This window comes from Nocardia ignorata NBRC 108230 (genome assembly GCF_001612905.1).
Taxonomy (GTDB): domain Bacteria; phylum Actinomycetota; class Actinomycetes; order Mycobacteriales; family Mycobacteriaceae; genus Nocardia; species Nocardia ignorata.
On the sequence record NZ_BDBI01000028.1, the window covers coordinates 1 to 211,406 of the forward strand.

The following is a 211,406-nucleotide window of genomic DNA, read 5'->3' on the forward strand; positions in this document are numbered from 1 at the left end:
TGCCGTGTGGCCGGGAAGGCGGTAGGTGGCGGACTCGAGTAGTGCCACGCGCGCTGGGAGCGCGGTAGGTGGTGGGCTCGAGTAGTGCCACGCGGGTTGAGAGTGCAGTAGGTGGTGGACTCGAGCAGTGCCGCGGGGGCTGGGAGTGCGGTAGATGGCGGACTCGGGTGGTGCCAGTGGGCGACGCGCCGGGGGGTGGGGTGAACATGGGCACTCTGGGGGTCGGGGGTGGTGGGGATGCTCGATCATGAAGGTGGCGAGGGCGATTCGGGGTGAGCCGAATTTGTCGGTGGTCTCGCTTAGGGTCGCAGATGTACTCGGCCCGGCACGACGACGGAGTGAGGGTGTGTGAATCGGCTACGGGATCAATATGAGGCCTTGCTGCTCGATCTGGACGGGACGCTGTACCGCGGGCCCGAGGTGATCGATGGCGCACCCGAAGCGCTTGTGCCGCAGGGTGATTCGGCGCAGCGGTTGGTGTATGTGACCAATAACGCGGCGCGTGGGCCTGCGAAGGTCGCGGGGCATCTGGCCGAATTGGGGTATCCGGCGGCTGCCGAGGATGTGGTGACGAGTGCGCAGGCGGCCGCGCGCATGCTCGGTCAGCGGCTGTCGGCGGGGGAGGAGGTGCTGGTTGTCGGCACCGATGATCTCGCGGCCGAAGTCGAGGCGGTCGGGCTGAAGCCGGTTCGCCGGTTCGCGGACGTGCCGCCTGCGGCTGTGGTGCAGGGGCACTCGCCGACCACGGCGTGGCCCGACCTTGCCGAGGCTGCCTACGCCTTGCGTGCGGGGGTGCTGTGGGTGGCTGCCAATACCGACCGGACGCTGCCGAACGAACGGGGACTCGCGCCCGGCAACGGTTCGATGGTCGCCGCGCTGCGGGCCGCGTCCGATCGCGATCCGCTGGTGGCGGGCAAGCCCTACGCGCCGTTGATGGAAGACGCCGTCGAGCGGGCGGGGACCCGAAACGCGCTGGTCGTCGGGGACCGGCTCGACACCGACATCGAGGGTGCGAACGGTCTCGGCCTCGATTCGCTGCTCGTGCTGACCGGGGTGAGCACCCTCGACGAGGTGGCCGCCGCGTCGCCCGCGCAGGTGCCCACCTACATCGCGCAGTCCCTCGACGCCCTCAACGCCGAGATCGTGCCGAGAGCGGTCGCGCCAGCCGATGTCGCGGATCTGTTGCGGCAGCACCCGGGCAGGGCGGTACGGGTGCGCGCGGTCGATTCGGAAATCCGATAGCGTTGACATCACGATGAATACTCCGAGTTCGCCGCCGCCCGGCGCGTCACCGCAACCCCGACCAGGGATCCCGATGCCCGGCAGTCACCTGCCGGGCGCTCAGGCGCATCACGTACCGGCCGACCCGAACCGGATCAGATCCCAGGTCGACGAGTTGCTCGCCGAACTCGGCGAGCGACCCACACCGGGACCGGCGGAGAACACCGAGACCGGGGCCGACATCACCCGCCGCGCGCGCATCCTCGAGCAGGCGCACGAGGTGCTGGTGGACGCCCTGGCGACCGTGGACAAGATCTGAGGTGGCCAGACGAGCGCGGGTGGATGCCGAACTGGTTCGCCGCGGATTGGCCCGATCGCGGGAACACGCGGTCGAACTGATCGGCGCGGGCCGGGTCTTGATCGCCGGGACTGTCGCGGTGAAGCCGGCTACCGCCGTGGAGGCGGGCACACCGTTGATCGTGCGGGAGGAACCCGACGAGGTGTCGTGGGCGTCGCGTGGCGCCCACAAGCTGCTGGGTGCTCTCGAGGCGTTCGAGCCGCAGGGGCTCGAGGTCGCCGGTAAGCGGTGCCTGGACGCGGGCGCCTCGACGGGCGGGTTCACCGACGTGCTGCTGAGCAAGGGCGCGCGGGAGGTCGCCGCGGTCGATGTCGGTTACGGACAGCTGATCTGGCGTCTGCAGAACGACGAACGCGTGCGCGTGTTCGACCGCACCAACGTGCGCGGAATCACACCTGAAACCATCGGCGGCACAGTCGAATTGGTCGTCGGCGATCTGTCGTTCATCTCGCTGGGACTGGTACTGCCCGCGCTGACGGCCTGCGTGAGCGACGGCGCCGATCTGCTGCCGATGGTGAAGCCGCAATTCGAGGTCGGTAAGGAACGGGTCGGTTCCGGCGGCGTGGTCCGTGACCCGGCGCTGCGGAGCGAAGTGGTGTGCGAGGTCGCGGCGGCGGCGGGCGCGCTCGGTCTGCGCACCCTCGGTGTCGTCGCCAGCCCGCTGCCGGGACCGTCGGGCAATGTCGAATATTTTCTGTGGTTGCGCAAGGTCGGACCGTTCGACTACGACGCGGAACAGGTGGCGGCGCTGGTCGCCCAGGCTGTGGAGGAGGGGCCGCAGTGAGTTCGCATGAGAGCGGCCGCGAAATTCTGCTCGTCGCCCATCCGGGACGTGCGGAGATCATCGAAACGGCGCACCGGGTGGCGAAGATCTTCGCCGCGGCGGGCATCTGCCTGCGCGTGCTGGCCGACGAGGCCGACAGCACCCGGTTCGAGGACGAGCCGGGGGGATACCCGGTGCGCGTCGTCCCGCACAGCCCGTCGGCGGCCAAGGGTTGCGAGATGGTGCTGGCCCTCGGCGGCGACGGAACGTTCCTGCGCGCCGCCGAACTGGGCAGGCCGAGCGGTGTGCCGGTGCTGGGCATCAACCTGGGCCGCATCGGTTTCCTCACCGAGGCAGAGGCCGAACACCTCGACGAAGCACTCGCCCAGGTGGTCGACCGCGACTACCGGGTCGAGGACCGGCTGACCATCGATGTCACCGTCCGGGTGGACGATGTCGTCACCGAACGCGGCTGGGCGCTGAACGAGGCGAGCATCGAGAACGCACAGCGCATGGGCGTGCTCGAAGTGGTGCTCGAAGTGGATGGGCGCCCGGTCTCGGCCTTCGGCTGCGACGGGATTCTCATCGCCACCCCCACCGGTTCGACCGCGTACGCCTTCTCGGCGGGTGGTCCGGTGGTGTGGCCGGAACTCGAGGCCATGCTGGTGATTCCCAGCAACGCACACGCGCTGTTCGCCCGGCCGCTGGTGACGAGCCCGGAATCGTTGATCGCCGTGGAAACGGTGGCCACCGGGCACGACGCGATCGTCTTCCTGGACGGGCGGCGCACGCTCGCCTTGCCACGCGGCGGCCGTGCCGAGGTGGTGCGCGGCGAACGACCGGTGCGGTGGGTGCGGCTGGATTCCGCGCCCTTCGCCGACCGGATGGTGCGCAAGTTCCAGCTGCCGGTCACGGGCTGGCGGGGTAGACAGCGAACGGGGAAGGACACCGATGCTGACCGAGATCAGGATTGACGGACTCGGCGTCATCTCGACGGCCACCGCGCAATTCCACGAGGGTCTGACTGTGCTCACCGGCGAGACCGGTGCCGGTAAGACGATGGTCGTCACCAGCCTGCACCTGCTCAGCGGCGCCCGCGCGGACGCGGGCCGGGTACGGGTCGGTGCGTCGAAAGCGGTGGTCGAAGGCCGTTTCGTCGTCGACGACGTGAACGACGCGGCCCGCGCCGCGATCGGCGAGGTACTGGAATCGGCCGGTGCCGAGGCCGACGAGGACGGCAGCGTGATCGCTGTGCGCACCGTCAACAGCGACGGGCGTTCACGAGCTCACCTGGGTGGTCGCGGCGTGCCCGCGGCGGTGCTCGGCGAGTTCACCTCCCGTCTGCTGACCGTGCACGGACAGAACGATCAGCTGCGCCTGCAGCGTCCCGAACAGCAACTCGCCGCGCTCGACCAGTTCGCGGGCGACGGCGTGGCATCGTTGCTGCGCAAGTACCAGGTGCACCGCCGCACCTGGCTCGACGCGCGCACCGAACTGCTCGAACGCACCGCCCGCAGCCGCGAACTCGCTCTGGAAGCCGACCGGCTCAAGCATTCGCTCGCCGAAATCGACGGCATCGCACCCGAACCCGGTGAGGACACCCGGCTGGTCGGCGAGATCCGCAGGCTCAGCGACCTCGACTCGCTGCGTGAGGCCGCTGCCGCCGCCCACGAGGCGCTGTCCGGGCCCGCCGATTCCAGCGCCGACGGCGGCGGGGTGCTCGACCTGCTCGGTGGGGCGCGCGCCCGCCTCGACTCGGCCGACGACCCCGCCCTGACCGCACTCGCCCCGCGCCTCGGTGAGGCGATCGCTGTGGTCGTCGATGTGACGACCGAACTCAGCGGCTACCTGTCCGAACTGCCCTCGGACCCCAGCGCCCTGGACACGATGCTCAACCGCCAGGCCGAACTGAAATCACTCACCCGCAAATATGCCCCCGACATCGACGGTGTGATCGCGTGGGCCGACGAATCCCGCGCCCGCCTCGACTCCCTCGACGTGTCCGAGGACGCCCTGGCCAAACTGGCCGCCGAGGTCGAGACCGCCGCGGGCAAGGTGCGCGAGGCCGCCCGCAAACTCAGCGCCGCCCGAACGAAGGCCGCGTCCAAACTGGCCGCCGCCGTGAGCACCGAACTCGGTGGGCTGGCAATGGGCAAGGCGCGCTTGGAAGTTCAGGTCCGGCCGCTGCGGGCCAGTGCCCAGGACTCCGCGCCGCTCGACGTCGACGGGACGACCCTGCACGCGGGGTCCAACGGCGTCGACGAGGTGGAATTCCGGCTGTCGGCGCACTCGGGCGCGCAGTCGTTACCGCTGAGCAAGAGCGCGTCCGGTGGTGAGCTTTCGCGCGTGATGCTCGCGCTGGAAGTGGTGCTTGCCGGCTCGGACCACGGTGCGACCATGGTGTTCGACGAGGTCGACGCGGGCGTCGGCGGTCGGGCCGCGGTGGAGATCGGCAAACGCCTCGCCCGCCTGGCCCGCACCCATCAGGTGATCGTCGTGACCCACCTACCGCAGGTGGCGGCCTTCGCCGACACCCACTTGGTGGTGAACAAGTCCGACGACGGAAAAGGCAAGGTGGACAGCGGAGTTCGCACCCTCACCGACGAGGAACGGGTGGTGGAACTGGCGCGCATGCTGGCCGGCCTCGACGACACCGAGACCGGCCGGGCACACGCGGAGGAACTGCTGGAGACCGCTCGATCAGAGCGAAGCGTCTCGCTCTGATCAGCGCAGCGCCTTGCGGATGCCGCCGATGAGCTGGTTGGTCAGCTGGCGCAGGCCGAACTCCATGGCCTTGGCCGGAACGGGCAGCGACGGCTCGGATTCCATGGTGTAGACCACGCGGGTGCCGCCCTCGGCGGTGTCGGCGAAGGTGATGATGCCGACGTGGCGCTTGACCGGCGCACCCTTGACGATCTTGTACTCCATGCGCTCGCCGGGGACCAGCGCGGTGATCTCCTCGGTGACGCCGAGCTTGCCGAAGCCGAGCAGGTGCTGGGCGCCGACACCGGTGACGGCGTCGCCCTGCTTCACGAGCTTGACCTGGATAGGCAGGTGGGGGCTCACGCTCTCCCGCTCACTGAAGAGGCGGTAGACGATATCGCGTGGGGCGTCGAGAACCGTCTCGACAGTGCTGCTCGGCATTGTTTCTGCTCCTGATCGAAGTATCTGTGACAGGGAGCATACGGGTATCCGGGCGGTCGGTGACTCGGCGCGCCTCCACCAAAGGTTGAGGGTTTGGCTTCATCATCGGGCTCATGAAGATGCCGGCGTTGTTGTCACGGAACACCGAAACGCTGCCCGGTGTCGCCGGGATCGCGCGGGTGGATCGCAATACCCGGCGATTGCTCGGCCGGGTCGGTGCGGGGGATGTCGCGGTCCTGGACGAGACCGATCTGGATCGCCATACCGCCGACCGGCTCGTCGAGGCGGGCGTCGTGGCGGTGATCAACACGTCGCCGTCGATTTCGGGTCGCTATCCGAACCTCGGTCCGGAGGTGCTGGTCGCCAACGGGATCGTGCTCATGGACGCGGTCTCCTCGGATGCGTTCGGCAAGATCAAGGACGGCGCGAAGATCCGCATCGATGCCGGTGTCGCCTATGCCGACAAGCTGACCAAGAAGGAACCCGAGGTCCTGGTCGAGGGCATCGAGTTCGACGAGTCGACGATCGCCGACCGGATGATCGAGGCCCGCAACGGGCTGGCCGATCACCTCGACGCCTTCGCGGGCAACACCACCGAGTTCGTGCGCACCGAGAGCGCGCTGCTGATCGACGGTATCGGCGTGCCCGATATCGAACTGGATCTGCGCAACCGGCATGTGGTCGTGATCGCGGACGGGCCGGGACATCTCGAGGAGTTGCAGCGGCTCAAGCCGTTCATCAAGGAGTACGCGCCGATCCTGATCGGGGTGGGCCGCGGTGCGGATACGTTGCGCAAGCTCAAGTACAAGCCGGATCTGATCGTCGGTGATCCGGACGAGATCAGCACGCCCACCTTGCGTTCCGGTGCGGAGATGATCCTGCCCGCCGACACCGACGGCCATGCCCGTGGGCTGGAACGCATCCAGGATCTCGGTATCGGCGCGACGACGTTCCCCTCGTCGGGGTCACCGACCGATCTGGCATTGATGCTCGCCGATCACCATGGCGCGTCGCTGATCGTGCTGGCCGGTGCGCACGCGTCGCTGGAGGACTTCTTCGACCGTGGCCGCCGCGACAGCAATCCGGCGACGTTCCTGACCCGGCTGAAGGTCGGCGCGAAGCTGGTGGACGCGAACGCGGTATCGACGTTGTACCGGCATAGGTCGACCGGCGCGGCGCTGGCGTTCGTGGTGCTGGCGGCACTGGTGGCGGTGGTCGTGGTGATTCTGGCTTCGCAGAGCGGGTCCGAGGTGTTCGATGTGGCCGCCGGGTATTGGGACCGGCTCGTCGAGTGGGTACGGGGCCAGCTGTGATCTCGCTGCGTCAGCACGCCATTTCGATCGCGGCGATCTTCCTGGCTCTCGCTATCGGGGTCGTGCTCGGTTCGCAGACGGTGGCCGCCGATCTGCTGTCGGGTCTGCGTTCGGACAAGGATGATCTCGGCAGCCAGGTCGAGGCATTGAGTGCGGAGAACGCCCAGCTCACCAGTCGTCTGGATGCGACGGACGGATTCATCGCCGGTGCGTCGGGCCGCATTCTGGCAGGCACATTGGCCGACCGTCGCGTGCTGGTGTTCACCACTCCCGACGCCGATCCCGCCGATGTCGACGGCGTACGCAAGGCACTCGAAACGGCGGGCGCCTCGGTGACCGGCCGGATCGCACTCACCGATGCTTTCGTCGACAGCGGTGAGGGTGATCGCATGCGATCGGCGCTGACCAATGTCGTCCCCGCGGGCGCGCAGCTGCGCACCGGCGCCGTCGACCAGGGCAGCATGGCGGGCGACCTGCTCGGCCTGACCCTGTTCACCGACCCCGCGACCAACAATCCCCGCGCCACACCCCAGGAACAGGCCCTGCTCCTGGAAACCCTGCGCGGCGGCGGCTTCCTCGCCTACGGCGACACGCCGGCCGACCCCGCCCAGATGGCCGTTGTCGTCACCGGCGACGGCATCGCCGACGACTCCGGCCAGGGCGCCACCATCGCCCGCTTCACCGGCGCCCTCCGCGCCCGCACCGCCGCCACCGTCCTGGCAGGCCGCCCGGGCGCCGCCGAAGGCAACGCCCCCATCGCCCACGTCCGCGCCCAAGCCCCTCTCGCCACCACCGTCACCACCGTCGACAACATCGACCGCGAAACAGGCCGCGTGACAACAGCCCTCGCCCTCCCCGAACAACTCAACGGCGTAGCCGGACGTTACGGAACAGGCCCGTCAGCAACCTCCTTGACCCTCGTAGCCATGCCCCGCTGACTGAGACTCTCACCACCACAAAAGGCGAGATCCCGCGCCAGCGATCCCAACAAAACCGCTGATCTGGCAAGCACATGGGTAACTCACCGGGTACGGGCTGAGTCCTCCCCACCCAACCGCAAGCGGCCGACGCGACAGTCAACCCACCTCGGTTGCGCTTGAAGTTCCGGGGAGGCGGTACTGTGGTGGTCCGTGGGTCATCAACGGAATCAGGCTCGAAATGCCACCAAGCACATCTTCGTGAGCGGTGGCGTCGCCTCCTCTTTGGGTAAGGGTCTCACCGCTTCCAGCCTCGGTCAGTTGCTGACCGCGCGCGGTATGCGGGTGACGATGCAGAAGCTCGACCCGTATCTGAACGTCGATCCGGGCACCATGAACCCGTTCCAGCACGGTGAGGTGTTCGTCACCGAGGACGGCGCCGAGACCGATCTGGATGTCGGTCATTACGAGCGTTTCCTCGATCGCGATCTGTCCGGTGCGGCGAATGTGACGACCGGTCAGATCTATTCGACCGTGATCGCCAAGGAGCGGCGCGGCGAGTATCTGGGTGACACCGTGCAGGTGATCCCGCACATCACCGACGAGATCAAGAACCGCATCATGGCGATGACCGGTCCGGATCTGCAGGGTCATGTGCCGGATGTGGTGATCACCGAGATCGGTGGCACCGTCGGAGACATCGAGTCGCAGCCGTTCCTCGAGGCGGCGCGCCAGATCCGCCACGATGTGGGTCGCGACAATGTGTTCTTCCTGCATGTGTCGCTGGTGCCGTACCTGGCGCCCTCGGGTGAGCTCAAGACCAAGCCGACGCAGCATTCGGTGGCGGCGCTGCGCAATATCGGTATCCAGCCCGACGCGCTGATCCTGCGCTGCGACCGTGAGGTGCCGCAGGGTCTGAAGAACAAGATCGCGCTGATGTGCGACGTGGACGTCGAGGCGTGCATCTCCACGCCGGACGCGCCGTCGATCTACGACATCCCGAAGGTGCTGCACAGCGAGGGCCTGGACGCCTACGTCGTGCGCAAGCTGGGGCTGCCGTTCCGCGATGTCGACTGGACGGTGTGGGGCGACCTGCTCGAGCGGGTGCACTCGCCGCGCGAGACCGTGGAGGTGGCGCTGGTCGGCAAGTACGTCGATCTGCCCGATGCCTACCTGTCGGTGACCGAGGCGCTGCGTGCGGGCGGCTTCGCGCATCGTTCGAAGGTGCAGATCCGCTGGGTGCCCTCCGACGAGTGCGAGACCGAGGCGGGCGCGCAGGCCGCGTTGCGCGACGTGGACGCGGTGCTGATCCCCGGCGGTTTCGGTATCCGTGGCATCGAGGGCAAGCTCGGCGCCATCAGCTACGCGCGCAGGCGCGGTATCCCGCTGCTCGGCCTGTGTCTCGGTCTGCAGTGTGTGGTGATCGAGGCGGCCCGTTCGGTGGGTATCGCGGATGCGAACTCCGCGGAGTTCGAGCCCGACACCAAGAACCCCGTCATCTCGACCATGGCCGACCAGGAAGACGTGGTCGCCGGTGAGGCCGATCTGGGCGGCACCATGCGTCTGGGCGCCTACCCGGCCACCCTGCAGAAGGGTTCGGTCGTGGCGCAGGCCTACGGCAGCGAGCACGTGTCCGAGCGGCACCGGCATCGCTTCGAGGTGAACAACGCCTACCGCGACGCGATCGCCAAGAGCGGTCTGGTGTTCTCGGGCACCTCGCCCGACGGGCACCTGGTGGAGTTCGTGGAGTACCCGGCCTCGGTTCACCCGTTCTTCGTCGCCACCCAGGCGCACCCGGAGCTCAAGAGCCGTCCGACCCGGCCGCATCCGCTGTTCGCCGCGCTGATCCACGCCGCGTTGAAATACAAACTGGCCGAACGCCTTCCCGTAGACTTCCCGGAGGAAGAGCTCGCGGAGCAGGCCGCGGAACTCTGAATCGGTGGCAAGGCGGCGATGAGCGAACCCGGTAAGCACGACTTCGAGACGGTATCGAGCCGGGTGCTCTACAGCGGCGCGATCGTGGCCTTGCGCCAAGACCAGGTGGCGATGCCCGACGGCCGGGTCGCCGAGCGTGAGGTCATCGAGCATCACGGTGCGGTGGCGGTCCTCGCGCTCGACGACGAGGGACGGGTGGTACTGATCCGCCAGTACCGCCATCCCATCCGCACCCGGCTGCTCGAACTGCCCGCCGGGCTGCTCGATATCGACGGCGAGGACCCGCTCACGGCGGCCAAGCGTGAGCTGGCCGAGGAGACGGGCCTGGCCGCCGCCGAGTGGTCGGTGCTGGTGGATGTGGCGTTGTCGCCGGGGTTCACCGACGAGGCGCTGCGGGTGTTCTTCGCGACCGGGCTCACCGAGACTCATCGTCCGGATCCCGAGCACGAGGAAGCCGATCTGGAATTGGTGCGCATGCCGCTCGACGAGGCGGTGCGAGCGGCGCTGTCGGGAGAGATCGTGAACGCCACCGCGGTGGCCGGCGTCCTCGCCTATGCCTCGGCTCGGGCGAACGGGTTGGCGTTGCGCCCGGCCGACGCTCCGTGGCCGGGTCAGCCGACGGCGTTCCTGCGGCGCAAAGCGGCCGAGGCGCGAACCGACGCCCGGTCGTGACGTGACACGGCGTCTCGGTCGCGGATGAGTGTGCTGGCGCGGGAGATCGATGCCTACCTCGACCATCTTGCGGTCGAGCGCGGCGCCGCGCGCAACACTCTCGGCGCCTATCGTCGTGATCTGGCCCGTTACCAGGCGTTTCTGACGGCACGTGGGGTGGACTCGCTGCGGGACGTATCGCAAGGTGACGTAGCCGAATTCACGATGGCGCTGCGGGCGGGCAGCGAGGATCATCCGCCGCTGGCCGCCGGGTCCGTGGCCAGGGCATTGATCGCGGTGCGCGGGTTGCACCGGTTCGCGGCGGCCGAGGGAATCACCGACACCGATGTGGCGCACGCGGTGAAACCGCCCGCGCCGGGTCGGCGGTTGCCCAAAGCCCTGCCCTACGACCAGGTTCTGCGCGTGCTCGAAGCCGCGGGCGGTGAGGGCGGAGCCGGCGACGGCGGACCGCGCGGCCTGCGGGACCGGGCATTGCTGGAACTGCTGTACTCCACCGGCGCGCGCATCTCGGAGATGGTCGGCCTCGACGTCGACGACATAGACACCGAACAGCGGTGCGTCGTGCTGCGCGGCAAAGGTGGCAAACAGCGCCTCGTCCCCATCGGCAGGCCCGCGCTCGCCGCCGTCGACGCCTACCTCGTACGCGGCAGACCCTCGCTCGCCGCGAACGGAAAGGGAAGCGGCGGCGCCCTTTTCCTCAACAACCGGGGCGGCAGGCTGTCACGGCAGAGCGCCTGGCAGGTGTTGCAGACCGCCGCCGAACGCGCGGGCATCGGTGCGACGGTGTCGCCGCACACCCTGCGCCACTCCTTCGCCACCCACCTGCTCGACGGCGGCGCCGACGTGCGCGTGGTGCAGGAACTACTCGGGCACGCCTCGGTGACGACCACCCAGATCTACACCCTCGTCACGGTGAGCACCCTGCGTGAAGTGTGGGCGACGGCCCACCCGCGCGCCCGCTGAGGGTGACCTCCTCACTTCGAGTGAAGCGGGTATCGTGCGAACACGCCCGGCGTTGCCATGCCGTACCCGAGCGGTGCGAGCGGTAGCGTCTACCCGGAGCTGGACCGTACGAAAGTGAGGTGGGTGGCGAACCGGCCTCGCTACCCTCGACAGGGGTTACCGGCAAGGAAACGTATAAGGAGCAGCGGATCGTGACGACAGCGGAAACACCGTGGGACGGTGGGCCGGAACAGGTCACCGAGGCCGTCGAGATCGGCCCGACGGGCCGCCCGCTGCGCCTGGTACCCGAACCACCGCAGGTCAAGCAGCACGGCGACGCGCTCGTCGTGGCCATGTGCAATCAGAAGGGCGGGGTCGGCAAGACCACCTCGACCATCAATCTCGGTGCGGCACTGGCCGAATACGGGCGCCGCGTACTGCTGGTCGACCTCGACCCGCAGGGTGCGCTGTCGGCCGGTCTCGGGGTCGCCCATCACGATCTCGACCTCACCGTGCACAACCTGCTGATCGGCGGCAAGGCCTCGGTCGACGACGTGCTGCAGACCACCAAGGTCGACGGCATGGACCTGCTACCCAGCAACATCGACCTCTCGGCCGCCGAGATCCAGCTGGTCAACGAGGTGGGCCGCGAACAGTCCCTCGGCCGGGCGCTGGCCGGAGTGCGGGATCGCTACGACTACATCCTCATCGACTGCCAGCCCTCGCTCGGACTGCTCACCGTCAACGCGCTCGCCTGCTCCGACGGGGTCATCATCCCGATGGAATGCGAATACTTCTCGCTGCGTGGGCTCGCCCTGCTCAACGACACCGTGGAGAAGGTGCGCGACCGGCTCAATCCCCGGCTGAGCCTGTACGGCATCGTGGTCACCATGTTCGATGCCCGACTGCTGCATTCGCGTCAGGTGATGTCGCGCGTGGTCGAGGTGTTCGGCGACCTCGTCTACGACACCGCCATCTCGCGCACCGTGCGGTTCCCCGACGCCAGCGTCGCCGGTGAGCCGATCACCACCTGGGCGCCGAAATCGGCGGGTGCGGAAGCGTATCGCGCCATGGCACGCGAGGTCATCCACCGGTCGGGCCGGTGATCGAGGCACAACCTGCGGTGCAAGCAGTACCCGAAGAGGCAGTACCGGCGGAAACCAGCGGATTCCATCTGCGGCTCACCAACTTCGAGGGGCCGTTCGATCTGCTGCTGACGCTGATCAGTTCCCGCAAACTCGATGTCACCGAGGTGGCGCTGCACAAGGTCACCGACGAATTCATCGCCTACACCAAGGCATTGACCGCCGAGCTGGCCGAGAACACCAAGCTGCGCGCGGACAAGATCCTCGATCAGACCACCGAATTCCTCGTCGTCGCCGCGACTCTGCTCGACCTGAAAGCCGCGCGGCTGCTGCCGTCGGGGGAGATGACCGACGCCGAGGACCTCGAACTGCTCGAGGCACGCGACCTGCTGTTCGCCCGGCTGCTGCAGTACCGCGCGTTCAAACAGGTGGCCGAGTTGCTCGCCGAGCTGGAAGCCGCCGCGCTGCGCCGGTATCCCAGGTCGGTGGCGCTGGAAGACCAGTTCGCCGGGCTGCTTCCCGAAGTGACCCTCGGGGTGGATGTCGCCGCGTTCGCCCAGATCGCGGCCGCCGCATTCCGGCCGCGACCGGTTCCCGAGGTCGGGCTCGGACATCTGCACATGCACACCATCTCGGTGGCCGAACAGGCCGAGCTGGTGCTGGCCCGGCTCAAGGAACGCGGGCCCGGCGGGTGGACGACCTTCGCCGAGCTGGTGTCCGATTGCACTGTTCCGGTGGAAATCGTGGCCCGGTTCCTGGCGTTGCTCGAGTTGTATCGCGGCAAGACCATCGCCTTCGACCAGCCCGACCCGCTCGGCCCGCTGGCCGTGAGCTGGCTCGGTGAGCTCGACCCCGACGCCGAGGCGGCGGCCTTGACCTTCGAGGAGGATTACGGATGAGCGAGACAGTGGCTGAACTCACTTCTGAGCAGCTCGACGACGCGGAACTGCGGTCCGCGCTCGAGGCCATGCTGCTCGTCGTCGACGCTCCCGCGCCGGTAGAACAGCTGGCCGCGGCCCTGGACGACACCAGCGAACGGGTCGAGAAAACCCTGCGCGCGATGTCGGCGGAACTGACCGCACGCGGCAGCGGCATCGACCTGCGTTTCGTCGGTGACGGTTGGCGCTTCTATACTCGACAGGAGTACGCGCCCTATGTCGAGCGGGTACTGCTCGACGGGGCCCGGACGAAGCTCACCCGGGCCGCCTTGGAAACCTTGGCGGTGGTCGCCTACCGCCAGCCGGTGACCCGCACCCGGGTCAGCGCGGTTCGCGGGGTGAACGTCGACGGAGTGATGCGCACGCTGCTGGCGCGGGGCTTGATCGCGGAAGCGGGTCAGGACCCGGAAACCAACGGCACGCTCTACCGCACCACCGAGTTGTTCCTCGAACGGATCGGGCTCGCCTCACTGGGCGACCTGCCACCGCTGGCGCCGCTGCTTCCCGGCGTCGATCTGATCGACGAGATCAGCGAGAGCCTGGACACCGATCCCCGGTACACCAGGCTGCAAAAACCCGCCGAGTCCGACATGGATCTCGGCACCGACGATTGACAGGACAGATGAATAATTCCGCTCGCCGAGATGGCACACCGGATCGAAGAAAACGCAGCGACCAGCCCCGTAGTGGCGCGAACCGAACCGCGGCTCCCCGCGGCGGCAGTGCGCGCACCGGTCAGGCCGGTTCCCGTGGCGAGGCCCCCGGCCGCCGCGGCACCAGCGCGGGTGGCTTCCAGCGCGGCAATCAGACAGCGGCCCGGTCGGCCGGCTCCTTCCAGCGCGACGCCGAATCCGGTGGTCGCCGTGGCTCGACCGGGGGCTACCAGCGCGACGACCGTCGCAGCGCCCCCGGTGGCTATCAGCGCGACGATCGACGCAGCGCACCGGCCGGTGGCGACCGTCGCGGCCCGTCCGCCGGTGGTTACCAGCGCGGCACCGGCGCTGCCAACGGTGGCGGTTACCCCCGTGGTGACGCCGACCGCGGGCAGCGTGGCGACACGGCCGGACAGCGCAGCGGCACGTCGGCAGGCACCCAGGCATTCGCGGCGCGCAACAAGAAGTCCGCGAAACCGCAGCGCAAGGTCGTCGCCCCGACGATCCTGAACAACGCCAAGCCGGCCCGTCATCAGCACGCCGACACCGCCGAGGGTCCCAAGAAGCTCCCGTGGGGTGAAGGCGAACGGCTGCAGAAGGTGCTCGCCAAGGCCGGTGTGGCCTCGCGCCGCGCCGCCGAGGAGATGATCGCCCAGGGTCGCGTGGAGGTCGACGGCAAGATCGTGCGCGAGCAGGGTCTGCGCATCGACGCCGAGAACGCCGTCGTGCGTGTGGACGGCACCCGTGTGGTCGTGCGGGACGAACTCGTGCACCTGGTGCTGAACAAGCCCAAGGGCTGGCAGTCCACCATGTCCGACGACCTGGGCCGCCCCTGTGTCGGTGACATCGTGGCCGAACGGATCGCCGCTGGTCAGCGCCTGTTCCATGTGGGTCGCCTCGATGCCGACACCGAGGGTCTGCTGCTGCTCACCAACGACGGCGAGATGGCGCACCGCCTGATGCACCCGTCGTTCGAGGTGCCCAAGACCTACCTGGCCACCGTGTACGGCGAGGTGAACTACCGGCTCGTCGGCAAGCGGCTGCGCGAAGGCGTCGAGCTCGAGGACGGTCCGGCCAAGGTCGACAAGTTCATGGTGCTCGAGTCCTACGAGGGCCGCTCGCTGGTGAAGCTGGTGCTGCACGAAGGCCGCAAGCACATCGTGCGCCGCCTGCTCGACGAGGTGGGTCACCCGGTGATCCGCCTGGTCCGCACGCACCTGGGTCCGGTGGCACTCGGTGATCAGCGTCCCGGCACCCTTCGGGTGCTCGGCCGCGACGAAATCGGCAAACTCTACGAGGCGGTGCAGCTGTGAACGGAGTGGATTTCTCGGTGGAACCCGCCCAGGGCAGGCTCGCGGGCGACGGCACGCTAATCGTCGCCATGGACGGCCCGTCCGGCACCGGCAAGTCCAGTGTGTCGCGCAAGCTGGCCACCCGCCTGAACGCCCGTTACCTCGACACCGGTGCCATGTACCGGGTGGCGACGCTGCGGGTGCTGCGTGCGGGCGTGGATCTCACCGATGCCGAGGCGATCGCGCAAGCCGTTGCGGCGCTGCCGCTTTCGATCGGCACCGACCCCAGTCACGAGGTCGTCGAGCTCGACGGCGACGACGTGTCGGCCGAGATCCGCGGTGACGCGGTGACCAAGGCCGTGTCCGCGGTGTCGGCGGTGGCGCAGGTGCGCGAGCAGCTCGTCGCCCTGCAGCGTGAGATCGCCGCCGTGGCAGGCCGGATCGTGGTCGAGGGCCGCGATATCGGCACCGTCGTGCTCACCGATGCCGACGCCAAGATCTACCTCACCGCCTCCGCGGAGGCGCGCGCCCAGCGGCGCAATGCCCAGAACATCCGCGAGGGACGCGGCGACGACTACCCGGCCGTGCTGGCCGACGTGCAGCGCCGCGACACCCTCGATTCCACCCGCAAGGTCTCGCCGTTGCGCCCCGCCGCCGACGCGGTGCTCGTCGATACCAGCGATCTCACGATGGAACAGACCATCGACGAGCTGTATCGCGTGGTGGCCCAGCAGCTTTCGGCCACGACAGGAGGGTCGCGATGATCGAGGACGTACTCGAGGGCGACGGTATCTGGATCGATGAAACCGACTGGGAGATCACCGATCTCGAAGGTGAGGGCGAGGGTGAGGAACACCTCGCCATGCCGACGGTCGCGGTGGTCGGCCGTCCGAATGTCGGCAAGTCGACCCTGGTGAACCGCATCCTCGGCAGGCGCGAAGCCGTGGTCGAGGACGTTCCGGGCGTTACCCGTGACCGGATCTCGTATGAGGCCAGCTGGGCCGGACGCCGCTTCCTTGTGCAGGACACCGGCGGCTGGGAGCCCGACGCCAAGGGCCTGCAGCAGCATGTGGCCCGGCAGGCCGAGGTCGCGATGGAGACCGCCGACGCGATCCTGCTCGTCGTCGACGCCACCGTCGGCGCGACCGCGACCGACGAGGCGGCGGTGCGCAAGCTGCGCCGCTCCAAGATCCCGGTGATCCTGGTCGCCAACAAGGTCGACGATCAGAAGGTCGAGATCGAGGCCGCGACGCTGTGGTCGCTCGGCCTCGGCGAGCCGCGCATGGTCTCGGCCGCGCACGGTCGCGGTACCGGTGACCTGCTCGACGATGTGCTCGCCGCACTGCCCGAGACCCCGCGCGAAGGCACGGGTGTGGCCGGGCCGCGCCGGGTGGCGCTGGTCGGCAAGCCCAATGTCGGCAAGTCGAGCCTGCTGAACAAGCTGGCGGGCGACGAACGTTCGGTGGTCCACGATGTCGCGGGCACCACCGTCGATCCGGTCGACTCCCTCGTGGAGCTGGGCGGCAAGGTGTGGAAGTTCGTCGACACCGCCGGTCTGCGCCGCAAGGTGTCCAATGCCACCGGCACCGAGTTCTACGCCTCGTTGCGGACCAAGTCGGCGCTCGAGGCGTCGGAGGTGGCGATCATGCTGATCGACGCCTCGGTGCCGATCACCGAACAGGACCTGCGGGTGATCAGCCTGGTCGCCGACTCCGGTCGCGCGCTGGTGCTGGCGTTCAACAAGTGGGACCTGGTCGACGAGGATCGCCGCTACATGCTCGAGCGCGAGATCGATCGTGATCTCGTGCGGGTGCCGTGGGCGCAGCGGGTGAACATCTCCGCACACACCGGTCGCGCCGTGGCGAAGCTGGTGCCGCAGATGGAGACCGCGCTCGAGTCCTGGGACAAGCGCATCTCCACCGGCCGGTTGAACACCTGGCTCAAGGAAGTCATCGCGGCCACCCCGCCGCCGATGCGCGGCGGCCGCCAACCCCGCGTCATGTTCGCCACCCAGGCCAGCACTCGTCCGCCGACGTTCGTGCTGTTCACGACCGGTTTCCTCGAGGCGGGTTACCGCCGCTTCCTGGAACGGCGCCTGCGCGAGGAGTTCGGTTTCGACGGCTCGCCCGTGCGCATCTCGGTGCGCGTGCGCGAGAAGAAGGAACGCAGAAAGTAGTTCGACCCGACAAGCCCCGGCGTATCCCGCCGGGGCTTTGTCATGCGTCGAAGACACGATCGAGCAGGTGATCCACCAATTGTGTTGCGCGCGCGGCATAGTCGTCATCGGTGAGCATGCCCTGCGCCAGCCCACCGAGGGCGAGCAGGATGACCTCGGCGTCGCCGCGGACCACTGACTCGTCCGCCTCCGGGCCGCGCGAGGCCCGCAGCTGGTCGGCGACCGCGTCGACGATGTAGTTCGGCGCCCCCACGGTGTCGGCGGATCCGATGTCCGGGCCCGTCAGCGCGGCCGCGTGGAAGATCCCGAGGATGACGGCGTTCTGCCTGCTCGGTTCATCGAGGGGGAGTAGTCCGAGCAGGATCGTCCGGACGACGTCGCGTGGTCCGGCGCCAGGCGCGAGGCCCGCCAGTCCCGCGCCCAGCCGCGCGCCGGAATCCGCCACCACCGCGCGATGCGTGGCGAGCAGGAACTCCCGCTTCGTGCCGAAGTAGTACTGCACCGACCGCACCGACACCCCGGCCTCGGCGGCGACGGACTGGAACGTGGCCGCGTCGAGCCCGCCCCGCGCGATCACCCGCCGCGCGGCATCGGTGATAACCCTGCGGCGCTCGTGGAGCCGAGCGGCACCTTGACGAAGATCAAATGGAGCCTGCTGTGGATGATGCTCCGCGTCGGTGCCCGGCCGACGGACAAGAATCTGCGCGCGATGAACGCACGGCTCAACCCGGGCGTCACCCTGACCGACGCCGAATTCGCCGGTGTGAAGGCGGCTCTCGGGTATGTCCCGACGATCGGCTATCCGAAGATGTTCACCGACGAGCGACTCGCGACGATCACGACACCGACCCTGATGCTGCTCGGGTCGGAGTCGTTGGTGGTCGATCCGCAACGGGCCGAGCGACGCCTGCGCGACAACCTGCCCACCTGCGAGGTCGAGATCTTCCCCGGTGTGGGGCACGGGCTCTTCTATCAGATTTCCCGTCAGGTGACCGCGCGCATCCTGGACTTCGCCCGCCGCTACGAACACACCGACGCGCGCCACGCCGAGTAACTGACCTGTCCGGACTGATAATCCGCTGAGAACGGTGCATAGTGGACACCTTGGGGGCGGTTGAGGCGTTGTTTCGGTAGGAGGTCGACGGTGGCCTCCGGAAGGAGTGCGTCATGAGTCTCATCGGAACCCTGCTCGGGTGGGTACTGACGGTGTTCTTGGTGCTGTTGATCGCGCGGATGGTGGTCGACTGGCTCGACACGCTCGGCAATCGGTCGCCGTGGGTGGGGAAGGTCCGGTCGGTGACCCATGCGGCGACAGAACCGGTGATCGCGCCGGTGCGCAAGGTGCTCAAGCCGGTTCGGCTCGGCGAGGTCTCCATCGACCTCGCCTTCACCGTGGTGTTCATCGCCGTGCTGATCCTGCGGGCGGTGGCGTTCAGCCTGTGACCGGCGCACCTTCGACCCGCCACCTGGTGAGCACCGCGCTCACACAGGTGGCGTCGGTGAGGGCGTCGACCGTGTCGGCCAGCGCCGATTCGCGGGCGCGGTGGGTGAGGACGATGAGGTGGGCGTCGTCACCGTGGTGTTCCTGACGCACGCGCTCGACGCTCACCCCGTGGTCGGCGAAGATCGAGGCCACCTGCGCGAGGGCGCCCGCGTGATCGGTGACCCGCAGGTTCAGGTAGTAGCGGGTGGGAATGTCGCCGAACGGCGCGACCGGTAGCTCGGCGTAATACGAGGCGCGTGGAGCCCGGCCGCCGTTCACGCGGTTGCGCGCCGCGCTCACCAGATCACCGAGCAGTGCCGAGGCGGTGGCCCGCGTCGCGTCGCGACCGGAGAACATCAGTCGCCCGGCGCCCTCGGCGTCCACCGTCACCGCGCTGAACGGCGCCTCGACCTTGGCCAGCGGGTGCGCGGCAGGCAGCAGTGCGGGATGCACCCGTACCGAGATCCATTCCTTGCCACCGTCTTCGGGCTCACTGACGCGGGTGCACACGGTCAGCTGACGCAACCGCAACGACAACGCGTCGGCAGCCGCCAGGTCGTGTGCCGGAGCCACCCCGAACTCCTCGAAATGCACGTCGGTGACCTCCACCCGGGTATGGAAGGCCAACGTGGCGAGGATCGCCGCCGCGTGCGCGTCGGCCGCGGCGAAGACGCCGAGCACCTCGCGCACGCGATCACCCGACAGCGACTGCGTGAGCGGCCGGACCACCGGCACCCCGCCCGCCACGGCCGCCTCGAAACACAGATCCGCCCCGAATTCCTCAGCAGCCGACATCAATTCGGCACCGTGCGAGGCGATGAGCGCGGTATTCGCGGTGACCACCGATCGGCCCGCCCGCAACGCGTCGAGGACGGCGCCCAGGCTCTCGGTGGTCGCGGTGGTGTCGACCACGAGGTCGGCCGCGTCCGTGTCGAGGGTCAATCGCGCCCCGGCTCGTGCGCTCAGTTCGTCACCGGATTCGGCGATGATCCGCACCACCTCCCCGGCCTGCGCCCCGGTGCCCAGCACCGCGACACGCAACGAACTAGAACGAAAGTGCCGAGTAGCCATACGAATTCGCCTAACGCCGAGAACCGCCGAACATCGGAGCCGACGCACGCGCGCCACCCCCATGCGGCCAGTATCGCGCCAGAAACGGCACGGCGGCACCACTTTTCGCGTCACAAATCACCCAGCCACGCCCGGATTGCCGGGATACTCGACGGGAGTTACCCGCGAGTACCTCGCGGGCGAGCAGGGAGAGGACAGCGGGATGGCCCTGGTTGTACAGAAATTCGGTGGCTCGTCGGTCGCGACCGCGGAGCGCATCCGCCGGGTCGCCGAGCGGATCGTGGAGACCAAGAAGCAGGGCAACGACGTGGTCGTCGTGTGCTCGGCGATGGGCGACACCACCGACGAATTGCTGGATCTGGCGGGTCAGGTGGCACCGGCACCGCCGCCGAGGGAGATGGACATGCTGCTCACCTCGGGTGAGCGGATCTCGAACGCATTGGTGGCCATGGCCATTCATTCTCTCGGCGCGGAGGCGCGTTCGCTCACCGGTTCACAGGCCGGGGTGATCACCACGGGCGCGCACGGCAATGCCAAGATCATCGAGGTCGATCCGGGCCGGGTGCGGCGCGCTCTCGACGACGGCGAGATCGTGCTGGTCGCCGGCTTCCAGGGCGTGAGCCAGGACAGCCGTGACGTCACCACACTGGGTCGTGGTGGCTCCGACACCACCGCCGTCGCCCTGGCCGCCGCGCTGCACGCGGACGTGTGCGAGATCTACACCGATGTCGACGGCGTGTTCACCGCCGACCCGCGCATTGTCGGCGACGCCCAGAAACTCGACCAGGTCTCCTACGAGGAGATGCTCGAGATGGCGGCGTGCGGTTCCAAGGTACTCATGCTGCGCTGTGTCGAGTACGCCCGCCGCTATCAGGTACCGGTGCACGTGCGCTCGTCCTACACCGACACCGTGGGCACCACCGTGTTCGGTTCGATGGCCGACATCTCCGCCGACCAGGCCGTGCTCACCGGCGTCGCGCACGACCGCAACGAGGCCAAGGTGACCGTGGTCGGTGTGCCCGACGAACCCGGCTACGCCGCGCAGGTGTTCCGGGCCGTGGCCGATGCCGAGGTGGGCATCGACATGGTCGTGCAGAACACCGGAACCGGCCGCACCGACATCACCTTCACGCTGCCCGCGGCCGACGGCGACCGCGCGGTCGCGCTGTTGCGCTCGCGTCGCGCCGAGATCGGCTTCGCCGATGTGCGCTACGACGACCGCGTCGGCAAGGTGTCGCTCATCGGTGCGGGCATGCGCAACAACCCCGGTGTCACCGCGACCTTCTGCGAGGCACTGGCGGCGGCGGGCATCAATCTCGACCTGATCGCCACCTCCGAGATCCGCATCTCCGTACTGGTCCGCGACACCGAGCTCGACGAGGCGGTGCGCATCCTGCACCGCGCCTTCGACCTGGGTGGGGCCGAGGTGGCCGTCGTGCACGGCGGAACGGGACGCTGACCCGGTTCAGCCGATCGAGGCGGTGAGGGCGCGCAACGCCTCGGCGGTGGCGGGGATGAGCGGCGCCCGCCGTTGGGCGGCGCGAGCGGCCAGTTGTTCCATGATCCGCTCGCGCACCCCCGGCCATTCGTCGCGCAGGATCGAATAGAACGCGGTGTCGCGCACCTCGCCGTCGAGGCCACGGGAATGGGCCCGGCGTACACCGTCGCTGACCGCGCCGAGCCGTTCGATGGCCGCCCGGGAGCGCAGGTTGCGGGCGTCGGCGCGCAGGGTCACCCGGCGCACCCGCCACGTGTCGAAGGCGTGGGTGAGCAACAGCAGCTTGGAGTCGAGATTCACCTGGCCACCGCGCACGGCGGGGGTGAGCCAGGTGTTGCCGATCTCCACGGCGTCGGGAATCGCGCCGCCGGGGGAGGCGGTGACCGGTTCGGCCGACAGCGGCCAGGTGAGCGGACCCTGCCAGTAATCCAGGCGGGTGAAGCGGGTGGCGCCGACCACGCTTTCGTCACCGATCATGACGATGGCGAAGGCCAGCGCCGAACCCGCCAGCTGGGCGGCCTCGGCCTGGAAGACATACGTGCGCGCTTCCTGTTCGCCGTGCGGGACAACGGTGAACCCCGGTTGACCGCGCAGCGCCTGCGCGGCCGCTGCCAGACCGGGAACATGGTGGGGTGCAAGGGGTTCCAGCCGTACGATGCGGCCGTCGAGGATAACGGGTGCGGGCATGGTGACCGGCGTCCTTCGTTTGAGAGGGTCACCGAATCACGAGGCGTGGATCCTCACGCGGCACATGATTCGGCGAAGCGACACGAACGATCCAGCAGCATCGAAAAGAAACTGGATGGACGATAGCCGAACGTGCGCCGTTCAAACACTCGAACGCACCCGTATGTCGCGCGCGTGTGCAAGACACGAAATGGGCCCGATTCGGGTGGCGCCGACTCGGTCCGGTCACAAACCGCTCCGTAGTCTGTCTCGAGGAACGTTTACGCACCTCAGAGGCTATAACGGTTCTATAAATCACATGGTTGTCGGCTAGCTGGGCAATTGTCCAGAATTGTCGGACTACTCCAGTTCTAACGCCTATTCCTGTGAAATGTAGCAACCGTTATCGTCTCGTGTCGAACGTTCGTTCGATATGACCCAGATCACATCACCTGTTATCCTTCGGTTAGACCTGGCACGCTCGATATTGCTGAACGTTAACCGTTTGTAATCACTGCGTGCGCCACCTGCGTGGTTAGACCTACCGGCTGTGTCGCGACGGCCGTCCGGAAGGGAGCTCGTGACTATGAGCAGCATCTACTTCGAATCGAACAGCAATCTGTCAGTTACCAAACGTGACCGCCGCGTCACCGACGACTCCATCGCCCCGCTGGCGATCCCGAGCCTCGTGCTCGGCATGTTCCTGGTCGGCCTCGGCCTGATCGCGCTGCTTCGCCTCGGCGACTGGTTCGCCAACTATGGGCCCGAACTGGTCATCTCCGCCTATGCCCTCTACATGGCGGCGTCCGGTTGGCTGGTGGTCTGGAGCGCGGCGACCGTCCGGTCGCAGCGCGGTCACGGACCGGCCGGGTCGTCCTGATCGTCGCGGCCCGCCGCCGCGAGTGCCTCCGACAGTTCCCGGCGCAGACGCTGCGCCGTCGCCTCGTCGCCCGCGTCGGCGGCCGTGGTGATGTCCTGGCGTAGCTGGGCGATGGTGTCCTGCGAAACCATGAGAATCCTCCTTCAGATGTATGCCGACGACGTGGCGGGCGCCAGGTCGTAGACGGCGTATTCGGTGCCGATCACCGGCTGGGCGACATTGCGCACCCGGATGCCGCCCGGGGTGGTGCCGCGTTCGGTGCCCGCGTGGGCGTGACCATGGACCGCCAGGTCGGCGCCGCACGCATCGATCGCCTCCCCGAGCAGGTAGGAGCCGAGAAACGGGTAGATCTCCGGCGGCTCGCCGTGCAGGGTGTCCGACACGGGCGAGTAGTGGGTGAGCGCGATGGTCACGTCGGTGTCGAGCCTGCTCAGCGCCGTATGGAGCTGTTCGGCGAGCTCGACTGTGTGGGTCGCGAACTCGCGCATCTGCGGTTCGCCGAACGCGCTCGCGCACTTGCCTGCGAACCCGCCGCCGAAACCCTTGGTTCCGGCGATGCCGAGCGTGCGTTCACCGATGGTGAGCACCGTCGAGGTGCCCTCGAGCACGGTGATGCCGTGCGCGGACAGCAGCGCGCTCATCTCCTGCTCGCGGTCGCTGTGATAGTCGTGATTGCCGAGCACCGCCACGACCGGGACGTCGAGATCGCCGAACTCGCTCGCCACCACCTCCGCCTCTTCGATGGTGCCCAGGCGGGTGAGGTCACCGGCGAGCAGCAACACATCCGCGTGCTCGGGCAGCCGTTCGAACACCGGCCTGCACCGACCACGCGAATCCGCGCCGAGATGCACATCGCCTACCGCCGCTACTCGCATCCCGCTCACCTCAGCACTTCCGGTTCGGCCGGTTCGGCGGGTCTGCGCACCCGCACGTCGTTGTGGACCCGCAGGTCACCGATCCGCTCGTGCAGCACGGCCTCCAGTGCCTGCCTGCTCTGTTCGTCGGCGACCTCGCCGGTGAGTACGACGACATCGGAACGCAGCGTCACGTGCACACTCATCGTCGCGGTCCGTGGATCCTCGGCGAATGCGCGGCGCAGGTTGGCGACCACGTACTGCGGTGGTTCGGCGGCAGGCGCGGGTGGCACGTGGTAGACGCCGAGGTCGTCGAGCAGTCCCAGAAATGCCCGCGCGTAAGGCGATTCGGCCGTGTCTCGGTACACCTGGGCCCAGTCGATCTGCTCGCGCAGGGCGCGGGCGACCTCGAGCAGGCGGGTGAAGTCGAGACGGTGCGCGTCGAGCACCATGAGTTTGTCGACCAGCACGTCGGTGGCGGGCAGCACCGGTGCGGTCGCCGGGCCGACCGACATCGACTCGGCACGGTCGAGCAGCTCGTCGTCGACGGTGCGGTGGTTGGTGCGGAAGATCAGGTCGACGAGGATCTCCCCGTCATAGACCTTGGTCAGCCAGTTCTCCGGCGGGTCGACGGGCCGTAAGCCCTTGGCCGCCAGCGCGTCCCGCGCGGCATAGGCGTCCTCGGCGCGGAGGAAGATGTCCACATCGTGATCGCTGGCCGGACCGCCGTGCGCGTACACCGCGCAGCCACCGGCCACCGCGAAGCGAATGCCGTTGTCGTGCAGGGTGTTGACCACCCGGGTCAGCGTCTGCAGCAGGTCCGAGATCTCGGCGGTCATCAGGCCACCACCTTTCGCCGGGGACGCCCCGGGCCCGGCATCGTGCCAGGCCCGGGGTCGGTAGCAGAGAGTCAGCGGCCGCCGTGGCTGTGCTGGCCGCCCTCGCGCTTGGCCTCGGTGGGCTGCGCCTGGGCGCCCTTGCGGCCTGCCTCGCGCGGGTCGGCGGAATTGCGATCGCCGAAGCTGCCGCTGCTGGCGTGGCCGCCACGGGCCGCCTGCTCCTGGGTGTCGTTTCGGTTGCCGAACTGTCCAGGGTTGTTCGGGTCAGGCATGGATGCCCTCCTCGTGTCGTCTGGTCTTCTGGCATGTGGCCGTTGTTCTCGACCACACCGTCGCACTACCCGGCCGCGCGCCGCTCAATCACGGGTCCGCCGGTCGGTAGCGGGATTCGGGCGGTGTGCGCCGGGTATGCGCACCAGGAGGGCGTCGGCCCGGGCGACGAGGAGCGGTGATGGACGGCGATGACACCGACTGGAATCGACGGGTGCGTGGCGAGAACACCATTCAGCGTCTCGACCGCAACTGGGCCTCCTTGCTGCAGGAACTGCGAGTGCTGCAGACCGGTGTGCAGGTGCTCACCGGCATCTTGCTGACCCTGCCGTTCCAGTCCCATTTCGACGCCCTCAGCACGGAATTGCGGGTGGTGTACCTGGTCGTCGTCACCGCATCGATCGCCGCGACCGCCCTGCTGGTCGCCCCGGTGGCGTTGCATCGGCTGCTGTTCCGCAGGCACCGGCTCGATGCCCTCGTCACCGGCGCGCACCGGCTGGCGCTGGCCGGTATCGCCCTGCTCGGGGTCGCGCTCACCGGCATCGCGGTGCTGATCTTCGATGTGGTGGCCGGGACGGCGGCGGGCATCATCGCCGGGGTGGTTGCCTCGATCACCTTCCTCGGGCTGTGGGTGATCCCGCCGTTTGTCTACCGGAGGGGGTCGGAGAAGGACTGAGTTATTCGCTGCTCTCGCGATCTTCCAGTCCCACGGCGTCGATCAGTTCCTCGCGTTCGCTGGCCAGGGCCGGATACTCGTTGCTCAGCTCACCCATCAGCGCGGCGAGACCCGCGGCGAGCGCGTTGAGCTTGTGCTGGGCGGCGTCGTCGTTGCGGGCCTGGGTGTTCTGCAGCAGCGCCACGAGCAGGAAGGTGACGATGGTGGTGGCCGTGTTGATCACCAGCTGCCAGGTGTCGATGCTGGGGAACAGGAACACCGAGGGCGCCCAGATCAGGACCAGTGCGAGGCAGGCGGCGAAGAACCACGCCTTGGACGCGAAATTGCTTGCCGCCGTGGCGAAACGGTCGAAGAAAGGTTTGTGGTCGGAGATGTCCGACGGCATCGTCGCTTTGTTCGACCTGCTTGCGGACATGTCGACCACCCACCTTCACCGGTTCGGGCAATGAGCTCTGTGATCGGCGAATATCCGTTTCGCAGGATTTCAACCAAAAGGTCGGTTCGGTTCGGCCGCACCGGGTAAGCGCCCGCTGTCCACCGATCCGAAAGAGGTGAAGCATGGCCGTCTGTGAGACGTGTGGCAACGACTACGCGCGCGCGTTCACCGTGAGCCGCGACGGGCAGAGCTGGACATTCGACAGCATCGAATGCGCGGCATCGAAGCTGGCCCCCGACTGCGCGCACTGCGGATGTCGGGTTCTCGGCCACGGGGTCGAGGCCGGACAGACCGTCTTCTGTTGCGCCAACTGTGCCCGCCGCGCCGGGCACGACGCCCTCGTCGACAGCGTGTAGGAGGAGCCGTGCACGACGACATGATCTGGGTACAACTGACCGTGCCCGCCGGAGTGGACGACGTCTTCGCGGTGCTCGCCGACGGGTGGTCGTATTCGGGGTGGGTGGTGGGCGCCTCCCACATCCGCCGCGTCGACAAGGGCTGGCCCGCGGTCGGCACCCGCATCCACCACAGCGTGGGGCCGTGGCCGCTCGTCATCGAGGACACCACCGAGGTGCGGGCATCGGAGGCACCGCACACCCTGGAACTCGACGCGCGGTTGTGGCCGATGGGCGCGGCCGTCATCCGCTTCGAGCTACGCGAGGTCGCCCCGGCCACCACCGAGGTGCGGATGGGGGAACTGGCTGTGCGTGGGCCGGGCAAGCTCGTCCCACGCGCCGCGCAGGAGTTGCTGCTGACCCCACGCAATCGCGAAACCCTCGACCGGTTGTCGGACCTGGCCGTCGGCAGGAGCCGCGCCGCGGCCGGCGGCTGACCGTCAGGGCTCCAGGGCGGTGAGCGCCTTACCGCTCGGGATATCGAGCGGCACCGAGACCTGGTCGTGGGCGATCAACCAGCTGCCATCGACCTTGCGCAGGCACAGCGTTGCGCGCACCCACATGCCGTCGGTGACAGTGCCGTCGCGCAGTGTGCCGCGCAACCTGCCGAAGCCGTGCCCGTACGCCACGTCGGTACCGGTTGTGAAGGTCAGGTCGCGGAACTCGTAGCTCAGGGTGTCGAACACCTGGAACACTCGCGCCCAGTTCTCCAGCTTCGCAGCCCTGCCCCGGTGTTGCAGGGGCGGCTCGATATCGAACGAGACAGCGTCGTCGGTATAGAGCGCGCCGATGCCGTCGAGGTCCTTGTTCCGCAGGCACTCGACCAGCCGGTCGATCTGTGCGCGGATCGCGGCGGTTTCGTCGGCAGGCCGCCGCAGCGGCGCCAGGGCTGTTGTCCACGCGACGAGCTGATCGAGCGTCTTGCGCAACGCGAGGTCGTGGTGCTCGCGCGCGACGAAGGTCGTGGCGTTCTCGAAATCGGTGAGTACGCCGATCGAGACCGAATGGCCGATGTCGGCCATCCCCAGCGTCCCGCACACGGTGCGCAACTGCACCACCGAGCGGGCGCCGCCGTTGACGCCGTACCCGACGAAGGCGACGGTCTTGTCGGTCCACGCCGCGAAGGCGTGGTCGAGGGCGTTCTTCAGGACGCCGGGAACGCCGCCGTTGTACTCGGGGGTGACGATGACGAACCCGTCGAACGGCGCGATCCGGGCAGCCCAGGTGCGGGTGTGTTCGTTCTCCGACGGGCCGAACATCGGGGGCGACGTCTCGTCGAAGTGCGGGAGCGGGTGGTCGCGCAGGTCGACGAGCTCGAATTCGGCGTCGCCGCGTCGCGACGCCGAATCCAGCACCCACCGGGCGACCTGGACTCCGTTGCGGTTGGATCGGGTGCTGCCGAGAATGATGCCGATTCTGATCATGTCCTTCCGACGACGCGGACGCCGGAAATGTCAGGCCTCACAGATCGGGGCGCTGTTTCGTCGGTCATGGTGAGGGAACCGACCGCGAGGAGCCGATCATGACCGACCCCCACCTGTCCGAGGTGATGGGTGAGCGCCGCCAGTTGCTCGATCTCGCGTACCGGCTGCTCGGATCGCTGGCCGAGGCCGAGGACGTGGTGCAGGAGACCTATGCGCGCTGGTACGCGATGAGCGAACAGCGCCGCGCCGAGGTGACCACGCCCGGCGCCTGGCTGACGACGGTGGCGGGACGCATCTGTCTCGACCTGCTCGGCTCCGCCCGCGCCCGTCGGGAACGCTATGTGGGCGAATGGATTCCGGAACCCGTCCCCGGCCGCTCCGACTTCTTCGGCGGCACCGCGGCGCCCGACCCCGCCGACCGGGTGACGCTCGACGAGTCGATCAGCATGGCCTTCCTCGTCGTGCTCGACTCCATGACCCCTGCCGAGCGAGTGGCCTTCGTGTTGCACGACGTGTTCCGCTACTCCTTCGCCGAAATAGCCGAGGTGGTGGGGCGCACTCCGGCCGCGTGCCGTCAGCTCGCCTCGAGCGCCCGCCGTCGCATCGACACCTCACCGCGCCCACCCGAAACCGCGCGCGCCGAGGTGGTGCGGAATTTCAAACGGGCCTGGGAGGCGGGCGATATCGAGGGACTCGTCGGGTTGCTCGACCCGACCGCGATCGCGACGGCGGACAGCGGCGGGCTGGTCCCCGCCTTCCGGGAGCCGCTGGTCGGCAGCAGTGAGATCGCGACGGCGTGGATCCACATCGGCACGCGGTTGTCGACAGTGGTGCTGGTGGAACGCATGGTGAACGGGCAGCCCGGTCTGGTCGCCGAGGCCGACGGGAAGGTTGTCTCGGTCTACTCGTTCGACATCGTCGACGATCGGATCAGCCGGATCTGGGTCATGCGGAATCCGGAGAAACTGCGCGCGTGGACAGGCTAGGGATCGTTGCGGGGAATACGGCCGTCGACGTCGGTGAATCCGTACTCCTCGGCCAGATCGGCGACCTTCCACGCCTTTCCGGTGCGCGCGAGCCGGTCGGGGTCGGCGGCGAGGGCGACTACCGCCCGGCCGGGAAACCGCGGTGTTTCGGCGGCGTTCAGGTCGAAGGTTCCCTCGCCGGGCAAGGTCACCAGGCGACGGCCCTGGTCGTCGGCGGGAACCATCTGCAGCAGTTCGGTATTCACGATGCCGGGCCAGAGGGACACCGCGGTGGTCGCGGTGCCTTCGAGATCGTGGGCGAGGTCGGCGGTGAGCCTGTCGAGGGCGGTCTTGGCGACCCCGTATACGGCGTTGTGCAGGTAGCGCTGTGAGCCGGGGGAGGAGATATTGACGATCAAACCCTTCGACTCGATCAGCAGTGGCGCGGCGAAAACGCTTGCCGCGTAATGGGATCGGACACCGATGTCGAAGGTCTCGTCCCAGGCCGCAGGCGGCACCTCCCAGAATCTGCGGCCGAGCCAGCGGGCGGCGGCGGGGGAGTTGTAGACATTGTTCACCAGCACGTCGAGGCGCCCCTGTTCGGCTCGCACCCGCGTAAACAGTTCCTCGACCGCCCCGTCGTCGCGATGATCGCAGACCACCGCCACGCCGAGCCCACCGAGGGCGGTCACCTCGGCGGCGGTGTCGTGCACCGTGCCGGGGAGCCTGCCCGCGGTGGTCGTGCGGCCGGTGACGTACACCGTCGCCCCCGCCGCGCCGAGTTCCTGGGCAATGCCTTTGCCGATGCCGCGGCTGGCTCCGGTCACTACCGCGACCCGTCCGCCGAGAATCTTGGGTGTTCCGCTCATGGCCTCGGGACACTACCTTGAAATAGGAACACGTTCTAGATTCTTGGAGGCGCTGGTGGAACTTCGGCATCGATTCCTGGACGCCGGCGACGTCCGGCTACATGTGACCGAGCAGGGGCAGGGGTACCCGGTGGTGTTCTGCCACGGCTTCCCACACACCGGCTATATCTGGCACCGCCAGCTCGCGGCCGTCGCCGAGGCGGGCTTCCACGCGATCGCGCCCGATCTGCGCGGCTACGGACGCACGCAGGCGCCCGACGACGTCGAGGCGTACACGAATGCCGCCGTGATCGGCGATCTGCTCGCCCTGCTCGACGACATCGGCGCGCGGCAGGCGGTTTTCGTCGGCCTCGACTTCGGTGCCCAGCTGGTGTGGGAGTTGTCGTTGCGTGCGCCCGAACGGGTGGCCGCCGCGGTGGTGCTGAACAATCCCTTCGCGCCGCGTCCACCCCGCCCGCCGTCCGATTTCTGGACCAAGGCCGCTCAGCGCCACTTCCTGCACCTGTCCTATTTCCAGGAACCCGGTCGGGCCGACGCCGAACTCGCCGAGCGTCCGCGTGAATTCCTGGCCAGGGTCTACTACTCGCTCTCCGGGGACTACCACTACCTCGACACCTGGAAGAACCCGCCGGGGCTCGGCTATCTCGATGTCCTGCCGAAAGCGCCCGACCTGCCGTGGTCCTGGCTCAGCGAGTCCGAATTCGACACGCTCGCCACCGAATTCGAGCGCACCGGATTCACCGGCGGCCTCAACTGGTATCGCAACCTCGACCGCAACTGGCACCTCACCGAGCCGCTGGCCGGCCGTCCCGTGGCCGTCCCGACCTACTTCCTCTACGGCGAGAACGACCCCGATATGGAAGGATTCAGCGGCCGCGACCCGCTGGCCACGCTGCGCGCCAATGTGACCGATCTCCGTGCGGTAGTGCAGGTTCCGGGTGCGGGGCATCTGGTCCATCTGGAACGCACGGACCCGGTGAACGAGTTCGTGCTCAGCGCGCTCGGTGACGTGGCGCCGCAGCCGTAGCGGTCGGTTCAGCGTGCGCGGTCGTACACGAGGGCGAGCTCGCCGGATGTACCGGCGGTGTGGCTGGTGAGTGTCCACCGGGAAGCCGGCAGCCCGTCGGTGAAGAACAGCGCGCCGCCCCCGGCGATCTCGGGGACGATCATCAGATGCAGGCGGTCGATCAGATCGGCGGCGAGCAGGTCGGCCACGATCGTCGGACTGGTGTTGACCAGGATGTCGCCGGTGCCGGAGCTCTTCAATTCGGTGATCACCTCGGCGGCGGGCGCGTCCACGACGCGCGTTCGCTCCCAGGGCGATTCGGTGAGCGTGCTCGACAGCACCACCTTGTCCACGTCGACGAGCCACTTCGCGTAGGCGCGGTCGCGCGGGTCGGCGTTCTCGTCGGCGGCGACGGTCGGCCAGTAGCCGAGGAATCCCTCGGCGTTGCCGCGCCCGAGAACCGCGGTTGTGGCCTCGGCGTGAATTCCGCTGAGGTAGTCGCGGGCGGTTTCGGTGCTCGCGTAGGTGACGATGGCGCCGAGATCGGCCGGGCCGGCCGATCCGTGGTAGCGGCCGTCGAGGGTGAGACTGATGTTGGTGGTGACGCGGCGAGTGCTCATGATCGGGCTTTCCTGTCGAGGTTGTCGAGGACCTGGGACCAGCCGGTTTCGATACCGGCAATGAAAGAGGCTGCCGCCACTGTGGTTTCGGCGACGACGAGGTCGAGCCGGAATCGGGTCCCGGATCCGTCGTGCTCGACACCGAGGGTGTAGTGGCCGGTGAAGGAGACTTCGCCTGCCGCGTCGAGTACCGACAGGTCGAAGGCGAGGCGGTGGGGTTCGTCGGCCTCGACGACTCGTCCGGCCGACCGGTAACGCCCGCCGTCGTCGTCGCGGTAGTCGAGCACCACCCGGCCGCCGGGAAACGGCTCGATCCGGCAGTCGGTGATGGTCATCGTTGGCGGCACCCACCACTGGGCGAGCAAATCCGGATCCACCCAGTGCCGCCACAGCGCCTCGGGCGCGATCCCGAAGGTCCGCTCGAAGGTGAAGCTGCGCCCGTCGGCCCACCGATCATGCTGTGCTGCAGCGGTTTCGGCTTCGATAGCAGCCAGATAGCGCTCCACCACATCCCGCTCGTCGGCGTGCTCCTCGATGGTCGCGAGCATCGCGCGCAATCGATTGTCGAGCTCCCGCAACGGGCTGGGTTCCACGGCGTAGACCCGCCGCTGCCCCAGTGGGAACACCGAGACGAGACCCGCCTTGGCGAGCGTTTGGAGGTGCTTGGTCGTCTGCGGCTGACGCAACCCGGTATGGGTGGCGAGTTCGCCGACCGACCGAGGCCGCTGCGCGAGAAGTTCCACGATGCGCCACCGTGCGCTGTCGCCGAGTGCGGCTGCGATCTCTTCCATGGCCAGAAGTATTCACCCTGAGGAATATTCCTGTCAAGGAATACAACTGTGGCCCCCGCTTGTCAGCTGGGGGCCACAGTTCGAAAAGGGGAGCCGGATCAGTCGCGGAAAGCGTCCTTGACCTTCTCGCCGGCATCCTTCAGGTTGGACTTGGCCTGGTCGCCGCGGCCCTCGTTCTGCAGATCGCGGTCGTCGGTGGCCTTGCCGGTCGCTTCCTTGGCCTTGCCGGCCAGCTCTTCGGCCTTGTTCTTCGCCTTGTCTGCCAAGCTCATGGCATTCCTTCCGGACAGAACGCTCGACCACAGGTGATCGATGGGCCATCCTTGGGACCCACGAGGCGTCTACCCGGGGCCACCGAACGCAAACAGGGCTAGGTGAGAAGGTCGGCCAGATCACCGATCACCACATCGGCGCCCGCCGCACGCAGGGCGGCCGGGCCCGTGCCGCGATCGACCCCGATCACCCGGAAACCGCCGCGACGACCTGCCTCGACGCCCGAGACCGCGTCCTCGATGACGATCGTCTCGGTGGGCTCTACACCCAGTGCTCGGGCGGCGGCGAGGAACATCGCCGGATCGGGCTTGCCCGCAAGCCCGTCACGCTCGGCGACGGTGCCGTCGACGATCACCGCGAATCTGTCGAGCAGGTCGGCGGTGTCGAGCACCAGCTCCGCGTTGCGCGAGCTGGAAACCACTCCCATCGGAATCCGGAGCGCCGCAAGAGCGTTGACCAGACGCAGCGAGCCGTCGAACACGTCGACCCCGTCGCGGTGCACGATCTCGGTGAATCGCCCGTTCTTCCGGTTGCCGAGGCCGTGCACGGTGGCTGCCTCGGGCAGGTCGTCGACGGTGCCGTCGGGTAGTCGCAGCCCGCGCGAGGACAGCACCGCTCGCACACCGTCGATCCGTGGTTTGCCGTCGACGAGGTTGTAGTAGTCGTCATCGGTGAACGGCGCGACCTGTGGTGGCAGGAACTCGGTGAACAGCGTGGTCCACGCGCGGCGGTGCACGGCAGCGGTATCGGTGAGTACCCCGTCCAGGTCGAACAGCACGGCGGCGGCCCGCTGTACGGCCACCCGCTCGGTCATGAGGCGACGCTTTCGGGCGCACGCACCTCGACGACCTCGCCCGGCCCCACCTGCACGGGATCTCCCCACACGCTGATGTGCTCGGCGGGGCCGTCACCGATCAGCTCGAACCGGGCGTCGTGGTGGCCGAGGTCGGCGCGCACCACCCGCCCGCGCCAGTGCACCGAGAACCGCAACCGCTGCCACGACGACGGCAGCGCGGGGGAGAACCGCAATCCGTCGCGGGTGGCCTGGAACCCGCCGAACCCGTGCGTAGCGACCTGCCAGGTGCCCGCCGCCGACGCGATGTGTATGCCCTCTTCCGTATTGCCCTGATTGTCGTCTAGATCGACGAATGCCGAACGGCCGAAATACCTTTCAGCCGTGTCCGCCTCGCCCACCCGCAAGCCGACGATGGCATGGATGGAGGGGCTCAGCGATGACTTGTGCAGTGTGCGCGCCTCGTAGAACAAGTAGTTCTGCCTGCGCGTCTCGAGCGAGTACTCCTCGGGCAGCAGATGCATGAGCATCACCACGTCGGGCTGTTTGAGCAGTGACGTGTCCTCACAGTTGAAGTGGTCGAAACCCGCCGGGTATCGCGGCATGTCGTTGTCATCCCATTCGGTGATGGGGACGACAGTGCGCTCGAAATAGCCGTCGAACTGCTCGATCACCCCGCAGTCGGGGTCGACCGGCACGCGGATTCGCCGGGCCGCATCGACCCACTGCTCGGCTTCGGCCGCCGACAAAGCCACCGGTTCGGCATGGGCGGCGAGCAGTTCCGGCTGTTCTGCGGCCATCCGCCGATAGACCGCCGCGGCCTGTTCCAGGTGCCAGCGCACCAGCCGGTTGGTGAAGGCGTTGTTGTCGACGTGGGAATGGAATTCGTCCGGCCCCATCACCGTTCGCAGCACCAGCGCGTCGCCTTCGGGTTCGCATCGCTGTACCCAGTAGCGGGCGGTCTCGAACAGGATCGGCGCGCCCTCGGTGAACAGGTACGTGTCGTCACCGGTGACCTCGGTGTAGCGGATGACGGCGTACGCGACGTCGGCGGTGACGTGCAGTTCCTCCTCCCTGGTGTAGAAGCGGCCCGAGCCGTCGTGGGTGTACTGCGGGCATTCCTCGCGGCCCGTGTCGGCCGATTCCCACGGAAACCGGGCACCGGTGGCGCCGTTGTCGGCGGCGACCTCACGGGCGCCGGGCAGGGTGTGGTGGCGGTAACCGAGCAGGGCACGAGCCGCCCGCGGCTGGGTGAACAGGTAGAACGGCAGCAGCATGATCTCGGTGTCCCAGAAGACGTGGCCGCGATACCCTTCGCCGGACAGGGATTTGGCGCCGATGCTCACCGTGGGGTCGTCAGGATTGGCGGCGATGAGCAGGTGATAGACGGCGAAGCGCAATGCCTGGGTGACGCGGTCCTCGCCGACCACCTCGCAGTCCGATTCGGCCCACAACCGTGCCCACGCCGCCGCGTTCGCAGTGCTCGCCTGGCCGAAATCGGTGACCCGTGCGACGGTCGCTCGCGCCCGATCGCCCGGTGCCGCAGCGGCTTCCGGATCACGACTGGTGGCGACGCCGACGAATTTGTCGACGCCGACCGTCTCGCCCGCCGCCGCGGCGAAGTTCACTTCGACCGCGATCGACTCGTGACTGCGCACCTCGACGCGGCGTTGCGGTGTCGTCGGCAACTCGGTGCGCAACGCGTAGGCCAGGTCGACACCGCTGTCGATCGTCCGGCATTCGAGCATTCCCACGCCCTCGGTGAATCCGGTTCCGGTGGAACGCAAGTGGGTGGACAGCGCCCACTTGTCCCACTTGCGGTCGTACCCGAACTCGGTGTCCTCACGGTAGGTGGGCAGTCGCTCGCGATTGCGCCGGTGCCCGTCGATTCCGGTGCGGATCATCACCGTGGCCGCGCGATCCAGTGCGGTCACCCGAACCCGCAGGCAGCACAGATCGCGATCGGCCATACTCGCGAACCGTTCGGTGCGCAGCACGAATCGCGCACCGTCGGGCAGCGCGAAGACGGTCTCGCGCGTGAGGACTCCACGGCGTAGGTCGAGCTCGCGGTGATGGCTGAGCACCGCCGCCGATTCGGTGTCGAGCCGGGATCCGTCGGCGAACACCTCGGTGACCAGCCAGTCCGGCGCGTTCACCAGGTCGACGACCGGCGCGTCGAAGGCGTCGTACACCCCGGCCAGAAATGTGCCGGGCAGCGAGCCGGTATGCCGCTCCTCGAGCGAGCCCCTTGTGCCGAGGCGGCCGTTACCGACGGTGAAGATGGTCTCGAAATAGTTGGCGCGGTGCGGATTCCATTCGTTCTCGACAACGGTCCACGGGTTCATGGCGGCCCTCCGGGAGGTGATCGAAGGTGCGGATCAGGCGGTCGCGGTCGGATGCTGGTAGCCGGTGGCCTCGTCCATGTCCTCGAGCGATTTGCCCTTGGTCTCGGGCACGAACCTGGCGACGAACAGCAGCGACAGCAGCGCGAACACCGCGTACATGCCGTAGGCGAAACCCAGTGAGAACGTCTTCAGGCTGGGGAAGCTCACCGTGATCGCCCAGTTGGCCGCCCACTGACCGGCGGCGGCGAGCGAGAGGGCCGCGCCACGAATGCGATTGGGGAACATCTCGCCCAGCAGCACCCAGACCACCGGCCCCCAGCTCATCCCGAAGAACACCACGAACAGATTGGCCGCGACGAGCGCGAGGACACCGGGAACACCGGTCAGGTGCGGTTCGAGCACGCCCTCGGCATTGGGCACCTGCGGCGCGGTCCCGAAGCACACCGCCATGGTGGCCAGGGTGATGGTCATGCCGATGGAACCGGTGAGCAGCAGCGGTCTGCGCCCGACCTTGTCGACCAGCATGATCGCCACGATGGTTGTGGCGATATTGACCACCGAGGTGAACACACTGATCTGGAACGAACTGGACTCCTCGAAACCCACCGCTTCCCACAGCACGTTCGAGTAGTAGAAGATCACGTTGATCCCGACCGCCTGCTGGAACACCGAGAGCATCAGGCCGATCCAGACGATCGGGTAGATCTTGCCCGCGGGATTCTTCAGATCGCGCCACGACGGTTTGGTCTCACCCTCGAGGCTGTGCTCGATGCGGCCGATGGTGACCTCGAGGTTGCGCTGGCCGAACAGGGTCGACAGCACGCTTCGTGCTTCGGGAATCCGATGGGTCGCCACGAGGAAGCGCGGCGATTCGGGGATCGTCGAGGCGAGCAGGCCGTAGACCACGGCCGGAACCGCCATCGACAGGAACATCCACCGCCAGGCTTCGAGCCCGAACCACAGCTGCTCGCCCGCGCCGCCGGCCAGATGGGCCAGGACGTAGTCGACCAGCAGCGACAAGAAGATACCGAGGACGATCGCGAGCTGTTGCAGCGATCCGAGCCGACCGCGGATGTTGGCGGGGGAGGTCTCGGCGATGTAGGCGGGCGCGATCACCGAGGCCACGCCGACGCCGAGCCCGCCGATGACGCGGCCGAGTACCAGCACCCACAGGTCGGGGGCGAAGGCCGTGCCGATCGCACTGATCAGGAACAGCAGGGCGGCGATCTTCATGACCTTGATGCGGCCGATGCGGTCGGCGATGCGGCCCGCCGTCATGGCCCCGGCCGCGGCGCCGAGCAGTGCCGAGGCGACGGCGAAGCCGAGCGCGGCGTCGGCGACGTCGAATTCGTCCTGAATCGCGGCGACGGCGCCGTTGATCACGGCGCTGTCATAGCCGAACAGCAAACCGCCGAGCGCCGCTACCGACGCGATGCGGACGACCTGCCCATTACTCGCGGAGTCGCCGTCCGGTAGGTCCGGCCGGTCGGTTGTCGCGCCACCCTCATGCATCGGTCCGATCCTCTCCGCGGCGAGACGAGTGCCTCGCGGGCCGACCGTGAACGCAGGTCACGGCCAAGCCATCCGAATGGAACTGTGTACAGGCGGAACTCTCCGCCGATTGTCGCACTCCCACAGGCGCACCGGCCGTCACGCACGCCGCGCCCGGGCGAGCCGTCGTCGTATTCGATCGGCCGAATTCGGGTAAAGCGGGCAACGAGGCCCGGATTGCCGGGCTCTTTGCGAAGGAAAGGCGAACGATGACGCTACGGAGGAAGGCCTGCGCCACGGCGCTCGCCGTGGCCGCGCTCGGCACGCTGGCGGCGGGGTGTGCCGAGGCGGAGAAGGCGGTCAACAAGGGTGGGGACACCCCGTGCAGTGAATTCACCGCGCAGGACACGGAAAAGAAGCGCACCACCGTCACCAAGTTCCTCGAGCAGGAACGGGGCGAAGACGCGCAGATCGATCAGAACACCATCGACCTGTCGATCGGCGCGATCGACCTGATGTGCAGTGCCCAGGCGAACCCGGACACGCCCATCAAGGAGGCCGATCTCACGGGTGCGCTGGTTCCGAAGTAGCCGGACGCGGCACAACGACGGGGCCGCAGTGTGATTCAGGGACGATGGCGCTGCTCGTAGGCGGCCCGGTCGGCATCGGCGCGACGACGTTGCGCTGTGAAGGCGAGTTCGGGATCGAACCCGTGGCTGACCAGCCGGTGCCTGCGGTAGACGTACACCAGTGCGACGGTGAAGTAGATCAGCGGCAGATACAGCAGCGCCATCATCGACAACCCGATCCACAGCGGCCCCGGCGTCAACAGGAACAGACACAGCAGCGGCAGCACCGGAACCAGGATGCGCAGCAGATAGCGCCGCGTCGCGCCGGGGCCGGTGAGGTCGGCGAGCACCCAGTCCGACATCGACGGCGGCAAGGTGGCACCGCCGATGTAGCGCAGGCGCTGCCAGAGGTTCGGGGTGGTCATCGGTTCTGCCTCGATTCCTCGGCGCGGCGTGCGGCCGTGTTCACCCGGCCCAGCACATCGCGCAGTTCTTCCAGTTCGGCCAGGCTCACGCCGAGTCGTTCCACCACCGCGGGCGGGATGCGTTCGGCCTCGGTACGCAGCGCGCGCCCGGCCACGGTGAGGTCGATCAGCAGGGTTCGCTCGTTGTTCGGGTCGCGGCGGCGGGTGATGAGCCCGGCGGACTCGAGCCGTTTGAGCAGCGGTGACAGGGTGGCCGAATCGAGCTGGACGGCATCGGCGACGGCTCTGACCGACATCGGCGTCTGGCCCCACAGCGCGAGCATCACCAGGTACTGCGGATGGGTCAGGCCCATCGGCTCGAGCAGCGGGCGGTAGACGGCAAGGACCGAGCGGTTGGCCACGGCGAGGGCGAAACACACCTGCCGATCCAGCCGCAGCGGGTCGTCGATCTCGGTCACGCAGCCAGGTTAGCCCATGAACAGTTAGTGCACAAAGTATCTGTTGTTTGGCTCACTCACCTGCGGGTATCGTCCCAGCACGCTCGTTCACGCCGGTGGAGGAGGATCGCCGTGGGTAGGCCCGCACAGGTACCGACTGTCGGAGTCGAAGAGGAGTTCCTGCTCACCGACCCCGTCAGCGGCGCGCCCGCGCCGAAGAACACCGAGGTCGCCGCCACCGCCGAGAAGGCAGGCATCGATCTGCAGCTCGAGCTGACCAGCTGTCAGGTGGAGACGAGCACCGGCGTACACACCGACATCGGTGAGCTGCTCACCGAACTGCGCACCTCGCGCCGGCGGGTCGCCGAATGCGCCGCACAGCACGACGCCTCCCTGCTCGCGGTCGCCGTGCCGCCGACGGTCCCCGAGGGGTACCCGGTCACCGATACGCCGCGCTATCAGCGCATCGCCCACACCTTCGGCATGATCGCCCACGAGCAGGGGCTGTGCGGGTGCCATGTGCACGTCGGGGTGCCCGACCGGGCGACGGCGGTGCAGGTGAGCAACCACGTGCGTCCGTGGTTGCCGGTGCTGCTCTCGCTCACCGCGAATTCGGCGATCTATCGTGGCCGCGAGACCGGGTACGCGAGCTGGCGCAGCATTCTGTGGCGCCGCTGGCCGAGCGCGGGCCCGCCACCGTATTTCTCTTCCCTGGACGAGTACGAGGCGATCGTGGCGATGATGCTCGCCAGCGGAAGCATCCTCGACAACAAGATGGTGTATTGGGACATCCGCCTGTCGGAATCCTTTCCCACCGTAGAGGTCCGGGTGAGCGACGTGCCCGCAACGGCCGAGGAATCGGCTTTGCTCGCCGCGCTGATCCGGGGGATCGTGAGCACCGGATTGGACGCGATCGCCCGCGACGAACCCGCCACGGCGGTGCCGAGCGAGGTACTGCGCGCGGCGTATTGGAACGCCGCGCACTCCGGCTTCTTCGGCGACGGGCTCGACCCGATCGAGGGCCGGGTGCTGCCGCATCGCGAACTGCTCGCCGAACTCATCGAACGGATCGGCCCCGCGTTGCGCGAGGCGGGCGACCTCGAGTTCGTGACGGGGGCGGTCGCCGCCCTGACCGAGCGCGGCAACGGCGCTTTTCGTCAGATGCGTGCTCTACGCTCGCGACACGAAATCGCCGATGTGGTCACGGAGTCGGCGAAAGCAACCCTGGAAGGATGCCCATGAGCCGCCACGTACAGATCACCTTCGACGCGCACGACCCACGAGCGCTGTCGATCTTCTGGCGCGAAGTGCTCGGTTACGTGCACCCCGGCCCGCCCGGGGTAGAACTTCCCGAGGGCGCCGACTCGCTCGCCGCGTGGGACGAGTTCCTCACCCGTATCGGAGTGCCCGCCGAGGAACACAATTCGCGCTCGGCGATCGAGGACCCCGACGGGGAAGGCCCGCGCGTGTTCTTCCAGCGGGTGCCCGAGGACAAGGTCGCCAAGAATCGGGTCCACCTCGACGTGCGCGCCGCGCCCGGCCTCCAGGGCGAGCAGCGCATGACCGCCCTGGAAGCCGAATGCGAGCGCCTGGTCGCTCTCGGAGCCGCCCGCCTGCGGCGTTTCGAGCCGGAGCCGCCCATGAGCGCCGGGTTCATCGTGATGGCCGATCCCGAGGGCAACGAGTTCTGCCTGGACTGACGGGCTCAGACCAGATCGCGGGGTATCCGGCGATGCCAGTTCTGTGAGTACACCCGGTTGCGCAACGAGCGCGGGTCGGCGGGGGAGTCCTCCAGTTCGTAGGCGTCGAGCTGGGCGTCGATGACGAATTCGTCGGCGGTGCAGCGCAAGACGGTGTCGGTGACCACCTCGGTTCGCCAGTCGTCGCGTTCCAGGCGGCGCACGGTGCGGGTCTGCCCGCGCACGGAGGTGACGTCGTTGTCCTGGAAGCTGAACCATTCCGTGGTGGCGCGGCGCACCGAGGTCCCGATGTCGTCGAGCACGATCGTGCCCTGGTCGTTCTCGATCTCCAGGGTCGACACCCCACTGGCCAGATCGCGCTCGACCTTCCAATGGTGTTGTCCCGGTTCGACATGCGTCGCGGGCGCGGGTGGCGCGGCCTCCGGTTCCCCGAAGGGGCGAAGGGTCGCGTCCTCGGGCCGCGGCGCGCGTTGCGGCAGGGTCAGTGTGCTCGTTCCGGTATTGATCGTGAGCATCACCGGTTCCGGCGACGGCCAGGCCAGCGGCCAGTACGACGACGACACCGAGAGCCGGATCCGGTGCCCGGGCGGGAAGGAATGCGCGATCCCGTTGAGCGGCAGGTGAACCTGATAGGTGCACCCCGGCTCGAGCGGACGTGGTTCGGCGCTGCCGTCGCGATGGGTGAGGTTGAGCAGGCCGTAGGTGACCCGGGTCGCCTCGCCGTTGGGCGCCACGTCCGAGAGCCGGGCGGCCAGCATCGCGTTCGGGCGGTCCGCCGAGACCTCGAGGTCCAGGGTCGGCAGGCCGAGGATCTCGCACGGTTGGTCGAGGGTCTCGGTCTCGAACACCAGTGAGCCACCGTCCTCGTCGCGCTGGTCCGACGGCAGGTCGGGAGTCGCGGCGTAGGACGCCCACTTGCCCGCGAACATGCCGACACTCAGCGGCGACTGCAGGTGCACGTGATGCGTCGGTGCCGGCTCCTCGCCGAGGGCGTAGCGGCCGAGCACGAACCGGCGCGGTTCGATGTTCGGTGAGGGCCAGCTCGGCTCGCCCACCCACCGCCCGGGGCGGTCCTCATAAGACGGGTGCGGGGACACGCTGTCCTGCAACCACACTCGCAGCATCGGTTCGTCCATGATGGCGGTGTCGCGGCCCTTGAGCCAGTGATCCCACCACCGCACCATCTCCTGCAGGAACCCGATGGCCGGACCGGGTACGCCGAGATGGGGATACTTGTGTCCCCACGGGCCGATCAACCCCAGGCGCGGTACATCGAGGTGCTCGAGCAGGCGGAAGATCGCATTGGTGTACCCGTCGGCCCAGCCGCCGACAGCGAGCACCGGACACTGCACAGCGCTGTAGTCCTCGTTCACCGAGGCGCGCTTCCAATAGTCGTCGCGGCGTTGGTGTTCCAGCCACTGCTCGATCCACAACCCGCTGCCCGAGAGACGTTCGTGCCACATCTCGCGCCACCGGTCACCGACGATCGCCGGGTCCGGTGGGAGGCTGTTGAAGGCGAACATCACCGTCGCCTCGGACAGGTTGTCCGACAGCAGGCACCCGCCCATGTAGTGCATATTGTCGACGTAGAGATCCTCCGTCGCCGAGGCGCTGACGACGGCTTTGAGCGCCGGTGGGCGGTGCGCGGCGACCTGCAGGCTGTTGAAACCGCCCCACGAGATGCCCATCATGCCCACATTGCCGTCGCACCAGGGCTGTTCGGCCAGCCACGCGATGACGTCGCAGGCGTCGTCGTGCTCGGTGGGCAGGTACTCGTCGTGGAGCACACCGTCGGAGTCGCCGCTGCCGCGCAGGTCCACCCGCACCGACACATACCCGTGGCCCGCGAGATAGGGGTGGTTCAGCGCGTCACGGCCGCGGGTCAGGTCCCGCTTGCGGTACGGGATGTACTCGAACACCGCGGGCAGCGGTTCCTCGGTGACCGGTCGCCAGATGCGGGCCGCCAGCCGGGCGCCGTCGCGCATCGGGATGAAAACGTTCTCGGTGACCCGCACCTCGTACGGGAACGACTCGACCGTGTGCACTCAATCGACCTCCTCGAATTCGAACGGCAGTGCCTCGAGACAGTCCTGGTAGCGCTGCTCCAACTCGTCGTGGTCGGCGGCGCCGAGATAGAGGGTGGCCAGTTTGTAGCGGTAGGGGTCCTGGTTGGGCAGCTCCGAGAGCCGCTCACCCGGCGCCACATCGATGTTCACCACCGTGTCGGGGAACCGGCGGCGTAGGGCCTCGATCTGCGACTCGTCGGGCACGCGGGTGACGACACCGTCCTCGTAGCGCGGCACCATGCACTGCGCGGCGACGGCGAAACGCCCCTTGCGGTGGGGCATTTCGAGGGTGCGCCCGAGTGCGACGTCGATGGCGACGGCGTGGTTGGAGGTGCCGTCGACCTTGACGAACAGGTCGCTGTGCGACTGCGAGATGCGCGTGTTGATCTCGATCAACCACAACTTCCCGGTGTCGGCGTCCCACATGAACTCGGAGTTGAAGCAGCCGTTGTCGTAACCGACGTGGCGCAGGTAGCGTTCGCTGACCTCGATCATGGTGTCGCGCACCGACTCCGGCACCGTGCGCGCCGGGTAGTCCAGGTGGGCGAAGCTGTGCCCGGTGGCGTCCTTGCGCATGTCGAACACGCCGTGCACCCGGTACTCACCGGCGGCCATCGATCCCTCGGGCGCTGCCTGGGTTCCGGTGACGATCTGCTCGGCCAGGCAGGTGCGGCCACCGACCACGCGCACGTCCTCCGGCACCGTTACCCGGGCGAGGGCCTGGTCGAACGGGTCGGCGATGCGGCCGATCTCGGCGCGGATGGTCTCGGTCGCCGCCGCGAATTCCTCGGCATCGTGTACCTCGAAACCCAGTTGGGAGGAGTGCGCCTTCACCGGCTTCACCCAGAACGGGAAATCGAGATCGATGCTGTCGAGGGCGTTCGCGTCGAAGGGGTCGAACGCGCGGAAATCCGGAACGCATTCGGGTACCGACTCGCGTTGCAGCATCCGGCTCCACAGTTTGTGCTCCGAACGCAGCACGCTCTCGAGGCTCGGTGCGGGCAGGCCGCGTTCCGCGGCGAGGATGGGCACGATCACACTCGTGGGGAAATCCCAGTGGGCGATGATGGCGTCCACCGTGCCGTCGAAGGCGTCCAGTTCGGTGCGGGCCCGGTCGAGCAACTCGTCGAAATCGAACTCATCGGCCTTGACCAGCGAGTCGTAGTCGAGCAGTCCGTGCAGGCGCAGGCCGCCGGGAATCTCGACTGTGCTGATCTCGGCTCGCTGCAACTCGGTCAGACCGGGGACGAAAACATTCTTCATTGGTGGCGTCTAACCGGAACGGGCGGTCCGAAACAGGGTGCGACCCGGCGATCACGGGTCGTTTCCCGGCGGCGGTTCAGGGAACGCGCGAGCAGTGAGATGTGCACGGCGAGGACAGGTGGTCGGTGGATGACGGAAGTGACGATCGGTGTACTCGCCGACCCCGACCTGGCTACGCGGCTCGCCCGCTCGCTGCGCGACGACCTGCCGGACGAACTCGCCCGGGTCGTCGGCGAACAGGTCGAGTGGCGGGTGCTCGTCAACGACGATCCGTTCGAGGCGATGTATCCCGACAGCGTCCACCTGATCGACAAGGCCCGTGAATACGTCCGGGAAACCACCTGGGACCTGGCGTTGTGTGTTACCGACCTGCCATTGCGTGACGGACGGGCGGTGGTGGTCGCCGATATCGACCCGGCCCATCAGGTCGCCCTCATCTCGCTGCCCGCACTCGGTGGGATGCGGTTGCGGCGGCGGTTGCGTGAGCTCGCGGTGCGGATCGTCGAAGTTCTGCGCTCGCGACGCTCAGGTGCGCTTACCCGACCGGATGCGCGTGGGCTGCGAGTGGTGGAGCGGGGCGGCGAATTGCGGTTGGTGCGGGCCGTGCGGTTCGGCTCGCTGTTCCTGCTGGCGGGGATGGTGCGCGCGAACCGGCCGTGGCAGCTGGTCGTCGGGTTGTCCTCGGCGCTGGCCGGTGCGATGGCCGGAACGGCGTTCGGGGTGCTGTACTCCTCGATCTGGTTGCTGGCAACGGCGATGGGGCCGCTGCGGTTGACGGGAATCACGGTGTCGGCGCTGGTTGCCTTGTCGGCGTGGATCATTGCCGGGCACGGGCTGTGGGAGCGACGGATCGACGGCCGGGACGATCGGTATCTGGCGTTGCGCAACGCGGGAACCGTGAGCACCGTCGCCGTCGGCACGATCGTGTTCTTCCTCGCGCTGTACACGATCACCCTGGTGGCGGTGGCCGTCGTCATCCCGCCGGACTACCTGACCAGCACTCTCGGCCGCCCGTGTGGCCCCTCCGACTACCTGACGATCGCCCTGATGGCGACGGTACTCGGCACGGTGGCAGGCGCGGTCGGCTCGGGCCTCGAAGACGATGTGACCGTACGCAAAGCCACCTACGGCTACCGCGAACAAGAGCGTCGCCGGGTCGCCGAAGATCAGCGTCGAGCCCGAGAGCCGTAGGCGCACAGCATGACCGGGGCTGTTTCAGATCACGGGGCAGCTGACCGGGCGTCGGGGGCCACCGGATATCCTCGATACCGGTGGTGGTGAAGGGGCGCCCACCGGGACGGAGCGCTGCTGATGGGCGTCAGGACAGTGGCACGACGGCTGGTCGTCGCCGTTGCGGCGGTCGTCGTCATTGCGTCGTGTGCGAACGAGCAGGCGAGCGCACCGACCTCGCCGATCGCCTCTTCGACCGCGCCGAGCCGGTCCGAGGGCGTACCCGATCTCGGGGTGCCCGAGGTGGTCGCGCAGGGAATCGAGGTGCCGTGGGGACTGGCCTTCCTCCCCGACGGCACCGCATTGGTTGCCGAACGGGACTCCGGGCAAATTCTGCGGGTGGTACCGGGCCGCACTCCTGAGCCGTTCTTCGAGGTGCCGGGGGTGGTGGCGCGCGGGGAGGGCGGCCTGCTCGGTCTCGCCGTCCGCGACGACTACGTGTACGCCTACTTCACCGCGTCCGACGACAATCGCATCGTCCGATTCCGGCCGGGCGGACCGGTGGAGGTGGTGTTCAGCGGAATCGCCAAGGCGGGCAACCACAATGGCGGGCGCATCGCCTTCGGGCCCGACGGAATGCTGTACGTGGGCACCGGGGATGCCGGGCAGCCGTCGCGGTCGCAGGATCCCGGCAGTCCGAACGGCAAGATTCTGCGGCTGACAGCCGAGGGTGCGCCCGCGCCGGGAAATCCGACGCCCGGTTCACCGGTGCTGAGCACGGGTCACCGCAATGTGCAGGGCTTGGCCTGGGACCGGACCGGCACGCTGTACGCGGCGGAGTTCGGGCAGAACCGCCTCGACGAGATCAACCGCATCGAACCCGGCCGCGACTACGGGTGGCCCGACGTCGAAGGCGGGGGCGGCGCCGACCGGGGTTTCACCGATCCGCTGCTCACCTGGTCGACCGACGAGGCCTCACCATCGGGTATCGCCATCGCGGGCGACACCCTCTACGTCGCCGCCCTGCGCGGCGAAAGGCTCTGGACGGCAACCCTTTCCGGTGCAGACCTGACCGCGCCCCGCGACTACCTGCGCGACACCTACGGCCGCCTGCGCACAGTCGCGGTCGCCCCCGACGGCGCCCTCTGGCTCACCACCTCCAACACCGACGGCCGCGGCGACCTCCGCGACGGCGACGATCGGATCCTGCGCTTCCCGGCCCGCTGAGCGACCCATCGATATTTCGATGTCCGATATCGGCAAGCCTATTGGTCATCGGATGCGGCCCGGCCTACCTTCGGGTGGCGGAACCGTTCGACAGGCGGTCTCCCCACTGAGCCCGAAGGAGCTTCGATGGCTAAATTTCTGTTCGTGATGACCGGCGCGGATCACTGGACCCTGGCCGACGGCACCGAGCACCCCACCGGCTACTGGGCCGAGGAATTCGTGGCACCCTACGAGGCCTTCACGGGGGCGGGCCACCAGATCGTGGTCGCCACCCCGGGTGGTGTCGTACCACCCGTCGACACGGGCAGCCTCGAGGCGGAGGTCAACGGCGGCGCCGCCGGTGCACAGCGCGTCAGGGAGGTGATCGAGGGCGCGAAGGAGCTGCACGATCCGGTGCGGCTGGAAGATGTCGACCTGGCCGAATTCGATGCCGTCTATTATCCGGGCGGCCACGGCCCGATGGAAGACCTTGCGGTGAACAAGGATTCGGGCGCACTCCTCAACGCCGCCCTCTCCTCTGGCAAGCCCCTGGCGGTCGTCTGCCACGCACCCGCCGCGCTGCTGGCCACCACCGGCGACGCGGGCGTCTCGCCGTTCGCCGGGTACCGCCTCACCGGCTTCAGCAACGCCGAAGAATCCCAGGCCGGCCTCGCTGACAAGGCGAAATGGTTGCTCGAGGACCGCCTCGTCGCGCTCGGTGCCGACTACACCTCGGGCGAACCGTGGGCGCCGCACGTTGTCACCGACCGCAACCTGTTCACCGGTCAAAACCCCGCATCGTCGGCCCCGCTGGCCGCCGCGGTTCTCAAAGCTCTCGCCTGAAGCCGTTGCGGCCGTGGATTATTCGTCCACGGCCGTTCAGGCGCCGGCGGTGATGTCCCAGCGGGCCCGCGCCGACATCACCTCGGCGCCGTGCCCCGCCGATCAGCTCGGTGACTACCGGTACCGACCACTTGTCGCCGATCCGGTTCAGCACGTCGCGCACCTCGCACGCCGCGTGGCGCAGATCCGGTGCACACCGGTCGGCGACCAGCATCGTGCCACCGCCGGTCCGATCGAATTCGTCGTGTCGAAGCATGCGATTTTCCTGACCTCGGGCTATATCGCACCAGCTTGACGCCGCGAACAGCCCGGAACAACGACGATCTTCTCGCCGCAGCGGTAAGCCGGGCTTACCGATAGGAGGCTGCCTCGGCCGCTGTCGCGGCCTCGAGTACGAGTTCGGCGAACCGTTCCGGATGGATCAGAGGCAGATAGTGTCCGGCTCCGGCGACGACGATCAGGCGGCCGTCGCGGCACTGCCGCAGGAATCGGCGCTCCTGCACGCGGAAGTGATCGTGGCGGCCGTTGACCAGGGATATCGGCCCCGCATAGGAGCCGAGGGCGGCGAGCACGTCGAAGCCGCTCAGTTCCTCGACGACATCGGGGATGACCTCGGTCGCGATACCCGCGGTCTCGACGGCGCGGGCGACGGCCGGTGGAAGGACCCGGTCGAACACGCGTGAACTCGCCCGCTGGCCACCGTCGGGCTGTCGCGAAAGCACTCGATGCATCACAGCGAACGGTGTCATCAGAGTTCGCGTGGGCACGCACGTCGAACCCGCGACCACGAGCCCCGCCACCTTCGCCGGAGCCATTTCCGCAGTGGCGATACCGACGTACCCGCCCAGCGAATGTCCTACGACCAGGGCGCGGCCGCCGAGGGAATCTATTGCCCCGCCCCGGGCCCGCGAAAAGCCGAAACCATCTACCTCTGTGCTCTGGAGTTGCTGGCCCGGGACGGCTACGACGACCTGACGATGGAGGCGGTCGCCCGGCGGTCCGGTGTCAACAAGACGACGCTCTACCGCTGGTGGCCGTCGAAAGACGCGCTGCTCGCCGCGGCGCTGACTGTTGCCGCGCCCCTGCGCATTTCGATTCCCGACACCGGCACCTTCGAAGGCGACCTCACCGCGCTCGGGCTCGAGATCGGCCGTCTGCTGACCGCCGAGGACACCTCGCCCATCGTCACAGCGGTCCTGTCCGCGTCGGCTTCACGCCCCGAGCTCGCCTCGGTGGGGCATCGCTTCTTCAGCGATCGGCTCGAACGCGAGCAGGTGATCTTCGACCGCGCCGCCGCACGGGGTGAGATCCCGGCCGGACTAGATCCGGCGGTCGTCGTCGACCTGCTCGCAGGTTCGTTGTGGACGCATCTCGTGCTGCGCGGTGACGGGTTCAGCGAGTCGTATGTGCGCACGGTGGTTGGTGTCATCGTGCGCGGGACGAGCGCGCGTCCGGCGTGATGCGCTCGCTCATCGGCCGGTGCGCAGCCGCACGTGTGCGGTATCGCCCTCGGCCAGCTCTTCGGTCTGCAGGACCGGCTTCTTCATGGGCAGGATGTACGTGCCGCGCTTCTTGTCCGGGAACACCGATGTCGACCAGGTGGTCGCGCCGACAGAGACCGTGACCGGGACGGCGCCGAAACCGGGTCCGGTGCGGGGATGCCGGTCGGCGATATCGTCGGCGACCGGCTCTGGAACCGCGACGAAATGCCAGGTTGCGCCTGGTGCCTGCCAGACCTCGGCGGCGAATTCGTAGTCCCACGGCTTCATGCGCGCATGATAGCGCCGGGCACCGACAGATTCCGGTCGGCAACGGTGTTGTTGCGGGTTCGACTCGGTGTGGACCCGGGGAGGGTGGTGAGGTGGGAGCCGAGCGGCGGCGAAGTACTGTCTCGGGCGTTCATCAGCCCAGCAGGAACGACAGAGGAGACGAATGTTCACCCGATATCGTCTGACCGGAGCCGTTGTTCTCGCCACCGCGTCGATCGGGCTCGTCCCGTTCGCCGCACCGGGCATAGCCGCGCCACCCGGTGCGAACCAGGCGGAGCCGATCATCACCTGCACCCAGAGCGGCACCGTCACGTGGGCGGGCGACGGGCTGGGGGAGAAGCCGACCCGCGTCGAATGGTCGGCCACCACCGAGTTCGCCGACTGCGCGGGGTCCGCCGTCGACGAGGGTGGGCCGTACCCGGTGAGCATGGCGGAGCAGGGCACCGAGGTGGCCTCCTGCGAGGGGAAGGTGACCGTCCACGAGGGCACGGGCACCATCACCTGGTCCGACGGCAGCACGAGCACCACCAGCAGCAAAGCCGCGGGCAACCAGGCCAAGTCCAAAGGTGGTGGCCCGGCTACCTTCCCGATCACCATCGACTCCGGCACGCTCGCCGGGCACTCCGCTACCGACGACAACACCGTGACCACCGAACAAACCTGTCCCGGGGTCACCGAAGCGGCTCTGACCGGCACGTTCAGCGTGCACTGACACCGCGAGCGTCGCCGGAATCCCTCCGGCGACGCTCGTCCGGCATCAGTTCGGCCCGGCGACGATATCGGCCCACTCGCTCAACAGCTGCCATGCTGTCGCCACGTGTTCGAGGCGGGTCGCGCAGCCGCCGATCGCCACGCGAAGAGCGAACTGCCCGCGAACCATGGTGTGCGACAACAGGACCCGGCCCGTCGCGTTGACAGCGTCCAACAGGGCCCGGTTGACGTCGTCGGCGGCGCGCAGGCGGAAACAGATCACCGACAGCGGATGCGGCGCGAGCACGTCGAACCGGTCGTCGGCCTCGACCCATGCCGCGAACTGCTGCGCCGCCGACACGCTGTAGCGAATGTGCTCGCGCAAACCGGACGCTCCGTACCAGCGGATCACCGCCCACAACTTCAGTGCCCGGAACCGGCGGCCCACCGGCAGTTGCCAATCCCGGTAGTCCACCACCGCACCGGACTCCGTCGCGCTGTTGCGCAGGTATTCCGGCAGTACCGACAGCACGTCCGTCAGCGCCGAGCGGTCGGCGAGGTAGCAGGCGTCGAATTCCAGGGCGGTGAGCAACCATTTGTGCGGATTGGTCGCGTAGGAATCGGCGAAGTCCGCCACGCCGTCGTTGACCCAGCGCAGCTCCGGGCACATCGCGGCCACGCCCGCGTACGCCGCGTCCACGTGCAACCAGGCGTCGAATTCGCGACAGACCGGGCCGATGAGGGCGACCGGATCGATGGCGCCCGTGGATGTGGTGCCGATCGTCGCCATCACCAGGGCGGGTGTCCGGCCGGCCGCGGCGTCGTGTGCCATCGCCGTACGCAGCGCCGTCGGGTCCATCGACAGGTCCGCGCGGGTGTCGACGAAGCGGATGGCGCTGGAACCGAGACCCGTTATTCGCGTGGCCTTTTCGAAGCCGCAGTTCGCTTCGGCCGAGGTGTAGACGACGTAGCGGCCACGCTCGACGCCCGCGCGGGCGACCTGTCCGCGCGACGCCCGCTGCAGGGCGGCCAGCAGGGCGATCAGCATCGCGGTGCTCGCGCCGTCCTGCACCACACCGCCACCGCCGCCCGCGAAGGTGAAACGCTCGGGTAGCCCGATCAAACCGGCCAGCCAGTCGAGAACGAGCTGCTCCAGCTCGGTGCACGCCGGTGCGGTCTGCCAGAGCATGCCCTGCACGCCCAGACCGGAGATCAGCAGTTCGGCCAGCGCCGAGGGGCCCGACGCCCCGCTCGGGTAGTAGGCGAGGAAGCCGGGGTGCTGCCAGTGTGTCGAGCCGGGCACGACGATCCGATCCATATCGGCGAGCAGTGCCTCGAACGGTTCGCCGGTCTCGGGCGGCTCGGCAGGCAGTTGTGCGCGGACCTCACCGGGACCGACGCTCGACCGCACCGGCAGCGACTCCACCCGTTCCCAGTAGTCGGCCACCCAGTCCACCACGGCCCGGCCGTGCGCCCGGAATTGGGCAGCCGTCATATGCGGGGGAGCGGGTGCGAGGACATGCTGATGTGCTGGAGCAACGCGCGGGGTGGTCGCCACCGATCAGAGGGTAGAGGTCCGCCGCGCCGATCCACCGCGCTGCGAGGCGTGTCGGCGCGGCCGACGCGGCGCTGAAACGGGTTCTCGTCCGGAAACGCAGGGATCCGGTCCCGTTGAGCGGGTGAGTTGAGACACGAAAGTGGTTGTCGGGCAACGGGATTGCTACACTCCTGCCTGGTGGAGCGAGCGGCGGGGACCGCAGACCTCGACGCTCTCTCCACCTCCGATTGTGCTCCTCGGTCAGGACCTTTTCGAGTCGCTCCCGCCCCGTGCACGGGTCGATGGAACGCCGGTGTTTCGGTGGTTGCCGTCTGGGCAAGCGCACACCATGGCAACTGACGAGCAAAACGGCACCACACCGCCACCTGCGAGCGCGGCCGAGGACTTGGTCACCGTCGACATGTTGCGCGAGCTGCTCGGCGCCGACGATGCGCAAGCCTGCCTGGTTCTCGAAGGTGGACGGGTGCGGGTCGCTCCGGGATCAGAAGACCAGCAGAGCGGGATGGTCGTCGTCAGCCGGGCGGAGGTTGAGCGGCGGCTCGGCGCGAACCCGGACCCGACCGCACTGACCGAACAGGCGGCCCTGCTGGACAGCGAAGTCCGCTTGCTGGGCGCCTGATCGCTGTCGGCGACGTCGGGGATCTCGTCGTCGCCCACGCCGGCGCCCTGCGGATCGGCTCTCAGGCCCGGTACATGCCGTCGATCTCATCGGCGAATCGCTCGGCGACCACGTGCCGCTTCACCTTGAGCGTGGCGGTGAGTTCGCCCGACTCCTCGGTCAGGTCGCGGTCGAGGACGACGAACTTCTTGATGGATTCGGCATGGGAGACGGTGCTGTTGGTATCGTCGATCGCCTGCTGCACCTCGGCGAGCAGCGCCGAATCGGTACGGAGATCGGCGACGGTCGCCTCGGCCGGTCGATCGGCCGCTTCCTTCCATGCGGTGAACGTCTCCGGGTCGATGGTGATGAGCGCGGTGATGAACGAGCGGCCGTCGCCGACCACCACTGCCTGCGAGATCAGCGCGTGCGAACGGATGCGATCCTCCATCGGGCCGGGGGAGACGTTCTTGCCGCCCGCCGTGACGAGGAGGTCCTTCTTACGTCCGGTGATCGACAGGAACCCGTCGTCGTCGATGGCGCCGAGGTCGCCGGTGCGCAACCACCCGTCGGACAGCGCGGCGGCGGTAGCTTCCTCGCTGCGCCAGTACCCGGCGAACACGACGCCACCGAACACCTCGATCTCGCCGTCCTCGGCGATGCGAACAGCGTTGCCGCCCAACGGTTGTCCCACTGTGCCGATCTTCACCGCACCCGGCACGTTCACACAGTGCGCGGCGGTGGATTCGGTCAGGCCGTAGCCCTCGTACACCGGAACACCGACACCTCGGAAGAAATGCCCGAGCCGAGGCGTCAACGCGCCGCCGCCGGAAATGACGAACTCGCAATCACCACCCAGCGCGGCCCGCAGCGGGGTGTACACCAGCCGGTCGCACAGGGCGTACTCGGCACGCAGCAGCAGCGAGGGCGTGCGCGCGAATCCGCCGGTGTGGTCGAGGTTTTCACTCCACCGGACCGCGGTCTGTTCGGCGAACCGGAAGACGGCCGCCTTGATCCTGCCGCCGTCGCGTGCCTTCTTCTCGGCGCCGTCGCGCACCTTCTCGAACACTCGTGGCACGCCGAGGATCGTGTGCGGGCGGAAGCGGGTGAACTGACCGGTGATGGTCTTGAAATCCGCCCAGTGCGCCTGCGTCATCCCGGCCTCGAACGCGGCCAGCGACACCGCCCTGGCCAGCACATGCGCGAGCGGCAGGAAAGTGAGCATCCGCTGTCCCGGGCGGGCGACCTCACCGATACTCGCGGTCAGGATGCCGCGCACCTCCGACAGGAAGTTGCGATGGGTGAGCATGCAGCCTTTGGGACGACCGGTGGTGCCGGAGGTGTACACCAGCGAGGCGAGGCCGTCGGCGCGCAGGCCCTCGAGCCGTTCCCGCAGGCAGTCGTCGGAGCGGTCGGTGCCCTCGGCGATCAGCAGCGCCTCGGCGCCGTCGTCGATGACCAGGGACCGGCGCAGCGTTGCCGGTGCGTTCGCGAGCAGATCCTTGTGCCGGGCGGTCTCCACGATGGCGAGCGCCGCACCGGAATCCTCGAGGATCCACCGCACCTGTTCGGCGGAGGACGAGTCGTAGACGGGAACGGTTACCGCGCCGGCGGCCCAGATCGCGAAATCGAACAGCGTCCACTCGAAGCGTGTCGCCGACGCGAGTACCACCCGATCGCCCGCCTGAATGCCGTTGGCGATCAAGCCTTTCGCCACCGTGGACACCAGCCGCGCGAACTCGGCCGCGGTGACGTCGACCCAGCGGTCCCCGACGGGACGGGAGAACAGCACCCGCCGCGGGAACTGTTCGGCCTGGGTGTAGACCGAGCCGACGATGGTCTCGTCCTCGGCGATGGTGAACGTGGCCGGCGTGGTGAACTCACGCATGCTCGCCTCCAAGGGGCTGGTCGGGTCGCTGGAATCGCCGCAAGGCGTGCGCGAAGTCGGTGATGTCGTCGGCAGTCCAGTCGCTCATCCGCTCCTCGAGCAGCATGAGGTCGTGTTCGATCGCCGCTCGATGCGCGCGGCGGCCCGACGCGGTGAGCGTGAGCGGGTAGCCCGCACGGGAATTTCCCTCGCCCGCCGCCACCCAGCCCGCGTCGACGCAGGTCCGCAGCTGTCGTGACACCGTCGAGCGGTGCACGCCGAACGCTTCGGCCAGCTCGGTGGCACGACAGCCCGGATTCCGTTCGATGTAGGACAGCGCCGATCGCTGCGCGAACGACGGTATCCCCTCCGACGCGGGCCGCGCCGCGATGGCTTCGCGGACGATCTGCGTGAGCGCGTCGTGCACCGCGACGAGCTCGGGCGACCATCCACCCGACTGGTGTTGCATGACGCAACTATATCCCCGGCCGGGGCCTAGCTGTTCACTGCCCCGGTGTGGTGTTGCCTCGTTCGCCGACCAGGCGGCGGGTGAGCAGCTCCTTGCCCTCTTCGGCGCCCTTGCGGCTCTCGTGCTGGGCGCGCCGGAAGAATTCCGCGAGTTCGCTGTCGCCGGAGCTTTCGGCGTCGGCGCTGTACTGCTCCATCCGCAGTGCGTTGCTCAGGCAGGCCTCGACGAACCAGATGAGGTCGTAGTCTTTGTCTTTGGTTCCGGTGTAGCGACCGGTTTCGGTGGTGCTCATGATGTTCCTTTCCGCTCGTCGTCGTATCCCCCAGGGCGCAATACCCGGCTGCCTCGTGACGAATCGCGGGAACGCCGGCCGACGGAGCCGGGGATCAATGCCCGCGGTGGGTGGCGCGCCGGAGCAGTCGGAGTACTGCACGTTCGATGACTGCTCGGCGCTCGCTCTCGGCGGCGCGGGCGGCTCTGTCCAGCGCTCGGGAAATCGTGACGCCCTCGGCGTACGATTCGGCGACCCTCGGGTCGACATAGGAGGCGCGGGCGACGGCGGGGGTATTGCCCAGCGCGGCAGCGACTTCGGTGATCACGGCGCGTTCGGCCCGCTTGCGCGCACGCTCGGAGGTCGGGGGTTCGGCCTGCGCGAATCCCTCGGCGGCCAGCACGGTGGCCTGCCAGGTCCGGAGGTCCTTGACGGTGCAGTCCGTTTCGGTGAGTGCTTTGAAGCGGGCGTTGATGTCGTCGGCATGCAGTTCCCGGTAGCCGTTCTTGTCGCGGTAGACCAGTAGCCGGGGCGAATCCGCGCGGCTGCGCCGCAGGGAAGTGACAGCGCGGGCCAGATCGGCGTCGTGTATCCGGACGCGACGCCGCAGACCGCCCTTGGCGACATAGTCGAACAGCATCTGCTCGCCCTCGACGCGCACCTGTTCGCGCAGCAGCGTGGCGACGCCGCGGGTGCCGTTCTCCTCGGCGTACTCCTCACCGCCGACCCGGAACACTCCGAGGTCGATCAGCCCGATCGCCACGGCCTCCACCCGGTGCCGGTGCAGGCCGGAGCGGCGCACATCGGCGGTCAACCGGTCGCGCAGCGGGGGCAGGCGAGCGGCCAGATCGAGGACGCGATCGAACTTCTCCTCGTCGCGCTCCCGGCGCCACTGCTCGTGATACAGGTATTGGCGGCGGCCGGCGGCATCGACACCGATCGCCTGGATATGACCGTTGGCGTGCGGGCAGATCCACACCTTGCGCCATGCGGGCGGAATCACCAGGCCGTTGATCCGCTCGAGGAGTTCTTCGTCCGAGACGCGTTCGCCGTCAGTGCTCAGGTAGGAGAAACCACGACCCCGGGTGACTCGCCGGATCCCCGGGCCGTAGGGAGTGCTTCGCCGTAAGCGCACGAAACCTCCTTTTCGCTGCCGCCGATCGGGTCAGGACATGGATTTGTTCAGGATCGGCGCGTCGTGCCGGGATTCCACGCGGAATTCGAGGCCGAAGTTGTTCAGGGTGACCGGCAAGGGGGTCGACGGATCGAGACGTAAGGTCGAGGTCAGCTCGAACCGCGCCCCGCGCAGCATTTCCCCGAGCAGGGTACTGGTGACGAACAGCACCAGGTCCTGCCCGGGGCAGGCGGCTGGTCCGGCGCTGAACGGCACCAACTGCGGGTAGTCCTTCGCGCGGCCGTCCAACCAGATGTCGGGAACGAAATCATCGGCGAACGGAAGTAACCGCGGGTCACGGTGGAACGCGACGGCGGCGATCAGCAGCGCCGCACCGGCCTCGGTGGTGAAACGCTGCTCGTCGTCGCGCCAGGCGGTGTCCTCGGTGACGTCGCGCAGGATGAGCGGCGTCGTCGGCCACAGCCGCACCGATTCCAGGACACATGCCCGGAGGTAGGGGAGCGTCGCCGGAGTCGTGGCGTGCTGTGCCTCGGCGACGGCCGCGGCGCGCTGATCGGGATGGGTGGCCAGCAATGCCACCGCGCGACTCAGTGCCATCCCCGCCGCGTCGAAGGCGAACAGCCAATGCGGCACCTGGCCGACGGGATCCGTCGCACCGGACGCGGATACCTCGGTGAGCGCACCCAGGAGGCTGTCCTTCTCCGCTGATTCGGCATAGCGGTAGAGGCTCTCGGAGAACTCCTCGCCCGAGCGCCTGCGTTGTGGCACGAGAAATGACCAGTTGGCGGCCGAACGCAGCTGCCACAGCCGATCGGTGATGTCGTGGTCCTCGCGCGCTGAGGAGCCGAGGACCAGCCGACGGACCAGCCGCCACCAGGCGGTGGTGAACTGTGCGGCGTCCAGCGTGCCGGTCGACGAGGCCGCCGCCAGCATCCGGGCCGCTTCGTCGGCGATGACCTCGGCGAACGGGGTCGCCAGCCGGTGCAGCGGACGGCCGGTCTCGAGAGCGGCTTCGTTCACCGCCCGGCGCTCCTCGCGGATGGGGCCCTCCGAGATCAGGACACCGTGCGGCTGGAATTGGCGCAATGCGGCGCGCTTCTCCCGATTGGCCGGATCGAACGGCGACGGTGCTTGCGCCAGCACCCTGCCCACATCGGCGGGATCGGTGACCACGACCACCCGTCGGCCGGGCAGGGACAATTCCACCGGCCCCGAACCGAACTCGTCGCGCAGCGCATGCATCCGCCGGACGGCACGACCGTCCGCCTGCGTGCGTTCCAGTATTCCCATCATCCTGCGGCGACGGGCGATGACGCCTGCGGCGAATCCGGCGAACCCCAGGTCCGCCAGCGTCGCCGCCGCGCGGACACCTCCCAACCGATGACCCGGCATGTGACCTCCTGAGCAGCGGAATGCCGACGTCGGTGTGCCGGCACGCGAGCTACTTGCGGTCATTCCACGCGAAGGATCATCTAAACGACCCGCCCGGTTCCGCAGGGAACCGGCATCACGCCCGTGCGCCGAAGAACTCTGCTCGGGCGGCGTCGACACGTGCCTGCGCCTGGGCGGCGCCCTGGAAACTGACCGCGGCCGAACCGCCGCCGGCGAGCCCGAGCGCCAGCAGGCCGCCTATGACCGAGAGGAGGTTCGGGTCGGGCAGGAGGCCGGTGTCGCTGGTCGGTGTGACGTCGTGGGCGGGAACCGCCGGGCCGCCGCCGGGTGCGGGAGCGGCGGGCGGATCAGCCGCTCCACCGGGGGCCGGTGCGGAGGGTGAGTCACCGCCGGGACCTGCTCCGGCCGGTGGTGCGCCGCCACCGCCGGGCGCGCCGCCACCGGGTGCTCCACCACCGGGTGCGCCGCCGGATTCGCCCGCCTCCGGCTGGGGAGCCTCCGGCTGGGCGGGTGCGGGAGCGTCCGGGGCAGGGGCCGCAGGCGCGGACTGCGGGGCAGGGGCTTGCGGTTCCGGCGGATTCCCCGGGTTGTTGCCTTGGTTCCCGCCGCCGTTGCCTTGATTGCCGTTTCCGTTGCCGGGGTTCGGGTTGCCGTTGTTGCCCTGGTTCCCGCCCCCATTTCCCTGGTTCCCGCCCCCGTTTCCCTGGTTGCCGTTTCCGTTGCCGGGGTTCGGGTTGCCGTTGTTGCCTTGGTTCCCGCCCCCGTTTCCCTGGTTGCCGTTTCCGTTGCCGGGGTCCGAGTTGCCCTGGTTGCCGCCGCCGTTGCCTTCGTTGCCGTTGCCGCTTCCCGGGTCCGAGTTCCCGTTGCCTCCGCCGTTGCCTCCGCCGTTGCCTCCGCCGTTGCCATGGTCTCCCGGTTCGGCGGCGAACCGGATCGCGCCGCTGTCGGGGAGTCTCGAGGTGTCGGGCACGGCGGTAGGGTCGAGCATCGCTACGGCAACTCGGCCGCCCGGCGCAGGAGTGGGCTGGGCAGCCGCGAGCCCGCCGTAGCCGAGGAGCCCGAGGACACCCGTGGCCCCGGCTGCCACGGCGGTTCGTCTCATCCGACCGGCTGCCACTTGCCCTCCGTCCCGTCGCCGAAAGCCCACCACACACCATTGCGGTCGGATTCGGAGGGCCTGGCGTTACCCCGACCGTCGATCGGTCCCGAGCCGGCGATCGTCGACACCGCCCGAACGGCGTCGAACCATCGGCGCACTAGTAGGCGAAAGACAGCGGTTCGACGGGTTCGGCGCGGTGTCTGCCACCACCACTGCCGTCGTCGGGGCCCGAATCGTCGTGCTGCGACGTGGTCGAATCCGGCGCCGGGCCCACGACGGTGTACCGATGCATGAGGTAGTACCAGACCACCGCGAGCACACCGTAGAGCAGGGTGAACACGATCAATGAGAACAGCACGGTGCCCGGTGCGTGGTCCGAGACACCCTGGTCCACGGTCATGCGGATGGTGAGGTCGCCGGCGAGGTCGGGAACGACCACCCAGGGCTGGCGCCCCATCTCGGTGAACACCCAGCCCGCGCTGTTGGCCAGGAACGGCGTCGGGATGGCGAGCAGGCTCAGCCAGGCGAACCAACGCCGGTCGGGGGCGCGACCACCCCGGGTCACCCAGAATCCGGCGAGCAGCAGCACCATCGGGCCGGCGAGCAGGCCGACCATGGTGCGAAACGACCAGTAGGTGACGAACAGGTTCGGCCGGTAATTGCCCGGCCCGTATTGCTCGACATAGGAACGTTGCAGATCCTCGACGCCCTGCAGGGTCACGCCGGTGAACTGATCCTCGGCCAGGAAAGACAGCACATAGGGAACCTCGATCAGGTGCTCCACGCTGTCGCAGTTGTTGTGTGTGCCGACAGTGAGCACCGAGAACTTCGGGTCGGTCGCCGTGTGGCACAGCGATTCCGCCGAGGCCATCTTCATCGGCTGCTGATCGAACATGATCTTGCCCTGGATATCGCCCGTGAGTGCCACCACCACGATCGACGCCGCGACCACATACAGCGAACCGCGGGCGGCGGGACGCCAGAGCGTGGTGGCTTCGGACTGTTTCACCGGGTCACCGCTGCGCCCATTGCGCACCATGAACCATCCGCAGATACCGGCGACGAACACCGACGCGGTGAGGAGCGCGCCGGCGACCACGTGCGGGAACGCCGCCAGCGTCGTGTTGTTGGTGAGCAACGTCCAGATGCTGTCCAGTTCGGCCCGGCCGGTCTCGGGATTGAACCTGGCACCGACCGGATGCTGCATGAACGAGTTGGCCGCGATGATGAAGTACGCCGACGCGTTCACCCCGATGGCCACCAACCAGATCGTGGCCAGGTGAACGAGTTTGGGCAGCCGGGACCAGCCGAAGATCCACAGTCCGATGAAGGTCGATTCGAGGAAGAAGGCGACCAACGCTTCCAAAGCCAAAGGGGCGCCGAAGATATCGCCGACGAAACGGGAGTACTCGCTCCAGTTCATCCCGAACTGGAACTCCTGCACGATGCCGGTGGCCACGCCGATCGCGAAATTGATCAGGAACAATCTGCCGAAGAACTTGGTGAGCCGATACCATTTCTCGTCGCCGGTGACGACCCACGCGGTCTGCATTCCCGCGACGATCGGAGCGAGGCCGATGGTGAGCGGTACGAAGATGAAGTGATACACCGTGGTGATACCGAATTGCCACCTCGAGATATCGACGGTGCTCATCGCCAGCGTACTCATCGTCGGTCTCCTGCCGCCGTTATGAACTGTCGCCGAAGCAGACGCGTGTGCGCCGTTGTCGAGACGAGCGTCGAACGTGATGTTCTCGGCAGTTGCGGTTCAGGACCCGAGTGATACCGCTGCTTCGGAGGTTTCGACCAGGAAGGTGAAGGTTTCCTGGAAGTACAGCTGGACGGTGTCGGCGTCGTGGCTGAGGTAGCCGATGGAGAGGTCTTGGCCGATGGCGAGTTCGAAATCGCCGCCGCGGGTGGTGAGGGCGAAACCGCCGGTGATGGCGGGTGCCCAGATGATCTCGCTATCGATGAGGCGTTCGATGTGGGTGCGGATCGGGTGGCCGTGGTCGGAGGTTTCGCTGACCTTGGTGTAGAGGTCGGCGCTGAGCAGCACCGAATACGGTCCCTGGACACCGGCCAGGCGCAACTCGGTGAGGGCGTGGGAAATGGCGTCGGGGATGTCGACCACATTGCCGGGCAGGGCGACGGGGGAGTTGGAGGCGGCGGCGCGGATGCCGGTGATGCCGGCGGCGGCGTAGCCCTCGAAGATCGCGCGGTCTTCGGCGAAGGCGATCTTCTGGGCGGCGTCTTTGAGGTTGTCGAGGTCGGCATCGGGGGCGCCGCGTTCGATGTCGTCGAGTTCGGAGCGCTGCAACGTGAAGGGCACCCGGAGTTCCACGAGCGGCTGCACCACGCGCTGGTGTGCTTGTACACCGTCGTCGGGGGAGTCGATCGGGGTGAGCCTGCCCCGGTTGAGCGCCGAATAGGCCACACCTCGGGGGCCGGACACGTCGACGACCCGGCGTCCGGCGATATTGCGCTTGAAGGTGCGGGTGGCTTCTTCTTCGATTTGTGTCCAGGCCTCGTCGGTGATCGGCGCAAGTTCGCGATGCAGGTTGTTCATTCAGTTACTCCCTTTCATAGACCCGATGGAGAGCGAACCGTCCGAGACCGCCCGGGCTGCCTCGGCGGCAACGACCGGAGCGAACTCGGGAACATCGATATCGACGTTTTCGTCGGCGACGGATGAGGGTGCATCAGGTAGATCGCCGAGGAAATCGGCGGACGGAGCGAAGAACAGAGTGCCGGTGACAGCGGTCGAGAAGTCGAGAATACGGTCGTAGGGGGCTTCGTCGGTGCCGAGAAACATGCGCTCGAGCATCTTCTCCGGTACGGACGGTGTGGCGCAATAGGCGATGTAATACGTGCCGAGTCGGCCGTCTCCGACGGTGCCGAACGGCATATTCGCGCGCACGATATCGTGCTCCACTCCGTCGGCATCGACGATCGTGTTCATGGTGACATGGGAGCTGGGTGGCTTCACGTCGTCGGGCAGTTCGTAATCGCTGAGTTTGGTACGCCCGATGATGAGCTCCTGCTCCTCGATCGTCAGAGCATTCCATTCGTCGAGTGGGTGCAGGTATTTCTGCACCATCACGTAACTGCCACCGGCGAACGCCGGATCCTCGTCGCCGACGAGAACTGCCGCCTCGGCCGCGCCGCCCTCCGGATTCGCGGTGCCGTCGACGAATCCGAGCAGATCGCGCTGTTCGAAGTAGCGGAACCCCGATGTCTCGTCGACAACGGTCGCCGCGTCGCGCAGCCTGGTCCCGATCGCCATCGCCAATTCGTAACAGGTGCCCGTCATCTCGCTCCTGATGTGGAACAGCAGGTCGCCGGGGGTGGCGGGGCAGGAGTGCACCGGCCCGGCATAGCCGGGGAACTCGTGCAGCTCGGCGGGTTCGGGACCGGTGAACAACCGGCCCCACGCGCGGTGCCCGATGCCGACGACGCAGCTGAGGTTCTGATCCGGGGTGCGGAAACCGACCGACTTGCGTAGGTCGTCGACCTCGGCCAGGAGCTCGCGGACCGCCGCCTCACCGCCTTCATCGATGGTGGCGACGAGAAAGATCGCTGCCTGCGTGAGTGGAACGAGGACCCGCTGCGGCTCACCCATGGCGGTCAGCCTACGGCCCACCGATGTTGGGGATGTGCTTCATCGGTGCGTGTCAGGCAGTGTGTCCCGTTCGCCGGAATACGGCAGTATCTGCCCCATGTTCGCTCGTCATACCAGCCGATCAGTTCTGCTCGTACTCGGCGCGATCGCTGTGTTCTCCACGGGCACCGGCACGGCCGGTCCCGGCTGGGGGCCGCTCGCCGGGCCGAATCCGTTCCTCGGGCCGACCGGTACGGCGACCATGCACGGCGACGCGGGGTCGTCGGACGCGGTGCCGCACGCGGGACCCGGGCCCGGCGCGCGAGGTATCGGCGGGTACCCACTCGGGGCGGCCTGCCCGACCCTGCTGCAGGGCTCCGACGGACTCGTTGTGGCGCTGTGTACGGCGGTGGCCGATCGTGCGCCGGTACTGCATTTGATCGACCCGTCCGCCGGGGGAATTCCGGGTACCGGGTCGGTGATGTCCGGGTCGCTCGCACAGATGACTTTGGCCAAAGGCGGCCTGCTCGGCGGGGTGTACGCCTATCTCGACCACGCCGACCGGCTGGTCGTGGTCGACGGCAATCGCGCGCTCCTGCGGATCGCCCACGAACGCGGCGCCAGGGGATGGGAATTGCGCGTGGTGGAAGCCGTCGACCTGACCACGGCCATTCCGGCGGACGACGGTGTCACCGGCCTGGTGCCCGACTGGTCGGGCACGGTGTGGTTCGCGACGGAGAACGGCATCGTCGGGACAGTCACCGCGGAAGGTGTGATCGCCACGGTGACTCTGCCCGCCGAGGAGAAGGTGGCCAACAGCATCTCCTCCGCGCCGAGCGGCCGGGTGGCGGTCGCGACCACGCACGCGCTCTACGAATTCGGCACCGATGCTTCGGGCAAGCCGGTGCGGCTGTGGCGCGCGGCCTACGACCGGGGCCCGGCCCGCAAACCGGGGCAGCTGTCGTGGGGCACCGGGTCGACGCCGACGTACTTCGGACCGGATACCGGCGCCGACTATCTCACCGTCGTCGACAACGCCGCCGATCAGGTGAAGGTGCTCGTATTCCGTTCCGGCAGCGGCGAACTCGTCTGTTCTCGGCCGGTGCTCACCGAAGGCGGTGCGGGCAGCGAGAATTCGCCGATCGGCATCGGCGGCTCGGTCTTCGTGGCCTCCACCTACGGCTATCCGTACCCGGCGGTGCCGGACGGTGCGGGTCCGGCGCAACCCGAAACAGCGCCGTTCGCCGGCGGCATGACGCGCGTCGACGTGGACCGCGACGGCTGCCGAACAGTCTGGGAGAACACGGTGCGCAGTGCCGCGGTACCGCACATCTCGACAGCGGACGGGCTCGTCTACACGATCACCCGCGACGGCACACCGAACACGACACCCATCGACGGCTACTCCTTCACCGTCATCGATCCCGAGGACGGCGCAGTGGTGAGCCGAAACGAACTGCCACCCACCATGCTCGCCGACCCACTGCAAACCTCGCCGTTGATCCTGCGCAACGGCGAGGTACTTCAGGGAGTAACCACAGGCATCGTCCGAATCGGTCGCTGAATTTCCTCGATGACGGGGATTCAGGCCGAGCGGGTGATGGTGACCTTCACGTTTTTCATGATCGGCTGATCGCTCTGGGTGCTGATGTCGCCGATCGCGCACAAGACATTCAGTTCGGGCATATATCCGGCTGCGCAACCGCGGGGGATGTCGTAGGGGATGACCTTGTAGTTGTGGACCGACCGGGTGCTGCCGTCGCGGGCGATGCTGGTGATATCGACGTCGTCGAATTGCGACAGGCCGCGTTCGCGCATGTCGTCGTCGTTCATGAAAACGAGGGTGCGCAGATTCTTGATGCCGCGGTAGCGGTCGTTGTCGGAATAGATGGTGGTGTTCCACTGGTCGTGTGAACGCAGCGTCGCCAGGCGCAGAATGCCGGGTTCCTGGGTGAGGTCGGGCAGATCGGCGCAGGAGAACTCGGCTTTGCCCGATGGCGTGAGGAAGATCAGTTCCCGGGCCGGTTGCTTGATGCGGAAGCCGAGCGGCAAACGCACTCGCCGGTTGAAATCCTCGAATCCGTCGAGCACCTGCGACATGGTGTCGCGGATGCGGTCGTAGTCGGCGACGTAGTAGTCCCACGGTGTTTTGCTCTGTGGCAGTGCGGCTTTCGCGATTCCGGCGATGATGGCCGGTTCCGACAGCAGGTGCCGGGAGGCCGGCTTCTTCATGCCCTTGGACAGGTGGACCATCGCCATCGAGTCCTCGACCGAGGTCTGCTGTTCTCCGCCGCGCTGGATGTCCTTCTCCGTGCGGCCCAGGCACGGCAGGATCAGGGCTTCGGTGCCGTGCACGAGGTGGCTGCGGTTGAGTTTGGTGCTCACCTGGATGGTGAGGTCGCATTTGCGCAGGGCCTGGTAGGTGTAGGCGGTGTCGGGTGCGGCGAGCGCGAAATTGCCGCCCATCGCCATGAACACCTTCAGTTTTCCGGCCTGCATCGCCTCGATGGTGGCGACGACGTCGTAGCCGTCGGCACGCGGTGAGGTGATGCCGCAGGCCTCGTCGAGCCGATCGAGGAACCGCGCCGCCGGCTTGTTGGCGATGCCGCAGGTGCGGTTGCCCTGCACATTGCTGTGCCCGCGCACCGGTGACGGACCGGCACCCTCGCGCCCCAGATTGCCGCGCAACAGCAGCACGTTCACGATCTCGCGAACGGTGTCGACACCGTGCTCGTGCTGGGTCACCCCGAGGCACCAGCTGATGATGCTTCGATCGGCCTCGCAGTAGACGCGCGCGGCCTTACGGACATCGTCCTCGGTGAGCCCGGACTGTTCCTCGATCGTCGACCAGGGCGTGGCCTCGACGACGGCGCGGTATTCCTCGAAGCCGTGGGTGTGCCGCTCGATGAACTGGTGATCGAGCGCATTGGGATCGGATTCGGATTCCTCGAACACGGCCTTGGCGATGCCACGCATCAGGGCGAAGTCACCGCCGATGCGCGGCTGCAGGTTCAGTGTCGAGGTATCGGTCGTGCGGAACGTCGCCATCCGCAGGATCTCGTGCGGGATGATGGTGCGGGTCGCACCGGCTTCCACGAGCGGGTTGATGTGCACGATCTGCGCGCCGCGCCGGTCGGCCTCGGCGAGGGCGGTCAGCATGCGTGGTGCGTTGGAGGCGGCGTTCACGCCGAGGATGAACAGCGCATCGGTGGTTTCCCAGTCCTCGAGGTCGCAGGTGCCCTTACCGGTCCCGAGCGCGGCCTGCAGCGCTCGTCCACTCGCCTCGTGGCACATGTTCGAGCAGTCGGGCAGATTGTTGGTGCCGAGCTCCCGGGCCATCAGCTGATAGAGGAAGGTCGCCTCGTTGCCGAGCCGGCCCGATGTGTAATAGGCCGCCAGATTCGGGTCGTCGAGTTCGCGTAGGGCCTTGCCCGCCATTTCGAACGCGTCGTCCCAGCTGATCGGGACGTAATGGTCGGTGACCGGGTCGTAGCGCATCGGCTCGGTGAGCCTGCCCTGATTCTCGAGGTCGTGGTCGCTCCAGGTGGACAGTTCCGCCACCGAATGCTCGGCGAAGAAGTCCCGCGTCACCCGTTTGTGCGTCATCTCCCACGTGACGTGTTTGATGCCGTTCTCGCAGATGTCGAGATGAATGCCCTTGATCGAATCGGGCCACGCGCATCCCGGGCAGTCGAAACCACCGTTCTCGTGATTCATCTTCATGATGGCGCGGGTGCCGAGCAGCGGCTCTTTCTCCTGGCCGATCATGAATTCGGTGACCGCCTTGGCGGCGCCCCAACCGGCGGCCGGATGATGGTACGGCTTGAATTCCGGGGTCGCCGCGCGGTCGCGAGCACCGCTCGGGCCGTCGTCGGGGTCGAACTCTCCAAACGCATCGGTCATGACAGTCCCTTCGACGATTTCGAAGCCGGTCTTCCCGTCCGCCGGAATTCTCTCCCCGGAGAGCCACGATTCGAGGTAGGCGGGCCGTCACCATCGTCGCCGTCGCGGGCGGCCATGGCCAAGAACCACTTCCGACTGCTCGATAGGTGTGGCTTATCGCTGCCGCGTACGCCGCAAATTCGTCCGAACTACCCGATTTCGGCCTGTTGACGTCTCGCGAACGATTCATGCACCGTGGTTCATCGGCCCCACGGGCATGCCCGCGACCGACCCTCGGAGGAATCTTGCGCACCATGCTGAACCAGGCGCGCCCGGTATTTCGGCGATTCGTCACCGAGATCGATCATCTGCCCGCCGCCCGCGTCTTCGTCGGCTTGGCGATCCCCGGTCTGATGCTCGTCGCCGCCGGACGCACCGACCTACTCATCTACGCGGTGTTCGGTTCCTTCACCGGCATGTACGGGTTCGCCGAAGCACCGAGGCAACGACTCGCCCACCAGTGTGAGGCCGCCGTGATGCTGGTCGGCGCGGTGGGGGCGGGCATTCTGCTCGGTCGGCTGCACGCTCCGCCCGCAGTGCTGGTCGCGGCCGTCGCCGTGTTCGCCGCGGCGGCGTCACCGGTCACCGACCGGCTCGGGTTGCGGCCGGAGGGCCCGTTCTTCGGGATCTTCGCTTTCGGCGCGATCGCGATGGTGGCCGACAACCAGCGTCATCCGGTCGCTGCGCTGTTGGTCTGCGCCGGCACCGCGATCCTGTGCGTCGCCGTCGGATACCTGGAATCCGCTCGCAGGGTGCGGCGCGGTACGGCCACCGACGTGCCGAGCCGATGTCCACCACACCGCCGGGGCATCGACTCGACAATCCAGGCAGGCCGCTACGCACTGGCGATCGCACTGTCCGGCGGCATCGGTCTGCTGCTAGATGTCGCGCACGCCAACTGGGCCATGGCCGGCGCGGCCGTGCCGTTGGCGGCGGCGACCTCGCGCGACCGGCTGACCCGGGGGATGCACCGGGTGATCGGCACCTTCCTCGGCCTGCTCGTGGCGACACCGTTGCTGATCCCGGGACAACCGAGCCCGGCGGTGCTCGGGCTCGCGATCATCGCGCTGCTGTATCCGACCGAGCTGTTCATGGCGCACCACTACGCGCTGGCGCTCGGCTTCTTCACGCCGCTGATCATGGCGATGACCGAGCTCGCCGACCCGACCGACCCGTTCACCATGCTCACCGAGCGCGGGCTCGACACGGTGATCGGCGTGGCCGTCGGATCAGCTGTCGCATTGCTGATCCGAGACCCGGCCCCGCATACTGTCGTCATGGGACCGTACCCGGACAAGGCGCCCGCCGAGCACGCGCGCGAGATCGCCCGGGCACGCCATCCGGTGGCCGCCGCCCGAGACGGCAACTAGGCAGACGTGCTCTTTCGTCAGCTCGAGTACTTCGTGGCGCTCGCCAGGGAACGTCACTTCGCCCGTGCGGCCAAATCCTGCTACGTATCCCAACCGGCGCTGTCCGAAGCGCTGCGCAAACTCGAGCACGAGCTCGGCGTGCCGCTGGTCCGGCGGGGACATACATTCGAGGGGCTCACACCGGAAGGGGAGCGGCTGGTCCTGTGGGCCCGGCGGATCCTGGCCGACCGCGACGCGCTCGAACACGAAGTCGCCGCGCTGCAAACCGGTTTGACCGGTGAACTGCGGATCGGCGTGATTCCGGCGGCATCGAGCACGGTCGCCCTGCTCACCGACCCGTTCTGCGTCGAACATCCGCTGGTTCGGGTGCGGCTGGAAACCAAACTGCGCTCACTCGACATCGTCGAGCGCATCCGCCGGTACGAACTCGACGCGGGCATCATCTACGCGCAAGGGGTCGATACCAGCGGGCTCACCCGCACCCCGCTCTACACCGAACGGCACGTGCTGCTCGCAGGCACCGAACTCCTGGCGGGACGCACCGGAACGATCACCTGGGCCGAGGCGCTGGAAATGCCGATGTGCCTGCTGCACAGGGAATTGCGGGGACGGCAGCTCCTCGACGAAGCACTCGCCGGGCGCGGACTGCGCGCTACGCCGCAGATCGAGACCGATTCCGTGATCGCGTTGCTCGCGCATGTGAGCACCGGTCGCTGGGCGTGTGTCGTGCCGCAGCCCTGGCTGCGCACCTTGCCCACGCCAGCCGGAGTTCGGGTACTCACTCTCGACGACCCGGTGGTCTCCGCCGAGATCGTGCTGGTCGCGGCGGCGGGGGAGCCCGGCTCGGTACTGGCCAAGGCGCTGATCACGACCGCTGGGGGCGCCGACCTGGACGCCGTGCTCGGCGAGCCGGCACCGGGCTGACCGACGATCACGCGATCGTCGAGGACCGTTGGGGTGCGCTGCACCGCCATGAGCAGTCCGTTGCTGTTGTCGGCGGTCACCCGCCTGCTCGGTTCTGTCGTGCTCGGTGCCGCGGCGGGAACGGCCGTCGGTATCGGCAGCGAACCGGCACTCGGGGTGCTGACCGGTATCGCCACTGCCGCAACGATTTTCGTCGTCGCCGGCTGGTTCGTACTCTGGCCGATGGATGCCGAGCGGACCAGATCCAACGCCCGGCGCGAGGACTTCCAGCCGCTGATCGAGGAGACGTCGGTCGTCGTCGCCGCGCTCAGCGGGCTCGTCGCCATCGTCCTCATCCTCGTGCTCGGCAGATTCGCGCAAGGCCATATCGCGGCCGCCACGGCATGACCTATCAGGTCTCCGACACCAACCTCACGAAGGCGGGGATCCGCTCCATCGTGCTCCGCCATTGTCTGCTGTCCTACGCCATCGGCACCGTCATCCTTGCGACCACGATCAACCTCGTCGCCGGCATCGTCAGCGAGCGAGCAGCCCTTGGCGATCGTCCGTCACCAGTCGCTGCGCACCGGCGTAGACGTTCATCGAATCGCCACGCAGGAATCCGACCAGGGTCAACCCGTTGTCGGCAGCGAGATCCACCGCCAGCGACGACGGCGCGGAGACCGCCGCCAATACCGGAATGCCCGCCATAAGTGCCTTCTGTGCCAGTTCGAAGGATGCCCGTCCGCTCACCATCAGAACGGTTTCGCGCAACGGCAGCAGTGCGGCTCGCACGGCGGCGCCGATCACCTTGTCGACTGCGTTGTGTCTGCCGACGTCCTCACGCAGGTACAGCATCGATCCGTCGGCGGTGAACAGTCCGGCCGCGTGCAGGCCGCCGGTGGTGTCGAACACCTTCTGGGCGTTGCGAAGCCGGTCCGGCAGGGTGGCCAGGACTTCTGGTGGGCAGCGCACGGGATCGTCTGCCACCGACCAGGTCGTGGCGGTGCGCACCGCATCGAGGCTGGCTTTGCCGCACAGTCCGCAGGAGGACGTGGTGTAGAAGTTGCGTTCCAGCGACGGGTCAGGGGCGGCGACACCGGGTGCCAGGACCACGTCCACGATGTTGTAGGTGTTGGTGCCCTCGGCGGTCGCGCCCGCGCAGTAGCGGATTCCGGCGATCTGATCCGGCGATCGAACAACCCCCTCGCTCACCAGAAAGCCTGCCGCGAGGTCGAAATCGTTCCCCGGCGTCCGCATCGTCACGGTCAACGGGCGGCCGCCCACCCGGACCTCGAGGGGTTCCTCGCTCACCAGGGTGTCGGGACGTTCGCTGCGGACGCCGTCCCTGATGCGCAGCACAGGTCGTCGCACGGTCACTCGTCCCACTGTGTTCTCCGCTTCTCTGGTCGGATCGCAGGCACTGCTCACCGACAGTCAAGGCTGCCGGGTGATTCGCGTCAAAGTCGCCTCTCCGATCGGTCGACAACCGTGACTTATCATCCGAGGCACCGGTTACGGGGTCTGCTTCCCGTCGAGGATGTCGGCGAGTACCGTCGCCTCGCTCATGTCGACGAGGCGGGACGCGGTCAACAGGGTCAGCGGACCGCTTTTCGCCACCTCACGTAGTTCGTGCCGAGGTTTCGTCATGTGCCCTCTTTCGCCGGTCGATGTAGGCGGAAGCTGCCGGTCACTGTATAGCGGGCACCCCGGCAACGGCGGTAGCAACGCATCGCAGGGAGTAGGGTCGATAGCCGTGGATTCGCGCGAGATCGATTCTTCGGTTCGGGTGCGTGGCGCCCGGGTCCACAATCTGCGCGATGTCGATGTCGACCTGCCGCGTAATGCCTTGGTCGCGTTCACCGGTGTGTCGGGCTCGGGGAAGTCCTCGCTGGCCTTCGGGACGCTCTATGCCGAATCGCAGCGCCGGTACCTGGAGTCGGTCGCACCGTATGCCCGGCGGTTGCTGAATCAGGTCGAAGCGCCCGACGTGGACGAGGTTTCGGGGATGCCGCCGACGGTGGCGCTGGCCCAGCGCCGGTCCACGCCGTCGTCCCGGTCCACCGTCGGCACGGTGAGTGCCCTGTCGAACACGCTGCGGCTGTTGATGTCGCGCGAAGGCGACTACCCGGAGGGGCCCGCGCGGACCGGGCCCGGACACTATCCGGCGGGAACCAACCGGTTGTACTCGGATGCCTTCTCGCCCAACACCGTCGAGGGCGCGTGTCCCCGCTGCCACGGACAGGGCGTGATCCACGAAGCCACCGAGGAATCGATGGTGCCCGACCCCTCCCTGAGCATCAGGGAGGGGGCGATCGCGTCGTGGCCCGGCGCCTGGCAGGGCAAGAATCTGCGCGATGTGGTCGCCGCGCTGGGTTACGACATCGACCGCCCCTGGCGCGAACTCGATGCGGCCGAGCGTGAGTGGATCCTGTTCAGCGACGAACAACCCGTCGTCACCGTGCATCCCGAGCGCGAGGCGCACCGCATCCACCGCCCCTACCAGGGCACCTTCAGCAGCGCCCGCCGATTGCTGCTCAAGGCCCATGCCGAATCAAAGAGCGACAAGACCCGGGCCAAGGCCGCGGAATTCCTGCACACCACCGTGTGCCCGCTGTGCCATGGACACCGGCTCAAGCCCGAATCGCTGGCGGTGACCTTCGCCGGTTACAACATCGCCGAACTCGGTGAACTGCCGTTGCACGAACTGGCCGAGGTGCTACGTCCCTACACCACCGGCACCGGCGCGGTGGCCGTGCTCACCCAGGACCTCACGTCCCGGCTGGACGTGCTGATCGAACTCGGCCTCGGCTACCTCGGCATCGACCGGGAAAGCCCGACACTTTCCGGTGGCGAACTGCAGCGCCTGCGGTTGGCAGGGCAGTTGCGGTCGGGGCTGTTCGGCGTCGTCTACGTGCTGGACGAACCCTCGGCCGGGTTGCACCCCGCCGACACCGCCGCGCTCACCACCGTCCTGCGCAGACTCGAAAAGTCCGGCAACAGTGTCCTTCTCGTCGAACACGACATGGATGTGGTGCGCCACGCCGACTGGGTGATCGACGTCGGTCCGGGAGCCGGCGTCAACGGGGGACGGGTGCTCTACAGCGGAGAGGTGGCCGGTCTGCGTGCGATCCCCGATTCGGTGACCCGGCGTTACCTGTTCGACGAGGTGTCGCGCGAACCGCGGGTGCCGCGCGTGCGCAGCGGCACGCTGGAGTTGCGTGGGATCGAGATCAACAACGTGCGCGGAGTCGACGTCGACCTGCCGCTCGGGGTCTTCACCGCCGTGACCGGGGTGTCGGGAGCGGGCAAAACCACTCTGCTGCGGGCGATTTCAGCGGGCGCCGAAGCCGACCCGGTGGTAAACCGGGTGGTCGAGGTGGATCAGGCGCCGATCGGGCGCACCCCGCGTTCCAACCTGGCCACCTACACCGGCCTGTTCGACACTGTCCGAGCCCTTTTCGCCGATACCCCCGCGGCGCGGGCGCGTGGTTACGGCATCGGCCGCTTCTCCTTCAACGTCGCCGAAGGACGCTGCCCGACCTGCCAGGGCGAGGGGTACATCACCGTGGAACTGCTCTTCCTGCCCAGCACCTACACCCCGTGCCCGGACTGCCACGGTGCCCGCTACAACCCCGAAACCCTCGAGATCACCTACCGGGACACGACGATCGCCGGGGTGCTCGACATGACCGTCGAACAGGCCGAACCGTTCTTCGCCGACGTGTCCGCGGTGCACCGCGCGCTCCACACGCTCCTCGATGTCGGGCTCGGCTACCTGCGGCTCGGCCAGCCCGCCACCGAACTGTCCGGTGGCGAGGCCCAACGGGTGAAGCTGGCCACCGAACTGCAACGCACCCGCCGCGCGGGCACGCTGTACCTGCTGGACGAGCCGACCACCGGGCTGCACCCCGCCGACACCGAAGTGCTGCTCGCCCAACTCGATTCGCTCGTCGACTCCGGCGCGACCGTGGTGGTCGCCGAACACGACATGATCGTGGTCGCGCAGTCCGATCACGTGATCGACATGGGCCCCGACGGCGGCGCCCGCGGCGGCCGGATCGTCGCCGAGGGCACCCCGAAACACGTCGCGGCCGCGCCGGACAGCCGAACCGCCCCCTACCTGGCGCGGGTGCTGTGACCGCTCAGCTGAGGGTCTTCTGAGCGGCGGGGTCGAAGGGCTTCAGCTCGTCGAAGCGTCCGTCGAGGACCTTGCGCGCCCACTCGGGATCCTGGAGCAACGCACGGCCCACAGCGACCATGTCGACCTCGTCGCGTTCCATCCGTTCGAGCAGATTGTCGATGCTGCCGAGTTCGGCGCCGTGCCCACGGAAGGCGTTCAGGAAGTCGCCGTCGAGGCCGACCGAGCCGACGGTGATCACCGGCTTACCGGTGAGCTTCTTGGTCCAGCCGGCCAGATTCAGGTCGGAGCCGTCGAATTCGGGGAGCCAGTAGCGGCGGGTCGAGGCGTGGAAGACATCGACACCTGCCTCGGCCAGCGGGGCGAGGATCGCCGCCAACTCCTGGGGCGTCTGTGCCAGGCGCCCGTCATAGGCATCCTGCTTCCACTGCGAATAGCGCAGGATCACCGGGAAGGTCGGCGAGACGACGGCGCGCACGGCTTGGACGACCTCGGCGACGAACACGGTCCGGGCCACCGCGTCCCCGCCGTAGGCGTCGGTGCGGCGATTCGTGCGTGACCACAGGAACTGATCGAGGAGATAGCCGTGGGCGCCGTGGAGTTCCACCCCGTCGAATCCGAGGCGTTCGGCGGCCGCGGCGGCGTCGGCGAAGGCGGCGATCACGTCGTCGAGGTCGCGCTGGGTCATGGCGTGGCCCGCGCCCTCGGTGCCGTCGACGCGAATGCCGGAGGGGCCCATGGCCGGGGCGTCGGGGTAGGGCGCATCACCGTGGTTGCGCACCATGCCGATGTGCCACAGCTGCGGGACGATGGTGCCACCAGCCGCGTGCACGTCGGCGGCGACCTTCGCCCACCCGGCCAGCTGGGCCTCGCCGTGGAAACGCGGGACGCGATCGCTCTGTCCCGCCGACTCGTGACCGACGTAGGTTCCCTCGGTGACGATCAGGCCGACGCCTGCCGCGGCCCGGCGGGCGTAGTAGGAAGCCACGTCGTCACCGGGGATACCGCCGGGGGAGAACATGCGGGTCATCGGCGCCATGGCGATCCGGTTGGGGACGGTCAGGCCGTTCAGGGTGATGGGTCGTGACAGGGCCTGCGTCGCACGGGCGGCGTCGGACACGGTGACGGTCATGAATGCTCCTAACATACTTACTTGAGAATGTCGAAGGTTGAGAACTTCAAGCAATGCCGCCACCGTAGGCGGAGATATTTGAGGTCGTCAAGTTTCTGGCGCTAGTCTTGAGCCATGTCAGAGCCTCCCCGCGACGATCCCGACCAGCTCATGGAGCTGTTGTCGGTGTCGCTCGGCGTGTATTACGGAGACTTCACCGCCGCTGCGGCCGGCGAGCAGCTCACCGCCATCCAGGCCAAGACCCTCACCGTGCTGCGCCATGGGCCCATCGCCATGCGAAGGCTGGCAGAGACCATGTACTGCGATGCCTCCAACATCACCGGCATCATCAACCGGCTCGAGAAGCGTGGGCTCGTACGCCGGGAGACCAGCGCCGCCGATCGGCGCGTCACCAACCTCGTCATCACCCCGGAGGGTGAGCAGGTCACCGACGCGATCCGCGCGAACATGCACCGCACGCGCGCGGGTCTCGAGCGGCTCGACGCGCAACAACGCCGGACGCTGTCGGCCCTGCTGTCGGAGGTCTTCCGGAAGTAGGGAGCCTCAGTCGGCGTGCGCGCCGCGGGTAGCCACCCAGGTGGCGATCTGGGCCCGGTTCGACGAGCCGAGCTTGGTGAGGATGTTGCCCACGTGCGTGTCGGCGGTGCGGGGCGCGATGACGAGGCGGGCGGCGATCTCCTTGTTCGTCAGCCCGGTGGCGACCAGGGTCGCCACCTCGTACTCGCGCGGGGTCAACGGCGCGATGTCGACGGGATGCCGAGTCGCCGGTTCACGGTGCGGGGTCAGCGCGAACTCGAAGGCCTCGTCGATCGGCATGGCCTGCCCGGCCAGGAACGCGGTTTCGAAACGGTCGCCACCCAGTGCCTGGATCGACGCGTCGCGAAAGAGCGTGTGCGGGCGCACGAGGATGACGTCGGGATCGGAACCCAGCTGCTCCCACGCGGACGCGGCGACACCGAACAGGGTGGCGGCGCGCAGGTGCTGGTTGCGTGCCGAGGCCACCCACGCCAGTGCTTCCACGTGATAGGCGTCGCCGAATCGGCTGCCCCATCGGCGCGAGATCCGCAGGGCGGTGTGTCCGGCTCGCTCGGCCGCGTCGGGATTGCCGAGCATCACTTCGATCAGCGAGATGGCGAACAGGTAGAGCCCGCGATAGTAGTAGTCACCGTGCTCCTCGCAGATCCGCACCGCCTCGCGTAGCTCCTGGAGGCGACCGGTGGGGTCGGCGGCGGCGGTCGCCAGCGCGTAGATGTTCCACGCCCCCATCGACTCACGCAGGTGTCCGTGGCTGCGCAGGGTGTGGGTGGCTTCCCAGGCGAGGGCGGCCGCCTTCTCGTTGTCCAAGTCGATCTTGGCCGCGGCGGACCGGGCGGCCTTCGCGAGGGCGATCAGGACCGGGTCGCCCGAGCGCGCCGCCTCCCGATCGGCTTGATCGAGTTCGCGATAAGCGCTGTCACGATCGGTCATCCAGATCGAATGCAGGGCGAGCACCGCCCAGCCGCGTCCCGCGTGCGGCGAATGCGGCACCGCGTGCAGCGCACGCTGCAACCAGACCTTCACCAGCTGATCCGAGCCAGCCATCCGCCAGAACTCATCGACGCAGGCCGCCATCTCGAGCGCGGTCTCGGCCTCGCCCGGCGTCTCGAGCGACCATTCGAGCGCCAATCGCAGATCGGGTTGGCAGACCTGCAACCGACGGACGTGTTCGAACTGCTTCTTGCTGAAGAACTCCCGGTCGGTCAGCAGAATGACGTCCCGGAACCAGTCCCGATGCCTGCGGGCGACGACGTCGGTCGCACCTTCCTCGGCCAGCTTCTCGGCGCCGAACTCGCGCACCGGCCGCAACAGGCGGTAGTGCGTGATGTCGTCGCCGCGCCGTTCCAGGATCGACTTGTCGACCAGCGAATCGACGATCGACACCACCGGCGCGACCGAACGCGTGTCGGCGCAGACATATTCGGCGGCTTCCAGCTCGAACCAGTCCTGGAAGATCGACAGGCGCGCCCACACCTGCTTCTCGTCGTCGCTGCACAACCGGTAGCTCCAGTCGACCGTGTTGCGCAGCGTCTGGTGCCGGTCGGGCACCCCGTGCGTCCAGGCCGTCGGCAGCGTCAGCCCGCACGACCAGCGGTCGATGACCTGTGCGGGTGACAGCGAGCGGTGCCGGGCCGCCGCCAGTTCGATGGCCAGTGGGATCCCGTCGAGCAACCGGCACAGGCGGGCGATGGCGGCGGCGTTCGACTCGGTGATCCGGAAATCGGCGCGCACCGCCCTCGCCCGGTCGACGAGCAGGGCCACCGCCGGGTATTCGGCGATCCGGGCGGGATCGTCGAGCTCCGGTGGTGGCACGGCCAGTGGTGGGAGCCGGTAGACCTGCTCGCCCGCCACGCTGAGTGTCTGCCTGCTGGTGACGAGCAGGGTCACCCCGGGGCAGGTCGCGAGCACCTGGATGACGAGGTCGGCGCAGCCGTCGAGCAGATGTTCGCAGTTGTCGAGGACCAGCAGCGGTGCGCGGCGAACCAGATGGTCGAGTACCCGTTCGGTCGCCGACTCGCCGGCTTTGATCCGCAATCTGAGTGCCGCCGCCACCGCTGTGCCGACCTCGTGATCGTGGCGCAGCCCGGACAGTTCCACGAAGTAGACGCCGTCGTCGTAGTCGGCGGCGAGCTGCCCGGCGACCTTGCGTGCCAGGCGGGTCTTGCCGAGTCCGCCCTGGCCGGTGATGGAGACCAGGCAGCCGTCGTCGAGCAGGGCGCGCACCGCGGCTACCTCGGCATCGCGGCCGAGGTAGCTGGTCGCCGCCGGGTCGAGCGTGCTTCGCACCATCCGCCGTCTCGGGTCGTACCGGACGACACGTGCTGTCGATCCGGCTCACGGGTGTGATCGGTATCGGCGATCGTACTCAGCCGTCGTCCCGGGAGCGGCACGAATTCGCTGATGTCCGCACTCAGCTCAGCGCTTGCGCCTTCGCGTTGTGCAGAACTCTCGTCCACGCGACGTCGGTGCACAGGCCGCACTCGGCACCGAGGAAACGGGCCTTCGCGACGGGGTCACCGAGCAGTCGGTACTTCAGCCAGTCGGCCATCACCTCGGCGTATCGTCCCCAGACCAGGTGCCCGGCGCCACCGAGTTCGGCGAAGACCGCGGGTACCTGGTCGGCCCTCTCGAACAGGGGCATGACGATGCCGTCGGCGTCGACGATGCGGTCGGCCTCCCCGGCCAGGAACAGCGCGGGCCCGACCATCTTTCCGGGAGCCGCCAGCGGGCCGGGTTGCAGGGCTAGCACGGTGCGCACCATCTCGTCGGCGCCCGCGTTGATCGCGCCCGCCCCGCCCTGGGAATGGCCTGCGGCCGCCACCTGATCGGTGGCCACCTTGCCGCTGTACGCGTTGCCCGGGGTGTCGTTGCGCCGCAGCAGTTCCCGCCCGCCCGCGAGCATCTCCGCACCCGAGTTCGCCATCGTGGTGTTCGCGGCGACGACGATGAAGCCCGCCGCGGCCCAGGGCTTCAGCAGTGTGTCGGCGTAGACGCCGGGCCCGGCGCCGGTGCCGTTGCCCCAGAGCACCACCGGATGGCGGGTGGTGCCGAGCTCGGCGGGACGGTACACCGTGTGGTCGACCCACTTGTCGACCGTCACGGCGCCCACCGGGTCGGCCACCTGCGACGAACCGGCCGACCCGGCCGAGGGCGGGTTCGCCACAGCGGGCGCGGCGCCCAGCAGACCGGTCACCGCGACCGCCGCCAGGGTTGTGCATCGGAAAAACATCGTTGTCCTTTCCTACGGTGCCGCGGTACTACGCGGCCGGATCGTGCAACCCCGACACCACGAGCGCGGAGCGCAGGTACCACAGATCGGCGCACCGGGTGGCGTCGTAGCCGGTGAGTTCGGCGATGCGCTTGATGCGGTAGTCGATCGAGTTGGTGTGCAGGTGCAGCATGGTTGCGGTGCGGCGCCGGTTCAGGTTGTTGGCGACGTGGCAGCGCAGCGTTTCGAGGAGTTCGGGGTGCCCGGTCAGCGGCTCGAGCACGGTCGCGAGGTGGTCGCGGGCCGGACCGGGCCGGGTGAGCTGGTATTCGAGCGCGTAATCGCTGAACCGGTGCACGCCACCCCTGCGGCCGAGCCGCCGGACGATCTCGAGCAGTTCGTGCGCGCACTCGGTCGCGTCGGCCACCTCGTCGAGGTCGGACAGCACGACCGCCACCGTCACCTGGCGACCGGCGGCGCGGGTGAGCGCGGCGGCCACGACGTCGATGTCGGCGTCGGTATGGCGCGGCACCAGTGCGGTGCCGCCGCGCGTGGACAGGGCGGCCAGGCACTCACCGTCGCAGCGACGGTCGAGTTCGGCGCGCATGCGGGTGATGGCGCGGCGGGCGCGTACCCGCTCGTCGACGCCGTCGGCGGGCCCGTCCGTCGGTTCGCCCGCGATGTTCAGTGCCAGCACCCAGTACTCGTCGGCCAGTTCGACGCCGCAGTCGCGGGCCACGGCGCGCGAGTGGGTGCCCGCGATGACCTGGTGGGCCAGTGCGTCTCTGGCGTGTTCGGAGCGGCCCGCTAGTTCCAGCGTGTACCGCACGTAGGCGCTCGCGACCGTCGTGGCGGCGTGCTCGAGCAGGTCGACCACGTCGATCTCGGCTCCGGTCAGTTCGACGGCGATGCGCGCACAGCGGTGCAGGGAGTGCAGGATCGCCTCCACCCCGATGCCGTCGCGTGCCCATTCGACGGTGGCGTGTTCGAGGCGAGCGAGCGGGACGGCCGTAGCCGACCCGGAACTCGTGGCCGCGATCAGATCGAGGCAGGCCAGCCCGATGTTGCGGATCTGCCGGGGGCGCAACATATTTCGCCCCGCGGGGCCGTCGGTGAAGGCCGTCCGTACCAGGCGGTCGATCGTCGATTCCTGTGCCGCGTGCGCCGGTGCCGATCTGCTCAGGAGGGCGGTCCCGGAGGGTGTCCGATGTGGCATTCGTCGAGCGTGCCGGGCCCAGCACGCCGGGACATCGGTAGAACTGCGTATCTCTGCGCACCGAGGTGCGTATTTTATTCGGCTCCGCCCACGAAGTCCGCGGGGTTCACCGAGAGACCTTCCGTTCGCCGGCGAGCGCCGCTTCGTGGCCGTCGACGAGGGTGCCGGGGATGACCACGACGGCGCGCACCCCGCCGTACGGTGACTCGGCCAACCGCACCGACACCGCGTGGGTGCTCGCGAGCTGGGCCACCACGAACAAGCCCATGCGCGAATCGCGCGACAACGCCGCGAACCCGAAATCCGGCGCGGCGGCCAGCAGGGAGTTGTACCGCTCGAATTCGGCCACGGTGAGACCGATCCCCTGATCGGCGACCTCGACCGCCAGGCCCTTGCCGACGACACCCGCGCTGACATCGACCATCGTCGCGGGTGGGGAGAAGGCGGTGGCGTTGTCGACGAGTTCGGCGATGAGGTGGATCAGGTCGGCCACCGCCGCGCCGTACAGCCGCGCCTCGGGTACGCCGCCGACCCGCACGCGCACATACTCTTTCGTCTCACCCACCGCGCTGCGCAGCACATCGAGCAGCGGCACCGGTGTGCTCCACCGTCGCCCGGGCCTGCTGCCGCCGAGGATCAGCAGGTTCTCGGCATTGCGTCGCGCGCGGGTCGCCAGGTGATCGAGCTGGAAGTACACCTCGAGCAGGGCCGGGTCCTGCTGCTTGCTCTCGGCCTCGTCGAGGATCTCGAGCTGACGGTGCACCACCACCTGGCTGCGATGGGCGATATTGACGAATACCGAGCGAACCCCCTCCCTGGTGCGCGCCTCCTCGACCGCCGCCCCCACCGCCACGGTCGCGGCCTGCTCGAAAGCGGTTGCCACTTCACCGATCTCGTCACTGCCGAAGTCGAGGATGGGCGCGATCTCGGCGCGCTCACCGGCTTTCGCCCGCCGGATGGCCTTGGGCAGTTCGGCGTCGGCCACCTCGAGCGTGGCATCGCGCAGCCGCCGCAACCCGCGGATGATGCGGTCGGCCAGCACCACCGCGATCAGCATGGCGACCACACTGCCCACCAGCACGACGGCCCCCGCCACCCACGCGGACCGTTCGGTGCGTTGGGCGGCCTCGATGGCACTGCCACGGGCTCGGTCGAGATGTTCGGAGTAGGTGGCGACGAGCTTCGTATTCACCTCGGCGGCGGCATCCTGCCACTGCTGCAGCGAGAGTGGCAGCTCCGGTGTCCGGGTCCACTCGTGAGACGCGAGTCGTTCGGCGAGCGCCGCCTCCATCGTCGAAATCTGTTGCCACGCATCGGAAGCCACGATTCCGGCGAGCAGCTGGTTGCGTGGCTCACCGAATTCGGCGATCAGATTGGTGATCTCGGCCTTGTAGAAGCCCACCTGGGTGGTGAACTCTTCGAGCGGGAACGCCCGCCCGTCCGAACCCCAGAGCGCGACACCGATCGCATTGCCCCGCGACATCGCCTCGGTCGCGGCGAGCAACCGCACGGCCTCGGAGATCCGCGTGGCGAACAGCGGGTCCGGCGCCACCTGCTGTGCGCGCCGGAAACCGGTGTGGAACAACGTGAACGGGCCGTTGAAGTACTGGTACACCTCGACCGGGCCGAGCACGCGCCCGTCGATACCGGCCCGCACCTTCGTGATGGTCGCCTGGAACTTCGCGTGCGCGGCCGGGATATACGGAGACGGTTCGTGCCTGCGAGCATCCGCGCGCACCAGCGCCTCGAACCCGCGGTCGACCCGCGCCCGCGCCGAGACCAGCTCCGGCACGATCTCGCCGGTGGTGAGCTTGCGCAGCGAGAGCACCCGCTCGACCTGGGCGGCGGCACCGAGTTCGGCGGCGGCGGGGCGGATCTGCTCCAGGTCGTCGATCCACTGCCGGACCTGAGCGCTGTCGCGCACCAGGTCGCCCGCGGTGAACATGCCGAGACCGAGCAGGGTGAGACTGGGAATGAGCGCGATCGCGAGAATTCTGGTGCGAACGCCAAGCCGTGCCGGAAACCCAACCGCACTGTGGTAGTTCACGAAACACCTCAGGCATTGGTTACCGTGTGCCGCCAGGCCTCGATCTCCCGGCCGATCTCGGTCACCGGCGGTTCGTCGTAGAGCCATTCGCGGGCCAGGTCGTGCCAGTTCCGGGTCGCCTCGAGCTGACCGAGCGCGGTGAGGGTGAAAAGGTCGGCGCGGCGGGAGAAGACGTGCTCGGGCGGCAGCAGCAAGTGGCGGACCTCGCGCCGCTGCGCCGCCCGCGGGTCGGTGGCGAGCACGACCGCACTGGTGGCGATCTCCGGGGTGAGGGTGATCTCCTCGTCGAGCAGATGCCACCCCGAGGCGGCCCACACGTATTCGAGCACCGACTGGGGCGTCACCGGCGAGTCGGGGGCGATGATGCCGCGCTCGGACCAGCGCCGGAACACCTCGTCGCTGTCGAAGTGGTGAGCCGCGCGGATCACCTGCCGCTCGAAATCCAGGTCGGCGCGCTCGATCGTGTTGTACAGCCCGAAGTCGACGAAACCGACCCGGCCGTCGTCGGCGAGCAGCACATTGCCCGGATGCGGGTCGGCGCAGTACTCGCCGTCGCGGAACATGCCGGTGATGTAGAAGCGGTACACCAGCTCACCGATGTGATCGCGGCGCGCGGCGGGCAGGCGGCGGATGTCGTCGAACGAGATGCCTTCGACGAATTCGGTGACCAGCACATTGTCGCCGCAGAACTCCTCGACGGCGTCGGGGACCAGGATGAACGGGTGGTCCCGGTAGCGTGCGGCGACCCGATGCTGATTGGCCGCCTCGCGCCGGTAGTCCAGTTCGGCGACGATATTGCCGGAGATCTCGGCGAGCACCTCGGTATCGGCGGCCGAGGGCAGAAACGATTTCCACAGGCCGCTGAAGAATTCGAGATTGCGCATATCGGCGTGCACCGCCCGATCCACGCCGGGATACTTCACCTTCACCGCGACCACCCGTCCGTCGCGCAGCCGGGCGCGATACACCTGGCCGATCGAGGCCGCCGCCACCGGTTCCGGGTCGAAGTCGGTGAACACCCGGCTCAGCCGCCCGAGATCCTGCTCGATCACCGCGCGCATCTGCGCGAACGGCACCTCGGGTGCGCTGTCGCGCAGCTTCGCCAGTTTCGTGCGGAACATCTCGCGGTGCTCCTCCGGGATCATGTCCAGATCCAGCACCGAGGCCATCTGCCCCAATTTCATCGCCGCGCCCTTCATCCCACCGAGCACGGTGACGATCTGCTGGGCGGCTTGCAGTGTCGAGCGTTCGGCGAGTGTGCGGCGCGCCTGTTCGGTTCGCCCGATCATCGCCAGCCGGGTACCGAGGCCGCGGGCCGCCTGTCCCGCGGCCAACCGGCCGAGCCGTGCGCTGCGTGACAGTCGTCCGGTCGGTACCTGCTTGTCTGCCATGGGGGCCTCTTTCCCGCGGTGCGCTCATGGGCATTCTCGGCCTACGTCGCCGTACTCACAGGCGAACGGGCGCGGACTTGTGCCGGATCACCGATGCCGTCGTGGCGGAGCACGAATTCTTCGCGGGTGAGGTCGTTGTCAGTCCCCGGTGCCGCGGCTCAGTTCCTGGAACCAGCCGAGATAGGCCGTCGTCGTCTCGCGCAGTGCGTCGACCGCCCAGCCGGCGGGCCGCAGTTCGGAGGGCAGCGCGGGGTCGGTGGTGAGCAGGTCGAGGCCGGCGCACACCGTCGTGAACCGAGCGGCGGGGTCGGCGGTTTCGATGGCTTCGAGCAGCTCACGGGCCCGGCGGTCGATGTCGGTCAGCGGCCACAGCCGAGCACACAGCGAGACCGGGTCGTCCACGGCACGGGTGCGCAGGGCGATCGTGGTGTCGCCGAGATCGTCGGGCAGGTCCCGCGCGAGGTTGGCCGGGCGCATCCACACACCTTCACGGAGTTCGGCGAGGCGCAGCGAGAGCAGCGTCGCGCGCAGTGCCGCGCGGTCGGCGGCGGGTCGTCCCGTCGCGGTGATGACGACCTGTTCCCAATCGCCCTGCCAGGGCAGCGTCCGGGGCGCGAGGAGGTCTACGCGCCGGGCACGCAGGTGTGGGGCGAGGGTGTAGACGCGACGCGCGCGCACGAGCTCACCGGCCGCGACCATCCGCGACACCGCGACGCGCACGGTGGCCTCCGGGTAACCCGCCGCGGTCGTGGCGGCGCAGATCTGCTGTGACGTCATCGTCGGCGAGTCGGCCGCGATGAGGATGCGGATCAGCGCCGACCGCGCCGACACCGGACGCACCATCACGCCGGAATCGGTGACCTCGGATTTCACGGGTCGAGTGTACATATTTCACTATTGCTACGGCTGTTGAATATATGTAATGTCGCCGGGCATGACGACATCTACCTCACCGCTGGCCGGACGCACGATGATCATGTCGGGCGGCAGCCGCGGCATCGGGCTGGCCATCGCGCTCGCCGCCGCACGTCAGGGCGCCAATATCGCGCTGCTGGCCAAGACCGACGTTCCCGATCCACGGCTGCCCGGCACCATCCACACGGCGGCCGCCGAGATCGAGGCCGCGGGTGGGCAGGCGCTGGCGGTGGTCGGCGACGTCCGCGACGAGGCATCGGTCACCGAGGCCGTGCGCCGGACCGTCGAACGGTTCGGTGGCATCGACTACTGCGTCAACAACGCGTCGGCCATCGCGCTCGCCCCGACCGAAGAGTTGCCCGTCAAACGGTTCGATCTCATGCAGCAGATCCAGCTGCGCGGTACCTATCTGCTCACCAGCACCTGCCTGCCGCACCTGCGCCGTAGCGACAACGCCCACATCCTGAGCCTGTCGCCTCCGCTGAACCTCGCACCCGCCTGGCTGGGCGCCCACCCCGCCTACATGGTGGCCAAGTACGGCATGTCCCTGTTGACACTCGGCTGGGCCGCCGAGTACGCCGAGCACGGCGTCGCCGCCAACTGTTTGTGGCCCGAGACGCTCATCGCCACCGCCGCGGTCCAGAACCTGCTCGGCGGCGACGAGGCGACCGCGAAGGCCCGTACCCCGCAGATCGTGGCCGACGCCGCGATCGCGATCCTCGAGAAGGACGCCCGCACGGTCACCGGCAACACCTTCCTCGACGTGGAAGTCCTGCGAGCCGAAGGCCGGACCGACTTCTCCGCCTACGGCGGCAGCGACGATCTCGAATACGACATCTTCGTCGACCCGCCCCAGGCCTGAACCAGTCGAGGCGCGGCTCCGGGTCGAATCAGGGTGTGACGATGGCGAAATCGGGGTCCGGTTCGTCGAGACAGCCGACGAGTTCGGCCAGTTTGCCCGCGTCACCGTCGACCGTGACCCGGCCCGCTTCGATCATCGCGCCGAGGTCGCCGCCGGCGAGCAAGGCCGCGCGCAGGTCGGCGGCGCTGAGCGTGAAGGTGGCGTCGGCGGGCGCGACTTCCCCGTCGACATCGAAATGGACCAGCAGACCGTTGCGTAACTGGGTGCGGTGCACGATCCCGGTATCGGTCACGCGCCAGTCGATGACGATCTGGGCCGACCATGCCCGCGGCCCGTCGATACGCAGGGAGATCGCATCGAAAGCCTGCTCGACGGTCAGCTGATCCAGGATGTCCGGTGCCGCCGCGACCGTCGGCGTGCCGACGGAGCCGTTGCGCAATTCGTAGGCGCCCATGAGGTAGAAGTTGCGCCAGGTGCCGTTCTCGGCGCCGTAGCCCAGTTGTTCGAGGGTGTCGGCCTGCAGGGCCTTGGCCTCGGCATTGTCCGGGTCGGCGAAGATCACATAGTTGAGCACCTGTGCGACCCAGCGGAAGTCGCCTTCGGCGAAGGACTTTCGCGCCTTGGCGATCACTTCCTCGGCACCGCCCATGAAGTCCACGTGCCGCACGGCGGCGTCGGCGGTGCTGTGCGGCCACAGGTTGGCCGGGTTTCCGTCGAACCAGCCCATGTAGCGCTGATAGACGGCTTTGACGTTGTGACTGACCGAACCGTAATACCCGTGGGTCGACCAGCTGTCCGTCAGCGCGGGTGGCATGGGGAAGTTCTCGGCGATCTCGGTGCCGGTGGCGCCCTTGTTGATCCAGCGCAGCGTCTGATCGTGCAGGTAGCCGTAGAGATCACGTTGGATCGACAGGTACTCGGTGAGGCGCTCGGTGCCCCAGGTCGGCCAGTGGTGCGAGGCGAACACCACATCGGTTCTCGCGGCATAGCGGTTGATCGCCTCGGTGAGGTACTTCGACCACACGTGCGGGTCGCGAACGAGTGCGCCGCGCAGGGTGAGCAGATTGTGCAGGGTGTGGGTGGAGTTCTCGGCCATACACAGTGCGCGGCGGGCGGGGAAGTAGAAGTTCATCTCCGAGGGCGCCTCGGTGCCGGGAGTCATCTGGAATTCGATGGCCACGCCGTCGACCGTGGCGGCTTGTCCGGTGTGGTCGATCGACATGGTCGGGGTGATCAGACTCGGCCGACCGGTCGAGGTGGTCGGTCCCAGTCCCGCGCCGACGGCGCCCACCGGCCCGCGCGGCAGTGCCGCGCCGTACATGTAGGCCGCGCGCCGGGCCATGGCGGTACCCGCGTAGACGTTCTCCTCGACGGCATGCTCGGTGAAGCCTGCCGGTGCGATGATCGTGCACCGGCCCGCGTCGACATCCTCCTGCGTGGTCACCCCTTTCACGCCGCCGAAGTGGTCGATATGGGAGTGCGAGTAGATCACCGCGACCACCGGGCGATCACCGCGATGTTCGCGATACAGCGCCAGCCCGGCGGCCGCGGTCTCCACCGAGATCAGCGGGTCGACGACGATCACGCCGCTCTCGCCCTCGATCATCGTCATGTTCGACAGGTCGAGTCCGCGGATCTGGTAGATCCCCTCGGTGACCTCGTACAACCCTTGCATCACAGTCAGTTTCGACTGCCGCCACAGGCTCGGATTCACCGTCGGGGGGCAGTCGTCGTCGAGGAAGGCGAAGGAATCGCAGTCCCACACCACGTCGCCGTCGGCAGTTCGGATCACCGGCGGGGTGAGCGCGGCGATGAACCCGCGGTCGGAGTCCGCGAAATCCTGGGTGTCGCCGAACGGCATCGTGCGCAGCACCTCGGCATTGCCTGCCTCGACGGCTTCGGAAGCCTTCTGCGGACTGGTCATCGAATCCCTTTCCACTGTGCTCGGTCCTGCGGCCACCCGTCCCGGGTGGCCCGCTCCTGCAGCATCACATCGGCGGCGACGGTTGCGCCTCACCCGCTCCGGGTGAAATTCCCGGGCTCACCGGCTCGGCCATTTCCCGCCGATATTGCGCGACGGCGGTTCGTCGGCATCGGGTTCGATGCCGAGTCGTTCCGCGAACAGGTGGCGCTGGGTGAGCCAGCCGAGTACCGAGAGTGCGACCCATGACAGCGTGGCCGCGATCTGCTGCCGGCCGGGTTCGGGATCGCGCAGGAACTCGAGGTCGCCCATGCGGCCGAGGCCCGACAGGATCATGCTCGCGCCGCCGATCGAGGTCAGCCACAGCAGGGCGCGGGCCCGGAACTTTTCGGCCAGGAAGGCGCCGGACACGCACACCGCGGCGGCGACGATCATGCTCAGTGCCCAGTTCTTGTCGCCTGGTTGCAGCACCGTGGCGAGTTTGGTGCCGATCATCGCGCCGGTGAGGCCGCCGATGAAGTAGGCAGCGAAGCGGAGTATCAGCGAGGTCACCACCCAGGCCGACACCGCGCCGATCAGCGCGATCAGCAGCAGCCACCAGAACGAGGCGTTGCACAGGTCGGCGATCAGCCAGCCGAGGCCGAACCCGATGGCGAGGATGCCCAGGTGCACCGAGCGGACCCCGTAGAAGCACAGCAGCGCACCGACCAGCGCGACGATGATGCCGTTCATGGGTGTTCCTTTCCGGAATCGGGTAGGTCGGCGGCGGCCTCGGCGACCGTCGGATACACCTGGATGGGCGTCGCGCCGACCACGGCGGAGCCGAGTTCGGCCCCGAACTGCGCCACCGAGCGGGCGATACGGAAGTCGATGCGCTTGCGGGCCAGTTCTTTTCGCAGGTCGAGCAGCATGTCGGCGGCGGTGACGTCCAGTGAGGGCGAGGTTTCGGCGTCGAGGACCACCAGCCGGGTCGACTCGGTGCACAGTGCCTCGATGTGTTCGCGCACGAAGTCGGCGTTGGCGAAGAACAGACCGGATTCGACGCGCACCACCAGCAGGTCGGGCCGGGTCGGCAGGTCCGCATGTCTGGCCTTGTCCACCCAGAGCGAGCCGCTCTTGCCCAGTTCGGCGACGTGCGGTTGGGAGGCGCGGTAGACCAGCAGCAGCACCGCGACACCGATCCCGATGAGCAGTCCGGGCAGCGTGTCGAAGAGCAGCACGCCGAGCAGGGCCGCCATGGCGGCGACGAAATCGGCGCGGGCGGCGTGCCCGTAGATGCCGCCGAGCAGGCCGGTCCACACCCCGTAGAGCCTGCGCAGGGCGGCGAAGTCGACGAGTTCGATCACCGCCGCGATCACCACCGCCGCGAGGGTCGCCTCCGGCAGCTTCTCGAACAGGCCGGTGAGAAACAGCAGTGTGAGGATGGTCAGCACGGCCACCACCAGGCCGCTGAGCTGTGTTTTCGCCCCGGCGCCACCGTTGACGGCGGTCTTGGACAGGCTGCCGTTGACCACCATGCCCGAACTCAGCCCCGAGCCGATATTGGCGGCGCCGAGCCCGAGCAGCTCCCGATCGGGGTCGACCTGGTAACCGGACTTGGCCGCATAGGTTTTGGCGGCGCCGAGGCCTTCGGCGAAGCCGATCAGCACCACGCCGACCGCGGGACCGAGTAGCTCGAGATAGTCGCCGAGATCGAGTCCGCCGGGCAGGCCGAGACGGGGGAGACCCGCGTCGATGTGGCCGACGATCGCGACGCCCTTGTCGTCGAGACCGAGCAGGTGCACCGCGGCGATGCCGAGCACCACGGCGAGCAGGGCGCCGGGCACCATCGGCAGCCAGCGCCGCACCGCCAGCATGAGGACCAGGCTCACGGTGCCGACAAGTGTTGTGCGCCAGTCGATCTCACCGAGACTGCGCAGGATGCCCCAGGCTTGTTCGAAGAAGTCGCCCTCGTGCTTGTGCAGCCCGATGAGCTTGGGTACCTGGCCGATGATGATCACGAGGGCCAGCCCGACGATGAAGCCCTTCATGACCGGTCCGGAGATGAAGCTCGCGATGAATCCCAGCCGGATCAGCCCGGCCAGCAGGCCGACGATGCCGGTGCAGACGGCCAGGGCCGCGGTGAGGGCGAGGTAGCGGCCGCCGTCGGCGCCGGCCGGCGGGGCGACGATCGCCGCCGACAGCGCCGCGGTCGCCGACATCGGGCCGACCACCAGGTGGCGCGAACTGCCCGCCAGCGCGTAGAGCACCAGGGCGGGTACCGCCGCGTACAGCCCGACTACCGGCGGTACCCCGGCGATGGAGGCGTAGGCCAGCGCCTCGGGCACCAGCACCGCCCACACCGTGAGCCCGGCGATCACATCGGGACGCACCCAGTCGCCGCGATAACCACGCAGGGATGTGAACGCCGGTACCGACATCGACTTCACCCCGGCAATCCGCCCAGCCCTTTACCGAGGACCACCGCACCCATGACCAGCAGGACGATGGCCATGACGGCGTGATTGTTGTCCTGCAACCACACCCGGAGCCGGTCCAGCGCCGGGCCGAGCCGCTCGGCCGCCACGAGATAGCCGAGCACCACGGTCAGCACCGTGGCCGACGCGAGCACCGTGAACACCACGATCGCGCCGATCGCGCCGCCGGTGCCCAGGCGTGCCGCCCCGATCGCGACACCCGCCGACACACACAGCAGCAGGTTCTTCGGGTTGACCCCGGACAGCAGTGCCCCGAACCCGGTCGCCTTCACCGGGGTGAGGGTGTCGATCGCGCGCATCCAGCCGGGCACCTCGGTCTGCGAGCGCGCCTGCCACTGTTTCACCGCCAACCCCACGAGCAGCACCCCGAGGACGATCTTGATCCACGCCGCCGCCGCACCGGGTTCGCTGTCGTCGGACCCGCCCAGGTTGCCGGCGAACAGCGTCACCACCCCGGTGACCATCAGAATGCCGAGTACCCACCCGGTGGCGAACCCGATCGCCGCGCCTTTTCCACGCGCCGACACAATCATGAGAATCGTCGCCACGATCGGTATCGGCGACAGCGCGACACCGACGGCGAGCGGAAGCAGATCTCCGATGACCGGACCCATAGCGCGACCGTAAACGCACAGGTGGGCGCACCGCCTCACACGAGACGGATGAGATTCGCCCACCGCACGCGCATGGCGGGGAATCAGGCCAGCGCTTTGGCTTTGAGCTGCTGGAATTCGGCCTCGGTGATGGCGCCCGAGTCCAATAGCCTTTTCGCGTCCGCGATCTGGGCGGCGGAACTGGTGCCCGCAGTTTCCCTGATGTATTGGTCGGTCGCGGCTTTGGCCTGCTGCTCGGCTTCGGCGGTGCGTTCGCCCATTCCGTCGCCGCGCACGATCAAATACACGAGCCCGGTGATCAGCGGGAAGAGGAACAGGCACAGCACCCAGATCGCCTTCACCCAGCCCGAGGTTTTCCGGTCCCGGAAGAGATCGGTGAGGATGACGAAGATCAGCAGCAGATAGGCGATGAACGCGAAACTTACGACAATGGCCCAGATGACGTCCCAGAAATCCATTGTTGATCCCTCACTTTCGTGCTGAGCGCCCACCGGTCGGTGAACACGTCGGGTGGTGCGGCGACGTCGGTGTCACCGTGGTCGCACCCGGCCCCCGACGTTGTGCACGACCACGACGTCGGGGTGCCAGGGCACGAGATCGTCGACCCGGCGCTGCAATTCGGCCAGGTCGGGCAGCTGTTGCGGACCGAGGACGGTGATGGTGGCGGTGTCGCTGTGCAGTGTCACGTCCACCACCTGGGCGCCGGGTTGCTCGCGCAGCCAGTCGCGGGCGACGTCGGAGATCTGCCCGGCCCACAGCGTCGACAGCGAATTGATCACCATCGGCACCGCCACCAGGATCAACGCCGCACCGAGCACCAGGTAGGCGCGCCCGCGCCCACCGGTCGGCGCCTCGGCGTCGCGCCCGTATCCGGCCAGCAGCAGGACCGTGGTGGTGGTGATGATCATGGCCAGCATGTTGGAGGCGAACAGCACGAACGCACCGAGTGCCAGGGCGGGCGCCCGCGAGCCGAGGCACACCCCGACCACGCCCAGCGGCGGCACCAGCGAAATCGCGATGGCGACACCGGGCAGCACGTCACCCACATCACGGCGGGTGATCGCCACCGCCGCGACGAGACCGGTGGCCAGCGCTGCGGTCAGATCCATCAGTTTGGGTGAGGTCCGCCCGACGACCTGCGCGTTGGACAGCACGTTCACCGGATTCGGTAGCAGCTGCGCGAACAGGAAACCGAGCACGACCACTACCGCGATACCGGCGACCACCAGCAGCAGGCTGCGACCCACCAGCGCGGCGCGCCCGGTCGCCACACCGAGAGCGACCCCGAGAATCGGGATCGACAGCGGGGCGACGATCATCGCGCCGATCACGGTCGCCGTGGAATCACCGACCACACCGGAGATCGCGATCACCGCCGAGAGCACGAGCATGATCCAGAACGCCGAGCGCTTCGCCGCTACCGAGCCCACCGACAGGTCGAGTTTGTCGGTCAGTTCGTCGAGGGTGCGGCGCTGATCGGTGGGAACGAGAAAGCTGAGCATCGCGATCCTTTCGCCATGTCCGGCCAAGCGTAGAAAGCGGCGGCGCCCACGAAATCACCCGTAATGGATGAATTCCGCACCGACCGCGCGGCGAATTCACCCCGAACGGGTGATTCGGAGGCAGTGTGCACGGGATTAGCGTCGTCGGATGCACACCACGGACACGGTCCGGCAGTTTCCCGGTGCGGGTGGGTGGTCCATTCCCCGCGGTCTCGTCGTGCTGTTGTCGATAGCCGCGATCATCATCTGCGTCACGGGATTGAAAGCCTTCGCCGGTGTGGTCGGTCCGACATTTCTGGCCCTGATGCTCACCATCGCCGTGCAGCCGATCCAGACCAGGGTGCAGCAGCGCGGTGGTCCGGTCTGGCTCGGCATGCTGCTCGCCTTCGGTGCGGTGTTGTTCATTCTGGTGGGATTCGGTGGGGCGCTCGCGCTTTCGGTCGCACAGTTGGCTTCGCGGCTACCGCAGTACACCGGCAGTCTCGACGATCTGCTCGATACCGTTCGTGGCTGGCTCGAGGCAGCCGGGTTGAGTCACGACCAGATCCAGAAGGCTTTGCAGGGCATCGACCTCGGCAAACTCGTCGGGTTGCTCGACAACCTGCTCGGCGGTGTGGTCGGGGTGTTCTCGAATCTGTTCTTCGTGGCCGCGCTGTTGCTGTTCATGGCAGTCGACGGGATGAGCGTCCGGCCGAGAATGGCCGTGGTCGCCGTCGAACGGCCCGCTATCGCTCAGGCGCTCGGCAGTTTCGCGGCGGGCACCCGCAAATATCTGGTCGTCTCGACAGTGTTCGGTGCGATCGTGGCGGTGATCGACGGCGGTGCGCTGTGGTTGCTCGGAGTGCCGTTACCGCTGCTGTGGGCGCTGCTGTCGTTCATCACCAACTACATCCCGAATATCGGCTTCATCATCGGCGTGATCCCACCCGCGCTGCTGGCCCTGCTCGACAGCGGACCGGTTCTGATGGTGTGGGTGATCGTGGTCTACAGCGCGATCAATTTCGTGATCCAGTCGATCATCCAGCCCAAATTCGTCGGTGACGCCGTAGGACTCGGCGTCACCATCACCTTCCTGTCCCTGGTGTTCTGGTCCTGGGTACTCGGCGGCCTCGGCGCCATCCTCGCCATCCCCCTCACCCTCCTGGTGAAAGCCCTCCTACTCGACATCGACCCCTCCACCCGCTGGGCCGACGTCCTGATCGGCGGCCCGCTCCCGACGAAGAGGAACAGCGCTGCCGACACATCCACCTGAAGGCACTCATCCGCCGCACAGTCGTCTGATCTCCTCGTCCGGATACGGTGTGCGCCGAGTCGTCTGCTGGAACGCGCGCATGAACGTCGACATCGTGGCGGCGACCGGTGCGTGCCGGGTGATGATTGCGGCGGCTCCGTCCGGAATTCCTGTCGCGGGTTCGCCCTCGGCGATGTCGCGCACCATCGCGAGGCGCTTGTCCCGGTCTTCCCGGCGGAGTCCGTACAGCGCGGTGAGCAGCCAGTTCACCAGGTAGGTAGCGGTGAAACCGCGGTCGTAGCTTTGGTTCCGGGCGAAGAACGCGGCTTCGTGCGGTGCGAGGTCGAACCCGGAGGCGAGCGCGAGGCCGTAGTCGGCGAAGTAGAGGCGTCGGCCGTCGGTGAGGATGTTGTGGAAGTGCGCGTCGAGGTGCAGCAGTCCACGGCTGTTCATGAACGCGGTGCTGTCGGCCAGTTCCCGTTCCACCATGGCGCAGGCCTGATCGGTGGCGTCCGCGCCTGCCTCGATCCGGGCGTCGAGCCACTCGTGCAGGGTGTGTGGGATGTACTCCAGGAAGAGCGCGATGCTCGCCGAAGAGTCCCGGACAGCTTCGATCCGTCGACGTACCTGCGGCCGGTCGTTCCAGTAGGCGACGACGCGATCGATGTCGGCGAGCTCGTCCGGCAGTGGGGTGGCGTCGGGCAGCACCCGCCAGTGGTACATCAACGGGAAGCCCTCGTGTTCGGCGGCCAGCACCCAGTTCGTCGTCATGATGTGCACGGCGAGCTCGCGCCAGGCCCCGAACCCCGCCCCACCGATGAGGCCGACGCCGTAGTGGTAGAACTGCGGCAGATCGAACAGATTCGCCGTTGACCGGACGTGCTCCGGCTGCCGTTCCAGGTCGGTGAGTGGCACCCGCTTCACGAAAACCGGTGTCCCGGCAACCTCGAGCAGCGCGGACTTCCCGCCGATTCCGGTGCCGATCGGCGTGGCCGCGTCGACGAGTTCGCGCAAGGCGTGATCGCTGTGCAGGGCGAGGGCGGTGGCGACAGCACTGTGAGCGTCGAGGCGGGCCGGGCGCGACATGTCCGGGTGCTCATCCACTTGGTTGCCCGTGGTTCGCCCGGCTCGATGTGAGAAGTCCCCGCCCATCCCGCGAGCGTACCGATGGCCTTCCGATCAGCGTCGCGGTCCGCCTGTGTGCTGGAAGGTCGTGTGCGACAGTGGGGTGTGAGCAGGCGGGTGCCGGGGAATCTTCCGGTGGAGGTGACCAGCTTTGTGGGGCGCGACGATGATGTCGCCGCGGCCAGGAAGCTGCTCGGGGGGCACGGTTGCTCACGTTGACCGGAGCGGGTGGGGTCGGCAAGACGCGGTTGAGCATGCGGGTGGGGGAGGTGGCTCGGCGGGCGTTTCCCGACGGGGTGTGGCTGGTGGAGCTGGCGCATGTGAACGATCCGGGTCTGGTCGCGTCGACGGTGGCACGCGAGCTCGGATTGCGTGACGACATCAGTGCTCCGCTCACCGCCCTCACCGAGCACCTGGCCGACGCCGATCTCCTGCTGATCTTGGACAACTGCGAGCACGTGATCGACGCGTGCGCCGTGCTCGCGGACCGGCTGGTCCCGGCGACCACCGGCCTGCGGATCCTCGCGATCAGCCGCGAACCGCTCGGCGTCCCCGGCGAGCAGATAGCGACGACCGACAGTCCTCCTTCAACGCACCAGGCGCAGGCTGGTGGTGGCGAGGCCGACGCTGAGCCGCTGGCCCCAGCCCAGGCGTAGTGCGTCGTGCTCGATGCCGTCGCCGAAGGCCACCAGTCCGTCGGACTCCACGTCGATGTGCAGGCTTTCGCCGGTGATCTCGCCTTCGGTGTGCGCGATCCCGGTGGCCGGTGACGGCCACGCCTCCCGGACGAACCAGACGAGTCTGCGCTCGGTGGGATGAGGAAGGGCGACAGGGCTTTTCCGTTCGCGGTGAGCCGACAGGCACCAGCCTGTCGCACCCGTACCGCTGCCCACGAGGATGCCCGACGATGCCTGGCGCTCGTCACGCAGGCGGTACCGGCTGGTCTGGTGGCTCGGATGGCCGATGTAGATCTCGTTGAGCGCGCGCAGGGTCGCGCCGTCGTCTGTTCTCGCCTCGACCATCGTGCGGTCCTCGGTGCTACCGGTGCTGTGCAGGAGTTCGGTCGCGTCGGCGGGGGAGTGCTCGGCGAGCACACCGGGTTCCGGGCTGATGCCGATGACGGGCTGGCCGTCGAGATACTTGGCCACATTGGCGACCAGCCCGTCCTGTCCGACGATCACCACGATGTCCTCGGGGGCGAACAGGAACCGCGACAGGTCTTCCCGCTCGACCGTGCCGCGCCGCCAGTCGAGCGGAATGGCCGCACTGACCTCGGCGATCGCCGCGCGGGTCCGCCGGTCGCGTTCCACCACCTCATCGAGCGACCTGCCACGCGAGTTCAGGAAGAACTCCACCTGCCCGCGCGTCCCGTGCCGCGCCAGCAGCTCCGACAGCTCGGTTCGCCTGTGCACCAGTACGATTCGCGGCGCCAGGCTCATCGGGTGAACCGTTGCAGGATCGGCGCGATCATGTCCGGCGTCAGGGTGAGGCTGCCGATCTCCGGCAGGTTGCCCGCGAGTTCTTTCGCCGCCAACGCGTACAGCGTCTCCCGCGGGACATCCCGGTAGGCATCCAGGCGCGCCTTCTCGCCGGCCGCCTCGGCCTCGGCGAGCTTGCGGATCCCGTCGGCCTTGGCGTCGACGGCGATCCGGTCGGCTCTGGCCTGACTCTCGGCCTTCTCCAGCGCGTTCGCGCCGCGCTGGACCACCAGGAGCTCCTCCCGTTTCGCCAGCTCGATCTGGTTCTGCAGTTCGTTCTCGCTGATCGCGCGCTCGCGTTCGACGGCGAGCGCGCGCCGTTCGTAGGTCGCCCGGTCCGCTTCCTGCTGGACCTTCTCGCGGACCGTGGTCTGGAGCGCCTTCTCCATCTCCGCGTCGGGGCGGATCGCGACCACGCGGACGTCGATGATCTCCAGCCCGATGTGGGCCGCGGTCAGATTGCGGGTGGCTTCCTTGACCTTTTCGACGCCGGTGCGGATGGCGGTCTCGAGATCGAGTGTGGCGAGCACCTCGAGGGCGTGTTGCTGGGTGTTCTCGGTGAGGGTGTTGGCGATCTGGCTCAGCGGGTCCTGGCGCCAGGTCCCCGTGTCGGGGTCGATCGAGAAGTCGATCCGGCTCGTCGTCGTCGCGGGATCGGTGCAGCGGTAGGTGACGGTCAGCTGGACCGTGACGTCCTGGTGGTCGCGCGTGCGGGCGTGGAAGAGCATCGGCAGCTCCCGGTCGTCCACCGGAACCTCGCTGAGCACCGCCGTGCTCGGGCGGAACCAGAAGCTCAGCCCTGTGCCGTCGTGCAGGAGCTTGCCCTTGCGGACGTGCCTGACGTGCACTGTCGGGGCTCCCCTGAGGTGCCGAAGTCCCGGGTAGCTGCTGATGTCGGCCATCGCCTTCTCCTTCGTTATAGTCATAATGACCATAACAGGACCGGCGGCAGCCGTCGAGGGCTGTGTGTGATCCGGGAATCTGCGCACAGCCCTTACGGTTCCGGCCGTCGTCAGGCCAGGGCGGCGGTGATCTTGGCAGCCATCGCGGTCACCGCGGGCGTGGGGTCCTTCTTGGTGTGGGTGGCGGCCTGGACGGCGACGAGGACGGTGTCGTGGAAGTTGTCGGCCTCGGCGGGGTCATGGGCGGCGAGCAGTTCCATCGCGGCCGTCAGGGCAGGCAGGACATGATCGGCGAACTCGGCGACAGTCTTGCCCGGCAGATGGATATCGCGCGACTTGGCCGAGAGCACATGCCCGACAAGCCCGGTCGCCGAGGTGAGCGCGGTGGTGCCCTGGGAGACGGCCTTGTGCGGCGCGCCCGCGGCGGCAATGAGCGAGACTGCGCCGTAGGCGGCGGTGCGCAGGGTGGCCTTGTCCTGGTCGGTCAGGGAAGCGGTGGTGATCATGTCGTGTTCCTCGTTTTCGCTTGTGGCCCCGCCCTTTTCGGCGGGCCCGCTTTGTTCGATGAACACACTCTGTCGGCCGTCCCTGACACGAGCCTGACGCCCTCCTGACACCTCCGCTGACATGGTCCGCCCGCGCGGATCACCACGAGCATCGAAGACAGCGGCTACCGTGATCCTGTTCGGCAGTTGTCGAAGAAGGGGGATGGGGATGCGCGTATTTCAGGTATGGCTTCATGTGTTCGGCGTTGCCGTGGTCGGTATCGCGTTGGCGCACTTGCTGTTCGGTCAGTCGACCTACATCGGTGGCGGCGAGGTCAATGCCACCATGGAGTCGGATCTGCGTTTCTACAGCGTGCTCTTCGCCGCGTACGGCGCGGCGTTCGTCTGGGCGGCGGCAGATATCGTCGGACGCGCCAGGGTGATCGACGTGCTCGGGCTGTTGTTCTTTCTCGGTGGGCTGGCCAGGATCCTGGCATGGGCCGTTGCCGGCGCGCCACACGGGTTCTACGTCCTGATGATTCCCGTCGAATTGCTGGTTCCGGTGGCGCACGGGGTTCTCGTGCGGCGTTTCGAACGTGCAGCGAACCCGGTTCCCGCATAGGTCTCGGCCGCAAGCGCCGCGCACGGCGGAATGTGTCGGGCTCGCGGCATCGTCACCGGGGCATCGTGGTCGGGCCGGTGGGCGCGATCGTTGTGCCGGTGTCGGGCGCGGCCGGGCTGTCCGGCGCCGGTTCGTTGCCGTAGAAGACCGGCAGCATGGCTTTGGCCAGGACCAGGGCCGAGCCCTCGCCCGAGGGCACTGTCGCGAGGTTCGTGGCGACCACGATCGTGAGGTCCGAGGCGGGGTCGTGTCCCATGAAGGTCATGTATCCGGGGATCTGACCGTCGTGGCCGAACAGATGCTTGCCGAATCGGACGATGCCGAGTCCGTAGCCGGCGACGTCGGGGGCGGCGGGGTCGATGGGTTGGATGCTGTCCATCCGGATTCGCTGCTGCTGCTCGTCGAGCATGTCGCCCTCGACGAGTGCCCGCACGTACGTCGCCATATCGCCTGCCGTCGCGATCGCGGCACCGGCGGTCCACGTCCACGACGGGCTCGCGTCGGTGGCGTTGCCGGGTCGCAGCGTGCCCGCGAGGGCGGCGGCCTGCTCCTCGGGTGGCAGGGCGAACGTGTCGATGGTGGAGACATTGGTGCCGAACGCGTACCCCTGCGGGTGCGGGTCGGGGATCGAGTTGTCCGTCGCGGCGGGCATCGAGGTGTGCTGCAGGCCGAGCGGTTCGAAGATCCGCTTCTGGAAATTCTCGGCGGCCGATATCTGCGTGACCTTCTCGATGACGAGTCCGAGCAGGATCGTATTGGTGTTGCTGTACTCGAATTTCTCCCCCGGCGCGAAATTCGCCGGATGGGAGAAGGCGATCGCGAGCATCTCCTCGGGCGTCCACACTTTGTCCGGGTCGCTGTCCAGTGTGGCATTGAATTCCGGGTCGAACGTGTAACTGTATAGCCCACTGCGCATTTCGGAGAGCTGTGCGATGGTGATCTGGTCCCCGTTCGGTACTCCCGGCCAGTATTTGCCGATCGGGTCCTCGAGCGCGAGCTTGCCCTCCTGCACCAGTTGCAGAATGACCGTCGAGGTCATGGTCTTGGTGTTGCTGCCGATCCGGAAGTAGTCGTCCGCCGACAGGGGATCGTCGGCACCGATGACGCGGGTGCCGAACGTCTCGGTCCAGTCGCCTTCCTTCGGCGATTTGACGACAACGACAGCTCCGGGAATGACGTTGTCCTTCATGAGCTGGGTGATCATCGGTCGGAGGGTGGCCGCGTACGCGGGTTCGGCCTGTGCACCGGCCGATGTGCCGGTGGTATCGCCACCGGAATCCGACGACGTTCCGCAGGCCGTGGCGATGAACAAACTCACGGTCGCGGCAAACACTGCGAAACTCGTCCGGTGACCCATGATTCTCCGATCAGCGTGTGCTCGGGAGGGGTGTTTCGCGCTGTGCAATCCAACTCTGCTCCGTGTGAACCGAGGAAGCAATCAAGACCCGGTAACAGTGGAATGGCGCGCGACCAGCGTCGTAACGCGTATTCTCACCGCCCGGTTCCTCTGAGTCGAACGCGCTTATCGAGTCGGCCCCGGGCGGCGAACGCCTCTCGGAAAAAGACTGTCCCACAATCTCGCCGGGGTGCGTTCGGGGTCCATCAGTTCGCTTTCGGCCAGCGGGCTGTCCTCGTCGGCGACCGTTTCGGGCTCGAATCGGATCAGCGTCCGGCCTTCGCCGCGCAGCGCTTCGACGGTGCGGACGAGCGAGGACGTTTCGGCGAGGGTGGCGTCGAACTTGGCGGGGTCGGTGTCGAGGTGTTCGCAGAGCAGGCGGCGGCGGATGCCGAGAATGGTTTCGCGCAGGACCTCGCCGTCGGGTGTGGTGGGCGTGACCTCGACGGCGAGGTCGCACTCGGTGTCGAAACCCATCGACCGGTTGTTGAGGTTCGACGACCCGACCCGAAGCAGGCGGTCGTCCACCACCAGCACCTTGGCATGGACGTAGATGGGCGCACCGTCGGCGGTGACGGGGTAGTACACACCGAGCCGCTGCTCGGTGTCGGCTTTCCACAGCAGATGCAGCAGGCGTCGGCGGGCACCGTCCATGGCCAGTTGCTCGAGCCAGCCGTCGGCGTGCCGGGGGAGGACCAGCACGATCTCCGGCCCGTCCGGTTCGCGCAGGCGGGCGGCGATCGCCTCGGCGAGGGTGCGCGAAGCCAGGTACTGGCTCTCGATGTACAGCGAACGGGTCGCGCCCGCGATCGCCGCGAGATACAGCGCCTCGATCTCGCGGACCTCGGCGCGGTCGGCGAGTTCGGGAAGGGTCCGGGCGATCCCCACGTCCACGGACCGCATCGTCGGCTCCAGACCCGCCGGCCACGGCGTGTCTCCGGCGATTTCGTCGATCGGTGCCAGTTCCTGCCCGGTCGCCGCCTTCCACCTGGCTCTGGCCAGTTCGCCGATCGCCTTCGCGGCGGCGCCGTCCACCGCGGTGGTCGCGTCGTGCCACGGGCCGTAGCGGCGGCCGTTCGGTGCGGTTCGGTAGGCGTTGTCGTCGCGGTGGTCGCTGGTGTCCCAGCGGTCCACGGTCATGTCGATGCCGCCGCAGAACGCGAGCTGGTCATCGATCACGATGATCTTCTGATGATGCGCCGAGCCGATCGGATGCGCGCCGTCCATCTCGAAGTGCAGCCGCCGGTCGGTGAGCCAGTTGGCGACGAAGATCGGTGTCATCCCCCGGCCGATCGCGGCGAACGCGCCGACATTCCACTTCAGCAGATAGATGTCGAGGTCCGGCCGTTGTTTCGGCAGCCACGACAGGAATTTGCCCAGCCGGTCCGGCCCGTCCAGGGTCTTCCCCTGTGGTTCGAACTTGATCCGGGTGTCGAAGTCCCAGCCGATCAGAACGATGCGTTTGCGCGCCCGCAGCATCGCGGATTTGGCGTAGCGGAAGTAGTCGGCCGCGTCGATGATGCAGGCCAGGCGGTCGGCTCGGGCGATCTGCCAGCAGGTCTGGCCGGGGGTGAGGATGTGCGGCACGTCGTTCATCTGTGGTCAGCCCCCTCGTCCAGCACACGTTCGGCGCAAGTGAACGATACTTGCCGGACGCCGGGGGCTGACGCGTCAGGACCGCCGATTCCCGGCCAGGATCTCGTCGATCTCGTCGAGGCGGGTTTGGATGAGCGCCTTCTCTTCCCGCGCCTCGACGTATTCCTCACCGTCCGCGGCGCTTCCGACGTGCTGGACGCGTTCGATCGACTCGCTCAACTTCGCTCGTCTGTCGAGCAGTTCCGCGCGTTCTTCGCGTAAACGGGTCGAATCGGCGTCGGCCGATGTCATGGCGACCTCCTCATAGGTTCGGCTTGGTCAGGTGTTCGGCGTCTGCTCGGCCTGGTCGTCCGCGGTCCGCGCCCGCTTACGGTCCGGGTCGAGCCGGTCCGCGCGTTCCCACTCCTTGTCCAGCTCGGCTCGTGAATCCGCGGCGTCGCTGTGGTGCACCTGGGCCTGCTGAGCGAGCTGTTCGGCCTGCGCGGCCTTGGCGTCCGCTTCGGCCTGCACCGCACGGCTCCTGGCGGCGAGCTCCTCCGCCCGCGCCTCCCGCTGCCCGACCTCGAGTTCCTGCCCCGCCACTCGTTCCCGGATTCCGGCCGCTTCGACCCGGTGGTGTTCACGCCGCTTACGCAGCAGCGCCGCGACGACGCCGGCCAACACGGCGACTATCAGAACAGCGACGACGATCGTCACGATCCAACTGGTGGTGCTCATGGGTCTACTCCTCGCATCCCGCCCCTTTTGTCCTTACTGCACCGGACTACCCAGCCTGCGAAAGACAAACGACCGTCGGTGGCATGGAAGGGGCGGGACGGGGCCGCTACCTCACGAAATCGCGTACTCCTTCGTACACCTGTGCCGAGGACAGCAGGGGGAGATGGCCGAGGCAGGCCGTGCGGGTGTTGGTGGCGCCGTTGAGGATTGTGCTCTCATCCGGGTTGATGATCTCGTCGCACGGTGACCACCAGGTCCCGTAGTTCACCCGGCCCGGTGTTTCGTCGCCGCTGTTGAGGTCGGTGAGGAAGGCCGAACCGGCCCGCATCTCCACACAGGAGACGTCGTAACAACTGTTGCTGGTGTCGGTGCCGTGATTGGGTCCGCCGAGGGAGACCCAGTCGTCGACGAGGTCGAGGCCGCCCAGATTCCTGAGGTACCAGCGGCTGTTGAGTCCGCCCATCGAGTGCGTGACGATGTCGACCTTCGCGGCGCCGGTTCGCGCCCGCAACGCGTCGGCCTGCGCCTGCACCTGCACCGCGATGTCCTTGTTCGACTGGGTGCTGTCGTAGGTGAACCGCGCCAGCCGATCGGTGGAGTACCCGTCGTTCAGGAACCGGCCCCACATGTAGTCCCAGTTCGCGGCCGAACCCCGCCACCCGTGGACGAAGAGGATCGGATCTCGTGCGGGCGCGGCGGCGGCGGGTGGCGCTACCGCGCAGAACGCGGCGGCGGTTGTGACAACGGCGATCGCGGCCACCCGAAGGCGGTGCGACAGAGACAAGGCGAACATCAATCGACTCCGATCTGCTCGTTGAGCGGCGAGCAGACAGAAGGTAGCGCTGCGAGGCATTCACCTCGGGCAGATTCCGAGAATTCGCGCCAGCCCCCACAATTGGGGGCGGCGCGGTGTTCGCCGGGAGGTAGCGCTCAGATGACGCCGAGTGCCAGCATCGCGTCGGCGACCTGGATGAAGCCACCGATATTGGCGCCTGCTTGATAGTTGCCCGGAACGCCGTATTCGTCGGCGGTGGCCAGGCAGCGATCGTGGATGCCGCGCATGATCTCGGCCAGGCGCTCCTCGGTGTGCTCGAAGCTCCACGAGTCGCGCGAGGCATTCTGCTGCATCTCGAGCGCGCTGGTCGCGACGCCGCCCGCGTTGGCCGCCTTGCCGGGCGCGAAGATCACCCCCGCCTCGTTGAACAACCGCACCGCCTCCGGCCTGCACGGCATATTGGCTCCCTCGGCGACGATGCGGCAGCCGTTCGCGACGAGTTTGCCCGCTGCGGCGCCGTCGAGTTCGTTCTGGGTCGCGCACGGCAGCGCGATATCGCAGGGCACCTCCCACAGCGAACCACCCGCGACGAATCGCGCGGCACCACCACGTTTTTCGGCGTAGTCGGCGATCCGGCCGCGCTGTACTTCTTTGATCTCCTTGAGCAGTTCGAGATCGATGCCCTGCTCGTCGACGACGTAACCGCTGGAATCGGAGCAGGCCACCACGATGCCGCCGAGCTGGTGGACCTTCTCGATCGCGTAGATCGCGACATTGCCCGAACCCGACACAACCACCTTCTGGCCTTCCATGGATCGGCCTGCGGCGGAAAGGATTTCGTCGACGAAGAATACCGCTCCGTAGCCGGTGGCTTCCCGGCGCACCTGCGAACCGCCCCAGGTCAGGCCCTTGCCGGTGAGTACCCCGGACTCGTATCGGTTGGTGATGCGCTTGTACTGACCGAACAGGTAGCCGATTTCGCGGCCGCCCACTCCGGTGTCGCCGGCGGGGACGTCGGTGTGTTCACCGAGATGCCGGTAGAGCTCGGTCATGAACGCCTGACAGAACCGCATCACCTCGCCCTCCGAGCGGCCCTTCGGGTCGAAGTCCGAGCCGCCCTTACCGCCACCGATGGGAAGTCCGGTCAGCGAGTTCTTGAAGATCTGCTCGAACCCCAGGAACTTCACGATGCCCAGATAGACCGAAGGATGGAAGCGGAGTCCGCCCTTGTACGGGCCGAGCGCGGAATTGAACTCCACCCGGAAGCCACGATTGATCTGCACGGTGCCGGAATCGTCGACCCACGGCACCCGGAAGATGATCTGCCGTTCGGGCTCGCACAAGCGACGGATCACAGCGGCGTCCGCGTATTGCGGGTGTTTGGCGACGACGGGACCGAGACTGTCGAGAACCTCGTGTACTGCCTGGTGGAACTCGGATTCCCCGGGATTGCGGCGCAATACCTCGTCGTAGATGCCGCTCAGCTTCGCGTCCAGGACAGCCACCCGTGGACTCCTTGTCGTCGTCGTTGCCACCGTGGCCGGACGACATACGCGCACGCGGCCATTTCCTCACAGGCTAGCCGGGCCGGTCGTGAGGTCTGGACCACGTACGCCGCGTGGCCGACGGCGGGCTCAACGGCGTCGGCGCGCACGGCTCCCGAAAAGTTTGTCCAGCCACGACTTTCGGCCGTCCGTGCGTGAGCGCAAAGCGGCATCGGCGATGTCGGCGAGATCCTCGGCGAGTGCCCGTGCCTCCGCGGTCACATCGCGCCGGGCTCCGTCGGCGACGCGGCTGATTCCGCGCCCGCGGACGGTGGCGGCCGCCCGGGCTTCCTGGGCGAACTCGGTGACCGTGCGCAGGTCCTTTCGCACCTGCTCGCGCCACGCACTGACCGAATCTGTGTAACGAGACCCCATGGTCCGCCCTGCCTGTCATATTTGAGTGAACAGTTGTGCACCGACATGCTCAGAGTATCCGGTAACGCTGGTACCGGCAACCGTCATGCCGGGCTGGTGCGGGAGGGTCTGAGCGGCCTTATGCGCTGCGCATCGCGCGGTAGACCGCCGAGCCGACGAAGGCGCCCAGATCATCCGGATTCCACTCGTCCGGGTTGGTGAACAGGGTCCGGACCGCACTTTCCGCCGCCGAGACCCAGAGCTCCACCAGTGCGGGGAGTTTGCGCTCGGCGTCCTCGACCCCCCAGGCGTGCAAGGTCGGGCGCAGCAGCGCCGTGCAGCGTTCGACGGCCAGCCGTCGGCCGCGCCCGAAGGAGCCGGCGACCGCGGGATCGGGATTGCCGTAGATCAGCCGCCAGGCATCGGGCCGTTCGGACGCCTTGTGCAGCAGGGCGCGGAACCCCTCGACGAAGACCGTCTCGTCGGCGTTCGTGGTGCGCGGCGGCAGCAGGTCGAGCACACCGGAGATCAGGAAGGTCTCCTCGCGCTGGATCAGTGCGTCGATCAGTTCGACCCGGTCCGGGAAGCAGGCGTAGACCACCGGGCGGGTCACCTTCATGTAATCGGCGACCGCGCCCATCGTGACCGCCGCGACGCCGTGGTCGGCGGCGATGGCCAGCGCCGCGTCGAGCACCTGGGGTCTGCGCCGCTCGGGGCCGAGATGTGCGGCCCGCCCTCGCCGCTGCACTGCCGTCTCGCTACCCATGCGCACACAATAGCAACCCGGCCACTGTTCCTACATCGCTGTATGAAAATGCTACAGTACTGAATGAACCGTCCGACCGTGCCGGACGCCCGCAGGAGGAGCCGTGATGCCCCGAGATCTCTTCAACCCGAACACCGCCGACTTCGCGCAGTTCGACCCGGAGACGCGCAGGTTGCTGCGCGCGACGGTCGACTGGTTCGAGTCGCGGGGCAAGAGCAGGCTGCTCGACGACGACCGGGCCCGCGTCTGGCCGTCGGAGTTCCTCGATTTCGTGAAGAAGGAGCGCTTGTTCGCGACCTTCCTCACCCCGGCGGCCGAGGCGGGCGGTGACCCGAACAAGCGCTGGGACACCGCGCGCAACGCCATGTTGAGCCAGATCTTCGGCTTCTACGGCATGACCTACTGGTACATCTGGCAGGTCACCATCCTGGGTCTCGGGCCGATCTGGCAGAGCGACAACACCGTCGCCAAGCAGAAAGCGGCCGCGCAGCTCGAGGCCGGAGAGATCTTCGCGTTCGGCCTGTCGGAGAAGGAACACGGCGCCGACGTGTACTCCACCGACATGATCGTCGACCCCCAGCCCGACGGCGGATACACCGCGACCGGCGGCAAGTACTACATCGGCAACGGCAACCTGGCCTCGATGGTCTCGGTATTCGGCCGTCGCTCGGACAAGCCGATCATCGACAGCGCCGCGGCCATGCGGGGTAAACCGACGCAGGAGGATTACGAGGGGTATCTCTTCTTCGTCGCGGACTCCCAGCACGAGGCGTACAAGCTGCGCAAGAACGTCGTCAACAGCCAGATCTATGTCGCCGCGTTCGAGCTCGAGAACTATCCCGTCGCCGAGGAAGACATCCTGCACCGCGGGGAGGATGCCTTCCACGCGGCGATGAACACGGTCAACGTGGGCAAGTTCAACCTCGGCTTCGGCGCGATCGGCGCCTGCGAGCACTCCTTCTACGAGGCGATCGACCACGCCGAGAACCGGATTCTGTTCGGTCACCGAGTCACCGAGTTCCCGCAGGTTCGAGCCCTGATCACCGATTCCTACGCGCGGATCGCCGCGATGAAGCTCTACAGCGCTCGCGCGGTGGACTACATGCGTTCGGCCTCACCGGAGGATCGGCGCTACCTGCTGTTCAACGCCATCGAGAAGATGTCGGTGACCCGCCAGGGGCAGCGCGTGATCGAGGACCTCGCCGATGTGATCGCCGCGCGCGGGTTCGAGAACGACATGTACTTCCCGGTCGCGATGACGGCCATGTTCGGGCTCCCGAGGCTGGAGGGCACCGTCCACGTCAACATGGCACTGTCGCTGAAGTTCATGGCCAACTACATGTTCCACCCGGCCGATGCCGGTCTGGCCGCGATGCGATCGCTGCCCGGTGTCGCGGTGGCGCCCACGGTCGCCACCCGCGCCGCCGCCGGTGCGCTGTCCTGGACGAGTCGCAAGCTCACTCCGCGTCTCGGCTCGATCGTGAAACCGCTCGGCGCCGAATTAGCTTGCGCCGCTTACGAACCGGTACCGACACGGCACGACGCCGCCGACGACGAGTTCCTGTTCCGGCAGGGACCGAGCAGTGGCCTCGGCCGGATCCGCTTCGCCGACTGGCGTCCGGTCTTCGAGAGCTTCCGTGACGTGCCGAATGTCGCGGTGTTCCTCGAGCAGGTCCTCGCGCTGCAGGCACTGCTCGCCGTCGCCGCTCCGACGCCGTCGCAGCAGAAAGACGTCGACTTCCTGTTCGCCTTCGGTGAGCTGGTTCACGGCGGTGCCCTACGCGCAGCTGGTACTGGAGCAGGCGGTGATCGAGGGCACCGACCCCGCGGTCATCGACCAGATCTTCGACGGCTTCGTCCGCGGCTTCTCCACGAACGCCCTTGCCCTGCACAACAAGCCGACCGCCACCGCGGTCCAGCAACGCCGGGCACTCGACCTGGTGCGCCGCCCCACCTTCGACAAGGCCCGCTTCGAGCGTGTGCTGGGCAAGGCGCGCGGACTGGCCGGGACCTACGAGATGAAGGCCTGACCCGGCACGCGTCGACTTCAGCCCGCCGAACCGGTGAACGGCCAGGGGATGCCCGGGCCGGTGCCGGATCCGGTCGACAGGTCGGCGCCGTCGGAGCCCGGACGATGGATGCGGACGGTGACCGGAGCCGTGCCGTCGGCCTCCACGGTGACGACACGAGCACCTGTCGGTGAGGTGACACGACCGTTGGTGACCTCGACCTCGTACCCATCCGAATAGGCCAGGTCGGAGACATAGATCTCGGTGGGCGCCGATGCGGCTCGTGGGCGGAACCGGTATGCGAAATCACCGTTGCCGGAGTCGTAGACCAAAGCCTCGGGCGTCCCAGCGGTGGCACGTGGGTAGGTGCGCACCAGTTCGCGGCCCAGGTCACCGCGGAACGGATCGCCGTCACCGGCGCTGTAATGCCAGTAGTGCCAGCCGACGAACCGTTCGTCGGCGCGAATCGTGGTGTTGCGCAACACCGTCGGGTCGCCGTCACCGAATTCGGTGATCATGGTCGGGATATCGGTGCGAGCGGTGAACGAATCGATGTTGGACCAGGTCTTGTCCTGCTGCACCGGGCACACCGCGCGCAGGTCCTCCGGCAGGTCGAGGTAGATGGCGAGCTGGCTCGGGATGCAGTAGTCGTGCGGTGCGAACACGATGTCGGAGCTGGTGATCGGCGGATTCTTGCCGAGGTGACTCGGCATCGTCTCGTTCCAGGTGACATTGGGCTCCCAGAACACCGGCACCGTGGCATTGCGGGCCCGGACGGCATCGGTCAGTCGCTGCAGGGCGCGTTGATAGGTGGCGTCGAAGCCGGGGCAGCCGTCGGGAAAACAGGTGAGAAACGGTGTGCCCGGCCAGGGTTCGTTGAGCAGCTCGATGCCGAGCACGCCCGCGCGCCCGTTCATCCGTTCGGCCAGCGCACCGAGCGCGGTACCGAGGTGGTCGAGGACGCCGTAGGTGTTGTTCCACACCTCGTCCCAGCCGAGGTTCATGCTCGGCATGAGATAATACAGCGGAAAACCGGGGTTGGGTTCGTCGGCGTGCGGCCGAGCCCGGATGGACCAGGCCGGAAAACCGTTGCCGCCCCAGATGTTCGACAGTCCGTCCTGGTGATTGTCGAGCAGGGTGTAGATGCCGTGCGCGGCCAAGGTGTCCACGACGTCTTCGACGCGATCGAGGTAGGCGGTGTCGATCACGCCCTCGGTCGGCATCAAGCCCTCGAACGACACCCCGAAGCGAACCGTGTTGAACCCGTGCCGGGCGAGCACCGCCGCGGACTCGTCGGTGAGGGTGAAATTGTCGCCGGGCATCAGGAAGGGTGCGCGCTTGTCGACATTGTTCACCCCGTGCAGCAGCACGGTGCGGCCGAATCCGTCGACCAGCTCGGCGCCCTCGGCACGCAGCGGTGTCAGCTCCGAACCGGGTTGCGCCGCGACCGGAGTGCTCCCGGCCACCCCGATTCCGGCGACCAGCGCGATCGTTGTCATCCACCGCACGGCCCGTCCACCGCGTCTTGCTGTCTCGATCATCCGCGTCCCTCAGACTCCCGCAGTTGGTCGCACGCCCATTTGAACGTGCGACCAGTTCTGTTGGCGAGTGAACATAGCGGGTGACTATCGGAGTGGTCAAGGTAACACCTGTGAAAACGCTTGAAGCGGAGTCGATCTCAGGTGGGGGACGGAGTCCTGGGTTTCGCGCAGGACGGTTTCGAGGCGGCATGGCACGCCGGCCTGGCCGATCAGGTAGGTGCGGACCGGTGGGGTAGCGGTTACGATCTGGAATCGTGTTCGATAAATCGCCGGCGCGCAAAGCGTCCGCTCGACCGGCCCCGGTGCAGCGCCGCGGAGTCGAGCGGGTGCAGGCCATCCTCGAGGCGGCTGAAACGCTGCTGCGGGAGCAGGGGTACGAGGCCGCCACGTTGAAGGCGATCAGTGAACGGACCGGCATCCCACTGGCCTCGATGTATCACTACTTCGCTGATCGCAACCACGTGGATGTCGAGCTGGTGCGCAGGCACGCGGAGCGATTGGACAGCCGGATCGCCGACGCGCTCGAGCATGCGGCCCCGGGGAGTCTGAGCCAGGCCGTCGGCGGAATCGTCGATATTCTGGTCGGGTATTGCCGGGAGTTCCCCGACTTCGTCGAACTCTGGTACTTCGGGCGCTCCCCGGCGATCGGCGAGGTGGCCAAGGCCTTCGACGCGGAACTGGCCGAGCGGTTCTGGCGCTACCTGATCGACCGGAACTTCCTCGACGCCGATACTTCCCAGCTCGCCGTCGAGCTCGCTTTCGAAGCCGGTAGCCGACTGTTCGACGTGGCATTCCGTCGGTCGGCGGGGGGTGACGAGTCCACCATCGCCGAGTTGAAGCGACTGGTCACGGCATACCTCGGCACCTACGCGCCGCAGGACTGACCACGGCGGCCGCAGGTCTGAGATCGGCCTTACTGCCGGTTGACAGCGCGGCGACTCGCTCCTAAACTCGAATTAGATTCGACTTCGATAACGAGGCGAAGTGGGATCACCGCGATGCAGGCTCCTGCTCGGTGCAACGGCGCACCGGGAAGGCCGACGACGTCCGTTGAGAGCCTGCCCGCACAGTCGCCCGACGAGCAGACAGTGATGGTGGCCGAGGTGAGCCGATTCGATTTCTCCGGCCGGACGGTCGTCATCACCGGTGGCATGCGGGGAATCGCTTCGGCTGCGGCACAGGCGATTTCCCGAGCAGGCGGCAATGTCGTGCTGGCCTTACCCGGTCGGGACGCCGCGAACGCGGCCGCGGCCGCAGTCGGAGGCAACGCTGTCGGCGTGGCCGTCGGTGCCGTCGATCAGGAAGCAGCGCAACGATGTGTGGAATCGGCGATCGACCGTTTCGGTAGCGTCGACATCCTGGTCAACACGTCGGGCGCCGACCATGCCCGCGGCCGGCTCGTCGATCAGGACTACCTGAGATTCACCAAAACCCTCGGCGTGAACCTGTGGGCGCCGATCCTGTGGACCTCACTCGTGGCGCGCGCGTGGATGAGCGAGCACGGCGGCGTAGTGATCAACACGGTCGGTGGGGCGGGCTCCGGCCTGTACAGCGCGGCACATGCCGCACTGATCCATGTCACGGGACAATTGGCGGCCGAGCTCTCACCGGCCGTACGGGTCAACGCCGTCGCGCTCGGCGGTGGACTCGCCGGGGCGACCACCACACCGCCACCGTCCGGCGAGCCGGACGACCCCGGCGAAATCATCGCCCACCTCGCCTCGGACGCGCAGCGATGGGTGACGGGCGAGACCTTGGTCGTCGACAGAGGTGCGTCGACCGGCCTCGTCCGCGCAGTCTGAACATACGATGCGGCAGGGCGGGTCGGCACTGCCACGCACGGCCTCCCTCCAGCCGGAGTGAAGGAGTCGTCCCTGTGCACAGCCCGAGGGTGATCGCGAGCCGGGTCCTCGAGGCGGGCCTGGTGGTGCTCGGCGTTGCCGCGCTGTGGGCCGGTGAGCCGCGCGGATGGTTGCTCGGCTGGGGGCTTCTCGCCACCGTGTACATCGGTGCGTGGCTGGTTCTGTTGCTGCGGAACCGCCACGCCGACGACCCCGCCGAGTGGATGGACGCGATTCCCGACAGCTGGACGGCACTGGTCTTGACAGTGGTCACGAGCACCGTCGGTTTGGCCACGGTGCTCTCGATCGTCGCAGGCGACGCGGGCGACGACCACGCGGTGCCCACCGACATCATCGCGGTCGTTGTGGCCCTGCTGGCCTGGTTCCTGCTGCACCTCGGTTTCGCCGAACAGTACGCCCGCACCTACCACCGGCGGCTCCCGGAACAACCGCTGTCGTTCCCCGACACCCCGCGCCCGAATCTGCTGGACTTCGCCTATTTCTCCTTCACCATCGGTGTCTCGTTCGCGGTCTCCGACGTCAACACGCGAACCCGGTCCATCCGGGCGCAAGTGCTGCTCCACTCGGTGATCGGGTTCTTCTACAACGTCGCGGTGATCGGCGTCGCGGTCGACGTGGTGAAAGGTGGATGGTGAACCGGGGTCAGTCGGCCAAGACGTAAGTGCCGGGCGCGACGCCGAGCGGCCGGAACTCGGCGCTGCCGAGCATGGCCGAGGCAGGTTTGTCCGGCCCGGAACGGTCGCCGAGCCACGCGGCGTAGTCGGGCCACCACGACCCCTGCACGGTCGCCGCCGCGCCGCGCCAGTCCGCGGGATCGAGCGAGGTGTCCTCGGACACCTGGTAATTGGACTTGCGGTTGCCGGGCGGGTTGACCAGCGCGGCGATGTGACCGTTGGTCGACAGGACGAAACGCACCTTGCCGCCGAGCAGTTGGGCACTGCGGTAGCAATTGGCCCAGGGGCAGATGTGGTCCGCCGAGCCGGCCACGACATAGGAGTCGACGGTGATCTCGTTCAGTTCGATGGGGGTGCCGAGCACCGTGACCGCGCCCGCGGTGGCCAGCTTGTTGTGCAGTGCGGCTTCGATGAAGTCACGATGCAGCGCGGCGGGCATCCGGGTGGTGTCGGCGTTCCAGAACAGGATGTCGAACTTGGGCGGGGTCTTCCCTTGCAGATAGTTGTTGACCCAGTAGTTCCAGACCAGATCGGACGGTCGCAACCAGGCGAAGACTTCCGCGAGAGCGCGGCCGTCCAGGTATCCCTTGTGCTGCGACCGGGCGATCGCGGCACGAGCGACACCTTCGTCGATGAGTGAGCCCGCCATGCCTCCCCGGTGCTGGTCGATCATGGTGACCAGCAGGTTGAGGCTGGCGAGTTTGCCGAGACCGCCGGTCCGGGCGCGGTGCGCGGCCGCCATGCAGGCGATCAGGCCACCCGAGCAGGCCGCCATCGTGTGCACGGATCCGGCACCCGCGATCCGGTCGACCACACCGAACGCCTCGATCACGGCTTCGGCATAGGCGTCGATACCCCAATCACGATGGCGTTCATCGGGATTGCGCCACGAGATCATGAACACCTGCTGGCCTTGTCCGACGAGGTACTCGACCAGGCTGCGGCCGGGCGCCAGATCGAGGACGTAGTACTTGTTGATGGTCGGCGGAACGATCAGCAGCGGCACCGCACGCACGGTCTCGGTCTGCGGCAGATACTGGATCAGCTCGAACATCTCTGTCCGGTACACGACCGCGCCGGGGGTGATACCGAGATCGACACCCACCCGGAACGCGTCCGGCTCGACCATCGCGGGGATCCGGGGCGAGCCGGCGAAGTCCCGCAGCAGATTGCGCGGCCCCGAGACCGCGTTGGCGCCTTTGGTGGCGAAGAACGTCTTCCACGCGACGGGGCTGATCAGTGGATTGTTGCTCGGCGCGGCGGCTTCGAGGATGTTCGAGAGGACGAACTTCATCCGCTGGGCATCGCGCCACTCCAGCGGCGCGTCCTCGAGGAGCCCCTCGGCCAGTTCGTCCGCGGCCAGATAGGCCTGCACGACGCGCTTCAGTAGCGGGTTCTGCGACCACTCCGGGTCACTGAATCGCCGGTCTTTCGGCTGCGGTGCGAGCTGCGATGTGCCCATGACGATCCGGCCGAGTTCGTCGACGAGTGCCCCGACCCTGCGCTTGACCCGGTCGGGGCGTTTGGCCAGCGCATCGAGGAACCGAACCCCCGAGTCGCCGGGCAGCCACCGGTTCACGGGCCGCAATGCGGCCTCGCTCAGCAGCTGATCGAGAGGCGCGACGAACTCCGGGGTCTCACTCGTCGTCCGGCGCTCAGGCGAATCGACGGCCGCGTGTTCGGCGTTTTCCTTGGGTTTCGTACCGGAATTGATGATGGCGTCTCCACTCCTGTCGGCCGCGCGGGCACAGTCCGCGCAGCGGGTGTCTGGTCGCTCCCGCGTCGATCTGCTTGCCAGATCTGGTGCGGTGGTCGACGACCGAGAGGAGGGTCTTGTCGCTATCCGGTGGCGAACGCACGATGACCCGCATCTCAGTGCGGCCACCGTGCCGAACGCGTGCTCACAGATTCGCGCATCGGGCCGGTCCAGCCAATGTCGGCGCCGACACCAGATCCGGCGCGACTGTGTCGGCACGCACACTCTGCTCTGCCGGATACGATGTGCCGCGCGGCCCGTGGATAACCTGTCGAGGTGCCTACTTCGAGTCTCGCTCAGCCGGTGGCCGAACTCGCCGCCGACCTGCTCGAGCAGATCGATACGCTGGCCGACCAGCTGCTCGTCCGGATTCTCGAGCAGATCGAGATCTATCGCACGGCGGGCATCGTCGACCGGGACGAATTGCGAGCCTCGCTGATAGCCAATATGAATCAGATCCTCGAACGGTTGAGTGGTGAACGCGGGGTCGACCTCTCGGCTCCGCGCGACATCGGTCGCGCCCGGGCCGCACAGGACATGCCGCTGCCGGAGGTGTTGCGCGCCTATCGCCTCGGCTTCGCGTTCGTGTGGGAGCGATTGCTGGCCGCCGCCCGCGTCTCGGGGCGCAAGTCGGTGGACGCGCTGCTCGATACCGCCACGGCGATCTGGGAGCTGGCCGACGACTTCTCCCTCGCGCTGACCGAGTCGTACCGGCAGGCGATGAGCGAACGCATGATCGAGGCGGACCGCAGGCGATCCGGCATCATCTCGGCGATCCTCGACGGGCCGGCTTCCGGTTCGCTCAGCGCCTGGGAGGTCGCGAAACTTCTCGACTTGCCTTACGAGGGAACCTTTCTCGTGGTCGTCGCGGAGGTGACCGGCGCGCATTCCGCGGCCCTGCCGCAGCTCGAGGACCGCCTCCGGCGGCTCGATGTGGGGTCGGCGTGGCGATCCCAGCCGCAACACGAGATCGGCGTGCTCTCACTGGGCAACAGCCGTGACCCGCAGGTGGTGCTCGCCGAGGTCGCGCAGGTGGCCCTCGGACGTGTCGGAGTGAGTCCGGTGTTCCACCGCCTCGACGGGGCCGCCCGGGCATTGCGGCTGGCCCAGGTCGCCCTCGAAACGCTGTCGCCCGGCACCAAGGGCATCCGCGGGCTCGACGACGAGCCGCATATCGATCTCCTCGTGCGCGACCGGGAGACGACTCGCCGATTCGTAGTGCGCGTGCTGCACGGTGTGCTCGCCCTGCCCGACTACGACCGGACGACGCTGCTGGCCACCGCGACCGCGTGGATCGACGCGCGTGGCTCGGCGGCCAATGCGGGCCGGGAACTCTACTGCCATCCCAACACGGTTCGGCAACGCATCCGCCGCCTCGAGGAACGCCTCGGCGGCTCGCTCGACGACCCGCGGGTGCTGAGCGATCTCACCATCGCGCTGCAGGCGATCCGCACGTTCCCGGAGCTCGGCAACCGACTCGACTCCTGAGTCCCAACCTGAAGGAGGTCGCGTGGCCGAGGTCGAGACCGTTCGGGAATTGCGGATCAACGGGCGACGATGGCGTGTCGCGGTGCGTGCGGGGCAGGGGCGCCCACTGCTCATGTGCAACGGCATCGGGGCGAGGCTCGAGCTGCTCGAGCCCTTCCTCGATCGGCTCGACCCGGCGATCCCGGTGATCCGTTTCGATGTGCCCGGAATCGGCGGTTCCGAAATGCCGCGCCTGCCTTACAATTTCGCGACTCTGGCCTGCGCGCTCGGCGATGTCCTCGACGAACTCGGCTACCCGGAGACCGACGTGCTCGGCATCTCGTGGGGTGGTGGTCTCGCGCAGCAATTCGCCTTCCAGAACCCCCGGCGATGCCGGCGCCTGGTGCTCGTCGCCACGGCGACCGGCATGCTGATGGTTCCGGCGCATCCTCGGGTGCTGAGCAAGATGATCACCCCGCGCCGGTACCGCGATCGCGCCTACGCGGCCGCGATCGCCGCGACGATCTACGGGGGCCGCCTGCGTGCGGAACCCGCGCTCGCCCAGGAGATCCTGCATCACCATGCGGGTCGCGCTCCCGGTCCGGGTTACGCGCTGCAGCTGCTCGCGGGCGCAGGCTGGACCAGCCTGCCGTTCCTGCCGCTGATCCGCCAGCCCACGCTGATCCTCGCCGGCGACGACGACCCCATCGTGCCGGTGATCAACGCGAAAACCATGCACCGACTGATGCCCGACTCCGCCCTGCACATCTACCCCGACGGCCATCTCGGGCTCGTCACCCGCGCCGACGACCTCGGACCGCGCGTCGCCGAGTTCCTCCGCCCCGAACCCGAGTAGATACGACCCGGATAATTTTCACAACAACTGTTGTGTGAACGCATAGTTCTCACTACAGTGATGCACGCCACCTCGACACGGAAAGCGGTCGACGGTATTTCCGGCAGCCCCATTTCTGAAATGGCTGGCGGTCCAGTACGTGCAAAGGAGATTTGATCATCATGATTTCTCGTTGGACTCGGGTCCGAACCGGTCGCTGTGCCGCAGTCGCCGGACTGTCCGGAATCGGCGTGGTAGCTATCGGTGTGCTGATGCCGACCGCGGCGACCGCGGATACGTTCGTGCCGCTGCCGGACGGGTCGAAGGCGGGCCCGGGAGTGACGCTGACCCGCACCGGCGAACACGCGATCGTCTCGCCTTCCATGGCGGCCAATGGCGCTGGACGGGTGGTCTGGGTCTCGGGTAACGCGATCGCCGATGTCACCGCGACACCGGAGGGTGAAGTAGGCCCGACGAATGGTCCCGCCGGTATTCCGGGTAGCAACAATTCCTCCACGCACGGCGCATCGCAGCTGAACACGGGGTATCTGGTCGGTTGCCAGGTGAGCATCGCCGACGACGCGATCGGTGCCGGGGTGTCCGGTGGCATCTCCACCGGTGGCGTGAGCGCGGGCGGCTCGATCGGGGTGAATCTCGGTCCGGGCGAGGTGAAATTCGTCCAGATCGATTACAAGGACATTCCGCGGTCGGGCCGATACTCGGTGGAATATCAGGACGCCGAGATCGAGATACAAGGCTGTGCGGGGTACGCCCAGGCCCGCGCCTACACGGTGGTCGAGATCATCGGTGACCACTATTCGAAGACAACTCTTTACGGTGCGCCGTTCAGCATCGGCTGAGTCTCGTTTCTCGAATCCGACTACCTGTCTCTCTTTCGCGTCCGCGAAACCGAATCCGAAGGTGTTCCCCCATGTTCAACCGAAAGAATCTCGCGCGCACCAGCGTCGGTGCTGTCGCCGCCCTGGCGCTCGGCCTGCTCGCCACTACCCACGCCGGTGCCGACACATTCGTGCCGCTCCCGGGCGGTGAGATGGTCAAGACCCTCTCCGACGGCACCGTGGTCACGGTCCGGCTCGTCGGCGAATCCGCCAACATCAATCCGTCGCTCGGGTCGACCCCGGCGCACCGTAACGCCTGGGTTTCGGGCACTGCCCAGGTGAAACTCGCGGGTGCGGGTGCGGGTGCCTACGGGCTCATCATTCCCGGTTACACCGTTGGCTGCCAGGTCGATATCGCTGGTGGTGGTGCCGGCGGCGGCGTCGAAGGCGCCTCGGACTGGGAGGGCAACGCCAGTCTCGGTGCCAGTACCAGCGGCGAGTTGTCGCTCGGGCCGGGGCAGGCGAAGTCCTTCTACATCCTCGACCGCGAAAAGGCCGACGACTTCGGCAACGAGTCGCACAAGGTCTACAACGAATTCGCCGGGGGCGCAGGCTCGGTCACTTGGGCCGATCAGACCATCGGCCTGACCGGCTGTGGCGGCTACGCCCAGGCCAGAGCCTTCGTCAGCGTCGAGATCGTCACCGACAGCGTCACCAGTTGGGTAACGCTGTGGGGGCAGCCCTTCAGTCTCGGCTGACGCGGCCCCCGGCTTGACGGCTGTCGAATCGCTGTAGCACCATGAGGTGAACAAGCGCTTAGTTACTAGGAGGCTCGACGTGACCACTGTGTCTGCGCGCAGTACGCCGCTCGGGCTGTTCGGCATCGACGAGATGCTCGACGATGACGAGCGCGACATCCAGACGACCGTGCGCGAGTTCGCTCGCGAACACCTCCGGCCGACAATCGCCCACAGCTTCGAATCGGCCACTCTGCCCCGCGAGATCGCCCGTGAATTCGGCAGATTGGGTCTGCTCGGCATGCACCTCGACGGTTACGGGTGTGCGGGAACCAATGCGGTGAGCTACGGTCTCGCCTGCCTCGAACTCGAAGCGGCCGACAGTGGATTCCGCAGCTTTGTCTCCGTACAGGGCTCACTGTCGATGTTCTCGATCCATCGCTACGGCTCCGAAGAACAGAAGAACGAATGGTTGCCCCGCTTGGCCGCCGGCGAGGCGATCGGTTGCTTCGGGCTCACCGAACCCGATTTCGGCTCCAACCCGGCGGGCATGCGGACCCGGGCGCGGCGCGACGGCACGGATTGGATTCTCACCGGAACCAAGATGTGGATCACCAATGGCGGCTCGGCCGATATCGCCACGGTGTGGGCGCAGACCGACGACGGCGTGCGCGGCTTCCTCGTACCCCGCGGCACACCCGGTTTCGAGACCCGCGACATCGCGAACAAGCTCTCCTTGCGTGCTTCGATCACCTCGGAACTGATCCTCGACGAGGTCCGCCTGCCCGCGTCGGCCCAGCTGCCGCAAGCGAATTCGCTGGGCGCACCGTTGTCGTGCCTGAACGAAGCCCGTTTCGGCATCGTGTTCGGTGCGCTCGGCGCCGCCCGCGACAGCCTGGAGACCGCCCTCGAATACGCGCGAACACGTGAGGTGTTCGATCGCTCGCTGGCGAGCTTCCAGCTGACTCAGGCAAAGCTGGCCGACATGACACTCGAACTCGGCAAGGGAATGCTGCTCGCCCTGCGCCTGGGCAGGCTCAAGGACGCCGGGCAGTTGCGGCCCGAACAGATCAGCCTCGGCAAACTCAACAATGTCCGCGAGGCCATCGGGATAGCCAGGGAATGCCGGACGATCCTCGGGGCCAGCGGAATAACCCTCGAGTACTCGCCCCTTCGGCACGCGAACAATCTGGAATCGGTGTTGACCTACGAGGGCACAAGCGAGATGCACCAGCTTTCCATCGGCAAGGCGCTCACCGGTATCGATGCCTTCCGCTGAACGTTTCTCCCGCAAGAAATCTGGAGGTAAATCATGACGCAGTTCACGATCGCTTCGCCGGGTGCCGGCGAGGGAAGCCGGTGCGCGCGATGAAATTGGCTTTGACCGCCGACGAGACCGCCTTTCGCGACAAACTGCGGGAATTCTTCCGGACGGAGATTCCCGCGGAGGTTCGCGAGAAGGTGCGGCAGGGGGAGGAGCTGACCAAAGCGGAGGTCGTGGCCTGCCAGCAGACGCTCAACGCGCACGGGCTGGCGGTGCCGAACTGGCCGGTGGAGTGGGGTGGTCAGCAGTGGTCGGCGACGCAACGCCACATCTGGCACGACGAGATGCAGCTGGCCTCGGTTCCCGAACCGCTGACCTTCAACGTGAACATGGTCGGTCCGGTGATCGCCACCTTCGGTTCCCAGGAACTCAAGCAGCGCTTCCTGCCGTCGACGGCGAATCTCGACATCTGGTGGTGCCAGGGCTTTTCCGAGCCCGAGGCCGGGTCCGACCTCGCCTCGCTGCGCACCACCGCGGTGCGTGACGGTGACAGCTATGTCGTCAACGGCCAGAAGACCTGGACGACGATGGGCCAGTGGGCGGACTGGATCTTCTGCCTGGTCCGCACCGACCCGAACGCGAAGAAGCAGGCGGGCATCTCGTTCCTGCTCATCGAGTTGACCTCGCCCGGCATCACGGTCCGGCCGATCGAGTTGATCGACGGCGGCTTCGAGGTCAACGAGGTGTTCTTCGACAATGTGCGGGTGCCCGCCGACCAGCTCGTCGGCGAGGAGAACCAGGGCTGGACCTACGCCAAGTTCCTGCTCGGCAACGAGCGCACCGGCATCACCGCGGTGGGGCGGACGAAGGTGGCCCTCGCGCTGGCCAAGGAACGTGCCGCGCAGACGAAGACGGCGGGCGGCACGCTGCTGGCGGATCCGTTGTTCGCCGCACGGCTGGCGGAGCTCGAAAACCAGCTGCTGGCATTGGAATTGACGCTCCTGCGGGTGGTGTCGGGTTCGGCCGACGGTAAGCCGAACCCGGCGTCGTCGGTGTTGAAGCTGCGCGGCACCGAGTTGCAGCAGGCGGCGACGGAGCTGCTGGTGGATATCGCCGGGCCGGACTCGCTCCCGTTCGACGCGGGCGCGCAGATCGCGAGTCCGCAATGGGCGCAGCGCAGCACCGCCACCTACCTCAACTACCGCAAGACGTCCATCTACGGAGGGTCCAACGAGGTGCAGCGCAGCATCATCGCCTCGACCATCCTTGGTCTCTGAACACAGATTGTGAGTCGATCCCATGGATTTCGCTCTCGACGACGAGCAGCAACTGCTGCGTGACACCACCCGCGAACTGCTCGCTCGCAGCTACGACCCGGAGAAGCGGGCCGAGGTGATCGGCTCCGAACTCGGCTGGAGCCGGGACGTGTGGGCCAAGCTGGCCGAGATCGGCCTGCTCGGGCTCGCTTTCGCCGAAGACGACGGCGGTATGGGCGCGGGCCCGGTCGAAACCATGGCCGTCATGGTCGAACTCGGCCGCAGGCTCGCCCCGGAACCGATCCTCGACAGCGTGCTGGTGCCGGGCGGCCTGATCGCCGAAGTGGGCACCGCCGTGCAGCGCAAACAGGTGCTGACCCAGGTCGCTGACGGTGCCCTGCTGCTGGCCTTCGCGCACACCGAACCCGGTATCCGGTGGCCGTCGACCGAGGTCACCACGACCGCCGCCGAACACGCCGGTGGATGGACGATCGACGGGCGCAAGAACCCGGTGCTTCGCGGCGACTGTGCCGACAAGCTCGTGGTGAGCGCGGCCCTGCCCGACGGGGGCACCGGCCTGTTCCTCGTGGACGCCGAGGCTACGGGGGTGGCGAGGCGGTCGTATCGGACACATGACGGTGGTCGCGCCGCCGACATCGAATTCATCGGTGCCCCAGCCGAACTGCTCGGCGACACCACCGACGCGACCCAGGCTGTCGAACGGGGCATCGTTCGGGCGCAGGCCGCGTTGTGTGCGGAGGCGCTCGGTGCGATGGAGGAGTCGCTGCGGCTCACCACCGAATACCTGAAGACGCGCAAGCAGTTCGGGGTGACATTGTCGAAGTTCCAGACGCTCACCCAGCGTGCCGCCGACATGTACGTCTCGCTCGAGGAAGCGCGCAGCATGGTGCTGTACGCGACGGCCTGTCTGGCCGAAGGGCGTATCGACCCGATCGTGGCCTCCCGCGCCAAATTGCAGATCGGCCGCTCCGCCAAGCACATCGGGCAGGAGTCCATCCAGATGCACGGTGGTATCGGCATGACAGCCGAATACCCCGTCGGTCACTATTTCGCCAGGCTCACCGTGATCGACCAGATCTTCGGTGCCGCCGATGACCATCTGCGGCTGCTCAGCGGCCAGGTCGCCGACTACACCCTGGTCGAGCTCTAGACGTAGTGCCTGTGCGACGCCGGCGGGCCGTAGGTTCGGCTCGCCGGCGCGGGGCAGGGACGAGGTCGGTCCGACGGCTCAGCGTCGGGGGGAGTCGTCGGTCACCAGGCGGTAGACGACGTAGCAGGCGAACCAGATGATCGCGATGGTGCAGGTGATGAGGAGGACTTCGACCGCTGCGACCATTTCACCGGTTCCTTCGTGAGGTTTGATAGAACTCGAATCTAGTTCGAGTATGCGGCGGTGCATCGGGGCTGTCAAACGCGCGCACCGACGCGGCACACCTTTACCTGACGGTCGTTATGTGAAATGCCTGTGCGAAACTGTTGGCGTGGCGCAGAAACAGAAGCAGGGCGTGGGGGAGCCGGGCGAAGTCGGCGGGGCGGTCGCGACCGCGCAACGCGGCAGGCCGGCGGGCGATCACGCGGCCAAGCGCGCGGAGCTGCTCGACGCGGCGGCCGCCGTGATCGCGGCCGAAGGCTATGTCAAGGCGTCGATGCGACGCGTCGCCGAGCACGCCGGGTACACCACCGGTGCGGTCACCTACTACTTCGCCAACAAAGAGGACATGGTTCTCGCGCTGGTGCTGAGCCGATTCGATCGCTACGACGCGATGGTCGAGGCGATCCGCGACACGACCGACGTCCGCGAGCTGCTGGCGCAATGGTTCCAGCTGGGTAAGGACGTCAAGTTCTGGCCGTTGATGCCGGAGCTGCTCACCTCGGTGCGGTCGGAACCGCGCATCGCCGAGGTCATCGTCACGCGCTACGCGAAGTTCCGCGCCGACTACGCCGCGGTGCTGGCCGCCGCGCAGGAGCGCGGCGCGATCCGTGACGACATTCCGGCGGACATCCTGTCCGACCAGCTCAGTGCCATGGGCGACGGTTGGGCATTGATGTATCCGGTGGAGCCGCAGCGTTTCACCCCCGCTCATGCGAAGGATCTGATCGACGCCACCCTGACCCTCATCGCACCGCGATAGAACCCGCCTTCCACACCGGCCGTTCGGCTACCTCGGCGGCCGGTCGGTGATCCGGTCCAGTCGACGGGTCGGGGCTTCGGCTTCGATCTCGGCGACGGTGCGGGGGCGACGGGGTGTGCGTGCCAACTTGCTGTCGGGCACCGCGGCCATCCGCATGGTCGGCGGGTCGGTGACGGGTGTCGTCCGCACCAGGTCGACCATCGCGTCCCGGTCGGGTCGTTCGTCGGCGAGGATCGGTTCGGACAGCCCGACCTTTTCCTGAATTCGCTTGGCCCACTTGGGCGCCCACCAGCAGTCGTCGCCGAGCAGTTTCATGATGGCGGGGACGAGCAGCATGCGAAGGATGGTCGCGTCGATGAACAGCGCCGCGATCATGCCGTAGGCGATGTACTGCATCATCACCAGATCGGAGAACGCGAACGCGCCCGTGACGACGAGCAGGATGAGCGCGGCCGCGGTGATGATGCGGCCCGTCTGCGCGGTGCCGGTGCGGATCGCTTCGGTGGTGGACGCGCCATGGGCGCGTGCCTCGACCATGCGCGAGATCAGGAAGACCTCGTAATCGGTCGACAGGCCGTAGATCACCGCGATGATCAGCATGAGCACCGGTGCGCTGATCGGTTGTGGCGTGAAGTTCAGTACCCCGGCGCCGTGACCGTCGATGAAGATCCAGGTCAGGATGCCGAGTGTGGAACCGAGCCCGAGGGCGTTCATCAGCGCCGCCTTGATCGGCAGCACCAGTGAACCGAAGGTGAGGAACATCAGCAGCGTGGTGACGAGCAGGACCAGCCCGATCATCAGCGGCATCCGGTCGAGCAGGCTGTCGATGCTGTCGGCCATGATCGCGGGCTGCCCCGCGACGTACATGTCCACTCCGTCCGGTACGTCGATGGCGCGCAGGTAGTCGATCGTCGGCTCGGCGTTGCCGGTCGGGTCGACCAGGGTGGCCGAGGTGCGGTATACCGCCGGATCGTTGGAGCCGGTGTTGCTCGGCACGCCGAACTGGCCGACGAGCCCGGGCGCCTGGTTCGCCTGCTTCCATACCGCGCCGATGGCGTTGGTGTCCTCGCCGACGAAGACCAGCTGGATCGGGTCGGTCTTCTTCAGCGGGAACACCTCGTAGAAGTGTTCGAGGGCGAGCCGGGTGCTGTTGTCGGGCGGGAGGTATTTCTCGTTGATGCCGCCGAAGGCGAGGTTCTTGATCGGGATGATCAGCAACAGCAGCCCGACGACGACCGCCACCGCCACCTTCAAGGGGTGTCGCATCACCCAGCGGGGGAGCCTGCCCCAGAAGCCGTTCTCGATCTCCTCGGCGGACTTGGTCTTGCGGAAGCGTTTGATGCCGAGCATATCCACCCGTGGCCCGAGCACGGCCAGCATCGCGGGCAGGATCGTCACCGCGGTCAGGGCGGCGAGCGACACCGTCGCGATGGTGCCGTAGGCGACCGAGCGGAGAAAGCCCTGGGGGAACAGCAGGATGCCGCCGAGGCTGGCGACGATCATGGTCGCCGAGGAGACGACGGTGCGTCCGGCCGTCATCACCGTGCGCCGGACTGCCGCGCGCGTGTCGTAACCGGCGGCGAGCTCCTCCCGGAACCGGCTGACGATGAACAAGGCGAAGTCGATGGCCAGGCCGAGGCCGATCATCGACACCACGGCGGAGACGAACGAGTTGACGTCGGTGAAGTTCGTGATCGCCATGACGATGCCGTTGGCGCCGAAGATGGTGAGCCCACCGATGATCAGCGGCAGCGCGGCGGCGACGACGCCACCGAAGATGAAGAACAGGAGCACCGCCACAGCGGGAATAGCCAGCAGTTCCATCCGGTGGACATCGGTGGCGATGGTGTCGTTGAGGGTGCCGCCGATGGCCTGCAGCCCCGAGACCTCCACGTCCACACCGTCGATGTGGAAGGCGTCGCTCACCGCCCGGTAGCTCCGCAGCAGATCGGTGTCGTTGTCGCCGACGAGCGCGACCGAGGCGAACGCGTGCCGCTTGTCGGCCGACCCGAACACCGACGGCACCGCGGGCGCGTCGCCCACCCGCCAGTAGGCGCCGTTGATCTTGTCGATCTCGTCGGGGTGCTCGGCCAGTGCCTTGTTCAGACCCGCGACGATCGTGCCGCTGAACTCCGGATCGTCGATCGTCCTACCGTCGGGAGCGTTGTAGAGCACGATGACATCGGCGGTATGGTCGCGCCCGAATGCCTGGTCGGCGATCCGCGAGCCCTGCGAGGATTCCGAACCCGGGTCGTCCCACCCGCTCGAGGTGAGGTGGTCGGACAATCCGAGCCCGTACCCACCGAGCCCGAGCAGCGCGGCACCGACGATCGCGATGACGGCGAAGCGAAATCGATGGACGAGGTCGCCCCAACGGTTGAACACAAACGACTCCTTTGTCTGCTGCGTCACCGACCTTCCCAGGCAAACCTGAGGATCGGCTGACAGGCGCGGGTGTAGCCGCTATCCGGCAGTGTGAGTCCCGGCACGGCACCGGCCGGATTATTTACACAACGAGCGTTGTGAAAAAGGGTGGATCTCGATAGGTTGCTTGTATCTGCTGTCCTTCGCAAAGGAGATGCTCGTGACCTCTACCTACGATGTCGCGGTGATCGGTGCGGGCTTTGCCGGCGTCACCGCGGCCCGTGATCTCACCCTCGCCGGCCATTCGGTGGTCCACCTCGAAGCTCGCGACCGGATCGGTGGCCGGACGTTCGTGGGGGAGGCTTTCGGGCGGCAGGTGGAATTCGGCGGCACCTACGCGCACTGGTCCCAGGCGCACGTCTGGCACGAACTGAAGCGCTACGACATCGGCTTGGTCAGACGGCTGACGATCGAACAGTGCAACTGGCTGGCCGACGGAACGGTGCACACCGGTACGCCCGCCGAATACCACGCGGTGAGCAAGTCGCTGGCCACCCGCTGTCTGGCCGACGCGCGTGAATGGTTTCCGATGCCCGGTGACATCCACGCTGCCGACACCACCGTGATCGAGAAGGAAACCCTCGCCGACCGGCTCGACGCCATGGACCTGTCCCCGGCCGAGCGTGACGTGCTCTGCGATGTCATGGGCTCGCTGGTTGCCGCCCCGGCGGAGCAGGGCATGGCCCAGTTCCTGTTCTGGACCTCTCTCAACGGTGGCAGCTGGGAAACCTTCATGGAGTGCGCGGGCGGATTCCCGATCGACGGCGGCACCAAACGCCTACTCGATGCGATCAACGGCGAATCCACCGCCGAGCTGCGCCTGTCCACGCCGGTCACCGCGGTCGACGACGACGGGTCCGCCGTCACCGTGACCACCGCGGACGGCCAACGGGTCCGGGCCCGCCAGGTGGTGCTCGCGGTTCCGCTCAACACCCTCGCCGACGTGGCTGTCACTCCGCCGCCGCCTGCCGCGGACATGATCGAGCAGAAGCATCCGATGCGGACGATGAAGATCTGGGCGCGGGTGAAGGGTGAGGTCACGCCCTTCTCGGCCAACGCGCCCGTCGGCAAGCATCCGCTCAATTCGGCGCGCACCGAATACCGCTACGAGGGCGACACTCTGGTCGTCTGCTTCTGTGGTGACGCCACCGCGATCGACCCCACCGACCGCGGCGCCGTGGAGCGGGCGCTGCGGTTCTTCGTTCCCGATCTCGAGGTGCTCGATGTCGCCTGCCACGACTGGGTGAGCGACCCCTACTCGCAGGGGACCTGGGTGCATCACCGGCCGGGGTACCTGACGCAGGCCGCGCCACTGCTGCGCCGACCGCACAACCGGATCCATTTCGCCGGTGGCGATCTCGCGGCGCTGGGGGTCGGTGGGATCGACGGTGCGATCGAGACCGGTGCGCGCGCGGCGCGCGATGTGGTCCAGGCGTTGCGGATGGATGCCTAGCGAGGACGGGCGCCGAGACCGCGAATCCCCGGGAGGTTCCCGGGGGTTCGCGGCCGAGGGAGTGGGTCAGACGGTGCGCGCGAACGTGCCTTCGGGTGAGGCGGCGACATCACCGGCTTCGACGAGCCGCTCCAGATGCTGTTCGGCCACCCGCTGTTCGATGGGCTCGACATACGGTGCCGACACGTGCGGCCGGTACACGAGCCGGTGGGCGACGATCTCTGCGAGCGTTCGCGGTTCGTCGAGAAATTCCAGCAGCCGGCGTTCGCGCTCGAACAGTTTCGCGCGGTATTCGCCGAGGCGCTCGCGAAACTCGTCGGCGCCGGAGATCACGCCCTTCTGGTGGAAGGTGCCGTACCAGCGGGCCTCGGTGGCGGCGGCCCGGTCGATGGAGGTGAGGAAGTCGTCGGCACTGCTGTGCACGTCGCCGTACATCGGGCCGAACGAGGTCAGGTCGATATCGCCGACGTAGAAGAAGCCGTCGGGCTCGACGAGGACGCCGCAGTGGCCCGGGGTGTGACCGGGAAGGTGCACGACGGTGGCGGTGACATCGCCCAGTTCGAACACATGGCCGTCGGCGACGCCGATCACGCCGTCGCGCCGCCGGGGAATGCCGTACTCCTCGTGCAGGTTCCGCACGGCCTCGTCGCGCACGTGGGGAGGTAGCCCGAACTGCGCGACCATCGCGTCGAGTGAGGACACCGCCGCCACGTCGAGGTGATGGGCGTAGGTCGGAGCGTCGAAATGCCGCAGCCCGGCGATGTGGTCCTCGTGGCCGTGGCTGAGGAAGACCAGGTCGGCCGCGACGGTGTCGGGGCCGAGGGCCAGTGAGGGGTCGATGACCAGAGTCCGTTCACTGCCTCGCACCACTACGGAATTGCCGTAGGGCAGCACCCCGCCGTTGTCGGCGACCAGCACGGTGACGCGACCGAAGGTAGTGGGCGTGACGGATGGCGTCCTGGTCGTTTCGACCATCGTTGCTCCTTCGCGTAGGGCCTGATCGGTCCAGGTTATCGGCGGGCCATTATTTACACAACGAGCGTTGTGTAAATAATGGTCGATGGCTACTGTCGGACCGATGATGCGCAGGTTCGGTGACTTTCAGAACGAAATCTACGGGGACGGGCTGCGGGGCAGGCTACCGCGTTATCCGGTGGACATCGCGTCCCTCGAACGCAAGGCGTCCGAGGCCCTGCCGGGCTGGATCTGGTCCTATGTGGCCGGCGGCTGCGGCGACGAACATACTCAACGGGCGAACGTGGCCGCCTTCCAGAAGTGGGGCATCGTTCCACGGATGGGTAACGGCGCCGAAGTGCGCGACATGTCCGTCGAATTGTTCGGGATGACCCTGCCCAGCCCGGTCTTCCTGGCGCCGGTCGGCGTGATCGGCATCTGCACCCCCGACTTCCACGGCGACCTGGCGGTGGCGCGGGCATCCGAGCGGACGGGTGTCCCGGCGATCCAATCGACGCTGGCCATGGACCCGGTCGAAGTCACCGGCGCCGTCCACCAGCAGACGCCCGGGCTGTTCCAGCTCTACACCCCGACCGACCGCGACCTCGCGATCAGCTTCATGCAGCGGGCCGAACGGGCCGGCTACCGGGCCATCGTCGTCACTCTCGACACGTGGGTGACGGGTTGGCGGCCACGGGATCTGAACACCGCCAACTTCCCGCAACTGCGTGGCTTGTGTCTGTCCAACTACTTCACCGACGAACGGTTCCGCACCCTGCTCGGCCGCGACCCGGAGGACGATCCCGACGGCGCCGTCCAGCTCTGGACGCGGGTCTTCGGGAAATCGGTTCGCTGGGACGACCTCGCCTGGATGCGGGAAGCCACCACGCTGCCGATCGTCGTCAAAGGCGTGTGCCACGGCGACGACGTGCGGCGGGCGATCGACGCTGGCGCCGACGGCATCTACTGCTCCAATCACGGTGGGCGCCAAGCCAATGGCGGCCTGCCCGCCCTCGACATGCTGCCGGAGGTGGTCGCCGCGGCCCAGGGCCTGCCGGTCCTGTTCGACTCCGGTGTGCGCAGCGGAACCGACGTGGTCAAAGCGCTCGCGCTCGGTGCCACCGCGGTGGGACTGGGGCGCTCGTATGTCTTCGCCACCGCCGCCGGTGGCGAGGACGGGCTCGTCCATCACCTGCGCTCGGTGCTGGCCGAGGCCGATCTGCTGATGGCGGTCGACGGCTATCCGGCGCTGCCCGATCTGACGCCGGAATCGATGCGCCGCGTCTTGTGAGCCCGTCAGCGTGGCAGCGGCGCGGCATGCGTGCCACGCCGCACCAGCCGCACCTCGTGCACCGTTCGTTCGGGTTCGATCTGCGGATCCTCGACGCGGTCGAGCAGGTGCGCCGTCGCCTGGCGCGCCAGCGCGGTGAGGTCGACCGCCACGGTGGTGAGGTCGAAGGCGCGCAACACGGCCAACGGAATGTCGTCGAAGCCGACGATGGTGAGCTGTTCGGGTACCGGCCGCGCGGCCCGCGCCGCCGCCTCGAGCGCACCGATGGCCAGGACATCGTTGGCGCAGAACACCGCGGTGACGCCGGGCCGGGCGGCGAGGATGTCGTGGAGTGCCGCGCGGCCGTCGTCGATGCCGAAGGGCACCTCGCGCACCGCGTCCGGGTGGATCGCGATGCCGCGGCGAGCCAGCGCATCCCGGAAACCGCGGAGCCGTTCGCTGCCGGTGCTCGTGGTCGCGGGCCCGGTGATGATCCCGATGTCGGTGTGACCCAGCTCGACGAACAGGTCGGCGACGAGTCGTGCGCCGCGGATGTTGTCGGGAACGGCGGCCGATGCTGTTGTGCGACCGGAGATTTCGCGGTTGATGAGGCAATAGGGGACACCGCGGCGCTCGATCTCGTCGGCCAGCCGCGAATCGGAGGTGGTGGTGAGCAGGACACCGTCGAAGGACCCGTCGAAGATGGGAGCGCTGCCGGGTTCGCGGATGTCGGCGTCGTGCAGGAGCACACCGAGATAGCCGCGCACGTCGAGTTCGCGCACGATCGGCGCCACCAGCGCACCGTAGAACGGGTTGGTGAGTTCGCCGACCACGATGCCGATGCGCCGTGATCGGCTCGTGGACAAGGACCGCCCGGATTGCAAGGGGACGTAACCCAATTCGCGCGCGACCTCACGAACGAGCCGGCGGGTCGCTTCGGAGGTACCGCGCTGATCGCGCAGCGCCCGCGACACCGTCGCCTGGGAGACGCCCGCCCGCTTGGCGACGTCGATACTCGTCACTGCCATCCCTAGAGCATACGTATGCTGAGCTATTCATAGTGGTGGTCATGCTTCCTGCCCATTGACATGTATACGTATGCAATCCATGGTCGCCACCATGTCCCTACCTGTTCTCACCGAAACCACGGTCCTCAAGAAGGGCGCGACCGCAGTCGTCGCCCAGAATCGCGACGTCGCCGATATCGTGCGCGGTGTCATCGACGACATCCGCGCCGACGGCGACCTCGCCGTGCGCCACTACTCCGCGAAGTTCGACAACTGGTCCCCGGACAGCTTCGAACTCGCCCCCGACCGAATCCGGGCCGTCCTGGCGGGCGTGCCGTCGACGGTGCTCGACGACATCCGCACGGTGCAGGCGAATGTGCGCGATTTCGCCCAGCGGCAACGGGATTCGCTCCTCGACTTCGAAGCCGAGGTGCGGCCGGGGGTGTTCCTCGGTCAGCGCTCGCTGCCGGTCGACCGCGCGGGCGCCTATGTGCCCGGTGGCCGCTACCCGCTTGTCGCGTCCGCGCACATGACGGTGGTCACCGCGAAGGTCGCCGGCGTCGAGCACGTGACCGCGTGCACGCCGCCGCTCGAAGGTGGACTGCCCGCCGCCACCATCGCCGCCATGCACCTGGCCGGCGCAGATCAGATCAACGTGCTGGGTGGGGTGCAAGCCGTCGCCGCGATGGCCGTCGGCACCGAGTCGATCGCGAGGGTCGACATGCTGGCCGGCCCGGGCAACGCCTTCGTCGCCGAGGCCAAGCGGCAGTTGTTCGGTGAAGTCGGTATCGACCTGTTCGCCGGCCCGACCGAGATCCTCGTCGTCGCCGACGAATTCGCCGATCCGTTCGTCGTCGCGGTGGATCTGCTCAGCCAGGCCGAGCACGGTCCCGATTCGCCCGCCGTGCTGATCACCACCTCCACCGAACTCGCGACCGAGGTGATCCGCCTCGTCGAGGCCGTCTTGCCGACCATGCCCACCCGTGACTACGCCGAACCCGCTTGGCGTGACCACGGCGAGGTCGTGGTCGTGCACGGCAGCATCGAGGACGCCTACCGCGTCGCCGACACCTACGCCAGTGAGCATGTCCAGATCCTGACCCGGGAGCCGCGCGTCGCACTCGAGGTCATGCGCAACTACGGCGCGTTGTTTCTCGGCGAGGGGACCTGTGTTTCCTACGGCGACAAGGTGATCGGTACCAACCACACCCTGCCCACTCGTGGCGCCGCCCGCTACACGGGCGGACTCTGGGTGGGCAAGTACCTCAAGACGGTGACCTACCAAGAGGTGACCGACCCACGGGTGAGCGCCGAACTCGGCGAGCTGTGCGGGCGCGCGTCGCGGATCGAAACCTTCGAGGGGCATGCCCGCTCGGGGGACGTCCGCCTCGCGAAGGTCCGTGGCGAGCGGCTGGGATGGGATCCGCGATGAACCTCCCACAGCCCGATCCGGCCACCATTCACGCCTGGTACGACCTGCGGGTGCGCCTGGGCGACGAGGACCACTACGCGCATGTCAACAACGCCGTCTACTACGAGTACTTCGACTCGGCAGTCAACGGCTGGCTGGCGGAGAACCTTCCTGGAGTGCGTGGACTGCCCGCCCTGAGCCTGGTGGTCGCCAGTTCGTGCCGGTTCGTCCGGGAGGTGCGTTTCCCCGACCGCTTGCGGGTGGGCATCGCGGTGGAACGCCTCGGCCGCAGCAGTGTGACCTATCGACCCGCGATCTTTCTGCTCGGCGCGGGCGAAGAACTGACGTTGTGCGCGTACGGCGAGTTCGTACACGTCTACGTCGACCCGGAGACGCGCAGACCGGTTCCGATTCCGGCGGAAGTCCGCGCGGTGCTCGAGCCATCGGCCGCCGACGATGCGGAGGAGCTGATCGCAGCCGCCCGAAAAATATTTACATAACAAGTGTTGTGTAAACGGGGTGGCTCGGGCTACCGTGACGTGAGTCACCCCGTTTCGCAGGAAGGTCACACATGGACGAGTCAGTGAAGGAAGCGTTCCGCAAGGACGGTGCGGTCCTCATCAAGGATTGCCTCAGCGACTCCCAATTGGCGCAGTGCTACGACGCATTCAAGTGGGACGTCGAGAATCCGGGACCCTACGTCTTCCGTGCCCTGGACGGGACCGCGCTGCAGACCCACATCGACAATTCGAATCCGCTGGCCAAGCCCAGGCTGGACGAGATGGTGGCGAAGATGCCGTTCGGCGAGCTGTTCGCCGAACTGTGGGGATCGAAGCACGTCTGGTATTTCGCCGAGGAAGTGTTCGTCAAGGAAGGCGGCAAGAGCGGTCGCGGACCGTGGCATCAGGACACCTCGGTACTGCCGTGGGCGGGCAGGCACTGGGGCAACGCCTGGATCTCCTTCCAGAAGGTGCCCAAGAAGAACTCGCTCGAGATCGTGCGCGGCTCGCACCTCGGTATCCAGTACGACGGTGCCAGCTTCCGCAATCCCGACGATCCGACCGACCCGGTCTACGGCGACGGCACCTGGCCCCGGCTGCCTGCCATCGACAAGGAACTCGCGGCCGATCCCAACGCCTACGACGTGCTCTCGTGGGAGGTCGAACCAGGCGACATCGTCGCTCTGCATCCGCACTGCCTGCACGGCGGCGCTGCGGTGGACGAGGACTTCCCCGACCGTCACACCCTGGTGCTGCGGTTCTTCGGCGACGACGCGACGTTCCGGCCGCTGCCGGAATCCAACCCGCGCTACGCCCGCAACGGGCCGCTGTTCGCCGAGGAGATGGCCAAGCTCGACGCGGGCGACCCGTTCCGCTCCCCGGTCTTCCGTCAGCTCGTCTAGTCATTCCGAAGGAGAACCGATTATATGCAGCGACAATTGATCAACCCGCCCGGAACCGAGGCGACTTACGACAGGCTCCACTTCTCCCAGGCGGTCAGGGCGGGGAATCTGATCTGGGTCTCGGGCCAGGTCGGGATCGACAGGTCGACCGGAGCGCCGGCCGAGGGCATGGACGCCCAGGCCCGCATCGCCTTCGAAGGCGTACGCACCGTGCTCGAAGCGGCGGGAGCGAGCATGAGCGACATCGTCGAACTGATGACTTTCCACACCGATATGCGCACCGATATCGAGGAATTCGTCAAGGTGAAGGACGAGTATCTGCCCGCGGACTTCCCGGCCTGGACCGGGGTGGGCGTCTCCCAGCTGGCACGTGACGGCCTGCTGGTGGAAGTCCGGGTCGTCGCGGCCGTCAGCGACTGACGCGAGGCGGGCCCGGCGTGCCGCACACGCCGGGATCGCACCTGAACGCGGCACGGGCAACACACCCGAAAGCTGCACTCTCACTTGATTTCTTAGCTCAGCGGTCGTTGCCGACAGCCGGCGTGTAGACGTCCCCACGCTACCCGTCCGAGTGTAACCGGTCCCGCCGCGGGATGGAAAACCATGACACCCTTGGACACCATGGATACGGCTGCCTCCGTTTCCGGTGCGCGGCTGGCCGCCAGACTCGACCGGCTGCCGGTGATCTCGCCGCATATCGCCTGGATTTCGGTCCTGGCGATCAATCTGGCGCTCGAGTACTACGACAACGCACTGTTCGCCTACGTCCTACCCTCCATCGCGGAGAGCACCGGCCTGAGCCTGCCGCAGCTCGGTACGGTCGGTAGCGCGTTCTTCGTCGGCATGGTCGTCGGCGCGCTGGCGGGCGGCAGACTGTCGGACCGGTTCGGCAGACGGCAGGTCCTGATCTGGGCCACCGTCGTCTACTCGGCCGGTGCGCTGGCCACCGCGTTCGCCACCAGCTTCGAGGCGATGTTGTTGGCGCGCTTCGTCACCGGGCTCGGGGTACAGGCGGCGACCTCGGTGCTGCTGGTCTATGTCGCCGAGATGTTTCCCAGCAAGACCCGTGGGCGGTTCGCCTCGGTGCTCACCACGGGCTTCGTGGTCGTCGCGCCGCTGGTTGCCTTCCTTGCGCTGGTCGCGATCCCCAATGGTGGTCCCGACACCTGGCGCCATTTGTTCATCATCGGCAGCGCCGGCCTCGTGATCGCGCCCATTGCGCGTTTCATCCTGCCGGAATCGGTGCGCTGGCAGATCTCGCGTGGCCGCTACGACGAGGCCGAGCGCTTGGTGGTCGAGCTCGAGACGATCGCGCTGCGGCGTGGCCCGCTGCCAGAGCCTGCCGTTGTCCCCGACGCGCCGCTGGAGAAGAAGTCGCTGCGTGAGGTGCTCGCGAATCCGAAGGTGATCCGCGTGCTGGCCGTCGTCGGCATCGGCTACTTCGGCTCGACGCTCGGCTATTACCTGTTCGGGAACTGGGCGCTGTACTCGCTGATCGAAGGGCTGAAGTACGACGAAGGCAAGGCCTACCAGATCCAGCTCGTCTGGAACGTGGTCTATTGCGTCACCCCGCTCGTCGCGCTGGTGCTGATGGACCGGGTCGAGCGCAAGACGCTGATCTTCGGCGGGGCGATCGTCAGTGCGATTCCGCTGGTGCTGCTCGGCGTCTCCACCCAGAGCTGGGTGGTCACCGCCGCCGGTGGCGCCGCGGCCATCACGACCGGGCTGGTGGTCAACGTCTATTACGCCTACATCCCCGAAGCGATGCCCCCGCAGGGCCGTGGCATCGGCACCGGCATCGTCATCGGGATCGGCCGCGCGGGCGGCGCGGTGTCCGGTGTGCTCGGAGCCGCGCTGTTCGGTCGATGGGGCATCGACGGCGTGATGATCGCGGCCGCCATCTGCTACATCGTGTTCTCCGTCGTGGTCCTGCTGTTCGGGCCACGCACCACCCAGCGTTCGCTCGAGGGCGTCGCGGTAGAGGAAGTGAAGGGATGACCGCGACCACCTACACCACCTTCACCGGCTGGATCGATCGGCCGATCGACCTCGCCGCACCGCTCGACACCGATGTCACCTGCGATGTCGCCGTGGTCGGCGGCGGCCTGGGCGGTATGGCCATCGCGCTGCGGATGGCCGAGCGCGGCGCCGACGTCGTCCTCCTGGAATCGGACTTCTGCGGGTACGGAGCCAGTTCGCGCAACGCCGGTCAGCTGTCGGGCAAACCGACCGGTGATCCCGAGCTCCTGGCCAAGACGAACCCGCAGTTGCTGCGTGATCAGGTCCGCTTCGCCGAGGCCTCCGTCGGCTTCGTCGAGGACCTGATCAAACAACTCGGCATCGACTGCGACTACGAACCCGTCGGGAACGTGGGGGTGGCTGCCACCGCTGGGCAACTGCGCAAGGCCCGCAGGCAAGCGGCGGCGCTGATCGCGGCGGGCGCCGCCGACCGCTTCGGTGACCAGCGTGAACTCGGCATCCCCGACACCTTCCTCGGCGGTCTGCTCACGACCGTCGGCGGGACGATGAACCCCGGCCTGTTCACACTCGGTGTGCGCGCGGCGCTGCTGCGTTCGGGGGTGCGTGTCTTCGAGCAGTCTCCGGTGGAATCGGTGACCGAACTCGGTGCGGGCGCGCAGGTGAGCACGCCGCTGGGCCGGGTGCGTGCCGGGCGGGTGGTGCTCGCGAACAATGCCTACGCCCCCGAAATCGGAGCCACTCCAAGGCATCTGGCGAAACCGGTCTGGGTGAGCATGGTCGAGACGGCACCGGTGGAGGCCGAACGGCTGGTGGCGACCGGTTGGACGAGCCGCTCGGGCCTGGCGACTCGGCACAATGTGATGGAGAGCTATCACGTGACGCCGACCAACACGATCGCCGTCGGTGTCCGCCGGCTCGAGGTCGGCAAGAACCCGCTCACCGACCGCACCTCCGACCCGGCGGTCGTGGCCGACCTCACCGCCGCCTTCCACGCCCGCTTTCCGTCGCTGCGCGATGTGCCGGTCACCAAGACGTGGGGCGGCTGGATCGCCATGACGACCTCGCGGCTGCCCGCGGCCGGGCAGGCGTCGAAGAAGATCTACTACATCATCGGTTGCAACGGCCACGGTCTCGGGCAGGCGCCGTACCTGGGTACCCTGCTCGCCGACCAGCTCACCACCGACGAGATCCACCACGATCTGCTGCCGTACTGGCACACCGAACCCCGATTCTCCCGCTCGCTGTATCTGCACAACCCGGTGCTGCGGGCGGCCTGGCTCGCGGACCGGATCGGCGATCGTCGCGCAGCACGCTGAACAACTCGAGAAAACTGCCCTGCACCGAAACCGGTGCAGGGCAGTACTTTTGCATCTTGGATCAGAACAGCGACGGGATTCGGGCGTCGATGAGATGCGGGCCCGGCTCGGCGAGCGCGGCCCGGAACTGCTCGGCCAACTCCTCGCAGGTGGTGGCGACGGTCGCCGGGACGCCGAAACCGCGGGCGATCTCGGCGAAATCCATCTCCGGGCGCGACAGGTCGAGCAGGTCCGCTGCCTTCGGGCCGACTTCGGTCGCGCCGACCCGACCCAGCTCCATCCGCAGGATCGCGTAGGCGCGGTTGTTGATGAGCACCGTCGTGATGTTCAGGTTCTCGCGTGCCATCGTCCACAGTGCCGAGATCGTGTAGGCGGCGCTGCCGTCGCTCTGCAGGGCGATGACCGGCCGGTCGGGGGCCGCCACCGCAGCACCGACCGCGACCGGCAGGCCCTGTCCGATGGCGCCGCCGGTGAGGGACAGGACATCGTGGCGGGGTGAACCGGCGGTGGCCGCGGCGAGGAAGACGCCGGAGGTGTTGGACTCGTCGGAGATGATCGCGTTTTCCGGCAGCAGGGCACCGATCACCTGCACCCAGGTGCGCACATCCAAAGGGCCGGACGGCAATTCGGGCACCGAGGCGGCGACGAGGCGCGCGGCCGTGTCGGGCGCGACCTCGGCGGCGAGTGCCTCCAGGGCGGCGACGACATCGGCTTCGGGTTCGGCGAGCCGGTGCACCTGCGCGCCCACCGGCACCAGATCGCTCGGCTTGTCCGGGTAGGCGAAGAACGACACCGGCGAGCGGCTACCCGCCACGACGACATGCTCGGCGCCTGCGAGCTGACCGGTGGCCTGTTCGGCCAGGTACCCCAGCCGATCGATCGCCGGTACCCCCGCGCCCCGGGTGAGTCGCGGGGGGTGGGTCTCCATCAGCAGGCGCGCGCCCGTCGCGGTGGCGATCCGGTCGGCGGCCACGAGACCGCGCTCGGTGCCCGCGGGTCCACCGAGCAGCAGCACCGCCTGTTCGCCGTTGCGCAGGATCTTCGCGATCTCGGCGACGGTCGCCGGGTCGGGTGCGGTCGCCGGGTCGGGTGTCACCGGGGTCGCGGCCACACCGCCCTCACCCCACGACACGTCGGCGGGCAGCACCAGGGTGGCGATGCGTGGCGGCGTCGAGCGCGCGGCAGCGACGGCATCGGCGGCGTCGCGCCCGATCCTGTCGGGGGAGCTGCCCCGGCGGGTCCAGCTGTGACTCCACCCCGTGAGCGCCTCGATGTCGGAATCCAGTGGCGCGTCGTACTGTTTGTGGTCCGCGGCGTGTTCGCCGACGACATTGACGATCGGCGACTGCGCCCGCCGGGCGTTGTGCAGGTTCGCCAGCCCGTTGGCCAGGCCGGGGCCCAGATGCAGCAGGGTGACCGCCGGTTTGCCCGCGATGCGGGCGTACCCGTCGGCCGCGCCGGTGACCACCCCCTCGAACAGGCACAGCACGCCACGCATCCGTGGTACCGAGTCCAGCGCGGCCACGAAATGCATCTCCGAGGTGCCCGGGTTGCCGAAGCACACCTCGACTCCCGCCTCGGCCAGTGTGGCGATCAGCGCTTGCGCACCGTTGGTCATCCGAGCACCTTTCCATCGAGAACGACGCCGGGATTGAGTATTCCGGCTGGATCGAAGGCCTGCTTGATCCCGTGCATCAGGGCGAGCGCGACCGGGTCGGCCAGCGCGGTGAAGTGGGCGGTCTTGATCCGTCCGAGGCCGTGCTCGCCGGAGATCGCGCCGCCCAGTTCGATCGCGAGGGCGAAGACGCGATGCAGCAGCGCCTCGCGGGTGTGGTCGTCGCGGCAGTACACGGCCATGTGCACATTGCCGTCGCCCGCGTGACCGCAACCGACCAGACGCGCGTCGACGGCGCGGGCCAGTGCGGTGGCACCGTCGAAGAACTCGGGCATCGCGGCCCGCGGCACCACGACGTCGAGAATCTCGTCGGCACCCGAGGCCTTGGCCGACCAGAACGCCTTCTCCCTGGCCTCGATCAACAGTCGGGCCGAATTGCCCTCCAGCACATAGGTATCCAGCGCACCGAGCGTGTCGAGCAGCTCGCCGAGGAGTCCGATGCCGGTGTCGAGGGGCGCGCGTTCACGGTTGTCCAGCCCGATCACCAGGTACGCCTCGGCCGCCGCCCGGACCTCGGGGGCGATGCCGAGTTCGAGATCCTGGGCCCGGCTGATCGCTTCCATGGTTGTGGTGTCGAGGTATTCGAGGATGGTCGGGGCCACCCCGGTGCGCAGCACCTCGGGCACCGCCCGCATGACCGCGGGGAGATCGGTGAAAACGGCCATCAGCGTGGCGCTGTGCGCGGGCCGTGGGTAGAGGCGGACGGTGATCTCGGTGGCCAGGGCGAGCGTGCCCTCGGACCCGATGATCAGCTGGGTGAGGTCGTAGCCGGTGGACATCTTGGTGAGCTTGCCGCCGGTGCGCACGAGTTGCCCCGACGGCAGCGCGGCCTGCAGGCCGAGCACATTGTGGCGGGTGACGCCGTAGCGGACCGCCCGCATGCCGCCCGCGTTGGTCCCGACCGTGCCGCCGATGCTGGCCGACAGTTCGCCGGGGAACACGGTGTACATCAGGCCGTGCGGGCTGGTCGCCGCGTCGAGATCGGCGAGGGTGACACCCGGCTGCACGACCGCCACCTGGTTGGCGACGTCGATGTCGAGCACGGCCGCCATGCGTTCGAAGGAGATGATCAGGCCGTCCTCGGCGGGACGGCAGGCGCCGGACAGCCCTGTGCCCGCGCCCCGCGCGGTCACCGGGACCTGGGCCGCCGCGGCCACGGCGAGGAGTTCGGCGGTCTCCTCGGCCGTGGCCGGACGGGCCAGATAGCGCGGCGCCACCGGGGTGCCGACGAGCGCTTCGTCATGGTGGTAGTCGGGGCCGATCCGGTCCCCGGTGACCACGTGTGCCGATCCGACGACGGCCGCGAACCGGTCGAGTACGCGTGGATCCGGCGCTGTGCCGGCGAGAGGAGCGGTACTCAAGGGCGCGCCGCCTGGGTGTCACGTGACGACGCGGTGGCGCGGAGTGTGTCCCGGTCGATCTCGCGCTTGAGGATCTTGCCGGTCGTGCCTTTCGGCAGCTGGTCGACGAACTGGATGATGCGCGGAATCTTGTACGCGGACAACCGTTCCCGCGTCCATGTGTCGATATCGGCAGTGGTGAGTGCTGCCCCGGCGCGCGGAGTGATCACTGCCGCGACCTCTTCGCCGTAGTACTCGTCGGGCACCCCGACCACCGCGGCCTCGACCACGTCCGGGTGCTCGTAGAGCACTTCTTCGACCTCGCTCGGGTAGACGTTGTAGCCGCCGCGGATGATCATGTCCTTGAGTCGGTCGACGATCCGCAGGTCGTGCTCGGCGTCGAACCGGCCGAGGTCGCCGGTGCGGAACCAGCCGTCGGCGGTGAGGGAATCGGCTGTCGCGTCCGGGCGGTTGCGGTAGCCCTTGAAGACTGTGTCGCCGCGGACGAAGATCTCACCGACCTCACCCGGCCCGCACACCTCGCCGTCGTGTGTGCGGATCTGCATCTCGAGCCGGGGCACCACGCGACCGACCGACCCGATTTTGCCGCCGCGTTCGATGTCGTTGAAGGCGCCGAGAGAGGTGGTCTCGGTGAGCCCGTAGCCCTCGAGAATCGTGCAGCCGAATTTCTCCTCGAAGGCACGCGCCACCTCGCCGGGCAGCGTGGCGCCACCGGAGACGGCGACGCGCAGGGTCGCGAAATCGGTGCTGTCGGCAGCATCCGCGGCGTGCAGCATGGCGTTCCACATCGTCGGGACGCCGCACATCACCGTCAGCTCGTCACGGCGCAGCAGATCGATCAGCCCCTGTGGGGTGAATTTCGGGAGCAGCGACAGCGAGCCGCCCCCGGTGAAGGACGCCATCATCACCGCGGCCTGCCCGAAGACATGGAACAGCGGCAGGGCGGTTCCGGTGCGGTCCTCGCTCGATGTACCCGCCACGATGCAGCTGATCTCGCCCGCCGCGAGCAGGTTGGCGACGCTGAGTTCGGCGCCCTTGGGCCGTCCGGTGGTGCCGGAGGTGTAGAGGATCGCGGCGGTTTCGCTCGGCACTCGGTCGAGCGCGCGAGCCAGGGGAGTGCTGTCGGTCTCCGCGCCGGTGGTCAGCGTCAGGTGGGTGATGCCCGCCTTCTCGGCGGCGCGCGACACCGCGGGCCCGACCTCCTGCCAGCTGATCGCGAGCGACGCTCCCGCATCGGCCAGGAAGTAGGCGGCTTCGGGCTCGGTGGACATGGTGTTGGTGGGCACCACGGTCGCGCCGACGGCCTGAATTCCCATGTAGGCCACCACGAATTCGGGACAGGACGGCGCGGCGAGCAACACGCGATGGCCCGCGCCGACGCCGTGTGAGGTGAGCAGGCCCGCGTAGCGCAGGCTGCGCGTGCGCAGTTCGGCGTAGGACCAAGGGCCGGCCGAGGTATGGATCGCTACACGCTCGGGATGCGTTCGGGCGTGCAGGACGATCGGGTCGATCACATTGGACATGGGGTGGCTGCCTTTCGGAACAGGCGATGGGGCGCAGCTGATGTGCCGGGGGTCACTGTAACCAGCGGGAAGTAATTTACACAACAGCTGTGATGTAAATCGGAGTCCGCTCTCACGCGGCTTTCAGCTCCTCGGCGGTGACACCTTCGAGCGAGCGATTGGTCGTGCGCGGACCGAAGAAGAGAATGACGATCGAGAACGCGACGAAGGCCACCGCCGCGGAAATCATCACGCCCGCACCGCCCCACGCGCCGTACAGTGACGCACCGAGCACGCCCGACAGCGCGCCGCCGATATTGCCGACGCTGATGATGATCCCGCTGCCGAGCCCGCGGGCCTCGGTGGGAATGGTCTCCGGGATGTAGGCGAAGTACGCGGTGATCACGAGTCCGGTGACGACGGCGGCGGCTCCGCCCGCGGTGGTGACCAGCCAGTCTGCGCTCGCCACGCCGAGACCCACCAGCGGCACGGCCGACAGGAGCGACGACACCAGGATGAAGGTCTTGCGTTCGATCCGGTCGATCATCAGCATCGCCAGCAGGGGAGTGGCGAAGTAGACGACGTTCCAGATGAGCTGGATGCGGTAGGCGTCGCCTTCGGTGTAGGCCAAACCGTCGACGAGCACGTACATCGCCCAGTTCTGGTACAGGTACAGCCCGAAGGTGGCGCCGAAATAGCCGATCGAGAGGGCGACGAGTGTGCCGATGATGCGCCTGCTGCCCAGCGCCTTGCGCAGCGACACGTGCTGCGCCCCCGCGGCGACGGGTTCGGGCTCGGCGAGCGGGCCGCGCCGCAGTGCGCGGGTCTCGAGGTTCGCGACGATCCGCTCGGCCTTGCCGACCTGGTTCCGCGAGATATGCCAGCGCACGGATTCCGGCATGACGAAGTAGGCGATCGGTGCGATCAGCAGGCCCACGCCGCCGAGGAGGAACAGGTGCCGCCAGGTATCGGGCCCGCCCGCGGGAACCGTGACCAGGGCGAGCAGCGCGACGATCGGCGCGACGACAACGAACGCCGAGGTCACGACGGAGACGAATCGGCCGCGAGTGGCCGCGGGGAACATCTCGACGATGTAGACCAGTAGCGCCGACATCGACGCTTGCACGCCGATACCGGTAATCGTGCGCGAGATGAGAATGGTCTCGAAGTTCGGTGCGAGGCCGGTGGCGATCACGCCGAGTGAGCAGATCGCGGTGCCCCGCACCATGACCGCGCGCCGGCCGAACCGGTCGGCCAGGCGTCCGCCGAGCAGGCCGCCGACCACCATGCCCGCGAAGAAGGCGGTGCTCGCCAGGCCGACCTGTCCGACGGTCAGTCCCGCGTGCTCGACGATGGCCGGTGTGACGTAGGCGAACAGGGCGTTGTCGTAGAACCCGAGCCCTAGGTTCACGGTGAGCAGGGTGATCCACACGATGTGCGGCGCCATCACCGGCAACCGATCGAGGCGAGCGGGGATCTCCGCCGGGTTCATTTCGGAGGCGGGGCCGGCCTCGGTATCGAGCAGGGTCATGAGGGTGCCTTATCGACGAAGCGTATTTACGTGACGGAAGTCACTGTAGGAGCTACGCTGTGTTTTGCACAACAGTTGTGATGTAAATTCTGGCACGGCAACCGACGGGACCGATCGGGCGATAAGCCCTGCTCCCGGCGTCGACGGAAGGCAAGCGACATGAAAACCAAGGGCGCGATTCTCTGGAACGTGAACGAGCCGTGGTCGGTGGAGGAGATCGAGATAGACGACCCTCGGGAGGGGGAGGTCCAGGTGCAGCTCGCTGCCTCCGGGCTCTGTCACTCCGACCATCACCTGTTCACCGGTGACAGCCCGCTCGAGTCGTATCCGGCGATCGGTGGTCACGAGGGCGCGGGCGTGATCACCAAGATCGGGCCGGGGGTCAAAGGTCTACAGGAAGGCGACCATGTGGTCCTCTCGTTCATCCCCGCCTGTGGTCAGTGTGTGCCGTGCTCGACCGGTCACCAGAACCTGTGCGATCTCGGTGCCGACCTGCTCACCGGCAAGTCGATCAGCGACGGCACCTCCCGGATCCGGGCGCGTGGCAAGGACGTGATCCCGATGTGCCTGCTCGGCACCTTTGCGCCCTACGTCACCGTGCACCAGTACTCGGTGGTCAAGATCGAAGACCACATCCCGCTCGAGGTGGCCGCCCTGGTCGGCTGTGGGGTGACCACCGGGTGGGGTTCGGTCACCAACGTCGCCCAGGTGCGCCCCGGGGAGAACGTGGTGGTAGTCGGCATCGGTGGGGTCGGGATCAATTCCGTGCAGGCCGCGGTCGCCGCGGGCGCGAACAACATCATCGCGATCGACCCGGTGGCCTACAAGCGCGAACAAGCCAAGCGGTTCGGGGCGACACACACCTTCGCGTCGATGGAGGAAGCGCTCGAGCCGGTTACAGAGCTGACCTGGGGACGGTTGGCCGACGTGGTCGTCCTCACCATCGGGCGCATCCAGGGCGAACACATCGAACCCGCGATGTGGCTCACCGGGAAGACGGGCCGTTGCGTGGTGGTCGGTATGGGCCACGTCGACGACATGGACGTCAAGCTCAGCCTGGCGTTGCTCGCGGTCATGCAGCACACGCTGCACGGCGCTCTCTTCGGTGGCGCCAACCCACGCAAGGAGATTCCGTCGCTGCTGTCGATGTATCAGGCGGGCAAGCTCGAGCTGGACGCCCTGATCACCAACACCTACCGGCTCGAGGACATCAATCAGGGCTACCAGGACATGCTCGACGGCAAGAACCTGCGTGGCGTCATCAAGTACACGGAGGCCGACCGATGACCGACATCGACTACACCAAGATCTACCTCGACGGCGCCTGGGTCGATTCGGCGAGCACCGGCCGCATCGAGGTGGTCGACCCGACTACCGAGAAGCCCATCGCGGCGGTCGCCGAGGGCACCGCCGAGGATGTGGACCGTGCGGTGCGCGCCGCCCGCGCGGCCTTCCCCGCGTGGTCCGCGCTCAGCGGTGGCGAGCGTGCCGAATACCTGCAGCGGGCCCACGAGGCCGTGCTGGCGCGTTCGGCCGAACTCACCGCGCTCGTCACCAGGGACATGGGTATGCCGGTGGCCTTCGCCGGTCCGGTGCAGATCGAGATGCCCGCGGCCAACCTCGCCGTCTTCGCCGAACTGGCGCGAACGTCCAGCTTCGATGCGCACGAGGACGGCAACACCCTGATCGTGCGCGAGCCGATCGGGGTGGTCGGCGCGATCACGCCGTGGAACTATCCGCTGCACCAAGTGGTGCTCAAGATCGGCGCCGCGCTCGCCGCGGGTTGCACCGTGGTCCTCAAGCCGACCGAGGTCGCGCCGCTGATCACCTACGAGCTGGTCGGCGTCTTCGACGCGATCGGTCTGCCCGCGGGCGTGCTCAATCTCGTCAGTGGATACGGGCCCGTTGTCGGCGAGGCGATCGCCGCGCACCCCGATATCGACATGGTGACCTTCACCGGCTCGACCGCGGCGGGCAAGCGGGTGGCGAAGGTCGCCGCGGAGACCGTGAAGAAGGTGGCGCTCGAATTGGGCGGCAAATCCGCCAACGTCATCCTCGATGACGCCGACCTGGAGCAGGCTGTCACCGACGGCGTCGGCAAGTGCTTCCTGAACTCGGGTCAGACCTGCTCGGCGCTGACCAGGATGCTGGTTCCGCAGGACTGGATGGCCGACGCCGCCCAGATCGCGGCGAAGGTGGCCGGCGAGTACCAGGTCGGTGACCCGGCGGCGGAGACCACTCTGCTCGGTCCACTGGTGAACGCCGACCAGCTCGCTCGCGTGCGCGCCTACATCGACGGCGGTGTCGCCGAAGGGGCGTCACTGGTGCTCGACGGGCGCGACACCGGCGAAGCGACAGGCTATTTCGTCGGTGCGACCGTGTTCGCCGATGTCACCGAGGACATGACCATCGCGCGTGAGGAGATCTTCGGACCCGTTCTGTCGATCATGGGCTACCGCGACGAGGAGGACGCGGTGCGGATCGCGAACGACTCCGACTACGGCCTGGCGGGCGGCGTGTGGTCCGGCGACGCCGAGCGGGCGATGCGCGTCGCGCGGCGGATCCGGGCCGGCCAGGTCGAAGTCAACGGCGGCGAATTCGACATCAGCGCACCGTTCGGCGGATACAAGCAGTCCGGTGTCGGCCGGGAGGCCGGCGTCTTCGGTTTCGAGGAATTCCTCGAGATCAAGGCGATCTTCCGGTAGAGGCGGGTGGCGGGGGATTCCCCTCGCTACCCTTCGCCCCTGCCCGTGCCGAGGAACTCGTCGGTGCGGCTGTCTTGATCGTCCCGGTGCGGGCGGGGTCGAACGGCGCCGACGATTCGTAGCGCGATCTCGGCATAGGCCGTGGCGATATCCTCCGGTGACCAGGGGCCCGCCTCGCGGTACCAGCGGGCGATATCGATGCCGAGGGAAAGCAGAGCGGTGGCCGCGATTCGCGCGTCAGGGGTGTCGAAGGCGCCCTCCTCGATCCCGCGCTGCACCAATTCGCGCATGGCGTGGTCGATCTGCTGACGGATGGCGCGGATCTCGGTCAGGTGTTCCGGATTCAGCGAGTTCAGTTCGTAGTTGACGATCCGGGCGCTGGTATGCGCGCGTGCGTGATGAACCGCGAACTCGTGGATCACGTTGCGCAGTGCGGTGGCCGGATCGCTGGACGACGCGGCCGCCCTTCGGATCAGCTCGAGTGTCTCGTCGTGGCCCGATCGCGAGATGAGATAGAGCAGCTCTTCCTTCGATTTGTGATGCACATAGACCGCGGCCGGGCTCATGCCGGCGGCCCCGGCGATATCGCGTGTCGTCGTCCCGTTGAAGCCCTTCTCGGCAAATGCCTCGAGGGCGGCTTCCAGCAGCCGGGCGCGGGTCGAGTCGCCGCGGGGTTCGGTTGTCTCGGTCATGGGATCGCCATTATCTCGTCTCGTTGGAACCGCACTGGTCGGGGCTGGTGTGATGTGGTTAACAGGAGCTGAAGTCCTGCTTGCTGTTGACGGTGACGGGGACCACCCTGCACTATGCTACTAAGCAAGCGCTTAGTTATCAAAGGAGATCCGAATGCCGGAAGCTGTGATCGTCGCCGCTGCCCGTTCCCCGATCGGTCGCGCGGGCAAGGGCTCGCTCAAGGACATGCGTCCCGACGACCTGACCGTGCAGATGGTGCGCGCCGCGCTGGCTCAGGTGCCCGACCTCGACCCGACCCAGATCGAGGACCTCGTCCTCGGCTGCGGTCAGCCGGCAGGCGAATCGGGCTTCAACATGGCCCGCACGGTCGCGGTGCTGGCCGGGCTCGACACGGTGCCCGGCACGACCGTCAATCGCTACTGTTCGTCGAGCCTGCAGACCACCCGGATGGCGCTGCACGCGATCAAGGCAGGCGAGGGCGACGTCTTCATCTCGGCCGGCGTCGAGACGGTGAGCCGCTTCACCAAGGGCAATGCCGACGGTATGCCCGACACCCAGAACCCGGTCTTCGCCGACGCGGTCGCGCGGACCGCCGAACGTGCCGCCGGTGGGGCACCGTCCTGGGCCGACCCCCGCGCGAACGGTCAGCTCCCCGATGTCTACATCGCCATGGGTCAGACCGCGGAGAACGTCGCCCAGTTCACCGGGATCACCCGTGCCGAGCAGGACGAATTCGGTGTCCGCTCGCAGAATCTGGCCGAGAAGGCCATCGCCAACGGCTTCTGGGCCACCGACATCACTCCGGTGACACTGCCCGACGGCACGGTGGTCAGCGCCGACGACGGCCCGCGTGCCGGTGTCACCCTCGAGGCGGTGAGTCAGCTGAAGCCGGTGTTCCGTCCCGACGGCACCGTCACCGCGGGCAACTGCTGCGCGCTCAACGACGGCGCCGCCGCGCTGGTCGTCATGTCCGACACCAAGGCCAGGGAACTGGGACTGACCCCGCTCGCCCGGGTCGTCAGCACCGGTGTCTCGGGCCTGTCGCCGGAGATCATGGGCCTGGGCCCGATCGAAGCCTCCAAGCAGGCCCTGCGCCGCGCGGGTCTGAGCATCGACGACATCGACCTGGTCGAGATCAACGAGGCCTTCGCCGTGCAGGTGCTCGGCTCCGCCCGCGAACTCGGCATCCCGGAGGACAAGCTGAACGTCAATGGTGGCGCGATCGCGGTCGGTCACCCGTTCGGCATGACCGGCGCCCGCATCACCAGCACGCTGATCAACTCGCTGCGCTTCCACGACAAGCAGTTCGGCTTGGAGACGATGTGTGTCGGCGGCGGCCAGGGTATGGCCATGGTGCTGGAGCGGCTCTCGTGACCGGCCGTTTCGCGGGCAAGACCGCGATCGTCACCGGCGCCAGCCGAGGGATCGGGCTCGGCATCGCGCAGCGCCTGGTCGACGACGGCGCGAAGGTCGTCGTCACCGCCCGCAAGCAGGACGCCCTGGACGCGGCGGTGGTCCAGCTCGGCGGCCCCGAGCACGCGCTCGGCGTGGCGGGCCGCGCCGATGACACCACCCATCAGGAAGACGCCGTCGCCCGCGCGATCGAGACGTTCGGCAGCGTCGATCTGCTGGTGAACAACACCGGCATCAACCCGGTGTACGGTCCGATGATCGAGATGGACCCGCAGGCCGCGCGCAAGATCATCGAAGTCAATTGCCTTGCGGCACTGGCATGGACCCAGCAGGTGCACAAGGCGTGGATGGCCGAGCACGGCGGCGCGGTGGTGAACGTGTCGTCGGTGGCCGGGATCAAGCCCGCACCCGGCATCGGATTCTATGGGGCCAGCAAAGCCATGCTGACCTACATCACCCAGGAGCTGGCCGTGGAGCTCGGCCCGAAGCTCCGGGTGAACGCGGTCGCGCCCGCCGTGGTGAAGACGAAGTTCGCCACCGCCCTGTACGAGGGCAAGGAGCAGGAGCTCGCCGAGACCTACCCGCTCAAGCGGCTCGGCGTGCCCGAGGACATCGCGGGCGCGGTGGCGTTCCTGCTCTCCGACGACGCGTCCTGGGTCACCGGACAACTACTGGTGCTCGACGGCGGCGTCACGCTGACCGGCGGCGTCTGACAACTACTGGCGAAAACCTCAGGAGAAACCAATGAGCACACCGACCAAGACCGCGATCGTCACCGGCGCCGCCCGTGGCATCGGCGCGGGCGTTGCCCGCCGGCTCGCCGCCGACGGCATGGCCGTCGCGGTGATCGACCTCGACGAGGTCGCCTGTAAGCCGGTCGTCGAGCAGATCCAGGCCGCGGGCGGCCGGGCCATCGCCGTCGGCGCCGACGTCTCCGACGAGGCGGCCGTCACCGGCGCCGTGGAGCGGGTCGTCGCCGAACTGGGCGCCCCGACCGTGCTGGTCAACAACGCGGGTGTCATCCGCGACAACCTGTTGTTCCGGATGACCACCGACGACTGGGATACCGTGATGAACGTGCACCTTCGCGGCGCGTTCCTGATGACCCGCGCGGTCCAGAAGTACATGACGGAAGCGAAGTTCGGCCGCATCGTCAACCTGTCGAGCACCTCGGCGCTGGGCAACCGTGGCCAGGCCAACTACGCCGCGGCCAAGGCGGGCGTGCAGGGCTTCACCAAGACCCTCGCGTTCGAGCTCGGCAAGTTCGGCGTCACCGCCAACGCCATCGCCCCCGGTTTCATCGAGACCGAGATGACCGCGGCCACCGCGGCGCGCGTCGGCATTCCGTTCGAGGACTTCAAAGCCGGTGCGGCCAAGGAGATTCCGGTCGCACGGACCGGTGTGCCCGAGGACATCGCGCACGCCGTGTCGTTCTTCGCCAGTGAGGGAGCGGGTTTCGTGTCCGGTCAGGTGCTCTACGTCGCGGGAGGGCCGAAGGCATGAGAATTTTCCAGGGCGTCGCCGAACTCGAGGGCGCTGTCGGAACCCATTTGGGCTACTCCGGGTGGCACACCATCACCCAGGCGCAGATCAACGCGTTCGCCGACGCGACCGGTGACCACCAGTGGATCCACATCGACACCGAGAAGGCCGCCGCGGGTCCGTTCGGCACCACGATCGCGCACGGTTACCTGACCTTGTCGCTGCTGCCGCTGCTCGTCCCGCAGGTGTACCGGGTCGAGGGCGTGCAGATGGCCGTCAACTACGGCGCCAACAAGCTGCGTTTCCCGGCGCCGGTCCCGGTGGACTCGAAGGTGCGGGCAGGCATCGAGCTGGTCTCGGTCGCCGCGGGTGCTGCCGGCCACCTGGTCACTTCCCGGGTGACGGTCGAGCGCGAAGGCGGCGACAAGCCGGTCTGCGTGGTCGAATCGTTGACCCTCGTGGTGGCCTGATGGAGACCCGGGCCGACCTTCCCGGCCTGGATCTCGGTCGGCTCTCCACCTGGCTCCGTGGTCAGCTGCCGGTGGCGGGCCCGGCCCTGAGCGGCTCGCTGATCGCGGGCGGCAAATCGAACCTGACCTATGCGGTCACCGACGGCACCAGCCGGTGGATCGTGCGCCGGCCCCCGCTGGGTCACGTGCTGGCCACCGCCCACGACATGGCCCGCGAATACCGGGTGATGGCGGCCCTGCAGCACACCGACGTCCCGGTGCCGACCATGTACGCACTGTGCCAGGACGACACCGTGCTCGGTGCCCCCTTCTACGTGATGGAGTACGTCGAGGGCACGCCGTACCGGACCGCCGCTGAACTGCGTGAGCTGGGACCCGAACGCACCCGCGCCATTTCGACCGATCTGATCGACACCCTCGCGGTACTGCACGCGGTCGATCCCGCGGCAGTCGGGTTGGCCGATTTCGGTCGTCCCGAGGGCTTCCTGGAACGCCAGGTGCGCCGGTGGAAGAAGCAGCTCGACGCGTCGCACACCCGCGACCTCCCGCTCGCCGAGGAACTGCACGCGCTGCTCGCCGCGGACGTTCCCGCCGAGTCGGCGGTGGGCATCGTGCACGGTGACTACCGGCTCGACAATGTGCTCACCGATCCCACGGACCGGCTCGCGGCGGTCGTCGACTGGGAGATGGCCACCCTCGGTGATCCGCTGACCGACCTGGCGCTGATGGTCGTCTACGGCCGCCTCGCGGCCAGGGCGGGCAGCGCCGTGGTGGCCGACGCGACGGTGGCACCGGGCTTCCTGACCGAAGCCGAGATCATCGCCCGCTACACCGCGCGCAGCGAGCGCGACATGTCGCGGTTCGGTTTCTACCTCGGGCTCGCCGCGTTCAAACTGGCCGCGATCCTCGAAGGCATCCACTACCGCTATCTGCACGGCCAGACTGTCGGCGAAGGTTTCGATGCCATCGGTTCGGCCATCGAGCCCCTCCTCGAAACCGGCCTCACCGCACTGAAGGAGTACCGCTGATGGATTTCGCCTACGACGCCCGCACCGAGGAATTGCGTGCCTCGCTGCTCGACTTCATGGACACCCACGTCTACCCGGCCGAACCGGTGTTCCGCGAACAGGTATCCCAGCTCGACAACCGCTGGGCCTGGGATTCGGTGCCGATCATGAGCGAACTGCGGGCCGAGGCCCGCAGGCGGGGCCTGTGGAATCTGTTCCTGCCCGGCGAGGAGGGTGCCGGGCTGACCAACCTGCAGTACGCACCGCTGGCCGAGATCACCGGCCGCAGTGGTCATCTGGCGCCGGCCACGCTGAACTGCGCGGCTCCCGACACCGGCAACATGGAGGTGCTGGCGCAATTCGGCACCGAAGAGCAACGCAAGGAATGGCTCGAGCCGTTGCTGGACGGGCGGATCCGGTCGGCGTTCGCGATGACCGAACCCGATGTGGCCTCCTCCGACGCGACCAACATCTCCACCCGCATCGAGCGCGACGGCGACGACTACGTGCTCAACGGGCGCAAGTGGTGGATCACCGGCGCCATGAACCCCAACTGCCGCATGTTCATCGTGATGGGCAAGACCGACCCGACCGCGAGCAGGCACCAGCAGCAGTCGATGATCCTGGTCCCGCGCGACACCCCTGGCGTGGAGATCATTCGCGGCATGGAGGTCTTCGGCTACGACGACCACGATCACGGCGGCCACGCGGAGATGCGTTTCACCGATGTGCGGGTCCCGGCCACCAATCTGATCGGCGGTGAAGGGTACGGCTTCGCCATCGCGCAGGCTCGTCTCGGGCCCGGCCGCATCCACCACTGCATGCGGGCCATCGGCGTGGCCGAACGGGCCATCGAGGCGATGTGCGCCCGCGCCGAGGAGCGTGTCGCGTTCGGCAAGCCGCTCAGCGAGCAGGGCGTGATCCGTGACTGGATCGCCGAGTCGCGGGTCAAGCTCGAGCAGCTGCGGTTGCTGGTGCTCAAGACCGCGTGGCTGATGGACACCGTGGGCAACAAGGGCGCCCACACCGAGATCCAGGCGATCAAGATCGCGACCCCGGCCACCGTCCAGTGGATTCTCGACAAAGCCATCCAGGTGCACGGCGCCGCCGGTGTGTCCCAGGACTTCTCGCTGGCCGCCGCCTACGCGGGCAACCGCACCCTGCGTTTCGCCGACGGACCGGACGAGGTCCACAAGAACGCGCTGGCCAAGAACGAGCTGCGCAAGTATCGGGAGGGCCGATGACCATCGACGAACTCCGCACCAGGATCCGGGAATTCCTCGCCGCCAACGATCCCGCGACCACCGAGCGCCTGGAGTTCCTGCGCGCTCGCTACGACGCGGGGCTGGCGTGGGTGTACTTCCCCGAAGGTCACGGTGGTCTCGGTCTGCCGCACGGCTGGCAGCCCGAGGTGGACCAGCTCTTCGAGCAGGCCGGGGCCCCGGACAACAATCCGGCGGCCAACGTGATCGGTCTCGGCATGGCGGGGCCGACCATCCTGGCCTGCGGTACCGAGGAGCAGAAGAAGCGTTTCCTGCGTCCGCTGTGGACGGGCGAGGAGATCTGGTGCCAGCTGTTCAGCGAACCCGGCGCCGGCTCCGACCTGGCCAATGTCAGCACCCGCGCGGTCCGCGACGGTCACGAGTGGGTGGTCAACGGGCAGAAGGTGTGGACCTCGAGCGCGCACCTGGCACAGTTCGCCATCCTGCTCGCCCGCACCGACCCGAACGTCCCCAAACACCGTGGCATGTCGTACTTCCTGGTCGACATGACCCAGCCGGGTGTCGAGGTGCGGCCGCTGCGCCAGATCACCGGTGAGGCCGAGTTCAACGAGGTCTTCATCACCGACGCCCGCGTCCCCGACGAACAGCGCCTCGGCGCCGAGGGCGACGGATGGCGCATCGCCAACACCACCCTCAACACCGAGCGCGTCGCCATCGGCGGCCGGGCGAGTGCCCGCGAATCGGGGCTCATCGGCGTGGTCACCGACACGTGGCGGGCGAACCAGGAACGGCGCACCCCGGATCTGCACGACCGGTTGCTGCGGCTGTGGGTCGACGCCGAGGTCGCCCGGCTCACCGGACTTCGCCTGCGCCAGAAGCTGGCTCAGGGACAGCCAGGTCCGGAGGGCTCGGCGATGAAGCTGTCCTTCGCGCGGATCGCGCAGCAGCTGTCCGGACTCGAGGTCGAACTGCTCGGCGAAGACGGCCTTCGCTATTCCGACTGGACCATGGTCCGTCCGGAGCGTGTCGACATGAACGCCCGCGACGCCGGATACCGCTACCTGCGAGCCAAGGGCAATTCCATCGAGGGCGGCACCTCCGAGATCCTGCGAAACATCGTGTCCGAACGCATTCTCGGCCTGCCCGCCGAGCCGCGTACCGACAAGGACCGTCCCTGGAAAGAAGTCGCGCGATGACCGACGTTGATCTGCTCTACACCGAAGTCGAGGACGACCTGCGCGCCGTGGTGCGCTCGGTGCTGACCGCGCATTGCGAACCCGGCGCGGTCACCGCCCTCTACGACGGCGACCGCGCGCTGGTCGACGGCCTGTGGAAGAACATCGCCGTCGACCTCGGCCTGGCCGGGCTGCTCGTTCCCGAAGCGGACGGTGGCGCGGGTGCCTCGGCTCGTGAGGCGGCGGTGGTGCTCGAGGAGCTCGGGCGTTTCGTCGCCCCGGTGCCCTTCCTGACCAGCGCCGTGGTCGCGACGACCGCACTGCTCGGCTCCGGTTCGGCGCTGCTCGGTCAGCTCGCGGCGGGGGAGCGCACGGCCGCCTTGACCGTGCCGCTGACGACTGCTGCGCACGGCGCGCTGCCCACGGCGTCGGCCGACGACGGACGGCTGACAGGCACTGTCACCAGTGTCGCCGGTGCGCTCGAGGCCGACGTGCTGCTGGTCCCGGCCACCGGGCCCGAAGGTATTGCGCTGTACGCGGTTTCGACCGCCGACGCGCGACTCACCGCGGTCGTCTCCCTCGACATGACCCGCCAGCTCGCCGACCTCGAGTTAGACGGCGCCGCAGGCGAACTCGTGGTCGCCGACGGCGAGGCGGCGGTGCGCCGGGCGCTCGCCGCGGGCACCGCCCTGCTCGCCTCCGAGCAGTACGGCGTGGCGCGGTGGTGCCTCGACGAGACCGTGGCGTACCTGCGGGAACGTCGCCAGTTCGGCCGCGTGGTCGGCGGATTCCAGGCGATCAAACACCGGCTGGCCGACCTCTACACCGCGGTCGAGTCCGGCAACGCCGCTGCCCGCTATGCGGCCGCCACGCTCGCCACCGACGACGCCGACGCGCCCGTCGCGGCCTCGGTGGCCCAGGCGTTCTGCAGCGACCTCGCGGTCCACGCCGGTGAGGAGGCGGTGCAGCTGCACGGCGGCATGGGCATGACCTGGGAGCATCCGGCCCATCTGTACCTCAAGCGCGCCAAGGCCGACCAGCTCGCCTTCGGTACCGCCGGGGCACATCGGGTGCGGCTGTCCGAGCTGGTCGAGGTGCCCCGACCATGATCGTCGGTGTCCTGCGCGAAGCACGCCCACGCGAGACCCGGGTGGCCGCCACTCCGGCGACGGTCACCCGGCTCGTCCGGCTCGGCTACGAGGTGGTGGTCGACCCGGGCGCGGGCACCCTCGCGTCGTTCTCCGACGACGCCTACGTCGAGGCGGGTGCCACGATCGGCGATGCCCGCGCCGCCGACATCGTGCTCGGCGTCAACGCCCCCGCCACCTACCAGCTCGCCGACCTGAACCCCGGCACCACCGTCATCGGTCTGCTCGGGGTGCTGAACGACCCCGACGTCGTCACCGAGCTCGGCAAGCGGCCCCTCACCGCCCTGGCGATGGACGCCGTGCCGCGGATCTCGCGGGCCCAGTCGCTGGACGTGCTGTCGTCGATGGCGAATATCGCGGGCTATCGCGCGATCGTGGAGGCCGCCCACGCGTTCGGCCGGTTCTTCACCGGGCAGGTCACCGCCGCGGGCAAGGTGCCACCCGCCAAGGTGCTGGTCGTCGGCGCCGGGGTGGCCGGGTTGGCCGCCATCGGTGCCGCGGGCAGTCTCGGTGCGGTCGTGCGGGCAACCGACCCGCGCCCGGAAGTCGCCGATCAGGTGAAATCCCTTGGCGGCGAATACCTTTCGATCGACTCCGCCGAGGCGGAGGTCTCGGCCACCGGGTACGCCAAGGAGATGGGCGACGACTACCGGGCGCGCGAGGCTCAGCTGTACGCCGAGCAGTGCGCCGACGTCGACATCATCATCACCACCGCGCTGATCCCCGGGCGCCCGGCGCCGCGCATCATCACCGCCGAGATGGTGGCCTCGATGAAGCCCGGCAGTGTCATCGTCGACATGGCCGCGCAGAACGGTGGCAATGTCGAGGGCACCGTCACCGACCGGGCGATCGTCACCGACAACGGCGTCACCATCATCGGTTACACCGACCTCGCCGGTCGCCTGCCCACGCAGGCCTCCCAGCTCTACGGCACGAACGTGGCGAACCTGATCGAGCTGATGACTCCGGGCAAGGACGGCAGGCTGGTCCTCGACTTCGACGATGTCGTCCAGCGATCCATCACCGTCGTGCGCGGCGGCGAAATCACCTGGCCGCCGCCCCCGGTCGCCGTCTCGGCGAAACCGGCGGCCGAACCCGTCGAGCCGCCGGAACCGGCCGCGGCGAAGGAGCCCCTGTCCGCCGCGCGCCGCATCGGGCTGGTACTGATCGCCGCGGCCGCGGTGTTCGGGCTGATCGCGATCTCACCACCCGCGCTCCAGGGCCATCTGACGGTCTTCGCGCTCGCGATCGTGATCGGCTACTACGTGATCGGCCATGTCCATCACGCGCTGCATACCCCGTTGATGTCGGTGACCAACGCGATCTCCGGGATCATCGTGGTCGGCGCGCTGCTGCAGATCGGGCACGGCGATGCGTGGATCACCGGCCTGTCGTGCGCGGCGATCCTGCTGGCGAGCATCAACATCTTCGGTGGCTTCGCGGTGACCCGCCGCATGCTCGCCATGTTCTCCCGCAGCTGAGCTGCGCCCGACCCCGGAGCGATTCTCATGATTTCCGTTGAAACCGTGGCCGATTCGGCCTACCTCGTCGCGGCGCTGTTGTTCATCCTCGCGCTGGGCAGCCTGGCCAGGCACGACACCGCGAAGATGGGCAACACCTTCGGCATCGTCGGAATGGCGGTGGCCCTCGGCGCCACCGTCGTCCTCGCGATCAGCCGCGACATCGAGCCCTCAGGCCTGCTGTTGCTGGTCGGCGCCACCGCGATCGGCGCGGCGATCGGCCTGTGGCGAGCCCGGGTAGTCGAGATGACCGGGATGCCCGAGCTGATCGCGCTGCTGCATTCGTTCGTGGGTGTGGCGGCGGTGCTGGTCGGCTGGAACGGTTACCTGCATGTCGAACGACATCCCGGCGGCGCCGAGGCCGCGTTGCTGCGCGCCGACGGACTGCTGGGAATCCACGGTGCCGAGGTCGCGATCGGGGTGTTCATCGGCGCGGTGACGTTCACCGGCTCGATCGTGGCCTACCTGAAGCTGTCGGCGCGCATCGCGTCGGCACCGATGATGTTGCCGGGCAAGAACATTCTCAATGTCGGCGCACTTGTGCTGTTCGCCGCGCTGACCGTGTGGTTCGTCCTCGACCCCCGGCTGTGGACGCTGATCGCGATCACGGTCGTGGCACTGCTGCTCGGCTGGCACCTGGTGGCCTCCATCGGCGGCGGCGACATGCCGGTCGTGGTGTCGATGCTCAACAGCTACTCCGGCTGGGCGGCGGCCGCGTCGGGCTTCCTGCTCGGCAACGATCTGCTGATCATCACCGGTGCGCTGGTCGGTTCCTCGGGTGCCTACCTGTCCTATGTCATGTGCAAGGCCATGAACCGCTCGTTCGTGTCGGTGATCGCGGGCGGCTTCGGCATCACCGCGGGCCCGGCCGGGGACACCGACCTGGGTGAGCACCGCGAGATCAGCGCCGATGCCGTCGCCGAACTGCTCGCCGGGGCGTCGTCGGTGATCATCACGCCCGGCTACGGCATGGCCGTGGCCCAGGCCCAGCACGGCGTCGCCGAACTCACCCGCAAGCTGCGCGAGCGGGGCGTCACCGTGCGGTTCGGTGTGCACCCCGTCGCGGGCAGGCTGCCCGGCCACATGAACGTGCTGCTGGCCGAGGCGAAGGTGCCCTACGACATCGTCCTGGAAATGGACGAGATCAACGACGATTTCACCGGCACCGACGTGGTCCTGGTGATCGGCGCCAACGACACCGTCAACCCCGCTGCCGCCGAGGACCCGGCCAGCCCCATCGCGGGCATGCCCGTCCTCACGGTGTGGGAGGCCGACAACGTCGTCGTCTTCAAACGTTCCATGGCCTCGGGCTACGCCGGCGTCCAGAACCCCCTGTTCTTCCGCGAGAACTCCGCGATGCTGTTCGGTGACGCGAAGGACCGCGTCGACGACATCGTGAAAGCGCTGTGACTCAAACCCTCGGTACGGCGGCGCATCTCCAGCGCCACCGGACCGGCATGCTGATCATGATCAGATGACCATGTCAGGCGACCGGAGAAGGATCCGGTCGACCGTCAAAAGCCGAGCTACGGGGACGCGAGGTCACGCAGGTACCCGCAGACCTCGTCGATCGCCTGCTCGGTCTGCGGGAACACCCCGACCTCGGTGAAAAAGCCGTGGAAGACCCCGGTGTATCTGGTCGACGACACCGGCACGCCCTCGTCCCGCAAGCGTCGCGCGTACGCCTCGGCGTCATCGCGGATCGGGTCGACCTCGGCCGTGATGACCAGCGCGGGCGGCAGGTCTCGCAACGATTCCGCCCGCATCGGCGCCGCCAGGGGATCGCCGCCGGGATGTCCGGCTCCGACGTACTGCTCCCAGAACCAGCGTCCTTCCGCGGCGCCGAGCAGCGGTGCGTCGGCGAACTCCGACCATGACGGCCTGGTGAACGTGTCGTCGACGGCGGGGTAGGCGAGCACCTGCGCGACGGGCAGGTCGCCGCCGTTCTCGCGGCGGTGAAGGCACAGGGCGACAGCGAGATTCCCCCCGGCCGAGTCGCCGCCGATCGCCATCCGATCCGGGTCGATGCCCAGGTCGGCGGCCGATCGGCGCAGCCAGGCGTAGGCGTCGACACAGTCGTGCAGCGCCGCCGGGTAGGGGTTCTCCGGCGCCAGGCGGTACTCGAGTGAAACCACCGTCCACCCCGATTTGTCCGCGATGGCCCGGCACAGCTCGTCGGCGCCGTCGAGGGTGCCGAGGACGAAACCGCCGCCGTGCAGGTAGACCAGGGTGGGTGCGGCGGCCGTCGCGTTCGCGCGGTAGAGGCGCCCCGCGATGGTGCCGGTTCGGGTCGGCACGGTCAGTGGTGCGACATGGTCGAGCGGGGTGATCGGCTCGGCCGACGGTGCCGAGTTCACCAGCGCGCGAGCTTGCTCCGGTCCCAGTTCGTGGAGGGGTTTCGACAAGATCCGGCTGATCATGGTCGCTACGGCCGTCGCCTGGTCATCGAGCAGTTTCCAGCTCGGGGGAGTGTCGTCGTTCATGGGAAATCCTCGCTCGTCGTTGACAAGAAGTGATCTGTGCCTCACCATCATAGTCACGTGACCCAGACATTTGACTAGAAGTTCACGTTCCATTTGGGATCCGCTGTCGACGGTGTACCGCGCACGCGATCTCGTCGCATCGAAAGGACAACAAGATGACCGAAACGACGATCGGGCCCGCGACGCGCGGGGCCGAGGCGGTCGCCGGGGTCGACATCCGGATCGAGGACGACGCAAGTCCGATCGTCCGGCTGATCGCCCGGACCATCGCCGATTCCCTCCGCGCCGACGGCTCGCTGCTGCCCGCCGGACTCACCGGCACGATCGCGATCCGTTCCCACGACACACCGCAGGCGGCCACGATCACCCTCGCCGACGGCGCGATCGCGGTGTCGGGCGGTGTGTTCGTCGAGCCCGACCTCGACGCGACCGTCGATCTGAACCAGTTCTTCGCCCCGGTGGGCGAGCCCGTCGGCTCGGCGGAGTTCGCGGCCGTCGCGGTCGCCCTGCTGTCGCCCCCGCTGCCGGACTGGAAGACCGCCGCGCTGAGCTTCTGGGAGAAGGCCCGCTCGGTACCCGGCATCCCCGACATGCTCGTCGCCGTCATCGAAGGACCCGACGGCGTGGAGCAGGTCGTCGCGGGCGAGGGGGAGACCCACTACGTCATCGCGGGCCCGCCGGACCTGCTGGCCGCCGTCTTCACCGGCGCGGTCGATCTGCTCGCCGCTCTGTCCACCGGCCTCGTCGGCGTGCGCGGCACGCTCTCGCAGCTGTCCGTACTGGTCGGCGCCTCCTGGAAGGTTCGTTACGATGTCTGAAATCGCCGCCACCGCAACGGTTCTCGAGCCGGGCGTGCACACGGTCCGGATCGAGTCGACCAATCACGACGGCTCGTTCCACGGCAAGAACGTCTCGCCCGCGAAGTACACCGCCTGCGCGGACTCCGGTTTCGCGATGGCCGACCTGCTGTTCGGTCTCGACCTCGGCAACGCGCCGACGCTCGGGTTCGCCTACCCCGACTGGCGCGGTCATCTCGCCGACCTGCAGTTCCGGCCCGACCCGGCGACGATGGTGCAGTGGGCGCCCGGTGTGCAGTCGGTGATCGGTGACTACTGGCAGCCCGACGGCACCCCGATCGGCACCTGTCCGCGCAATCTCGCCCGCAAGCTGGTCGATCGGCTCGCCGACCGAGGTTTCACCGCGACCATCGCCGTCGAGATCGAGGCCACCCTGTTCCAGGAGTCGGTGCACGAGGCACGCGCGAAGGGATACCGCGATCTCACCCCGCTCGGCGGCTCCGCGGGCACCGCCTACAACCTGGCCAAGTCCAAGGACTGGGTCGACTACATGTCGGCGGTCGCGCGACGGCTCGAGGAGATCGGTATCGAGTGGGAGGCGTGGAGCGATGAGGACGCGGCCGGTCAGGTCGAGCTCAATCTCGTCCCCGCCGACCCGATCTCGGTGTGCGACAACTGGGCTCGCGCCCGGCAGGTGATGCGTGAGGTGGCCTTCGAGCTCGGTCACACCGTCACCTTCATGGCCAAACCGACCGCCGGTTACGGCCAGGCCTCACACGTCAACCTGTCGTTGCAGCGCGACGGTGTCAATGCGTTCTACGCCGCCGACGGGCCGTCGGACACCATGCGGCACGCGGTCGCCGGACTGCTCGCGACGATGCGCGGCGCGACCTCGGTGATGCTCCCGCAGATCACCTCCTTCCGCCGCCTGGTCGACCTGAGCGGGCCCCCGACCACGGTGACGTGGGGCATCGCCAACAAGACGACAGCCGTGCGCGCGGTGTGTGGTCACCCGAAGTACTCGCGCCTCGAGTACCGCGTTCCGGGTGCCGACGCCAACCTGTACCTCGCGGTCGCGACGATTCTGGCCGGTGTGATCGCCGGGATCGACGGCAAGCTCGAACCGGCCGACCCGATCAGCGACATGGCTTGGTGCGCACCGGATCTCGAACGGCTGCCCGACACCATCACCAAGGCGGCCGACGCGCTCGAGTCCGACCTGATCCTGCGCGAGCAGCTCGGCGACGAGTTCGTCGACTACTGGGTCGGCACGCGGCGTTGGGAATGGATGCAGTTCCACACCACCGGCGGCGATCCGTTCGCCGAGCTGTCGGAGTGGGAATCCACGCGCTACTTCGAGTTCCCGTGACCGCGCGCTCGACCCCGGTGAAACCGCTGATCGGGCTCACCGGACGACGGTTCAGGATGGGGCTGATCAGCGGCAGTCACCCGGGCTACAGCCGACGGCTCACCGACGCCTTCTTCACCGATTTCGCGGAACGGATCACCCGCGCGGGCGGCGTGCCGGTGATGCTGCCCTACGACGCCGATCCGGCCGCGCTCGGCGACTGGCTGTCGGGTGTGGTGATCACGGGCGGTCAGGATGTGCACCCGCGCTGGTGGGGTGGCGACGAGTCGGTGGTCGGTGAGATCGACGCGGTCGACAACCCGTCGGTGCACGATCCCGACCGCGACCGCTTCGAGACCGAGCTCACCACGGTCGCGATCGAACGGCAGATCCCGCTGCTCGGGGTGTGCCGGGGCATGCAGGTGCTCAACGTGACCCTCGGTGGCACACTGATCGCCGACCTGCCCTCCGGGCCGATCGAGCACCTGGCGGCGGCCGGTCCGCTCTCGGACGGCGACCCCGGGCACGTCGTCACCTTCGACCCGGGAACGGTGGCGCAGAAGGTGTTCGGCGATCGGCTCGTCACCAATTCGTGGCACCACCAGGCGGTCGACGCGTGCGGTGACGGGCTGGTCGTCACCGGCCGCACCGAGGACGGCGTCGCCGAGGCCATCGAACTGCCCGGCGCCCCGGTGCTCGGCGTGCAATGGCATCCCGAGTGGATGGTCACCGACGACGGCGCCCTGCGCTGGCTGGTCGAAGCGGCCGCCGAGCAGCGCTGAACAACGACGACTGTGGCCGCCACCTCGTCGGTGGCGGCCACAGCGGCGTGTACTGCGTCTCGGTCAGTCCATGCGAACCCACGACACCAGCGAGCGCATGTCGGGCTCGGGCTCATGGACCACCGGCTCGGCCGCGGGGGCGGCGGGCTCGCCCAGGTTCACCGCCATCCAGGCGTCGAGCACGCCGAGGGTGAGTGCCATCTGGGCCTGCGCCGCGTTCTCGTCGGTGAAGACCAGCCAGTTGAGAGCGAAGCCGTCGGACAGCGCGGACACCACGTAGATCAGCTTGTCGATCGTGCCCGCGTCGACCGGTCGGCCGGGCGCGACGGTGGTGCCCTCGAGGATCGAGTGCATGGTCGAGAAGGCTTTGGCGTACACGACCTCGGCCTGCTCGCCCTCTCGTTGGCCCCAGCTGATCAGCTCGAGGATCGTCGCCCCGAAATCCGGGTTCGCCAGATACCACTCGAGCACGCCGCGCAACAGCCCGCGAGCCGTGTTCTGTGTGTCGCTGTGGACGTCGCTGCGGTGCAGCACGTCGCGGTACTCGTTGGCGAGGTACTCGAACACCGCTGCGAACAGCACCTCTTTGGTGGCGAAGCAGTAGTGCAGGGTGGCCAGGGGAGCGCTCGCCTCTTCCGCGATGCGGCGCGTCGTGGCTCCGTCCACCCCGTGGGCGGCGATCACGCGCACGGCCGCGGCCACCAGATCGGCGCGGCGTTCGGCGGCGGGGATGCGAGCCATGCGTAACTCCTGTCGATTCACATCTGAACGATTGATCAAGTCAACTTCGACTTTACCAGTGCGACAGCGCATCACTCACGTGCGACCGCGCCTGTCGCGAAGAAAAGATGGTCATATGCCTTGATCAAATGACCCACTCCGGCTACCGTTATGGCAGGCCTCACATTCCCACCGACCAGTGGCCACACCCACCGGCGATCCAGGCCCATCGAAAACACCCGTGACGGCGCGCCCGCCGCGCTCGGCCGCAAACCCGGCCGGCTGCAGGTCGACCGACGACCTATCACCTGCCAACCGCGAAGAGGACGACATGACCCGAGTCGAATCGGTCCATCCCGAACGTGAGATCACGCTCGCTCGCCTGGCCATGGACCCACCCGTCGACACCCTCGTCGATCTCCTGGCGGACCAGGCCGCGCGCTCGCCCGAGCGTGAGTTCCTCCGCTTCACGGCAGGCACGTGGACGTTCGGCGAGATCGACGACTGGACCTCGCGCCTGGCGCGGCGACTGGTCGCCGAAGACGGCGTCCGCCCCGGCGACCGGGTGGCGATCATGCTCCCCAACGTCGTCGAGTGGCCGGTGGCCTGGCTGTCGATCCTCGGCGCCGGCGGTGTCACGGTCCCGGTGAACTCGTCGTATCAGCGGGCGGACCTGGAATTCGTGCTCCGCGATTCGGGTGCGCGACTGATCTTCACCGACGACGAGCACCGGGCCCTGGTCGAAGAGGTTCGCACCGGCGCCGAGGACCTGGCCGACGTCCGCATCATCGACGTGCCCGCGGTCGGCGAACTCGCGCACCTCCCGGCGGCCCGTCCGGTACTCGACATCACCGGCGAGACGCTCGCCAACCTCCAATACACCTCGGGCACGACCGGATTCCCCAAGGCGTGCATGCTCACCCACGACTACTGGACCCGGCTGGGCTGGGTCTGCTCGAACGCGGCCGACCTCGGCCCCGACGACGTGGCGCTCACCTCACAACCGTTCTCCTACATGGACCCGCAGTGGAACACCGCACTGTGCCTGACGATCGGTGCGCCGCTGGTGGTGCTTCCCCGGTTCTCCGCGTCGGGCTTCATGGCCGATGTCCGCAGGCACCGGGCCACCTTCTGCTACGTCCTCGGTTCGATGCCGACACTGCTGTACAAGCAGGCGCCGACCCCGCAGGACCGCGACAACGACCTGCGCATCGTGCTGTGCTCGGCCGTTCCCGCAGCACTGCACGCCGAGCTCGAACAGCGGTGGGGCGCGCCGTGGCGGGAGATCTTCGGGATGACCGAGAGCGGCGTCGACCTGGTCAGTCTGCCCGAATCCACCGAGGACGTCGGCAGCGGGCGGCTCGGTCGTCCGGTGCCGACCAAGCAGGTCCGGGTGATCGACCCGCACGGCCGCGAAGTCGGCGAGGGCGAATCCGGCGAACTCGTCACCTCCGGCAAACCGATGATGCTCGGTTACTGGAACCGGCCCGAGGACACCGCCCAGGTGCTGCGTGACGGCTGGTTGCACACCGGCGATGTCGCGGTCCGCGAGGAAGGCAGCTACCGCCTGGTCGGCAGGCTCAAGGACATGGTCCGCCGGGGCGGGGAGAACATCGCCAGCGCCGAGGTCGAACGCGTGCTCGAACGCGACGACAGCGTTGTCGCCACCGCCGTCGTCGGGGTACCGGACGAGTTGTTCGGCGAGGAGGTCAAGGCCTTCGTGCAGCTGGCGCCCGGCGTCGCGGAGAGCCGCGAGACCGCGCAGCGCATCCTCGACGACGCACGAAATCAGTTGGCGCGCTTCAAACTTCCGCGCTACGTGGAATTCGTCGCCGACTTCCCGCGCACCCCGTCCGAGCGGGTGTCCAAACCCGCGCTGAAGGCACGCGCCGCCGAGAACCCCGGCACCACCTACGACCTGCAACCACCGCGCGACTGAGGAGCCGGACATGACCGACAACTATCTGGACGTACGCATCGACGACGACGTCGCGGTGCTCACGCTGAACCGTCCAGCGAAGCTGAACGTGCTCGATGTGGCCACCCGGGTGCTGCTCGCGCAGACCATCCGCCACTTCGGCACCGGCGACCTGGTGCGCGGGATCGTGCTCACCGGCACCGGCCGGGCCTTCTCCGCAGGGGAGGACCTGCAGGCGGTTCCATCCACGTACGAGGAGATTCGCGAGGCGGTCTCGACCTTCCACGACATCACCCGCGCGATTTTCGAGACCAAGGTCCCGGTGATCGCGGCGGTGAACGGGATCGCCGTCGGCGGCGCCTCGGAGATCACGCTGTCGTGTGACGGGCGGATCGGCAGCACGGCCGCCGAATACTTCCAGCCGGAGAACCACCGCGGCATCATCATCTCCAACGCCTCGAGCTTCCTGATGGGCAGGCTGGTCCGCAACCACGCGATGCGCATCGTTCTCGGCTCGCAGCGAGTCGCCGCCGAGGAGGCGCTGCGCATCGGTTTGCTCGACGAGATCGTCGCCCCGGAGACGCTGGTCGACCGCGCCGTCGAGGTGGCCCGCCAGTGGAACTCCGATCCCCGCATCACGGCATTGCACCTGGGCCTGCTGCGTCCACTGCCCGCCGAGATCGAGGCCGCGTTCGCCCGCGAGGACGACGCCGCCCGCCAGGCCTGGGAGTCCGGCGCCTTCAGCGAGGGCATCGAGGGTTTCTGGACATCGAAGAACGCGGCGTCCCCGGCGCCCGCGCAGAGCAACCGAGATCGGAGCCGATCATGATCACCACCGAAGCAGCTGTCCTCACGGCGGTCGGTGAACCGCTGGAGTTCACCGAGATCCTGGTCGACGAACCGGAGCCCAACGAGATCCGCCTCGCGGTCTCGAATGTCGGTCTGTGCCACAGCGACCTGCACTATATGACCGGAACCGTCGGCGCCGACCTGCCCGTGGTGGTCGGGCACGAGGTGGCGGGCGTGGTCGAGTCGGTCGGCTCGGCGGTGACCACGCTGCGTCCCGGCGATCGCGTCGTCGGCGCTCTCACGCCTTCGTGCGGGCAGTGCCGTAACTGCCAGGTCGGTCACTCGACCCAATGTCAGCGCGTCACCCAGATCCGGCAGCGGCCCCGGCCCGCCTTCCAGCTGCCCGACGGGCGGGTCGTCCATCGCCTCGGCGATGTCGGCGCGTTCTCCCGGCACACCCTGATGCGCGAGAACGCGCTGGTGAAGGTGGCCGACGAGGTGGGTCTGCACGTGGGCTGCCTGCTCTCGTGCTGCATCATCACCGGTGTCGGCGCCGTGTTCCGTGGTGCCGAAGTGCGCCCCGGCTCCACTGTCGCCGTGATCGGTTGCGGCGGTGTGGGTTCGGCCATCATCCAGGGCGCACGGCTGGCCGGTGCCTCGGCGATCGTCGCCGTCGACCTCGACGAAGCCCGCCTCGCCGCCGCCAGGACCTACGGCGCCACCCACGTCGTGAACGGCGCGGCCGACGTGGCCGCCGAGATCCAGAACCTGCTCGGGGACGGCGTGGACTACTCCTTCGAAGCCGTCGGCAGCGCGCGGACCGCGGCCACCGCCCTCGAGGTGCTGCGCCCCACCGGCACCGCGTGCCTGGTCGGTATCGCTCCCGACGGCACCGACCTGAAGCTGCCCGCCTGGAATTTCTTCTTCTCCGAGAAGCGTCTCATCGGTTCCTACATGGGGTCGGGACAGGCGCAGGAGGACATCGCCCAGTTCGCCCGCCTGTACCAGCAGGGGCGGCTGCTGCTCGACGAGATGGTCAGCGATGTCATCCCGTTCCACGACATCGACAAGGGCTTCGAGGCGATGAAGTCCGGCGAAGTCACCCGCATCGTCGCCGACCTCACTGTCTGAGACCTGTTCGCGCACCGAAGGAGCACCTGATGACGAATCCCCAACTGCCCCAACCGATCAACTACATCGCCGACGAGTGGTCCGAGTGCGCGACGATTCCCGACGCCTGGAACCTCGACCCCAACACCGGCCTGCCGGTGCACCGCGCCGTCACCACCACCCCTGCGGACGTGGAACGCGCACTGCGCCATGCCGAGCGGTCCTACGGTTTCGAACGCTGGGACGACGCGGCGAGCGACGAACGCGCCGAGATCATCGAGCGCGCGGCCGACATCGTCGAGTCCCGCATCGAGGACATCGCCCGCACCGACGCTCTCACCAGCGGTGTCCCGATCGCCAAAGCCCGGATGGTCGCCCAGTTCCTGCCGCACCGGATCCGTTCGACGGCCGCGGATCTGCGGACCATCCCGCGTCGCACCGCGCTCGAGGCCGGTGGCCGGGACGTTCGGCTGTACAAGGTCCCGTGGGGCCCAGCCGCCATCCTCACCCCGTGGAACGGCCCGAGTTTCATTCCCGCCGCGAAGATGGTGAGCGCCCTGGCCGCCGGCTGCCCGGTGATCCTCAAGCCGTCCGAACACGCGCCGAGCAGCGCTCAGATCATCGTCGAGAGCTTCGTCGAGGCCGGACTGCCCGCCGGTGCGTTGCAGCTGCTGCACGGTGCCGGTGACGTCGGCGCGGCCGTCACCGGCGACCCGCGCGTGAAGATCGTCTCCTTCACCGGCGGCCCGAACGCCGGCCGGGCGATCGCCCGCGCGGCGGCCGAGGACTTCAAGGTGCTCCAGCTCGAGCTCGGCGGCAACAATCCGGCCCTGGTGCTCGACGACGCCGACATCGACGTGGCCGCCGACGGCATCCTCGACGGGATGACCAAGCTCAACGGTCAGTGGTGCGAGGGCCCCGGCAAGGTGCTCGCGCACAAGAGCCTGGTCGAACCGCTGCTCCAAGCGCTGCTGGACCGGATCGCCCACATCGAGATCGGCAACTCGCTCGACGAGAGCACCGAACTCGGCCCCATCTCCAACGCCCCGCACTTCGCGACGCTGCAGCGCCGGATCGAAGGGCTTCGCACCCATGGCGCGACCATCCACCAGCCCGCGAAGCTCCCCGACCTCGGCGGCTTCTTCCTGTCGCCGACCGTCGCGACGGGCGTCGACGCGTCGCTGGCGACCGCCGAACTGTTCGGCCCGCTGATCAGCCTGCACGCCGTGGAGTCCGACGAGGACGCGCTGCGCGTGGCCAACGCCGACCCGTCGGGGCTCGACGCCTACGTGTTCGGCGGCGACCTGGACCGCGCCGTCGATGTCGGCTCGCGAATCCTGTCCGGTGAGGTGCGCGTCAACGGCGCCAAGGTCGCCGATCTGGCCGACGGATCGGCCCAAAGCTTCTGGGGCACTTCGGGAATCGGCGGGCACGCCCCCGGTGAGTCCGTCCGGGTGTTCTGCGGCGACCGCGTTGTCGGCGTCGATTCCCCCGATCTCCCCCTGTAATCGACTCCCACAACGAAAGCGGCCACTGCCATGAACTCCACCTCAACCACCGACCACGAGGTTGTCGACGTCATCGGTGTCGGCGCCGGCTTCACCGGCATGTACCTCGCCCACCGGCTGACCACAGCGGGCTGGACCTTCGCCGGATTCGAAGCCGGACCCAGCGTCGGCGGCACCTGGTTCTGGAACACTTACCCGGGCGCACGCTGTGACGTCGAGAGCATCTACTACTCCTACTCCTTCGACGAGGCACTCCAGCAGGAGTGGACGTGGAGCCAGCGCTTCGCCCCGCAGGCCGAGATCCTCAGCTACATCGAGCATGTCGCCGACCGCTTCGACCTGCGCAAGCACTTCACCTTCAACACCCGCGTGGTCGCCTCCACCTGGAACGCCGCCGATCGGCTCTGGGAGGTGCGGCTCGACAACGGTGAGATCCGGCGCAGCCGCTATCTGATCTCGGGTGCGGGCGGCCTGTCGACGCCGAAGGACTTCGACGTGCCCGGCCTGTCGAACTTCACCGGGCTGAAGGTGTCGACGAGCCGGTGGAACATCTCCCTCGACGACCTCGCGGGCAAGCGCGTCGCCGTGATCGGCACGGGATCCTCCGGCGTGCAGGCGATTCCGCTGATCGCCGAGGTCGCCGAACACCTCACGGTGTTCCAGCGCACCCCGAACTACGTGATGCCCGCCCGCAACGCCGAACTCGCCCCCGACCAGGTCGCCGCCGTCAAGGACAACTATGTGGCGATTCGGGAGGAGTGCAGGCACTCGCCCGGTGGCATTCCCGATCGCCCCGTCACCGACCGGGCCTTCGATGTCTCGGACTCCGAGCGCAAGCGACGGTACGAGGCGGCCTACGAGCGCAGCGGGTTCCTCGGCGTCGGCGCGGAATTCGCCGACCTGCTGTTCGACGAGGAAGCGAACCGGACCGCCTCGGAGTTCATCCACGACAAGATCCGCGAGATCGTGAAAGACCCGGTCACCGCGGAACGGCTGGTCCCCAAGTACCACCCGCTCGGCGCCAAGCGCAGCGTCTTCGGCACGGACTACTACGAGACCTACAACCGGCCGAACGTGTCGCTTGTTTCACTGCGTGAAGAGTCGATCGAGACGATGACCGAGAACGCGATCGTCACCTCGAACGGCACCTACGAGGTGGACGCCATCGTGCTCGCGATCGGGTTCGACGCCTTCACCGGCCCGCTCTACGGGCTCGACCTGACCGGTGCGTCCGGCAAGAAACTGCAGGAAGCGTGGAGTGACGGTATCCGCTCCTACCTCGGAATCATGGCGGCCGACTTCCCCAACTTCTTCATGGTCGGCGGCCCGCTGAGTCCCGCGCTCGCCAGCAATGTGGTGGTGACCATCGAGCAGGCCGTCGACTGGATCGCCGACCTGATCGAACACGCCCGCGACACCGGCGCGACGCAGATCGAAGCCACCCCCGAGGCCCAGCAGGAGTGGGTCGACATCACCGAGTGGACCGTGTCCCAGACGCTGTACGCCACCACCGACTCCTGGTATCGGGGCTCGAACGTCGAGGGCAAGCCCAACACCTTCATGGGCTACCTGGGCGGGGTCGGCAAGTACCGCCGCATGTGCACCGAGATCGCCAAGCGGGGCTATCCCGGCGTCGCGATCGACGGCGAAGCGACGTCGCGCACAGTCGGCCCGATTCACGAGGAGATCGCATGAGCAGCGCGGTCCACCGGCGGTATGTCGCCTTCTCCGACGCCCACTACGCCGGTAACCTCGTCGACGGTGCCTACGCCTTGAAGCTCTTCGGCGATGTCGGCACCAATCTCGCGATCGAAATGGACGGCCATGAGGGGTTGTTCGCCGGCTACTCGTCGGTGGAATTCCTCGCCCCGGTCCGTGGTGGCGATGTCGTCGAGGCCGAAGCAACCCTGGTGAAGAAGGGAAACCGCAGCCGCACGGTCGATTTCGAGCTCCGGGTGATCTGCCGCGGCTCCGACGACACCGGCCGGGCCCAGGTCCTCGACCCACCCCTGGTCGCGGTACGCGCTCGCGGTACCGCGGTCATCCCCGCGGACGGAACGGAGTAGGCGCCATGGAATTGATCGACGATACCGGTTGGTCCGAACAACCCACCACGGTCGAACCATCGCTCACCGGTGACATCGACTGCGACGTCGTGGTGATCGGTGGCGGTGGCGGCGGTATGTCGGCGGCCCTGCGCCTCGCCGACAAGGGTGTGGACGTGGTGCTGCTCGAGGCGAAAACCCTCGGCTGGGGCGCCACCTCCCGCAACGCGGGCTACATCACGAACTCGGTCGCCGCCGATCCCGAACTGCTGGGGTTCCTGCTGAAGCGCGAGCGGTTGCGCGAGCTGTACCGCTACGCCGAGCACGCGGTGCATTTCGCCGAGGACGCGATCGAGCACCACGCGATCGACTGTGATTACAAGCAGGAAGGCATCGTGATGGCCGCGGTGTCGAAGGGGCAGTTGCGGCACGCCCGCCGCAACGCGAAGGTCCTGGCCGCGGCCGGATCGTCGGGCGAATTCGTCGATGGTCCCGAGGCTGGGCTGCCGGAGGGCTTCCTCGGTGGTATCCGTGAAGGCGTGGGCGGCACGGTCGACCCGGGCAAGTTCGCCCTCGGTCTGCGCGCCGCGACGATCGCCGCCGGTGTGCGGGTCTATGAGTCCACTCCGGCGGTCGACGTCGTCGATACCGGTGACCGGGTCACCGTCGAAACCCCGCACGGAAAGGTCAGGGCACGCAAGGCGCTGCTCACCACCAACGCCGCCAGCAACAGCCTGTCCATCGCACCGAAACACCTCGCGACCCCGGTGTGGACCTCGCTGGTCGAAACCGAACCGATCCCGCCCGAGCGGCTCGACGAGATCGGCTGGACCAGCAGGGCGCCGCTGGTCACCCTGCACATGATCCTGGAGAGTTATCGCGTCACCCCGCGCGGCACCATCGCGTTCGGCACCCGCCGTATCCAGGCAGGTCGCAACCCGCTGCCGACCCGTACTCCCGCGCCGCAGGTCGTCGACGATCTCGTCCGTGGCTTCCACGACCGCTTCCCCGGCCTGCGCGACATCGAGCCGGTGCGGGCCTGGGGTGGCTGGATCGGCATGAGCTCCACCTGGCTGCCCGCCGCAGGCGAGGCCTCCGAGAACGTGCTGTACTCGGCGGCCTGCAACGGCCACGGCTTCGCCCAGGCGCAATACGTGGGACACCTGCTGGCCGACCATGTCACCGGCGCACCGCGGCACGAGGACCTCGAAGCGATCTGGCACGGCGGCGAACGGTTCTGGCCCAGCTTCGTCAACAACCCCGCGCTGTACCTCGGTTGGCTCGCCGATCGCACCGTCGACCGCTGGGCCTCGCTCCGGAAGTGAACCGCGCTCGCGCTGCCGTCGGCGAAGGCACTCTTCGTCGGCGGCAGGCGCGTGGTGCGCGGTCGACTTTCAGGGCCGGCTGAAGGCCAGCAACCGGGCGGTGGTGTGCTGGCGGACCTCGCCGTGCTGGTTGAGCGTGTCGTAGGTCGCGGTGATGAACCCGCGGCGGGGATCGGACCGGGAAGGTCGCACATCGGTCACCTCCAGTTCGACGTGCAAGCGGTCCCCCGGCCGGGTCGGTGACGGCCAGGCCAGTTCGATGGAAGCGCCGATGATGCCGGTGGCCAACGGCAGCCCCGTGGTGACCAACAGGCGCATGGTGATCGCGGCGGTGTGCCAGCCGCTGGCCGCCAGGCCTCCGAAGAAGGTGTCCTTCGCGCTGTCCTCGCCGAGATGGAACGGTTGGGGGTCCCACTCGGTGGCGAAGTCGACGATGGCGTCGGCCCCGAGGTCGTAGGTGGCGGTGCGGAACCGATCGCCGACGGCGATGTCGTCCAGCCAGAGAGCGTTGGTGGTCACTGGATGCTCCTCATTGACAAAGAGTGGTTCTTGACCCACGATCATAGTCACATGACTTAGACAAATGACTACGATTCGGTCAGGATGTACATGTTCACCAACACCTTCACGGAAACGTTCGGTATCGAGCACCCCCTCGTCTGTGGCGGCATGACGGCCGTCGGCACGGCGGACTTGATCGGCGCTGTGGCCAATGCCGGTGCCCTCGGATTTCTCACCGCGCTCACTCAGCCCACGCCGGAGGCGCTGGTCAAGGAGATCGACCGCTGTCGTGACCTCACCGACAAGCCTTTCGGTGTGAATCTGACGATCCTGCCGACCATCAGGCCGGTGCCCTACGACGAATATCGCGACGCGATCGTCGAGAGCGGCATCACCATCGTCGAAACCGCCGGCGGTAACCCGCAGCCGCACCTGCCCACCTTCAAGGCGGCGGGGGTGAAGGTGATCCACAAGGCGGTCACCGTTCGCCACGCGCTCAAGGCTCAGCAGCTCGGTGTCGACGCGGTGAGCATCGACGGTTTCGAATGTGCGGGACACCCCGGTGAGGACGATGTCCCCGGTCTGGTGCTGATCCCCGCCGCCGCACGGGCGCTGACCGTTCCGATCATCGCCAGCGGCGGAATCGCCACCGGGGCAGGGCTTGTCGCGGCCCTCGCCCTCGGCGCGTGCGCGGTGAACATGGGCACGCGGTTCATGGCGACCACCGAGGCGCCCATCCACGACAACGTCAAGCGGCAGATCGTCGACAACAGCGAACGCGACACGGTCATCGTGTTCCGCGAGTTCCACAACTCCGCCCGGGTGGCCCGCAACGCGGTGTCTGAGGAGATCGCCGCGGTCTCCCGCGAGCCCGGCGCGACCTTCGACGACATCGCCCACCTGGCCAGCGGTGCTCGCGCCCGCGAGCGCGTGTACGGCGACGGCGATGTCGACGGTGGACTGTGGTGGGCGAGCCAGGCCCAGGGGTTGATCCACGACATCGGCAGCTGCCAGGACGTGGTCGACACCATCCTCGCCGAGGCGCGGCAGATCATCACCTCGACGCTGCCCGATCAGCTCGGCGGTGGAAAATTGTGAGTCAAACGCCTTGATCATATGACCCACTCGCTGTAGCGTTATGACTGGCATCACATTCCGACCTCAGTGTCGGGGCTGCGCGCATATCCCGCTCGACGGTCGGATGCCGGACCCATACGTCTTGCCGGAGCGAAACGGCTACCGATCCTCGATCGCTCGGCAGAAAAGACCCCATTGCCGCTGGTCGGCGGGTGGCACTTTCAAGGAGAAGATCATGTCCATCAAGGAACTGCTTTTCGCGGTCGCGGACATCTGGATGATCGCCGTCGGTTTCACCTACGGCATCAAATTCATCCGGAACTACAAGAATTATCTGCTCGGTATCGAGTGGATCATCGTGGCGACCTCGGGGACGAATTTCCTGATCTACGGTCTGCTCAAAGCGGGCCACGACAGCCCGATGTATACCGGCGCGGCCTATTTGGACGCCTTCTCCCGATCGGTCGGTATCACGCTGATCCTGGTACTCGGGCTCATGCAGGTGACCCACCGGTACAAGCCGTCGGCGGCGGTGGACATCGGCGCGTTCGCGCTCGCGGGCGTGGCCGGGCTGCTGCTGCTCGGATACCAGGACACCATCGGTCTGCCTGCCGCGATCTTCTTCATCGTGGCCAACGTGCTCACCACGATCTTCCTCGCCTACTTCGTCAAGCGGCTGTGGCAGATCGGGGAGCGTCGACACGCCGTGTGGTCGGCCATCGCGACCGCATGCGGTTTCCTGATCGCGGCAACCTATGACTTCGTCAAGATCCCCGGTGACGACGCCGAGCACACGATCTTCTACATCTTGGCGCTGTCGTCGTGGGGTCTGCAGATGTTCGTGTACTACCGCGCTTACCGGGCATTCGACGCCTACAACAAGCGTGTCGCCGCTCCCGCGGTGACCGGCGACGCCACCGTGACGGCGTAACCAGAGTCATTCCTTCGAACGATCCACAGTCAGGAGCCGATATGGCAACGCAGAATATTCGAGAAGAAACCACTGAGGTTGTCGTCATCGGCGCCGGAATGGCGGGTTTGACGGCGGCGACCACTTTGGCGCCCGCGGCCGAGGTGGTCGTGCTCGAGTCCACCGATCGCACGGGCGGGCGCGTCGAAACCGTCCGTCAGGGCGACTACTGGATCAACCTCGGCACCCAGTTCACCGAGGGCACCGGCACACTGATCGACGCGCTGGAGCGGCACAACATCGAGATGGGCTCGCTCGCGGGCAAGAGCATCGCGCTGCACCTGAACGGTTCGACGGTCGACACCTCGAATCCGCTGGCACTCATGTTCCGCACCCGCATGACCATGATGGATCGGATCGGGCTGGCCATCGTCGGCGCGCGCATCCTCTCGGCCGCGCCCTTCCTCGAATCGCAGAGCCGCTTCGCTCAACGTGTCCGCGCGAGGCTCGAGTCCAGGCTGGCGTCGTATCTGCTGAACGGCGTCCGCTCGGAACTGGCCGCCACGATCGTCCGGTCGTGGTCGGCGCAGTGGATGGGATGCGATCCGGAGGAGACCGCGGCCGCGCAGTTCGTGTACTCGGTGGGCATCGCACTCACCGACCCGGAGAAGGTGCCGAACTTCTCGCTGCCCTCGGGCGGCAACCAGACACTGACCGATGTCCTCACCGAGGACCTCGGTGCACGCATCCGGCGCAACGCGGTGGTACACACGGTGCGTCGCGATGGTGACGGCGTGGTCGTCGACTATCTCGACGGCGATCGCCCGGCGCGACTTCGGGCCCGCCGGGCGATCGTGACCACCCCGGCCGATATCACCGAGCGGATCATCCCCGACCTGCCCCAGCAGTACCGCAACGCGTTCAATGACATCACCTACGGCCGCTATGTCGTGGTCGGCTTCTTCACCGACGAGGTCGGCCCACAACGGTGGGACAAGTACTTCGGCATCTCGGCGCCGCAGCTGTCGTTCCAGGCGGTGTTCAATCACGCCGCGGCGCTGCGTACCGGTGACGACCGCAAACCGGGCGGTGCCCTGGCTTGTTTCGCCGGTGGCAGCAAGGCCGACGCGTTGCTCGACCTGCCCGACGAGGAGATCGTGTCCCGCTTCCGAAACGACCTGCTCACCGTGCTGCCCGAGCTGGAAGACAAGCTGGGGGAGGGCATTCTGCGCAGGCACCGCCGGGTCGTGCCGTTCTGGGCACCCGGCAGGCGCAAGACCCTCCCCACCCTGCGCGACCCACTCGGCGCCATCTATCTGGCCGGCGACTACCAGCTCGATGTCCCGTCCCTGGCCGACGCGGCCACCTCGGGTGAACGATCGGCACAGGCGGTACTGGCAAGCCTCGGTCGCGCGCGGTAGCGGAGGAGTTGGCTTATCCTCCATGGTCATGACCGGCCGGGCGGATTCTGAAGCCGAGCTCTTCCGCAAGGATCCTCGCCCACCGGACTTCATCGAACATCGGCGGTATGCCTCGTACCAGGCGTGGCGGCAGCTCGTGATCGGTGGCCACATCGACCACGAGCAGCTGGTGGGCGACCTGCTCGGCATCAGCCGCCATGTCCACTCCCGGTATGCCTACACATATACGATCCACGAAGTCCTGCCGGAGTTTTCGCGAATGCGGCTCACGGCCGCGCTCGGTGATGTGATCGCCCTTCTCCCGATGGCGTCGGCAGTCCGAATCCCAGTGGAAGAAGCTGTTATCCGGCTCGTGGCGTTCTTCGGGCCGGTACCGATGGAGTTGCTGTCGGACTCCGTCCTGCGCACCGTGTTCTCCGGTATTCGGCCTCGCGATGTCGAATACGCCGGGTCCACCGACTCTCTCGCCGCACTGGGCAAAATCTCGGTTTCGGACACGCGGCGACTGAGCCATGTCCTGCGCGAGGTGCCCGATGCGCAATTGCTGTGCGCGGCCCGGCTGAGGCGACCGGACCTTCTCGAGGCGGTGCATGCGGCTTTCGACTCGACGGACGGTGCATGGGCCGTCTCGACCTACTTGGCCCGTGATTTTCCACCCCCCGTCGATATCCCTACTCCCGACAGCCCACGGATGCTCGCCGGTCTGGTCACACTCGCCGAAGGCATGCCAGGCGACACCGTCTCCCACGGCCTGTTCCCCAGCCCGATCACGAAACTCGCCCGCCTATGCCTGACATCGACAGGGCACTACCCTCCCGCGCAGGTCCTCGACGCGGCACGAAGTGCCTACGACAGGAGACGTCCCTACTACGCACACGACGCCGTGGCTTGCGCCCTCGCACACCCGGAAATCTCCGCTGCCGAGCGTGCCGACCTCATCCGTCACCTGTCCGGACATGACGGCCACGGGCGAGCAGCCCATGGCCGGCGGGCGCGAAAGAAGTTCTGGCGCATAGTCCGATGGGGTGGCCGTCAACTCTGACAGCACCGTGGCCGGGGTGACCTCAGCCTATGAGAGACGGCAGTACCAGCTCCCGGTACCGCCGCTTCATCGTCTCGATCACCTCGTGGCCGTCGCTGGACCACACCGTGGCGTTGAAGATCTCGACTTCCACGTCGCCGCGGTACCCGGCGCCGCGGACCCAGCGGCCGATGGTCGCGAAGTCGATGACGCCGTCGCCCATCATGCCCCGCGACAGCAGCGGGTCAGCGGCCATCGGGTTGAGCCAGTCGCACACCTGGTACGAGCTGATCCGCCCGGCCGCACCGGCCTGCGCGATCTGGTCCGCCAGGGTCGGGTCCCACCAGAGATGGAAGGTGTCGACCACAACGCCCACGGTCTCCGCCGGATGCGGTTCGGCCATCGAGAGTGCCTGCGCCAGTGTGGAAATCACGGCTCGATCGGCACAGAACATGGGGTGCAGCGGTTCCAGCGCCAGGCGTACGCCGCGTTCGGCGGCGTAGGGAACCAGGAGCGCGAGCCGCTCCTCGACCCGTGCCCGGGCACCGGCGAGATCCCGATCGGGGATCCCGCCCATCACCATCACCAGTTCCCGCGTGCCGAGCGTCGCCGCGTCGTCGATCGCACGACGGTTGTCGTCGAGCGCGGCCGGTCCGTCCTCCCTCCCGGTCAGGAAGCCGCCGCGGCACAGGCTGGAGACGCGCAGACCCGCATCGGCCACGATCTTCGCCGCGGTGGTGGCCCCGACCTCGTCGACCCGATCCCGCCACAGCCCGATCGCGCCGAGTCCGGCCCTTGCCGCACCGTCCACCGCCTCGGCCAGGGTCCACCGCTTGGTCGTCGCGGTGTTCAGCGACAGCGACCGGTACGGAGCGGCCGAGTCGTATGGGACCTGCTGCGCGACAACCGATGTCATGATCCGAGTCCGTTCAGTTCGAGGTACAGCCGCATGCGGTGCGCGGCCAGTTCGGGGTCCGCCAGCAGCCCGGCCCGGTCGGCGAGCCGGAACAGCTCGGCAAGGTGCGGGACGGAACGGCCCGTGGACAACCCGCCGACCATGGAGAAGCCGGGCTGACGACCGTTGAGCCACGACAGGAACGCGATCCCGGTCTTGTAGTAGTACGTGGGCGCCGCGAAGATGTGCCGTCCGAGTTCCTGTGTGTTGCGGAGTATTTCGGATGCCCGCGCCACGTTGCCGTTGTCGAGTTCTTGCAGCGCGGTCGACGCGGCCGGATAGATCGCCGCGAAGATGCCGAGCAGCGCGTCCGAATGTCCTTGCGTGTCACCGACGATGAGCTCGGGATAGTTGAAATCGTCACCGGTGTAGAGCCGGACCCCCGGCGGCAAGGCACGCCGCAGCGCGATCTCGTGTCCGGCATCCAGCAGCGAGACCTTGACGCCGTCGATCTTCGACCGGTTGTTCTCGATGAGCGTCCGGAAAGTCGCGGTGGCGGTGGCGATATCGTCGCTACCCCAATAACCGTGCAGCGCGGGGTCGAACATGGTGCCGAGCCAGTGCAGGATCACCGGCCGGTCCACACCCGCCAGCAACCGCTCGTAGACGTCCACATAGTCGGCCGCCGACTCCGCGACCCGCACGAGAGCCCGCGAAGCCATCACGATCACCTGCGCGCCCGCCTCGGTCACCACGTCGATCTGCTCACGGTAGGCGTCGACGATCCTGGTGAGCCCGGTCGATCCGGCGGGCAGGCCGGCGAGGTCCAGCTGATCGGTGCCGGCACCGCAGGCGAGCCTGCCCCCGGTGGAAGCGGCCTCGCCGCCGGAACGCCGGATCAATTCGGCGGTGGTCCGCCAGTCGAGGCCCATCCCGCGCTGCGCGGTGTCCATGGCATCGGCGACACCGAGCCCGTAGGACCACAGCTCGTGCCGGTAGGCCAGCGTCGCGTCCCAGTCGATCGTCACGGGCGCGCCCGGCGTGTTGTCGGCCGTGGCACGCGGAATAACGTGCGCCGCAGCGAAAGCCACCCGCGAGGTGATCGGCTCGGTCGGCCGCGTCCACGGGCCCGGAGCGCCGAGGACGTACCGTTCGAGCCGGTCACCGGCGGGCAGCAGCACCGACACATCGGTCGGGGCCGCGGTCACAGCGTGACCTCCGGAATCTCGATGCGGCGGCCTTCGGCGGAGCTGCGCAGGCCCAGTTCGGCGAGCTGAACCCCGCGCGCGGCGGAGAGCAGCCCGTAGCGGTGCGGCCGCTCGTTCACCACGTCGGCGAGGAACTCCTCCCACTGCAACTTGAAGCCGTTGTCCAGATCGGCGTTCGCCGGCACCTCGAGCCATTGCTCGCGGAACGGTTCGGTGGCCGGAAGATCCGGGTTCCACACGGGTTTGGGCGTATGCGAGCGGTGCTGCGCGACGCATTTGCGCAATCCGGCCACGGCCGAACCGTGCGTGCCGTCGATCTGGAACTCGACGAGCTCGTCGCGATACACGCGCACCGCCCACGACGAATTGATCTGCGCGACAACACCGTTCGCCATCTCGAAGATGCCGTAGGCGGCATCGTCGGCGGTGGCGTCGTACGGCTTGCCCTGCTCGTCCCACCGGGTGGGGATATGGGTCGTCGCCTTCGCGGTGACCGCCTCGACCTTGCCGAGCAACCCCTCGAGCACGTAGTTCCAGTGGCAGAACATGTCGACGACGATGCCGCCGCCGTCCTCGGCGCGGTAGTTCCAGCTGGGACGCTGGGCGGGCTGACCGTCACCTTCGAAGACCCAGTAGCCGAATTCGCCACGCAACGACAGGATCCGTCCGAAGAAGCCCTCGTCGACCAGCCTGCGCAATTTGACCAGGCCGGGCAGATAGAGCTTGTCGTGCACGACACCCGCGGTGACGCCCGCGTCCGCGGCGACCCTGGCGAGTTCTACCGCCTCGGTGAGTGTTTCGGCGGTCGGCTTCTCGGTGAACACGTGCTTGCCCGCCTTCATCGCCGCCGCGAGCGCCTCGGCGCGCCGGGACGTGACCTGTGCGTCGAAGTAGATGTCGACGGACGGGTCCGTGATGACGGCGGCGGCATCGGTGCTCCATTCGGCGATACCGTGCTGTGCCGCGAGTTCGGCCAGCTTGGCGGCATTGCGGCCCACGAGGACGGGCTCCACCTGGACGCGGCTGCCGTCCGGGAGCAGGAGTCCGCCCGCGTCGCGGATCCGCAGGATCGAGCGCACGAGGTGCTGGCGGTAGCCCATGCGCCCGGTGACGCCGTTCATGGCGATGCGGAGCGTGCGCGGGGGAGTGGAATCGGGCATTGTTCTGTGCCTCTTCTGATTTGCGTGGCTGACGACCCGCAGAATGGGTCGCGGACGGTGCGGACAAACTCCGCACACGGCGATGGACAAGTCAGCTCGGAATGCGCTTTCCAAGCTATGCTAAGTCACCGAGTCCGGTCAACCCCACCCCGAACCGAGGGAACGAGAAGTCATGGCGGCTGTGAGATTGCAAGACGTCGCGATCCGGGCGGGCGTCTCCCAGGCGACCGCCTCCCGTGTGCTCAACGGGTCGTCACGGGTGCCCGGCGAAGGCGTGGCCGACCGGGTCCGCGCCGCCGCCGCCGAGCTCGGCTATGTGCCGAATGCCCAGGCCCAGGCCCTGGCGCGGTCCTCGACCGGGCTGATCGGACTCGTCGTGCACGACATCGCCGACCCCTACTTCTCCTCGATCGTGCAGGGGGTGCAGACGGCGGCGCGCCGGGCGGGCAAGCTCGTCCTGCTGGCCAGCACGCAACGCGATTTCGACATCGAGCGCGAATCGGTGAGCACGTTCATCTCGCACCGCGCCGACGCGATCATCCTCGCGGGTTCGCGCCAGAGCGGCGATCTCGACCGCGATCTCGAGAAGGAGTGCGCGCGGTATCTGGACAACAACGGCAAGGTGGTCGTCGTCGGGCAACCGCTGTCCTTCGGTGCCGCCGTCGAGCCCGAAAACTATGCCGCATCAGCGGAACTGGCGCACGCGCTGCTCGGTCAGGGGCATCGCGACTTCGCGGTGATCGGCGGGCCCGGTCACATCAGGACCGCCGTCGACCGGCGCAACGGCTTCGTCGAGGCACTCGCCTCGCAGGGTGTGACACCGCTGGTGGAGATCGCGGGAGACTTCTCCCGCGACGGTGGTTTCAGCGCGGCGCGCCGCCTCGCCGCGGCCTTGGATCTGCGCCACGGGCAGGCGGTCCCGCCCTGCGTCTTCGCCGTGAGCGACGTGATGGCGATCGGGGCGATCGCGGCCTGGCGCGAGCTCGGCTTGGCGGTGCCCGACGATGTCTGCGTCGCCGGTTTCGACGACATTCCCACCCTGCGTGACCACGTACCAGGGCTCTCGACGGTGGCGCTGTCGCTGGTGGACATCGGCGAACGGGCCGTCGCGCTCGCGCTCGACGACACCGCAACGTCCTCGCGCGCACACGAATTCGTGCCCGGCCGGGTGATCCTGCGCGACAGCAGCGTTTTGCACCGACCCTGACCTGGCCCGATTCGAAACCCTTGACACTGTGGGTCGGGTCACACTAGCCTCGGATCCAGCTTCGGAAAGCGCATTCCCAGCGGGTGCAGTTCGAATCCCGCTCCACCACTAGCTTTAGGACTCCAGATGGCGGTAGTCACGTCCGTCGAGGCCGGTTCCCCCGCACCGAAAGCGGCGCAACCCGTTCGCCCCCGGCGCCGAAAGCTTCCATCCCCGGCCGGTCTCTGGTCGACCGTCTGGCGGCCACTCGCCCTGGTGGCGGTGCTCGTCGTCGCCTGGTGGGCCGTCACGAAATTCGAGCTCGTCGAGCCCTACATCCTGCCGTCGCCCGCCGATACCTGGCGCACCACCGTCGACAACTCGGCGTACCTGCTCGAGAACACCTGGGTCACCACCTACGAAACGGTGGTCGGCTTCATCATCGCCGCGCTGATCGGCGAAGCCGTCGCCCTGGTGATGATCTATTCGCGTGGCGTCGAGCGAACGATGTACCCGCTCATCCTTTTCGCGCAGGTCATCCCGAAAATCGCCATCGCCCCGCTGTTCATCGTCTGGCTGGGCTTCGGCACCAGCCCCAAGATTCTCGTCGCCGTGCTGATGGCGTTCTTCCCGATCGTCATCTCCGGTATGGCCGGCCTGCGCTCGGTCGACCCGGAGATCCTCGAACTCACCTCCACCATGGGCGCGAGCAATTGGAAGACGTTTGTGAAGGTGCGTTTCCCGGCGTCGCTGCCGCAGCTGATGTCCGGGCTCAAGATCGCCGCCACCCTCGCGGTCACCGGTGCCGTCGTCGGCGAATTCGTCGGCGCCAACGAAGGTCTGGGTTATGTGATTCTGCAGGCCAACGGAAACATCGACACCGCAATGCTGTTCGCGGCCCTGATCATCATGTCGCTGCTCGGCATCATCCTGTTCGCGATCATCGAGATCGCCGAACAGTTCCTCATTCCCTGGCACGCCTCCCGTCGATCCACGGCCTCGGTCGTCGGGGCGGCTTGAGCATGCCGAACCATCGTATTCGCGCCACAGCTGGAGAACTCGCATGAAATTCCGAACACGCACACTCACGTCCATCGGGGCCGCCGCGGTGGCATCGGTGCTGGTCTTGACCGGCTGCGGAGGCGGCGGCACCGAGGCCAAGGAGCCCGGCACCGACGGGAAGACCACCCCGGTGTCGCTGATGCTCAATTGGTACCCCTACGGCGAGCACGCCCCGTTCTATTACGGAGTGCAGGAAGGCATTTTCGCCAAGCACGGCATCGATCTGAAGATCTCGGCCGGCCAGGGGTCGACGAAGACCACGCAGGCCACCGGTTCCAAGCAGACCGACTTCGGCTGGGCCGATACGCCCGCCGTCCTCAGCAATATCGACAAGGGCGTCAAGGTCAAGAGCGTCGGCGTCTTCCTGCAGACCACGCCGTCGGCGGTGCAGGTGTTCGCCGATTCGAATATCCGGACTCCGGCCGATCTGGTGGGCAAGACCATCGCCGTCTCCGCGGGCGACGCACCGACCACCACCTTCCCGGTCTATCTCGACAAGGCGGGTGTACCCGCCGATCAGGTCACCCAGCAGAGTCTCGACTCCGCGGGCAAGATGTCGGCGATGCTCTCGGGCCGCGTCGACGGGCTGATCGGCTTCGCGCACGACCAAGGTCCGACCATCGCGAACAAGAGCGGCAAAGAGGTGCGCTACCTGCGGTATTCGGAGCAGGGACTCAACTTCTTCAGCAACGGCCTGATCGCGAACCAGGCCACGATCGACTCCTCGCCCAAACTGGTGCAGGCCATGGTCGACGCGACCAGCGAGGCCTTCGCCGCAGCGGCGGCGAAGCCCGAGGCCGCGGTCGCCGCGATGGAAGGCAAGGACCCGCAACTGCCGCCGCAGCCGGTGCTGCTGCAGCAGTGGCAGCAGACCATCCCGCTGCTCACCACCCCGGAAACCGTCGGCAAGGCGCCCGGAACCAATGCCGAGGCGAACTGGCGTGCCACCGTCGAGGTGCTCAGCAACGCGAAGCTCCTCGAGAAGGCAGAGGACCCGGCCAAGTACTGGGACTCCAAATTCACCCCGACCAGCCGGCCGTGACGGAACAGGTGACGAAATGAGCACACCCACCGACACCCGCACCGGCACCGCGGTCGCCGTAGACGGGCTGACCGTGAGGTTCTCGTCCAATCGCGGCGAGGTCACCGCACTGCACGATGTCGACCTCCACGTCGGTCGCGGCGAGTTCGTGTCGATCGTCGGCCCGTCCGGTTGCGGCAAGTCGACGCTGCTGAAAGTCGTCGCGGGCCTCACCGACCCGAGCGGGGGCAGCGTCGAACTCGGCGGCGCCTCCGTGCGGGGGCCGCAGCGCGATATCGGCTACGTATTCCAGCGTGCCGCGCTGCTGGAATGGCGAACCGTACGCAAGAACATCCTGCTGCAGGCGGAGATGCGCGGCATGGACAAGCGCGCAGCGGCCGCCGAATGTGATCGGCTCATCGAGATGACCGGGCTCGGCGGCTTCGAGAACGCACTGCCGCACGAACTCTCCGGTGGTATGCAGCAACGGGTTTCGCTGTGCCGAGCCCTGTTGCATCGACCGGAAGTGCTGCTGATGGACGAGCCGTTCGGCGCGCTCGACGCGCTCACCCGGGAACGGATGAACGTCGAGTTGCACCGCATCTGGCGGGAGACGGGCACCACTGTCCTGCTGGTCACGCATTCGGTGGCCGAGGCCGTCTATCTCGCCAATCGGGTCGTGGTGATGAGTCCACGGCCGGGCAAGATCATCGAATTGCTCGACGTCGACCTGCCCGCGCACCGCGAGTACGCCACGACGATGGAGACGCCGGAATTCATCACCGTCGCCAACCGGGTCCGGGAACTGCTCGGCGCGGTGGCGCAAGCGGACTGAGATCCGGACCGCAGAAAGGACGTCGACCGCGTGAGGGTTCTCCTCGCCCCGGACAAATTCAAAGGAAGCCTCACCGCGGCCGATGTGGCCGACCGCCTCGCCGACGGCTTGGCGGAGGCGGGGATCGACAGCCTGCGGATGCCGATGGCCGACGGCGGCGACGGGAGCGTCGACGCGGCGGTCGCGGCCGGTTTCACGCCGCATCCGGTGACGGTGGCCGGGGCGTCGGGAACCCCGAGGTACGCGCGGATCGCCGTCGGCGACGGCAGCGCGGTGGTCGAGGTCGCGAACACCTGCGGTCTCGCCACCCTGCCGAACGGCCGGAAGCTGCCGCTGGACGCGAGCAGTCTCGGTGTGGGACAAGCGATCTCGCAGGCATTGCGGCACCGGCCGCGACGCCTGGTGCTCGCGCTCGGCGGCAGCGCCTGCACCGACGGTGGGATGGGGATGCTCGCCGCGCTCGGCGTCACCTTCGCCGACGCGAGCGGACAGCGATTGCGCGCGTGTGGGCGGAGTCTGGCCCGCGTCCACACAGTCGACTCGTCGCGGGCGGTCCGGTTGAGCGAGGTGGACATCGTGGTCGCGAGTGATGTCACCAACCCCTTGCTCGGGCCGGACGGTGCGGCCGTCGTGTACGGCCCGCAGAAGGGCGCCACCGAGTCCGACGTCCGGTTCCTCGACGACGGGCTGCGCAAACTGGTCCGCGCCTTCGTCCGCAGCGGCTATCCGGACGCGGCGACTGTCGCGGCCGCGTCCGGTGCGGGCAGCGCGGGTGGGATCGGCTTCGCCGCCCTGCTGCTCGGCGGCACCATCGTCTCCGGCGCCGAGTTCTTTCTCGAACTGCTCGAATTCGACCGCCACCTGCCCGATATCGACCTGGTTATCACCGGCGAGGGCAGCATCGACGAGCAGACCGCCCACGGAAAACTCCCCGCGGTTCTGGCTGCCCGAGCCCACCCCACCCCCGTGGTGGCGGTCGCCGGACGCAACACCCTGCCCCGCGACCATTGGCACCGAGCCGGTTTCACGGCCGTCTACTCTCTGAGCGACTACACCGACTCGAACACCGCCGACGACCCGGACCTGACCAGCCGACTTCTCACCCGGATCGGCCGCGAGATCGGCCGCATTCCAGCGATTTCCGGCTGATCACCGTGGTTCGCGCCGCGCTCGGCAGCTGCAACTCCCGGTTCATTCCCCCTCCGGCGTGTGGGAGTGCCCGGGTGGCCGGGTGAGGTCGTCGAGGACGACCAGGTTTCCACCGGACTGTTTGGCCCGGTACATCGCCGCGTCGGCGGATTGCAGCAAGCGGTCGGGGGTGGGGCGCGGGCACTGCGGGCAGACCGTCGCGTCGAAGACCGCGACGCCGATGCTGGCCGTCACGCCCACCGCGGTATCCGAGGGCGCGGCGACCACCCGACGGAGGTGTTCGGCGACGTCGCGGGCGCCTGCCGCCGCGATCGGAACGGCCACGACGAATTCCTCGCCGCCGGTCCGCGCCACCACCGCCGAATCCGGGGCGGCCTCGCGCAGACGCCGGGCGGTTCGCATCAGCACGATGTCGCCGATGCGGTGACCCCAGGTGTCGTTGACGCCCTTGAACCGGTCCAGGTCGAAGGAGATGACGCAGACGGCGCGATGGTCCTCGACGAGCTGGGGGAGCCGGTTCTCGAGCCCTCGCCGGTTGAGCAGTTCGGTGAGGGGATCCGAGAGCGACTCGATGCGCAGCAGCCAGTAGAGCAGCTGGAACGCGGGCACCGCGGTGATCACCGTCGCCAGCAGCAGACCCACCGCGACCGCGAGGGTGACACCGTCCCCGCCCGTCGCGATCCGCACGGACAACACCACCACCGACAGCACCGACCAGGCCGAATGCGCGGCCACGGCCCGTGCGCTGTGGAAGAAACTCAGATAACTGCCGGTCGCCAGCAGCAGGACGGCACCCATGGCGCCGAACAGTCGGTTGTGCACCTGGAGGAACTCGATCGTGAACAGCAGATCGGCGCAGGCGATCAGGACCAGCGACTCCGTTCTGCCGGGCCACGGCAGCAGCCACCAGCGCGCGGCCCACAGCGCGCCCGCCAGAACTCCGACAACGGACGCCGCGACGGGCGGCCCCGCGGGCGTGCCCGCGATCACCAGACCCATGACCGCGATCCCCGCACCGGCAGTGCCCATCAGCACCTTCAGCGGCAGCAGCGCCGAGCGAACGGCGAGGGTACGCACCAGCCAGCGGTAGTCGACCGGGTCCTTCCACCAGGACCGCAGCGTCGTACCGTCACTCATCGACTCACCCTTGGACTCGACGGCATAGCCACCTCCCACCGAATGGTTCGCAGCAGTCTAGGTGTCGTCGCCGGCGAACCCGGCCACACTGGAGGAGTGACAGCCGAACTGCGTTCCCTCACCGTCGACATCGACACCGGCCGGTGGCGCGACACAATCCTCACGAGCGTGGATCTGAGTGTTCCCGCCGGACAGCTCACCGCGTTGCTCGGCGGCCCCGGCGACGGCAAGACGATGATCGCCTACGCACTGACCGGTCGCCTGCCCGAATCGGCACGGGCGAGGGGTGAAGTCCTGATCGACGGTCGCGTCGGCTATATCCCTCAGGACGGTATCGATGCCTTCGTACCCGACCGCACGGTCGGCGAGCAACTCCGCCGATCGGAGCTTCGACACCGAGCCTGGACCGTCGAACAAGCCTGCGCTGCCGCTCATTACCCGATCGACGCTCTGGATTTGCTCGCGCAGCACAACTCCGCGGGCCAGATCCAACGCGCCGCCGTCGCGGCCGCCCTGCTGACCGCTCCCGATGTCCTGGTCGCGGACGGTCCGACCGCCTCCCTGGACCAGGGCACCGCCTACGCGGTGTGAAAGTCGCTGCGCGAGTACGCCGACACCGGCGCGGCACTGCTCATCATCACCCACGACATCGCCCTGCTCGCCGCCACCGGTTACGCCGACCGCCTGGTTGTCATCAGCAAAGGGCGGATTCTGGCCGTCGGGACGATGGCGGAACTGTCCGACTCCGAGGATCCGCGGGTGCGGATGTATGTGGGAGGCGCTGCTTCGCACGGTGAGCCGGGCCGGACACAGGGACCTGCGACGAGCTCAGCGGTCGATCTGCGCCGGTAGCTCGCCGTAGAAATCACGCAGCGCGCCGGTGATCGCGACGAACACCCGGTGGGCTGCCTCGAGGTCGGCGGCGGGCAGCTCGGCCATCGCAGCCCGGGTGCGGGTGCTGAGTGGTCCGAAGAATCCGGCCGCCACGGACATGCCGTGGTCGGTGTAGCCGAGGTGCACTCGTCGGCGGTCCGTGGCGTCGGGTACTCGCTCGAGATGGCCGGATTCGATCATCCGCTCGACCAGGTAGGTGACCGCGGGCGCGGAAATCCCCATCAGTGTGCTCAGTCGGCCCGCGGTCACCGGTGTGCCTTCGGCCTGTGCGGTTGCCACATGCATCAGGGCACGGAAGTCGTTGGGGCGCAGATCGTTCGACCGCGCGAAGACGTGACCGATCTGTTCGGAGATCGCGGTCAGCGCCCGCAGATCGCGGGCGATCTCGGTTTCCAGCTCCGACCGGTCGCGAGCCGGATCGGCGTCCTCGGTGGTCTGGTCACCCAACGCATGTCTCCTCTCGATCCGGTGGTGAGCTTAGCCGCTCCCGGGTCGCGACATTGTCAGATAGTTAAGTTTCTGAAATAGTTGATCGCGTGATGCGACTCAGCGATGGGCAGGGATGGGATCGGTTCGCCCGGATGGTGACCGGGCGGCGATCGTGGGCGTTGCTACTCGCGGTGTTCGTGGCCGCGGTGGCTGTTGTCGCGTCGGCCGGCAGCAACCAGAGCGCCGGGCAGGCGCCGGTGTCGCTGCCGTCCTCGGCGGAATCCGCTCGGGCCGCCGCTGCCGCCGACGACTTCCCAGGCGCGGACGAAGCCGCCGCGATCTTGGTGGCGACCCGCACCGATGACGGCGTGCTCACCCCGACCGACCTGGCCGCACTCGATGCCGCGCTCATCCGGGCCGAGGTCTCCGCGTCGGGCGGTCCACGCGTCGTCCCGGCTCCCGACGGCCGCGCCGCCATCGCCCAGATCCCGGTGCCTGCGGACCTGAACGGGTTCGCGCTGACCGATCGCATCGACGAGCTTCGCACCACCCTCACCACGGACCTGCCCGAACCGCTGCGCGTGCAAGTGACCGGCGGTCCCGCCTTCGGCGCCGACATCGCCGACTCCTTCTCCGGTGCCAACACCCTGCTGCTGATCGTCACAGCGCTGGTGGTGATGGTGCTGCTGATCCTCACCTACCGCTCACCGGTGCTCTGGCTCGTCCCGTTGACGGTCGTCGGCCTGGCCGACCGCGTCGCCACCAGCGTCGGCACCGCACTGGCCCAGCTCACCGGTCTCACCTTCGACGGCTCGACCTCCGGTATCACCAGCGTTCTCGTCTTCGGCGCGGGCACGAACTACGCACTGCTGCTCGTCTCCCGGTACCGCGACGAACTGCATCGCCACGACGACCATCGCGACGCTTTGCGCGCCGCTGTACGCCATGCCGCGCCCGCCATCCTGGCCAGCAATGTCACCGTTGTGCTCGCGCTGCTGACCCTGCTGCTGGCCGCGCTGCCGAACACGCGCAGCCTCGGCGCGTTCGCCGCGGCCGGACTCGTCGTCGCGTTGATCTTCGTCCTGTTCGCACTGCCCCCGGCATTGGCCCTGTGTGGGCGAAAGATCTTCTGGCCGTTCGTGCCGCACGCCGACGGTCGCGATCCGGCCGAGCACGGCATCTGGGCGAACGTCGCGCAGCGCGTGGTGCGCCGCCCGGCCCTCGTCGCCGGTGTCGCGTCGGCCGTCCTCGTGGTCTTCGCCGCCGGTCTCGCGACCACCGACATCGGCCTGTCACGCACCGAGCAGTTCCGGGTCGAAGCCGAATCCGTCGACGGACTACAGACCTTGGCCGAACACTTCCCCTCCGGCTCCGCCGACCCCGCCGTCGTGATCGCCCGCACGGCGGCCGCACCGTCGGTGCAGGCCGAACTCGACACCGTGCCAGGGATTTCCCGGGCGACCCGCACCGGAACCTCCGACACCGGAATGACGCGCTGGTCGGTCGTCCTCGACGCGCCGCCCGGCTCGGCCGACGCGTTCACCACCGTCGAGGCCATGCGGTCGGCACTCGGCGCGGTCCCCGACGGTGCAGCGCTCGTCGGTGGCTCCGATGCCGAGGCCCTGGATATCCGCGACGCCGCGCGCCGGGACCAGGGACTGGTCATCCCGCTCATCCTGGTCGTCGTTCTGCTGGTGTTGCTTGCCCTGTTGCGAGCGGTCCCGGCGGCGGTGCTGCTCGTCGGCGTCACTGTCCTGAGCGCGCTCGCCGCCCTCGGCGCGGGCAGCTGGATCAGCGGCACGGTGTTCGGTTTCCCGGCCTTGGACACCAACGTGCCACTGTTCGGTTTCCTGTTCCTGGTCGCCCTCGGCGTGGACTACACGATCTTCCTGGTGACCAGGGCGCGCGAGGAAGCAGCGGCCAACGGCACCACCCAGGGCATGGTCCGCGCCGTCGCATCCACCGGCGCGGTGATCACCAGCGCGGGCGCGGTGCTGGCCGCGGTGTTCTGCGTCTTGGGCGTACTTCCGCTGATCACCCTCACTCAACTCGGCATCGTCGTCGGCATCGGCATCCTCCTCGACACCTTCGTCGTCCGAACACTGGTGGTCCCAGCCCTGTTCGAACTCCTGGGTGACAAGGTCTGGTGGCCCTCGGTCCCCGAGAAGTAGGCGAGCGTGCCCGGGAACCAATGCAGGTGATCGCGCCTTCGAGGCGGCCTCCGCGAGGTGTCAGGCGGAAATCAGCAGGGCGATGCCCGCGACGAGCAGTGCGATCGTCTTCACCACCTCCAGTGCGATGTAGACGTAGTGGCCGAGTGAGCGAGGTGCGTCGAGCCCCGCCAGCACCGCGTCGCTGCGACGGGCCAGTCGCGGACGGACGGCGATCACCTGGGCGGCGAGGGCGATCACCGCGACCAGGACAGCGGAACCGGCCGCGGCGCCGGGAAGGCCGAGTATCAACGACGCCACAAGAATTCCCGCCCAACAGGTTTCGACGATGTTGAGGGCGCGGAAGACGATCCTGCCGATGCCGAGCCCGATCGCGAGGGTGACGTTCGGTGCGCGGAACTTGAGCGGGGCCTCGAGGAACGAGATGGCCAGCACCATGCCGAGCCAGACGAACACGACGGCGATGGCGACTGCCGATGCGGTACTCATGTCGTCGATTCTGGCGCACCCCGACCACGGACGGTCGCGCGTTGCCATCTGGTCGTGGATCGGCATGGCTCCGCAGCACATGACCCGATGACGCGCTGCTCACGACCTCCCGGCACCGGGTCCGTCGGCAACATAGAGTTGTCCCGCGCAAGTTCAAGCAGGAGGCGCTCCGTTGTGGGCGCAGGGTCGGATCGGCATTGCAGGCCGCGTTGCTCGTCGCAATACGCACGACAGGAGCGAAGGACTATGACCTCGGACTCGACAACTGGGGCGAACAGTTCACGTGATCAGACGCTGGTGATTCTCGGTGCGAGCGGCGATCTCACGGCGCGGCTGCTGCTGCCGGGGCTCGGTGCGCTGTTGACCACCGGTGGTGTGGACAAGCTTCAGCTCGTCGGCAGCGCGGTGGAAAGCTGGGACGACGACCGCTGGCGTTCGCAGGTCACCGAGTCCTTCGCGACGGTGGACGCGCGCGGACCGCAGGTGGAAGCCGTCGTCGCGACCACCCGCTATGTCACAGCGGATGCCACCGACGAGAACGATCTGCGCGCATTGCTCGACTCCTGCACAGGACAGCTGATCATCTATTTCGCGCTGCCGCCCGCTGTCACCGAGAAGGTCTGCCGCGTGCTCACCGGAGTGGACCTGCCCGAGGGCACCCGGCTGGCGATCGAGAAGCCGTTCGGCAGCGACGCCGAGAGCGCCGCCGCGCTCAACGAGTTGGTGACACAGCTCGTTCCGGAAGACCATGTGCACCGGATCGACCACTTCGTCGCCATGTCGACCGTTCTCAACATCCTGGGCGTGCGGTTCGCCAACCGCATGATCGAACCGCTGCTCAACAACCAGCACGTGCACAGCGTGGACGTGGTCTTCGACGAGAGCCTGACGCTGGAAGGTCGGGCCGCCTTCTACGACGGCACCGGTGCGCTGGCGGACATGATCCAGAGCCACCTGCTCGAGGTGCTGTCGCTGTTCGCGATGGAGCCCGTGCCGTCGCTGCACGGGGACGCCGTGCGCGACGGGAAGGCCCAGATCCTGCGGGCCACCCGGATCTGGGACGACGACCCGATCACATACAGCCGCCGCGCCCGATACACCGCAGGTGAGATCGACGGCCGTCAGGTGCCCTCCTTCGTGGATGAGAAGGGCATCGACGGCTCCCGCAATACCGAGACCTTCGCCGAACTGGTGCTCGCGGTCGATACCTGGCGCTGGTCGGGTGTGCCGTTCCGGGTGCGCTCGGGCAAAGCGCTCGGCTCACCGCGCACCGAGGTGACGGTCACCTTCAAGCCGCCGCAACAAATACCGGTCGGCATGACCGGCAGCCCGCAACCCAACCGGCTCCACATCGGAATACCCCTCGGCGCCAACACTTTCGGGCTCGACGTGAACATCAGCGGGCCGGGCGACTCGTTCGAGATCGATCCGGTGAGCTTGGCCGGAGAGTTCGGCGCGGGCATGCTCCCGCCCTACGGCCAAGTACTCAGGGGCGTGATCGAGGGCATCCCACCACTGTCGGTACGTGGCGACATGGCCGTCGAGTGCTGGCGCATCATCGAGCCGGTCCGCCAGGCCTGGCGCGAGAACCGGGTGCCGATAGGGGAATACGCGGCAGGCAGCACGGGCCCTACCGGCTGGGCTCCGACCGGGCTCCCCGGCCAGGGGGAATGAGATGACCAACGGTTCAGAGAGTTCCCAACTCGACGTACCCAACGCGGGATTGCGCATGGTCGCCCGGTGGGGACTGTGGATCAACCTCGCCACCTTCATGATCGGCTACGCCACCGGCGTCATCTCCGGCGCGTTGCTCTACATCCGCGGCGACCTCGACCTCCACGACGCCCAACAGGGTCTGGTGACAAGTATTCTGCTGCTCGGCGCGCTGGTCGCGGCGATGTTCACCGGCGGGCTCGCGGACCGATTCGGCCGCAAAATGGTGCTCGGCGGCGCCGGGCTGCTGTTCGCGGTCGGCTTCATCGTGTCGGCGCTGGCGACCGGATTCCCTCTGCTCGTCCTCGGCCGCCTGGTCATGGGCTTCGGCGTCGGCATCGCCTCGGCACTTGTTCCCACCTACCTGGGCGAGATTTCGCCGCCGCAGATCCGTGGGCGAATGCTCACCCTCAATCAGCTGCTGCAGACGGTCGGCATGCTCGTCGCCTACCTTGTGAACCTCGCCTTCAGCGGTAGCGGCGACTGGCGCGCGATGTTCTGGGTCGGCGCGATTCCGGCGATCTTGCTGGTGCTGATCGTGAAACGGCTACCGGAAACGCCCACCTGGTTGATCGCGCAGGGGCGTATCGATGAAGCACGAACCACCATCGGCTCGGTCGTCGGTGCCGCGGGTGCCGAGAAGGTGATCGAGCACTACCGCCACCAAGAAGCCGAACGCCGGCGCCTTCGGGAACAGGACAAGAGTCCCGAGCAGAAGGGGTGGCGGGTGCTGCTGGCGCCCCGCGTCCGCCCCGCGCTGGTCGTGGCACTCGGACTCGCTGTCCTGCAGCAGTTCGTCGGCATCAACACCGTGCTCTACTACGCGCCGACGATCATGGAGGAGACCGGTCTCAGCGCCTCGAACTCGATCGTCTATTCGGTCATCATCGGCATCGTGAATCTCGCGATGACATTTGTCTCGCTGCGCTTGATCGACCGGCTCGGACGCCGACCGCTGTTGCTGATCTCCCTGGTCGGAATGGGGATCTCGGTGGCACTGCTCGGTGTCTCGTTCATCGTCGATCTCGGTTCGGTGATCCTGCTGGTGTGCATGCTGGTGTTCGTGTCGTCCTTCGCCATCGGGATGGGCCCGGTGTTCTGGGTGATCCTGGCGGAGGTCTTCCCGCCCGACGTGCAGGCACAGGGCTCGGGCGCGGGCTCAGCGGTGAGCTGGTTGTCGAACTTCATCATGTCGACGGCCTTCCTGCCGCTGACCGGGGCGATCGGATCAGGTCCTGTCTTCCTGATCTTCGCCGTGATCTGCCTGGTGGCCTTGATATTCGTCTACCGCCGGGTCCCCGAGACCAAGGACCGCGACTTCGCACAGATCGACGAAGACCTGCAGGCCCGCGCCGGTAGGCACATCCCGAACTAGCGCATAGGTGGGCGAATAGCGTTCACAGCATCCGAGGAAACCGGGTGAGCTGCTCGTCGGCCGCGTTGCCCGCCGGTCGGCACCATCACCGCGAACCAATGGCGGCGCGAAAGACCTGCGCCGACAAGGGTTTTGGATCCGGTTAGCTCGGTAGCCGAGTCGGAGCCCGACATACCGATTGCTACCGGCGGTGCAACCGCTGTGATCTGCGCATTCGGTCGGAAGATCGACGAAGTGACCGAAATGCGCTCTGTCTCAACATGAATCACCGTAAAGTAGTCCGTAGCGGCCCGTCGTTCGATGGACGCGAGTCGGGTAGCGACTCCACGGCGCAACGCGGGCTGCTCGTTGCGAAATGGCCGGGCACGGTGAGTGCGGTCGTGCCATGATCCCCGCTGCCGGTGGAATGGTTTGTGCCGCCCGGAAGCCGTAATACTCCGTGCATTCATCGCGTTTTCCGGGCTGCGAAGATCTGTGAATCGGGAATGGCTTGTCGATGCGAGAATTTGATGACTGTCTGGTCGGATTGCCGAAATTTAGCTTCGTGGCGAGCAAATTCTCTGCGACTGGTCGCCGCTACGACCGCTATTGACAGTGCACCGGCGGTGATGCAACCTTGATCTACCCAGCAGTTCCGCCTTATTCGACCTTTCTCAAGCTTTCCAGTCACCGAGTGGAACTCTGCCCGGATACCTGATCGAATATCTTGAAGGGGGCCAGTGTGAGCGCAAACAAATCCGATGTGGAGCGCACGGAATTCGCCGTGGTGGAGAATGATCTCGACTGTCTGGAATATTCTCTCGTCGAAAGTCCCGGCGACGTATTCGACGACAGCTTCGAGCCACAAGTCTGCGACATGGCCGACCTCGACGGTGGTGCGGCGGCGCGAAACCGCTTCATCGACCAGCTCGGGGAGGCGATGGAGGAGGTCGGACTGGCCATCTTGATCAACCATGGCGCCGAGCCCGTCCTGCCGGCGGCCGCCGACGCGGCACTCCAGATGTTCACGGCCACACCCATCGAAGAAAAGATGCGGTATATCGCGACGGACACCACCTTCGGTGAGCCGCTGCAAATGGGGTACATCCCCCTCCAGGAAAGTACGCCTTCGCTGCCGAATTCGGTAGAAGCGTGGGAACTCGACAAAGCGGCTTTCCGCATTCCGGGCGAAGACCCCGACAAGGCGCTCACTTTCTGGCCGGATGAACGTTTCGAAACGGCGCTGCGACCCTACTGGCAGGCGTGTGAGCGGATGGTGCTCCCGCTCGTGCACGCCATGTTCCGGTATCTGGGCGTCGACCCATCGCTCTACGACGAAGAACTCTCGCCGCCGAACAGTGTGCTGAGGTTCAATCACTACCCGCCGATCGACGACGCGGCGGTGGCGGCCGGGAACACGGGCCGGGTCATCGCGCACGAGGACTACGGGCTGATCACGCTGTTGCCCGCCACCCCGGTGGAGGGGTTGCAGCTCTACCACCCCCGGCGCAAGACGTGGAGCAGGGTCCACGCGCCTGCCGGTTCTTTCGTGCTGAACAGTGGCGACTGGCTGAAAATGATCAGCAATGATCACTTCCACTCCTGCACCCATCGCGTCAGCGTTCCTCGCGATCGTGCCCAGCGGGCGGTGCCTCGCCTGACCATTCCCTACGTCGTACATCCGCACGAGACGTCGATCGTGGAAGTGCTGCCCGGGTTCGAGCCGAAGTATCAGCCGATCAGCGGCCGGGATTTCATGACCAGGCTGGCTGCCAGGTATCTGAATCGCTGAGGTCTTCTATGCGTCGGACCGGCGGCGTGTAAATGTAGTCGTCTGCCGACGGCTCGGATTCATTCAGAGGTGACAACGTGGGTTCCAATGCCAATGAAGCGCTCGGCAAATTCGGGGTGGTGGACAAAGACCTCGACTATTCCCTCGAGGAAAGTCCCGACGACATATTCGACGACAGTTTCGAACCGGTGATCTGTGATATGGCCGATCTCCAGGGCGACGCGGCGGCACGGAAACGTTTCGTCGATACGCTCGGTCGTGCCATGGAAGATATCGGACTGGCGATCTTGGTGAACCATGGGATCGATGCCGACTCGCTCCTGGCGACGGATGCGTGCGCACTGGAATTGTTCACGTCGGTTCCCGGCGAACAGAAACTGAAGTTCGCCGCGACCGACTACGTGTACGGCGGAGCGTTCCGCCGCGGGTATTTCGCAGTCCAGGAGTGGACGCCGACGCGACCGAACGCGGTGGAAGCATGGGAGTTCTTTCGCGATTCCTTCCGTATGCCCGGTGAGGACTCACAGAAGGCGCTGTCCTTCTGGCCGGAGGAGAAGTTCGAAACGGGTCTGCGGTCGTATTGGCGGGCGTGTGAGGACATGACGCTGCCGCTCGTCCGAGCCCTGCTCGAGTATCTGGATATCGATCCATCGATCTACGACGAGGAACTGTCACCGCCGAACGGCGTGCTGAGGATCAACCACTACCCGGCGTTCGAGAGCCGCAACAGCGATACCGAGAACACGGGTCGCTTCATGACCCACGAAGATTACGGCCTCATCACCCTGCTGCCCGCCAACCCGATCGAAGGGCTGCAGGTTTTCCACCCGGAGCGCAAAACCTGGAGCAGGGTGTCCGCCCCGTCCGGGTCCATGATCTTGAACAGCGGCGACTGGCTCCAAATGGTCAGCAACGACCGCTTCCGTTCGTGTTCGCATCGAGTCTGCGCGCCAAGGGATTCGGCCCACCGGGCGGTGTCGCGGATCTCTGTTCCCTATCTCGTTCTGCCCCGGGAGGATTCGGTCCTCGAGGTATGGCCCGGCCGCACCCCGAAGTACGGGCCCATCGGTGCCAAGGACTTCATGGCGAAGCTGGCAGGCAAATACGTGGACTACGACGACTAGCCGCGCGTCGAGCAGCTTCCTGCCGATATCCGGTCTGCCACTGTGCCCGAAGACGAGGAATGAATGGTGCCATGATTGACCACAGCGACACCGGGCCGGGTGGATTGATCGCGATCGTAGGCATGGACTGCCGATTCCCGGGTGCCGATGGTCCGGACGAGTTCTGGAAGCTGCTGGACGAGGGACGGCATGTGTCCCACGGCCTGCCCACCGACCGCGGATGGGACCTCGATCGGGTGTACAACGAGGACCCGGCTGTCGAAGGGACCACCTATATCCAGCGGGGTGGCTTCCTCCGCGACATCGGCGACTTCGACGCGAGCCTGTTCGGGATAGGCCCGCGTGAGGCCACCACGATGGATCCGCAACAACGGATGCTGCTGGAGAGTTCGTGGCTGGCCCTGGAACGTGCGCGCTCGAGCCCGCAGTCGTTGCGCACCGTTCGCTCCGGCGTGTATGTCGGCGCGACCGACAGCTATTACGGTCTGGCGGGCTCGAGAATTCCCGGCCTGGAACGGCATCTGCTGATGGGCACGATGCTGAGCGCGACCTCGGGCCGGATCGCCTACGCGCTCGGCCTCAACGGCCCGGCCATCACCGTGGATACGGCCTGTTCGTCCGCGCTGGTGGCCGTGCACCTGGCGGTGCGGGCGCTGCGCTCCGGTGAGTGCGATGTCACGATCGTCGGCGGCGCTACGGCGATCTCCGATCCGTCGATGCTGGCACGATACTCCCGGCACCGCGTCCTGTCGGTGGACGGCTACTCCCGTGGATTCTCCGCCGACGGCAACGGTTTCGCACCGGCGGAGGGCGTCGCGTCGTTGATCTTGATGCCGTTGGAGCGAGCCCAGTTCCTCGGCAAGCCGGTTCTCGCGGTGATCCGCGGCAGCGCTGTCAACGAGGACGGAGCGAGCGCCACACTGCAGGCGCCCAACGGGCGTGCCCAGCAGGCCGTGATCGCCACCGCCCTCGACGATGCCGGGTTGCGTCCGCAGGACATCGGTGCGATCGAAGCGCACGGTCCCGGAACGCCGCTCGGCGACGCGACCGAGGCCGCGACTCTGCAGACCAGTTATGCGCGGCACCATTCCGCGGACGACCCCTTGTGGGTGGGTTCGGTGAAATCGAACATCGGCCACACACTCGCCACTGCCGGTCTCGCCGGTCTGATGAAAATGGTGCTGGCGCTACAGCACGAGCGTTTGCCCGCCACCCTGCATGTGGACAGGCCCATCGCCGGTGTGGACTGGACAACGGGCGGCATGCGGTTGCTGCGGGAGTCGCGCCCCTGGCCGCGTTCGGCAGAACCTCGGCGGGCCGGTGTCCTGTCGTACGGGATCACCGGCACCAACGCCCATGTCATTCTCGAAGAAGCTCCGCAGCCCGCAGCTGCCGGGCATCGGCGGATTGGCACGCGTGAGCCTTCGCCGCTGCGCACGCGACTGCCGATGTGGCCGCTGTACGCGGCGTCGCCGTCGGCTCTCGTCGCGCAGGCCGCGGCGCTGGCCACCCATGTGCGCGGCAACGCGGACCTTTCCGCAGTGGATCTCAGCTGGTCGCTCGGAACCACGCGCAGCCCTCTGACACATCGAGCTGTCGTCACCGGAGGACAGAAGGAGGAACTGGTAGCGAGGCTGGAAGCCTTCGCCGCAGAGGCGATTACGTCCTCCGAGGGCGTTGCCGTCGGAAAGGTGCGGCACGGTCCGGGCCCCGTTTTCGTCTTCCCCGGCCAGGGGTCGCAATGGGTCGGCATGGGGGAGCGGTTGCTCACCGACTCACCCGCTTTCGCCCGATCGATGACGCGCTGCGCCGAAGCGTTGAGCCCCTACGTGGACTTCGACGTCGTGGCGGTGTTGCGTGGGGAGCGGAGCGCACCGCTCGAGCGGGCCGAGGTGATCCAGCCGCTGTTGTTCGCGATGTATGTGTCGCTGGCCGCATTGTGGCGGAGCCTCGGGGTCGAGCCCGCCGCCGTCATCGGGCACAGTCAAGGTGAGATCGCCGCGGCTCATATCGCCGGAGCTCTGACGCTCGACGAGGCTGCCCGCGTGGTGGCGTTGCGCAGCGCCGCACTGCGGTCGATCGACCGGCGCGGAGCCATGGCATCGGTGGCTATGCCCGTCGAGCGCACGCGGGAAGCACTCGAGAGGTGGAACAACCAGCTCGAGGTGGCAGTGGTCAATGGGCCGTCGGCGACGGTGGTCGCCGGCGACGCCGACGCGATGACGGAATTTCTGCGGCACTGCGAGCAACGCGGTGTCGAAGGCCGGCTGCTGCCCGTGGACTACGCTTCCCACAGTCGGCACATGGAGGCGCTGCGCGACCGTATCCTCGCCGATCTCGGCGCGATCACCTCGCATGCGGCCCGGCTGCCCATCATCTCCTCGACCACCGGCGAGATCATCGATTCGACCGGCCTCGGTGCCCTGTACTGGTTCGAGAATCTCCGCCGCACTGTGCATTTCGACGAGGCGATCCGCAGTGCGGTGACTGCGGGATATCGGCAGTTCGTCGAGGTGTCGCCGCATCCCGTATTGGTCGGCGCCATCGCCGAGGTCGCATCGCTGGTCGACATCGACGCCGGGGTCACCGGCACGCTGCAACGCGGGCGAGGCGGCGGCGAGGACTTTCTCGCCGCCGTGGCCGACGCGCACGCCCAAGGCGCCGAGGTGAACTGGGAGGCACTGTATCCCGGTGCCCGCGAAGTCGACTTGCCCACCTACGCGCTGCAACGTCGGCCCTATTGGTTACCTGCGACCGGCACGTCACGGAATCTGCGGGACGGATCGTTCGACATCGCGGACCACCCGCTCATCACCGCCACCACCGACCTTTCCGACGGCGGCACGGTGTGTGTGGGTCACCTCGACCCGAGAGAACACTCGTGGCTGGCGGACCACAAGGTGTTCGACCGGGTCATCGTCCCCGCCACGGTGACGGTCGAGATTCTCACCTGGTGCGCTGCCCGAGCGGGCCGGAGCGGGGTGCAGGACCTGGTCCTGAGTTCGCCGCTGCCGCTGACGGATACCACGGTCGACATCCAGGTGATGTGCGGACCGGTGAGACAGGACGGACGCCGACGGCTGACCCTGCACTCGCGTGATCGCGGGGACAAGGGCCCGTGGCGCTGCCACGGCGAGGCGACAACCGCGGGCACCATCGCGGCTGCGACCGAAGACGTTCCACAGGAACAGGTTTGGCCGCCCGAAGGTAGTCATCGCCTGCCCTTGGACGGAACCTATCGCGTACTGCACGACAGAGGCTACGACTACGGTGCCGCCTTTCAGAACCTCACCGCCGTCTGGCGCAAGGACACCACGCTGTACGTCGAAGTCCAGTTGGTGCGTCGCCGGCCGCCGCGTACCGAAGGCTTCGCTGTTCATCCCGCTCTCGTCGATTCGATCCTGCACGCCCTGCTGCTGACCGGAGCCGAGCAGAGCACGATACTGCCGTACTCCATCGGAGCCGCCCGGATACTGCCGTGCCGGACGGACGCTCTGCGCGCCACGATCAGCCCGGCCGGACAGGACCGCTACCACGTGCGGGCCACCGATCCACACGGAAACCAGGTCGCCGACTTCCGGGATCTGCTCCTGCGTCCGGTGACGAAACGCGCACTGCGCGGCATGCTCGCCACCGGCGCCGGCCATGCGTTCCGGCTCCTCTGGCGGCCGGTCGAGGTGGGCGCCGGGGGTGCGGGGGACTGCGCACGGTGGGCGGTTGTCGGCGCACAGCGCGACCTTCCAGGAGCCGACGTTCACCCCGACGCCCGCTCGTTGGCCCTTGCGCTGCGGCACGGTCGAGATGTTCCGGAGGTTGTCCTGCTCGATCTTCGTTCCTCGACACCCAGTGGCGAGCTGCCCGAGGAAAACGCACTGCGGCAACATCTTTCGCGATCGATGGTCGACGCACAAACGCTCCTGCGCGACGAACTGCTCGTCGAGACTCTGATCGTCTGCGTCACTCACCGCGCCAACAGCACGAGCATCACCGAATGCGCGCCGGACGCGATCGGAGCAGCATGCGCGGGCATGATGCGTTCCGTCGCGACCGAGCATCCGGGTCGGGTGCGACTGATCGATCTCGACGACGACCCGGTCGATCATCGGCTGATGGCCGGTGTGATCGGCACCGGCCATCAGCAGGTAGCTCTGCGCGGTGCGCGGGCATTGGTCCCACGCCTGGCTCCTGCGGCCGAAGGTCTTCTCCGGCCACCGGTCGTCGAGCAATCCTGGCGGCTGGTGCGAGGTCGGGACAAGACCTTGGACAGCGTCGCGCTCGCCCCGGCACCCGACCTCACGGTGCCGCTCGAACCGGACCAGGTGCGCATCCGCGTGGTGGCCACCGGCGTGAACTTCCGTGATCCGTTGGTAGCGCTCGGCATGCTCGACGAAACCGCGCTCGGTTTCGAAGTGGCCGGTGACGTCGTGGAGGTCGGCGAGCAGGTCGGCGACGTAGCGCTCGGCGCCCGGGTCGCCGCGGTCGTGCTGCATGCGGGCTCGAGGCCGGGTGCTTACGGACCCTTCGCTGTCGTCGATCGGCGTGCCGTTCTCGCCGTGCCCGCGCACTGGAGTCACGCTCAGGCCGCCGGCGCGCCCATCGTGTTCCTCACGGCCTACCACGCGCTCGTCGAGCTCGCCGAGGTGAAACCGGGCATGCGGGTCCTGATCCACTCGGCGGCGGGCGGCGTCGGCATGGCCGCCGTCCGGATCGCCACCATGCTCGGCGCCGAAATCTACGCGACCGCAAGCCTGTCCAAGCAGGGGGTCGTCGAGGCGATGGGGGTCGCGCGCGAACGCATCGCCGACTCACGCACTCTCGAATTCGAACAGCACTTCACCGAGGTCACCGGCGCCACCGGTGTCGATGTCGTCCTCGGCAGCCTCGCGGGTGAAGCGGTAGATGCCTCGCTTCGGCTGCTGCGGCCCGGCGGGATCTACCTCGAGATGGGCAGGACCGATCTCCGGGACCCGGCCACTGTCACCGCCGGGCATGCCGAAATCACCTACGACACCGTCAATATCGCGGTACTTCCGATGTCTCGGGTCCACGCCGTTCTCGGCCAGCTCCAGAAGCTGTTCGCCGACGGCGCGTTGAGCCCGCTGCCCGTCCGGACCTGGAACATCGGTCACGCACGGGAAGTGCTGCGACACCTCAGCCAGGGGCACAGTACGGGCAAACTCGTCCTAACTCAGCCCACTGCGCTCGTACCCGAAGAGACGGTGCTGATCACCGGTGGTACGGGCAGCCTCGGTCGATTGCTCGCGCGTCATCTCGTCATCGCGCACGGTTGCCGCCGGCTGCTGCTCGTCAGCCGTCGTGAGTCGTCCGAGGCCCGGAAACTGGCAGCTGAGCTCGGTGAATTGGGCGCGCAGGTCACCATCGCCGCCTGCGATGTCACAGACCGCGCCGCCCTGTCCTCGGTGATCCGGGACATCTCGCCCCGCCACCCGCTCGGCGCTGTCGTGCACGCCGCCGGGGTCTTGGACGATTGCCTGTTCACCGACCTGACGCCCGACCGGCTCGAGCGGGTGCTGGCGCCCAAAGCGATCGCGGCTCGACATCTCCACGAGCTCACCGCCGACATGAATCTGCGCGCGTTCGTGCTGTACTCGTCCATCGCCGACGTGGTCGGCACGGCCGGCCAATCGAACTACGCGGCAGCCAACGCCTTCCTCGATGCGCTGGCCTACCACCGGCACAGCATCGGTCTACCCGCCACCTCCATCGCGTGGGGACTGTGGCGGCAATCCAGCGGTCTCACCGCCCATCTGGACGACACCGACCTGGCGCGTCTCGCCCGGCAGGGTCTTGCCCCGCTCGACACGGCAGGCGCGCTCGACGTCTTCGACCTGGCCCTGGAACAGGATGAGCCGCTCCTCGCCGCGACAGCCCTCTCGCCCATCGACCCCGCTGCGCCGCCTGCCGCAATCCTGGCCGATCTGTCTCGGCACCACACCCCGTCACCTGCCGAGGACGAATCCGGCTCCGTCACAGCGGATCTCCCGCGACCGAAACTGCTGGGCCTGCCGCCCGGCGAACGGGTCAAAGCGCTGACGGCCCTGATTCGTACCCACGCTGCCGTCGTGCTGGGACACCAGGACCCCGACGCCCTCGCCGCGGATCGGACCTTCCGAGACGCCGGGTTCGACTCGCTGTCCAATGTGGAGCTGCGCACTCGCCTCAGCGGCGCCACCGGCGTCCGGCTCACGGTCGCGGGGATCCTGGACCATCCGACCCCGACTCGCCTCGCCGTCTACATCAACGAGGTTCTCGAGCGAGACAGCGGCTCCCTACCCCCCGACCTCCCGTAGACGGAGAAATGCTTTCGAAGGGAAAACACATGCCAACAGGGGAAAACCTTCCGCGTGCTGCCGTTCGAACCGCCGGTGCGAACGATATCGAGGTACGCAACCTGCGGTTGTCCGACCTGGACCAGCTCGTGGACATGGAGCAAACCAAGTGGGACCACGAACAGGCGGCGACAGCCGAGGAACTGTTCGACAGAATCGATCGACTACCCGACCTCGCCGCGGGAGCGTTCGCACCGGACGGTGACCGGCTCCTCGCGTCCATGTTCGCCCGACCGATCACCGAGGAAACGGTGCACGTGGCGCAGAGTTGGCGGGCGTGTGCCTACGCCCCACTTCCCCCGCCGGGCAGTACCGATTGTGTGTTCGGCGTGAGCCTGACCAGCACGAGTTCCGCGGCGGCCGGAACTCTCTTTCGCTCGTTCTTGCCGCGGCTGGCCGAATTGGGTTATCGGAACCTGTACGGCGGGTCGACCGTCCCCGGATTACGTGAATGGATCAAGGCCAACCCGGAGGGCTCACCGGTCTCCTATGTGCGGGCGACCAACGACGACGGGACGCCCGTCGACCGGCAGCTTCGCTACTACTACTTGAACGGCTTCACGACGATAGTCGCGGTCAAGCCCAACTACTTTCCTCACCCGCAGTCCCTGGATTACGGCGCTGTGATTCACAGAAGTCTCTGATCCGGCTGTGAGTGCCGTGCGCGAGCCGAGGGGAGAAGAAATGCTGCAGCTGCAACCGGCGACCGTGCCGTTGAGCGAGTACATCGCCAGAAAAGAACCAGCGTTCCTTCCGGGGCTGGCCGCCGATTGGCCCGCCGTGCACCGGTGGGATTTCGACTTCCTCGGAAAGTTGCGGCCCGAGTTGCCCATCGAGCTGGTTCGGGGCGATCGCGAAAACGCCGCAACACATTTCACCGAGTCGACGCTGGGTGCGTACATGAAGTTCCTCGCGCACGACGATCCCGGCGAAGAACCGCTCTACCTCAAAGAATTCGATCTCTTGCGCAGGTTCCCACAGCTTCAGGCCGACATACTTCCTCGAAAGAGGCTGTTCCCGAAGCATGTGGTCGCTCCGCCGCCCGGAGTCTGGGTAGGTCCCGCGGGCGCGCGCACCGGCGCGCACTACGACCTGCTCGGAAACATCGCCGTCGCGATCCGCGGAACCAAGCGCTTCCGCATAGCACCGCCCGGTTTCGTCGAAGATGCCGATGCGCTGTCGGCGAAATACGATCCGTTGGCGCGTCTTTCGGCTCGGCCGTTGGCCGAGATAGCAGCTGGTGCGACGAATTCCGGTCAGCACCTTTTCGAAGTCGAGCTCCAGGCCGGTGACGCACTGTACGTGCCCGATCACTGGTGGCACGAGGTGTACAACCGCTCACCCAGCGTTCTGCTCAGCGGTTTCTTCGGCACCTACAAACACGTCGCATCGTGCGCGATCCGGGTAGCGGCACGCCACATTCTGCACCTCGCGCGCCTCGATCGGGTCACCGCGTGCACCTGCCACGAAACCATAGCCTGACCTCGAGTCGCTGCCTTTCCGAACAAGGAGTACTGATGAGAGAGTTCGCCCTCGACGACTTGAGCCGACTGTATCGGGCGTGTGAAGGAGCCGACCTCGAGCTCACCGAGAAAACACTCGACGAGCCCTTCGAGGAACTCGGGTTGGACTCGCTCGGCACGATCGAACTGGCCGAACGAATTCAGCGGGAATGGCATGTCCGCATACCGATGCTGCTGCCGAACGAGACCGTCGAGATTCTCCGGACGCCGAGGCTCGCCCTCGAATACGTCAACAAGCTCTTGTCCGCGGCATACGAAAAGCGATAGAAGGAGCTCGGCGATGACGCGATCGGTCGATGACCTGATCACCACGTTCTACCGCGGTTTGAGCGGCGACGTCGGTCTGCTGGACGACGTGATGGCTCCCGACTGGGTCGACGAGTCGCCCGGGCCCGCGTCAGGTCGTGCCGGGATCGAAAGCCTTGTCGCCGCAGTCGATCACGCTTTCGCCGACTTCAGGATCGTCGTGCACGCGATCGTCGACGGACGTGGGGCGGACGGCAACGGGATGGTCGCGGTCCGCGGGGAGATGCGCGGCGTCCACGAGGGGGAGTGGCTCGGTGTTCCCCCCACCGGAAGAGCCGTCCGGATCCGGATCCACGAATTCCACCAGATCACCGACGGACTCGTTGTCCGGTCGTGGGGCCTCGAGGACTGGTTCGGATGGCTTCGCCAGGTCGGGGCCGCAGGCAGCGCTGAGCCCGGCATCTATAAAGGGAACGTAGCGACTCATGACTGAGCCTTCCCGCGAGATACCGACTGCGCCCGGCGCGCGACCGGTGGTCGGCCATCTCCTGCCTTTCGTGAAGCAGCCCTTCACCTTTCTGTCGCAGCTGCCCGAACACGGTGATCTCGTGAAGATCCGCCTCGGCCCGAAAACCGCTGTGGTGGTGTGTGATCCCGGGCTCACCCGCAAGGTCCTGATCGACGACCGGACCTTCGACAAAGGCGGTCTGTTCCTGGATCGCGAGCGGGAGTGGCTGGGCGAAAGCGTCGCCACCTGCACACACAGCAAGCATCGGCACAAGCGCCGCCTGGCCCAGCCTGCCTTTCACCCCAGACGTCTCGCGGACTACGCGCACACGATGACAACCCAGATCGCCTCCGTCGTCGACGGTTGGCAATCGGGCCGAGTCCTCGACGTCTGTCCGGAAATGTTCACGATCACCTCCAGGGTCTTCGGCGCCGCCATGTTCTCCAGCACGCTCCCGGCGGGCGTGCTGCACGAGGTGATCGGCGATCTCACCACCACCTTCGGCGGCACTTTCCAGCGCACGCTGCTGCCCGACGTGATCAGCAGGCTCCCGATTCCCAGCACCAGGCGGTACGACCACGCCAATCGGCGGTTGCGCACGACGATGAACGGCATCATCGCCGAACGGCGGGCGAGCGGCATCGACAACGGGGACCTGCTCTCGGCCTTGCTGACCGTCCACGATCGTGAAAGTGAGGCCCCCGGCACGATCGACGACGACGTCAGCGATGCCGTCGTGACGTTCTTCGTCGCGGGAACGGAAACCACTTCATCCGCGTTGGCGTGGGTGCTGTACGTGCTCGCCGAGCACCCCGACATCGAGGCGCGGTTGCATGCCGAGGTGGATACGGTGCTCGCCGGTCGGCAACCCGAATACGGTGATCTGGAGCGCCTTTCGGTCGCGAGCAGGATCGTCACCGAAACCCTTCGCCTCTATCCCCCTGCGTGGTTCTTCACCCGGAAGGTCACCGCAGACGTGGAACTCGGTCCCTACGAGCTGCCGGTCGGCAGCACCGTTGCGGTGAGCCCCTACCTCATCCACCGGCGGGCAGACCTCTACGACGATCCCGGCCGTTTCGACCCCGACCGGTGGCTGCCGGAACGCACGGCATCGCCGCCCGGAGCCCTCCTGCCTTTCGGCGGTGGGGCGAGGAAATGTATCGGGGAAACCTTCGGGATGACGGAGGTGGTGCTGGCCTTGGTGATCATCGCGAGTCGCTGGCGGGTCGAGACCGCCCCCGGAACAAGCATGCGTCCCCCGCTGTCGGTGTCCCTGATGCCAGGAGGACTGCGCCTGCGTGTGGTCGACCGCCGGGCCGGCGGCTAGGGCTGAAGTGAGTCCGGACAGCGATGGGCAGCGTCCGGGCGTCGTATTGCCGATGTGAAAGAGGTGTTCGGTGTTCGAATTGACCAGTGCTGAAAAAGAATTGCTTCCGTCGGATGACGATGTCGAGTTCTATCGGGAGCACGGCTGGTTCATCACACCGCGGTTGTTCACCGAGGAGGCGGTCGACGATGCGTTGGACGCTTTGGAGGCACATCAGCGGCGCGAGCGTGACTACGAGCTGCCGGGCGAGATCGACGAACTCTACGACTGGACCCCGGGCGCGGTGCACCAGATCCGCTTCAACGACTATGTCGCACTGACCAATCGCCGCCTCCGCGATTTCATGCTGCGGCCGATAGTCGCGGCCGTTGCCGCACGGTTGGCGCAGACGAGTCAGATCAGATTGTGGCAGAGCAGCATCGTGTACAAGCAACCACAAACCGGCGGCGGCGATACCACTATCGGATGGCACGCCGAACGCGCCTACCTGCGTACCTGTACCTCCACCAATATGGTGACCGCGTGGATCGCGCTACAGGACTGCGACGAATCCATGGGTCCGGTGGTGATGATCGACGGAAGCCACCGCTGGCCGGATACCGAGGAAATTCGTGCCATCAGATACGGTCGAACATTCTTCGGCGCCGATCCCGCGTTGTTGCAGGACCGCCTCGAGCGGACCGGCATGCCACTGCGCACCGTTCCCATGTTGTTGCGCAAAGGCGAAGTCAGTTTCCATCACTGCCTGACACTGCACGGCAGCGGCCCCAATCTGAGCGGGCGGGCCAGGGTCGGTGCGACGGTGGATATGCAGGATCGCCCGAATCTCTATCAAGCGGTTTACGACGAAGTGGGAGAACTGCTCACCACGGCGAACGACCGGATGTGCCGCAGGTTGCCGAACGGCGATTTCGACTACAGCGACCCCGCGATCTGTCCAGTGCTGTGGGACGAGTAGAAACGAGGAATCATGTTCGAATTGTCACCGGCCGAACAGCAGTTGCTGCCATCCGACGACGACGTCGAGTTCTATCAGCAGCACGGCTGGTTCGTTACCCCACGATTGTTCACCGACGAAGTAGTCGATGCCGCGTCGGCGGCGTTGGCTGCGCATCACAGGGGCGAGCGCGACAGCACGTTACCTGTCACGCTCGACGAGGTGGACGACTGGATCGAGGGTTCGCCGCACCGTCTCCGGTTCAATGATCACGTCGCACTGACCAGCGAATATCTCGGAAGTTTCATGCTCCAGCCGTTGATCGGGGCCATCGCGGCGCGACTGGCGCGGGCCGGTCAGATCAGGCTCTGGTTGAGCAGCTTGATATACAAACCACCGCGCACCGAGCACACCATCGAATGGCATTCCGACCGTGTTCATTGGCGCACCTGCACCTCCACCAAGATGTTGACCGCATGGATCGCGCTCCAGGACAGTGACGAATCCATGGGACCCGTCGTCATGATCGACGGGAGCCACAGATGGTCCGATACCGAGCAGATACGCGCGATTCGCTATAACGACGAGTTCATTCTCGGCGCCGACCCGGCGAAGGCGGACAATTTGCTCATGAGTACCGGAATGCCGATTCGGCGCGTGCCGCTGTTGCTACGCAAAGGGCAGGTGAGTTTCCACAGCTGCATGACGATTCACGGCAGTGGCTCGAATCTGAGCAACCTCGCGCGAGTGGGACTGATCGTGCACATGCAGGATGGCGCGAACCGATACCAGCGAGTCTACGACGAAACGGGACAATTGCAGTCGCACGTCAACGATCGACTGTGCGGCAGACTTCCGAACGGGGACGTCGACTACAGCGACCCCAAGATCTGTCCCGTGCTCTGGGATGCGACTTCGCTGTGACGGTGGGCCGCAAGCCGTGCGGGTACGCGCCGCAGGGCGGCGCGGTTCGCGGGGACGGTGGTGACCGGTCACGTCAGGGGAGGCCGGCCCCCGGTACGTAGTCGTTGTGGGGCACGGCTTTTGCCCACAACGCGTCACGTATGGCGATCGCGCGGGCGACTTCGACCGGGTCGTGCGTCAGGCCGTAACCCACGAAATCCTCCGCGTCGAACAAGGTCCAGGCGAGTGTGTCGTCGTCGATCAGACACCACTCGTCGGTGGTGTAGTCCTCCGACGGGCACCAGTGCCGGGGGAGCCAGCGAATGTCTTCACCGTGTGCCTGGTTGCGATCGGTCACCGCGTGGAGAAAACGGATGTAATCGGTCAGCGGTTCGGTGACCACTCGCACGCGTTGCATAGCGACTCCTCGTGCGGTGGTCGCGTCGCTCAGGTCTTCCCATTCCTTCCACAACACCGGGTAGTCGTCCGGGTCGAGCGGCACCAGGCCGGCCTGATATCGACGCATCGGTTCGTGTTCGTCGCTCACGACGTGGTCGTCTTCCACCTCGAATTGAAAGGCGCGGTACCGAGCCTGCTCGAACAGCGAAGCCAGCTCGGCGCGGGGGAGAAACAGCATCGTCACCACGCTCCGTTGATCGAGGGGCGAACCCCGGCAGGTCCAGAGGTGTTCGGGCTCGTCATATTCCGGCATCGTTCGGACAGCCTGTCGGCAACCTTTGTCATGAATTCTTTGCCACTGATCGGCGGCCGTTCCGGTTGAAATCCCGGTAGAACTTCGAGGATCGCCGCCTCATAGGGATGAAGTGTATAGAGGACCGTCACCCGGGGCGCGGCGCGCTGGGCGGGATCGCGTGGCACGCTGACACGATGTGTGCAGGCGCGAAAGCGATTGTCACTGATATAGCCGAGCCATTTACCACTGATGACGACCAGGGAGTCGGCCGGCGTGTACACCCTGCTCCACGCCTCGTTCTGCGGGCGATATACCTGTAGTCCTTCGACCGGGCTTCCGGTCATCAAACTGAGCAGCCCGTAGTCCTCGTGAGACAGCACGCGCGCGGGCGAGGCGAGGTCCTCGAGGGGTGAGCTGATCGGTGGGTAGTGATTCAACCTCAGGACGTCGTTCGTGGGGGAGATGTTCTGGTCGTAGAGCGACGGATCGACGTCGAGGTACTGCAGCAGGGCTCTGCCGAGCTGCTGGGTGAGCTCCTCGCACGCATGCCAGAATTTTCTGAATGCTGATTCGTATTTCTCGTCGGGCCAGTGGCCGAGAGCCACGTCCGCGTCTTCTCCGGTGATTCGGAACGCTGATCGGTCGAATTCCCACGCTTCCACCGCATGCGGCAGCGCAGGCATACTTTCCTGGAGTGGAACGTACCCCAGATAGTAGGGTTCGCCGTATGCGCAGTCCGTCGAAACGAACTTCATCTTCTGGTCTTCGGGCACCGTTGTGAAAATGTTCAGTGCGTTGCGATCGATGGCCTGAAGTTCGTCGGCGCCGATTCCGTGGCCGGTCAATATCGCGATACCGACGTCCACCATGGCGGTACCGAGCTGGTCGATGAAACGATCTCGTGCTGCCGGGGTGCCGCGCAGATCCGCCATGTCGCAGACCTGTGGTCGGAAATCATCGTCGAAATTGTCCTCGTGGCTCTCGACGAGTGTGTATCCGGAATAGGCTCGATCGGTTTCCGGGGCTCCGAAATCTGATACCGCATCGCTGGTTTCTTTGTCGCTCACGTCTTCACCCCTGACGGACGATGATATCCAAGCACAACAACTCGGGCCGGCGCCCGGGAAATAGTCGAGGAGAGGTACACGATAGAAGCACGGACCGGATCTGTGAATCACAGAAGGCGTGATCGTTCGCGTCTCGGTTGTCGCGGGTCTGTGCTGTATTCAACATCGCATCACCACGGCCGTGCTGTCAATAGATGCCGCACATTACGGAGCTCTCGTGTCAAGCCCTGTGGACCGCGACTCCGGAGCGCATCGCCTCGGATCATCCAGTCCTGCTTCGGCTTCCGAAAACGCGCCGAACGCCGCCGTAATTCGGTCATCTGTGCACCCTCGACGTCGGCTGGTCGGCCGGCTCGCTGCTCGCCGTCGCTCGCTGTGAAGCGCGGTTTTCGGTTGTGCCGCGCACGATTTCGAGATCTGTCCCCGGATTCCTGTGTGACACTTGAGATTCGGATCATGCGTGAGGTCGTCGCAAAGGGGTTGGGTGGCGGACCTCGGAACGAAATCGGATGTCGCTCGCGATGCCGGTAGAGCCCGGCACCTCGCCCGCGACGGCTCTGAAAGGTGCGTTGCGATATGGGCACTACCGCGGACCGACGGACGTTCCTGAAGGCCACCGCGCTCGTCGCGGTGGGGGAAGCCCTCGGAGTATCGGCGTTGCTGTCGGCATGTTCAGGCGGATCCCGTGGAGCCGTGACGTTCGGTGACACGATCCGGTTCGGGTTCCTGGCCGACATGCAGGTGCCCGACCCCGACATCTTCTACGAGGGCGAGGGTCTACAGGTGACCCTGAACGTCTACGAAGGCTTGGTCGCCTACGCCCCCGATTCATCCGAGATCGTGCCCGGCCTGGCCGAGTCGTGGACGGTCACCGACGACGGGCTCACCTACATGTTCAAGCTCCGTGCCGGTGTCACCTTTCACGACGGCACGCCGATGACAGCCGCCACGATCATCACAAGCTTTGAACGACGTTCGGCGATCGACCAAGCACCCGCCTACCTGATCGCCGACGTCGAGTCGATGTCCGCGCCCGACGACTTCACGCTCGTGATCGAACTCGCCCATCCGGTCCAACCGTTCCTCGACTACCTCGCCTGCCCGTGGGGGCTCAAAGCGGTGAGCCCGACCGCGATACAGGCCCACAGCGTGAACGGTGACCTGGCTCAGGACTGGTTGAGCACCCACGATGCGGGAACCGGCCCCTACCGGATCACCGAGTTCGTGCCGAGCAGTCACTACACGCTGACCGCGTACGACGGCTACTGGGGGACGAAACCGGAATTCACCACCCTGCGCATCGAGATCATCCCGGACATCATGTCGCAACGCCTGTTGCTCGAGCAGGGCCAGCTGGACATGATCACCAAGGGTCTGCCGATCGCCGCGATCGAGGCGATGCGGGCGAACCCGGCGTTGACCGTGACGGAGCACCCGACGGCGTTCAAATCGTCGATCTTCCTGAACTGGAAGAAGGGCCCGTTCGCCGATACCGCGTTCCGCCAGGCGATGCGCAAGGCGGTGGACGTTCCCGCGCTGATCGAACCCGCTTACGGCTCGACCGTCGCACGATCCACCCAGTTCTACCCGGCCGGAGTGCTGCCGGACGGCGCCGCACCGGATGCGCCGGACCACGACACCGCCGAACTGAAGGCATTGATCGCGAAACTGCCGGACGGCGACAAGCGGATCGACGTCGCCTACGACGAGGCCGGCGGCGCCACCGATGCCCGTGTCGCCGAACTCCTTCAGACGCAGCTCGCGGCATTGGGACTGGCCGCTACGGTGCGGGCCATGCCGACCTCGCAGGTATTCGCCCTGCATTCGACACCGGTCGGGCAGCAGCCGCACATGTTGGTCCACGGGTCCGGCGGCGACGCGCTCAACGCCGACACCACACTGCGGATCTTCTTCCGCACCGGCGTCTCCCCGATCAACTGGTTCAACTATTCGGACACCACGCTGGACGCCGTCATGGACGCCGGGAAACGATCACTCGGCAAAGCAGAGGCCGAACGGCACTGGGTCGAGGGCGCCGAGATCGTGATGGGTCAGGCCTGGATCATCAACCTCTGCGATATCGAGGACGTGATCGTGACCGGTTCGGGCATCGGCGACATCGTCCATACGCTGCTCGGCACGGGCATGGTTCCTGTCAACCTGCTCCGGAAGGTGACAGCGAGGTGAAGCACTTCCGCGCAGGAGCAGCCGACGGGGACGAAGGCGGCCGCCTTCCGCGTGCATGTGTCAGCGACCTCGAGGTGACGTTTCGCCACCGGGGCGTCGCGGTGCACGCGGTTCGGGGAGTGAGCATCGAGATCGCGGCCGGGGAGATCATCGCGCTCGTGGGGGAATCCGGTTCCGGCAAGAGCGTTTTGGGGCTGAGCCTGCTCGGACTGCCGGTGGGCGACCCACCTGCCGTCGTCACCGGGCGGGCCGAGGTTTGTGGCGTCGACATGATTGCCGCCTCGCCGGCCGAGCGACGGAGAGTCCGGCGCGCGCATCTGGGCGCGGTGTTCCAGAATCCGATGACTTCGCTGAACCCGACGATGCGGATCGGCGAGCAGGTGCGGGAGGTCGCGGGCTCGACCGCGGAGGCGGTCCGGCTGCTCGACCTGGTCGGCATCCCACAGCCAGATCGCAGGCTGCGCTCGTATCCGCACGAGCTGTCGGCGGGAATGCGGCAACGAGTCATGATCGCGATCGCGATCGCCACGCGACCGGACCTGATCATCGCCGACGAGCCTACTTCGGCGCTCGATGTCACGGTGCAGGCGCAGGTTCTGGCCCTGCTCCGCGACCTGCGAGCCGAACTCGGCTGTTCGGTATTGCTGATCACCCACGAGATCGGCGTCGCCGCCGCGGTCGCCGACCGGGTCGCGGTCATGTACGGCGGTCGCCTGATCGAGGTCGGCGCCACGGCCGACGTCCTCGCCACCCCCGCGCACCCCTACACCGTCGGCCTTCTGGATTCGCGCCTCGATCTCAGCCTGCCGGTGAACCATCGAATACCTGTGCTGACGGGCATGCCACCCGATCCCCGGGACCCCGCGCCGGGTTGCCCGTTCGCTCCGCGATGTTCGCTTCGCACCGAGGACTGTGCGAAGTCGCCGATCCCGCTGACACCGGCCGGCTTCCACGCGGGCGAGGCCGCGTGCATCCTTCCGGCAGAGGTCGACCGGAACCGAGCGCGTGGGCCGGCCTCCGCCTTCTCACCGTTGGAGCACCCCGACCGCTCGCGACCGGCCGTCCGGTGCCGCGGTGTCGGCAAGAGCTTCCGCCTTCGCACCGGATCGGTCCGGCGCGAGGTGCATACGGTGCTTCGCGACCTCGACTTGCAGGTGGAAGCAGGCGAGGCCGTCGCGGTGGTCGGCGAGTCGGGCTCGGGAAAATCGACTCTGCTCAGGCTGATCGCGGGATTGGAGAAACCGGACCGCGGCGTCGTCGAGGTGTCCGGTACGTCGACGCAGATGATCTTCCAAGACGTCAGCGCGTCGCTGACACCGTGGCTGACCGTCGAGCGACAGGTCGGTGAACGGCTGCCGAGGACACTCGGCCGGGCCGAGCGCCGGGCCCGGGTGATCACCGCCCTCGAACGCGTGGGGCTCCCGGCGGCCGTCGCCGACCTGCGTGCCGCCAGTTTGTCGACGGGGCAGCGGCAGCGCGTGGCGTTCGCGCGGGCGACGATCGTCGTTCCCGACGTATTGCTGTGTGACGAACCGACTTCGGCGCTGGACGCACCGCTGGCGGCGTCGACATTGAACCTGATCCAGACGCTGCGACGCGAGTTCGGGCTGACGGTCGTCTTCGTCACCCACGATCTGGCCGCGGCGCGTTTCGTCGCCGACCGCATCGCCGTGATGTTTCGCGGCGAGATCGTCGAGATCGGCGCCGCCGAGAAGGTCGCCCACGCACCGTCGCACCCTTACAGCAAGGCGCTGGTGGAGGCCGTACCGAATATCGGGAGCGCACCGGAACAGCGGCTCGCCGAGCCGGCAGATGCCGTGCCGGCGTCGGCGCCGCTGACCGGTGGCGCGGGCGTCGAATCGGCACCGGCGGCGGCAGCGGTGCGCGGACGCGTGAAACCGAGTGAGGTGATCACGTTGTGTGTGCTCGCGATGCTGATCGTCGTCATGCTCGGCGCACCCTGGATCGCGCCGTACGACCCCGATCTCCCGGTCGGGAATCCGACATCCCCTCCCGATGCGGCGCACTGGCTCGGTACCGATGAGGTCGGGCGCGACATCGCGAGCCGCGTGTTGGTCGGCATGCGCGCCAGTTGGTTAGGCGCCCTGTGCGTGATCGCCTCGGGAATCGTCATCGGCGGGACCGTGGGAGCGGTCGCGGGCACCCTCGGCGGAATCGTCGACCGGATCCTGATGCGGATCACCGACATCTTCATCGCCCTGCCCGCGGCGTTGCTCGCGATCGCCGTCGTAGCCGCGATCGGGCCGTCGTATGTTCATACGCTGGTGGCGGTGGCACTGGTCTGGTGGCCGTTGTACGCGCGAGTCGTGCGGGGCGAGGTGACAAGACTCCGATCCCAGCCGCACATCGGCGCCGCACGGATGGCGGGTGCAGGCCGCTTCGAACTCGGTCGGCTCCACCTGCTTCCGGGCGCATGGCCGCCGACCATTGTCGCGGCGAGTCTCGACGTCGGCGCCTTGATCCTGATGCTGTCCGGACTTTCCTTCATCGGTCTCGGTGCTCCCGCCCCCGCTCCCGAGCTGGGCGCGATGTCCGCGAGGGGGCTGCCGTACCTGCTCGATTCCTGGTGGGTGCCGATCATGCCCGCGATCGGACTGTTGGTGCTCGCCACGATCGCCAACCTCGCCGGCGATGTCATCCGTGACCGCCTCACCGATCGCTGACCGCAGGCCGAAATCGCCTCTCCTCCTGCGCAAGGGAGAACTTCGAATGCTCACAGCCATAGCCCGGCGCACCGGTGGGACTGTCCTGGTGTTGCTCTCGCTCGTCGGGGTGGTATTCGTGCTGCGGCAAGTCTCGCCGGTGGACCCCGCCCGGGCTGTCGTCGGTGACCGGGCCTCCGCCGAGGTGGTCGAACGAGCACGCGACGATCTCGGTCTCGATCGGCCGCTGCCCGTGCAGTATGTCGAATACGTCGAAAGGGCGGCCACCGGCGACCTCGGACAGTCCGCGGTAACCAGGCGACCGGTCAGCTCCGACATCGGCGAATTCCTGCCCGCCACAGCGGAACTGATCATCTGCGCGTTCGTGCTCGCGGTTCTGCTCGGTGTGCTGCTCGGCACGGCGACGGCACTGCGCTGGCCAGGATCGGGCGCGCTGCGGGTGGTGTTGATCGGCGGATCGTCGATGCCGATCTTCCTCGCGGCACTGCTCGCGATCCTGTTGTTCTACAAGGAATTCGGCGTCCTCCCCGCTCGCGGCCGCAGTTCCTACGCCGACGCGCCCGACGGGCCCACCGGGTTCCTGCTCGTCGACTCACTGGTCGCCGGGCGGCCGAGCGTATTCCTCGATGCCGTCGAGCATCTGATCCTCCCCGTGGTCTGCTTGTCCCTGGTGCCCGCCGTCGCGATCGGCCGGGCCCTGCGCAGCAGCTTGCAGCACACGCTGCGCTCGGACTTCGTTCGCACCGCCCGCGTGAAAGGCCTCACCGAGCTACGCGTCCTCGGCAGACACGCCTTGCGCAATTCGGTGAGCTCGACATTGTCGATCGCGGGCATGCAGGTGGCCGCCATGTTCGGCGCCGACATCGTGCTGGAGTTGATCTTCGCCTGGCCAGGCATCGGCCTCTACACCGCCCAAGCGGTGAAAGCCGGCGACTACACCACGATCGCCGGCATCACCCTGATCCTCGGCGCGATCTACGTCCTGACGAACTTCCTCGTCGACCTCGCTCAAGCAATCGCCGACCCCCGGACATCTGAAGCCGCTGCGTGACAACAACTTCCGTCGTCGAGTCGGGCGTCGTTGTCGTTCTGCGGCATGGTCGGCCGACTCGTCGCGGCTCACTCGTGAGGTGCCTGCCTCGGTCGACGCCTGACGTCCGAAATGCTGCGAATCGCAGCCAGCCCCTGTGTGTCAGTGGTTGACGAGATCGCGGTACGTACCGAGGATGCCGCGGATGGAGGATGTCACCGGGAGGTGGCCGTCGAGCGGCATCCAGGCGTACCGCGCGTGGGCGGTGAGTCGAATCGGTTCGAAGGCGGCTACATCCACGGCGAAATGCAGTCGGCGGACGGGGCGTGCGTCGGGGGACAGGTAGTCGAAATCGCCGACGTGATGGCGGATCCCGGTGACAGCAAGCCCTGTTTCCTCACACACCCCGCGGGCCACCGCCTCGGCCAGGGTTTCACCGGGCTTGACGGTGGCCCCGGGAAGCTTCAGCGGGACCCTGACCGGGCCGCTGTCGTGACGCTCCAGGAGTAGTACTGTTCCGTCGCGTTCGATGATCACACCGACTCTCGGAGCGGTGCCGTCGACCTCGGCTTGGTGGGCCAGTTCTTCCAACTCCGATGCGGAGACCATGGGACTTACCGACTTCCGATTCCGGACCCGACCTCGCCGGATCCGACGACTGTATCGATTGAATAGGTTACCCCTCGACACCAGGTCGACGCGCTCGAATAGCGTGGCCGTGGCAGCGCGAATCGCGTCGCGGGTCACTCTGCTGCAGGCAAGGATGGGGAGGGCCCCGGATCGGTGCGGAAAGCGCGCACGATCAGGTTGGCGGCCTCGGTGCAGATGGTCTCGGCCTCGGTGCGGGGGAGCGGGATCGTGCCGTACATCGACGCGTGCAGACCCTGCTGGACGAGCAGTGAGACGAACTGACGGGCCGCGGTCGCGGGATCCTCGACATCGAGTTCACTGCGGGAGCGCAGCAGGTCGGCGATCTGGGCTACCAACTGTTTCGGTTCGCCGTCGGCGCAGGCGGGGCGCAGCGACGGGATCCGGGCGACCTCGCTGATGATGAGACGGCGCAGAGCGGACGCCCGCTCGTCGAGCAGCACCCGCAGGACGCGGTGGCCGATCTCGACGAGCGCGGCGGTGACGTCGGTGCGATCCGACCCGGCGATCGCGGTGCCGAAGGTCGTTGCCACCTGGGCGCGTTCGTGCTCGACCGCGGCCAGGAACAGGGTCTGTTTGTCGCCGAAGTGGTTGTAGGCGGTCTGTTTTGCCACGCCTGCCCGTTCGGCGATCACGTCGAGGGTTGCCCGCTCGTAGCCGTCGCGCAGGAATGTGTCGATCGCGGCGTCGAGAATGGCTCGCCGCTTACCCGGATCGCCCCCTGGGGGGCGGCCGCCGGGTCCGGTCGATCGCGTTGCCGATGTCGACATGTCCGTCGGCGCCTTTCACGGATGAGTGGCCTGGGTCACCAAGACTGCGGGTGGACGAGCCAGTCTATCTACTATTTACTGGACTGGACTGACTAGTCTAAGTAACTCGAGCCGCGGAGGTTTCATGACGGCGACATCGACCGATCTACTGGCGCTCGACGCGGCGGCGCAGGACATGTTGTTCCGCGCCGCCCGCACCGCCAACACGTTCACCGACGAACCGGTGACCGACGAGCAGTTCCGGGCCGTCTACGAACTCGTGAAGTTCGGGCCCACCTCGATGAACCAGCAACCG

At 67.5% G+C, this 211,406-nt stretch carries 195 protein-coding genes and 4 pseudogenes; 115 read left to right on the forward strand and 84 right to left on the reverse strand.

Features of this window, described 5'->3' with window-relative positions; translation table 11 throughout:
* The first annotated feature begins 348 nt into the window (after nucleotides 1–348).
* From NI2_RS22750 to recN, 5 genes are all read left to right on the forward strand, one after another.
* Nucleotides 349–1,242: an HAD-IIA family hydrolase gene (locus NI2_RS22750; protein ID WP_067493924.1), complete on the forward strand. Its 894-nt coding sequence runs from the start codon at nucleotides 349–351 to the stop codon at nucleotides 1,240–1,242.
* Between the two features lie 73 nt (nucleotides 1,243–1,315).
* Nucleotides 1,316–1,540 (forward strand): hypothetical protein, encoded by a 225-nt coding sequence (locus NI2_RS22755; RefSeq protein WP_243750108.1) that lies wholly within the window; start codon nucleotides 1,316–1,318, stop codon nucleotides 1,538–1,540.
* Between the two features lies 1 nt (nucleotide 1,541).
* Nucleotides 1,542–2,363, forward strand: a complete 822-nt coding sequence (locus NI2_RS22760; RefSeq protein ID WP_067493929.1) for a TlyA family RNA methyltransferase — start codon at nucleotides 1,542–1,544, stop codon at nucleotides 2,361–2,363.
* The gene (locus NI2_RS22765; protein WP_067493932.1) at nucleotides 2,360–3,316 is read left to right on the forward strand and encodes an NAD kinase; all 957 of its coding nucleotides are present in this window, start codon (nucleotides 2,360–2,362) and stop codon (nucleotides 3,314–3,316) included. The genes NI2_RS22760 and NI2_RS22765 overlap by 4 nt, the downstream gene beginning before the upstream one ends.
* Nucleotides 3,294–5,066 carry a DNA repair protein RecN gene (recN, locus tag NI2_RS22770; protein ID WP_067493935.1) on the forward strand — a complete coding sequence of 591 codons (1,773 nt, stop codon included), beginning with the start codon at nucleotides 3,294–3,296 and terminating at the stop codon, nucleotides 5,064–5,066. The genes NI2_RS22765 and recN overlap by 23 nt, the downstream gene beginning before the upstream one ends.
* Here the strand turns inward: recN and NI2_RS22775 are convergent, their stop codons facing one another.
* Nucleotides 5,067–5,486 carry an SRPBCC family protein gene (locus tag NI2_RS22775; protein WP_067493939.1) on the reverse strand — a complete coding sequence of 140 codons (420 nt, stop codon included), beginning with the start codon at nucleotides 5,484–5,486 and terminating at the stop codon, nucleotides 5,067–5,069.
* A 113-nt stretch (nucleotides 5,487–5,599) separates the two neighbouring features.
* On the opposite strand from NI2_RS22775, the gene steA reads away from it, so the two are divergent.
* The 11 genes from steA to der all read left to right on the forward strand — a co-directional run bounded on the left by steA (nucleotide 5,600) and on the right by der (nucleotide 17,409).
* On the forward strand, nucleotides 5,600–6,799 hold the full coding sequence (gene steA / locus NI2_RS22780) for a putative cytokinetic ring protein SteA (RefSeq protein WP_067493942.1): 1,200 nt from the start codon (nucleotides 5,600–5,602) through the stop codon (nucleotides 6,797–6,799).
* Nucleotides 6,796–7,737 carry a copper transporter gene (locus NI2_RS22785; RefSeq protein WP_133734225.1) on the forward strand — a complete coding sequence of 314 codons (942 nt, stop codon included), beginning with the start codon at nucleotides 6,796–6,798 and terminating at the stop codon, nucleotides 7,735–7,737. The genes steA and NI2_RS22785 overlap by 4 nt, the downstream gene beginning before the upstream one ends.
* 192 nt (nucleotides 7,738–7,929) lie before the next feature.
* Complete coding sequence (gene pyrG, locus NI2_RS22790) at nucleotides 7,930–9,651, forward strand: CTP synthase (protein WP_067493949.1); 1,722 nt, start codon at nucleotides 7,930–7,932, stop codon at nucleotides 9,649–9,651.
* 18 nt (nucleotides 9,652–9,669) lie between these two features.
* Nucleotides 9,670–10,323, forward strand: a complete 654-nt coding sequence (locus tag NI2_RS22795; protein WP_067493952.1) for an NUDIX domain-containing protein — start codon at nucleotides 9,670–9,672, stop codon at nucleotides 10,321–10,323.
* A gap of 24 nt (nucleotides 10,324–10,347) precedes the next feature.
* Nucleotides 10,348–11,286, forward strand: coding sequence for a site-specific tyrosine recombinase XerD (gene xerD / locus NI2_RS22800; protein WP_067493954.1), 939 nt, complete (start codon nucleotides 10,348–10,350; stop codon nucleotides 11,284–11,286).
* A gap of 191 nt (nucleotides 11,287–11,477) precedes the next feature.
* On the forward strand, nucleotides 11,478–12,371 hold the full coding sequence (locus NI2_RS22805; protein ID WP_067494410.1) for a ParA family protein: 894 nt from the start codon (nucleotides 11,478–11,480) through the stop codon (nucleotides 12,369–12,371).
* Nucleotides 12,368–13,249 carry a segregation and condensation protein A gene (locus tag NI2_RS22810; protein ID WP_084476644.1) on the forward strand — a complete coding sequence of 294 codons (882 nt, stop codon included), beginning with the start codon at nucleotides 12,368–12,370 and terminating at the stop codon, nucleotides 13,247–13,249. Before NI2_RS22805 ends, NI2_RS22810 begins: the two co-directional genes overlap by 4 nt.
* Entirely contained in the window at nucleotides 13,246–13,902 is a 657-nt protein-coding gene (gene scpB, locus NI2_RS22815; protein WP_067493957.1) for an SMC-Scp complex subunit ScpB, read from the forward strand. Before NI2_RS22810 ends, scpB begins: the two co-directional genes overlap by 4 nt.
* A gap of 8 nt (nucleotides 13,903–13,910) precedes the next feature.
* Nucleotides 13,911–15,254, forward strand: a complete 1,344-nt coding sequence (locus tag NI2_RS33225; protein WP_084476646.1) for a pseudouridine synthase — start codon at nucleotides 13,911–13,913, stop codon at nucleotides 15,252–15,254.
* Nucleotides 15,255–15,322: 68 nt separating this feature from the next.
* Nucleotides 15,323–15,997, forward strand: a complete 675-nt coding sequence (gene cmk, locus NI2_RS22825; RefSeq protein WP_067494413.1) for a (d)CMP kinase — start codon at nucleotides 15,323–15,325, stop codon at nucleotides 15,995–15,997.
* Nucleotides 15,994–17,409, forward strand: coding sequence for a ribosome biogenesis GTPase Der (der, locus tag NI2_RS22830; RefSeq protein ID WP_067493960.1), 1,416 nt, complete (start codon nucleotides 15,994–15,996; stop codon nucleotides 17,407–17,409). The genes cmk and der overlap by 4 nt, the downstream gene beginning before the upstream one ends.
* 40 nt (nucleotides 17,410–17,449) lie before the next feature.
* Here the strand turns inward: der and NI2_RS22835 are convergent, their stop codons facing one another.
* Nucleotides 17,450–18,007, reverse strand: a complete 558-nt coding sequence (locus NI2_RS22835; RefSeq protein ID WP_067494419.1) for a TetR/AcrR family transcriptional regulator — start codon at nucleotides 18,005–18,007, stop codon at nucleotides 17,450–17,452.
* Between the two features lie 33 nt (nucleotides 18,008–18,040).
* On the opposite strand from NI2_RS22835, the gene NI2_RS34515 reads away from it, so the two are divergent.
* Both NI2_RS34515 and NI2_RS22845 read left to right on the forward strand, forming a co-directional pair.
* Nucleotides 18,041–18,463: an alpha/beta fold hydrolase gene (locus NI2_RS34515; RefSeq protein WP_166655822.1), complete on the forward strand. Its 423-nt coding sequence runs from the start codon at nucleotides 18,041–18,043 to the stop codon at nucleotides 18,461–18,463.
* A 113-nt stretch (nucleotides 18,464–18,576) separates the two neighbouring features.
* A complete protein-coding gene (locus NI2_RS22845; RefSeq protein WP_067493965.1) occupies nucleotides 18,577–18,852 on the forward strand; it encodes a YggT family protein in 276 nt (91 codons plus the stop codon).
* Here NI2_RS22845 and NI2_RS22850 read toward each other — a convergent pair.
* The gene (locus tag NI2_RS22850; protein ID WP_084476648.1) at nucleotides 18,842–19,963 is read right to left on the reverse strand and encodes an ACT domain-containing protein; all 1,122 of its coding nucleotides are present in this window, start codon (nucleotides 19,961–19,963) and stop codon (nucleotides 18,842–18,844) included. The genes NI2_RS22845 and NI2_RS22850 overlap by 11 nt on opposite strands.
* A 202-nt stretch (nucleotides 19,964–20,165) precedes the next feature.
* Between NI2_RS22850 and NI2_RS22855 the strand changes: the two genes are divergently transcribed.
* Nucleotides 20,166–21,422, forward strand: coding sequence for an aspartate kinase (locus NI2_RS22855; protein ID WP_067493971.1), 1,257 nt, complete (start codon nucleotides 20,166–20,168; stop codon nucleotides 21,420–21,422).
* Between the two features lie 6 nt (nucleotides 21,423–21,428).
* On the opposite strand, the gene NI2_RS22860 is transcribed toward NI2_RS22855, so the two are convergent.
* Nucleotides 21,429–22,148: a GNAT family N-acetyltransferase gene (locus tag NI2_RS22860; RefSeq protein ID WP_067493975.1), complete on the reverse strand. Its 720-nt coding sequence runs from the start codon at nucleotides 22,146–22,148 to the stop codon at nucleotides 21,429–21,431.
* Between the two features lie 565 nt (nucleotides 22,149–22,713).
* Between NI2_RS22860 and NI2_RS22865 the strand changes: the two genes are divergently transcribed.
* On the forward strand, nucleotides 22,714–23,007 hold the full coding sequence (locus NI2_RS22865; RefSeq protein ID WP_067493977.1) for a hypothetical protein: 294 nt from the start codon (nucleotides 22,714–22,716) through the stop codon (nucleotides 23,005–23,007).
* Here NI2_RS22865 and NI2_RS33970 read toward each other — a convergent pair.
* From NI2_RS33970 to NI2_RS22880, 4 genes are all read right to left on the reverse strand, one after another.
* Nucleotides 22,983–23,138 (reverse strand): hypothetical protein, encoded by a 156-nt coding sequence (locus tag NI2_RS33970; protein ID WP_157104676.1) that lies wholly within the window; start codon nucleotides 23,136–23,138, stop codon nucleotides 22,983–22,985. The genes NI2_RS22865 and NI2_RS33970 overlap by 25 nt on opposite strands.
* 12 nt (nucleotides 23,139–23,150) lie before the next feature.
* On the reverse strand, nucleotides 23,151–23,882 hold the full coding sequence (locus NI2_RS22870) for a metallophosphoesterase family protein (RefSeq protein WP_067493979.1): 732 nt from the start codon (nucleotides 23,880–23,882) through the stop codon (nucleotides 23,151–23,153).
* 5 nt (nucleotides 23,883–23,887) lie between these two features.
* A complete protein-coding gene (locus tag NI2_RS22875) occupies nucleotides 23,888–24,700 on the reverse strand; it encodes a nucleotidyltransferase (RefSeq protein ID WP_067493982.1) in 813 nt (270 codons plus the stop codon).
* Nucleotides 24,701–24,771: 71 nt separating this feature from the next.
* Complete coding sequence (locus tag NI2_RS22880) at nucleotides 24,772–24,972, reverse strand: hypothetical protein (RefSeq protein ID WP_067493983.1); 201 nt, start codon at nucleotides 24,970–24,972, stop codon at nucleotides 24,772–24,774.
* 179 nt (nucleotides 24,973–25,151) lie between these two features.
* Here NI2_RS22880 and NI2_RS22885 point away from each other — a divergent pair, with 179 nt between their 5' ends.
* Nucleotides 25,152–25,646, forward strand: coding sequence for a DUF6328 family protein (locus NI2_RS22885; RefSeq protein ID WP_067493986.1), 495 nt, complete (start codon nucleotides 25,152–25,154; stop codon nucleotides 25,644–25,646).
* A gap of 1 nt (nucleotide 25,647) precedes the next feature.
* Here NI2_RS22885 and NI2_RS22890 read toward each other — a convergent pair whose 3' ends face one another.
* On the reverse strand, nucleotides 25,648–26,061 hold the full coding sequence (locus tag NI2_RS22890; RefSeq protein ID WP_067494422.1) for a low affinity iron permease family protein: 414 nt from the start codon (nucleotides 26,059–26,061) through the stop codon (nucleotides 25,648–25,650).
* A gap of 143 nt (nucleotides 26,062–26,204) precedes the next feature.
* Here NI2_RS22890 and NI2_RS22895 point away from each other — a divergent pair, with 143 nt between their 5' ends.
* Both NI2_RS22895 and NI2_RS22900 read left to right on the forward strand, forming a co-directional pair.
* Nucleotides 26,205–26,438, forward strand: a complete 234-nt coding sequence (locus NI2_RS22895; protein WP_067493989.1) for a metallothionein — start codon at nucleotides 26,205–26,207, stop codon at nucleotides 26,436–26,438.
* A 20-nt stretch (nucleotides 26,439–26,458) separates the two neighbouring features.
* Nucleotides 26,459–26,914: an SRPBCC family protein gene (locus NI2_RS22900; RefSeq protein ID WP_067494425.1), complete on the forward strand. Its 456-nt coding sequence runs from the start codon at nucleotides 26,459–26,461 to the stop codon at nucleotides 26,912–26,914.
* Nucleotides 26,915–26,917: 3 nt separating this feature from the next.
* Here the strand turns inward: NI2_RS22900 and NI2_RS22905 are convergent, their stop codons facing one another.
* On the reverse strand, nucleotides 26,918–27,901 hold the full coding sequence (locus NI2_RS22905; RefSeq protein WP_067493993.1) for an NAD(P)H-dependent oxidoreductase: 984 nt from the start codon (nucleotides 27,899–27,901) through the stop codon (nucleotides 26,918–26,920).
* Between the two features lie 98 nt (nucleotides 27,902–27,999).
* Between NI2_RS22905 and sigJ the strand changes: the two genes are divergently transcribed.
* Complete coding sequence (sigJ, locus tag NI2_RS22910) at nucleotides 28,000–28,887, forward strand: RNA polymerase sigma factor SigJ (protein ID WP_067493996.1); 888 nt, start codon at nucleotides 28,000–28,002, stop codon at nucleotides 28,885–28,887.
* Here the strand turns inward: sigJ and NI2_RS22915 are convergent.
* Entirely contained in the window at nucleotides 28,884–29,735 is an 852-nt protein-coding gene (locus tag NI2_RS22915; RefSeq protein ID WP_067493998.1) for an SDR family NAD(P)-dependent oxidoreductase, read from the reverse strand. The two genes, sigJ and NI2_RS22915, sit on opposite strands and share 4 nt — an antisense overlap.
* Before the next feature lie 52 nt (nucleotides 29,736–29,787).
* Between NI2_RS22915 and NI2_RS22920 the strand changes: the two genes are divergently transcribed.
* Nucleotides 29,788–30,762: an alpha/beta fold hydrolase gene (locus NI2_RS22920; protein ID WP_443093645.1), complete on the forward strand. Its 975-nt coding sequence runs from the start codon at nucleotides 29,788–29,790 to the stop codon at nucleotides 30,760–30,762.
* An 8-nt stretch (nucleotides 30,763–30,770) separates the two neighbouring features.
* Here NI2_RS22920 and NI2_RS22925 read toward each other — a convergent pair whose 3' ends face one another.
* From NI2_RS22925 to NI2_RS22950, 6 genes are all read right to left on the reverse strand, one after another.
* Nucleotides 30,771–31,361 (reverse strand): dihydrofolate reductase family protein, encoded by a 591-nt coding sequence (locus tag NI2_RS22925; RefSeq protein ID WP_067494002.1) that lies wholly within the window; start codon nucleotides 31,359–31,361, stop codon nucleotides 30,771–30,773.
* Nucleotides 31,358–32,152, reverse strand: a complete 795-nt coding sequence (locus NI2_RS22930; protein ID WP_067494006.1) for a metalloregulator ArsR/SmtB family transcription factor — start codon at nucleotides 32,150–32,152, stop codon at nucleotides 31,358–31,360. Before NI2_RS22930 ends, NI2_RS22925 begins: the two co-directional genes overlap by 4 nt.
* 98 nt (nucleotides 32,153–32,250) lie before the next feature.
* On the reverse strand, nucleotides 32,251–32,424 hold the full coding sequence (locus NI2_RS22935) for a CsbD family protein (protein WP_067494014.1): 174 nt from the start codon (nucleotides 32,422–32,424) through the stop codon (nucleotides 32,251–32,253).
* 98 nt (nucleotides 32,425–32,522) lie between these two features.
* The gene (locus tag NI2_RS22940) at nucleotides 32,523–33,239 is read right to left on the reverse strand and encodes an HAD family hydrolase (RefSeq protein WP_067494017.1); all 717 of its coding nucleotides are present in this window, start codon (nucleotides 33,237–33,239) and stop codon (nucleotides 32,523–32,525) included.
* On the reverse strand, nucleotides 33,236–35,563 hold the full coding sequence (locus tag NI2_RS22945) for a glycoside hydrolase family 65 protein (RefSeq protein ID WP_067494019.1): 2,328 nt from the start codon (nucleotides 35,561–35,563) through the stop codon (nucleotides 33,236–33,238). The genes NI2_RS22940 and NI2_RS22945 overlap by 4 nt, the downstream gene beginning before the upstream one ends.
* A 33-nt stretch (nucleotides 35,564–35,596) precedes the next feature.
* Nucleotides 35,597–37,075: a sugar porter family MFS transporter gene (locus tag NI2_RS22950; protein WP_067494021.1), complete on the reverse strand. Its 1,479-nt coding sequence runs from the start codon at nucleotides 37,073–37,075 to the stop codon at nucleotides 35,597–35,599.
* Nucleotides 37,076–37,323: 248 nt separating this feature from the next.
* Between NI2_RS22950 and NI2_RS22955 the strand changes: the two genes are divergently transcribed.
* On the forward strand, nucleotides 37,324–37,644 hold the full coding sequence (locus NI2_RS22955; protein WP_067494023.1) for a hypothetical protein: 321 nt from the start codon (nucleotides 37,324–37,326) through the stop codon (nucleotides 37,642–37,644).
* Between the two features lie 35 nt (nucleotides 37,645–37,679).
* Here NI2_RS22955 and NI2_RS22960 read toward each other — a convergent pair whose 3' ends face one another.
* Nucleotides 37,680–38,048 carry a DUF5313 family protein gene (locus NI2_RS22960; protein WP_067494025.1) on the reverse strand — a complete coding sequence of 123 codons (369 nt, stop codon included), beginning with the start codon at nucleotides 38,046–38,048 and terminating at the stop codon, nucleotides 37,680–37,682.
* On the reverse strand, nucleotides 38,045–38,506 hold the full coding sequence (locus tag NI2_RS22965; RefSeq protein ID WP_067494027.1) for a MarR family winged helix-turn-helix transcriptional regulator: 462 nt from the start codon (nucleotides 38,504–38,506) through the stop codon (nucleotides 38,045–38,047). The genes NI2_RS22960 and NI2_RS22965 overlap by 4 nt, the downstream gene beginning before the upstream one ends.
* Nucleotides 38,507–38,617: 111 nt before the next feature.
* Here NI2_RS22965 and NI2_RS22970 point away from each other — a divergent pair, with 111 nt between their 5' ends.
* Together NI2_RS22970 and NI2_RS22975 are read left to right on the forward strand one after the other, a co-directional pair.
* On the forward strand, nucleotides 38,618–39,727 hold the full coding sequence (locus NI2_RS22970; RefSeq protein WP_067494030.1) for a glutamate--cysteine ligase 2: 1,110 nt from the start codon (nucleotides 38,618–38,620) through the stop codon (nucleotides 39,725–39,727).
* Nucleotides 39,724–40,185 carry a VOC family protein gene (locus tag NI2_RS22975; RefSeq protein WP_067494031.1) on the forward strand — a complete coding sequence of 154 codons (462 nt, stop codon included), beginning with the start codon at nucleotides 39,724–39,726 and terminating at the stop codon, nucleotides 40,183–40,185. Before NI2_RS22970 ends, NI2_RS22975 begins: the two co-directional genes overlap by 4 nt.
* Before the next feature lie 5 nt (nucleotides 40,186–40,190).
* Here the strand turns inward: NI2_RS22975 and NI2_RS22980 are convergent, their stop codons facing one another.
* The gene (locus tag NI2_RS22980; RefSeq protein WP_067494032.1) at nucleotides 40,191–42,230 is read right to left on the reverse strand and encodes a CocE/NonD family hydrolase; all 2,040 of its coding nucleotides are present in this window, start codon (nucleotides 42,228–42,230) and stop codon (nucleotides 40,191–40,193) included.
* The gene (locus NI2_RS22985) at nucleotides 42,231–43,514 is read right to left on the reverse strand and encodes an ATP-grasp domain-containing protein (protein ID WP_067494033.1); all 1,284 of its coding nucleotides are present in this window, start codon (nucleotides 43,512–43,514) and stop codon (nucleotides 42,231–42,233) included. It abuts the gene before it with no gap.
* A gap of 129 nt (nucleotides 43,515–43,643) precedes the next feature.
* Here NI2_RS22985 and NI2_RS22990 point away from each other — a divergent pair, with 129 nt between their 5' ends.
* From NI2_RS22990 to NI2_RS23005, 4 genes are all read left to right on the forward strand, one after another.
* Nucleotides 43,644–44,705, forward strand: coding sequence for a hypothetical protein (locus NI2_RS22990; RefSeq protein WP_084476654.1), 1,062 nt, complete (start codon nucleotides 43,644–43,646; stop codon nucleotides 44,703–44,705).
* 120 nt (nucleotides 44,706–44,825) lie between these two features.
* Complete coding sequence (locus NI2_RS22995) at nucleotides 44,826–45,911, forward strand: PQQ-dependent sugar dehydrogenase (RefSeq protein ID WP_067494037.1); 1,086 nt, start codon at nucleotides 44,826–44,828, stop codon at nucleotides 45,909–45,911.
* A 126-nt stretch (nucleotides 45,912–46,037) separates the two neighbouring features.
* Complete coding sequence (locus tag NI2_RS23000; protein ID WP_067494040.1) at nucleotides 46,038–46,733, forward strand: type 1 glutamine amidotransferase domain-containing protein; 696 nt, start codon at nucleotides 46,038–46,040, stop codon at nucleotides 46,731–46,733.
* A 49-nt stretch (nucleotides 46,734–46,782) separates the two neighbouring features.
* Nucleotides 46,783–47,028 carry a hypothetical protein gene (locus NI2_RS23005; RefSeq protein ID WP_157104677.1) on the forward strand — a complete coding sequence of 82 codons (246 nt, stop codon included), beginning with the start codon at nucleotides 46,783–46,785 and terminating at the stop codon, nucleotides 47,026–47,028.
* A 55-nt stretch (nucleotides 47,029–47,083) separates the two neighbouring features.
* Here NI2_RS23005 and NI2_RS23010 read toward each other — a convergent pair.
* Nucleotides 47,084–47,644: pseudogene (locus NI2_RS23010) on the reverse strand (alpha/beta fold hydrolase); the annotation flags it as partial.
* On the opposite strand from NI2_RS23010, the gene NI2_RS23015 reads away from it, so the two are divergent.
* On the forward strand, nucleotides 47,585–48,193 hold the full coding sequence (locus NI2_RS23015) for a TetR/AcrR family transcriptional regulator (RefSeq protein ID WP_067494053.1): 609 nt from the start codon (nucleotides 47,585–47,587) through the stop codon (nucleotides 48,191–48,193). The pseudogene NI2_RS23010 and the gene NI2_RS23015 sit on opposite strands and share 60 nt — an antisense overlap.
* A gap of 9 nt (nucleotides 48,194–48,202) precedes the next feature.
* On the opposite strand, the gene NI2_RS23020 is transcribed toward NI2_RS23015, so the two are convergent.
* Nucleotides 48,203–48,502: a DUF1905 domain-containing protein gene (locus NI2_RS23020; protein ID WP_067494059.1), complete on the reverse strand. Its 300-nt coding sequence runs from the start codon at nucleotides 48,500–48,502 to the stop codon at nucleotides 48,203–48,205.
* A gap of 163 nt (nucleotides 48,503–48,665) precedes the next feature.
* Between NI2_RS23020 and NI2_RS23025 the strand changes: the two genes are divergently transcribed.
* Nucleotides 48,666–49,214, forward strand: a complete 549-nt coding sequence (locus tag NI2_RS23025) for a hypothetical protein (RefSeq protein WP_067494062.1) — start codon at nucleotides 48,666–48,668, stop codon at nucleotides 49,212–49,214.
* Between the two features lie 45 nt (nucleotides 49,215–49,259).
* On the opposite strand, the gene NI2_RS23030 is transcribed toward NI2_RS23025, so the two are convergent.
* Nucleotides 49,260–50,750 (reverse strand): aminotransferase class V-fold PLP-dependent enzyme, encoded by a 1,491-nt coding sequence (locus tag NI2_RS23030; protein WP_208115412.1) that lies wholly within the window; start codon nucleotides 50,748–50,750, stop codon nucleotides 49,260–49,262.
* Between the two features lie 328 nt (nucleotides 50,751–51,078).
* On the opposite strand from NI2_RS23030, the gene NI2_RS23035 reads away from it, so the two are divergent.
* The gene (locus tag NI2_RS23035) at nucleotides 51,079–51,369 is read left to right on the forward strand and encodes a hypothetical protein (protein WP_067494068.1); all 291 of its coding nucleotides are present in this window, start codon (nucleotides 51,079–51,081) and stop codon (nucleotides 51,367–51,369) included.
* A gap of 61 nt (nucleotides 51,370–51,430) precedes the next feature.
* Here NI2_RS23035 and NI2_RS23040 read toward each other — a convergent pair whose 3' ends face one another.
* From NI2_RS23040 to NI2_RS23080, 9 genes are all read right to left on the reverse strand, one after another.
* Nucleotides 51,431–53,236: an AMP-dependent synthetase/ligase gene (locus NI2_RS23040; RefSeq protein WP_067494071.1), complete on the reverse strand. Its 1,806-nt coding sequence runs from the start codon at nucleotides 53,234–53,236 to the stop codon at nucleotides 51,431–51,433.
* Complete coding sequence (locus tag NI2_RS23045; protein WP_067494074.1) at nucleotides 53,229–53,684, reverse strand: MarR family winged helix-turn-helix transcriptional regulator; 456 nt, start codon at nucleotides 53,682–53,684, stop codon at nucleotides 53,229–53,231. The genes NI2_RS23040 and NI2_RS23045 overlap by 8 nt, the downstream gene beginning before the upstream one ends.
* Nucleotides 53,685–53,718: 34 nt before the next feature.
* Nucleotides 53,719–53,976: a hypothetical protein gene (locus tag NI2_RS23050; protein ID WP_067494077.1), complete on the reverse strand. Its 258-nt coding sequence runs from the start codon at nucleotides 53,974–53,976 to the stop codon at nucleotides 53,719–53,721.
* A gap of 94 nt (nucleotides 53,977–54,070) precedes the next feature.
* On the reverse strand, nucleotides 54,071–55,090 hold the full coding sequence (locus NI2_RS23055; RefSeq protein WP_067494080.1) for a DNA topoisomerase IB: 1,020 nt from the start codon (nucleotides 55,088–55,090) through the stop codon (nucleotides 54,071–54,073).
* A gap of 30 nt (nucleotides 55,091–55,120) precedes the next feature.
* Complete coding sequence (locus NI2_RS23060; protein ID WP_067494085.1) at nucleotides 55,121–56,482, reverse strand: cytochrome P450; 1,362 nt, start codon at nucleotides 56,480–56,482, stop codon at nucleotides 55,121–55,123.
* Nucleotides 56,483–56,597: 115 nt separating this feature from the next.
* Complete coding sequence (locus NI2_RS23065; RefSeq protein WP_167355150.1) at nucleotides 56,598–57,584, reverse strand: hypothetical protein; 987 nt, start codon at nucleotides 57,582–57,584, stop codon at nucleotides 56,598–56,600.
* A 154-nt stretch (nucleotides 57,585–57,738) separates the two neighbouring features.
* Nucleotides 57,739–59,235, reverse strand: coding sequence for a cytochrome ubiquinol oxidase subunit I (locus NI2_RS23070; protein WP_067494091.1), 1,497 nt, complete (start codon nucleotides 59,233–59,235; stop codon nucleotides 57,739–57,741).
* A 114-nt stretch (nucleotides 59,236–59,349) separates the two neighbouring features.
* Complete coding sequence (locus NI2_RS23075) at nucleotides 59,350–60,147, reverse strand: family 1 encapsulin nanocompartment shell protein (protein ID WP_067494094.1); 798 nt, start codon at nucleotides 60,145–60,147, stop codon at nucleotides 59,350–59,352.
* A complete protein-coding gene (locus tag NI2_RS23080) occupies nucleotides 60,148–61,200 on the reverse strand; it encodes a Dyp-type peroxidase (RefSeq protein WP_067494096.1) in 1,053 nt (350 codons plus the stop codon).
* A gap of 97 nt (nucleotides 61,201–61,297) precedes the next feature.
* On the opposite strand from NI2_RS23080, the gene NI2_RS23085 reads away from it, so the two are divergent.
* Complete coding sequence (locus NI2_RS23085; protein ID WP_067494099.1) at nucleotides 61,298–62,743, forward strand: hypothetical protein; 1,446 nt, start codon at nucleotides 61,298–61,300, stop codon at nucleotides 62,741–62,743.
* Between the two features lie 20 nt (nucleotides 62,744–62,763).
* Here the strand turns inward: NI2_RS23085 and NI2_RS23090 are convergent, their stop codons facing one another.
* On the reverse strand, nucleotides 62,764–65,082 hold the full coding sequence (locus NI2_RS23090) for an FdhF/YdeP family oxidoreductase (protein ID WP_067494101.1): 2,319 nt from the start codon (nucleotides 65,080–65,082) through the stop codon (nucleotides 62,764–62,766).
* A 293-nt stretch (nucleotides 65,083–65,375) separates the two neighbouring features.
* Here NI2_RS23090 and NI2_RS23095 point away from each other — a divergent pair, with 293 nt between their 5' ends.
* From NI2_RS23095 to NI2_RS35610, 4 genes and pseudogenes are all read left to right on the forward strand, one after another.
* Nucleotides 65,376–66,491 carry an FUSC family protein gene (locus tag NI2_RS23095; protein ID WP_067494104.1) on the forward strand — a complete coding sequence of 372 codons (1,116 nt, stop codon included), beginning with the start codon at nucleotides 65,376–65,378 and terminating at the stop codon, nucleotides 66,489–66,491.
* A gap of 6 nt (nucleotides 66,492–66,497) precedes the next feature.
* Nucleotides 66,498–67,415: a LysR family transcriptional regulator gene (locus NI2_RS23100; protein ID WP_067494106.1), complete on the forward strand. Its 918-nt coding sequence runs from the start codon at nucleotides 66,498–66,500 to the stop codon at nucleotides 67,413–67,415.
* A gap of 48 nt (nucleotides 67,416–67,463) precedes the next feature.
* Entirely contained in the window at nucleotides 67,464–67,802 is a 339-nt protein-coding gene (locus NI2_RS23105) for a DUF1345 domain-containing protein (RefSeq protein ID WP_307657898.1), read from the forward strand.
* Nucleotides 67,799–67,852: pseudogene (locus tag NI2_RS35610) on the forward strand (hypothetical protein); the annotation flags it as partial. The gene NI2_RS23105 and the pseudogene NI2_RS35610, both read left to right, overlap by 4 nt.
* Before the next feature lie 79 nt (nucleotides 67,853–67,931).
* Here the strand turns inward: NI2_RS35610 and fdhD are convergent.
* Both fdhD and NI2_RS35270 read right to left on the reverse strand, forming a co-directional pair.
* A complete protein-coding gene (fdhD, locus tag NI2_RS23110) occupies nucleotides 67,932–68,783 on the reverse strand; it encodes a formate dehydrogenase accessory sulfurtransferase FdhD (protein WP_067494112.1) in 852 nt (283 codons plus the stop codon).
* Between the two features lie 126 nt (nucleotides 68,784–68,909).
* Complete coding sequence (locus NI2_RS35270) at nucleotides 68,910–69,044, reverse strand: DUF488 family protein (protein WP_255284033.1); 135 nt, start codon at nucleotides 69,042–69,044, stop codon at nucleotides 68,910–68,912.
* Nucleotides 69,045–69,150: 106 nt separating this feature from the next.
* Between NI2_RS35270 and NI2_RS23115 the strand changes: the two genes are divergently transcribed.
* Nucleotides 69,151–71,535 carry an ATP-binding cassette domain-containing protein gene (locus tag NI2_RS23115; protein ID WP_243750106.1) on the forward strand — a complete coding sequence of 795 codons (2,385 nt, stop codon included), beginning with the start codon at nucleotides 69,151–69,153 and terminating at the stop codon, nucleotides 71,533–71,535.
* Between the two features lie 4 nt (nucleotides 71,536–71,539).
* On the opposite strand, the gene NI2_RS23120 is transcribed toward NI2_RS23115, so the two are convergent.
* Complete coding sequence (locus NI2_RS23120; protein ID WP_067494115.1) at nucleotides 71,540–72,667, reverse strand: NADH:flavin oxidoreductase; 1,128 nt, start codon at nucleotides 72,665–72,667, stop codon at nucleotides 71,540–71,542.
* A gap of 114 nt (nucleotides 72,668–72,781) precedes the next feature.
* Here NI2_RS23120 and NI2_RS23125 point away from each other — a divergent pair, with 114 nt between their 5' ends.
* Nucleotides 72,782–73,204, forward strand: coding sequence for a MarR family winged helix-turn-helix transcriptional regulator (locus tag NI2_RS23125; RefSeq protein WP_067494118.1), 423 nt, complete (start codon nucleotides 72,782–72,784; stop codon nucleotides 73,202–73,204).
* Between the two features lie 6 nt (nucleotides 73,205–73,210).
* Here NI2_RS23125 and NI2_RS23130 read toward each other — a convergent pair whose 3' ends face one another.
* From NI2_RS23130 to NI2_RS23155, 6 genes are all read right to left on the reverse strand, one after another.
* On the reverse strand, nucleotides 73,211–75,493 hold the full coding sequence (locus NI2_RS23130; RefSeq protein WP_067494121.1) for an ATP-binding protein: 2,283 nt from the start codon (nucleotides 75,491–75,493) through the stop codon (nucleotides 73,211–73,213).
* Between the two features lie 121 nt (nucleotides 75,494–75,614).
* The gene (locus tag NI2_RS23135; RefSeq protein ID WP_067494124.1) at nucleotides 75,615–76,433 is read right to left on the reverse strand and encodes a poly(ethylene terephthalate) hydrolase family protein; all 819 of its coding nucleotides are present in this window, start codon (nucleotides 76,431–76,433) and stop codon (nucleotides 75,615–75,617) included.
* Between the two features lie 28 nt (nucleotides 76,434–76,461).
* Complete coding sequence (locus NI2_RS23140) at nucleotides 76,462–77,628, reverse strand: PucR family transcriptional regulator (RefSeq protein ID WP_067494126.1); 1,167 nt, start codon at nucleotides 77,626–77,628, stop codon at nucleotides 76,462–76,464.
* 106 nt (nucleotides 77,629–77,734) lie between these two features.
* Nucleotides 77,735–79,675 (reverse strand): sensor histidine kinase, encoded by a 1,941-nt coding sequence (locus tag NI2_RS23145; protein ID WP_067494129.1) that lies wholly within the window; start codon nucleotides 79,673–79,675, stop codon nucleotides 77,735–77,737.
* A gap of 8 nt (nucleotides 79,676–79,683) precedes the next feature.
* Complete coding sequence (locus NI2_RS23150; RefSeq protein ID WP_067494137.1) at nucleotides 79,684–81,066, reverse strand: ABC1 kinase family protein; 1,383 nt, start codon at nucleotides 81,064–81,066, stop codon at nucleotides 79,684–79,686.
* Between the two features lie 138 nt (nucleotides 81,067–81,204).
* Nucleotides 81,205–81,939, reverse strand: a complete 735-nt coding sequence (locus NI2_RS23155; RefSeq protein ID WP_174552228.1) for a PaaX domain-containing protein, C- domain protein — start codon at nucleotides 81,937–81,939, stop codon at nucleotides 81,205–81,207.
* Nucleotides 81,940–82,000: 61 nt separating this feature from the next.
* Here NI2_RS23155 and NI2_RS23160 point away from each other — a divergent pair, with 61 nt between their 5' ends.
* The gene (locus tag NI2_RS23160; protein WP_067494435.1) at nucleotides 82,001–82,843 is read left to right on the forward strand and encodes an SDR family oxidoreductase; all 843 of its coding nucleotides are present in this window, start codon (nucleotides 82,001–82,003) and stop codon (nucleotides 82,841–82,843) included.
* Nucleotides 82,844–82,871: 28 nt separating this feature from the next.
* On the opposite strand, the gene NI2_RS23165 is transcribed toward NI2_RS23160, so the two are convergent.
* The 6 genes from NI2_RS23165 to NI2_RS23190 all read right to left on the reverse strand — a co-directional run bounded on the left by NI2_RS23165 (nucleotide 82,872) and on the right by NI2_RS23190 (nucleotide 89,357).
* Complete coding sequence (locus NI2_RS23165; protein ID WP_067494142.1) at nucleotides 82,872–84,767, reverse strand: alkyl/aryl-sulfatase; 1,896 nt, start codon at nucleotides 84,765–84,767, stop codon at nucleotides 82,872–82,874.
* A gap of 117 nt (nucleotides 84,768–84,884) precedes the next feature.
* Nucleotides 84,885–85,496 (reverse strand): ABC-2 transporter permease, encoded by a 612-nt coding sequence (locus NI2_RS23170; protein ID WP_067494145.1) that lies wholly within the window; start codon nucleotides 85,494–85,496, stop codon nucleotides 84,885–84,887.
* Nucleotides 85,493–87,184: a SulP family inorganic anion transporter gene (locus NI2_RS23175; protein WP_067494438.1), complete on the reverse strand. Its 1,692-nt coding sequence runs from the start codon at nucleotides 87,182–87,184 to the stop codon at nucleotides 85,493–85,495. Before NI2_RS23175 ends, NI2_RS23170 begins: the two co-directional genes overlap by 4 nt.
* A gap of 5 nt (nucleotides 87,185–87,189) precedes the next feature.
* A complete protein-coding gene (locus tag NI2_RS23180; RefSeq protein ID WP_067494148.1) occupies nucleotides 87,190–87,855 on the reverse strand; it encodes a GAP family protein in 666 nt (221 codons plus the stop codon).
* A gap of 83 nt (nucleotides 87,856–87,938) precedes the next feature.
* A complete protein-coding gene (locus tag NI2_RS23185) occupies nucleotides 87,939–88,313 on the reverse strand; it encodes an SHOCT domain-containing protein (RefSeq protein ID WP_067494151.1) in 375 nt (124 codons plus the stop codon).
* Nucleotides 88,314–88,385: 72 nt separating this feature from the next.
* Nucleotides 88,386–89,357 (reverse strand): DUF389 domain-containing protein, encoded by a 972-nt coding sequence (locus NI2_RS23190; protein WP_067494152.1) that lies wholly within the window; start codon nucleotides 89,355–89,357, stop codon nucleotides 88,386–88,388.
* A gap of 148 nt (nucleotides 89,358–89,505) precedes the next feature.
* On the opposite strand from NI2_RS23190, the gene NI2_RS23195 reads away from it, so the two are divergent.
* Nucleotides 89,506–90,609 (forward strand): AI-2E family transporter, encoded by a 1,104-nt coding sequence (locus NI2_RS23195; RefSeq protein WP_067494153.1) that lies wholly within the window; start codon nucleotides 89,506–89,508, stop codon nucleotides 90,607–90,609.
* Between the two features lie 6 nt (nucleotides 90,610–90,615).
* Here NI2_RS23195 and NI2_RS23200 read toward each other — a convergent pair whose 3' ends face one another.
* Complete coding sequence (locus NI2_RS23200) at nucleotides 90,616–91,692, reverse strand: protein kinase family protein (protein ID WP_243750105.1); 1,077 nt, start codon at nucleotides 91,690–91,692, stop codon at nucleotides 90,616–90,618.
* A gap of 236 nt (nucleotides 91,693–91,928) precedes the next feature.
* Here NI2_RS23200 and NI2_RS33230 point away from each other — a divergent pair, with 236 nt between their 5' ends.
* Nucleotides 91,929–92,369: a hypothetical protein gene (locus NI2_RS33230; protein WP_243750104.1), complete on the forward strand. Its 441-nt coding sequence runs from the start codon at nucleotides 91,929–91,931 to the stop codon at nucleotides 92,367–92,369.
* Here NI2_RS33230 and NI2_RS23210 read toward each other — a convergent pair.
* From NI2_RS23210 to NI2_RS23220, 3 genes are read right to left on the reverse strand one after another with little or no spacing between them, the layout of a single operon-like run.
* Nucleotides 92,301–93,125: a diacylglycerol kinase catalytic domain-containing protein gene (locus tag NI2_RS23210; protein ID WP_243750103.1), complete on the reverse strand. Its 825-nt coding sequence runs from the start codon at nucleotides 93,123–93,125 to the stop codon at nucleotides 92,301–92,303. The genes NI2_RS33230 and NI2_RS23210 overlap by 69 nt on opposite strands.
* 23 nt (nucleotides 93,126–93,148) lie before the next feature.
* Nucleotides 93,149–94,180, reverse strand: a complete 1,032-nt coding sequence (locus tag NI2_RS23215; RefSeq protein ID WP_255284034.1) for an SPFH domain-containing protein — start codon at nucleotides 94,178–94,180, stop codon at nucleotides 93,149–93,151.
* Between the two features lie 23 nt (nucleotides 94,181–94,203).
* On the reverse strand, nucleotides 94,204–94,599 hold the full coding sequence (locus tag NI2_RS23220; RefSeq protein WP_067494444.1) for a hypothetical protein: 396 nt from the start codon (nucleotides 94,597–94,599) through the stop codon (nucleotides 94,204–94,206).
* 169 nt (nucleotides 94,600–94,768) lie between these two features.
* Between NI2_RS23220 and NI2_RS23225 the strand changes: the two genes are divergently transcribed.
* Nucleotides 94,769–95,200, forward strand: coding sequence for a DUF4345 domain-containing protein (locus NI2_RS23225; RefSeq protein ID WP_307657907.1), 432 nt, complete (start codon nucleotides 94,769–94,771; stop codon nucleotides 95,198–95,200).
* A gap of 52 nt (nucleotides 95,201–95,252) precedes the next feature.
* Here NI2_RS23225 and NI2_RS23230 read toward each other — a convergent pair whose 3' ends face one another.
* The 8 genes from NI2_RS23230 to NI2_RS23265 form a co-directional block, all read right to left on the reverse strand.
* Nucleotides 95,253–96,533 (reverse strand): serine hydrolase domain-containing protein, encoded by a 1,281-nt coding sequence (locus NI2_RS23230; protein ID WP_243750102.1) that lies wholly within the window; start codon nucleotides 96,531–96,533, stop codon nucleotides 95,253–95,255.
* Nucleotides 96,534–96,722: 189 nt separating this feature from the next.
* Complete coding sequence (locus tag NI2_RS23235) at nucleotides 96,723–98,192, reverse strand: phospholipase D-like domain-containing protein (protein ID WP_067494164.1); 1,470 nt, start codon at nucleotides 98,190–98,192, stop codon at nucleotides 96,723–96,725.
* A 75-nt stretch (nucleotides 98,193–98,267) separates the two neighbouring features.
* Complete coding sequence (locus tag NI2_RS23240) at nucleotides 98,268–98,483, reverse strand: hypothetical protein (protein ID WP_067494167.1); 216 nt, start codon at nucleotides 98,481–98,483, stop codon at nucleotides 98,268–98,270.
* A 27-nt stretch (nucleotides 98,484–98,510) separates the two neighbouring features.
* Nucleotides 98,511–98,909, reverse strand: a complete 399-nt coding sequence (locus NI2_RS23245) for a hypothetical protein (RefSeq protein ID WP_067494170.1) — start codon at nucleotides 98,907–98,909, stop codon at nucleotides 98,511–98,513.
* A gap of 106 nt (nucleotides 98,910–99,015) precedes the next feature.
* On the reverse strand, nucleotides 99,016–99,702 hold the full coding sequence (locus NI2_RS23250; protein WP_067494173.1) for an esterase/lipase family protein: 687 nt from the start codon (nucleotides 99,700–99,702) through the stop codon (nucleotides 99,016–99,018).
* Nucleotides 99,703–99,839: 137 nt separating this feature from the next.
* Nucleotides 99,840–101,189, reverse strand: coding sequence for an NADP-specific glutamate dehydrogenase (gene gdhA / locus NI2_RS23255; RefSeq protein WP_067494176.1), 1,350 nt, complete (start codon nucleotides 101,187–101,189; stop codon nucleotides 99,840–99,842).
* A 129-nt stretch (nucleotides 101,190–101,318) separates the two neighbouring features.
* The gene (locus NI2_RS23260) at nucleotides 101,319–101,603 is read right to left on the reverse strand and encodes a hypothetical protein (protein WP_133734223.1); all 285 of its coding nucleotides are present in this window, start codon (nucleotides 101,601–101,603) and stop codon (nucleotides 101,319–101,321) included.
* A gap of 118 nt (nucleotides 101,604–101,721) precedes the next feature.
* On the reverse strand, nucleotides 101,722–102,348 hold the full coding sequence (locus NI2_RS23265) for a TetR/AcrR family transcriptional regulator (protein WP_067494182.1): 627 nt from the start codon (nucleotides 102,346–102,348) through the stop codon (nucleotides 101,722–101,724).
* A gap of 106 nt (nucleotides 102,349–102,454) precedes the next feature.
* Between NI2_RS23265 and NI2_RS23270 the strand changes: the two genes are divergently transcribed.
* On the forward strand, nucleotides 102,455–104,551 hold the full coding sequence (locus NI2_RS23270) for an acyl-CoA dehydrogenase family protein (RefSeq protein ID WP_243750101.1): 2,097 nt from the start codon (nucleotides 102,455–102,457) through the stop codon (nucleotides 104,549–104,551).
* Here the strand turns inward: NI2_RS23270 and NI2_RS23275 are convergent.
* A pseudogene (locus NI2_RS23275) lies at nucleotides 104,432–105,898 on the reverse strand (endoglycoceramidase I); the annotation flags it as partial. The gene NI2_RS23270 and the pseudogene NI2_RS23275 overlap by 120 nt on opposite strands.
* Before the next feature lie 254 nt (nucleotides 105,899–106,152).
* Here NI2_RS23275 and NI2_RS23280 point away from each other — a divergent pair.
* The 3 genes from NI2_RS23280 to NI2_RS33235 all read left to right on the forward strand — a co-directional run bounded on the left by NI2_RS23280 (nucleotide 106,153) and on the right by NI2_RS33235 (nucleotide 108,395).
* Nucleotides 106,153–106,782, forward strand: coding sequence for a TetR/AcrR family transcriptional regulator (locus tag NI2_RS23280; protein ID WP_067494189.1), 630 nt, complete (start codon nucleotides 106,153–106,155; stop codon nucleotides 106,780–106,782).
* A gap of 207 nt (nucleotides 106,783–106,989) precedes the next feature.
* A complete protein-coding gene (locus NI2_RS23285) occupies nucleotides 106,990–107,700 on the forward strand; it encodes an SDR family oxidoreductase (RefSeq protein ID WP_371852003.1) in 711 nt (236 codons plus the stop codon).
* Between the two features lie 74 nt (nucleotides 107,701–107,774).
* Nucleotides 107,775–108,395, forward strand: a complete 621-nt coding sequence (locus NI2_RS33235; protein WP_166655824.1) for a DUF1345 domain-containing protein — start codon at nucleotides 107,775–107,777, stop codon at nucleotides 108,393–108,395.
* Nucleotides 108,396–108,402: 7 nt separating this feature from the next.
* Here the strand turns inward: NI2_RS33235 and NI2_RS35275 are convergent, their stop codons facing one another.
* Nucleotides 108,403–110,022, reverse strand: coding sequence for a PHA/PHB synthase family protein (locus tag NI2_RS35275; protein ID WP_371852004.1), 1,620 nt, complete (start codon nucleotides 110,020–110,022; stop codon nucleotides 108,403–108,405).
* Nucleotides 110,023–110,466: 444 nt separating this feature from the next.
* On the opposite strand from NI2_RS35275, the gene NI2_RS35280 reads away from it, so the two are divergent.
* The 8 genes from NI2_RS35280 (at nucleotide 110,467) to NI2_RS23335 (ending at nucleotide 118,741) form a co-directional block, all read left to right on the forward strand.
* Nucleotides 110,467–111,678, forward strand: coding sequence for a PucR family transcriptional regulator (locus NI2_RS35280; RefSeq protein WP_243750099.1), 1,212 nt, complete (start codon nucleotides 110,467–110,469; stop codon nucleotides 111,676–111,678).
* A 22-nt stretch (nucleotides 111,679–111,700) separates the two neighbouring features.
* Nucleotides 111,701–112,513: a poly(3-hydroxyalkanoate) depolymerase gene (gene phaZ / locus NI2_RS23305; RefSeq protein WP_067494196.1), complete on the forward strand. Its 813-nt coding sequence runs from the start codon at nucleotides 111,701–111,703 to the stop codon at nucleotides 112,511–112,513.
* Between the two features lie 161 nt (nucleotides 112,514–112,674).
* Complete coding sequence (locus tag NI2_RS23310; protein ID WP_067494453.1) at nucleotides 112,675–113,352, forward strand: MspA family porin; 678 nt, start codon at nucleotides 112,675–112,677, stop codon at nucleotides 113,350–113,352.
* Nucleotides 113,353–113,423: 71 nt separating this feature from the next.
* The gene (locus NI2_RS23315) at nucleotides 113,424–114,089 is read left to right on the forward strand and encodes an MspA family porin (RefSeq protein WP_067494200.1); all 666 of its coding nucleotides are present in this window, start codon (nucleotides 113,424–113,426) and stop codon (nucleotides 114,087–114,089) included.
* A gap of 133 nt (nucleotides 114,090–114,222) precedes the next feature.
* Nucleotides 114,223–115,347 (forward strand): acyl-CoA dehydrogenase family protein, encoded by a 1,125-nt coding sequence (locus tag NI2_RS23320; RefSeq protein WP_067494457.1) that lies wholly within the window; start codon nucleotides 114,223–114,225, stop codon nucleotides 115,345–115,347.
* Between the two features lie 89 nt (nucleotides 115,348–115,436).
* Nucleotides 115,437–116,609 (forward strand): acyl-CoA dehydrogenase family protein, encoded by a 1,173-nt coding sequence (locus NI2_RS23325; RefSeq protein ID WP_067494460.1) that lies wholly within the window; start codon nucleotides 115,437–115,439, stop codon nucleotides 116,607–116,609.
* Between the two features lie 22 nt (nucleotides 116,610–116,631).
* Nucleotides 116,632–117,759: an acyl-CoA dehydrogenase family protein gene (locus NI2_RS23330; protein ID WP_067494202.1), complete on the forward strand. Its 1,128-nt coding sequence runs from the start codon at nucleotides 116,632–116,634 to the stop codon at nucleotides 117,757–117,759.
* A gap of 331 nt (nucleotides 117,760–118,090) precedes the next feature.
* Nucleotides 118,091–118,741, forward strand: coding sequence for a TetR/AcrR family transcriptional regulator (locus NI2_RS23335; protein ID WP_243750098.1), 651 nt, complete (start codon nucleotides 118,091–118,093; stop codon nucleotides 118,739–118,741).
* Between the two features lie 27 nt (nucleotides 118,742–118,768).
* Here the strand turns inward: NI2_RS23335 and NI2_RS23340 are convergent, their stop codons facing one another.
* Nucleotides 118,769–121,126: an MMPL family transporter gene (locus NI2_RS23340; protein WP_084476668.1), complete on the reverse strand. Its 2,358-nt coding sequence runs from the start codon at nucleotides 121,124–121,126 to the stop codon at nucleotides 118,769–118,771.
* A 199-nt stretch (nucleotides 121,127–121,325) separates the two neighbouring features.
* On the opposite strand from NI2_RS23340, the gene NI2_RS23345 reads away from it, so the two are divergent.
* Complete coding sequence (locus NI2_RS23345; RefSeq protein WP_208115409.1) at nucleotides 121,326–122,618, forward strand: flavin monoamine oxidase family protein; 1,293 nt, start codon at nucleotides 121,326–121,328, stop codon at nucleotides 122,616–122,618.
* 66 nt (nucleotides 122,619–122,684) lie between these two features.
* On the opposite strand, the gene NI2_RS23350 is transcribed toward NI2_RS23345, so the two are convergent.
* Nucleotides 122,685–123,593, reverse strand: coding sequence for an MBL fold metallo-hydrolase (locus NI2_RS23350; protein ID WP_067494205.1), 909 nt, complete (start codon nucleotides 123,591–123,593; stop codon nucleotides 122,685–122,687).
* 85 nt (nucleotides 123,594–123,678) lie between these two features.
* Here NI2_RS23350 and NI2_RS23355 point away from each other — a divergent pair, with 85 nt between their 5' ends.
* The gene (locus NI2_RS23355; protein WP_243750097.1) at nucleotides 123,679–124,863 is read left to right on the forward strand and encodes an alpha-hydroxy-acid oxidizing protein; all 1,185 of its coding nucleotides are present in this window, start codon (nucleotides 123,679–123,681) and stop codon (nucleotides 124,861–124,863) included.
* Between the two features lie 5 nt (nucleotides 124,864–124,868).
* Here NI2_RS23355 and NI2_RS23360 read toward each other — a convergent pair whose 3' ends face one another.
* On the reverse strand, nucleotides 124,869–125,870 hold the full coding sequence (locus tag NI2_RS23360) for a LacI family DNA-binding transcriptional regulator (protein ID WP_067494211.1): 1,002 nt from the start codon (nucleotides 125,868–125,870) through the stop codon (nucleotides 124,869–124,871).
* A gap of 91 nt (nucleotides 125,871–125,961) precedes the next feature.
* Here NI2_RS23360 and hisD point away from each other — a divergent pair, with 91 nt between their 5' ends.
* The 6 genes from hisD to NI2_RS23390 all read left to right on the forward strand — a co-directional run bounded on the left by hisD (nucleotide 125,962) and on the right by NI2_RS23390 (nucleotide 131,958).
* Complete coding sequence (gene hisD, locus NI2_RS23365) at nucleotides 125,962–127,281, forward strand: histidinol dehydrogenase (protein WP_067494466.1); 1,320 nt, start codon at nucleotides 125,962–125,964, stop codon at nucleotides 127,279–127,281.
* Nucleotides 127,278–127,760, forward strand: coding sequence for an acyl-CoA thioesterase (locus NI2_RS23370; RefSeq protein ID WP_243750096.1), 483 nt, complete (start codon nucleotides 127,278–127,280; stop codon nucleotides 127,758–127,760). Before hisD ends, NI2_RS23370 begins: the two co-directional genes overlap by 4 nt.
* A 71-nt stretch (nucleotides 127,761–127,831) precedes the next feature.
* Nucleotides 127,832–128,662: a phytanoyl-CoA dioxygenase family protein gene (locus NI2_RS23375; RefSeq protein ID WP_067494214.1), complete on the forward strand. Its 831-nt coding sequence runs from the start codon at nucleotides 127,832–127,834 to the stop codon at nucleotides 128,660–128,662.
* 24 nt (nucleotides 128,663–128,686) lie between these two features.
* Nucleotides 128,687–129,082 carry a RidA family protein gene (locus NI2_RS23380; RefSeq protein WP_067494217.1) on the forward strand — a complete coding sequence of 132 codons (396 nt, stop codon included), beginning with the start codon at nucleotides 128,687–128,689 and terminating at the stop codon, nucleotides 129,080–129,082.
* Nucleotides 129,083–129,265: 183 nt separating this feature from the next.
* Nucleotides 129,266–130,660, forward strand: coding sequence for an MFS transporter (locus NI2_RS23385; RefSeq protein ID WP_133734221.1), 1,395 nt, complete (start codon nucleotides 129,266–129,268; stop codon nucleotides 130,658–130,660).
* A complete protein-coding gene (locus NI2_RS23390; RefSeq protein WP_067494219.1) occupies nucleotides 130,657–131,958 on the forward strand; it encodes an NAD(P)/FAD-dependent oxidoreductase in 1,302 nt (433 codons plus the stop codon). Before NI2_RS23385 ends, NI2_RS23390 begins: the two co-directional genes overlap by 4 nt.
* A gap of 61 nt (nucleotides 131,959–132,019) precedes the next feature.
* On the opposite strand, the gene NI2_RS23395 is transcribed toward NI2_RS23390, so the two are convergent.
* From NI2_RS23395 to NI2_RS23410, 4 genes are all read right to left on the reverse strand, one after another.
* Nucleotides 132,020–133,576 (reverse strand): acetolactate synthase large subunit, encoded by a 1,557-nt coding sequence (locus tag NI2_RS23395; protein WP_067494222.1) that lies wholly within the window; start codon nucleotides 133,574–133,576, stop codon nucleotides 132,020–132,022.
* Nucleotides 133,573–134,994 carry an FAD-binding oxidoreductase gene (locus tag NI2_RS23400; RefSeq protein WP_067494226.1) on the reverse strand — a complete coding sequence of 474 codons (1,422 nt, stop codon included), beginning with the start codon at nucleotides 134,992–134,994 and terminating at the stop codon, nucleotides 133,573–133,575. The genes NI2_RS23395 and NI2_RS23400 overlap by 4 nt, the downstream gene beginning before the upstream one ends.
* Nucleotides 134,991–136,517, reverse strand: coding sequence for a long-chain-fatty-acid--CoA ligase (locus NI2_RS23405; protein ID WP_067494229.1), 1,527 nt, complete (start codon nucleotides 136,515–136,517; stop codon nucleotides 134,991–134,993). The genes NI2_RS23400 and NI2_RS23405 overlap by 4 nt, the downstream gene beginning before the upstream one ends.
* Before the next feature lie 112 nt (nucleotides 136,518–136,629).
* Complete coding sequence (locus NI2_RS23410; RefSeq protein ID WP_067494232.1) at nucleotides 136,630–138,027, reverse strand: MFS transporter; 1,398 nt, start codon at nucleotides 138,025–138,027, stop codon at nucleotides 136,630–136,632.
* A gap of 159 nt (nucleotides 138,028–138,186) precedes the next feature.
* Here NI2_RS23410 and NI2_RS23415 point away from each other — a divergent pair, with 159 nt between their 5' ends.
* Nucleotides 138,187–139,314, forward strand: a complete 1,128-nt coding sequence (locus tag NI2_RS23415; protein WP_067494235.1) for an NDMA-dependent alcohol dehydrogenase — start codon at nucleotides 138,187–138,189, stop codon at nucleotides 139,312–139,314.
* On the forward strand, nucleotides 139,311–140,732 hold the full coding sequence (locus NI2_RS23420) for an aldehyde dehydrogenase family protein (protein WP_067494238.1): 1,422 nt from the start codon (nucleotides 139,311–139,313) through the stop codon (nucleotides 140,730–140,732). Before NI2_RS23415 ends, NI2_RS23420 begins: the two co-directional genes overlap by 4 nt.
* Nucleotides 140,733–140,758: 26 nt before the next feature.
* Here NI2_RS23420 and NI2_RS23425 read toward each other — a convergent pair whose 3' ends face one another.
* On the reverse strand, nucleotides 140,759–141,424 hold the full coding sequence (locus NI2_RS23425; protein WP_084476670.1) for a TetR/AcrR family transcriptional regulator: 666 nt from the start codon (nucleotides 141,422–141,424) through the stop codon (nucleotides 140,759–140,761).
* 154 nt (nucleotides 141,425–141,578) lie between these two features.
* Between NI2_RS23425 and NI2_RS23430 the strand changes: the two genes are divergently transcribed.
* The 10 genes from NI2_RS23430 to pntB are packed head-to-tail and all read left to right on the forward strand — an operon-like array spanning nucleotide 141,579 to nucleotide 152,273.
* A complete protein-coding gene (locus tag NI2_RS23430) occupies nucleotides 141,579–142,799 on the forward strand; it encodes an acetyl-CoA C-acetyltransferase (protein ID WP_067494241.1) in 1,221 nt (406 codons plus the stop codon).
* Nucleotides 142,796–143,551, forward strand: a complete 756-nt coding sequence (locus NI2_RS23435) for an SDR family oxidoreductase (protein ID WP_067494244.1) — start codon at nucleotides 142,796–142,798, stop codon at nucleotides 143,549–143,551. The genes NI2_RS23430 and NI2_RS23435 overlap by 4 nt, the downstream gene beginning before the upstream one ends.
* Before the next feature lie 31 nt (nucleotides 143,552–143,582).
* On the forward strand, nucleotides 143,583–144,341 hold the full coding sequence (gene fabG / locus NI2_RS23440; protein WP_067494248.1) for a 3-oxoacyl-ACP reductase FabG: 759 nt from the start codon (nucleotides 143,583–143,585) through the stop codon (nucleotides 144,339–144,341).
* Nucleotides 144,338–144,790: a MaoC family dehydratase gene (locus NI2_RS23445; protein WP_067494251.1), complete on the forward strand. Its 453-nt coding sequence runs from the start codon at nucleotides 144,338–144,340 to the stop codon at nucleotides 144,788–144,790. The genes fabG and NI2_RS23445 overlap by 4 nt, the downstream gene beginning before the upstream one ends.
* A complete protein-coding gene (locus tag NI2_RS23450; RefSeq protein WP_067494254.1) occupies nucleotides 144,790–145,818 on the forward strand; it encodes a phosphotransferase family protein in 1,029 nt (342 codons plus the stop codon). The genes NI2_RS23445 and NI2_RS23450 overlap by 1 nt, the downstream gene beginning before the upstream one ends.
* On the forward strand, nucleotides 145,818–147,041 hold the full coding sequence (locus NI2_RS23455) for an acyl-CoA dehydrogenase family protein (protein ID WP_067494258.1): 1,224 nt from the start codon (nucleotides 145,818–145,820) through the stop codon (nucleotides 147,039–147,041). The genes NI2_RS23450 and NI2_RS23455 overlap by 1 nt, the downstream gene beginning before the upstream one ends.
* Nucleotides 147,038–148,216, forward strand: coding sequence for an acyl-CoA dehydrogenase family protein (locus NI2_RS23460; RefSeq protein WP_067494261.1), 1,179 nt, complete (start codon nucleotides 147,038–147,040; stop codon nucleotides 148,214–148,216). The genes NI2_RS23455 and NI2_RS23460 overlap by 4 nt, the downstream gene beginning before the upstream one ends.
* A complete protein-coding gene (locus NI2_RS23465; RefSeq protein ID WP_067494264.1) occupies nucleotides 148,213–149,304 on the forward strand; it encodes an acyl-CoA dehydrogenase family protein in 1,092 nt (363 codons plus the stop codon). Before NI2_RS23460 ends, NI2_RS23465 begins: the two co-directional genes overlap by 4 nt.
* Nucleotides 149,301–150,824, forward strand: coding sequence for a Re/Si-specific NAD(P)(+) transhydrogenase subunit alpha (locus NI2_RS23470; RefSeq protein ID WP_067494266.1), 1,524 nt, complete (start codon nucleotides 149,301–149,303; stop codon nucleotides 150,822–150,824). Before NI2_RS23465 ends, NI2_RS23470 begins: the two co-directional genes overlap by 4 nt.
* 27 nt (nucleotides 150,825–150,851) lie before the next feature.
* Nucleotides 150,852–152,273, forward strand: a complete 1,422-nt coding sequence (gene pntB / locus NI2_RS23475) for a Re/Si-specific NAD(P)(+) transhydrogenase subunit beta (RefSeq protein ID WP_067494270.1) — start codon at nucleotides 150,852–150,854, stop codon at nucleotides 152,271–152,273.
* A 116-nt stretch (nucleotides 152,274–152,389) separates the two neighbouring features.
* Here the strand turns inward: pntB and NI2_RS23480 are convergent, their stop codons facing one another.
* Complete coding sequence (locus NI2_RS23480) at nucleotides 152,390–153,346, reverse strand: alpha/beta hydrolase (RefSeq protein ID WP_067494273.1); 957 nt, start codon at nucleotides 153,344–153,346, stop codon at nucleotides 152,390–152,392.
* 155 nt (nucleotides 153,347–153,501) lie between these two features.
* Here NI2_RS23480 and NI2_RS23485 point away from each other — a divergent pair, with 155 nt between their 5' ends.
* The 3 genes from NI2_RS23485 to NI2_RS23495 are packed head-to-tail and all read left to right on the forward strand — an operon-like array spanning nucleotide 153,502 to nucleotide 156,273.
* Complete coding sequence (locus NI2_RS23485) at nucleotides 153,502–154,164, forward strand: hypothetical protein (protein ID WP_067494276.1); 663 nt, start codon at nucleotides 153,502–153,504, stop codon at nucleotides 154,162–154,164.
* Entirely contained in the window at nucleotides 154,157–155,512 is a 1,356-nt protein-coding gene (locus NI2_RS23490; RefSeq protein WP_067494279.1) for a glutamine synthetase family protein, read from the forward strand. The genes NI2_RS23485 and NI2_RS23490 overlap by 8 nt, the downstream gene beginning before the upstream one ends.
* Entirely contained in the window at nucleotides 155,509–156,273 is a 765-nt protein-coding gene (locus NI2_RS23495) for a gamma-glutamyl-gamma-aminobutyrate hydrolase family protein (protein WP_067494282.1), read from the forward strand. Before NI2_RS23490 ends, NI2_RS23495 begins: the two co-directional genes overlap by 4 nt.
* 63 nt (nucleotides 156,274–156,336) lie before the next feature.
* On the opposite strand, the gene NI2_RS23500 is transcribed toward NI2_RS23495, so the two are convergent.
* Complete coding sequence (locus NI2_RS23500) at nucleotides 156,337–157,014, reverse strand: TetR/AcrR family transcriptional regulator (RefSeq protein WP_067494285.1); 678 nt, start codon at nucleotides 157,012–157,014, stop codon at nucleotides 156,337–156,339.
* Nucleotides 157,015–157,324: 310 nt separating this feature from the next.
* Between NI2_RS23500 and NI2_RS23505 the strand changes: the two genes are divergently transcribed.
* Genes NI2_RS23505 through NI2_RS23535 form a run of 7 tightly spaced genes read left to right on the forward strand, consistent with a single transcriptional unit; the run spans nucleotide 157,325 to nucleotide 165,688 of the window.
* A complete protein-coding gene (locus NI2_RS23505; protein WP_067494287.1) occupies nucleotides 157,325–158,932 on the forward strand; it encodes a class I adenylate-forming enzyme family protein in 1,608 nt (535 codons plus the stop codon).
* Nucleotides 158,933–158,942: 10 nt separating this feature from the next.
* Nucleotides 158,943–159,740: an enoyl-CoA hydratase/isomerase family protein gene (locus tag NI2_RS23510; protein ID WP_067494289.1), complete on the forward strand. Its 798-nt coding sequence runs from the start codon at nucleotides 158,943–158,945 to the stop codon at nucleotides 159,738–159,740.
* A complete protein-coding gene (locus tag NI2_RS23515) occupies nucleotides 159,737–160,831 on the forward strand; it encodes a Zn-dependent alcohol dehydrogenase (protein ID WP_067494292.1) in 1,095 nt (364 codons plus the stop codon). The genes NI2_RS23510 and NI2_RS23515 overlap by 4 nt, the downstream gene beginning before the upstream one ends.
* A 29-nt stretch (nucleotides 160,832–160,860) precedes the next feature.
* Nucleotides 160,861–162,318 carry an aldehyde dehydrogenase family protein gene (locus tag NI2_RS23520; RefSeq protein WP_067494295.1) on the forward strand — a complete coding sequence of 486 codons (1,458 nt, stop codon included), beginning with the start codon at nucleotides 160,861–160,863 and terminating at the stop codon, nucleotides 162,316–162,318.
* A 30-nt stretch (nucleotides 162,319–162,348) separates the two neighbouring features.
* Nucleotides 162,349–164,013 (forward strand): flavin-containing monooxygenase, encoded by a 1,665-nt coding sequence (locus NI2_RS23525; protein WP_067494298.1) that lies wholly within the window; start codon nucleotides 162,349–162,351, stop codon nucleotides 164,011–164,013.
* Nucleotides 164,010–164,384 carry a 3-aminobutyryl-CoA ammonia lyase gene (gene kal / locus NI2_RS23530; RefSeq protein WP_067494302.1) on the forward strand — a complete coding sequence of 125 codons (375 nt, stop codon included), beginning with the start codon at nucleotides 164,010–164,012 and terminating at the stop codon, nucleotides 164,382–164,384. Before NI2_RS23525 ends, kal begins: the two co-directional genes overlap by 4 nt.
* 5 nt (nucleotides 164,385–164,389) lie before the next feature.
* On the forward strand, nucleotides 164,390–165,688 hold the full coding sequence (locus tag NI2_RS23535) for an NAD(P)/FAD-dependent oxidoreductase (RefSeq protein WP_067494305.1): 1,299 nt from the start codon (nucleotides 164,390–164,392) through the stop codon (nucleotides 165,686–165,688).
* A 69-nt stretch (nucleotides 165,689–165,757) separates the two neighbouring features.
* Here the strand turns inward: NI2_RS23535 and NI2_RS23540 are convergent, their stop codons facing one another.
* The gene (locus NI2_RS23540) at nucleotides 165,758–166,207 is read right to left on the reverse strand and encodes a MaoC family dehydratase (protein ID WP_243750095.1); all 450 of its coding nucleotides are present in this window, start codon (nucleotides 166,205–166,207) and stop codon (nucleotides 165,758–165,760) included.
* A gap of 90 nt (nucleotides 166,208–166,297) precedes the next feature.
* Between NI2_RS23540 and NI2_RS23545 the strand changes: the two genes are divergently transcribed.
* The 4 genes from NI2_RS23545 to NI2_RS23560 all read left to right on the forward strand — a co-directional run bounded on the left by NI2_RS23545 (nucleotide 166,298) and on the right by NI2_RS23560 (nucleotide 170,639).
* Entirely contained in the window at nucleotides 166,298–167,287 is a 990-nt protein-coding gene (locus NI2_RS23545; protein ID WP_067494472.1) for an NAD(P)H-dependent flavin oxidoreductase, read from the forward strand.
* Between the two features lie 214 nt (nucleotides 167,288–167,501).
* Nucleotides 167,502–168,197, forward strand: a complete 696-nt coding sequence (locus tag NI2_RS23550; RefSeq protein WP_067494312.1) for a transporter — start codon at nucleotides 167,502–167,504, stop codon at nucleotides 168,195–168,197.
* A gap of 41 nt (nucleotides 168,198–168,238) precedes the next feature.
* Nucleotides 168,239–169,597 carry a flavin monoamine oxidase family protein gene (locus NI2_RS23555; RefSeq protein ID WP_067494315.1) on the forward strand — a complete coding sequence of 453 codons (1,359 nt, stop codon included), beginning with the start codon at nucleotides 168,239–168,241 and terminating at the stop codon, nucleotides 169,595–169,597.
* A gap of 28 nt (nucleotides 169,598–169,625) precedes the next feature.
* Nucleotides 169,626–170,639 (forward strand): hypothetical protein, encoded by a 1,014-nt coding sequence (locus NI2_RS23560; protein WP_133734220.1) that lies wholly within the window; start codon nucleotides 169,626–169,628, stop codon nucleotides 170,637–170,639.
* A gap of 22 nt (nucleotides 170,640–170,661) precedes the next feature.
* Here the strand turns inward: NI2_RS23560 and NI2_RS23565 are convergent, their stop codons facing one another.
* The 3 genes from NI2_RS23565 to NI2_RS23575 are packed head-to-tail and all read right to left on the reverse strand — an operon-like array spanning nucleotide 170,662 to nucleotide 173,881.
* Nucleotides 170,662–171,534, reverse strand: a complete 873-nt coding sequence (locus NI2_RS23565; RefSeq protein WP_067494321.1) for a sugar phosphate isomerase/epimerase family protein — start codon at nucleotides 171,532–171,534, stop codon at nucleotides 170,662–170,664.
* The gene (locus NI2_RS23570; protein WP_067494324.1) at nucleotides 171,531–172,721 is read right to left on the reverse strand and encodes a dihydrodipicolinate synthase family protein; all 1,191 of its coding nucleotides are present in this window, start codon (nucleotides 172,719–172,721) and stop codon (nucleotides 171,531–171,533) included. The genes NI2_RS23565 and NI2_RS23570 overlap by 4 nt, the downstream gene beginning before the upstream one ends.
* A complete protein-coding gene (locus NI2_RS23575; protein ID WP_067494327.1) occupies nucleotides 172,718–173,881 on the reverse strand; it encodes a Gfo/Idh/MocA family protein in 1,164 nt (387 codons plus the stop codon). Before NI2_RS23575 ends, NI2_RS23570 begins: the two co-directional genes overlap by 4 nt.
* Nucleotides 173,882–174,053: 172 nt before the next feature.
* Between NI2_RS23575 and NI2_RS23580 the strand changes: the two genes are divergently transcribed.
* The 5 genes from NI2_RS23580 (at nucleotide 174,054) to NI2_RS23600 (ending at nucleotide 179,134) form a co-directional block, all read left to right on the forward strand.
* Nucleotides 174,054–175,088, forward strand: coding sequence for a LacI family DNA-binding transcriptional regulator (locus NI2_RS23580; RefSeq protein ID WP_067494330.1), 1,035 nt, complete (start codon nucleotides 174,054–174,056; stop codon nucleotides 175,086–175,088).
* A gap of 126 nt (nucleotides 175,089–175,214) precedes the next feature.
* Nucleotides 175,215–176,087: an ABC transporter permease gene (locus NI2_RS23585; protein ID WP_067494334.1), complete on the forward strand. Its 873-nt coding sequence runs from the start codon at nucleotides 175,215–175,217 to the stop codon at nucleotides 176,085–176,087.
* 43 nt (nucleotides 176,088–176,130) lie between these two features.
* Nucleotides 176,131–177,171: an ABC transporter substrate-binding protein gene (locus tag NI2_RS23590; protein WP_067494337.1), complete on the forward strand. Its 1,041-nt coding sequence runs from the start codon at nucleotides 176,131–176,133 to the stop codon at nucleotides 177,169–177,171.
* 16 nt (nucleotides 177,172–177,187) lie between these two features.
* Entirely contained in the window at nucleotides 177,188–177,985 is a 798-nt protein-coding gene (locus NI2_RS23595) for an ABC transporter ATP-binding protein (RefSeq protein ID WP_067494340.1), read from the forward strand.
* 30 nt (nucleotides 177,986–178,015) lie between these two features.
* Nucleotides 178,016–179,134, forward strand: coding sequence for a glycerate kinase (locus tag NI2_RS23600; RefSeq protein ID WP_067494343.1), 1,119 nt, complete (start codon nucleotides 178,016–178,018; stop codon nucleotides 179,132–179,134).
* A gap of 42 nt (nucleotides 179,135–179,176) precedes the next feature.
* Here the strand turns inward: NI2_RS23600 and NI2_RS23605 are convergent, their stop codons facing one another.
* Nucleotides 179,177–180,271 (reverse strand): GGDEF domain-containing protein, encoded by a 1,095-nt coding sequence (locus tag NI2_RS23605; protein ID WP_084476688.1) that lies wholly within the window; start codon nucleotides 180,269–180,271, stop codon nucleotides 179,177–179,179.
* Between the two features lie 96 nt (nucleotides 180,272–180,367).
* On the opposite strand from NI2_RS23605, the gene NI2_RS23610 reads away from it, so the two are divergent.
* Complete coding sequence (locus NI2_RS23610) at nucleotides 180,368–180,862, forward strand: ATP-binding cassette domain-containing protein (RefSeq protein ID WP_208115408.1); 495 nt, start codon at nucleotides 180,368–180,370, stop codon at nucleotides 180,860–180,862.
* A 237-nt stretch (nucleotides 180,863–181,099) separates the two neighbouring features.
* On the opposite strand, the gene NI2_RS23615 is transcribed toward NI2_RS23610, so the two are convergent.
* A complete protein-coding gene (locus NI2_RS23615; RefSeq protein ID WP_067494349.1) occupies nucleotides 181,100–181,612 on the reverse strand; it encodes a MarR family winged helix-turn-helix transcriptional regulator in 513 nt (170 codons plus the stop codon).
* A 92-nt stretch (nucleotides 181,613–181,704) separates the two neighbouring features.
* Here NI2_RS23615 and NI2_RS23620 point away from each other — a divergent pair, with 92 nt between their 5' ends.
* Nucleotides 181,705–183,765, forward strand: a complete 2,061-nt coding sequence (locus tag NI2_RS23620) for an MMPL family transporter (protein WP_174552229.1) — start codon at nucleotides 181,705–181,707, stop codon at nucleotides 183,763–183,765.
* A 60-nt stretch (nucleotides 183,766–183,825) separates the two neighbouring features.
* On the opposite strand, the gene NI2_RS23625 is transcribed toward NI2_RS23620, so the two are convergent.
* Nucleotides 183,826–184,254: a hypothetical protein gene (locus NI2_RS23625; RefSeq protein ID WP_067494477.1), complete on the reverse strand. Its 429-nt coding sequence runs from the start codon at nucleotides 184,252–184,254 to the stop codon at nucleotides 183,826–183,828.
* Between the two features lie 246 nt (nucleotides 184,255–184,500).
* Between NI2_RS23625 and NI2_RS23630 the strand changes: the two genes are divergently transcribed.
* From NI2_RS23630 to NI2_RS23685, 12 genes are all read left to right on the forward strand, one after another.
* The gene (locus NI2_RS23630) at nucleotides 184,501–185,928 is read left to right on the forward strand and encodes a glucose-6-phosphate dehydrogenase (RefSeq protein ID WP_067494352.1); all 1,428 of its coding nucleotides are present in this window, start codon (nucleotides 184,501–184,503) and stop codon (nucleotides 185,926–185,928) included.
* Nucleotide 185,929: 1 nt separating this feature from the next.
* Nucleotides 185,930–187,342 (forward strand): sugar porter family MFS transporter, encoded by a 1,413-nt coding sequence (locus NI2_RS23635; protein WP_067494355.1) that lies wholly within the window; start codon nucleotides 185,930–185,932, stop codon nucleotides 187,340–187,342.
* 721 nt (nucleotides 187,343–188,063) lie between these two features.
* Complete coding sequence (locus NI2_RS23640; protein ID WP_067494358.1) at nucleotides 188,064–189,113, forward strand: 2OG-Fe(II) oxygenase family protein; 1,050 nt, start codon at nucleotides 188,064–188,066, stop codon at nucleotides 189,111–189,113.
* 77 nt (nucleotides 189,114–189,190) lie between these two features.
* On the forward strand, nucleotides 189,191–190,237 hold the full coding sequence (locus tag NI2_RS23645) for a 2OG-Fe(II) oxygenase family protein (protein ID WP_067494361.1): 1,047 nt from the start codon (nucleotides 189,191–189,193) through the stop codon (nucleotides 190,235–190,237).
* A gap of 71 nt (nucleotides 190,238–190,308) precedes the next feature.
* Nucleotides 190,309–196,548, forward strand: a complete 6,240-nt coding sequence (locus tag NI2_RS23650) for a type I polyketide synthase (RefSeq protein ID WP_166655823.1) — start codon at nucleotides 190,309–190,311, stop codon at nucleotides 196,546–196,548.
* 29 nt (nucleotides 196,549–196,577) lie between these two features.
* The gene (locus NI2_RS23655) at nucleotides 196,578–197,231 is read left to right on the forward strand and encodes a hypothetical protein (RefSeq protein WP_067494367.1); all 654 of its coding nucleotides are present in this window, start codon (nucleotides 196,578–196,580) and stop codon (nucleotides 197,229–197,231) included.
* 40 nt (nucleotides 197,232–197,271) lie between these two features.
* Nucleotides 197,272–198,069 (forward strand): cupin-like domain-containing protein, encoded by a 798-nt coding sequence (locus tag NI2_RS23660; protein ID WP_067494370.1) that lies wholly within the window; start codon nucleotides 197,272–197,274, stop codon nucleotides 198,067–198,069.
* A 35-nt stretch (nucleotides 198,070–198,104) separates the two neighbouring features.
* A complete protein-coding gene (locus tag NI2_RS23665) occupies nucleotides 198,105–198,377 on the forward strand; it encodes an acyl carrier protein (RefSeq protein WP_067494373.1) in 273 nt (90 codons plus the stop codon).
* Nucleotides 198,378–198,390: 13 nt separating this feature from the next.
* Entirely contained in the window at nucleotides 198,391–198,849 is a 459-nt protein-coding gene (locus NI2_RS23670; protein ID WP_067494376.1) for an ester cyclase, read from the forward strand.
* Nucleotides 198,842–200,191 (forward strand): cytochrome P450, encoded by a 1,350-nt coding sequence (locus NI2_RS23675; RefSeq protein ID WP_067494379.1) that lies wholly within the window; start codon nucleotides 198,842–198,844, stop codon nucleotides 200,189–200,191. The genes NI2_RS23670 and NI2_RS23675 overlap by 8 nt, the downstream gene beginning before the upstream one ends.
* A 70-nt stretch (nucleotides 200,192–200,261) precedes the next feature.
* On the forward strand, nucleotides 200,262–201,149 hold the full coding sequence (locus NI2_RS23680) for a phytanoyl-CoA dioxygenase family protein (protein ID WP_067494383.1): 888 nt from the start codon (nucleotides 200,262–200,264) through the stop codon (nucleotides 201,147–201,149).
* Between the two features lie 12 nt (nucleotides 201,150–201,161).
* On the forward strand, nucleotides 201,162–202,052 hold the full coding sequence (locus NI2_RS23685) for a phytanoyl-CoA dioxygenase family protein (protein ID WP_067494386.1): 891 nt from the start codon (nucleotides 201,162–201,164) through the stop codon (nucleotides 202,050–202,052).
* Between the two features lie 73 nt (nucleotides 202,053–202,125).
* Here the strand turns inward: NI2_RS23685 and NI2_RS23690 are convergent, their stop codons facing one another.
* Entirely contained in the window at nucleotides 202,126–202,668 is a 543-nt protein-coding gene (locus NI2_RS23690; protein ID WP_067494389.1) for a DUF6879 family protein, read from the reverse strand.
* 2 nt (nucleotides 202,669–202,670) lie between these two features.
* Entirely contained in the window at nucleotides 202,671–203,792 is a 1,122-nt protein-coding gene (locus NI2_RS23695; RefSeq protein WP_067494392.1) for a 2OG-Fe(II) oxygenase family protein, read from the reverse strand.
* Nucleotides 203,793–204,368: 576 nt separating this feature from the next.
* On the opposite strand from NI2_RS23695, the gene NI2_RS23700 reads away from it, so the two are divergent.
* The 3 genes from NI2_RS23700 to NI2_RS23710 all read left to right on the forward strand — a co-directional run bounded on the left by NI2_RS23700 (nucleotide 204,369) and on the right by NI2_RS23710 (nucleotide 209,714).
* Complete coding sequence (locus NI2_RS23700) at nucleotides 204,369–205,979, forward strand: ABC transporter substrate-binding protein (protein WP_084476676.1); 1,611 nt, start codon at nucleotides 204,369–204,371, stop codon at nucleotides 205,977–205,979.
* 119 nt (nucleotides 205,980–206,098) lie between these two features.
* A complete protein-coding gene (locus NI2_RS23705; protein ID WP_243750093.1) occupies nucleotides 206,099–208,663 on the forward strand; it encodes an oligopeptide/dipeptide ABC transporter ATP-binding protein in 2,565 nt (854 codons plus the stop codon).
* A 46-nt stretch (nucleotides 208,664–208,709) separates the two neighbouring features.
* The gene (locus NI2_RS23710; RefSeq protein WP_067494398.1) at nucleotides 208,710–209,714 is read left to right on the forward strand and encodes an ABC transporter permease; all 1,005 of its coding nucleotides are present in this window, start codon (nucleotides 208,710–208,712) and stop codon (nucleotides 209,712–209,714) included.
* A gap of 141 nt (nucleotides 209,715–209,855) precedes the next feature.
* Here the strand turns inward: NI2_RS23710 and NI2_RS23715 are convergent, their stop codons facing one another.
* A complete protein-coding gene (locus NI2_RS23715; RefSeq protein ID WP_067494401.1) occupies nucleotides 209,856–210,302 on the reverse strand; it encodes an NUDIX hydrolase in 447 nt (148 codons plus the stop codon).
* A 134-nt stretch (nucleotides 210,303–210,436) separates the two neighbouring features.
* The gene (locus NI2_RS23720) at nucleotides 210,437–211,111 is read right to left on the reverse strand and encodes a TetR/AcrR family transcriptional regulator (RefSeq protein ID WP_067494404.1); all 675 of its coding nucleotides are present in this window, start codon (nucleotides 211,109–211,111) and stop codon (nucleotides 210,437–210,439) included.
* 124 nt (nucleotides 211,112–211,235) lie between these two features.
* Between NI2_RS23720 and NI2_RS35285 the strand changes: the two are divergent.
* Nucleotides 211,236–211,406 (forward strand): annotated as a pseudogene (locus NI2_RS35285) (malonic semialdehyde reductase); the annotation flags it as partial.

What these genes read in the sequence shown, in the direction of transcription:
- NI2_RS22755 (WP_243750108.1), top strand. Translation starts at nt 1,316, where the DNA reads ATGCCCGGCAGTCACCTGCCGGGCGCTCAGGCGCATCACGTACCGGCC.
- recN (WP_067493935.1), top strand. Translation starts at nt 3,294, where the DNA reads ATGCTGACCGAGATCAGGATTGACGGACTCGGCGTCATCTCGACGGCC.
- NI2_RS22775 (WP_067493939.1), bottom strand. Translation starts at nt 5,486, where the DNA reads ATGCCGAGCAGCACTGTCGAGACGGTTCTCGACGCCCCACGCGATATC.
- steA (WP_067493942.1), top strand. Translation starts at nt 5,600, where the DNA reads ATGAAGATGCCGGCGTTGTTGTCACGGAACACCGAAACGCTGCCCGGT.
- NI2_RS22795 (WP_067493952.1), top strand. Translation starts at nt 9,670, where the DNA reads ATGAGCGAACCCGGTAAGCACGACTTCGAGACGGTATCGAGCCGGGTG.
- xerD (WP_067493954.1), top strand. Translation starts at nt 10,348, where the DNA reads ATGAGTGTGCTGGCGCGGGAGATCGATGCCTACCTCGACCATCTTGCG.
- scpB (WP_067493957.1), top strand. Translation starts at nt 13,246, where the DNA reads ATGAGCGAGACAGTGGCTGAACTCACTTCTGAGCAGCTCGACGACGCG.
- NI2_RS33225 (WP_084476646.1), top strand. Translation starts at nt 13,911, where the DNA reads ATGAATAATTCCGCTCGCCGAGATGGCACACCGGATCGAAGAAAACGC.
- cmk (WP_067494413.1), top strand. Translation starts at nt 15,323, where the DNA reads ATGGACGGCCCGTCCGGCACCGGCAAGTCCAGTGTGTCGCGCAAGCTG.
- der (WP_067493960.1), top strand. Translation starts at nt 15,994, where the DNA reads ATGATCGAGGACGTACTCGAGGGCGACGGTATCTGGATCGATGAAACC.
- NI2_RS22845 (WP_067493965.1), top strand. Translation starts at nt 18,577, where the DNA reads ATGAGTCTCATCGGAACCCTGCTCGGGTGGGTACTGACGGTGTTCTTG.
- NI2_RS22850 (WP_084476648.1), bottom strand. Translation starts at nt 19,963, where the DNA reads ATGGCTACTCGGCACTTTCGTTCTAGTTCGTTGCGTGTCGCGGTGCTG.
- NI2_RS22855 (WP_067493971.1), top strand. Translation starts at nt 20,166, where the DNA reads ATGGCCCTGGTTGTACAGAAATTCGGTGGCTCGTCGGTCGCGACCGCG.
- NI2_RS22860 (WP_067493975.1), bottom strand. Translation starts at nt 22,148, where the DNA reads ATGCCCGCACCCGTTATCCTCGACGGCCGCATCGTACGGCTGGAACCC.
- NI2_RS22865 (WP_067493977.1), top strand. Translation starts at nt 22,714, where the DNA reads ATGAGCAGCATCTACTTCGAATCGAACAGCAATCTGTCAGTTACCAAA.
- NI2_RS33970 (WP_157104676.1), bottom strand. Translation starts at nt 23,138, where the DNA reads ATGGTTTCGCAGGACACCATCGCCCAGCTACGCCAGGACATCACCACG.
- NI2_RS22870 (WP_067493979.1), bottom strand. Translation starts at nt 23,882, where the DNA reads ATGCGAGTAGCGGCGGTAGGCGATGTGCATCTCGGCGCGGATTCGCGT.
- NI2_RS22875 (WP_067493982.1), bottom strand. Translation starts at nt 24,700, where the DNA reads ATGACCGCCGAGATCTCGGACCTGCTGCAGACGCTGACCCGGGTGGTC.
- NI2_RS22880 (WP_067493983.1), bottom strand. Translation starts at nt 24,972, where the DNA reads ATGCCTGACCCGAACAACCCTGGACAGTTCGGCAACCGAAACGACACC.
- NI2_RS22885 (WP_067493986.1), top strand. Translation starts at nt 25,152, where the DNA reads ATGGACGGCGATGACACCGACTGGAATCGACGGGTGCGTGGCGAGAAC.
- NI2_RS22890 (WP_067494422.1), bottom strand. Translation starts at nt 26,061, where the DNA reads ATGTCCGCAAGCAGGTCGAACAAAGCGACGATGCCGTCGGACATCTCC.
- NI2_RS22895 (WP_067493989.1), top strand. Translation starts at nt 26,205, where the DNA reads ATGGCCGTCTGTGAGACGTGTGGCAACGACTACGCGCGCGCGTTCACC.
- NI2_RS22900 (WP_067494425.1), top strand. Translation starts at nt 26,459, where the DNA reads ATGATCTGGGTACAACTGACCGTGCCCGCCGGAGTGGACGACGTCTTC.
- NI2_RS22905 (WP_067493993.1), bottom strand. Translation starts at nt 27,901, where the DNA reads ATGATCAGAATCGGCATCATTCTCGGCAGCACCCGATCCAACCGCAAC.
- sigJ (WP_067493996.1), top strand. Translation starts at nt 28,000, where the DNA reads ATGACCGACCCCCACCTGTCCGAGGTGATGGGTGAGCGCCGCCAGTTG.
- NI2_RS22915 (WP_067493998.1), bottom strand. Translation starts at nt 29,735, where the DNA reads ATGAGCGGAACACCCAAGATTCTCGGCGGACGGGTCGCGGTAGTGACC.
- NI2_RS22925 (WP_067494002.1), bottom strand. Translation starts at nt 31,361, where the DNA reads ATGAGCACTCGCCGCGTCACCACCAACATCAGTCTCACCCTCGACGGC.
- NI2_RS22930 (WP_067494006.1), bottom strand. Translation starts at nt 32,152, where the DNA reads ATGGAAGAGATCGCAGCCGCACTCGGCGACAGCGCACGGTGGCGCATC.
- NI2_RS22935 (WP_067494014.1), bottom strand. Translation starts at nt 32,424, where the DNA reads ATGAGCTTGGCAGACAAGGCGAAGAACAAGGCCGAAGAGCTGGCCGGC.
- NI2_RS22940 (WP_067494017.1), bottom strand. Translation starts at nt 33,239, where the DNA reads ATGACCGAGCGGGTGGCCGTACAGCGGGCCGCCGCCGTGCTGTTCGAC.
- NI2_RS22945 (WP_067494019.1), bottom strand. Translation starts at nt 35,563, where the DNA reads ATGAACCCGTGGACCGTTGTCGAGAACGAATGGAATCCGCACCGCGCC.
- NI2_RS22950 (WP_067494021.1), bottom strand. Translation starts at nt 37,075, where the DNA reads ATGCATGAGGGTGGCGCGACAACCGACCGGCCGGACCTACCGGACGGC.
- NI2_RS22955 (WP_067494023.1), top strand. Translation starts at nt 37,324, where the DNA reads ATGACGCTACGGAGGAAGGCCTGCGCCACGGCGCTCGCCGTGGCCGCG.
- NI2_RS22960 (WP_067494025.1), bottom strand. Translation starts at nt 38,048, where the DNA reads ATGACCACCCCGAACCTCTGGCAGCGCCTGCGCTACATCGGCGGTGCC.
- NI2_RS22975 (WP_067494031.1), top strand. Translation starts at nt 39,724, where the DNA reads ATGAGCCGCCACGTACAGATCACCTTCGACGCGCACGACCCACGAGCG.
- NI2_RS22985 (WP_067494033.1), bottom strand. Translation starts at nt 43,514, where the DNA reads ATGAAGAATGTTTTCGTCCCCGGTCTGACCGAGTTGCAGCGAGCCGAG.
- NI2_RS22990 (WP_084476654.1), top strand. Translation starts at nt 43,644, where the DNA reads ATGACGGAAGTGACGATCGGTGTACTCGCCGACCCCGACCTGGCTACG.
- NI2_RS22995 (WP_067494037.1), top strand. Translation starts at nt 44,826, where the DNA reads ATGGGCGTCAGGACAGTGGCACGACGGCTGGTCGTCGCCGTTGCGGCG.
- NI2_RS23000 (WP_067494040.1), top strand. Translation starts at nt 46,038, where the DNA reads ATGGCTAAATTTCTGTTCGTGATGACCGGCGCGGATCACTGGACCCTG.
- NI2_RS23015 (WP_067494053.1), top strand. Translation starts at nt 47,585, where the DNA reads ATGTCCTACGACCAGGGCGCGGCCGCCGAGGGAATCTATTGCCCCGCC.
- NI2_RS23020 (WP_067494059.1), bottom strand. Translation starts at nt 48,502, where the DNA reads ATGAAGCCGTGGGACTACGAATTCGCCGCCGAGGTCTGGCAGGCACCA.
- NI2_RS23025 (WP_067494062.1), top strand. Translation starts at nt 48,666, where the DNA reads ATGTTCACCCGATATCGTCTGACCGGAGCCGTTGTTCTCGCCACCGCG.
- NI2_RS23035 (WP_067494068.1), top strand. Translation starts at nt 51,079, where the DNA reads ATGGCAACTGACGAGCAAAACGGCACCACACCGCCACCTGCGAGCGCG.
- NI2_RS23040 (WP_067494071.1), bottom strand. Translation starts at nt 53,236, where the DNA reads ATGCGTGAGTTCACCACGCCGGCCACGTTCACCATCGCCGAGGACGAG.
- NI2_RS23045 (WP_067494074.1), bottom strand. Translation starts at nt 53,684, where the DNA reads ATGCAACACCAGTCGGGTGGATGGTCGCCCGAGCTCGTCGCGGTGCAC.
- NI2_RS23050 (WP_067494077.1), bottom strand. Translation starts at nt 53,976, where the DNA reads ATGAGCACCACCGAAACCGGTCGCTACACCGGAACCAAAGACAAAGAC.
- NI2_RS23060 (WP_067494085.1), bottom strand. Translation starts at nt 56,482, where the DNA reads ATGCCGGGTCATCGGTTGGGAGGTGTCCGCGCGGCGGCGACGCTGGCG.
- NI2_RS23065 (WP_167355150.1), bottom strand. Translation starts at nt 57,584, where the DNA reads ATGAGACGAACCGCCGTGGCAGCCGGGGCCACGGGTGTCCTCGGGCTC.
- NI2_RS23070 (WP_067494091.1), bottom strand. Translation starts at nt 59,235, where the DNA reads ATGAGCACCGTCGATATCTCGAGGTGGCAATTCGGTATCACCACGGTG.
- NI2_RS23075 (WP_067494094.1), bottom strand. Translation starts at nt 60,147, where the DNA reads ATGAACAACCTGCATCGCGAACTTGCGCCGATCACCGACGAGGCCTGG.
- NI2_RS23080 (WP_067494096.1), bottom strand. Translation starts at nt 61,200, where the DNA reads ATGGGTGAGCCGCAGCGGGTCCTCGTTCCACTCACGCAGGCAGCGATC.
- NI2_RS23085 (WP_067494099.1), top strand. Translation starts at nt 61,298, where the DNA reads ATGTTCGCTCGTCATACCAGCCGATCAGTTCTGCTCGTACTCGGCGCG.
- NI2_RS23090 (WP_067494101.1), bottom strand. Translation starts at nt 65,082, where the DNA reads ATGACCGATGCGTTTGGAGAGTTCGACCCCGACGACGGCCCGAGCGGT.
- NI2_RS23095 (WP_067494104.1), top strand. Translation starts at nt 65,376, where the DNA reads ATGCTGAACCAGGCGCGCCCGGTATTTCGGCGATTCGTCACCGAGATC.
- NI2_RS23105 (WP_307657898.1), top strand. Translation starts at nt 67,464, where the DNA reads ATGAGCAGTCCGTTGCTGTTGTCGGCGGTCACCCGCCTGCTCGGTTCT.
- NI2_RS35270 (WP_255284033.1), bottom strand. Translation starts at nt 69,044, where the DNA reads ATGACGAAACCTCGGCACGAACTACGTGAGGTGGCGAAAAGCGGTCCG.
- NI2_RS23120 (WP_067494115.1), bottom strand. Translation starts at nt 72,667, where the DNA reads ATGACCGTCACCGTGTCCGACGCCGCCCGTGCGACGCAGGCCCTGTCA.
- NI2_RS23125 (WP_067494118.1), top strand. Translation starts at nt 72,782, where the DNA reads ATGTCAGAGCCTCCCCGCGACGATCCCGACCAGCTCATGGAGCTGTTG.
- NI2_RS23130 (WP_067494121.1), bottom strand. Translation starts at nt 75,493, where the DNA reads ATGGTGCGAAGCACGCTCGACCCGGCGGCGACCAGCTACCTCGGCCGC.
- NI2_RS23135 (WP_067494124.1), bottom strand. Translation starts at nt 76,433, where the DNA reads ATGTTTTTCCGATGCACAACCCTGGCGGCGGTCGCGGTGACCGGTCTG.
- NI2_RS23140 (WP_067494126.1), bottom strand. Translation starts at nt 77,628, where the DNA reads ATGCCACATCGGACACCCTCCGGGACCGCCCTCCTGAGCAGATCGGCA.
- NI2_RS23150 (WP_067494137.1), bottom strand. Translation starts at nt 81,066, where the DNA reads ATGGCAGACAAGCAGGTACCGACCGGACGACTGTCACGCAGCGCACGG.
- NI2_RS23160 (WP_067494435.1), top strand. Translation starts at nt 82,001, where the DNA reads ATGACGACATCTACCTCACCGCTGGCCGGACGCACGATGATCATGTCG.
- NI2_RS23165 (WP_067494142.1), bottom strand. Translation starts at nt 84,767, where the DNA reads ATGACCAGTCCGCAGAAGGCTTCCGAAGCCGTCGAGGCAGGCAATGCC.
- NI2_RS23170 (WP_067494145.1), bottom strand. Translation starts at nt 85,496, where the DNA reads ATGAACGGCATCATCGTCGCGCTGGTCGGTGCGCTGCTGTGCTTCTAC.
- NI2_RS23175 (WP_067494438.1), bottom strand. Translation starts at nt 87,184, where the DNA reads ATGTCGGTACCGGCGTTCACATCCCTGCGTGGTTATCGCGGCGACTGG.
- NI2_RS23180 (WP_067494148.1), bottom strand. Translation starts at nt 87,855, where the DNA reads ATGGGTCCGGTCATCGGAGATCTGCTTCCGCTCGCCGTCGGTGTCGCG.
- NI2_RS23185 (WP_067494151.1), bottom strand. Translation starts at nt 88,313, where the DNA reads ATGGATTTCTGGGACGTCATCTGGGCCATTGTCGTAAGTTTCGCGTTC.
- NI2_RS23190 (WP_067494152.1), bottom strand. Translation starts at nt 89,357, where the DNA reads ATGCTCAGCTTTCTCGTTCCCACCGATCAGCGCCGCACCCTCGACGAA.
- NI2_RS23195 (WP_067494153.1), top strand. Translation starts at nt 89,506, where the DNA reads ATGCACACCACGGACACGGTCCGGCAGTTTCCCGGTGCGGGTGGGTGG.
- NI2_RS23220 (WP_067494444.1), bottom strand. Translation starts at nt 94,599, where the DNA reads ATGATCACCACCGCTTCCCTGACCGACCAGGACAAGGCCACCCTGCGC.
- NI2_RS23235 (WP_067494164.1), bottom strand. Translation starts at nt 98,192, where the DNA reads ATGAACGACGTGCCGCACATCCTCACCCCCGGCCAGACCTGCTGGCAG.
- NI2_RS23240 (WP_067494167.1), bottom strand. Translation starts at nt 98,483, where the DNA reads ATGACATCGGCCGACGCCGATTCGACCCGTTTACGCGAAGAACGCGCG.
- NI2_RS23245 (WP_067494170.1), bottom strand. Translation starts at nt 98,909, where the DNA reads ATGAGCACCACCAGTTGGATCGTGACGATCGTCGTCGCTGTTCTGATA.
- NI2_RS23250 (WP_067494173.1), bottom strand. Translation starts at nt 99,702, where the DNA reads ATGTTCGCCTTGTCTCTGTCGCACCGCCTTCGGGTGGCCGCGATCGCC.
- NI2_RS23260 (WP_133734223.1), bottom strand. Translation starts at nt 101,603, where the DNA reads ATGGGGTCTCGTTACACAGATTCGGTCAGTGCGTGGCGCGAGCAGGTG.
- NI2_RS23265 (WP_067494182.1), bottom strand. Translation starts at nt 102,348, where the DNA reads ATGGGTAGCGAGACGGCAGTGCAGCGGCGAGGGCGGGCCGCACATCTC.
- NI2_RS23270 (WP_243750101.1), top strand. Translation starts at nt 102,455, where the DNA reads ATGCCCCGAGATCTCTTCAACCCGAACACCGCCGACTTCGCGCAGTTC.
- NI2_RS23285 (WP_371852003.1), top strand. Translation starts at nt 106,990, where the DNA reads ATGGTGGCCGAGGTGAGCCGATTCGATTTCTCCGGCCGGACGGTCGTC.
- NI2_RS23310 (WP_067494453.1), top strand. Translation starts at nt 112,675, where the DNA reads ATGATTTCTCGTTGGACTCGGGTCCGAACCGGTCGCTGTGCCGCAGTC.
- NI2_RS23315 (WP_067494200.1), top strand. Translation starts at nt 113,424, where the DNA reads ATGTTCAACCGAAAGAATCTCGCGCGCACCAGCGTCGGTGCTGTCGCC.
- NI2_RS23320 (WP_067494457.1), top strand. Translation starts at nt 114,223, where the DNA reads ATGCTCGACGATGACGAGCGCGACATCCAGACGACCGTGCGCGAGTTC.
- NI2_RS23325 (WP_067494460.1), top strand. Translation starts at nt 115,437, where the DNA reads ATGAAATTGGCTTTGACCGCCGACGAGACCGCCTTTCGCGACAAACTG.
- NI2_RS23330 (WP_067494202.1), top strand. Translation starts at nt 116,632, where the DNA reads ATGGATTTCGCTCTCGACGACGAGCAGCAACTGCTGCGTGACACCACC.
- NI2_RS23350 (WP_067494205.1), bottom strand. Translation starts at nt 123,593, where the DNA reads ATGGTCGAAACGACCAGGACGCCATCCGTCACGCCCACTACCTTCGGT.
- NI2_RS23355 (WP_243750097.1), top strand. Translation starts at nt 123,679, where the DNA reads ATGGCTACTGTCGGACCGATGATGCGCAGGTTCGGTGACTTTCAGAAC.
- NI2_RS23360 (WP_067494211.1), bottom strand. Translation starts at nt 125,870, where the DNA reads ATGGCAGTGACGAGTATCGACGTCGCCAAGCGGGCGGGCGTCTCCCAG.
- hisD (WP_067494466.1), top strand. Translation starts at nt 125,962, where the DNA reads ATGTCCCTACCTGTTCTCACCGAAACCACGGTCCTCAAGAAGGGCGCG.
- NI2_RS23370 (WP_243750096.1), top strand. Translation starts at nt 127,278, where the DNA reads ATGAACCTCCCACAGCCCGATCCGGCCACCATTCACGCCTGGTACGAC.
- NI2_RS23375 (WP_067494214.1), top strand. Translation starts at nt 127,832, where the DNA reads ATGGACGAGTCAGTGAAGGAAGCGTTCCGCAAGGACGGTGCGGTCCTC.
- NI2_RS23380 (WP_067494217.1), top strand. Translation starts at nt 128,687, where the DNA reads ATGCAGCGACAATTGATCAACCCGCCCGGAACCGAGGCGACTTACGAC.
- NI2_RS23385 (WP_133734221.1), top strand. Translation starts at nt 129,266, where the DNA reads ATGACACCCTTGGACACCATGGATACGGCTGCCTCCGTTTCCGGTGCG.
- NI2_RS23390 (WP_067494219.1), top strand. Translation starts at nt 130,657, where the DNA reads ATGACCGCGACCACCTACACCACCTTCACCGGCTGGATCGATCGGCCG.
- NI2_RS23395 (WP_067494222.1), bottom strand. Translation starts at nt 133,576, where the DNA reads ATGACCAACGGTGCGCAAGCGCTGATCGCCACACTGGCCGAGGCGGGA.
- NI2_RS23405 (WP_067494229.1), bottom strand. Translation starts at nt 136,517, where the DNA reads ATGTCCAATGTGATCGACCCGATCGTCCTGCACGCCCGAACGCATCCC.
- NI2_RS23410 (WP_067494232.1), bottom strand. Translation starts at nt 138,027, where the DNA reads ATGACCCTGCTCGATACCGAGGCCGGCCCCGCCTCCGAAATGAACCCG.
- NI2_RS23415 (WP_067494235.1), top strand. Translation starts at nt 138,187, where the DNA reads ATGAAAACCAAGGGCGCGATTCTCTGGAACGTGAACGAGCCGTGGTCG.
- NI2_RS23420 (WP_067494238.1), top strand. Translation starts at nt 139,311, where the DNA reads ATGACCGACATCGACTACACCAAGATCTACCTCGACGGCGCCTGGGTC.
- NI2_RS23425 (WP_084476670.1), bottom strand. Translation starts at nt 141,424, where the DNA reads ATGACCGAGACAACCGAACCCCGCGGCGACTCGACCCGCGCCCGGCTG.
- NI2_RS23430 (WP_067494241.1), top strand. Translation starts at nt 141,579, where the DNA reads ATGCCGGAAGCTGTGATCGTCGCCGCTGCCCGTTCCCCGATCGGTCGC.
- fabG (WP_067494248.1), top strand. Translation starts at nt 143,583, where the DNA reads ATGAGCACACCGACCAAGACCGCGATCGTCACCGGCGCCGCCCGTGGC.
- NI2_RS23445 (WP_067494251.1), top strand. Translation starts at nt 144,338, where the DNA reads ATGAGAATTTTCCAGGGCGTCGCCGAACTCGAGGGCGCTGTCGGAACC.
- NI2_RS23450 (WP_067494254.1), top strand. Translation starts at nt 144,790, where the DNA reads ATGGAGACCCGGGCCGACCTTCCCGGCCTGGATCTCGGTCGGCTCTCC.
- NI2_RS23455 (WP_067494258.1), top strand. Translation starts at nt 145,818, where the DNA reads ATGGATTTCGCCTACGACGCCCGCACCGAGGAATTGCGTGCCTCGCTG.
- NI2_RS23460 (WP_067494261.1), top strand. Translation starts at nt 147,038, where the DNA reads ATGACCATCGACGAACTCCGCACCAGGATCCGGGAATTCCTCGCCGCC.
- NI2_RS23465 (WP_067494264.1), top strand. Translation starts at nt 148,213, where the DNA reads ATGACCGACGTTGATCTGCTCTACACCGAAGTCGAGGACGACCTGCGC.
- NI2_RS23470 (WP_067494266.1), top strand. Translation starts at nt 149,301, where the DNA reads ATGATCGTCGGTGTCCTGCGCGAAGCACGCCCACGCGAGACCCGGGTG.
- pntB (WP_067494270.1), top strand. Translation starts at nt 150,852, where the DNA reads ATGATTTCCGTTGAAACCGTGGCCGATTCGGCCTACCTCGTCGCGGCG.
- NI2_RS23480 (WP_067494273.1), bottom strand. Translation starts at nt 153,346, where the DNA reads ATGAACGACGACACTCCCCCGAGCTGGAAACTGCTCGATGACCAGGCG.
- NI2_RS23485 (WP_067494276.1), top strand. Translation starts at nt 153,502, where the DNA reads ATGACCGAAACGACGATCGGGCCCGCGACGCGCGGGGCCGAGGCGGTC.
- NI2_RS23490 (WP_067494279.1), top strand. Translation starts at nt 154,157, where the DNA reads ATGTCTGAAATCGCCGCCACCGCAACGGTTCTCGAGCCGGGCGTGCAC.
- NI2_RS23500 (WP_067494285.1), bottom strand. Translation starts at nt 157,014, where the DNA reads ATGGCTCGCATCCCCGCCGCCGAACGCCGCGCCGATCTGGTGGCCGCG.
- NI2_RS23505 (WP_067494287.1), top strand. Translation starts at nt 157,325, where the DNA reads ATGACCCGAGTCGAATCGGTCCATCCCGAACGTGAGATCACGCTCGCT.
- NI2_RS23510 (WP_067494289.1), top strand. Translation starts at nt 158,943, where the DNA reads ATGACCGACAACTATCTGGACGTACGCATCGACGACGACGTCGCGGTG.
- NI2_RS23515 (WP_067494292.1), top strand. Translation starts at nt 159,737, where the DNA reads ATGATCACCACCGAAGCAGCTGTCCTCACGGCGGTCGGTGAACCGCTG.
- NI2_RS23520 (WP_067494295.1), top strand. Translation starts at nt 160,861, where the DNA reads ATGACGAATCCCCAACTGCCCCAACCGATCAACTACATCGCCGACGAG.
- NI2_RS23525 (WP_067494298.1), top strand. Translation starts at nt 162,349, where the DNA reads ATGAACTCCACCTCAACCACCGACCACGAGGTTGTCGACGTCATCGGT.
- kal (WP_067494302.1), top strand. Translation starts at nt 164,010, where the DNA reads ATGAGCAGCGCGGTCCACCGGCGGTATGTCGCCTTCTCCGACGCCCAC.
- NI2_RS23535 (WP_067494305.1), top strand. Translation starts at nt 164,390, where the DNA reads ATGGAATTGATCGACGATACCGGTTGGTCCGAACAACCCACCACGGTC.
- NI2_RS23545 (WP_067494472.1), top strand. Translation starts at nt 166,298, where the DNA reads ATGTTCACCAACACCTTCACGGAAACGTTCGGTATCGAGCACCCCCTC.
- NI2_RS23550 (WP_067494312.1), top strand. Translation starts at nt 167,502, where the DNA reads ATGTCCATCAAGGAACTGCTTTTCGCGGTCGCGGACATCTGGATGATC.
- NI2_RS23555 (WP_067494315.1), top strand. Translation starts at nt 168,239, where the DNA reads ATGGCAACGCAGAATATTCGAGAAGAAACCACTGAGGTTGTCGTCATC.
- NI2_RS23560 (WP_133734220.1), top strand. Translation starts at nt 169,626, where the DNA reads ATGACCGGCCGGGCGGATTCTGAAGCCGAGCTCTTCCGCAAGGATCCT.
- NI2_RS23565 (WP_067494321.1), bottom strand. Translation starts at nt 171,534, where the DNA reads ATGACATCGGTTGTCGCGCAGCAGGTCCCATACGACTCGGCCGCTCCG.
- NI2_RS23575 (WP_067494327.1), bottom strand. Translation starts at nt 173,881, where the DNA reads ATGCCCGATTCCACTCCCCCGCGCACGCTCCGCATCGCCATGAACGGC.
- NI2_RS23580 (WP_067494330.1), top strand. Translation starts at nt 174,054, where the DNA reads ATGGCGGCTGTGAGATTGCAAGACGTCGCGATCCGGGCGGGCGTCTCC.
- NI2_RS23585 (WP_067494334.1), top strand. Translation starts at nt 175,215, where the DNA reads ATGGCGGTAGTCACGTCCGTCGAGGCCGGTTCCCCCGCACCGAAAGCG.
- NI2_RS23590 (WP_067494337.1), top strand. Translation starts at nt 176,131, where the DNA reads ATGAAATTCCGAACACGCACACTCACGTCCATCGGGGCCGCCGCGGTG.
- NI2_RS23595 (WP_067494340.1), top strand. Translation starts at nt 177,188, where the DNA reads ATGAGCACACCCACCGACACCCGCACCGGCACCGCGGTCGCCGTAGAC.
- NI2_RS23605 (WP_084476688.1), bottom strand. Translation starts at nt 180,271, where the DNA reads ATGAGTGACGGTACGACGCTGCGGTCCTGGTGGAAGGACCCGGTCGAC.
- NI2_RS23620 (WP_174552229.1), top strand. Translation starts at nt 181,705, where the DNA reads ATGCGACTCAGCGATGGGCAGGGATGGGATCGGTTCGCCCGGATGGTG.
- NI2_RS23625 (WP_067494477.1), bottom strand. Translation starts at nt 184,254, where the DNA reads ATGAGTACCGCATCGGCAGTCGCCATCGCCGTCGTGTTCGTCTGGCTC.
- NI2_RS23630 (WP_067494352.1), top strand. Translation starts at nt 184,501, where the DNA reads ATGACCTCGGACTCGACAACTGGGGCGAACAGTTCACGTGATCAGACG.
- NI2_RS23635 (WP_067494355.1), top strand. Translation starts at nt 185,930, where the DNA reads ATGACCAACGGTTCAGAGAGTTCCCAACTCGACGTACCCAACGCGGGA.
- NI2_RS23650 (WP_166655823.1), top strand. Translation starts at nt 190,309, where the DNA reads ATGATTGACCACAGCGACACCGGGCCGGGTGGATTGATCGCGATCGTA.
- NI2_RS23655 (WP_067494367.1), top strand. Translation starts at nt 196,578, where the DNA reads ATGCCAACAGGGGAAAACCTTCCGCGTGCTGCCGTTCGAACCGCCGGT.
- NI2_RS23660 (WP_067494370.1), top strand. Translation starts at nt 197,272, where the DNA reads ATGCTGCAGCTGCAACCGGCGACCGTGCCGTTGAGCGAGTACATCGCC.
- NI2_RS23665 (WP_067494373.1), top strand. Translation starts at nt 198,105, where the DNA reads ATGAGAGAGTTCGCCCTCGACGACTTGAGCCGACTGTATCGGGCGTGT.
- NI2_RS23670 (WP_067494376.1), top strand. Translation starts at nt 198,391, where the DNA reads ATGACGCGATCGGTCGATGACCTGATCACCACGTTCTACCGCGGTTTG.
- NI2_RS23675 (WP_067494379.1), top strand. Translation starts at nt 198,842, where the DNA reads ATGACTGAGCCTTCCCGCGAGATACCGACTGCGCCCGGCGCGCGACCG.
- NI2_RS23685 (WP_067494386.1), top strand. Translation starts at nt 201,162, where the DNA reads ATGTTCGAATTGTCACCGGCCGAACAGCAGTTGCTGCCATCCGACGAC.
- NI2_RS23690 (WP_067494389.1), bottom strand. Translation starts at nt 202,668, where the DNA reads ATGCTGTTTCTCCCCCGCGCCGAGCTGGCTTCGCTGTTCGAGCAGGCT.
- NI2_RS23700 (WP_084476676.1), top strand. Translation starts at nt 204,369, where the DNA reads ATGGGCACTACCGCGGACCGACGGACGTTCCTGAAGGCCACCGCGCTC.
- NI2_RS23710 (WP_067494398.1), top strand. Translation starts at nt 208,710, where the DNA reads ATGCTCACAGCCATAGCCCGGCGCACCGGTGGGACTGTCCTGGTGTTG.
- NI2_RS23715 (WP_067494401.1), bottom strand. Translation starts at nt 210,302, where the DNA reads ATGGTCTCCGCATCGGAGTTGGAAGAACTGGCCCACCAAGCCGAGGTC.
- NI2_RS23720 (WP_067494404.1), bottom strand. Translation starts at nt 211,111, where the DNA reads ATGTCGACATCGGCAACGCGATCGACCGGACCCGGCGGCCGCCCCCCA.